This window comes from Bradyrhizobium sp. MOS001 (assembly GCF_004634465.1).
In the GTDB taxonomy this organism is placed as follows: Bacteria; Pseudomonadota; Alphaproteobacteria; order Rhizobiales; family Xanthobacteraceae; genus Bradyrhizobium; species Bradyrhizobium barranii.
The window spans coordinates 171,229-354,636 of the sequence record NZ_SPVJ01000004.1 but is presented as its reverse complement, the minus strand read 5'-3'; the positions used below and the strand labels follow the sequence as shown (position 1 = coordinate 354,636).

Genomic DNA, 183,408 nt, shown 5'->3' with positions numbered 1-183,408 from the left:
CGATCTCATCCTTCGGCCGCCGTCTCAGCAGTGCCCATATTGCCGAAAGCAAATCCTTGAAAAACAGGGGCGCAAACACATTCTGCCAAAGTAGTGCTAGGCCCTGAACTCATAAGTCGGCCGAGCTGACGGCTCGCGAGAGTCCGCTATGCCCCGGTAGCGATCAAATTCCGCATCGGAGCGAAATGACGCGATGGACCAGAAACGGAAGTCGCCCTCTCTCTCGATGTGCGGGGACCTTTTGCCCGGGTCATTCGGGTAACCCGGCTCGCCGCAATCACGCGCTGCAACTGCGATGCTGCGGCGTTCGACTTCTGTGACCCCCCAAGCCGGCAGTCGGGTTCAGGTCAATGGCCGCTCACTTGGTCACCCGATGCCTGGTCGGCGTCACCGTACTTTCAGGCGGCGCCTCCGAGATCGCGAACGTCAGCCAGGTATTCCACCCCGACGGCCTGTTTGCCGCATCGAATTCGCCGTAGCCCTTCAGGTTCAAATATCCCTGCATCTTTCCAATCGGAAAAATGTAGCCCGCTTGGGGCCCGATCCCGAGAACACGGGATTTGAAAGGTCCCAGAATTGGGTGTTGACCGGAATCTGCAGTCACCTGCTGATAGGCATAGCCGACGAGGCCCACAAAAAACTGCTTTGAGAGGAACTGCGACGCACCCCAGTCGAGATGGAAATCGATTCCGCTTTGATATTGCGTGTCCGGGTTCTTGAAGTTGTAGGTGAAGCCGGCCACTGCGGAAAATTCGTGCCCCGTCACTGAATTGAGATAGGTGTAACCTCCACCACCATCGATTGCGCCGTGACCAATCCCGAGGTTGGAGAGCCGGTTCGGATCATAGGCTCCGACCGGAATATCTCCGGTCAGGTAAGTCATCCAGTTGTTGACGCCATTATTCCACTTGAGCGTCAGCATCGGATAGAGATCACCCACCGATGTGAGCGAGTCTGATATGGTGCCCGTGCGCTGCACCGCGGTCGGGCCGACCGCGGTCGTCAGCGTGCCCGCGATGCTCGTCTCGACCCTGCCGAATATTCCTGTCACCCCGGCCGAGAATTGGCCGCCCAACACTGGCGTGGCAAAGGTGTAGGTCGGCGACAAGAATACGAGATCGGCTGGCGAATTGAGGTTCGCGTTCAGGCTGACATTGACGGTCGGCGCAAAGCGGCCGATCTGAATTTCCCTGGCGGCGGCGACGCCGCCGGATGCGGCTACCGACGTGTGGTAGTAGACTGTCCCCAGCGACCTGCCAGGCGTCGTCGGGACGGCTGCAAGGCTGCCAAACTGGCCGGGAATCCAGAACGAAACGCCGCTTTCATCGGCCCTGGCACATTGAGCGAATAGCGTTAGGAAGACGGCAAGCGCGCAGACACCCAGCTGCTGCCAAGAACCAGGACTCGGCCACGATCTACTACGCTGCATCTGCCGTCCTCCCTTTCGTGTCCCACCGGCCATGATGCCAAAGGACACCCGGGTGTGCGGGCGCACGGGTAGGAAAGCGCGCACGCACCGGCTCGTCTACGCGAAAATCGGCAAATCTTTCCTCGGTTGCTTTTTGCTACGAGACTGTGTCTCGTGCACCACAGCTACGGATCCTAATGCGTCCGCCCGTCGAGCTGCATGAATTGCGTCAATGCCAAGTTGCCCGACAAAGCGCTTGCTATTTTGCCTAACATGCATAGCGCGGCATCCAACGTCTCCTTAGCCTGCTTGAAATCCTGTATACTGTAGCCGAACCCGAGTCCCGAACGACACCTGGCCGCCGAGCACTTTCGTCTCGCGCGCATACGCCGGCTGGGTGAGCAGCGGCCCCGTCCGCGATTTGAGCCCGAGCGCGATGATGTCGCCGCGAGAGGAATAAGGTCGATGGGTCATGAACTCTCGTTGTTCGTGGGCACGTTTGCGACATTGCTCGCGATCATAAATCCCTTCGAGGTCCTGCCGGTCTATCTGAAGATGCTGGAAGGCCGGGACGCAGCCACCCATCGCCAGGTGGCTTGGAAAGCCTGCCTCTATGCGCTGCTGCTGTCTCTCTTTTTTCTGATCTTCGGAACGCTGATCCTGCGCTTGTTCGGCGTACCGCTGAGCATGGTCCGTATCGTCGGCGGAATTATCCTGATGAAGATCGGGTTTGAGCTATTTTCACCGTCGCCTTCCGGTGGCGTGATTCCGTCTGGCGGCGTGGATCAGGGCTCCAAGCGTGCCGATGTCACTGCCCATGTCCGCCACCTTCATCGTCGATTTAGTTCCAGGTGTCGCCGCCCGGCTGTAGCGTAGCCGCCGCACCAACCCTCTCAAGCATGTCTCCAACCCATCGAGGCCGCGCTGGCCCTTGGTCCGGTGAAGGGTGCGAAAGACGAATTGTGTATGCGTACGCACGGCATGGCGCCCGAGAAGCGCCCGCCGAGGTCGCATCAATGACCCGAATGCGGATCATCCGAGGTGCTTACATCTTCGCCGCCGTTTGCGGTTAGCGGCTGAGGTTCTTCGAACACCCTGCCGCCGAGGAGCACCCTCCACACCGTCAGCGTGTTCGCAATGTTGTCCAGGGGGTTGCCCTCGAGCAGCACGATATCCGCCAGCTTGCCCGGCTCCAGGCTGCCCAGGAGCTTGTCCGCACCCACCATCGCGGCGCTGTGCTGGGTCGCGATGCGCAGCACTTCGAGCGGCGGGATTCCCGCCTGCGCGAAATTCTGGAGCTCGGCATGGACCGCCTGGCCGTACTCATCCCGGAGATTCAGTGAGTCCGTACCGGGAAGGAGCTGCACGCCATTTCTATAGGCGCGCTTTACCGTATCGATCATGGCGGTCCGGACCGGCGCGGCTTCGGGGATAAACGCGAACATGACCGGCAAGGTCGGCGTCCAACGCGTCCCCGCCGCGGCGAAAAGCTTCAGGATATCGTCGTAGTACATGTTGACGGAAAGCATGTGTTCCACGCCCTCGTGGCCGAGGAGGACTCCCCGGATCGCTTCCTCCCGGGCGAACGCGTGGGCTCGGACGGGCAGCCCCTCCTGGACCGCTGCGCGAGCTATCGCGTGATGCAACGACCACGGCAAGGTGAAATAGGACTTCAAGCCGACGGCGCCTTCTCCTTTCTCCACGCGCACGACCTCTCGCGCCTGCTCGTCGGAGGCGATGAAGGCGGAGCCGCCAAAGATGAAGGGCATCGCCTCGATCATGCTGCCGTACGAAAAGATTCGCGGCACGGGCGCCCCGAAGGCCGTGCGGCGATCCGCCCAGGCGTTGAGCGTGCTCAGGTCGCTGCCCATGTCTCCCACCGAGGTGACCCCGTACGCGATCCAGAGCTCCATATGGCTGACGTCGCGAGCCGATTGGGGATGGATGGGGGTTGCGGTGTGCGTGTGCACGTCGAACAGGCCGGGAATGGCGAACCGTCCGCCGCCGTCCACCACGTTCAGGTTTGCCGGTAGCGTGTGGCCCGCCTCGCTTCCGATCCACTGGATCCGGCCGTCCTCGACCAGAAGCGACGTGCCCTCAGTGAAGCCACCAACCTTGAAATCCAGGACACGCACGTTGCGGAGCAGTACCGGTGGTGGAGGTTCTGTCGAGAATTTGAGCTGGATAGGGATTTGTTTCTGTCCGCCATCCTTAAGAGGATGGAGCCACACGTCGGCCCCGCTCGAGTAGACGAGCGAGGCACCGTCAGGCGTGAAGGCGAAATTGTGTCCGCCCCTCGGGGAAAGCCGGAACGTCTCGTCCTGCCTAACGCGATGCGCCCCGAGCGGCGCCATCCAGATCTCGTCGTTGCGGCGGAAGGCGAGCCGCTTGCCGTCCGGTGAAACCTGCGCGTCCGCCGCGAACTCCGTGAACTCGGTGATCGGTTGGCCGGCGCCGGGTGTCTCGATCGGGTAGCGATGCACTTGTCCATCGGCAGTGAAATAGACCGACTTCCCGTCGCCCGAGAAGTGTGGGGAAGGCGTCCAACGGGGATTTCCGTCCGCCAGCTTGCGGCGTTTGCCGCTGGCGAGATCCGCGAGGTAAACGCACGGCACCTTCGGCCCGTGCGCCCGGTGCTCGTAGTATGCGTAAACGAGCCGGGTGCCGTCCGGGCTCCAGGCGGGCTGGTAGCGCCCGGTGCGAGGTTGAGAGATCAGCACCTGGTTTCGGCCGGTCGCGAGGTCCACGACTCGAAGCTGCTGGTCGGCCCCTTCGCTCAATTGATAGGCGAGCTTCTTGCCGTCAGGCGAGAGGGCCGCCGGACCCCACTCGAAGCCGCCGGTGTCGAGCAGCCGCCGGGTCTCGCCTCCGGCAAACGTCTGCCGCCACAGGAAGCCGCCGGCAGTGAAGATCACGCTTGCGCCGTCCGGAGCGAGGCGAGGAGTGAGGATGCTCGTGGGCGAGGCGGGATTTCGATTTGTGTAAGCGGGCGGCGGCGATCCCGGCAAGAAGTCGAAGGTGATCTCCGCCGAGAAGGCGATCTCGTCGCGCTTGCCGGTGGCTGCGTCTACACGCCACAGCTTGCCTCGGTCGCCGAGGTAGATGGAGCCGTTGGCGACGCCAAACGCCGGTCGCGGCATCGGATTCGAAAGTTGCGCTGGATAAACGCGCGCGCCCTCGCCGCGGTCCTCGACTCCCTGCGCCGAACGTTCCGGCCCGCTCAACAGGCCGGTCACCGTCTGGTCAGCGCGGCCCCGACCCAGCGGCAGATAAGCCAGTCGTTCACGCTGCGGAAAAAGGTTCTTCAGTGGAGACGCGACCTCGTAGAGTCGGAGATAGAGGCCGCCGGGATCGGCGCCGATCCGGTCCACCACGCCTTCAACCATGAGCGCGGTCGTCGGCGGGCCCGCCTGGGTCGCCACTGCGAGCCGGCTCACGGCGGGTTCCTTTTCGCTATCGAGCTCGACCTCCGACCAGACCGGGCGACCGTCGGTGAGAAACGCGACGGCCCGCGCAAAGCCGGGTTCCGACAACACCGCGACCTTGCCGTCCGCGACGCCGACCCGTCGAACCTGACTCCTCAGCCCTTTAGGGACGACAAACCAGTAATCGCCCGTGGGTCCGAGCAGCTCATAGCTGAGAAAGGCAATGCTCTTGCCGTCGGGCGACCATGCCGGCCGGTCGGCCCAGAATTCGTTGGTTAGCCGGCGGATTCGGCCGCTCGCGATATCGAGGACGAAGACGTTGCCCTGGCTTAGGGTCTCCCGGTCGGAAATGAACGCCACGCTCGTTCCGTCGGGCGAGATCGCCGGCGCTGAATCGTAGTACGGGCCGAAAGTCAGCTGCTTCGCCGCACCACCCGTGGTCGGCAGCTGAAACAGGTGACCCAGCGCGGTGAAGACCAGCCAGCGCCCGTCAGGCGAAACCGCCACGTCGGGATCCGTAACCTCTTTGGTTGAGATTGTGATCGACCGCGTTGGGGGATCTTTGACATCTTGTGCTACGGCAGAGGCGCTGAAAGCGGCTGGTCCCGCGAGGGTAACAGCAGCAGCCGATGCGCCAATCGAAGCCAAAAAACGCCTTCTCGACGGCCGCGAAAGGTTCGAGCACAAGCACCATTGGCACATTTGTGATCCTCCCTTGCTGTACGTTCGATCGCCCTCATTTCCTCCCATAGCCCTTGAAATCTTCGCCCACCTTGAGGTTCGGGTATTGCTTCACGCTCTCCTCGTACTTGGCGATTTCGCGGTACAAGGGCAGAAATATCCAACCGTTCGTCTGGACGGTGGCGAAGAGGTTATACATCTCCTGCGGATCGCTGCTCAGATCGTACGTCATCGGCGCCTGCGGCTCGACGATGGGCTCATCGATTCCCTTGGAATAGCGGAGGATCGTCTTGAAGTTTTTCCACTTGAGGGACATGAGCTTGGCGTCGGGTCCAAAGAACATGTAGTAATCGCGACCGGTGGTTTGGCTTTTACCCAGCATGAACGCTGAGGCATCGATGCCGTCGATCGGCCGATCCTTCGGCACCAGGTTCGATGCGCCCACGATCGCCGCAAGCGTCGGTAGCCAGTCCGTCGCGGCCAGCATCTCGTCGGTGACGACTCCGGCCGGCACCTTGCCTGGCCAGCGAATCATCCCAGCGGTCCGATGGCTTCCCTCCCATGGCGGAATGAAGAAGCTTCCCCGCCAAGGCCCGCTCGAGCCTCCAGCCCCGCCCGCCAATACCGGACCGTAAGGTCCGTTGTCGCTGCTGAGAATCACAATGGTGTTGTCGTCGATGCCCGCTTCCTTGATCGCATCGAGGACTTGCCCGACGCGGAAATCCATTTCGCCGATGACTTGGGAGTAGAGCCCGCCAGGCTTGTCTTTGAAGTTCGGATTCGCCATGACGGGCTGATGCATTTCCGAGTAGCCTAGGTAAACGAAGAACGGCTTCTTCGCGGCCGCATTCCGCTTGATGAAGTCGATCGTCTTGGGGACAAGGTATTTCTCATCCACGACGGGACGGACGTTCTCATCCAGGGCCATCGCTATCCTGGACGGCTCGCCCTTGCGACCCTCCAGGATGTGGGGAGGAATGTCGAGCGGCTCCGGCCCCTTATGCTCGGCGAGCATCTGCTTCACCAGGGCGTTGTATGTCGGATATTCCGTGTACGCGGCTTCGTCCCAAGTGTTCGGGATACCCCACCATTCGTCGAAGCCTTTGTCGTTCGGCAGACGCCCTTGAATATCGCCGAGGTGCCATTTGCCATACAACGCCGTAGCGTATCCTGCGTCGGATAGAAGGTTGGCTATGGTGTATTCCCAGGGTGCCAGGCCGTAGGGAACTCCAAGCGTTACGGCGTAGGTCCCTGAGCGGACCGGCATGCGTCCGGTCATGATTGCGGAGCGCGTGGGTGTGCATTGGACCTCGACGTTGTAGTTGTTGAAACGAATGCCCTCGTTCGCGAGCTTGTCGATGCGCGGCGTGGGCGTCGTGCCGCCATAGCAGCTCCAGTCGCCCCAGCCAGTGTTGTCGACCAGGATGAAGACGATGTTCGGCTTCTGCTGAGCCTGGGCGGGCGCGACAGAAGGGAGCGCCATCGCTCCTAAAGCCAGTCCAGCAATAGCCAGTCCAGCAAGACCGAAATCGCGTCGGGTGAACGTTGGTTCCGATGCCATTGGAGACCTCCGTGATCATTTAGACAATGCAACACGAGCGGGCGTGCTCGATAAGCGTACCCATCAGGAGTTTGGCGCATACAGACGCGAGCCGCCTTTGCCGTAGCCGACATTATCGGCGAGAATGAAAACAACGTTTGGCTTTTGGGGTTGTTGTGCGGATGTCGGAGCAGGCCCCGTCACAGCCAAAAACAATGCCAGCAAATTAACGGATAGGTCTCTGCCCATTCCCAGCCTCCATCGTTAGGCTTCGGGTAACGAGAGATGCAGTTACGTGATTTTGTGCACAAATGTCCGGCCGGGCCCCGAAGAGGGGACACCCGGCCGGATTTGCCGTGGCATCAGTTGTTCGCGCCTGCGCGCGCTTTCTGATTTGGAGATGTCACGGGTACGGGTCATTGCAAGCTCCGTCATGGAGATGTCAGAACCCTGTGGACGCGTACCCCAGACACAACGCCGCAACGCTTCTGTTGATCTAGATCAACCTTCCGCTCACGGGCCCGAAACGTCGGCTGCGGGTCATTCGCGACGGGCCTCGGCCAGTAGCAAGTCCGACAATGCCGCCGCAAGCGGAAGTAAGTTCAGAGCATTAGCAGGACCGCGACCGGCCATTGCGGGTTGGTGACGCTGCCCGAGACGTGATTCAAGCTCCAAAACCGGGGCCTCGAATCCGTTCAAGACCACCGATCTACAACTGCGGGCCAGATAGTCTAACCTCTCGCTCGGCGCGGAAGACATTGCCATACAGGCTGCTGATCCATTGTCTTCCGCTCGACGTTACGTTCAGATAACGGATCGCCGTCTGGACTTGCGGTGCGACCTTGGTCCAGTAGAACTGCGGATATTTGTGCACCACGTCCGCGGGTGTGGCGTATCCGAGCGATTTGTTGAGCCCTATCTCTTCGAATTCATAGAAGAGCGCATTTGATTTCTTCATGTAGTTCGGATCGCCGAGCTGGCCGATCAGATCAGCAGCGCGCAGCAACAAACCTTCTTCCTCGTCCAGATCATCCTTGAGTTCGCTCGTTGGTGCGTCTGTATAGGGAAAGCGGGTATATTCGATGGCTTGGGCAACGCGCGCGGCGTCGATCTGGTCGACTGCGTCGAGGCGCTCCACCGCGAACAATTTTGAGCGATCGACGTGATAGGGCGCAAGCGCTGCATCGGAGGAGCCGACCGGCAACTCAACCGTTCGGCCGGTACCATCAACGACATAGGCGCCCTCCTGGTCTCCGTAGATGACGCCCCGAACGTAGCCGATGTCGTGGATCAGACAGGCCAGGATAAAGTGAGCGTAATCGCTGGCCGTGGTTTGCCTCAGAAGTGAGCGGCCGATCAGGATGTCGTGCCCCACCAGCGTGACCAACAGGGTGTGCTCCACGTTGTGATACAATGCATCGCTGTTGCCGATACATTCCAGGGCCAGCTTCGCCGCGTAAGGGAGCAATTCCGGCAAGCTGGCATGCGATGAGCCGAAGCGGCCTTTTGTCTCCGAGATGAGGAACGCACCGAGCGCCTGGGACGTCAGTTCTGGAATTGTTATCATGAGCAAGGTCCTCGTCGACGAACCCCCAGTAAGCCTGCTGCAGGATCAGGAGGGAGAGGAGGCCACTGGAAGAATGCGACGCCGAGCTGGAAATTGCCGGGCGCCAGCGAACTGAAAGGCGACGTCGCCGCCTGAAATGGGCTGAACATGACGTGAGGCCAAAGGCGGGGGTGATGCTTGACCTAGATCAACGTGGCTGCGGCGCATGCTACGTCTGCCCGGCAGCAACGCCCGTTCAGGGCGGTCAAAAGCCGGCGTGCGGCGCGAAGGCCAGTCAGCCGGAGGCTGACATCGGCGGACAATTCAGCCATGGCGCCAATTTGTCGCCGGACCGCGTGGCTGGTCCGCCCTAGAAAGCGCGAAGGGTGCACCGGTACGCTCGGGTTCGAATGAACCCCACCCCACGGCGGAGCGACATGTTATTCTGGGTCATTGTATTTATGTGATTATCAGGAGACCGGATCATGATTCCTCAGGATCGGTTTCGCGGCCTTTTTCATAAATATCTGTTCGCGCTTTTCGTGGCTGTCGCGATCCCACTTGCATTCAACGGCGTCATTGAGGCGTGGTTCGGCTATCGCGATCAGCGCGCGAGGCTCGACCAGTGGCTTAGCCTCCAGTCCGCATCCGCGGCCGCCGAAATACACGATTTCATCCACGGCATCACCAGTCAGCTTGGCTGGCTGGTTCAGCTTCCATGGAGTGACGAGTTCGACGAACGCCGGCGGACCGACGCGTTGCGCCTGCTTCGACAAGCGCCCGCCATCGTCAGTCTTACACTCCTCGACGGCAATGGCCTGGAGCGTCTCTACATCTCGCGGATCGGCCTCAATCGTATCGAGAGCCGCACGGGCCGATCAGCCGATCCCGCCTTGGTTGGCGCCCGCGCAGCTCAGATCTGGTTCAGCGACGTCAGCTACAATCGAGGCTCCGAACCGTACTTGACGGTCGGGATTGCCGGCAACCGACCGGCTGTCGGCGCAGTCATAGCCGAAGTGAACCTCAAGCTGATTTGGGACGTGATCTCGGCCATCAAGGTCGGAAGGACCGGCTCCGCCTTCGTCCTGGACCGATCGGGTCGCCTGATCGCCCATCCCGACATCAGCCTCGTGCTCCGCGGGGCGGAGGAAGCGACCTCCAAACCATTTCGGGCCGTGCGCGACGCGATAGGGACGAAAGCGGGCTTCGCAACGAGCCGGGACGCACAAGGACACTATGTTGCCGCCAGCGCTGCTCCCGTACAGGGCCCCGACTGGACAGTCGTGGTCGTGCAGCCGCTATCCGAAGCTTACGCGCCGATCTATTCCGCCCTGTGGCGGACGGCAATGCTCCTCGCAATCAGCACCATGCTCGCAGGGATACTTGCCTATGCATTGGCGCACCGGATGACGGAGCCGATCAAGCTGCTCGAGGAGGGCACGGAGAGGATTGGTGCCGGGTCCTTCGACCACCGCATTTCGATCCACACCGGGGACGAGTTCCAGCGTCTTGCAAACAGTTTCAACAGAATGGCGTCCGAGCTGGCGCTGGCGCAGCAGCACCAGGAGCGCATCGCCAAGCTCAAGCGGTTCCTTGCTCCCCAGGTCGCCGATCTCGTCGATCGAGCCGGCGATGACAGCGTGCTGGACGGCCGCCGTACGGAAGTCGTCGTTGTCTTCTGCGATTTGAGGGGCTTCACCGCGTTTTCAGCAGGCGCCGCGCCCGAGGACGTCATGAGCGTACTGTCGGAATATTATGAAAGCCTTGGCAGGGTCATCACGAAATTCGAGGCAACGCTGATCAATTTCTCCGGAGACGGACTGATGGTGCTGGTGAACGCACCTGTCCCGGTCGAAGAGCCTGCATTGAGAGCCATCGATCTCGCCGTCGACATGCAGACGAACGTGCAAGCCCTCATCGCCGGCTGGCGGTCGCGTGGCTACTACGTTGGTTTTGGAATCGGCCTTGCCAGCGGGCCGGCGACTGTCGGCCGGATCGGATACGAGGACCGGCTCGACTACACCGCCATTGGGAGCGTCGTGAATCTTGCGGCCCGGCTGTGCGCATCTGCCGCAGACAAGGAAATCCTGATCGACGCCAAAGTCGCCGCCGACGTCAATGGCAGGCGGCCCGTTGAGGATCTCGGGGGCCGCGAGATCAAAGGATTTGACGAAGCCATTCCAGTCTTCGGAATATCCTTCGAGGCTCTCGAGCCGAGTGGCCGCGGGATGCCCGGCACAATCCGCTAGAGACTGTCCGCGTATCCGGGGCTATGCTCCGGCAAACGGCTGACGGCAGCGGGTCCGTGGGCATGAGGTGCGCCAACTCTGAAGCAGCAACGCTACGCAGACGCGCCAGACGGCGTGATTTTCTTCTTTGGATGGCAGGCGCCGCGACGTGGACGACCGTCTCGTATGGGCAGAAGCCCTCCATGCCGGTCATCGGATATCTTTGCCCGGAGTCACCCGAGCTCTTTGGCAGTCGACTTGAGGCTTTCCGACAGGGACTGGAGGAAGCCGGCTTCGTCGAGGGGCGCAATGTGGCGATCGACTTTCAGTGGGCCGCCGGACAATATTCTCGATTGCCAGCCCTGGCTGCCGAATTGGTCGCCAGAAATGTAGACCTGATCGTGGCTCCTGGCGGGGCTCCCGTGGCACTTGCCGCGAAGGGTACGGGTACGACCAAGACCATCGTGTTCGAGATGGGCGGCGACCCCGTTCAGCTACGCGTGGTGGACAGCCTGTCGCGGCCGGGCGGAAATATCACGGGAGTTTCGAGCCTGAGCGTCGATGTGTCGCCAAAGCGGCTTGAGCTGATGCGCGACCTGTTGCCCACGGTGACCAGATTGGCGGTGGTCGCCAACCCGACAAGTCCGACCGCACCCTCACAATTGCAGAAGCTTCAGGCGGCCGCAGAAACCCTGCGGGTTCAACTGCAGATCTATAGCGCAAGCAAGGAGGATGAATTCGAATCCGTGTTCGCTGCCGTGGCCAGGGACGGGCTAAGCGGAGCTGTGTTTACCTCCGACCCCTATTTTGCATTTCGCAGTGCCCGGCTGGCGGCTCTCGCGATGAAATATCAATTGCCCGCAATCACGCAGACCCGAGACTTTCCCGTGGCTGGAGGTTTGATGAGCTACGGAGGAGATTTCATGCAGTCGCACCGTCGCGCGGGTATCTATGCCGGACGCATTCTGTCGGGCGAGAAGCCTTCTGATCTTCCAGTTCAGCTCGTCACGAAGGTGGAGCTCGTTGTCAATTTGAAGGCCGCGAAGCTGCTCGGCCGTCCGTTCTCCGCGGCAGTCATTGCCGGCGCGGACGAGGTGATCGAGTAAACCATTATCGGAATGCGCCCAGATCGGCTTACACGAACCTGACAGGGGCGCGGGCGAGCCTGCCACGCGCTTTTTCGCTGGCCGAGGCGGCCGGAATGGTGGAAGAGAGCGAAGATGCGGCGCGAGCCGTGATTGCACAGGAACATCCGGCGGGACTGCGATGCGCCTTCTGATCGTCGAGGACAATGTCGAGCTGTCGCGGCTCGTTGCCGCCGGGCTGTCGGCCGCCGGCTACCAGAGCGACATCGTGAGCACCGCGGCCGAGGCGCGCGAGGCGGTCAGCAGCGTCAGCTACGCTGCGATGATCCTCGACCTCGGCCTTCCCGACGGCGACGGCCTGTCGGTGCTGCGCGAGCTGCGCCGGCAGATGGAGCCGCTGCCGGTGCTGGTGCTGACCGCGCGCGGCGGCCTGCAGGATCGCGTCAGCGGCCTGCGCAGTGGCGCCGACGACTATCTCGCAAAGCCGTTCGCGATGGAGGAGCTGGTGGCACGGCTGGAGGCTATTTTGCGCCGGCCCGGCCAGCTGCTCGGCCGCTCGCTGCGGCTCGCCAATCTCGTCTACGACACCGAAAGCCGCCAGATCTTCGTCGACGACCAGCCGCGGATCATCTCCGCGCGCGAGACCTCGGTGCTGGAGATTTTGCTGCGCCGGCAGGGGCGGGTGGTGCCGAAGAAGAACGTCGAGGACCACATCTTCGGGCTCGAAGGCGAGGTCGCCTCCAACGCGGTCGAGGTCTACGTCTCGCGGCTGCGCAAGCAGCTCACTGAACACGGCGCCAAGGTCGTGATCCACACCATCCGCGGCGTCGGCTATCTCATGTCCGAGGAGAAATAGCGTGGCGGCCGCCGGGGCCTATGGCAGATCGCCGACATTCAAATCGTTGATCTGGCGCATCGTGTTCATGCACATCGTGGCGGTCGCGGTGGTCGCGATCTTCCTGCCGCTGGTACTGTTCTGGCTGCTCAATTCCGAAGTCGACCAGCTGCACCGCGAAGCCATGCGGGCGCAGGCCGAGGTGCTGGCCGAGCGCATTGTCGCCGCGCCGGACGGCCTGCTGACGTTCAACCTGCCGGACAGCCTGCGGGGCCTCTATTCGGAAGCCTACGGCCGCTATCTCTACGACATCCGCGATGCCGACGGCCGTTTGCTGTTTTCGTCCCGCCGCAAGACGGGAGCGGCCGTGTCGGCGCCGCCGACACTTTCCGAGACGATTTCCGGCGCTGGCGTCACCCGCATCATCGACGGCAAGGTCGTGCGCATCCGCGTGGCCGAGGATCTGGCGCATCGCGACGTCATCATCGACGACATCATCTCGAACTTCTTCCGCCGGGTCGGGTGGATCACCATTCCGATCCTGCTGATCCTGCTCGCCGCCGACATCATCATCTTCCGCCGTGCCATCGCGCCATTGTGGAAGGCGTCGGAGGAGGCCAGCAATATCGGGCCGGCGCGCACCGACATCCGCCTGCCGACGGAACAGATCCCGCGCGAGATCATGCCACTGGTCACCGCCGTCAACCAGGCGCTCGACCGGCTCGAGGACGGTTTTCGGGTGCAGCGGCAGTTCACGGCGGATGCCGCGCATCAATTGCGCACGCCGCTCACGATCTTGCGCACGCGGATCGAGACGCTGGGCGATGGCGCCGCAAGGCAGGCGCTGCACGACGACATCGAAGGCATGAGCCGCATCGTCGCCCAGCTGCTGGAGATCGCCGAGCTCGACACCCTGGTGCTCGATCCCGGCGAGACCGCGGACCTGCGCGCCGTCTGCGCCGAGGTGGTCGGCTCCATCGCGCCGTTCGCGATCGCGCAGCACAAGGACATCGCGCTGAAGGGCGCCGACGCGCCGGTGCTGATCCACGGCAATGCGGAGATGCTCCAGCGCGCGATCTTCAACCTCGCCGAAAACGCCATCAAGTTCACGGCGAAGGATACCGCCGTCGATGTCGAGGTGCGCGAGGACGGTTCGGTGCGCGTGCGCGATTGCGGCCCCGGCATTGCGGAGGCCGAGCGCGAGCTGATCTTCCAGCGCTTCTGGCGCGCCGACCGCCAGCGCAGCGACGGCGCGGGCCTCGGGCTCTCGATCGTGCGCGGGGTCGCGGACGATCATGCCGCGACGGTGGCGGTGGAGAATCTTCCCGGCGGCGGCGCGGAGTTCACGCTGCGGTTTCGGCTGGCGGAGAAGACGGCTTCTTCACCCTCTCCCCTTGTGGGAGAGGGTGGCTCGCCGCGATAAGCGGCGAGACGGGTTCTCTCCGCGAATCCAACTCTTAGTCAAGCGCGCGGAGAGAACCCCTCATCCGGCGCTTCGCGCCACCTTCTCCCACAAGGGGAGAAGGGAAGAAAGCGGCCGCTATTTCAGCTTGCCCGTGGACAGGTCCATGATCATGCGCGTGGCCAGATAAAGCCGCGGCACGATGCTGTTGATCTGCACATATTCGGCATCGTTGGAGTGCGCGCCGAAGCCTGACAGGCCCATGCCTTCCACCACGGCGCCGCTGGTCTTGAGCGCGGCAAATGCGGCGTCGGTGCCGCCGCCGGTCGCCTTCTCGTCGACCTTGAGGGACAGTCCGATTTCCCCATAGATTGTCTTGCCGTAGGCTGCGACGCGGCGCGAGGCGTCGTTGGCCTCCAGCGGCGGGCGGCGCACCTCGAATTTCAGCTCGACCCTGGAGTCGGGCAGCAGGCGATTCTTGATCTTCTCCTGCAGCGCCTTCTGCAACTCGTCGAAATCGGCGACCTTGAGCGCACGCGCATCGGCCTGGGCCGAGGCGTCGGCCGGGATCACGTTGCGGTTGGTGCCGGCCTTCGAGACCGTCCAGTTCAGCTTCAGGCCCTGCTCGGGCTTGGACAGGTCCTTCATCTGCAGCACCTGGTGCGAGAGCTCGTACAACGCGTTGATACCGCCCTCAGGCCGAGCGCCCGCGTGCGAGGACTTGCCATGCACCGTAAGATAGGCCGAGCCGATGCCGCTGGTGGCAAGGCGCAGCGTGCCGTCGGTGCCGCCGCCCTCGAACGAAAACACCACGTCCTGATCCGCGGCGAATTTGGTGATGGTGCTGCGCCAGCCGGGCGAGGAGATCTCCTCGTCGCCATTGGTGAGCACCGTGAGCGTGCCGTAATCCTTGAAATTGAGTTTCTGGAGCATCGCCACGGTATGGAGAATGAGCGCGACGCCCTGCTTGTCGTCAGCAATGCCGAGGCCGTAGGCCTTGTCGCCGTCGACGCGGAACGGCTGGTCCTTCAGCATGCCCTTCAGGTACACCGTGTCCATGTGGGCGATTAGCATGATCTTCTTGCTGCCGGTGCCCTTGAATACGGCGTGCACGGCTGGGCCGATTGTCTCGGGCGTGTCGTCGAGGCGATAGACGTCTGCGGGGTGCAAGGTCTCCACCGTGCCGCCGAGCTGCTTGAGCTGGCCGGCAACGCGCTCGGCGATCTGGTTCAGGCCGTCGATGTCCTTGCTGCCGGATTCGATGCTGACGAGGTCGCGCAGCGTGTCGAGCAGCGGCTGCTGCTCCTTTTGCGCCAGCGCATGGACATCGGTCATCGGTTCCGCATGCGCAAACGTTGCGGCGCATGCCAGCCAGAGCGATGCGATCAAGGGAGCGAGCGACGGAGCAGGGAGCGATCGGGACATGCGCGGCGGTCCATCAGTTGGAGGATGGCCCGGTATGCCCGTGTTTGCGTTGCTTGTCACGCGCGCGGGCGCGCGCGTCATGAACCGCCGAGGCGGAACATGACGGCGATGGTTATGGCCGCTACTTCTGCGGCGGTCCTAGATCCAGCGGCGGCAGGTCGATCTGCGGCACTTCGATCTTGACCTTGTCGAGATCGACGTTGAGCGGCTTGTCGAGCAGGCCCGTCACCGTGATCGGGAAGATGATCACGAGCAGCACCATGATCAGCTGCAGGCCGATCCAGGGGATTGCGCCCCAATAGATGTCGGAGCTCTTCACTTCCTTCGGCGCCACGCCGCGCAGATAGAACAGCGCGAAGCCGAACGGCGGATGCAGGAACGAGGTCTGCATGTTCACGCACAGCATCACGCCGAACCAGATCAGCGCCGCGTCCGGTCCCACCACCGGGGCGAGGACCTTCTGCGCGATCGGCGCGATCATCGGCAGGATGATGAAGGCGATCTCGAAGAAGTCGAGGAAGAACGCCAGGAAGAAGATGAAGAGGTTGATGAAGATCAGGAAGCCCCACACGCCGCCGGGCAGCGAGGTCAGCAGATGCTCGAGCCAGACGCCGCCGGAGACGCCGAGGAACACCACCGAGAAGCAGGTCGAGCCGATCAGGATGAAGGTGACCATGCAGGTGAGGCGCATGGTGGACTCGTAGCCCTGCTTGATGAGGTCGCGCAGCTCGGGGATGCGCGCGGCCTGGATGCAGATCCAGGCCACGGCGAGATAGGTGACCGCGAACGAGAGCCTGAAGACCAGGTTCTCGGTGAACAGCATCGCGACGATGGTGCCGACGCCGGCGGCGATCACGCCGCCGATCAGGATCATGCGGTCCTTCGAGGTGAAGTCCTTGTGATGGATCGCGGCGAGCACGATGGCGCCGACCGCGCCCATGGCGCCGGCTTCGGTCGGGGTCGCAAGACCCATCATCATGGTGCCGAGCACGACGAAGATCAGCACGGCCGAGGGGATGATGCCCATCAGGCACTTCTTCCACAGCGCCCAGCCGGTCAGCGTGCGCGCTTCCTTCGGCACCGGCGGCACGTGGCTCGGCTTGATCAGGCCGAGGATGAAGGTGTAGCCGGCGAACAGCATGATCTGGAACACCGAGGGGCCCCAGGCGCCGAGATACATGTCGCCGACCGACTTGCCGAGCTGGTCGGCGAGCACGATCAGCACCAGCGAGGGCGGCACCAGCTGCGTGATCGTGCCGGAGGCCGCGAGCACGCCGGTGATATAGCGCATGTTGTAGCCGTAGCGGATCATCACCGGCATCGAGATCAGCGCCATGGCGATGACCTGCGCCGCTACCGTGCCGGTGATGGCGCCGAGGATGAAACCGACGATGATGACGGAATAGCCGAGGCCGCCGCGGACCGGGCCGAACAGCTGGCCCATCGAGTCCAGCATATCTTCGGCCAGTCCACATCTCTCTAATATGGCGCCCATGAAGGTGAAGAACGGGATCGCGAGCAGCAGCTCGTTGGAAAGCACGCTGCCGAACACGCGGCCGGGAATCGCCTGGAGGAAGTTGAGGTCGAAGAATCCGAGATGGATGGCGAGGAAGCCGAAGGAGAGGCCGACCGCCGCGAGCGTGAACGCGACGGGGAAGCCGATCAGCATCGCCAGAACCAGGCCGCCGAACATCAGCGGCGGCATCATTTCCAGCGTAATCATTGGGTCGGCCTCTCGTACTTGGCGTCGATCGTCACATAGCCCTGGAGAGCCGCGATTCGCTTGATGACTTCGGAAACACCCTGGAGCGCCAGCAATACGAAGCCGGCGGGGATCACGAACTTGATGGGCCAGCGGATCAGGCCGCCTGCATTGCCCGACATCTCGCCGACGTTATAGGCCTGCATGAAGAACGGCCAGGACAGATAGGCGAGCAGGAGGCAGGAGGGGATCAGGAAGCAGAGCGTGCCGATCATGTCGAGCCAGAGCTGGCCGCGTTCCGAGAGCGTGAGGTAGAAGATCTCGACGCGGACATGCTCGTTGCGCTTGAAGGTGTAGGACGCGCCGAACATCACCAGGATGGCGAACATGTACCATTGCAGCTCCAGCCAGCCGTTCGAGGAGTTGCTGAAGGCATAGCGGATCATGGCATTGGCCGCGCTGACCAGGCACGCCAGCAGCACCAGGATGTTACAGACGTACCCAATCTTTTCATTGAGGGCGTCGATGGCGTTGCTCACCGCCAGCAATGGACGCATCTTACTTTCTCTCCGTCGCCGTCGCGGCCCAACACTTTACGGGAGGCTTCAGCACGCATCGCCTGGCCGGCGTGCGAAAAGCACGCGACCGCACGGACAATATTCCGGAGCGATTGCGGCGTCAGTCCTCCCCTCGTGCCTTGCCGTCTTGACCGCGACCGCCAAAGGGGCGCGGCCGGCTTATTGCTGCCGGGCAAGCAAAGGCGGCTGCACCAAACCAGCGGGCTTGTGCGCCGTCAATCGGAAAATGGGCAAATTGACGCCGAGTCAAAAGCTTATGGCGGGGAGGGCGCGAATCCCTCAGCCGCCCGTGACGCTCATGTGCCTGGAGACGCTGGGGCGGTCGTGGCGGCGGTCGATGATGAAATCGTGGCCCTTGGGCTTCAGCCCGATGGCGCGGTCGATCGCATCCGCAAGCAGCATGTCGTCGTCAGATGCACGCAGGGGTTTGCGCAAATCTGAAGCATCCTCGTGGCCGAGGCAGGTGTGCAGCGTGCCCGTGCAGGTGATGCGCACCCGGTTGCAGGATTCGCAGAAATTATGGGTCATCGGCGTGATGAAGCCGAGCTTGCCGCCGGTCTCGGCAACGCTGACATAGCGCGCCGGCCCGCCGGTGCTCTCGGCCAAATCGGTCAACGTGAATTGCTGGGCGAGCCGCGCGCGCACCAGCGACAGCGGCAGGTACTGGTCGATACGGCCCGAGCCGATCTCGCCCATCGGCATGACCTCGATCAGCGTCAGGCCCATGCCCTTGCCGTGCGCCCAGCGCATCAGGTCGGGAAGCTCGTCCTCGTTGAGGTTCTTCAGCGCCACCGCGTTGATCTTCACGCCAAGCCCAGCGGCGCGCGCGGCTTCGATGCCCTCCAGCACCTTGTCGATCTCGCCCCAGCGGGTGATCTCGCGAAATTTCTTGGGATCGAGCGTGTCGAGCGAGACGTTGATGCGGCGGACGCCGCAATCGGCGAGCTCCCGGGCGTGTTTCGCAAGCTGGGTGCCGTTGGTGGTCAGGGTCAGCTCGCTCAAGGCGCCGCTCGAAAGGTGGCGGGACAGCGAGCGCACCAGCGTCATCACGTTGCGGCGAACCAGCGGCTCGCCGCCGGTGAGCCGCAGCTTCTTCACGCCCTTGGCGATGAAGGCCGTGCAGAGCCGGTCGAGCTCCTCCAGCGTCAGCAGGTCCGCCTTGGGCAGGAATGTCATGTCTTCCGACATGCAATAGAAGCAGCGCAGATCGCAGCGGTCGGTGACGGATACGCGCAAATACGAGATGGTCCGCCCGAACGGATCGGTCATCGCGCTCGACAGCGCGTCGCGGGGGCTCGCTGCTGCGAGAGGGCTCGCGGAAGGTCCGTTCATACCAGATGCCTTGCCAAATGCCTTGTCACTTACGGCGACGGGCGCACCTTTGCTTCAGTGGTGCTCTGGAAGCAATCTAAGCATCGGACGCGGTTAGGACAATCGGGTGGTATACGTAATCAGCGCCTGGATCAGCGCTTTCCTGCGTTCGGATCGGGAAACGGCGAGGCCGCCACCGCAGCAGGTGCAGCATCCGCAGGGGCCGCAGCGGGTGCGGCATCCGCAGGCGCCGCGGCGGCTGCGGCCGGCTTCGGCTTCTTCGGCCGGTGCGGCTTCTTCACAGGCTTGGGCGGCACTGCCGGCTGGAGTTCCGCGAACACCGGATTCGGGTCGGTGGTGACCGAGGCGGGCGTGGTGAAATCCCCGGGATTCTTGATCACGTTCACCGGCACGCTCGCCGGCTGGTATTTTGGCAGCGCGAAAGCGACCGTGAAGGGGGCGTCGGGGGCCGGAACCGAGACGGAGCAGGGGGTCTTGCAACCCGCACCCAGCGAGGTCGTGGCGTCAGCCCCTGGAGGATTGGATTCGAGCCGGACCTGGACGGTCGGCGGCGCCGATTTGAACATGTCCCAAGACATCGAGGAGCAGCCACCAAGGCTCGCTCCCGCTAGCGCAATCGCGATGACACGACGCATGACCACCCACTTCTAACTGCGACGAACCGCCACATCCCCGGGCGAACCTACGAGCGTCGTTCCAAGCAAGCAACCGGCGCGCTGCGCATAGTTAATAGATGGTTAACGCAGGGTTCCGTAGAATATGCCAGTTATTTCAGAGTCTTGTGGCTCCTAGGTGGTCATCAGGCTGTGGGCCGCGGCCGGCAGGTCGCGCATGTGATGGATCAGCCGGTCCGGCTTCAGCTCGGCGATCGGCACGTCCGTATAGCCGAAGCTGACCCCGATCACGGGCACCCCGGCGCGACGGGCCACGCCGACGTCGGTTCCGGCATCGCCGACCATGATGCTGGCTTTGACCGCTCCGCCGGCGCGTGCCACGGTCTCGCGGAAAATGGTCGGATCGGGCTTCTGGACGCCAAAGGTGTCCGCGCCGCAGATCGCGGCAAAGCGGCGAGTGAGGTCGAGCTGGTCCAAAAGCCGCTTCGACAGCCATTCCAGCTTGTTGGTGCAGACCGCCAGCCGGTGGCCCTGGGCGGCAAACTGGTCGAGTGCGGCCTCGAGCCCCTCGAACGGACGGGATTCGACCGCGATATGGTCGGCATAATAGGCGATGAAATCCGCTGTCATCCGGTCCATGTCAGCCGGCGTGACCATGCGGCCCTCAGCCTCTAGCCCTCGTTCGATCAGCTTGCGGGCGCCGGCGCCGATCATGTTGCGGGCCGAGGCCATCGGCACGGGCGGCAGCCCTTCGCGGTCGAGCACGAAATTCAGCGCGGTGATCAGGTCGGGCGCCGTGTCCACAAGCGTGCCGTCGAGATCGAAGACGAGGGTGTAAGGGGAGGTCATGGTCCCAGCGCTATCGGGCCGGCCGGATCGGCGCAAGGGCCGAAGCCATAAGTTCACCTTATAAGATCGGCCCGGAGGCCTGTTCCGGCAGGAAAAACGAGGCTACATAGGCCGCCGCAAGCAACCTATCGGCGGCACACTCTAAAATTCAGGGGCGGGCGCATCGTGAACATGGACCAGTTGAAGCGGCAGGCTGCGGCGCGCGCCCTCGAGGAGGTGCGTGACGGCATGCAGCTCGGGCTCGGCACCGGCTCGACCGCCAAACATTTCGTCGAACTGCTCGGCGAGCGCGTGCAGGCCGGGCTCAAGGTGATCGGCGTACCGACCTCGGAGGCGACGCGCCTCGACGCCGAGCGCTGCGGTGTGAAGCTGACGACGCTGGACGAGATCGATCATCTCGACCTCACCGTCGACGGCGCCGACGAGATCGATCCCGACTTCAACCTGATCAAGGGCGGCGGCGGCGCACTGCTGCGCGAGAAGATCGTGGCGGCCGCCTCGGATCGCATGATCGTGATTGCCGACGACAGCAAATGGGTGCCGACGCTCGGCCGCTTTCCGCTGCCGATCGAGGTCATCCCGTTCGGGCTCGGCGCGACGCGCCGCGCGATCGAGAAGGCATTTGCCGAATGCGGCGTTTCCGGGCAAATGGCGGTCCGTAAAGCCAAAGGCGGCGACAAGGATGGCCACGTTTTCGTCACCGATGGCGGCCACTGGATTCTCGATGCTCAGCTCGGACGCATCGTGGATCCGCCTGGCCTCGCCAAGGCGTTGAGCTCGATCCCCGGCGTGGTCGAGCATGGCTTGTTTATCGGCTTGGCCAGCTCGGCCGTTTTGGCGGGCGGCGAGGGAATTCGCGTGATTGAACGGCGTAAGCCGAAAGGAGACTAGGAATGAAGAGCGTATTGAGATTCTTGCCGGCCGCGACGCTTGCTGCTGGACTGGCCGTCTCGGCGGTCCCGGCGATCGCGCAGCAGGCCGCGCCGGCCCAGAAGGCTGCTCCCGCGCCGGCCCCGCCGAAAGCCTCGCCTGCGGCGATCGCGGCGGCCAAGGAGATCCTGCAGATCAAGAACGCCACCGCGATGTATCAGGGCGCCGTGCCTGGCATGGTCGAGAAGACCAAGATCACGCTGATCCAGCAGAATCTCAACTACCAGAAGGAGCTCAGCGAGGTCGCGCCGATCGTGGCCCAGCAGCTCAACGGCCGCCAGAACGAGATCGGCGAAGGCATGGCGCAGATCTATGCCAGCGAGTTCACCGAGCAGGAACTGAAGGACCTCGTCACCTTCTACAAGTCGCCGCTGGGCAAGAAGCTGATCGACGCCGAGCCGCGCGCCATCGGCCTCAGCATGGCCTTCATGAACTCCTGGGCCCAGAACTTCTCCGAGACCGTGATGGGTGCCTTCCGTGCCGAGATGCGCAAGCGTGGCAAGGAAATCTGACAGTACCTATCTGATCAGAAATCCCTAAAGCGCGTAATCGCGCTTTAGGCTGTTATTTGCGCATGATCCTATCGGAGAACCGCTGCACACTTCTCCGGATCATGCGCTGAAAGAAGAGGTCGGAGTGGACAATGGCTGAATTCGACGTCGACCTCTTTGTCATCGGCGGCGGCTCGGGCGGCGTGCGTGCCGCCCGCATCGCGGCCGGTCACGGTGCGCGCGTGATGATCGCGGAAGAGTACCGCATGGGCGGGACCTGCGTGATCCGCGGCTGCGTGCCGAAGAAGCTGTTCGTGATCGGATCGCATGTCCGTCACGAGCTGGAAGATGCCGCCGGTTTCGGCTGGACCGTTCCGCCCGCGACCTTCGACTGGCCGACGCTGATCGCCAACAAGGACAAGGAGATCGCGCGGCTGGAAGCGGCCTACACGACGAATGTCGAGAAGTCGGGCGCGCAGGTCGTCAAGAGTCGCGCGGTGATCGAGGACAAGCACACCGTCCGCCTGCTCGAGAACGACCGGAAGATCACCGCAAAATACATCCTGATCGCCACCGGCGGCGCGCCCAACCATGGCGCCTCGATCCCTGGCATCGAGCACGTGATCTCCTCCAACGAGGCGTTTCACCTCAAGAAGCTGCCGAGGCGGATCGTGATCCAGGGCGGCGGCTACATCGCGCTGGAATTCGCCGGCATCTTCGCCGGCTACGGCTCCGACGTCACCGTGATCTATCGCGGCGACAACATCCTGCGCGGTTTCGACGAGGACGTTCGCGCCCACGTCCGGAGCGAGATGGAGAAGCAGGGCATCACCATTCTCACCGGCTGCACGGTGGCGAAGGTCGATCGGCACGGCGAGGAATTCACCACGCATCTGTCGAACGGCTCGAGCCTTGCCTCCGACCAGGTGATGTTCGCGATCGGCCGCCATCCGTCGGTCGCCAATCTCGGCCTGGAGAAGGCCGGCGTCGCCATCAACCCCGAGAATGGCGGCATCGCGGTGGACCATTTCTCGAAGAGCTCGGTCGACAGCATCTATGCCATCGGCGACGTCACCCACCGGCACAATCTGACGCCGGTTGCGATTCGCGAGGGGCATGCGTTTGCCGACACCGTGTTCGGCAAGCGCGAGGTGCAGGTCGATCATTCCTACATCCCGACCGCGGTGTTCTCGCAGCCGGAGGTCGGCACGGTCGGTCTGACGGAGACCGAGGCGCGTGCGCAATTCAGCCACGTCGACATCTACAAGACGACGTTCCGGCCGATCAAGGCGACCATGTCCGGTCGCGACACCCGCGTGCTGATGAAGCTCGTCGTCGATGGTTCGACCGACCGCGTGCTCGGCTGCCACATCGTCGGCGATTGCGCCGCCGAGGTCACCCAAGTGGTCGCGATCGCGGTGAAGATGAAGGCGACCAAGGCCGACTTCGACGCGACGATCGCGCTGCATCCGACCGCGGCCGAAGAGCTCGTCACAATGCGCACGCCGACGGCGCGGCATGTGCGTCAGGCGGCGGAGTAGGAGCGGCCTTCAGCGCGACCTCAAAGCACTGAGATCACGTCACGTCATCTCCGATATCTTGCCCTTGCCCTGGCAGGACTCGCATTTGACCGGATAGATCTTGCGGCCCGGGTGCGCTGGCTCCTTGGACTTGGGAAAGCCGGTTCCGTTGCACAGCGGGCAGGTATGTTCTTTGATCTTCGGGCGCATGCTAGATCCTTTCCGGCTGTGGTGGCGCAGCGGCCCGTGCAGGGGCCGCCTTGCCTTGTGGTCAATGGTTCAAGGCCGGCTAGCCTCCGGCGGGCTCATCCTCGGCGAAGGTCTGCTCGATGGCGGCGGGCATCTTCGCAACCGACATCAACGAACGTGCGACCTGATTGAGCAACTGGTCCGCGTTCTCTTCCTCCGCCAGATTCTTGGAAAGCAGCGCGACGACGGCGGTGTGACGCAACTGCTGCGCCAGGTTGCGGGCGGTCGCGTAGCCGGCAATCTCGTAGTGCTCGACACGCTGTGCCGCACCGATCAACGCGAAATCCGCAGCGGCATCGTCCTTCCTGGCGCCCTCCTTGATCACTTCGTCGCCTTCCTCGACAAGCCCCTGCATGCCCTTGCAAGCCTTGGCGCGCGGCTTCTTCCCAAGAAGTTCGAAGCACTCGTCGAGACGCTCGATCTGCGCTTCGGTTTCGGCCAGGTGAACGGTGAACAGCTCGGAGAGCTGGTCGTAGCGGGCAGCCTCGATCATCTGAGGCAATGCCTTGGTCAACTGCTTCTCCGCGTGCAGGAGATCCCGCAGCTGATCGATCAGCAGGTCGTCAAGGCCAACGGACGGTTCCGATGGCGAGCTTTCGGCAACGATGGAAGGCGCTGCGCCGGGATCGCCGCTCTGGAGTGCCGGTGATTCCATGAACACCCAGTCCTCGCCTTCATTCCAGGGACCTCTTGTGTCGATTTCTCCATTGTCGCCGGACCCTGTCGAATCGTTGAAGAACTGGTCCACGAGACCGGGCGTCGGAGCGATGCGGCCGATGCTGAACGTGGGCTTGTTCATGCTTTCCAGCGCGCGTGAGAACGCCTTCATGTGGGTGATTTCCCGTGTCATCAGGAATTGCAAGGCGTCCTTGGTGCCGGCGTCATCACAGAAATTGATCAGGCGCTCATAGACGATCTTGGCCCGAGCTTCTGCGGCGATGTTGCTGCGCAGATCGACGTCGAGTTCTCCGGTGATCTTGAGATAGTCCGCCGTCCAGGCACTGCCTTGCGAGTTGAACAGATTGACACCGCCGCCTCCGGCAATCGCGATCAAGGGATCGGCTTCCGCCGCTTCGCGATCGAACTTCATGGGTTTCAAGTGCAGCCGCGCGAGCGATCCGACGACCTCAAGGTGGCTCAACTCCTCGGTTCCAATATCCATGAGGAGATCCTTACGGTCGGGATCCTCGCAGTTGAGACCCTGAATGGAATACTGCATGGCGGCCGCAAGCTCGCCGTTGGCGCCACCGAATTGCTCCAGCAGCATATTGCCGAACCGGGGATCGGGCTCGTCGACCCGGACTGTGAACATGAGCTTTTTGACGTGATGATACATGGAAAGACCTTTGACTACAGGAGATACCGGGGCCAACTGAGCGCTGTGTTGGACGTTCCTAATTCGGATCGTGCCGCGACCAGATGCTTCTCGGGAGAATCAGGTGGCTCAATGCAGCGTTTCCGCCGCGGCTTCGTCGACAGCGGCCATCAGGTCAGCCGTATCCGATTGCTGGATCATGTGACCCGCATTCGGGACGCGACGCATCTTGCTGTGCTTGATCTCGTCATGCAGCCTGCCGGACTGTTCGTCGATGTCGATGAGGCGGTCGTCCTCGCCGGCCAGGATGGTGACCGGCATGGCCAATTCGCCGTAAGTCTTCGCCGACAGCATCGCAGAAGGGACCATCAACGCCGCTTCCGCGGCACCCGCACGAAGCTGCGACGGACGCACCGCCAGTGATTTGGGGAAGCCGTCGAATTTTTCCGGGACGGATTTGGGCCCGAACAGCTGCCGCAGCATCGTCGGCCACATCAGGCGGCTGAGGATCGGCGAGATCGTGTGACTGAGGATGTCGCCAAACCCTGGTATCGCCGGCCCGGCCATCGCCATCATCGCGTCGGTGCGGGCCGTCGGGAAATAATAGCCCGACGCCAGTATCAAGGCTTCGACCAATGAGGGGTGCCTGCTTGCCAGGGCGATCGCAACCGATGCGCCCCAGGAATGTCCGAGCACGATCGCCTTGTCGACGCCAAGGTGCGCAAGCGCGTCTTTGAAAAGGTCGGCTTGGGCGGCCGGCGTCCACACCACGTTGCGCGGCCTCAGACTGTGCCCGAAGCCGGGACGGTCGAACACGATGACCCGATAGTCCTTGGCTGCAAGATCGATCAGGCCACTCGACTCGAAATCCTGGATCATGCTGCCATTGCCATGGAGCAGAACCAGCGGGCGTCCGGACCCGCGCTCGACATAGTGCAGCCGAACACCGTCGATGTCGATGAACCGCCCTTGGGGCGGATTATCACGCTGCGCCTTGTCGGCAAGGCGCCGATTGACGAACGCGGCCGCTGCGAGCAGGCCGGCCGTCGCGGCAATCGTGGAGGCCAAGGGATGTTCTGCGAGAGCATGAAGGGCCGTGGCCGCCAAAGATGGCGAACGTTTTTTCAGTATGCGCATGTGACACTTTCGCTGACTGCGGCCAGCTGTTGGAGAGTGGGGAAGGGACGCTTCCGCATTGACGCCCTTGGTCGCATCACGACCGCGATGGCGCCGGATTCTTGCTGGAGGAGATTTCCGTGCGTCGCGGGTGCGGTTCGGAGACCGGATCAGCAACATCGAGCAGGGATCGATTTCGCCTTCTTGGGACCCGGAACAGTGCTGGTCCGGACCTCCCGGCATGCGCATTCACGGATCATGTCGTGCAGACGCAACAGGAGGGACGGAGAGATGTTCCTAATCCGATGGAGAGATGTTCCTAATCCAATGGATGCAGCCCGCAGTCGGCCATTGACGTAGATCGGAGGCAAAGGCGTGGTTTCTCGGGACCGCGCACTGGTGAATGTCATTTGCGACACCATATCCAGGATATCACCCGCACAGACATGACAGGCGCCGGTGACAGAGAGACGCTGCCGCGCTCCCGCCACAACCGGAGGCGCGCATTGAACGTTATCTCCTATCCCCTGCATCTCTGCCGCAAGTTCGATCGCCGCTGGAGCGCGAAAGCGGTTCAGGACGAGACACAGCAATCCCCGTCACAACGGCCCAACGGCTGTACCGCCTGCGGGCGAATAGTGGCGGCTCCCTTGCATGCGACCTACTTGCCCACCGGGAACTTCGTCAATCAGTGGCGGTGCCCTGTGTGCAAGAACTCCTGGCAGATCTCTGCCGATGCCACGAGCAGCACTGATATCCAATTGAGCCAGTCCGAGCATCTTCGGCAGAATGCCGGGCACTGCCTGACGCTGGAAGACACCGCTGCCAACGACGCGGCGCGCAAGCAGTTCAGGAGCATGGGCGATGCCTGGCTCGCTCTCGCGGAGACGCAGGAGTGGCTCGATGGCGCGACGCCGCCGGTCTCGCGACCGCAGCCGCAAAGCGCTGATTTGATTCCGATGCCAACGCAGGGGCGTTCGCATGAATGAGAAGCGCAACCGCGTGCGTCAGGCGGATTCACTTGCCGAGCGTCTCGCAGCTGATGCACTGAGGCTGCGTGAAGAGGCCTCGCACCTTGAACCCGGCCCAGAGCGGGATGCGCTGCTGAGCAAGGCACACCGGAACAAGATGGCTGCCGATATCAACTCCTGTCTGACCGCTCCGGGACGCCGCTTGCCTGGATAGCCAGCGCAGATCTCGAGCCCGAGCTTTCACCGTTTGCCAATAGTAACGAACCACCAAGGGTCCGATTGAGATCCATGGACGATTTGGCGTGGGCAGCACTGCCGGGTCTGACGCAGGCAAACGGTCGACCTTTCCCCGGAATGCAAGGACCAGATGACACGGATCGAGACAAGAGCGGCCGCATCGTTGAGACCGCGCTCGAAGCGCGCCAAGGCGAGCTCGGTCCCAGCGTGTTGATGCTGCTGGGTGTGAGTGTGGGACTTGCAGTCATCCTCATGGTGATGACGTGGATGATATTCTTCAGAACCTGAGCGTGAAGGAGATGTCACAGCGCGAGACGTAGGAACTAAAGCTCTGATGGGGGCTTGGATCACTCCTTAGACACTGGAGACCATCATGAAGCGCCCATCGTTTATCGTTTGCATTTCTTTATTCGCGGCGGCCACCGCCTTCGCAGCTGCTCCGGCCTCGGCGCAAAATCCACCGGCGCAGTCCGGACCGAACAACAGCGCGGTCAACAGCGCGGGGCAAAACAACTCCGACGCTCCTGTCGCAGGTCGCAACAGTTTCACCGAAGGACAAGCCAAGTCGAAGATCGAGGATGCCGGCTACGCCAACGTCACCGAACTGAAGAAGGACGACAACGGTGTTTGGCGCGGCCATGCCAGCAAGGGTGGATCTGCCACCGCGGTCAGCGTCGACTTTCAAGGCAACGTCAATTCGGCCAAGTAAGCCAATAAGCAAGTAAGAAGGACACACAATGACCGTTACAATTTCTCGTCTTTACGACAACTACAGCACTGGGCAGCAGGCGGTTCAGCGTCTCGAAGCTGCCGGCGTGCCGCATTCGGACATCAGCATCGTCGCCAATAATTCGGACAGCTGGTTCAACACCGACAAGAAGGTGGACCGTGACCGCGATGGCGTCGACGATCGCGCCGAAGGTGCCGGCAAGGGCGCCGGCATCGGTGCGGGTGTGGGTGGCACTGCCGGCCTTCTCGCCGGTCTCGGCCTCCTCGCAATCCCCGGCCTCGGACCCGTCGTTGCGGCCGGTTGGCTCGCCGCGACCGCGGTCGGCGCGGCCGCCGGAGCCGCAACCGGCGGTGTCGTCGGAGCGATGACTGAGGCCGGCATTTCGCGGGAAGATGCGGACTCCTACGCCGAGGGCGTGCGTCGGGGAGGCACGCTGGTGTCGGCGCGGGTCGCAGATGCCGATCGATCCCGCCTTGACGCAGTCCTGAACGAGTCGTCGGTCAATTTGCGTGACCGCAGCGCCGCCTGGCAGAAGACCGGATGGAAGTCGTTCGATCCCGCCAGCAAGCCCTACGGTGCGGACGAAGTTCGCAAGGAGCGGCAGCTCTACGGTGGATCAGTGCGTTAAGGATCATTGCGCCAATGAGATCGCGACGGCCCGCTTCGGCGGGCCGTCTTTTCGTGCGGCTACGCGTACAGATACCCGACCGGCTTGCCCTCGGTGCGCAGGGGGCGGATGTCCTTCTGCGTGATGATCTGGCCGGCGAGGCCGTCGATCTCGTCGCGCTGGGTCGGCGTCCAGCTGCAAAGGTCGTTCATGCCCTTTAGAAGACCGAGGCGGAGCACTTGCGTGTTCTCGCCGAGGCCGACGAGGCTGATCGAGCTCTTGCCCGCCGTCACCACATCGCCAGCCGCAAGCTCGATCGCCTCACCGGCCTTGTTCTTGAATTCGGCCGTGCCGCGAATGACGCGGCAGATTGCGACCTCGCCGTTGGCGAAACAGCTGGCGTCTGCTGCCGTCGATGTGCTCTTCGGCAGAAGTGACTGGCCACGCGGGTCGGTTGCGATGATGTGGCCGGTGACGAGATGGCCGCTGGGAATCTCGATCCCGATGTCGCGCACGTACACCGGCATGGCCGATTTGATCGGACCGTCGACGAGCGGCTTGAACAACGCATCCAGCGCGAGGGGATCCTGAAGCCAGAAGCCCGCGTCGGCCGGCCGGTTGTGCAGCGGGTGGCTCCAGGCCACGCGCGGCGTCTCGGCCTCGTTGATCTGGTCCGGACCGACGATCGTCGGGTTCGGAAAGGTCGTCGGATCGGTCACGAAGGCTTCGAGAAATTTGCCGGAGTAGCCCATCGAGATCGGATCGGGTACCACGGTCTGCGGCGTCTTCAGGTTTTCTTCGGTCGACAGTCCCGACCAGGTGTAGAACAGCTGGCGGTGGACGATCGCGCTTTGCAACATCACCGCACCGGGGCCGACATTGTAGAAGCGCCCGTCGTAGTCGAAGGTGAAGGCGCCCGAGGTGACCAGCACGAGCTGAAAGCCGCCCGGCGGAAGATGAAGATGGAAATCGGTGGGGCCGGTGTCCGGGCGGTAGATCGGGAGGTTCGTCGCGACTTCGTGCAGGAGGAAGGTTTCGTTGTTGGCGTGGAAGCCCTCGTTCGCGCGGTTGTAGAGGGCTTGCGGCCGGTACGTCGCCTCGAACCTGGCATTCTTGTCGCGATCGATCGCCACGAAATCCCGAGCGTTGAGGCGTAGTGGCGCGCCGTTCGGATGGGTGAGGCCGGTAAATTTGAGATCGCCGGCGGCATGCACGTTCATGGCACTCTCCGATCTTTGTCGCTCATCCGGTCTCCGGGCGCACGCATCTTGCTGCGCCAATTCGTGGGAGCAGGGAATCAGGCCTGACGCTGCCTTGCGAATTCTGGGCCAGTCGAGATGCAGCACGATGCGCGGGCTCGGCGGCTCCGCGCGGCGCGATGAAAAATCGAGATTGCACCTGAGGTTAGACGGCGCGTTAGGCTGGCCTGCCTGGGCCTCATCGCCGAGCCCGCAACTCCGGCGACGGGGCGCGGTTTGTCTAATTTGTCGGCAAGCCCCGGCGCGGGCGTGCAGCCGCGCAGGTCGCGTCGATCAGCAAAGGCCGGCGGCCGGGCATGCGAAACCGCTCATTCGAACGACTGACGGGTGATCCTCTCGGGCTTGCCGATCGGGCTGTCCGCCCACTTCGCCATGTCCACCGTTCGCGCGTCGATGCCTTCGCACCAGAGGCAGCTCAGCTCCGCGCGGCCCTTGGCCGAAAGCAGCGGTACAAGTCCGTGGCCGCAGCCAGCGCAAGACGTGACGCGATTCACGCGTTCCTCCACGATCACCGAATTCAGGAGCGACATTGTCGTTCGCCAAGCTTGCGCGGGCGCTATGACGGCGCACGAACGCTTCCGATCGGAGCGCTCGCGCCCGAGATCGTCGAGGCTGCGATCCAGCGCGAGACCGCCCCGATGTCCTCCGCATTCTCGCGATAGGCGCGAAGCTGGAATTCCGCCGAGCTGCCGCGCTCCACGATGGTCCGGCAGTGCTCGACCTCGGCGGCGCAGTTCAGCGCGGCTGCGTCCCCGGCGACGTCGTCGATGATCCGGGCCAGCAGCTCCGAGATGGTGACCGGCCCGTCTTTCGAGGCAAAGATGCAATCGGTGCCGTAGCGCTGGGCCCGCCATTTGTTCTCGACCGCAATCGCGCGCTCGACCACCGTGACCTCCTTCGACCGATACGGCCGCAGATAGAGATGGCGCGTCAGGCAGCGATAGAGCGAGGCGATGGCAACGGCGTCGTCGATGAAAGTGCAGGTGTCGGGCGCGCGAAGCTCGAGGGTCGGGTGCCTCATGGACGGCCGCATCGCCCACCAGATATGGCTCTCGTCGGGAATCACGCCGGAGCGTTGCAGTGCGCCGATATATTCGTCGTAGTCGCGCCTGGTTTCGAACAGTTCGGGCAAGCCGGTGCGCGGCAGCTCGGAATAGGCGGCAAGCCGGTAGCCCTTCAGCCCGGTCTTGTGGGAATTCCAGAACGGGGAGGAGGCCGACAGCGCGATGAACAGCGGCAGATGCGGCAGCATCGCCCGCATCACCGCCATCCGCTTCTCGGGATCGGGCAGCTGGACGTGCACATGCATGCCGCACATCATGTTGCGGTGGCCGATGCTGCGCAGATCCTCGATCATCTCCTCGTAGCGCGGCTTCGGACTCGGCTGCGACATGCGCCAGACCGCGGTCGGATGCGTGCCGCAGGCCATGATGACGAAGCCGTATTGCGCGGCGACGTTGGCGACCTCGCGGCGGAGGAACCGCAGCTCTTCCCGGGCGTCATTGACATCGACGTGAACGTTGGTGGCGACCTCGAGCTGGGATTGCAGCATCTCCCGCATCGCCTGGCCGCCGGTGGACCAGTTCACCGACTCGAACAGGGCGTTGGGCGTTTCGATCGCGACCTCGAAGCTGCGGCGATCGGCGAGGAAGTATTCCTCCTCGATGCCGAAGGAATATTCAGCCGCCTTGCCGTGTCCGCCGGCAGAGCGGATGACGAGGTGCTGCTTGTCGTCGGAGGAATCGAGGCGCAGCAGTTTCAAAACGTCCGAAGCAAATGTCATAGGGCCACCCGGCAGTGGTATTACCTGCGGGCAATAATCCGCCTGACCCGGGCCGGTTCCGCGTCGGCCTCACTGGAAATTGCAAGGTCGAACGGAACAATTTTCACGGTTTCGGACGCGCGCGCGACCAGCGCGTGATTCGGCGGAACTTCCGTCCAGTCCGTTTCCTTGTCGAACGGCTCGGACACGACGACGACCTGGCCGCTGCCGGCCTCGCGATAATAGAGCGTGTTGGCGGCATCGTTGACCGCGACGCGAAACGCATAGAGATCCCGGCCGTTTGCGATCGCGCTGGTGAAACGCAGGCGCTCACGAAGCTCGCCCTCGTTGACCAGGCTCACGAGCGATTGCAGCACGGCTTGCGTTGCGCCAAGTGGATCGCTGTCGAGTCCCGCGCCCATCATGGCGAGGAACACGGCTTCCGAATCGGTCGTGCCCAGCCGCGAGGGGTAGTAGGCATCGGGGATCAGCGCCTCGACCTTGCGCCGCAGGCGATTCCAGCTGCCGACGAAGCCGTTGTGCATGAACATCCACTGGCCGCAGGCGAACGGATGACAATTCTGCCGCGTCACCGCCGTGCCGGTGGCGGCGCGCACATGGGCGAAGAACAGATACGAGCGCAGATGGCGGCAGAGGTAGCGCAGGTTTTCGTCCGACCAGGCCGGACGTGTCTCGCGGTAAAGGCCGGGCTCCGGATGCTCGCCATACCAGCCGAGACCAAAGCCGTCGCCGTTCGAGCCGGCCGTCGACTGCAGCGAGCGGATGCTCTGCGCGATCAGCGAATGCTCGGGCTCGGTGACATAAGGTTCGAACGAGGTCATCTCGCCCCGGTATGCGATCCAGCGGCACATGCGGCCTTCCTGTCGGGATGTGGCGTAAGGTTCACCAACAAGATCGCCTGTGTTGGGTTCCAGGCGATGTGTTCTGCAAAGTCCGGATCATTTCTGCGGCGTGTTTTAGACGTTCATTTACCCTGCATTGCGGGAACCCGCGCATTAATCCATCTCTTAACGCCGACACGGTTAGGTTGCGCGCGAATTTTGAGTGCGCATCATGAGCCGATTTGTTCTTTTCACCTGCATGGCGTTCGTCTCCACGTTCGTGGGCGTCTCCTGGGCGATGCGCGGATTTCCGGTGTCGCACGTTTCGCTGGTCGGTGAATTGAGGCCCACGCTCAGTTCCTCGTTCGGCGATGAGCATTCAAAGGCCAAGCAGCGGAAGGATTGGGAAGCGGAGCACACCCTGCAAAGCGACAAGGACCCGAAGCAAGACGCACTGCGGATGGACGCATTGCAGGCAAGCACCGCTTACGCGATGTCGCCGTGCGACGACACCATGAAGGCGAACCTGAGGGCGGCTACGGAGGCCTATGCGCGGGGCTGGGTGAAGATCTACGACTGCCCAAATCCGAGAATGGGCATGTTCTGCAGCGAAGAGAAGCGCGATCGGGCGAACGCCGCGTATTCCACGCCGCTGGACGTTCGCGTCAAGGCGCAGCTGGCCGAGGCGTTCAAACAAAAGGGCATCGTCAAGGAAGACTTCCCGGAGGATATCCGCGACGTCGTTCTCTGGTTCACCGGGCCTGGTATGTTGTTTGATCCGTCTCCGGTATGCCTGCCACGGCAGCAGGCGTCGGCGAGCTTCAAATGAGCCGCGCCTGGTTCATCGTCTGGGCGCTTGTCATCTGGCAGGTCGCCGCCTGGGCATTCGCTCCGCAGAAGACGGCCCAGCAACCAGCAGCACCGGTCGATGGTCCGGGTTATGGCTCCAACGAAGAGATCTTCGTGGACGGTCGCGCAGGCTTGCGCCGCGAAACCGCTCTGGCGTTCGAGCGCCCTTATGGATCGCGTTGCGCGGGAGAGGGGCGGAAGCAATTCGTCGCCCATATCGACTACTACTACTATCGTCGTCAGAACGACATGGAACACTACCCCAAGATTTTCGGGAAAGCCGGGGCAGACTACATCGCCAAGCAATGGTCGACCGGAGACGACAAGCGCTTCGAACGCCTGACGCAGGAAGCCTACGCGCAAGGCTATCTTGCCCTATCGGATTTCGGTGACGTCGGGCGCAAACTGGCGGAAGCCGTTGTCAGGGGCGAGCGCGTCGTCGCGCATTCCTGCGCAAGCTGACTCAGGTTGGCAGCGGGATCAGCGCTGCGACCTCGCGATCGCCGTGGTTCTCGCTTGCGGCGAGACCCTGCGCGACGCCGACCCGATCGGCCTCAGGGCGGTTCTGGCTCATCTTGCGCTTACCTTCGAACCGCACCACGGGGATGCGCACGCCGACGATCCCTCGCAGCTGCGCGGCGATGAAGTCAGCGGGCGCGTCACTGACCGCCCACGGCTTTGCGCGCGCGCCTTCGTGCTTTTTGGTCAGCCGCGTCACGGCCTCGAGCAGGCGCTCCGGCTCCTGGAAAAATTCCACCGGGCCGTAGGCGTGCACGGCGACGTAATTCCAGGTCGGGACTACCTTGCCGGTCTCCTGCTTGGTCGCATACCAGGACGGCGTCACATAGGCGTCGGGGCCGTTGAAGATGGCGAGCGCATCGCCGATCGGCGGCAGCTTCCATTGCGGGTTGGCCCTGGCGACATGCCCATAGAGCACGCCGTGCCCGCCTTCGCTCTCGTCGAGGAAGAGCGGCAGGGGCGTTGCGACCGGGCCCTCGGCGGTGGCCGTCACCAGGCTGGCGAGGCGCGCACCGCGGATGGTCGCGCGGATGCTCTCGATGTCGTCGTCCTTGAAGGCGGGCGGGATGTACATGGCGTGTCTCCGTTCTCGATGCGGAGATAACCGGAATCTGGCCTATGCAAAACGGCCAGTTTCCTATAATTTGATCAGTCCAGTTCGGCGGCGGCCTGGGCGAGGAGCTTGCAGCCTCTCTCGATCTGCGCGATCTCCAGCGCCGAATAGCCCATGACGAGACCGACGGTCTTCCGCGTCCGGCCTGGCGTCCGGCTTGGGCCGACCAACAACGCAGAGACGGGATAGATGCCGACGCCCTTCGCGCGAGCCGCCTGGATCAATGCATCCTCGCGCTTCTGCGGCAGATCGTCGAGCCACGCCACGACGTGCAGGCCCGCCGCCGTGCCCTCGATCCGGACACGATCTCCGAACCGGCGGCGCAACGCGCCGATCAGTGCCTGCTGGCGCTCGGCGTTGCGCCGGCGCACGCGCCTGACGTGGCTGTCATAGGCGCCGCTTTCGAGCATCGAAGCGAGAGCGTGCTGTTCGATCAGCGGCGTGTGCCGGTCCATGATCTGCTTGGCGGCCGCGAACGGGGATCGCAGCCCGGCGGGCACGACCAGGTAGCCGATCCGCAAGGTCGGGGAGAGCGTCTTGGAGACGGTGCCGAGATAGATCACGTTGTCGCTGCCCTCCAGCGCATGCAGCGGCGGGATCGGCTTGGTGTCGTAGCGATACTCGCTGTCGTAATCGTCCTCGATCACGTAGGCGTCGTGCTTGCGTGCCCAGGCGAGCAATTGGTGCCGGCGTCCGATCGGCATGACGCCGCCGAGCGGATATTGATGCGACGGAGTCACATAGGCGAGCCGGGCCTCGATGCCGTCGAGCCGCGCTGTCTCCAGTCCGTCCGCGTCAACGGGGATCGGCACCGTCTCGGCGCCCGTCGCCGCGAGCGTGTGCCGCGCCATCTGGTAGCCGGGATCCTCCATCACGAAGCGGTCGCCGGCGTCGAGCAGGAGGCGCGCGCAGATGTCGAGCCCCTGCTGCGAGCCGTTCACGACAACGATCTGATCGATCTCGCAGCGGACGCTGCGCGATCGCCACAGATAGCCCTGAAGCGCGGTCCGCAGCCGCAGCGCACCGCAGGGGTCGTCATAGGCCAGCCGCTCGGGCTTGCGCGCCATCGCGGCCGACACGGCCTTCTTCCATGCCAGCACCGGGAAATCCGACGGCGAGAGCTCGCCATAGCGGAAGTTGGCGATGAGCCCGCGCGGCGGCTCGATCCAGCGCGGCGGGTCCGATCGCAGCCGCTCGCCGAAGGCCGACAGAAGCGGCTTGCGCGCCGCGGGCCGCGATGCGGCGCGCGCGCGTCCGCGTTCGACGACGGCGCGGGCAACGCGCGGCCGCGCGCCACGGCGTGTCTCGATAAAACCTTCGGCGGCGAGCTGTTCATAGGCGACGGTCACGGTCGAGCGCGCCACGCCCATCTCGCCGGCAAGCGCCCGCGACGACGGCAGCAGGCCGTCGATGCCGTAGACCCGCGTCAGAATTTGATCCCTCAGGGCTTCGTAGATCTGGCGCGCACCCATGCGGCCGGCACGATCGCCGGGAGTCGTCTTCATCTGGATCATCCACATTCCTGGCTCGGCATTCGTCTGAACGGACGATGCCGGAATGTGGTTCTAGTCCCGTTCGCCGAGAGTTTCGACGTAAGCCTTGCCGTAGGGATAAAAATGCTCTTTGTGGCCCTGATCCCAGAGGGCCTTCAGCCCGGGCGCGGTGATGTCCCAGTCCGGACGGCAATTCATGCTGACGGCTCGGAGATCCTGGCGCAGCTCTTCGACGGTCGGGCGTCCGAAGAACCAATAGCCGTTATAGATCTTGTGAACGCGCAGGCCCGGCTCCAGCACGATGACATGCGGGATCATCGGATTGTGGACGGGATCGGTGTATTCGGCGATGTCGAGATCCTTCTGAACGATCCGCCGCGAATCCGACAGGAAAGGCCAGTGCGCCCCGACGCCGCTGCGATATTCGTTGGTCTGGGTGATGTTGTCGGTGGTGATCGTGACCAGCCGGCAATAGCCGACCTCCATCTCGCGATGGAGTTGCAGCAGACCTTCGGCCTGGCGGCGATCCTTCGGACAGAAGCCGCCGCGGCCGAGAACGAGCACCATCGGATCGCCACCCTGGAGCTCGGAGAGCTTTCGGTGCTTGCCGGTGTGGTCGCTGAGCTCGTAATCCGGGAAGGTTACTCCCGGCATCATGTCAGGTCGCATTGAACTCTCCCATATCTTCCCGCATGTCTGGCGTGGGTGCCGACACTCACAGATCGATGACGACGTCGCCCTGGGGCCGTGAACAGCAGATCAGGACATTGCCGTCCGCTGGTGCGTCGAGCGGATCCGGCGCATAGCTGACAGATCCGGCCACGAGCCCGCTCTCGCAGTTGTGGCAGACCCCGGTGCGGCACGACCAGCGCACGGGAACGTCGCAGGCTTCGGCCAGTTCGAGCAGGCTGGCATATGATGGTCCCCAGCAGACATTGAGGCCGCTGCGGGCGAACGAGACCATCGGGCCCGGGCCGGTTGCGCCGGCCGGCAAGTGCGCCCCCTTCTGCGGGGAGGACGCTATGCCGGGTGTCAGGGATGGTCCCGCGCCGAACATCTCGGTGTGAACGCGATCCGCTGCGATGCCGAGTCCGGCAAGCCCGCGCGAGAGATCGGTCATGAACGGTGCCGGCCCGCACAGATAGAAATCGCCGTCTGAGGGGACGCCGAGGGTTTGAAGCACCCGGAGGTCCAGACGTCCGATCGAGTCGAAATCCACATCGAGACGATCGCCCGGATCGGGCGCGCTGTAGCAGACATGGCCGTGGTGGTGGGCCAGCTCAGCCAACAGCCCGCGCACCTCGGCGGCGAACGCATGTTCGCGACCGTTGCGGGCGCCGTGCAGCCACCAGACCTCTCGCGTCGATGCTTCCGCGGCGAGGGCGTGCAGCATCGCAAGCACCGGCGTTACGCCGATGCCGGCGCTCAGCAAGACGACGGGCCGCGCATCTTGCCGCAGCGTGAAACTTCCGCGTGGCGCGCCGATCTGCACGGCGTCGCCAATTTTGACCTCGTCGGCGACATATTGGCTTGCCGCGCCGTGGGCTTCGCGCTTGATGCTGATGCGCCAGGACGCGGCATCGGAACGGCTCGACAGCGAATAGCTGCGCGTCATCGCCGGTGCCGTGGAGGTGCCGAGCCGCACGACGACGAATTGCCCGGGCAGGGCGGCGGCGACGGGATGTCCGTCTGTGGGTTCGAGGATCAGTGACGTCACGTTGCCGCTTTCGGCGATCTTGCGCGCGACGCGAAACGGTCGGAAGCCGCGCCAGGCCGGAGGCGGGCTCGATGCCGGGCCGAGCCCGGCGTTTCCCGCTGTCGCATCCTTGCGCTGCTGCTCGAGCAGCGCCTCGAAGGAATGACGCCAGCCACCGCTCAGCGCCGGAATTTTCAGCGCGCGCTCCAGGCGGTCACGCGGGTGAGGGGGCAGATAGAGCAGCGCATTGATCTCGGACACGCTCATGCGTTCGGGGCCGTCAGCGACCCGGACGATCTCGTCGCCGGCCTCAACGTCGCCTTCCTCGATCACCCGAAAATAGAAGCCGGGCCGGCCGTGGCTGACGAGCAGCGCGGCCATGTCCGGCTCCTCCATGCGAATGCCGAGCCGGTAGCAGGTGACGCGCGGCTGCGTCACCTCGAACAGGGCGGAGCCGATTTTGTAACGGTCTCCGATGCAGACGTCCCTGTCGGCGAGGCCCTCGACGGTAAAATTCTCGCCGAATTGACCGTGGACGAGGTTCGCTCGACCGAGGTGCTCCTGCCAGTATTGATAGGAGTCCTGCTGGTAGACGTAGACGGCGCGCTGCTCGCCGCCATGACCGGCGGTATCGCCCTGGCCATCGCCGTCGATGTTGAGCCGGCGCACCCTGCGCGGACCACTGACGGGCGTCTTCCAGACGCCGGTATGAACGGTCTTGCCTTGCCACGCGATGTCGCGCGGCAGGCCGACGTTGACGGAGAGCAGACGGGCCATGGGGTTCCCCGGTGTGACGGGCGCGGCTCTGGCGGATTCCAGGTCGCTGCAATGCCAATCTGCATCCATGTCGGAATTTTGGCCCGTTAGTCGTTGTTAGACGTTGCTAGCCGGTCTTGTCGCCGGCTGTCTGCGCCCCGATCTGGGGAGCAGACACCGCAAGACGGGAGAGCGCGATGGATGATCAGGCGATACTGGCGGCCCTTCAGCGCCATTGGGCTGCGTCGGACGCGAATGATTTCGAGGCCGAGCATGACATCTACCGCGAGGACGCCGTGCTCGACTATCCGCAGTCCGGCGAGCGCATCCGCGGCCGGAGAACGATTCAGGAAAGCCGGTTCGTGCAGCCCAACAAGAAGCGCTTCACGGTCCGCCGGATCGTCGGCGGCGGCGATCTCTGGGTGAGCGAGTTCGTGCTGACCTATGACGGGGTGCCGTCCTATGTCGTCAGCATCATGGAATTTCGCGAAGGACTGGTGGCGCACGAGACGCAATATTTCGGCGAGAAGTTCGATCCCGCGCCGTCGCGCGCGCATCTTGTCGAGGTCGTGAGGTGAGACGCGCGTCAAACGGCGGTCTCGTGCCCCGGACGCAGCGCAGCGCCTCTTCGGCGGTGCGCTGCTGGGCCGGGGCCCATATTGCGGCGGAATGCGTGGCCTTCTGGGTCCCGGCTCTGCGCAGCAACGCGAAGGGCGTTGCAGCGCGTCCGGGACACAAAGAGACGCGCACTATTGGTTAACCAGATCCACTGACACGGAACCCGATGCGGCGGCTGGTCGCAGTCTTGTTGCCTTGATTCCGGCCCACCCATCTTTATGTCTGGAGCGAACAAGAATCCGGGCCCCTCTGGCGAGGACGCCGACAATGTCGGCAAAACCTTGCGATGTCGGATGACCTGTCCCGCGCGAATGCGATGGATCGGCCGATCGTCGGGCCTTATCGAGTTCTCTCCGACCCAATCGTCCCCATCGCAGCTCCGCGCGGTCATTTCGCAACGTAAGGGAGCTACGATGTCCGACGCCGCCACTTCAAATCCGACCGAAATCGAGATCACGGAACCGTCCAGGCTGAACGAGCAGGCTGCGGTCGCGTTGATCATTGCCGGCGCGCTCGTCGCCGTCGCCGACCGGCGCGTTTCGCCGGTCGAGCGCGACGAGGTGATCCGCTTCATCAGGGATCGCGGACTGGCGCCGCACATGAGTGACGACCGGCTGTTTGCGATTTTTGACGAACTGGCGGAACGGCTCGAGGAGCCCGACTTTGCCAATGTGGTGATCGATACGTTGCGTCCGGTCTCGGACCTGCCGCTGTCGGCCCATTTGTTGGAACTGTCGGAGCGCGTCGCGACTGCGGACGAGGACGTGCATCCCCATGAGGTGCAGGCGATCAAGCTGTTGCGCCTGCTGACGCTGGTGCTGCCGCGCGCAAAGCCGGTGGCGCCGGGCAGCGCAGGCGTTGAACGGCGCGCCGCCACGCAGGAGTGAGCATGAGTGCAGCATCGGACGAGCGTACGACAGGAAATGGGGGCACCACCGGCCAGATGGCCGGTGGCGACCCGCGTCTCGACAAGCTCGTCCGCCGCCTGCCGCCGCGTATGGGCGACACCGTCGCCTATCTGCTGAAACCGTCCAGCCGCTGGGTGAGGATCCCTTCGGGCGCGCTGCTCATCGTTGGCGGCGTGCTCTCCTTCCTGCCGGTGCTCGGAGTCTGGATGCTGCCGCTCGGCCTCGCACTGCTCGCCGAAGACGTCCCGGCGTTGCGCGCCTCGCGCTCCAGGGTCCTGGATTGGGTCGAGCGGAAGAAGCCGCAATGGCTCGATCCGTCCGCATTGAAAAATGATCAATCATGATTGAATTCATCACCGCCGACGCGCTGACCGCGCTGCTCCAGGTCATCCTGATCGACCTCGTGCTCGCCGGCGACAACGCCGTCGTCATCGGCCTTGCCGCCGCCGGCCTGCCGGCCGAGCAGCGCCGCCGCGCCATTGTCGTCGGCATCGTCGCCGCCACAGCCTTGCGTATCGTCTTCGCCGGCGTCGCGACCCAGCTCCTGCAGGTGATCGGCCTGCTGCTCGCCGGCGGCGTGCTGTTGCTATGGGTGTGCTGGAAGATGTGGCGCGAGCTGCGCGAGCAGTCCGCGCACACCGAGCTCGCGTTGAGCCATGGCGGCAGCGCGGGCAGCGCACCGGCGTCGCGCAAGACCTTCGGGCAGGCGGCGTTGCAGATCGTCGCCGCCGACGTCTCGATGTCGCTGGACAATGTGCTCGCGGTCGCAGGCGCCGCGCGCGAGCATCCCTACATCCTCGCGTTCGGACTGTTGCTGTCGGTCGCGATGATGGGCGTCGCCGCCGATCTGCTCGGCCGGGTGTTGCAGAAGCAGCGCTGGATCGCCTATGTCGGTCTCGCCATCATCGTTTACGTCGCCTTCGAGATGATCTATCGCGGTTCGCTCGAGCTCGCGCCCGTCATCGCGAGTCTCTGAGGCGACAATTCCTGCCTGCAATCCGGAGTGATCCATGACGCCTGAACCCAAAGCACCTTCGGCGCACGCCGGGCCGCGACCGAAAATCGGCCCATTCGCCCAGCTCATCTTTGGCTCGCGCTGGCTGCAAGTGCCGCTCTATGTCGGCCTCATCGTCGCGCAGGGCGTCTATGTGCTGCTGTTCCTGAAAGAGCTCTGGCACCTGGTTGCGCACTCGTTCGACGCCAGCGAGCAGCAGATCATGCTGGTCGTGCTCGGACTGATCGACGTCGTCATGATCTCGAACCTGCTGGTCATGGTGATCGTCGGCGGCTACGAGACCTTCGTCTCGCGGCTGAACCTGAACGGCCATCCTGACGAGCCGGAATGGCTGAGCCACGTCAACGCCAGCGTGCTGAAGATCAAGCTCGCGATGGCGATCATCGGCATTTCCTCGATCTCGCTGCTCAGGACCTTCATCGAGGCCGGCAATCTCGGCACCACGCGCAGCAATTTCACCGAGTCCGGCGTGATGTGGCAGGTGCTGATCCACCTGACCTTCATCATTTCCGCAATCGGTATCGCCTGGGTCGACCGCATCAGCGAGAGCGGGCACCGCAAGGGTCACGCCTGAGGGGCGATCCGCGCTCTCAGGCGCCGATGGCCAGATGCAACGGACGCCGTCCGCGTGCCAGCGTCTCGGACGGCGCTTCGCCGAAGGCCAGTCTGTAGCTCCTTGAGAAGTCGCCCAGATGCCAGAAGCCGTTACCGAGCGCTGCGGCCTTGACGGTCAAGCCATCGCCCCCGGTCATGAGCTGGACGCGAACGGCCCACAACCGTTTGAGGCGCAGATAGTGGTGCAGGCTCACGCCGTGCACCGCGTGGGTGGCGACCTGGAGCGTGCGCACGGACACGCCGAGCGCGGCGGCGAGGTCGTCGCTGTAGAGCGGCTTGCTGCCGAACAGCGCAACGACGTCGTCGAGATGCGCGATCAGCTTGCGGTGCTTGTCGAATGAACCGGGGCGGGCGCTGCGTGCGCCTGCCGGCAGCAGGGTGGCGTCGAGGCCGGCGAGCAGCGTTTCCTGGATCGGGCGGTAGAGCGCCTCGAATTGCCGGGGATCGTTGCATGCCGACGCCAGCGAGAACATCTCCACGATAGCCGCGCGCAGGCGCGTCATCGGATCGTCCTGCGTGCGGACATAGGCGAGGCCGGTGTCGAAATCCGCCCAGCCGCGATGGCGCATGTCCGAGTTGAAGCGCAGCATCAGGTAAGTGTTGGGGTGATGCTCGATCGCCTTGACGGGGGCTTTGCCGCGCATGACGGCGATCATCGAACTATCGACCTCGCGGCCATTGGCGATGGAGTGAAAGGTGAGGGGAACAACGAGGCCGACGCCGTTGTCCGTGCCGATCTCGGCCTCAAACCGCCGTGCAAAGGAGCGCTGGAGCACGAAGAGCCCGTCGCGGAGCGGCAGGATGGCGCGAGACAGCGAGAATTCCCGCGGACGGAGCGGCGTGCTGGTGCCGAGACCGAGCACCTCGTTGGCGCGAAATTCGTCGAAGTCCGAGAAGCGCTCGACGCCGAGGACGCGCGATGGCTTTAGCCGACGTACCGGCATTTCGGGATCCCAGGGCATGTCGGGGTGAGCGGGTTTAATCCGCACAAGCGTATCAGAGGCCCGACCGTCGGCCATATTCCGGGAAACTACTGCCTGCGCGGCGGCGACAGGGGAAGTCGGCGCGCTGCTGTGAGGACTTCACGGACAAGTACGCGAGTCCGGCAGGCTCAGATCGTTCACTTCAGAATTTCGCACACCGTAGGATGTGATCCGACGTCAAGCTTCGCGTTGCTTGTAGAGATGCTCCGCCACCACGCCTCCAACGCGTCGCGCTCGCAGCCGAGCCTGACGCTCATGCCGCCGGCGAACTTGATCCAGTCGGCGAAATGGTCTCTGCCAACCGCGATCACCACGGGAATGTCGGCGTCGAGCGCGCGTCCGATCAGATGGGACAGGCCCTTGCCGTCGCGCTCGCGCTTGCCGAAGCGGTTGATGATGACGAGATCGGCGCCATGCGAGAGCGCGTCCGCGATCCGCATCCCCGCATTTTGCAGCCGCGCGAGATCGAGACGGCAGCCGCGGGCGGCCGGATCGAAATCCTGCGCGAGCAGAAGCGTCTCGCCGCTGTGAAGCAGCACGGCCGACAGGCTCGAATCCGCGCATTGGCCGGCCTGAACCATGCCGACGACGCGACAGCCACGCGCATTCAGATCCGCCGCGAAGCTGCGCAGGACCGTGTCGGGGTCCTGATGCGCCTCGTAGACGAGGGCGGCGAGGTCGCATTGCGCGTCGAACATGGTCGGCCTCCGTTTGACGGCAAAGAATTGGGGCCGCGACGTTTCCGCCGCGGCCCCGGTTTTCCGATCAGGCCGCCGGCGGGCCGTTGATGATCTGCAGCTGTGTGAACTCGGCGAGACCTTCCTCGGCGAATTCAGTGCCGATGCCCGACTGCTTGGCGCCGCCGAACGGGATGTGCGGGGCCATGTCGAGGTGCTTGTTGATCCAGACCGTGCCGGACTCGAGCTGCGTTGCGACCTCGTGCGCGCGCTTGATGTCGGACGACCAGACCGACGCGCCGAGGCCGTAGGTGGTGGCGTTGGCGCGGCGGATCGCGTCGTTCTTGTCGGAATACTTGATCAGCGGCAGCACCGGGCCGAACTGCTCCTCGTCGACCAGCTTGGAGCCTTCCTGGATGTCGCGCACGATGGTCGGCTCGATGAAATAGCCGGGGCGGTCCATCGCCGAACCACCGGCGACCACCTTGCCGTTCTTGCGGGCGTCCTCGAGGAACGTCTTCACCTTCTCGTACTGCATCTTGTTCTGCAGCGGCCCGAGCTTGGTGCCCTGCTTGGCGCCGTCGTCGACCACCGTGCTCTTGGCGATCGCGACCAGTTCGTTGCAGAGCTCGTCATAGACGGACTCGTGGACGTAGAGCCGCTTGATGGCGAGGCAGACCTGGCCGGAGTTCTGGAACGCGCCCTCGAAGATGCCGGGAGCGACCTTCTTCGGGTCGACATCGTCGAGCACGATGCCGGCGTCGTTGCCGCCGAGCTCGAGCGTGATGCGCTTGAGCGTCTGCGCCGCGCTCGCCATCACCTTCTGCCCCGTGGCGGAAGAGCCGGTGAACGAGATCTTGCGGATATCAGGATGCTTGGTCATCTCGCCGCCGAGGTCGTTGGCGTCGGTGATGAAGTTGAGAACGCCCTTCGGCAGGACGTCCTTGATCAACTCGGCGAAGCGCAGGGTCGCCAGCGGCGTGGTCGGCGCCGGCTTCACCACCAGCGTGTTGCCGGCGAGCAGCGCCGACGGCAGCTTGAAGCTGAGGATGAGCAGCGGATAGTTCCAGGGAATGATGGCGCCGACGACGCCGAGCGGGCGGCGATAGGCTTCCACCTTGCGGTCACCGGAATCCTCGATCACCTTCATCGGCAATTCGAGCGAGCTGAGGTAGCGGAAGAACGCGGCCATGCCGAGGACCTCGCCGGTGGCGTCGCCAAGCGGCTTGCCTTGCTCGCTGGTGAGGATGTGGGCGAGCTCGCCCGAATTGGCCTCGATCACGTCGGCCATCTCGTTCACGAGCTTGCGGCGTTCCGCCATCGGGGTCGCGGCCCAGGCCGGGAAGGCGGCCTTCGCCGCGGCGACGGCGGCATCAAGCTGCGCCTTCGAGGCACGCGGACACTGCGCCAGCACCTCTTCGGTCGCGGGATTGAGAACCGGCATGGTCTGGTCGCCGGGCACCATCTTGCCGTCGATGAGAAGATTGTAGTCACTCATTGGCTTTGCGCTCCCTTGCAGAAACGGGCCGTTCGGGGTCTCGTTATATCGAACTATATATCACGACTTCGCCGGGCCGACCATGGCGGCCGGTTCGATCAATTCCAGAAAAGCAGGGCTGGACGCGGGTGGACATATCGATATATCGTGATGAATATAGCGAACCGTGTTCCGGGACTGACGATGGAAATCAAGGTGAGGCAGCTCACGACCTGCGAGGTGGCGTCCGACGGCGGCGCGATCTCGCTGGGCTTCGAGGATCTGGCGGGCAACCCCGCCGCGGTCAGTGTCTCGCTCAACCAGGTCGGCGCCCTCATCATGACGCTGCCCGGGCTGCTCGAGGCGGCGCTGAAGGCCCGCTACGGCGACCAGAGCCTGCGCTACGCCTATCCGCTGGCGTCCTGGGCGATCGAGCAGGCGACCGATACGACCCAGCGCATCATTACGCTTCAAACCGAGGACGGCTTCAAGGTGCGCTTCTCGATCCCGAAAGCCGAGCAGAGCCTGCTCGGCGAAGCGCTGACCCAGCCGATGCCGGAAATGTCGGTGCGGCCGAACTAGCGGCTTGGGCCAAAGGCGCAAACAAAACACCGCCTAAGAATGAAATTGCCGCTTGGGCCGGTCGAGCGCCGGAAATGTTGCACGCGTCGCCTGAACTAGAGAATCGCTTTGCCTGTTCGCCAGCCTAAAGTTGCGGGCGGGTAGAGGTGGCAAGCGATGAGCGATGTTCGAACGGGTTTCCTGGACGCTATCGGCAACACGCCATTGATCAGGCTGCGAATGCCGTCGGAGGCCACGGGTTGCGAGATCTATGGCAAGGCCGAATTTCTCAATCCCGGCGGCTCGATCAAGGATCGCGCGGCGCTGGCCATGATCGACGATGCCGAACGATGCGGCAAGCTTGGGCCGGGAGGCGTCATCGTCGAAGGAACGGCCGGCAATGTCGGAATCGGCATAGCGCTCGTGGCGAATGCACGCGGCTATCGAAGCGTGATCGTGATGCCTGACACGCAAAGTCAGGAGAAGAAGGACATGTTGCGGCTGTGCGGTGCCGACCTGCGCCTGGTGCCGGCCGTACCCTATTCCAATCCGGGTCATTACGCGCGCTATTCCGGTCAGCTCGCCGAGGAGCTCGGTGCTTTCTGGGCCAATCAGTTCGATAACGTCGCCAATCGGGAGGGCCACTATCGCACGACCGGTCCTGAGATTTGGCAGCAGACGGCTGGAAGAATCGACGGCTTCACATGTGCCGTCGGGAGCGGCGGTACCTTGGGTGGGATCGCGCGGGCCCTCAAGGAGCGAAATCCCGGCATCAAGATCGCGCTCAGCGATCCCATGGGGGCCGCGCTCTATAATTGGTTCACCAAAGGCGAGCTCACGACGGAAGGAGACTCCATCACCGAAGGGATCGGGCAAGTCCGTGTCACCAGGAACCTGGAAGGCACGCCCATCGATGCGGCATATCAGATTACGGACGAGGAAGCGCTGCCCGTTCTGTTCGACCTGATCGAGCATGAAGGACTGGTGCTGGGGGGCTCAAGCGCGATCAATATCGTTGGAGCCATGCGACTTGCGCGCGACCTCGGTCCAGGCAAAACCATCGTGACCATCCTCGCGGATGGCGGACAGCGCTATCAATCCAAGCTGTTCAACCCGGAATTCCTGCGCAAGAAAAATCTGCCCCTGCCACGCTGGATGCGATAGCGAGCCGCCAGGATGCGCGCCCGTCCGTTCACGATTTCCGCGAACGGCCGATGTCGCTCTTGAGCGCTTCCAGCTCCTTGTGCACGGCGCGGGCGGCGTCGCGTTCGATCTTGCGGTAGCGCGCGACAAGCTTTTCGCCGAAGGGAGTGAGCATCGCGCCGCCGCCGTTCTTGCCGCCGGCCTGCGGCTCGACCGCGGGATGTCCGCAAATGCGGTTGATCTCGTCCACGAGATCCCAGGCACGCTTGTAGGACATGTCCATGGCGCGGCCGGCCGCCGAGATCGAGCCTTGCTCGCGGATCTGCTCCAAAAGCTCGATCTTGCCGGGCCCGATCCGATCCTCGCCATCGAGGTCGATGCGCAGACTGAGCTGGGGAAGCGATTTGGCGCTCGCGCGCGGCATGACGGGGTCTCTTGGGGCACTTGCATGCGAGATTGCCACTCTTGCCCGCCGCGGACAAGGTGAGGGCGCCTGATTTCCCAAAAGATGGACCTTTGTCGAGGTCCCAAGGGCACGGGCTTCAGCCCCGTGCCCTTGATCGCTGCATCTTATTCCGCGGGGCTTCCGACCACCGCGCCCTGACTGACGTCCTCGCGGGCGAGGATCATCAAAAGGCCGACGATGATGAGCTCGACCACCGCGAAAGCAATGAAGGCGCCGGTGAACGAGCCGGCCGAGGCGTTGATGATCGCGCCCATCATCCAGGGCGCCACGAAGGCCGAGAAGATGCCAAATACCTCGGCGTATCCAATCGCGGCCGGTGCGAGCGCGTCGGAGTATTTTTCGCTGAGCAGGGCGAAGATAGCGCCGCCGCCGAGAAGCGCGATACCGCTGAGTGCTGCAAACAGCACCAGCATCGAGAACGACATCGGTGTGACCACGCTCCACAGGAACATCAGCGCGGTCAGGAAAGCGAGACATGCGGTGAGTTTGATCATGAAGGGCTTGCCGAGTCGATCGGACATGTAGCCGCCAATCACCAGGAATAGCACCTGCGACAACCCCATGACGGTGCCAATGACAGCGCCGGCTTCCGGCGGCATGTGCTGTACTGTGATGAAGGCCGGCACCACCCAGGTGGCGGTGCCGGCGATCGCGAAGGTGCAGGCCACGATGCCGAAGCCGCCGACCGCGATCCATTTCGAGCGGAAGATCTCACCGAGCGGCAGGTGCTCCTGCGGTGTTTCGTTGCCCCAGGTGAAACCGTCGATGCCGAGCTCGCGCGGATTGTTGCGGACGACGAGTGCGTCGACGGCTGCAACGAGCAGCGTGCCGATTGCCAGCACGGCGAAGAAGGTCCGCCAACCGGTCGCAATCGTCAGGGGAATGCCGAGCGCGAAATCCATGGTGATGGCGAGGCTGTAGGCGGCGAGGATGATGCCTACCACCGAGCCACGCCGACTTTGCGGAAACCAGCCGAAGATCAGCTTCATGTTGCCGATGAAGATGCCGGCGTCGAAGAAGCCGATCACGAGCCGGAGCATCAAGAGCTGTGTGTAGCTTTGTACGAACACCTGGAGCACCATGCCGATACCAGTGCCCGCAAGCCCGATCAGCAGCATGTTGCGCGCCGTCATCGACCGGCTGACCGGAGACCACACCACCATGCCGATACCGTAGGTCAGCGCAAAGATGCCTTGCGCAAGCCCGGCCTCGGCGGGATTGAGCTTGAGGCTCTCGGAGACGAAGGGCAGTACGGCCGCGAAGGCATACCAGTCGGCGGCGAGAAAGATCTCGCAGAGGATGGCGAGGGCCAGCATGCCTTTTTGCCACCGGGCTATCCGACGGCGGTCGTTCTCGGAGATGGACGTCCAAGTTGTTGTCAGCATGGTCATCATCGGTTCTCGCGGTTTACGTGTCGACGGAATCGGCGTGGCCTCAGGCGGGCGGCGGCAGGAAGTTGACCTCGTGTTCGGCGGCACGTCGCACGACCTCCTGCGGATCGGGGAGATTGTGGATGCGCTCGAACAGCTCTTTCAGCGACCGCGTCGGTGCGACCCAGAACAGGCTGGTGGCGGTTTCACCCGACTTGTTGAAAATGCCATGGGGGATGCCCTTGGGCATGCGGACGAGGTCGCCGGCCTTGGCGACAAAGTCCTTGCCGTCGAGCCAGAGGTCGTAGCGGCCGCTCAGCACATAGACGAATTCATCCTGAGTCGGATGCACGTGCGGCGGCACGAAGGTGCCATCCGGAAACACGGCATGCCAGGCCATCGACGCCTCGGAATGCTGCTTCAGCGTGTAGGTCTGGCCCAGAATGTTCCAGATGACGTTGCCAAAGCCTTCTTTGGCAGGGGTCACGCCCGGAGGCATCTCGATCATGGTGGTGTCCTCTGTTGTGTGCGGATCAATCGGCGAGAAAATCGGTGACGTAGTGTGCGGAAGACGGCGTTTCCTCGAACACGAGATGACCGGTCGCCGGCACCAGCGTCACGCGTGCGTCGGGGAGCCCTGCTTTCCAGGCATCTGCCTGGGCGGTTGGGCGCAAACGATCTGCGGCCCCCCAGAGCACTAGCGTCGGCATCGTGATCCGATGCAGCCAGTGCGCGAGCTTGGGATTGCCCTGCGGTTCGCTGCGGATTAGCTTGGCAAAGCCCGTGACCTCGCGTCCAAGGCGGGCGTCGAAGGCCGGATCGGGCGCCTTGGGAAAGTAACGGAGTGCCGCGGCCGGATCGTGCGCGAGATAGGCTGGCAGTTCTTGCGGTGCGATCTCGAACAATCCGGGCGCAGGCGCGCTTCCGACGACAAGACCGGCGGGCGCAACCAGCACCAGCTTGCGGACCCGATGCCGCTGACGGATCGCGAACTCCGCGGCAAGCCATCCGCCGAGCGAGAACCCGGCGAGGTCGAACTGCTCAAGGCCAAGCTTGTCGAACAGATCCATGTAGTGAAGGACGTGATCCTCGACCGTGTCGATCGTCTCGGAGTCGCCGGAGTCGCCAAAGCCCGCATGATAGGGGATGATGACCGTGTGCCGCTTCGCCCAATCGCGCGCCATCTCGAAGCCGGTGAAGGTGCCGGTGCCGTGCAGGAACACCAGCACGGGGCCGCTTCCGATGCTGTGAACGACGGTCCGCACGCCGTTGATCGTATGTTCCGCGCGGGAGAAGCCGGTGAGATCGGGCGAGGGTTTGACGGTATCAAGCATGGTCGTCTCCGGTTGAAGGCGGCAGAGCCGGGCGTTGGTGAGTCATGCGGCGGCTTCCTGGCGACCGCTGAGAAGTGAGGCGAATTGTTCGACGGCGTTGGCGAGCCGCGCGGCCGTCATTGGTGCGAGCGGCTCGCCCGGTACGATCTCGCCGCTGCTGGCGTAGATCGCCGTCGAAACGGTGCAGGCTTCGAAGAAGCCGAACAGCGGGCGGAGCTGGTGCTCGACCACCAGCGAGTGGCGCAGGCCGCCGCCGACCGCGGTCAGCAGCACCGGGCGGTTGCGCAGCACGCTGGGTTCGATCAAGTCGAATACGTGCTTGAACAATCCGGGATAAGAGCCCTGGAACACCGGGCATCCGATCACGAGGCCATCGGCTTGTTCGATGGCCTCGACGACGGCGCGCGCATTGTCATCGAGTGCGGTCCGGGTGAAGCCGGCGATGCCGCAACCGGCATCGACAAGGTCGAGGACGGTGGTCTTCAGTCCATGCTGCGCCTGAAGATCGGCAGCGACGGCTTCCACCAGCATGCGCGACTTCGCCGGGCGCCAACTATTGCCGCAGAAGCCAACGATGCGGGATGTCCTCACCTCGACGCCCTCGTGTCTGGTCGCTTGCTCAGCCCGTCACCCCGAAGACCGTCCATTGCGCACCAGGGCCGGGGAGGCCGAGCAGCGCGCGGCCGCACTCTTCGACGATCTGGTCGGCCATCAGGATGTGCTGCGTGCCCGAATGGATGTCGCGATAGAACCGCTGCATCGGCGTGTTGTGCAGCGAGGCGCCGCGCGCGGCGCGATGCGCGAAGGTGGCGACATCCGACAGAACGTCGTGGACGTGGCGCAGTGACAGCTTGATCATCGTCATCTGCTCCAGCGACGGACTTTCGCCGCCGGCGCAAGTCTCCGAGACGTCCTTCCAGGTTTCGTGGACCAACGCACGTGCTGCGCGGAAACGAGCTTCGGCCTGCGCAAACTGGAACTTGAAGCTCGCGCTGTCGCGCGACTTGCCGAATGGATCCTGGCGCTGGACGATCACCTTGACGAGTTCGTCGAGCATGCGGCGGCCGACACCGACGGCCCAGGCGGAATGCGCCCAGGCGCTGTAGCCCGCCAGTCCCAGCGCACCCTGCACGCCACCTCGGCGCGGCGCGCCAATGTCAAAATCGTAGGTCATGTCCGTGGGTACGAACAGCTCGTCGCCCTCGCTCAAAGTGTAGTCGAAACTTCCCGTCGCGCGCAGGCCGAGCACGTCCCAATTGCCCATCAACTTGATGGTCGCGCGCGGATGGTGGGTGACGACGATCTTGGGCTGGCCGTTCGGGCCGAACACCATGTCTTTGCCGGATGCGTCGGTGACGAAGCAGCCTGAATGGACCCACTCGGCGTGCTGAATGCCGCTGCCATAGGCCCAGTTACCGCGGATCATGTAACCGCCATCGACCGGTCGGGCGAAGCCGCGCGGCACGCCGTTGCCGGCAATCGTAATGTCGGGCCCGCCCGCGAAGACTTTCTTGATGCCTTCGTCCTCGATGTAGATGGCGAGCGTCGTGCCTTCCATGTTGTTGCCGATGACGCACCAGCCGGCGGAGGCGTGTGCGTAAGCGAGCCGCTCGATCACGGTCATGGCGTCGTAAGGCAGAAGCTCGGCGCCGCCGACCTCCTTGGGGAACAGCATGGTGTAGATGCCGGCCTTGCGCAGCGCCGCCACCACATCGTCAGTCAGATAGCCCTGTGCCTCGGCCTCCGCGGCCCTGGATTCGACCAGCGGTAGCAGCGCGTCGAGGCGCGCATGGAACTCGGCCACCGTCGGGGTCGCGGAAGGTTTTACGGCGAGTTGCACGGAAGGGCTCATGGTCGGTGTCTCCACGTCGGGCTGTTGGTTCTTCGCGAAACGCTGCTGGACGCGAAGATCTGGGTCGGGCGGAACACGCCGCTTGCGGGCAAGACTCCGCTCACACGGCCAAAGACTGTTGGTGCGCGCGACGAACGGCTCGCGTTGGTGTCGAGATGTCCCCGTCGGAACCGCGCGAACGTCGTTACGCGATCCCGATGGCCAGGATGCTAGAGATGAGGCGGCTAAAGCAGCAATCCCCCATCATGGGGGGGGTTGGCCATGCTGCTCTGCCGCAAAGCTGGGCCGGGAGAGCCATGTTTTGCCGCTTCTTTTCGCTTGACCAAAGGTCAGGTGAGGCAGAAATTTTAAGCCTATAACAATCGGCAATGACGCGCGCGTGTCCGAGGGCACCGCGCGTTCGCGCGAGGAGTGGCGGTGAGAGCCGAGCAGGAGCATTTGGATGGTCTGCCCGAGCGCCAGCTCGCAGATCGGCTGATGTCCATCGCCGAGAGCCGCTCGGTGCGCGCCCTTGGCATTGCCTGCTGCTCGGCGATCACGGAATTGACGGGATCGCCGACCGTCGGCCTCTATTTGCTCGACGGGCTCGAACCGGAACTGGTCTACAGCCGGCACGTCGCAGAAGGCCTGCTCGACAATTACAGGGCCGGCTTCTGGAAGCGCGACCCCGTGCTCGACTGCATCATGACCCAAGGCCGCGCGGTCGACGGCGAAACGGTGATCGGTCCGCAGCAATGGCGGCACAGTCCGTCCTTCGAGATGCTGCACGAGTGGGGCTTTGCATACAACATGGGCGGACCGTTGTGGTGCGGGCAGAAGATCGTCGGCGTGCTGTTTACGGCGACGACTGATACGGACGCGCCGTACACGATGCGGTCGCGGCAGCGCATGGAGATGCTGTGTCGGGCCGGCTCGCTCGCTTTGACCAACATGACGAACGCGGGCGCGATCGACGCCCATCCTGCCGCAATCCGGGTCCCCGAGCCGGCAACGACGCCGGTGGCGACGCTCTCGGCATCGCTTCCGCCACGGTCCGCGGACGTCGCCATCCGGGTCTGCCGCGGCCAGACCAACAAGGAAATCGCCCGCGAGATGGGGATTTCCGATCAGACCGTGAAGGAGCACGTCGCGAACCTGTGCCGACGCTTCGGCGTGCACAACCGCACCGAGCTTGCGGCCTGCCTGCTGAGTCCGAGCGCTCGGCAATAAGGTGCCGCGCCGGGTTAGATGTGGTTGACGATCAGCTTGAGCGAGCCGACGAAGGCCGGACGCTGCCGATAGTTCCCGTAACGCGTATCCCATCGGCCGGACGTGAGCTCGTTGCCGAGCCGAGCATCATCGCACGGCGTGCATCTCCAGAAACGCCTTCACGCCGGTCACGTTACCGGTATCCGACGGCACGTAGCCGGGCAGCGTGGCGACGGCGGCGCGGAAATCGGCGCTGCGCATGATCTCCAGGATGCGCTGCATCGGCCCGGTATCGAGGAAGGCGCGCTTGCAGACGAAGAAATAATCCTCGGTGAGGATGCGGATGAAATCGAGGCCGAAGTGGCGCGCGGCCGCCTCGACACCAAAACTCGCATCCGCCATGCCGCTCGCGACATAGGCCGCGACGGCCGCGTGGGTGAACTCGATCTGCTGCGCGCCGTTGATCTTGCTCTCGTCGATGCCGCTCGCGGCAAGCAACTGGTCGAACAACAGGCGCGTGCCGGAATCATGGTCGCGGTTGACGAAGCGGACTTTTGGTCCGGTGAGGTCATGAAGCGAGGCGATACGCAGCGGATTGCCGCGCGCGACCATCAGCCCCATCTCGCGCGTGACGAAACTGATGATGCGATCCTCGCGCGGATCCAGCCATTCGCGCGCCGCCTTGATGCCTTGCGCCCGCAACGCCCCGTGCGGCAGATGCAGGCCGGAGAGATCGCAGGCGCCCTGCGCCAGCGAGACCAGCGAATGCTGGTTGCTGACATAGCGCAAATCGACGCCGATGCCGGGCTCGCGATCGAGGAATTCGCGCAGTTTTGCCACGGCAAAGCCGTGGCTGGCATGAACGCGGATCACCGAAGGGCGCTGTTCGAGGAACGGCTTTATCTCGCTCGCCAGCTCCTGCGCCAGATTTTCGAGCTGTGGCCCGAGCCGGGCCTGCATGCGTTCGCCGGCCCACACCAGCCGCTCGCCGAACGGCGTGAGCTTTGACCCCTTGCCGCGCTGGGTCTCGACCAGAGGGGTTCCAAAGAACTCCGACCATTGCTCGATCAGATTCCAGACGTGCCGGTAGGACAGGTGCACATCGCTGGCCGCGCTCGTGATCTTTCCGGTCTTCCGGATTTCGTTGAGCACGCCGAGCATGATCACGGCGGTGCGCGGGCTGCCCTCGTGGCGAAATCGCCAGACGGCCTCGATCTCGATCTGAAGCATTGGGCTTCCTTATGAACTTCGCTTCATATGTGAGGCGTCCATCGGCAAACCATATCATATTTACTCCGGCCAATAGCCGCCTAATCTGGTATACCAGAACAGGAGGAAATATGATGTCTGTTGCATATGACTTTGCGCATTCGCCGGCCACCGAATTCATGGCCCGGCCGCAGCATCTGCTGATCGACGGCCGCCGCGTCCCCGCCAGCTCCGGCCGTACCTTCAAATCCCTCAATCCCGCCACCGGGCAGGTCATCGCCGTCGTCGCCGAAGGCGGCGAGGCCGATGTCGAGCATGCGGTCGCCGCCGCGCGGCGCGCGTTCGAAGGCCCGTGGCGTACGATGCGTGCCTCCGAGCGTGGCCAGATCCTGCTGCGCTGGGCGGACCTGCTCAAGCAGCACTCCGAAGAAATCATCGAGCTCGAGTCGATCGATGCCGGTAAGCCGATCTCAGCGACGACGCGCCAGGACTTTCCGGCCGCGGTCGACACGCTGATCTACTACGCCGGCTGGGCCGACAAGATCAGCGGCGACGTCGTGCCGGTACGTGACGATGCATTGACTTATACAGTGCGCGAGCCGGTCGGCGTGGTCGCGGCGATCGTGCCGTGGAATTTCCCGCTGATGATCGGCATGTGGAAGCTGGCGCCGGCGCTGGCCTGCGGCTGCACCATCGTGATGAAGCCGGCCGAGCTGACCTCGCTGTCGGCGCTGCGCATCGCCGAGCTCGCGCTCGAGGCGGGCCTGCCGGCGGGTGTCTTCAACGTCGTCACCGGGCCGGGCCGCGTCGTCGGCGACGCGCTGGTCAATCACCCCGATGTCGACAAGGTGACCTTCACCGGCTCGCCCGGCGTGGGCCGTGGAATCATGAAGGGCGCGGCCAGCAACTTCAAGCGCGTCTCGCTCGAGCTCGGCGGCAAGTCGGCCAACGTCATTTTCGACGATGCCGATCTCGAAGCGGCGTCCAAGGCTGCGGCGTCCGGCATCTTCTTCAATGCCGGCCAGGTCTGTTCGGCCGGCTCCCGCGTGCTGGTGCAGGAGAAGGCTTACGACGAAGTCGTGGAGCGGCTGGCTGCGCGCGCAAAATCGCTCAGGATCGGCGACCCGCTCGATCGCAAGACGGCGCTCGGCCCCGTCATCTCCGAGAAGCAGATGAAGTCGATCCTCGACTATGTCGACATCGGCCAAAAGGAGGGCGCGACCCTCGTCACCGGTGGCGAGAAAGTCGGAGATCGCGGCTATTTCATCAGCCCCGCGGTGTTCGCAGGCGTCGCACACGAGATGCGGATCTCGCAGGAGGAGATTTTTGGCCCCGTCGTCAGCGTCATCAAGTTCAAGGACGAGGCCGATGCGCTCAGGATCGCCAACGGCACGGCCTACAGCCTCGCCGCCGGCGTGTGGAGCCGCGATATCGGCAAGCTCCAGCGCTTCGCCAAGCGGGCGCGTGCGGGCACGGTCTGGATGAACACCTATGGCTACACCGACGTGCGCCTGCCCTGGGGCGGCGAGCGCGACTCCGGCCTCGGCCGTGAGCACGGCACCGCTGCGCTCGACAATTTCACCGAGCCGAAGGCTGTCTGGATGAATCTGGCCGTCTGATAACCTCCCGATCGGCCAATCCTGGGCCCGCCTGATCCCGGTCAGGCGGGCTCTTTTTTCGAAATCGATAAAATTGTCTGCATTCCGCTCAGTGGCGGAAAACCCTGCGGACAAGAAGGCTGCTGCCTTAAACCTCCGCTTTGGAACCGGCGTGCATCCTGCCTGCAAAAGGTTGGGGCATCGGCATGTCTGTTCTGAGGGAGATCGTTGCGGCGGTTGCAGGAGTGTATGCGCTCCTGTTCGTCTGCGACGCATTGTTCGGCGTCGGCGAGGCGCGTTTCGACGACGCCTATTACAGCGCCAGCTTCTACGCGCCGCGGCCGAAGGAATTCCGCTTCGCCAGCGACACGCCGCCGGCGGTCCGCGTCAGCGAGGCCTTCGCGCAGTTTGCGCCGGGCGAGGCCAAGCCGAACCGGCGCTACTCGTCTCTGACGACGATCATTCGCTAACGTTCGGCCATTCAGGCTTGCTCCGGCGCCGGGGCGTCACCGGGATGCTGCCCCGCGCGTTGCGGGATCAGCAGCAGGCACACCAGCATAAAAGCTGCGATCACGACCGAGGCCAGCGGCCGGCTCAGCGCCAGGCCGCCGTGGTCGAGCGGCTTGTCGAGAAAGTCGCCGACGGTCGCACCCAGCGGACGCGTCAAGATGAAGGCGGCCCAGAACAGCGTAACGCGTGAGACGCGAGTCCAGAAGTAAAGTGCTGCGACAACGGCGAGTCCGGCCGCGAAGATCAATGCGCCACCGCGATAGCCCATATCGCCGGTATCCGCGATCCAGTCGCCGAGCGCAGTACCCAGCGTTTGCGAAAAGGTGATCGCGCCCCAATAGAACGCCTCAACGCGCGGTGTGCTGACGCTGTTGACCGAGATCGTTCCCTCGGCGCGATACCAGAGGCCGAGCACCAGCACGAGACAAGTGAGCAGCAGCGTCGAGCCGCCGGTATAGCCGATGCCGAGCGAGCGGTCGGCGAAGTCGGCCATCGTGGTGCCGAAGGTGGTCGATGCGACGATGGTGGCCCAATACAGTGCCGGATTGAATTTGCGCGCGCGGACCTGCGCCGCGACCAGGACGATCATGGCCGCGAGGAACAGGCAGGTCCCGGCCAGATAGCCCCAGTTCAGCGTCATGGTGACGGTGTCACCGCCGGTCTCGCCGAGCGTGGTGGCGGCGATCTTGATGATCCAGAAACCGAGCGTGACCTCGGGGACCTTGCTCTCGCTGATGATATTGCTTTTGGTCTGATCTTCCATGGTGTCCTCGTTGATACGTCAGCCGCGGACCGGGATCCGCGGCTGACCGGATGATGGCGCGCAGAGGCGTCAGGACTTCGCGGCGGTATCCATGGCCGCGAGCAAATCTGCGACCGCCTGTTTGCACTTCGCCGCATCCGGCGCGCCCGCGCGCAGCGCCTCCAGCGCGCGGTCGATCGCCTTGTCGACGGTGTGCCAATCGGCTGCCGCGCGCGGCTTCAATCCGGCTTCGGCCTCGTCCCATTTGGTCTCGAGGTCCTTGATCCGCGTCTTGGCAGCGGGGAGGTCGCCGTTGTCGATCAGCGCGGCGACGTCGACCACAATGGTTCGGAACGGCGTGAGATCGCCGAGCTTTGCGGTCGCGGCCTCCGCGAGCGGCACGAAGGTGAAGTGCTGGCTCGCGTGTATGTGCGGTTCGCCCGTGAAGGTCGTCAGCAGGCAGACGGCGACGGCGGAAATCAGTTTCATCATGTGGTTTCTCCTGGTGGAGCTCCTGCTTCATGCAGGGAGCGGGATTTCGCGGTTGAAGCTATTGCGCCGGATCGGCGCGGCGCCTGCCGTCGCCCTCGAAGGTCACCCAGGCGACGAGGCCGACGATCACGGTCAGGAAGGCGATGCTGGTCTGGATCGTGCCGAGTCCGATGCCGCCGTACTCGCGCGACTGCGACAACAGATCGCCGAGCGAGGCGCCAAGCGGGCGGGTCAGGATGTAGGCAAGCCAGAAGGTGAGGACGGCATTGGCGCCGAAGTAATAGGCCATCATCACCGCCGCGATCAGCACGCCGAAGGCTGCGACGCCGAGCTGGAAGCCGAGACCAAGTGCTTCGGTGGCAAGATCGCCTGCGGCCGTGCCGAGCGCGAAGGTGAAGAGGATGGCCGTCCAATAGAACAGCTCGCGCCGCGTCGTCACGATGCTGTGGATCGATAGCGTGCGCTCGACGCCGTACCAGACCGCAAAGGTCGCGGCGAGCGCGCAAGCGAACGCCGCTGTGCTGATGTAGAGGCTGATCTCGAGCTTGTCGGTCAGGAGATCCGTGAGCTGCGTGCCGACGATGCTGACGAGAACGACGGTCAGCCAGTAGATCCAGGGCACGTAGATGCGGCGGTTCAGTTGCAGCAGCAGTGCAGCGACCAGCAGGCCGCTCATGCAGATCGCGGTCGGGCCGGCGCCGAGGCCGACATGCACCGCGAGATAGTCGGCGCCGGTCTCGCCAACCGTGGTCGAGAGAATCTTGATGGCCCAGAAGATCGCCGTGACCTCCGGAACCTTGTTCAGCATCCGTCTTGCGCCAAAACTTGAATATTGCGACACGCCCAAATCTCCCAAAGCCGAAGCGATGCGAGACCGTCGCGCAGGCGACTTAGGCCGGGCTTAGGGGCGAGAATTTTCAATGCAGCGCGGCCTTCGCCGCATTTTGGGCCTGCTGGCGTTCCCTAACTCTGCGCTAAGTCGGAACGGTCATGATTTTGACGGCCGGATGGCCCGGCGGTTTCGAGGATCGAGCTTTGCGGGTACTGCTGATCGAAGACGACCGGATGGTTGGAGCCGCCGTCGAACAGGCGCTCAAGGATGCTGCTTACGCCGTCGATTGGGTGAGAGACGGCGAGAGCGCGCTGCTTGCCGCCGCGAGCGAATCCTACGAAGTCCTGCTGCTCGATCTCGGCCTGCCGAACGCGGACGGTCGGGATATCCTGCGGCAGTTGCGCGCGAATGGCTGCAGGTGCCCGATCATTATCGTCACCGCGCGGGATGGCGTCGATCACAGGATCGAAGGCCTCGATCTCGGCGCCGACGATTATCTGGTCAAGCCGTTCGAGATACGCGAATTGCTGGCGCGGATGCGGGCGGTGCTTCGCCGCGAAGGCAGCGGTGCGCCCGCGGTGCTTGGCAACGGCAAGCTCAGTCTCGATCCTGCGACCCGCGAGGCTTCGCTGTCTGGCCAAACGGCCCTCCTGACCGCGCGCGAGTTCGCGCTGCTCCAGGCTTTGTTGACGCGCCCCGGCACCATCCTGTCGCGGAGCGAGCTCGAGCGGCAGCTTTACGGCTGGAACGAGGAGGTCGAAAGCAATGCGGTCGAATTCCTGATCCACACCATCCGAAAGAAGCTCGGTACGGAGGCGATCCGTAACGTGCGCGGGATGGGATGGATGGTGGATCGCGCGCCATGATCAACTCGCTGCGCGGCCGGCTGTTCATCAGCTTGACGACGATCGTGCTGGTGACCGAGCTGATCGGAGGCGTCTTCGCACACCGGTGGGCATTCGATGAGGCGATCGAGACGCAGGACTCCGTGCTGATCCAGATCGCGGGCCTCGTTCAGAGCGGTGGCTTCACCGGCGCTCAGGACCTCCATGGGGTCGATGAAAACTCCGAAGTCTGGCTGATGGAGCTGGGCAGGGCGCCGCAAGGCACACCCGAGGAGCGCCAGTTGTGGCGGCTTCAGGATGGGATGCGCGATGCAACGCGACAGGGAAAGCCGGTCCGGGTGGTGCTGAAGACGCGATCCGACGGCAGCCGGTTTGCCGTGGCCCAGAGCACGGGTGTCAGGGATGAGATCGCAAGTGACATGGCGCTCCGCACCGTGCTTCCGATCGCCGCGCTGATCCCTTGCCTGATGCTGGTGATCGCCTTGGTCATTGCCGGATCGCTTCGGCCCATGGTCCGGCTGGCGGACGAACTCAACGCACGGCGTGCGGATGACATGACGGCGTTGCCGCTTCGCGACCTCCCAAGCGAACTGAATCCGTTCGTGTCTTCCATCAACGGCCTGTTGCAGCGCATGCACGAGATGATAGGGCAGCAGCGAAGGTTTATCGCGGACGCCGCGCACGAACTGCGCACACCGCTGACGGCGTTGAGCGTACAGGCTGAGAATCTCGATCACGTCGAACTGCCACCGGCCGCGCGCGAGCGCCTTGCAGCGCTTCGGCAGGGCATGAGTCGCAGCAAGCATCTTCTGGAGCAGTTGCTTGCGCTGGCGCGACACGACGCTGCGCCCACCGATTGCGGGCAATGGGAGGTCCTGGAGCTCGATCACGCGGCGAAGAGCGTCATCGCCGATCTCTTGCGGGAGGCGATCGGCCGCGGCGTCGATCTTGGTTTCGAACGGGCCGAGTCAGTTCCGGTGCGGGGTGAGCCGGTCATGCTCGCAGCCATGATCCGCAATCTTCTCGACAACGCGCTCCGCTTCACGCCGGCGGGCGGCAGGATCGATGTGGCGATCTACCGGGACGGCGCCACGGCTGTGCTTCGGATCGAGGACAATGGACCAGGCGTGTCCCCCAACGAGATCGGCCGGATATTCGAGCCGTTCTTCCGTGGGCAGCGGCCGGAAGGCGAGGGCGTCGGTCTAGGCCTCTCGATCGTCAAGCGGATTGTCGATCGACTTGGGGGATCGATCGACGCTGCGAACATCACGGAGGGCGAACGAAGCGGATTGCGGATCGTCATCAAGCTGCCCGCGGCGGCCGCGTAATGTCACTCCCCCTGGATCCATTCCGCCACGCCGCGCCACAGCGTGTCGCGGTGCTCGGGGCGGAAGAAGCCGAAATGGCCGATCGCCTTGGCGCCGACGTCGGACGGCTTGACCGTCAGCACCTCCGGCTTGATCGCGGAGAAGCCGCTCGCGAGCAGCTCGACCGCGGGCCGCGTCGCCCAGGGATCGTCGGAGAAGCAGAGCGCACGTAGCTCGCCCTTGAATTTTGCGAAGTTCTCCAGCGCCGGCAATTTGGAGTCGAACAGATAGCGCGGGCTGGAGACCCAGTCGGCCCATTGCAGGAAGACGCCCTTGGGCAGATCCTCGCCGATGCCGGCCCAGCCCGGCGCGTAGCCGAGCGCGTGGACGAGCGGTACGCCGACGAAATTCATGAAGGTGTAGACGCGATATTTTTCCGGCGACGCCATCAGCCGCCAGGTCGCGGCCTGCGAGGCCACGAACGCGGCGCGTGAGATGTCGCTGTTGTTGTCGATCAATCCCAGCGCCTGGCCGCCGAAGGAGTGGCCGACATAGGCGAGCGGCAGGGTGGTGTAGCGCTCGCGCATCCAGCGCACCGCGGCGGTGACATCCTGCGCGGCCCAGTCCGACATCGAGGCCCTGAAGCCGACCAGCGATTTCGGCTGGTTGTAGCCGACCATCGCCGGCTGCCGGGAATCGCCGATGCCGCGATAATCGTAGGTCAGGACCGCGCAGCCGCGATGGGCGAGGTAGGAGGCAAAGCCGCGATAGATCTTTCGCGGGACCGCGGTGGCGGAGTTGATCAGCACGGCATGGCGTTTGGTGCCGCGCGGCAGGAACAGGGTGCCTGCCAGCGGATACCCGTCCGTCGCCGGGAAGGTGATCTCGTCGATGAAAACGTCGTCGCGCGCCGCGTCCATGGGCAGCCGATGTCCTGCCGGTTTCCTTGCCAGCCCTCAGCAAATGCGAATTCGGCTTTCCCCGCAAGGGTTTGCAGTGCGAAATGGATTTACAACTGGCGGCCGGGGACCGGGCTGTGTATAAGGCGGCCCTCGCAACCCACAGATCAGGTTGTGCTTTTTTACTTCACGGAGAGATTGCGATGTCCGAGCGGTGGACGCCCGAGTCCTGGCGCAGCAAGCCGGTGCTACAGGTGCCCGATTATCCCGACGCCAAGGCCTTGGCCGACGTCGAGGCGCAGCTTGCGACCTTTCCGCCGCTGGTGTTCGCGGGCGAGGCGCGCAATCTGAAGAAGTCCCTGGCCCGCGTTGCGGCCGGCGAGGCCTTCTTGCTCCAGGGCGGCGACTGCGCCGAGAGCTTTGCCGAGCACGGCGCCAACAACATCCGCGATTTCTTCCGCGTGCTGCTCCAGATGGCGGTGGTGCTGACCTATGCCGGCGCGGTGCCGGTGGTGAAAGTCGGGCGCATTGCCGGCCAGTTCGCAAAACCGCGGTCGTCGCCGACCGAGAAGATTGATGGCGTCGAGCTGCCGAGCTATCGCGGCGACATCGTCAACGACATCGCCTTCACCAAGGAAGCGCGCGTGCCGGATCCGCAGCGCCAGCTGATGGCCTATCGCCAGTCGGCTGCGACGCTGAACCTGCTGCGTGCGTTCGCGACCGGCGGCTTTGCCAATCTCGGCAGCGTGCATCAATGGATGCTCGGCTTCCTGAAAGATTCGCCGCAGTCCCGCCGCTACAAGGAGCTGGCTGACCGCATCTCCGACGCGCTCAACTTCATGCAGGCCTGCGGCCTCGACCTCGAGAGCCATCCGGAGCTGCGCGCGACCGATTTCTACACCAGCCACGAGGCACTGCTGCTCGGCTACGAGCAGGCCATGACCCGCGTCGATTCCACCACCGGCGACTGGTACGCGACCTCGGGCCACATGATCTGGATCGGCGACCGTACCCGTCAGCTCGACCACGGCCATGTCGAATATTTCCGCGGCATCAAGAACCCGATCGGCCTGAAGTGCGGCCCGTCGCTCAAGCCCGACGAGCTCTTGAAGCTGATCGACGTGCTCAACCCCGACAACGAGCCGGGCCGTCTGACCTTGATCAACCGCTTCGGCTCCGACAAGGTCGCCGACCATCTGCCGGGACTGATCCGCGCCGTGAAGCGCGAGGGCAGGGTTGTGGTCTGGTCGTGCGATCCCATGCACGGCAACACCATCACCTCGACGTCAGGCTACAAGACGCGCCCGTTCGACCGCGTCCTGTCGGAGGTGAAGTCGTTCTTCACCATCCACGCGGCGGAAGGCACGCACGCCGGCGGCGTGCATCTGGAGATGACCGGCCAGGACGTCACCGAGTGTATCGGCGGCGCCCGTGCGATCACCGACGAGGATCTCAACGACCGCTACCACACGGTCTGCGATCCCCGCCTCAATGCCGAGCAATCGATCGACATGGCTTTCCTGATCGCGGAGCTCCTCAAGCAGGAACGCGCCGGCAAGGCCAGGCCGATGCCGGTCGCCGCGGGGCTCTAACACCTTGCTGCGGATCTGGAAGGCGACGATCAATTCACGCAACGGTCTGGCCTTCGCGTTCCGGTCGGAGCAGGCCGTTCGCGAGGAGATTTTTGCGCTCATCCTGTCGGTGCCGCTGGCATGGTTCGTGGCCGCGACGGCGCTGCGGGCGGTCGAGCTGGTCTGTTCGGTCGCGTTCGTGCTGACTGTCGAGCTGCTCAACACCGCGATCGAGAAGCTTGCCGACCGGTTGACCATGGATCACGACAAGCAGATCGGTCGGGTCAAGGATATGGGCTCGGCCGCGGTCGGCGTTGCGCTGCTGATGGCCGGCGCGTTCTGGATCATCGCCATCATCGAGCGATTGGGGTTCCTCTGAAGCGGAGTGCGGCGGCCATGACCGAACGTCTCAACGTATTCGCGGTCACGCTCGCCCAGCTCAATCCGACCATGGGCGACATCGAAGGCAATGCCGCGAAGGTGCGTGCCGCGCGCGCGCAAGCCAGGTCCGACGGCGCCGATCTCGTGCTGTTTCCGGAATTGTTCATCGCGGGCTACCCGCCGGAAGATCTGGTGCAGAAGCCGGCGTTCCAGGACGCCTGCCGCGCCGCGATCGAGGCGCTCGCGCGCGAGACCGCCGATGGCGGCCCGGCGATGCTGGTCGGCACGCCCTGGGTCGAGGACGGCAGGCTCCATAATGCCTGCGCGCTGCTCGATGGCGGAAAAATCACCGCCTTGCGCTTCAAGTGCAACCTGCCGAATTACGGCGTGTTCGACGAGAAGCGGCTGTTTTCGCGCGGCCCGGCCGCAGGTCCCGTGACCGTGCGCGGCGTGCGGATCGGCGTACCGATCTGCGAGGACATCTGGCTGGAGGAGTCCGAGGATTACGAGAACGTGGTCGAGACGCTGGCCGAGACCGGCGCCGAGATCATCCTGGTGCCGAACGGCTCGCCCTATGCCCGCGACAAGAGCGACGTGCGCCTCTCGGTCGCCGTGGCGCGTGTCACCGAGAGCGGCCTGCCGCTGGTCTATCTCAACCAGGTTTGCGGCCAGGACGAGCTGGTGTTCGACGGCGCGTCCTTTGCGCTCAACGGCGATCTCTCGCTCGCGGCGCAATTGCCGGCGTTCGAAGAGAGCGTCACCACATTGGGCTTCACCAGGAACGGCGACGACTGGCGCTGCGCCGGGCCGATCGCCGCGCAGCCCGAGGGCGACCGCGCCGACTATGCGGCCTGCGTGCTGGGCTTGCGCGACTACGTCGCCAAGAACGGCTTTCCCGGCGTGCTGCTCGGCATCTCCGGCGGCATCGACTCCGCTCTCTGCGCGGCGATCGCGGTCGATGCGCTCGGTGCCGACCAGGTGCATGGCGTGATGCTGCCTTATCGCTACACCGCGGCGAGCTCGATCGCGGACGCGGGCGAGCTCGCCGGGCATCTCGGAATCCGCTACGAGGTGCTGCCGATCGCTGAAGCCGTGACCGGCTTCGAGACCATCCTGTCCGGCATCTTCAAGAATCTGCCGCCCGATATCACCGAGGAAAACCTGCAGGCCCGCACCCGCGGCACGCTGCTGATGGCGATCTCCAACAAGACCGGGCTGATGGTGGTGACGACCGGCAACAAGTCGGAAATGTCGGTCGGCTACGCCACGCTCTATGGCGACATGAACGGCGGCTTCAATCCGATCAAGGATATCTACAAGACGCAGGTGTTTCGGCTGGCCGCGCTGCGCAACCACTGGAAGCCCGACGGCGCGCTCGGGCCTGCGGGCGAGGTGATTCCTCCCGATATCATCACGCGCCCGCCGACGGCGGAGCTGCGCGAGAACCAGACCGACCAGGACTCGCTGCCGCCTTATGACGTGCTCGACGCCATCCTGGAGCGTCTGATCGAGCGCGAGGAGCCGCTCGACAAGATCATCGCCGCCGGCTTCGACCGCGAGACGGTCACCCGCATCGATCATCTGCTCAACGTCGCCGAATACAAGCGCCGCCAGGCCGCACCGGGCGTGAAGGTGACGGCCAGGAATTTCGGCCGCGACCGCCGCTATCCCATCACCAACCGCTTTCGCGATAAGGGCGAGCCGTCGCCTGCGGCGGACGAGACGCTGGTCTCGCGCGGCAGCAAGGCGTCGATCGACGCGTTCGAGGGCTGATGCGAGCCGCGCGGCGATGGCGCCCCACCCCTGTCATCATCCGCGAAGGCGGATGATCCAGTACTCCGTGGCGGGCATTGTAGGAACCGACTGCTGACACGGGTTACTGGATGCCCCGCCTTCGCGGGGCATGACGGTGCAAATCAGCTTGCCGCTACGACGGGGTTGCGAAAAACATCACCCGAAGCAAGTGGGTGTATTCGGATTCGAGCACCATGATGGTCACAAACACCATTACCGCGATCGGCGGCAGCAGGATGGCATAGGTGAGGGCCAGCCGCTCCCAGGCCATGTGCATGAAGACGGCGACGATCAGGCCGGCCTTCAACACCATGAACAGCAGGATCAGCGACCACCTGAGGTAGCCGTGTAGGCCAAAGTAGTCGACAAGGTAGGAGCATGTGCTGAGGACGAACAGCCAGCCCCAGACCACGAGGTAGAGCTTGATCGGGTGCTGTTGCCCTTTGGCGTGCACGGCTGCTGTTGCGACTGCGCCGTGCGCCGGAGCGTGGAGCTGGCCTTCCATGTGTACCGCCGCGTTTGTCATGCGCCGACCTCACCAAAGATAGAACAATGCAAAGATGAACACCCACACGAGATCGACGAAGTGCCAGTACAGGCCCATGATCTCGACGATCTCGTAATAGCCCTTGCGGCTTGTGAAGAAGCCGCGCCTCTCGACGTCGAAGTCGCCCCGCCAGACCTTTCGCGCGATCGCGATCAGGAAGATCACGCCGATCGTCACGTGGGTGCCGTGGAAACCCGTGATCATGAAAAAGCTTGAGCCAAACTGCGCCGCGCCCCATGGATTGCCCCAGGGTCGAACGCCCTCCATGATCAGCTTGGTCCATTCGAACGCCTGCATTCCGACGAAGGTTGCGCCGAAGGCCGCCGTGACTAGCATCAGGATTGCGGTTCTCACGCGATCGCGGCGGTAGCCGAAATTGACGGCCATCGCCATTGTTCCGCTGCTGCTGATCAGGACGAAGGTCATGATGGCGATCAGGATCAGGGGGATGTGGTTGCCCCCGATATTGAGGGCGAAGACTTCGCTGGGATTCGGCCACGGCACGGTCGTGGACATGCGCGCCGTCATGTAGGAGAGCAGGAAGCAACTGAAGATGAAGGTGTCGCTGAGGAGGAAGATCCACATCATGGCCTTGCCCCAGGACACGTTCTTGAAGGCGCGCTGATCGGACGCCCAGTCGGCGGCGATGCCGCGCCAGCCTTCAAGCCGCGCAGGCGATTGGCCCGAATGTGTCAGCACGGTTTCAGCCATCTGGTCTCGCCTCCCTAGCTCAGCAATTGACGGCAGATGTTGACGAAATCGTCGGTCCAGCCCGTGAGAAGCCCGAGCAGGACAAGCCAGACCAACAGCAGGAAGTGCCAGTAGATGGCGCACAGCTCCACGCTCAAGCGCATGTCGGCGATCTCGGTGCCGCGCCACACCTTGGCCGAGGTTCGCCCGAGGGCCACCAGGCCGCCCGTCAGATGCAGCCCGTGCACCGCAGTCAACAGGTAGAAGAAGGAATTGGCCGGATTGGATGCCATGAAATATCCGGCAGCCCCGAGCCGTTGCCAGGCCAGGAGCTGACCGGCGAGGAAGATCACGGCAGATGCTCCGCCGGCGAGCAGACCGATCTTGACGCTCTCGGTATCGTGTCGCCCAGCAGCCACGTACGACCATTGCAGCGCGACACTGCTCAGGACCAGGACGCCCGTGTTGACCCACAGCAGCCGCGGGACCGGCAGCGGCCGCCAGTCCACCACGCTCATGCGCATCGAGTAGGCGCTGATGAAGAGGACGAACAGTGTGCTCGCGACAGCGAGAAACACGCCAAGTCCGACCTTCGCTGCCGGCCAGGTCATGCTATCGCCGCCGGGGAAGTCACCGACCGAGCCTTCCTCCAGCCAGGGCTTGGCCATCAGCCGCTGCTGCGACAGCCACCATCCGGCGATCACCGCAAGCACAGCCAGGAACAGGATGATGGCGCTCACGAAGCAGCTCCCTGAACGAGCTGCGTCGCGCGTGGCGGCTGGTTCTGCGGAATGAAGTCCTCCGCAGCACCGGGCACACTGTAGTCATAGGCCCAGCGGTACACGACCGGGAGCTCCTTGCCCCAGTTGCCGTGCCCTGGGGGCGTCTCCGGCGTCTGCCACTCCAGCGTCGTCGCCCGCCACGGATTGCCGCCTGAGGCCTCACCCTTGAACAGGCTCCAGGCAAGATTGAACAGGAACACCATCTGGCTGAAGCCGACGGTCAAGGCCACCACGGAGATGAAGGCGTTCAGTGTATGGGCCGAGGACGGGATGAACGCCGTGTCGCCGAGTTCGAAATACCGGCGCGGAACCCCGAGCAGTCCAAGATAGTGCATGGGGAAGAAGATCAGGTAGGCGCCGAGGAAGGTGACCCAGAAGTGAAACTTGCCCAGGACGTCGTTCAGCATCCGTCCCGTGACCTTGGGGTACCAATGATAGATCGCGCCGAGCACGACCATGATCGGTGCCACGCCCATCACCATGTGGAAATGCGCGACCACGAACATCGTATCCGAGAGGGGCACGTCCACGACGACGTTGCCGAGGAAGAGGCCGGTGAGGCCGCCATTCACGAAGGTGATGATGAAGCCGAGGGCGAACAGCATCGGCACCCTGAGATGAATGTCGCCGCGCCACAGCGTCAGCACCCAGTTGTAGACCTTGATCGCAGTGGGGATTGCGATGATGAGCGTCGTGGTGGCGAAGAAGTACCCGAATTGCGGGAACATGCCGCTCACATACATGTGGTGCGCCCACACGACGAAGCTGAGCGCACCAATCCCCACGATGGCCCAGACCATCATGCGATAACCGAAGATGTTCTTGCGCGCATGCGTGCTGATCAGATCGGAGACGATGCCGAAGGCGGGCAGGGCGACGATGTAGACCTCGGGGTGGCCGAAGAACCAGAACAGGTGCTGGAAGAGCAGCGGGCTGCCGCCGCCATATTTCGAAAGCGTGCCCATCTCGACGAGGGAGGGCATGAAGAAGCTGGTTCCCAGGAGACGGTCGAGCAGCAGCATGACCGAGGCAACGAAGAGTGCAGGGAATGCCAGCAACGCCATGACGGTCGCCGTGAAAATGCCCCACACCGTCAGGGGCAGGCGCATCAACGTCATGCCGCGGGTGCGCGCCTGCAGCACCGTGACCACGTAATTCAAGCCGCCCATCGTGAAGCCGATGATGAACAGGATCAGGGACGACATCATGAGAATGATGCCCCAATCCTGCCCGGGCGTTCCGGAGAGGATGGCTTGCGGCGGGTATAGCGTCCAGCCGGCGCCGGTGGGGCCGCCGGGCACGAAGAATGTCGAGGCCAGCACCAGGACCGCGAGCAGGTAGACCCAGTAGCTCAGCATGTTCACGTAGGGGAAGACCATGTCCCGGGCGCCGACCATCAGCGGGATCAGGTAGTTGCCGAAGCCGCCGAGGAACAATGCGGTGAGCAGATAGATCACCATGATCATGCCGTGCATGGTGATGAACTGGAGGTACTGGTTGGCATCGATGAAAGAGAAGGTGCCGGGGAATCCCAGTTGCAGTCGCATCAGCCACGACAGCACCAGGGCCACCAGCCCGATGGCCGAGGCCGTCAGCGAATACTGAATGGCGATCACCTTGGCGTCCTGCGAGAAGACATACCGTGTCCACCAGCTCCTTGGATGATAGAGCTCGACTTCAGGTACTTCGGCAGGCGGGATGCCTGCGATCCCTTCATATGGAATATCGACCATAGAAACCTCCTCGGTCGTTTCCATCGGGGGTGAGGCATTGGCCTCGTGCACCCGATCTTCGCAGCGGCAGCCTGCTACTTGCCACCGGATTGGTACGTCGCCTTCACGACAGCTCTTGCCGGCGACAATTCGGCAAACGTCTTTTGTTGCTCAAGCCAAGCGTGATATTCACGCTCTTCGTCGACGATGACCTTGGCCCGCATCTGATAATGAGCAGCGCCACAGAGCTCCGCACATAGAACATCGAACGTTCCGGTTCGGATCGGCGTTATCCAGAAGTAGGTCACCATGCCAGGGACCATGTCCATCTTGGCGCGGAATTCGGGCACGTAGAAATCGTGCAGGACATCAACCGAGCGGAGGAGAACCTTGACCGGCTTTCCCATTTGAAGGTGCAGGTCGCCGTTCTCGATCACGACGTCGTCCTGCGCGTGCGGGTCGTCACGATTGAGTCCCATCGGATTGTCGGAAGCGATGTTGCGGACATCGGATGTGCCCAACCGCCCATCCTTGCCTGGAAGGCGGAAGCTCCATTGCCATTGCTGGCCCATGACCTCGACTTCGGTGGCATCCGCAGGCACCGTCACGAACTGGTGCCAGACCACGAGACCAGGCGCCAGCATGGCCGCGACTCCGACGCCGGTCCCGACGCTCAGCCACCATTCGAGCTTTTTGTTTTCCGGATTGTAGTCGGCCCGTCTTCCCTCTTTGTGGTGAAAGCGGAAGACGCAATAGGCCATGAAGGCGATGACCGCGACGAAAACGAATCCCGTGATCCAGAACGTGATGCTGATGGTGTGGTCGATATAGGCCCAGTTCGTGGCGATCGGCGTCCACCACCACGGGCTGTAGAGGTGAAACAGCACCGAGCCGATCGCGACCAGAAGCAGTATCAGTGCGACAGCCATCCTGATCCATCCTTGCCATCGAAGGCTACGGATACGAATCCAGGGCGGAGCTCACGTCTGTCGCGATGGCGGACTTTCTCTACGCGGACATCTATGCTGACATATGCGCCATCACCGCGCCTCTTGCCTCGCCCATTCAACCAGTCGCGATATTCAAGAGGAAGACCGCGACCGCTGGGGGCGTCCAGGCATTTAAAATGATCCCCCGCGAACCCGGCGTCAATAGCATGTCAACACGCTTACGCGGCGTGGGCGATCGATGTTGCCGTGCGAGCTGGCGAGCCTCGGTCGCATTCTCGATGTGATGCATCGCACAAAATATGCGACGCACAATTCACCCAGCCGGGAGCGCTGGTCATTCCAGATCGCGCGCGCTAAGCTCGGGGCGCAGGTCGCGACGGGTTTCGTCCGGCTAAGCTCCTTCCTCGTTGAGCCTGGAACTGCCGTACTCGGCTCGATCGCGTCTCCCGCACATAAGGGCGGATACGCGCGGCCGGAAAGCGCGCCGTTTGCCGCCGCGACTTTCAGCAGAGGAGGGCGTGTCCATGGCCACTCTTTATCCCGACAACATCATAAAGCGGCACCTGTTCGGCGAAGCGGCCTCCTACCCCATTCGCAAGATCAGCTTGTCCGACCTGACCGAGGCCCTACGCCTGGGTTGGGAGGATTTCCAGGCGATGCCGAGCCACGCGATCGTCGTGTGCGTGATTTATCCCGTTCTCGGTCTCGTCCTGTTCAGGATGGTTCTCGGCTATTCGGTGCTGCCGCTCCTGTTTCCGCTGGCTGCCGGCTTTGCCTTGATCGGCCCTTTTGCCGCGATCGGTCTCTATGAACTCAGCCGGCGTCGCGAGCGCGGCGAGGAGGTCGATGCATGGGATGCGATCAAGGTGCTGCGCGCACCGTCGTTCGGCGCCATGGTCGAGCTCGGCGTGCTCCTGCTGGTCCTGTTCGGGGCCTGGATCGGTGTCGCGAACGCAATCTATGTCACGATCTTCGGTCACGCGGCGGCCGCAAGCATTCCCGACTTCGCAACGCGGGTGCTGACGACACCGGAAGGCTGGTCGCTCGTCATCGTCGGTTGCGGTTGTGGCTTCCTGTTTGCGGTTGTGGCCTTGTGCGTCAGCGTCGTGTCGTTTCCGTTGATGCTCGACCGGCATGCGACTGCGATCGACGCGATCCGCACGTCGCTCCGAGCGGTGGCCGCGAATCCGGTTGCGATGGCCGGATGGGGCCTCATCGTCGCGGCGCTGCTCGTGATCGGCTCGCTGCCGTTCTTCGTCGGTCTCGCTGTCGTCCTGCCGGTGCTCGGTCATGCCACCTGGCACCTCTATCGGCGGGTGGTCGAGCCGAATCCGAATCCACCGGACGAGCCGCCGCCGCCCCCGAAGGGAAAGCGCTACGCAGCGGACTTTCCGGCCAATCTCTTCCCGTGGAGCCGCGAGGGTAAGCAGTAACAGCGAAGACGGCCGCACCTGGCGGCCGCCTTCGCGGGGCATGACGGGTTAGAGCCTACTTCTGCTGCTGCGGCAGGAACGTCGGACCGACCGAGCGGATCGGCTTGTTCTCCGACGAATTGGTGGCCGTGCCGGTATCCGCAGGCGCGGCCGCAGCCGGTGTACTGGCCGTCGTCGGCGCGGGAGCCGCGCCCTTCTTGGCAGTCGCGGGCGTGCCCTTGTTGAGCCGCTGCTGCTGCATCTTCTTGGCGCTCTCCTCGGTGACGATGATGTCACCCTGCTGCTCGGCCGCCGCCTTGTCGTCGGCGGATTTCAGCGCGTCGGCCCAGGTCTGGCCTGCGGCCTTGCAGGAGCAGGACGGGTTGAACTCGCTGCGGAATTTGAACGCGGTCGGCAGCGCCGTGTAGGGCTGGCCGCTGGTGGAGACCGCGGAGTTCATGTCCTCGCCGGGATTGCGATGGGTGTAGAGCACGGCTTCCGCGGCCGGGCACAGCGCCTTGCAGGTCTTCTCGTCGTCGGGGAAGCGCGCCGGCACGGTGGCAAACGAGACCGGGAAATAGGCGCCGTCGCAGGTGCGCACGCACACGGTGCGGTAGGTGCCGGATTGCGGTCCGAGATCGGAGGGCGGCACGCCTTGCGGATTGTTGGGGTTGTTGCCGCCGCCGCCGAACAGATTGTTCAGGAAGTTGCCGCCGCCTTGCGATTGCGCGGCGTTGGCATATTGCGGGCCGCAATTGTTCTGCGCCAGCGCCGCCAGCACCGAGCGGCGCTGGTTGTCGCGCTCCGGGCTGAAGCCGCCGGGGCCGCCACCGCGCAGGCGTTCGAGATTGCCGGTGATCTGGTCCAGATTGGCGCGCATCTGCTGGATCTGGGTGTTGACCGGGCCGCATTGCGCCGACTGGCCGTTGAACAGCGAGAAGAAGCCGGAGGAATCGCAGCCCATGCGCTTGGCCTGCATGGTGACGCGGTCGAGCTCGGCCTGCTGCTTGGCTTGGGAATCCTGATAGCGGCGGATCTGGTCTTCGCGCGCGGGGTCGCCACCGCCGCCGCCACGATCGAGCGCGGCGAGCTGGCCTTCCAGCCGCACGCACATCGGATTTGGTCCAAGCCCGTTCTGGCCGGGCTGAGGCGGCGGGCCGGGCGGGCCGGCTTGCGCGAAAGCACCGTTGGCGAGCACGACCGTGCTCAGAAGCACGGTGCAGGCAAGGATGGAGCGGGCACGGGAGAGAGACAAAAATTCAGGCATATCCGCCATTCTAGCGAGGTCACGGCCCGGCGTGATTTTGGGGGCCGACGCGCGCCCTCCAATAGCCGCTTCCTGCGGCATCGTCACGTCGTTTCAGGGGCCGAAAACTGGTCCTAAGGTCCCCCAGCTCCGAGGGAATTCAGCGCTGGCAGGTGATTGCGACATATTCGTCGCAATGGCCATGGGAGCAGTTTGCGCCAGTTTTGGGGACAGAGCCGGTAATTTCGTCGGGATCGACCCGGCGGTAGGCCGAGGCCAGGGCAAAATCGCGTGACTGGCAATAGGTGCGCGCGACCTGTGCGCCGCATTTCTCACCCTTGGCGAGGCACTGGTCGACACCGTAGCCGTCCGCCTGGTTGGCGATGATGAAGACGCGGGTCTCGGCGACCGCGCTGGATGCCGCGATGATGGAGGCACAAGAGACGAGCGCGAGCAGGGATCGCATGGGTGCACCGGGGCTTTAGGGAACCGCCGGGTTCCAAGTAAACTCAAAAGGTTAAGGATGATGAACCATCAAGGCGGGGCGGCCGCGCTTTGCGGAGATAAAACGGCGTTTTCGCGGCTCTCTTGACGCGGGGGCGCCTGATAGCCCATATGTGGCCGCATGTACGGTCTCCTCGCCATTTGTGGCATTTGCCGCGAGATTACGAGCTAGCGATTCGCTGGCTGGAGCCGTCTTTTCTCAAAAACATTGAGAGCCTCGGACGCCCGGCCAACAGCCGACGGGTATCCATATGGAATTGCGCCTTTACGATACGCTGAGCCGGGACAAGCGCACCTTCGTGCCGCTCGATGCGAAGAACGTCCGCATGTATGTCTGCGGACCGACCGTCTACGACTTCGCCCATATCGGCAATGCGCGGCCGGTGATCGTGTTCGACGTGCTGTTTCGGCTGCTGCGCCATCTCTATGGCGAGGCGCACGTGACGTATGTCCGCAACATCACCGACGTCGACGACAAGATCAACGACCGCGCCGCGCGCGATTTTCCGGGGCTCCCGCTGAACGAGGCCATCCGGAAAGTCACTGAACAGACCGGCAAGCAGTTTCACGCCGACGTCGACGCGCTCGGGGCGCTTCGGCCGACTGTCGAGCCGCGCGCGACCGAGCATATCGGCGAGATGCGCGAGATCATCGAAAGGCTCGTCAAGGGTGGCTTTGCCTATGCTGCCGAGGACCATGTGCTGTTCTCGCCGCAGGCGATGAACGCGGCCAATTCCGGGTTGCCGCGCTATGGCGCGCTGTCCAATCGCTCGTTGGACGAGATGATCGCCGGCGCCCGCGTCGACGTCGCGCCCTACAAGAAGGACAACACCGACTTTGTACTGTGGAAGCCGTCCAAGCCGGGCGAGCCGTCATGGCCGTCGCCGGCCGGCATCGCTGCGCAGGGTCGCCCGGGCTGGCATATCGAATGCTCGGCCATGGCCTGGAAGCATCTCGGCGAATATTTCGACATCCACGGTGGCGGTATCGACCTCGTGTTTCCGCATCACGAGAACGAGGTCGCGCAGACCTGCTGCGCCTTCCACCAGGAGCGCATGGCGAACTACTGGATGCACAACGGCTTCCTCCAGGTCGAGAGCGAGAAGATGTCGAAGTCGCTCGGCAACTTCATCACGATCCACGAGTTGCTCAAGGATTGGCCGGGGGAGGTGCTGCGCCTGAACATGCTGAAGACGCATTACCGCTCGCCGATCGACTGGACCCTGAAGTCGCTGGAGGAGAGCGCCCGGACGCTCGACGACTGGTATCGGGTCGCGGCCGACGCCGAGCCCGGCCTGCCGGCCGCGTCCGTGGTCGAGCCGCTGCTCGACGACCTCAACACGCCGCTGGCGATCGCGGCGCTGCACGGTCTGCGTGGCAGCGACGTGAGCGCGTTGGCGGGCTCGTTGCGCCTGCTCGGCTTCCTTTCCGAAAGCGCCGCGCAGTGGGAAGGGCGCAAGCAACAGGCCAGCGGGGTCGATGCCAAGGAAGTCGAGCGCCTGATCTCGGAGCGGACGGCCGCCCGTAGCCGCAAGGACTTCAAAGAGTCCGACCGCATTCGCGATCTGCTCGCCGCGATGGGCGTTGCGATCAAGGACTCCAAGGACGGGACGACGTGGGAGGTCGCGCGATGAAGCGGCCCGACACGCCTTTCCCAAGGCACTGGCTCTATTACATCGCGCTGAAGATCCTGCTGCTCGCGGCCGCCGTGGCGCTGGCGTTGAAACTCTATGGGATGTGGTGAAGACGATGGGACAGACTTTGCCAAAACCCGGCTTGCGGCCGTTCCTGCCTGATGACGTGCCGGTCCTCGCCGCGATCTTCACGGCAAGCATCGAGGAGCTGACCGGCGAAGACTACAACGAGGCGCAGCAGCAGGCCTGGATGGAGGCGGCGGAAAGCGAAGAGTTCGGCAAGCGGCTCGCGGCCGATCTGACGCTGGTCTCCACGCTGGAGGGCTCGCCCGTCGGCTTCGCCTCGCTGCGCGGGGCCGATCACATCCATATGCTCTATGTGCATCCCGCCGTGACCGGTCAGGGCATCGCGACCATGCTGGTGGACGCGCTGGAAAAGCTCGCCGGCGGCCGTGGCGCGACCAGCCTGTCGGTCGATGCCAGCGACACCGCGCAAAACTTCTTCGCCAAGCGCGGCTATGTCGCCATGCAGCGCAACAGCATCACCATCAACGACGAGTGGCTCGCCAACACCACGATGAAGAAGACGCTCGGAGCCGCACAATGAGCAAGGAGCGCCTTTACCTGTTCGACACCACGCTGCGCGACGGCGCGCAGACCAACGGCGTCGATTTCACCCTGACCGACAAGCAGGTCATCGCGGCGATGCTCGACGATCTCGGCATCGACTATGTCGAGGGCGGCTATCCCGGCGCCAATCCGACCGACACCGAGTTCTTCGGCACCAAGCCCAAACTGAAGCATGCGCGCTTCACCGCCTTCGGCATGACGCGCCGGGCAGGGCGCTCGGTCTCCAACGATCCCGGCGTGGCCGGGCTCCTTGAAGCGAAGGCCGATGCGATCTGCTTCGTGGCGAAGTCCTCGGCCTATCAGGTGCGCGTCGCGCTGGAGACGACGAAGGAAGAAAATCTGGCGTCGATCCGCGACAGCGTCGCGGCGGCGAAGGCCGCGGGCCGCGAGGTCATGCTCGACTGCGAGCACTTCTTCGACGGCTACAAGGAGGATTCAAACTTCGCGCTCGCCTGCGCCAAGGCCGCCTATGAGGCCGGCGCGCGCTGGGTGGTGCTGTGCGACACCAATGGCGGCACCATGCCGAACGAGATCGAAGCGATCGTCGCCGAGGTGACGAAGCACATCCCGGGCGACCATGTCGGCATCCACGCCCATAACGACACCGAGCAGGCGGTGGCGAATTCGCTGGCCGCGGTGCGGGCCGGGGCGCGGCAGATCCAGGGCACCTTGAACGGCCTTGGCGAGCGCTGCGGCAACGCCAATCTGTGCTCGCTGATCCCGACGCTGAAGCTCAAGAAGGAGTTTTCCGACGCCTTCGAGATCAGCGTCACGCCCGAAAAGCTCGCAACTCTCGTCAAGGTTTCGCGCACGCTCGACGACATGCTCAACCGCGTGCCGAACCGGCATGCGGCCTATGTCGGCGAGAGCGCCTTCGTCACCAAGACCGGCATTCATGCTTCCGCCGTGCTGAAGGACCCGCAGACCTACGAGCATGTGCTGCCGGAATTGGTCGGCAATCATCGCAAGGTGCTGGTGTCAGACCAGGCCGGACGCTCCAACGTCATCGCCGAGCTCGACCGGGCCGGCATTGCCTACGAGAAGAGCGATCCCAAGCTGACGCGGCTGGTCGAGGAATTGAAGGAGCGTGAGGCTGCCGGCTACGCCTATGAATCCGCCAACGCCTCGTTCGATCTGCTGGCGCGGCGGACGCTCGGCAAGGTGCCGCATTATTTCGAGGTCGAGCAGTTCGACGTCAATGTCGAGCAGCGCTACAATTCGCACGGCGAGCGCGTCACCGTCGCGCTTGCAGTGGTCAAGGTCGACGTCGCCGGCGAGCGTTTGATCTCGGCCGCCGAAGGCAACGGCCCCGTCAACGCGCTCGACGTCGCGCTGCGCAAGGATCTCGGCAAGTACCAGAAGTACATCGAGGGCCTAACGCTGATCGACTACCGCGTCCGTATCCTCAACGGCGGCACCGGCGCGGTCACGCGCGTGCTGATCGAGAGCGAGGACGAGAACGGCGATCGCTGGACCACGGTCGGCGTGTCCCCGAACATCATCGACGCCTCGTTCCAGGCACTGATGGACTCGGTGATCTACAAGCTGGTGAAGTCGGGGGCGCCGGCGTAAGACCCGCAACGGCTGTCATACCCCGCGCAGGCGGGGTATCCAGTACGCTGCGGCTTCTCGGCAGCTCTCTGGCGTCTCGGAATACTGGATCGCCCGGTCGAGCCGGGCGATGACAGCGGACGTGAGGAGGGGCCAAGCATGATCGACCACATCTCCGTCGGCGTCACCGATCTCGATCGCTCCGCAAAATTCTACGAGACCACGCTCGCCGCGCTCGGCCTCACGCGCCTCGTCGCGCGGCCGCGGACGATCGGCTTCGGCAAGGCCTATCCCGAGTTCTGGATCAATCTGCGCGAGGGTATGCCGCACGTCCCACCGGAGAGCGGCGTGCACATCTGCCTGCGGGCGAAGACGACGGCCGAGGTCGATGCGTTTCACGCCGCGGCGCTGTCCGCCGGCGGTGCGTCCGACGGCGCGCCAGGCATCCGTCCGCATGACCGCGTGCGCTACTACGCGGCCTTCGTGACCGATCCCGATGGCAACCGGATCGAGGCGGTGACGTTTCCGGCGGAGTAAGGCGCTAGAGCTTGCGCGCCACTTCCGGGGCGAGCTGCGTTTCAGATTCGGCGATCTGTGCCGCTGCCGCTTTCAGCTTCGGCAGAATATCCTCGACGCGATCGGCCTTGAGGATGTCGACCGAAAGGCCGGCGCGGATGAACTCGGTCTGGCGCATGTGCGACAGCAGCGAGAACAGCGGCTCCCAGAAATTGTCGATGTTGGCTAGCAGCACCGGCTTGGCGTGACGGCCGAGCTGTTTCCAGGTCAGCTGCTCCACCAGCTCTTCGAGCGTGCCAACGCCGCCCGGCAGCGCCACGAAGGCGTCGGAGCGCTCGAACATCAGCCGCTTGCGCTCGTGCATGTCGGGGGTGACGATCATCTCCTGCACGCGGGTCAGCGCGTTCTCGCGCTTCCGGAGGAATTCAGGAATGATGCCGGTGACGGTGCCGCCGTGATCGAGCACGGAGGTCGCGACCGAGCCCATCAGGCCGAGCGAGCCGCCGCCATAGACCAGGCGGACGTTGTTCTCGGCGAGAGCCTTGCCGAACGCCTTGGCGCCTTCGGTGAAGCTGGGATTGGTTCCTGGGCCGGAGCCGCAATAGACGCAGACAGTTTTGATCGTGCTCATTGGTGCCATGATGCATTGCAGCGCAGGGGCGTCAAGCCCAATCGGTGATTCGGATCACCCGGAAATCTACCGGTAAATGGCGACAAACAATCAAAGATTCGCCATCTGGCGGGGTGCGCTGGCATCGGGAAGGCTCTATATGACGGGCGAAAACCGCAAATCGTAACGCTGCCCGCACCCGGTGGGCTTTCAGGCTTCTTGATGGACCAACCTCAATCGTTCGACGGCGCAGACGTTCCCGTTCCTCCCGCAGGGGGATCGCTGGAGCGGGCCACGCTGATGGGCACGCTGGCGCATCTGTGGCCCTATATCTGGCCGGGCGACCGTTTCGACCTGAAGATGCGGGTGGTCTGGTCGATGGTGCTGCTGCTCGCCGCCAAGCTGATCACGCTGACCGTGCCGTTCAGCTTCAAATGGGCGACGGATGCGCTGACCGGCGCCAACACCGCACCGGTCGCGGCCGACAACTGGCACCTCTGGGTGATCGCCTCGCCATTGCTGCTGACCGCAAGCTATGGCGTGACGCGCATCCTGATGGCGGTGCTGACGCAATGGCGCGACGGCATCTTCGCCCGCGTCGCCATGCATGCGGTGCGCAAGCTCGCCACCATCACCTTCATCCACATGCACGAGCTGTCGCTGCGCTTTCACCTCGAGCGCAAGACCGGCGGCCTGACGCGCGTGCTCGAGCGCGGCCGCGAGGGTATCGAGGTCATCGTGCGCATGGTGATCCTGCAGCTGATCCCGACCATCGTCGAGGTCACGCTGCTGCTGGCGGTGCTGCTGTGGCAGTTCGACTGGCGCTACGTGGTCGCGACGCTGATCACGGTCGCGGTCTACATGTACTACACCTACATCGCGACCGAGTGGCGGATCGGGATCCGCCGCAAGATGAACGATTCCGACACCGAGGCGAACACCAAGGCGATCGACTCGCTGCTCAACTACGAGACGGTGAAATATTTCAGCGCCGAGGCGCGCGAGGCGCAGCGCTACGACCGCTCGGTCGCGCGCTACGAGGAGTCGAGCGTCCAGGCCTATACCTCGCTCGCGGTGCTCAACACCGGCCAGGCCGTGATCTTCACGCTCGGGCTGACCGCGACCATGCTGATGTGCGCGATCGGCGTGCGCAACGGCACCAACACGGTCGGCGATTTCGTGCTGGTCAATGCCATGATGATCCAGCTCTACCAGCCGCTGAATTTCATGGGCATGGTCTATCGCGAGATCAAGCAGGCGATCATCGACATCGAGAAGATGTTCAACGTGCTGGGCCGCGAGGCCGAGATCAAGGACGTGCCCGACGCGAAGCCGCTGGTGGTCTCGGCCGGCAATATGCGTTTCGAGGACGTGCGCTTTGCCTATGAGCCGACGCGGCCGATCCTCAAGGGCATCAGCTTCGAGGTGCCCGCCGGCAAGACGGTCGCGATCGTCGGCCCGTCCGGTGCGGGCAAGTCGACCATCTCGCGTCTGTTGTTCCGTCTCTACGACGTCTCCGGCGGCAAGATCCTGATCGACGGCCAGGACATCCGCGAGGTCACGCAGGCCAGTTTGCGCGCCTCGATCGGCATGGTGCCGCAGGATACGGTGCTGTTCAACGATACCATCCGCTACAACATCCGCTACGGCCGCTGGGATGCCGATGATGCCGAGGTCGAAGAGGCGGCGCGGCTGGCGCAGATCGATCATTTCATCCGCATGGCGCCGATGGGCTACGAGACCCAGGTCGGCGAGCGCGGCCTGAAGCTCTCGGGCGGCGAGAAGCAGCGCGTCGCCATCGCGCGCACCGTGCTCAAGGCGCCGCCGATCCTGGTGCTGGACGAGGCGACCTCGGCGCTCGACACCCACACCGAGCACGAGATCCAGGGCGCGCTCGACCGCGTGTCGAAGAACCGCACCTCGCTGGTGATCGCGCACCGGCTGTCCACCATCGTCGGCGCCGACGAGATCATCGTGCTGGACCAGGGCCGGATCGCCGAGCGGGGCACCCACGCCAAGCTGCTCGTGCAGGGCGGCCTTTACGCCAGCATGTGGAACAGGCAGCGTGAAGCCGAGGCGGCTCGGGAGAAACTGGCCAAGATGGCCGACAGCAGCGAGGCGCCCAACCGGGAGCCGCCGCCGGTCGACGACGCCCTCGCGACATCAGCGGCCGCGGAGTGACCTTGTCTCCGGTCCCAACTCTGGCCTAAACAACTCCACCGCGCGGGGGCGACCCGGCGCCATCAACTCCCAGGCGGCAGATAGCGATGTCCATCCTCGATTCGATCCAGCGTCAGATCCCGCCGATCCACAAGGAGGGCTATCCCTTCATTGGCGGCTTTGCGCTGGCAAGCCTGATCCTGTTCTGGTTGTGGTCGCCGCTCGGGTGGATCGGCACGATCCTGACCGTGTGGTGCGCGCTGTTTTTCCGCGACCCCGTGCGCGTGACGCCGGTGCGCGAGGGGCTCGTGGTGTCGCCGGCCGACGGCCGCGTCTCGATGATCACCATGGCGCTGCCGCCAGCCGAGCTCGGGCTCGGCGACCGGCCGCTGCCGCGGATCTCGGTGTTCATGAGCGTGTTCAACTGCCACGTGAACCGCAGCCCGATCGCGGGCAGGGTGGATCGCATCGCCTACCGGCCGGGCCTGTTCATCAACGCCGAGCTCGACAAGGCGAGCGAGGACAATGAGCGCAACTCGCTCGTGATCACGACGCCGACGGCGCGGATCGGCGTGATCCAGATCGCGGGGCTCGTCGCCAAGCGCATCGTCTGCTTCGTCAGGGAAGGGCAGGCGATCGGGGCGGGCGAGCGGTTTGGCCTGATCCGCTTCGGCTCGCGCCTCGACGTCTACCTGCCGCTGGGTACCAAGGCGCTGGTGTCGGAAGGGCAGACCGCGATCGCCGGAGAGACGATTTTGGCCGATCTTGCCGGGGACGACCCAAGCCGCGCCTACCGCGCCAATTAACCAATAGTCGGTCCAAAGGGGCCTTCCGCCGCAATGGCGGAGGGGAACAGGGCTTGCTATATCTCGCATTGAGATAAGGACGAGCCATGACGCCCTACGACTTCAAGGATCCCGACGTCCGCCGCCGGCGGTTCCGCCCGATTCCGGTGCGGATGCTTGTGCCCAACGTCATCACGCTGCTGGCGATCTGCGCCGGCCTGACCTCGATCCGGCTGTCGATCGAGGGGCGGATGACGCTCGCGGTCTACGCCATCGTGTTCGCGGCCGCGCTCGACGGCATCGATGGTCGCGTCGCGCGCATGATCAAGGGCCAGTCCAAGTTCGGCGCCGAGCTCGACAGCCTCGCCGACTTCGTCAATTTCGGCGTCGCGCCCGGCCTGATGCTGTACTTCTGGCAGTTGCACGAGCTCGGCAATGCCGGCTGGATCGCCGCCATGGTGTTCGCGATCTCCGGGGGCTTGAGGCTCGCGCGCTTCAACGCCACCATGGACGATCCGAACAAACCGGCCTTCGCCGCCAATTTCTTCACCGGTGTGCCGGCGCCGGCCGGCGCGATCACGGTGCTGCTGCCGATCTACGTCGCGTTTCTCGATCTCGGCCGGCTGCCCGCAGCGGTGACGGCGGCCTATACGCTCTTGATCGCCTTCCTGATGGTGTCGCGCCTGCCGGTATTCTCCGGCAAGACCAAGCGCATGCGCGTGCCGCCCGAGCTGGTGCTGCCGGCGTTCGTCGCGGTGATCGTCTTCATCGCTATCCTGATCGCCTATCCCTGGCACGTGCTGTCGATCGGCACGGTGCTGTATCTGCTCGGTTTGCCGCTCGGCTACAAATCCTACCGCGACCAGGCGCGCGCGATGGCGGCCACCGCGCCGTCGGGAGGCGAGGTCCCGTCGCCGCCTTCGGCGCCGACGCTGGCCAATTTGTCGGAGCCGCCGCTCGACGACGACCGGCCCGGACGGCTGCACTAAAGCGCGATGAGATTTGGCTGAATCGTCATCGCGCTTTAGGTCGTTGTTTGAGCATGATCTTTTCGGAAAACCGCTGCGCACTTTTCCGGATCATGCACTGAGCGGTTTTCGCGGATATCTGCCATGAAGGCGGCCGAGTTGGGTTGAAGCCCGATCTCGGCTATATCGCCCTGTGCCGGCGGCACCGCGCCAACAGCGGCCGCCAATCTGGGAGAGAACGCCGTGACTGATACCGCGACCGGGCCGCTGCCCGCTGCCGTCCTCGAAGCGCTGGGCCGCTATGACACCCCGACGATCTGCAATGCCATGGAGATCGTGGCGCCCGAGCGCCGGTTGATCGGCTACACCACCAAGCAACTGGTCTGCCCATTTCCCGACCTGCCGCCGATCGTTGGCTATGCCCGCACGGTTGCGATCCGCTCGGTGCTGAAGTCCTCGCTGCCGGCCGAAGAGCAGTCCAGGCGCCGCATCGAATATTACGAATATGTCGGCACCGGCCACGGTCCGCGCATCTCGGTGATCCAGGACATTGACGGTCCCGACGTCGGCTACGGCGCGTTCTGGGGCGAGGTGCAGAGCAACGTGCACAAGGCGCTCGGCTGCCTCGGCGTCATCACCGACGGCTCGATCCGCGACATCCCGCAATGGGCCCCTGGCTTCCAGGCGCTGGCCGGCTCGATCGGCCCGTCGCATGCTTGGGTGCATGCGGAAAGTTTTGGTGGCGAGGTTCGCGTCGCCGGTATGACCGTGAAGTCCGACGATCTGATCCATGCCGACCAGCACGGCGCCATCGTGATCCCGCTCGACATCGCCGCAAAGCTTCCCGAGGCTGCCGAACTCTGTGGCCGCCGCGAGACGCCGATCCTGGAGATCGCGCGCAGCCCCGACTTCTCGCTGGAGAAGCTGAAGGCCGCGCTGAAGCGCTCGGCGGAGATTCACTAACGGGCGACCGAACGACTTAGGGCCGCGTTGCCGGCCGTGGGCCGCCCTGTTCCGTCAGAAACAGGGCGGCCTGATCCGGCTCGCCGAAGACTGCGGCGGCGCATCCGATCAGGGTGAAGCCGCCGGCGAGATCCCAGAGGGTGATGTTTTCGGCGTTATCTGGGACATGAATCAAGCGCGCTGCGATCACGGCAAAGCCCGCCTCGACAAACAGCAAGACGCTGAACGCCGGCAGGACGAGCCCTGGCTCGAGCAGGTGGAGCGCCAGTACCGCGGGCAGCGCGGTGAGAAGACCGAACAGCGTCAACATGGCAAAACGGCTCCTGCGATGGAGCATGCCGCCCGGCGATAGAATACTGCATGATCTCTCGTCGCGGATGTGGCGCAGGGCCGCAGTCGGAGGACGCACAATGAAGATGACTGGCAAAACCGTCCTGATCACCGGTTCGACGGACGGCGTCGGCCGTCACGTCGCGCGCCGGCTGGCCGAAGCAGGTGCGAGGGTCCTGATCCATGGCCGCGATGCCGTGCGCGCGAAAGCGCTGATCGACCAGATCGTGCAGGCGGGCCACGCTGCGCCGACATTCTACCAGGCCGACTTGTCGTCGATGTCAGGCACGCGAGAGCTCGCCGCGGCCGTTATCCGCGATCACCAGCGTCTCGATGTGTTCGTCAGCAACGCCGGCATCGGCTCGCAGAACGACGGACCGCAACGGCAGGTGAGTCCCGACGGCTACGAACTGCGCTTTGCGGTGAATTACCTCTCGGGCTTCCTGCTTGCGCACTTGCTGCTGCCGCTGTTGACGTCCGCAGCACCTTCGCGCGTCGTCAATGTTGCCTCCCTCGGTCAGCATCCGATCGATTTCGACGACGTCATGATCAGCAAGGGCTACAGCGGCTCGCGCGCCTACGCACAGAGCAAGCTCGCGCAGATCATGTTCACCATCGATTTCGCGGAGGAGTTGAAGCGCATGGGCATCACCGTCAACGCGCTGCATCCGGCGACCTACATGAACACCACGATGGTGCGTGCCGGCGGCATCACGCCGATCTCGACGGTGGAGCAGGGCGGTGCGGCGATCCTGCACCTCGTCGAAGGCGACGACGTCGCCGGCAAGAGCGGACTGTTCTTCAACGGCATGAACGAGACCCGCGCCAATCCGCAGGCCCACGATGCCGGCGCACGCAGGCTCCTGCGCGCACTCAGCCTCGAGCTGACCGGGCTTTCGTCCTGAGCCGCCGTCCTGGCGCCCCGCAATCATGGTTAGCGAAGTGTTGAGATTCCCGTCGGTCGCGGGCAAAGCCGGCGCCCTGTCAGCGCGCTGCGCCGGTCTGGCGCCCCGGCTCAACTTAACCTTTACGCGGCTTTAAGGGGGGCACTCTAGGGTTTCCGATGCGGTTCGGGGTTGGGCCGCGCCAGCGGCCAGGACGGCCGTTGTTGCGTTCGCGTTGGAGTGTCCCATGGATATCATGACGAGCGTCGGGCTCATTGCGGGCATCATCGTGATTACGGCGATGATCTTCATGGGCGGCGACCTCCACATGTTCATCTCCGAACATGCCATGATCATCATCTTCGGCGGCTCGGTCTCGGCCACCATGATCCGCTTTCCGCTCAGCGCGCTCCTGCACGGCCTTCCGCTCGGCGCCAAGTTCGCTTTCACCATGAGCCGCCTGTCGGCGCACGACCTCGTCGACGAGCTCGCCCGCATCGCCGAGATCGCCCGCAAGCAGGGCCCGGTCGGCCTCGAAAAGGTCGAGACCGACGAGCCGTTCCTGGCCAAGGGCATCCGCTACGTCGCCGACGGCTACGACCTCGACTTCATCCGCGACAATCTCGAGCGCGACCGCGACAACTTCCTCATGCACCTCGACGAAGGCAGCAAGATCTACCGCGCCATCGGCGATTGCGCCCCGGCCTTCGGCATGATCGGCACCCTGATCGGCATGGTGCAGATGTTCGCGAACATGACCGATCCCTCCAAGCTCGGCCCGTTCATGGCGACCGCGCTGCTCGCAACCCTGTACGGTGCGCTCGTCGCGAACCTGTTCTGTCTGCCGATCGCCGACAAGCTGCACGGCAAGCTGCTCGACGAGGAAACCAACCGCACGCTGATCATCGACGGCATCTTGATGATCCGCGACTCCAAGAGCCCGACGCTCGTGCGCGAAATGCTGCTGGCCTATCTGCCGGAGAAGCATCGTCACGCTGAGGGCGAGCCGGTGCCGGCGTAAAGCCGCCGCCCGGGATCTCGAGAGATGGCCAAGAAGAAGCGCGGCGATGCTCACGGTGGCGGTCACGGCTGGTTCGTGACCTTCGCCGACCTGATGGGCCTGATGATGAGCTTCTTCGTGATGCTCGTCGCGTTCTCGACGCAGGACGCCAACAAGCTGAAGATCGTCGCCGGCTCCATGCGCGACGCATTCGGCGTGCAGAGCGAAGCGCGCTACGCCGGTATCGTCGAGTCCGACGGCCTGCCGACCCGCCCGCGGCTGAAGAACGTCGACCACATCCAGCCCGAGGACGCCTCCAACACGCCGACGCCGGATCAGGAGGACCGCGACCGCACGTCGGGCGCGAAGATCAAGGTCGACCGCAACTTTGCGCTCGCCGCGGCCTCGCTGCGCCAGGCGTTGCAGGACATGCCGGAACTGACCGAGATGTCCAAGCACATCATGTTCGAGGAGACCAAGCAGGGGCTCAACCTGGAGATCGTCGATCAGGATGGCCGCTCGATGTTCGCCGACGGCTCCAAGGTGCCGTATGACCGCACCCGCCGCCTGATCGAGAGGCTCGCGATCCCGCTGAAGGCCACGCCGCTCCGTGTCTCCATCGCCGGCCACACCGCGGCCGGATTCGTGCCGACCCGCAGCGACTATGGCGCCTTCGACCTGTCGGCCGATCGCGCCAACGCCGTGCGTCAGATCCTCGAACGCGAGGGCCTGCCGCCGTCCCACATCTTCGCCGTCGCCGGCAAGGCGGACACCCAGCCGCTGTTTCCGGACGATCCCTCGCTCGCGGCCAACCGGCGGGTGACGATCACGCTGATGCGCGAGGATCCGCCGCTGCCGCCGAATTTGAAGCCGTAGAGCGTGTCGCGCGAAGCAGCCGCCGGCTTTGCGTGAAGAAAACGCATCGAACCCGGAATCTCGAGGCCCGCTCCGCTTCCCGCGGAGCGGACGGCTCCAGGCACTTGCGCTACCATCTTACCTGAGGCATGTCGTCGCGCTAACAACGATCGTTGCTGCGCCGTCACAGCATCCGCCCCGGCGGCTGCTATGGTGGTGTGCCGATTGACAGGCGCGCCGGAACGGTCAAAAGGCGCCGGATCAATTCTCGGGAAGAAGCGTTTCTCATCTCACATGACGGCGAGCATCACATCGACCGACGCTCAGGACGGGCCGGTCACCTCGGGTTTCTGGGGCCTGACGCTCGGAAGCATCGGTGTTGTCTTCGGCGATATCGGCACCTCGCCGCTGTACGCATTCCACGAGGCGGTCAGGGGCGCGGCCCATGGCGAGCCGGTCTCGCGGGTCATGGTGCTCGGCGTGCTCTCGCTGATTCTCTGGGCGCTCTTTATCGTCGTCACCGCCAAATACGTCCTGCTCCTGCTGCGCGCCGACAATAACGGGGAGGGCGGCACGCTCTCGCTGATGGCACTCGGCCAGCGCGCGCTCGGGCGGCGAAGCTGGTTTCTGATGGCGCTCGGCGTGGTCGGCGCCTCCATGTTCATCGGCGATTCCATGATCACGCCGGCCATCTCGGTGCTGTCGGCGGTCGAGGGTCTGAAGCTCGTGACCCCCGCCTTCGACCACTATGTCGTACCGCTCACCGTCATCATCCTGGTGTTGCTGTTCGCGGTCCAGAGCAAGGGGACGGCGCTGGTGGCCTCGGCCTTCGGGCCGGTGATGGTGATCTGGTTCACCGTTCTTGCGGTGATGGGCGCCGTGCACATCGCCGACGATCCGTCGGTGCTGGCGGCCATCAATCCCTATTACGCGCTGCAATTCCTGCTGTCGCACGGCACGATCGGCCTGGTGACGCTCGGCGCCGTGTTCCTGGCGGTGACGGGCGGCGAGGCGCTCTACGCCGATCTCGGCCATTTCGGCCGCAAGCCGATCCAGTCGGCCTGGATGTTCTTCGTGCTGCCCGCGCTCCTGATCAACTATTTCGGGCAGGGCGCGCTGGTGCTGTCCGATCCCAGCGCGATCGAGCATTCGTTCTATCGCATGGTGCCGGAGAGTCTGGTGCTGCCGCTGGTTGGACTTGCGACCGCGGCGACCGTGATCGCGAGCCAGGCCGTGATCACCGGCGCCTATTCGCTGGTCTATCAGGCGGTGCAGCTTGGCCTCCTGCCGCGCTTCGAGGTGCGCTACACCTCCGAGACCCATGCCGGCCAGATCTATCTGCCGCGTGTGAACCGGCTGCTGCTGATCGGCGTGATGCTGCTGGTGCTGTTGTTCCACACCCCCAGCAATCTGGCTTCGGCCTACGGCATCGCGGTCTCCACCACCATGGTCGCCGACGGCGTCATGGGCTTCGTCGTGATCTGGAAACTGTGGAACTGGCGCGCTGCGACGGCTGCGGCGGTGATCGTGCCCTTCGTCGTCGTCGACATCAGCTTCTTCAGCGCCAATCTGCTCAAGCTGCTCGAGGGCGCCTGGGTGCCGCTGCTGTTCGGCGCGGTCATGGCCGGGACGATCTGGACCTGGCGCAAGGGGACCGGCATCCTGCTCCAGAAGACGCGCCGGATCGAGGTGCCGCTCGACGACCTGATCCGCAGCCTCGAAAAACGCCCGCCGCACATCGTCAAGGGCACCGCGGTGTTCCTCACCAGCGATCCCGCCTTCGTGCCGACCGCGCTGCTGCATAATCTCAAGCACAACAAGGTGCTGCACGAGCACAACGTGGTCCTGACCATCGAGACCGCGCACACGCCGCGGGTCGAGCTGTCCGAGCGGTTCCGCATGGAGAAGATCAGCGACAAGTTCTCCAAGGTCAGGCTGCGCTTCGGCTACATGGAGCAGCCGAACGTGCCGAAAGCGCTGGCGATCGCCCGCAAGCAGGGCTGGCAGTTCGACATCATGTCGACCTCGTTCTTCGTGTCGCGAAGGTCGCTCAAGGCCTCGGCGCAGTCGGGCATGCCGCTGTGGCAGGACCATCTCTTCATCGCGCTGAGCCGGTCCGCCAACGACGCCACCGACTATTTCCAGATTCCGACCGGGCGGGTGGTTGAAGTCGGCACCCAAGTCACCATCTGAACGCAATTGGCCAAGTCATGCAAATTTCGCATGGCAAGGGCCCAAAATCGGGCTAGGCTATGCCGGCAGCGCAGGACTATAAGCCGCGCGCTCTTCCGCCGTTGTGCAGTGAAGCATTCTAGAGGCCACTGGGCTCTCCCATGACAAGTGACGTAGCGATTTCCGCCCCGGAAACGGCGGCGGCCAATGGGCATGGCGAAGCCCACACGACCGCCCGTTTCGGTGCGCTGACGCTCGGCAGCATCGGCGTCGTCTACGGCGATATCGGCACCAGCCCGCTCTACGCGTTCCGCGAGGCGGTGATGGCGGCCTCGGGCGCGGAGGGGGTGCCGACGCCGGCGGCCGTGCTCGGCGTGCTCTCGCTGATCCTGTGGGCGCTCATCGTCGTGGTGACGCTCAAATACGTCGTGATCCTGCTCCGTGCCGACAACAATGGCGAGGGCGGCACGCTGGCGCTGATGGCGCTGGCCCAGCGCGCGGTCGGCACCGGCGGGGCGACCATCGTCCTGCTCGGCATCATTTCCGGCGCCCTGTTCTACGGCGACGCCGTGATCACGCCGGCGCTTTCGGTGCTGTCGGCCATCGAAGGCATGAAGGACGTCACCCTGCACTTCGAGCCCTACATCGTTCCGTTGACCGTGATCATCCTGGTCGGCCTGTTCGCCGTGCAGTCGCGTGGTACCGCCCGCGTCGCCGCGTTCTTCGGTCCGGTGATGTGCGTCTGGTTCGCGGTGATCGCGATCGCGGCAATCCACCCGATCATCGAGCAGCCGCAGGTGCTGTTCGCGCTGAACCCGCTCTACGCCGTGTCCTTCATGTTCCACCACGGCATCATCGGCTTCGTGACGCTGGGCGCCGTGTTCCTGGCGGTCACCGGTGCCGAGGCGCTCTATGCCGACCTCGGCCATTTCGGCAAGCGGCCGATCCAGACCGCCTGGCTGTTCATCGTGCTGCCGTCGCTGGCGCTGAACTATCTGGGGCAGGGCGCTCTCGTCCTCGGCGATCCCGGCGCGATCGTGAGCCCGTTCTTCCAGCTGTTCCCGCAAGGCTTCTTCCGCGGCTGCATGGTCGTTCTCGCCACTGCCGCCACGGTGATCGCGAGCCAGGCCGTCATCACCGGTGCCTATTCGCTGACGCGCCAGGCGATTCAGCTCGGGTTGCTGCCGCGCTTCGAAATTCGCCATACCTCTGAAGCCCATTCGGGCCAGATCTTCATCCCGCGCATCAACCAGCTTCTGCTGGTCGCGGTGGTGCTGCTGGTGCTGCTGTTCCGTTCCTCCAGCGCGCTGGCGTCGGCCTATGGCATCTCCGTCACCGGAACCATGGTGGTCACGGCGATGATGGGTTTCGTCGTGATCTGGAAGGTCTGGAAGTGGTCGCCGTTCGCTGCCGCCGCCCTGATCGTGCCGTTCCTGTTCCTCGACCTGACCTTCCTCGCCGCGAACCTGCTCAAGGTATTCGAGGGCGGCTGGGTCCCGCTCGCGCTCGGCGCGCTCATGATCATCCTGATGTACACGTGGCGGCGCGGCAGCCGGCTGCTGTTCGAGAAGTCGCGCAAACTCGAATTCCCGCTCGCGGATCTCGTGGCGATGCTGGAGAAGCGGCCGCCGCAGCGCGTGCCCGGCACCGCGGTGTTCCTGACCTCAGACCCGCTCAGCGCCCCGACCGCGCTGATGCATAGTCTGAAACACTACAAAGTGCTGCATGAGAAGAACGTCATTCTCACCATCGAGACCGCGCAGACACCGCGGATCGATCCGGCCGAGCGGGTGAGGCTGGAGCAGATCTCACCGACCTTCTCCAAGGTGACGCTGAAGTTCGGCTTCATGGAATCGCCCAATGTGCCGAAGGCGCTGGCGATCGCCCGCAAGCTCGGCTGGCAGTTCGACATCATGTCGACCTCGTTCTTCCTGTCGCGCAGGGCGCTCAAGCCCGCCGCCCATTCCGGCATGCCGCGCTGGCAGGACCGGCTGTTCATCTCGCTCAGTCGCTCCGCCAACGACGCCACCGACTATTTCCAGATCCCCTCCGGCCGCGTGGTCGAGGTCGGTACCCAGGTCACGATTTGAGGCGGGATTCAAAGCCGCACTTCAAGTCGCTGCGATTTAGCTTTAACTTGCGGGATGCAGCTCAAGCCTTTGTAGCGCTTGATTTTCGGCTGCCGAGAGGCGAGGTTGCCGCCCGCCGGGATCGCCCCGGCAGGCGGCTCGTGACGTTGGAGGATGATGTGGCAAACCAGGTACAGGATCTGACCCCGGACGAGGTCTCCAGGGGTGTCGCGGAAGGGCGCTATCTCCTCGTCGACGTGCGCGAGCCGAACGAGGTCGACGCCGAGGCCTATCCCTACGGCGTCGTCGTGCCGCTCTCGACCTTCGATCCCAAGGCGATCCCCGATCCGCAAGGAAAGGAGGTCGTGTTCGCGTGCCGCTCCGGGAAACGCTCGGTGACGGCCTCGCTCGCGGCGCAGGCGGCGGGTCTGCCTTATGACAAGCATCTGGCCGGCGGCATGCTGGGCTGGAAGGCGGCGGGACTTCCCAGCAAGGTCGGTGGCTGACCTCGCGATGACGACCAAGAGCTCCTCGCTGAACAAGGTCTTTGCCGACCTTCCCGTCACCATCTTCGAGGCGATGTCGCAGGCCGCACGCGACAACAACGCCATCAATCTCGGCCAGGGCTTCCCTGATGATCCCGGGCCTGAGGACATCCGCCGCGCCGCGGCCGATGCCTCGCTGAACGGCTACAACCAGTACCCCTCGATGATGGGCCTGCCGGAGCTGCGCCAGGCGATCGCGACTCATTACGGTCACTGGCACGGCCTCAAGCTCGATCCGATGAGCGAGGTGATGGTGACCTCCGGCGGCACCGAGGCGCTGACCTCGGCGATCCTCGCGGTGGTCCAGCCCGGCGACGAGGTGGTTTGCTTCCAGCCGGTCTATGATTCTTACCTGCCGATCATCCGCCAGGCAGGCGGCATTCCGCGCCTGGTCCGCCTCGAGCCGCCGCACTGGCGGTTGAATGAGGACATGCTGAAAAGCGTCTTCAATTCAAAGACCAAGGCGGTGCTCTTCAACAATCCCCTGAATCCGTCCGCGGTGGTCTATCCGCGCGAGGACCTCGAGCTGCTCGCCCGCTACTGCCAGGAGTTCGACGTCATCGCGATCTGCGACGAGGTCTGGGAGCACGTCACCTTCGACGAGCACAAGCACATCCCGCTGATCACCATCCCCGGCATGCGCGATCGCACCATCAAGGTCGGCTCGGCCGGAAAGATCTTCTCGCTGACTGGCTGGAAGATCGGCTTCGTCTGCGCCGCGCCGCCGCTGCTGCGGGTGGCCGCCAAGGTGCACCAGTTCCTGACCTTCACCACCGCACCGAACCTCCAGACCGCCGTCGCCTATGGGCTCGGCAAGTCCGACGACTACTTCCTGTCGATGCGGAAGGACCTGACGCGAAGCAGGGACCGCCTGACCAAGGGACTGGAGAGCCTCGGCTTCCCCGTGCTGAAGTCGCAGGGCACCTACTTCCTCACCGTCGACCTGTCGCCGCTCGGGCTCAACGAGAGCGATACCGAGTTCTGCTGGCGGATCGTGAAGGATTACAAGGTCGCGGCGATCCCGGTGTCGGCCTTCTACGAGCAAGATGCGGTGACCTCCGTGGTGCGCTTCTGCTTTGCCAAGAAGGACGAGACGCTCGACACCGCGCTGGAGCGGCTGTCGGACGCGGTGCGCGGGCGCAAGAGGTAGGAAAGATGACGAACGTCGGCCGCTCCGGGCGTTGCCTTGGTTTTGCAATCGCCGCGGCGCTGACGTTGCTTTCCGCCCCCGCAGGGGCCGAGGAGCGGGTCGTCAACTTCTACAACTGGTCCAACTACATGGCGCCTGACGTCCTTGATGCCTTCACCAAGGAGACCGGCATCAAGGTGGTCTACGACACGTTTGATGCCAACGAGACGCTGGAGACGCGCCTGATGGCCGGCAAGTCCGGCTACGACGTCGTGGTGCCCACGGCCTATTTCCTCCAGCGCCAGATCAAGGCCAACATCTTCCAGAAGCTCGACAAGTCGAAGCTGCCGAACCTCTCCAATGCCTGGCCGGTGGTGACCGAGCGCCTTGGCATTTACGACCCCGGCAATGTCTACGCCGCCAACTTCATGTGGGGCACGACGGGCATCGGCTACAACGTCGCCAAGGTGAAGCAAATCCTCGGGCCCGACGCCAAGATCGACAGCTGGGACATCGTCTTCAAGCCGGAAAATTTGGCGAAGTTCAGAGATTGCGGTGTCCACATGCTCGACTCCGCCGACGACATCTTCCCGGCGGCGCTGAACTATCTCGGGCTCGATCCGAACTCGACCAAGCAGGCCGACCTCGAGAAGGCCGCCGAAATCGTCGCCAAGGTCCGACCGTCCGTGCGCAAGTTTCACTCGTCCGAATATCTCAGCGCACTCGCCACCGGCGAGATCTGCTTCGTGGTCGGCTGGTCCGGCGACATCATGCAGGCCCGCGCCCGCGCGGGGGAGGCCAAGAAGGACGATAGCAGCGGCATCGAGATCGGCTACGCCATCCCGAAGGAGGGCGCGCAGATGTTCTTCGACAATCTCGCGATCCCCGCGGACGCCAAGAACGTCAAGGAAGCCTACGAGCTGATCAACTATCTCTACCGTCCTGATGTCGCCGCCAAGAATTCGGACTTCCTGTCCTACGCCAACGGCAACCTCGCCAGCCAGAAGCTGGTCGATCCGAAGATCCTGAACGACAAGAACATCTATCCGGACGAGGCGACGCTGGCAAAACTGTTCGTCATCACGGCGCGCGAGCCGGCGACACAGCGGATCATCAACCGGCTCTGGACCAAGGTGAAGACGGGGCGGTAGTCGCTCTGGGAACCGCCCGGAAGCCAAAATCTGCAAAACAACCCCATGCACAGTAGAAGCGTCACCTGCGGGTCGCCGGCGGTGGCGGTGCTTAAGTCGCGATGACGCCTTTGACGCGCGGACGCAATGACCTGAAGCAGCGCGCGCGGCGCTGATCCGTTGCCGGCCTTCTCAGATCGCGCACACAACCTGAAGTCGTTGCGATGGTATCCGGATGTGTCCTTGGGGTGACAGCGTCCGGCGCGGTTCCGGTGTATGGAACCGGAATATATTCGCTCATAGGAATTGCCCCAATGAAGAAAGTTGTTCTGGCTGCGGCTGGCTCGTTGCTGTTCGTCACCGCTGCGTCGGCGGCTGACATGGCCCCGCGTTACACCAAGGCTCCTGTCGTGGTGCCGGTCTACAATTGGGGCGGTCTCTATCTCGGTATCAACGGTGGCGGCGGTTCTGCGCACACTTGCTGGGACATCTTCAACGATTCCGGCTTCCCGATCGTGCCGTCAGTTCCCGAGGGGTGCCACAACGCGACAGGCGCCACCGTCGGTGGACAGATCGGCTATCGCTGGCAGGCGACCAACTGGGTGTTCGGCCTGGAGGCGCAGGGCAACTGGGCCGATTTTAGGGGCAGCAACGCGAGCCAGTATGCCGTCTTTGGTACCACCTCTCTCCTCAACGACGTCACCAAGGTCGACGCCTTCGGCCTGTTCACGGGGCAGGTCGGATACGCCTTCAACAACGTGCTGCTCTATGCCAAGGGCGGTGCGGCCGTCGTTCACGACAAATACTCGCTCACGGTGACGCCGGCCGGCGCGGCCGCTCTCGCGCCGTTCTTCGCCGTCGTCGCCGGCCAGACCGGTGCCGTCGGCTCCGAGACGCGTTGGGGAGGGACCGTGGGAGCGGGAATCGAGTTCGGCTTCGCGCCGGGCTGGTCTGTCGCTGTCGAATACGATCATCTGTTCATGGGCAGCCGGGACGTGACCACGAACACCATTGCCCCCTTCGCCGCGCCGCCAAGCACCCACCGCATCAGCCAGGACATCGACATCGGCACGGTGCGCGTGAACTACACGTTCGGTGGACCGGTGGTCGCGAAGTACTGAACGGTTCGAGAGCTTGAACGCGAAGGCCCCGGTCATGCGCCGGGGCCTTTTTGTTTGGGACGAAGTCTTTCGGCAGAGAGAAGGCCAGACCCTCACCCTGAGGAGCGCGCTCTTCGCGCGCGTCTCGAAGGGCGAGGCCACCGGCCGGGCCGTCATCCTTCAAGACGCGCGTTCCGCGCTCCTCAGGATGAGGAATAGGTAACCGCGATAGCCGTTTGACGGCTCGCTACCGCCACCTTCTGTGCAGCCACAGCCACTGCTCGGGATGCTCGCGCACCCAGCTTTCCACCACGCTCGTGATCGCCTGCGTCGTGCCCTGGATGTCGATCTTGCCGTCGGCGTCGCGCACCGGCTTGATCTCCTCGGTCAGCTCGCCGCGGAAACGGTTGCCGGGCAGGCGGATGATGCGGACGCCGTGGATCGGGCATTCGACCTGGCGGAGCAGGCGGGCCAGCATCGGGTTGGCGCGGGTCTTGCGGCCGAAGAAGGTGACCTCGACGCCGCCGGTCAGGTACTGGTCGATCAGCATGGCGACGTGCTTGCCGTCCTTCAGCGCCTGCGCGAGCCGCAGCGGCGCATCGCGCCCCGCGGGGATCAGCGTGCCCATGTTGACCTGGCGCATCTCCTGGATGATGCGGTCGGCAGAGGCGATGTTCGGCCGGCGATAGAGGATCGCAGTGTCCAGCCCATGCGCGACGGCGGCGAGCGCCGGCAGTTCCCAGTTGGCGAGATGGGCTGCAAAGATCAGCGCTGGCTTGCCGTCGTCGCGGATCTGGTCGAACAGCTCGATGCTGCGCTGGGGCAGTTCGATCCGGCTCTTTTCCGGATGATCGCGGTCGTAATCCCAGACTTGGTCCATATGGGCGAATTCGGCACCGACGCGGCCGAGATTGTCCCACACGCCCATCAGGATGGTTTCGATTTCTTCCGGCGACTTCTCCGGAAATGCCGCGGTGAGGTTGGCGCGGCCGATGCGGTGCTCGCGCAGGCGCGGGCCGATCGTCTTCACCACGCGGGAGAAGAAGTCCGAGGTCTTGGCCGGATCGAAATAGCGCGTGGTGCGCAGCATGCCGACGGTGGTGGCCCCGATCAGGCTTCCGCCGAGCGACTTGGCAGCCTCCCGCGCGCGGGCCTTGATGCTCGCAGGTAACAGCGCCATGCGTCCGGTCAGGCCGGTTCGCGGGTCAGGATCAGCGAGGCGTTCTGGCCGCCGAAGCCGAACGAGTTCGACATGACCGCGGTGACGCGGGCATCGCGCGCCTTGTTGCCGACGACGTCGAACAGGATCGTGGGATCCGGATTGTCGTAGTTGATCGTCGGCGGAATGCGCTGATGCTCGAGGGTGAGCAGCGAGAAGATCGCTTCGACCGCGCCCGCGGCCGAGATGGTGTGGCCGACCATCGACTTGTTGGAGGTCACCGGGATCTTCTGCGCGAGATCGCCGAACACGGCCGATGTCGTGTTGAACTCCATCTTGTCGTTCTCGGGCGTCGCGGTGCCGTGCGCGTTGATGTGGTCGATCTGGTCCGGCGTCATGCCGGCATCGGCCAGCGTCTTGTTCATGCAGCCGATGATCGGCTTGCCATCAGGCGAAGAGCGGGTGCGGTGGAAGGAATCGGTGAGCTCGCCGCAGCCGGCGATCACGCCGAGGATTTTTGCGCCGCGCGCGGTCGCTGCTTCGTAGCTTTCCAGCACGAGGGCGCCGGCGCCTTCGGCCATGACAAAACCGTCGCGGTTCTTGGAGAAGGGGCGGGAGGCCGCCTGCGGCGGATCGTTCTGGGTCGACAGCGCCGAGAGCAGCGAGAACCGCACGAGAGCTTCGGGGTTCACGGTGCCGTCGGTTGCCACGCACAGCGCGGCATCGGTCTCGCCGCGGCGGATCGCCTCGACGCCGAGCTGGATCGAGGTCGCGCCCGAGGCGCAGGCCGTCGACAGCGAGATCGGCGAGCCCTTGGTGCCGAAGGTCTCGGCGAGATAAGCTGCTACCGAGCCGAACATGAAGCGGTGGTGATAGGCGCTGTACTTGCCGCCGCCGGAGATGCGCAGCAGATCGTCATAGGTGATATCCTGCGCGCCGACGGCACGGCCGAGCTCACGGCGCTGCGGCCACTCGACTTCGACCGGTGCAACCGCAAGGAAGAGCGGACCGGGGAAATCGGCCTTGGCGCCGATGCCGGCCTGCGCGAGCGCTTCCTGCGTGACGAGCTCAGCCATCCGCTCGGACAGGCCGGTGGAGGAGAACGGATCGACGCTGACGAAATCGACCGTGCCGGCCATCGTCGTCCTCAGGCCGTCGACCGGAAAGCGCGTGATGGTGCGGATGCCGGATTCGCCGGCCACGAGCTTCGCCCAATTGTCGGCCTTGCCGTTGCCGAGCGAGGTCATGATGCCCATGCCGGTGACGACGACGACGGGACGCCCGAGTTTGTCGCGTGGTGCAGTCATGTCGATCCCCCGATTGAGCTAGAGCATCCGCCAAAGCGCGACGCGCTTCAGCTTACGGCCTCGACCAGAGCCATGCCCTCGCCGCGCCAGTGTCCGGCCCCCACCACCACAATCTGGGTGGGCGCGCCCTGCATTTCAATCTCGGTCCCGGTGGAATCGTTCGGCGGGAACAGCGCACCGCGCGAGATCGACAGCGCCGCGAGCGCGATGCCAAGCGGGAATTGCGTTTCCATGGCGTGGCCGAACATCGTGCCGGTCGAACGCACCGGGAAGTCAGCATGGCCCTTCAGGAAGCCGCGCTCCTCTGACGTCGCGGGCTCCGCGCCGGTCGCGCCCGATATGATCGCGCCCTTGCCCTCGCGCCTGGGCAGCTTTTCCCAAAGCTTCTCCAGCGTCGCGGCCGTGTCGCCGGGTTGCTTGCGCCGGGCGAGGTCGGCAACGACGCTCGACAGCTTTGCGAACGGCTTTGCGCCGCGCGCTTCCGCGTGCGCCTTCGATTCCAGCACCAGGAACGCGCCGGCAGATCCCAACGCGAAACCGGGGTGATCCTTGCGCGCCCACACCGGAGCAAACTTGTCTTTCAGGTTGAAGTCGCCGAATTCGTAGAGGACCATCAGGTCTTTGCGCTCGCCATTGTGGGAGCCGCCGATCAGCGCGATGTCGCTCTCGCCCGAGGCGATGCGCGCGAGCGCAATGCGCGCCGCATCGGCACCCGCGACCTCTTCGCCCATGAAAGTGCGCGAGGTGCCGCCGAGACCGTGCACGATGGCGATGTTGCCGGCGAGCAGGTTCGAGAGCTGGGCCAGGAACAGCGTCGGCCTGAGATCGCTCATCAGCCGTTCGTTGAGGAAGCCGGGCGCATTGGCGCCCTTGACCTCGGCCGTGAGCACGCCGGAGTCGACATTGAGGTCGCGCTCGCCGCCGCCGGCGGCCACCACCATGTCGATCTTCGACAGGATGTCCTTGTTGCCCTTGATCCCGGCGGAATCGAGCGCCAGGCCCGCGGCGTAGGTGCCGATGCGCTGCCAGGCTTCCATCTGGCGCTGGTCGCCCTTCTTCGGGATCTGGCTGTCGAAGCTAACCGGCATCAGGGGATGCACGATGCAGGGCGCAAAGCCCTTCTCGTCGACATTGATGCGCTTGTCCTGAAGCGCGGCCCAGTTGGCGTCCAGGCCTTCGCCGAGCGAGGTGGCAAGGCCAATGCCGGTGATCCAGACTTCCGTCTGGCCGGGCTTCAAAGCAGTGTCAGTCATGGCGATCCGGCCTGTTGCGGGAAGCCGACGCGTTTGGCGACCGCGTCCATGAAGCCGCGCATATCCGCATTGGGGAAGGGGATCTGCGTGAAGGTGAGCGTCGAATTCGCGCGCAGCTTACCGCCGACCTTGATCTTGGCCTCGGTCACCGCATAGCCCGAGCCCTGATGCGACAGGGTCGCCTCGATGGTCATGAGATCGCCGGGGAAGACCGAGCCGCGGACCTTGGCCTCCTTGACGGCGGCCAGAATCGGCATGCGCTCGAACTTGAGCACGCCGAGCTGAAGCCAGCCCGAAGCCTGGGCCATCGATTCGATCAGGAGCACGCCGGGCATCAGGGGATAGCCCGGGAAATGCCCCTCGAAGATCGTGCTCTCCTTGGGGACCAGGGCTTCGACGACAATCGTCTTCGCGTCGACGTTCAGGTCGACGACGCGATCAATCATGTGGAAGTATTCGAGTTGCATGACCGCGCGCTTAGGCGCTCGCGCCCTTGGCCGCAACCAGTTCGTCGATGCGGGCGCACAGATTTTTCAGCACGAAATACTGCTCGGTGGTCGCCTTGCCGTCGTTGACCTCCTGGGTCCACTTTTCCAGCGGCAGCTTGATGCCGAACTGCTTGTCGATTGCGAACGCGATGTCCAGGAAATCGAGGCTGTCGATGCCGAGGTCATCGATGGCGTGGCTATCCGGCGTGATCGTGTCGCGCGGGATGTCGCAGGTTTCAGCGATGATCGTAGCGACCTGATCGAATGTGGAGGACATCACTAAGCCTTTGATATATTGCTGATATTTGTCTGAGGTTCCAGAGTGGAACGGTGGGTGGGCATCGCGCCCCGATGACGCCCTCAACCCCCCCTCTGGCCGGGTCGAAAGCCCGTATATCGGAGCGCCGCCCTGAGTTCAATGGAGCCGGGCGGCCCCGGCGACAGGGCTGGGGATGCCGTCGGCGGCCTTTTCACCCGGGGGGTGCCTAGATATGGGGCGTCGTGATCTTGGCGCAGTCGCGGCGGCCCATCAGCACGCAATCCTGGGTGCGGCGCAGGTCGGCAATGCTCACCGCGAGCCAGATCCCGATTGCGGTCAGCGCGATGGTGAAGGCGAGCGCCGCAATATTGGCGAGCATGCGGTGGCGGAAATTGTCCGGTTCCGGGCGGGGCTTCTCGTAGCGCGACAGGTCGAGCGGCTCGGGCGCGACGCGCAGCGGCTGGACGGTACCGCTGCCCCGTTGGACCGGCGGGGGAGACGCGTTGCGCGGCCTGAACTGGAGCACCCGGTGCTCGTCATCCGAGCTGATGGGCCGCTGTGTTTTCATGGTGAGGGGATCACTCCGAAGCAGCGGTTTTTAGATAGCATACGTCGTGAATGCCTTGCAGAAAATCTTCTCAACGCGCACGTGCATTGCGCTTTCGCACTATCTTGCATGGCATATTTCCGGAGCGGCTCGCGAGCGAACGCGCCGCCGGCTGTCAGGTCGGTGACAGGAAGCGGAGGTTGCGTTGCAGCAACAACCCCGAAGCATGCATCGCTGGCTCTCGTGAACATCTGCTTGTGATCTCCGCGGCCGGATCGAACGCATTTTGCCACCGCGGGGCCCGTGGCATAATCAGGGGAACCGGACCAACGGTTGCAACCATGTGAGGGGCCTTCATCATGACCACCACCAACGCGCGCGAACCGAGAGTGCATCCGGTGCCGATCCTGTCGCTCCGGCCGACGCAGATGACGGTCGGCATGCGCGAGGTCAAGGAGAAGCGCAAGCGCTGGCGCGAGCACGGCAAGAAGAAGCAGGCCGACCTGCTCGGCAATCACATGATCCCCGTCGTCTACGGACCGGACCAGCGCTACTACGTGATCGACCATCATCATCTCGGCCGCGCATTGCACGACGAGGGCGTCAAGGAAGTGCTGGTGACCGTGGTCGGCGACCTCAGAATGGTCGAGCGCGAGGCTTTCTGGGGCGTGATGGACAACAAGCGCTGGGTCTATCCTTACGATTCCAAGGGCGAGCGGCGTCCGTTCCGCGACTTGCCGAAATCGGTCGTCGATCTCAAGGATGATCCCTTCCGCAGTCTTGCCGGCGAGCTCCGCCGCATGGGCGGCTTCGCCAAGGACACCACGCCGTTCTCGGAATTCCTGTGGGCCGACTTTCTGCGCCGGAAACTGACGCGCAAGGCAGTCGATGCCAATTTCGACAAGGCGCTCGAGAAGGCCCTGTCCGCGGCCAAGACCAAGGACGCTATCTATCTGCCCGGCTGGTGCGGGCCGGCGGATGACGATTAGGCGCAACCGCTCGCATCAGTCGCGCTGAAAGATCTTGGCGCCGGGGTAGACGCGCCGGGCGTAGCTCACGACCAGCGCGCGGTCCTGGGTTGCCAGGAAGGGCGTTCGGATCTGGCACGAGCCGACGACGAGGTGCCATAGACCATTGAGCTTCCGGATGACGACGTTCATTTGAGCAATCCTCGATGACTCCGCATTCCCGCGAATACTGCTTATCGCGGCAGTCTTGCGATTCATGATCGTGGCCGCTGGCGTGAAATTCCCGGTAACGCTCGCGACCGTCGCAAGACAACGACGATGATTGTTAGTTGGTTACGGCGCGGCGGCCCGAGAAGCCGGATCTCATCACAGCCGCTTGAGCGAAGTCATTTTCCGCAGGGATGAAACCGTCCTGAAACAGAGCCACCCCATCTCTGTGGGGTAGTCGAGCTCACACAGGAGGCCGAAATGCGCCGTCTGGTTTTCGTAATCGCCTTGCTCGCAGTCGCCACAGCAGGAATCTCGGCATCGTTTGCTGCAGTTCGCCACGCCAAGACGCTGACATTCTCCGAGCGCTTTGCTCCGGCGCTCGAGTTGATGGCGCAGCGCTAGCGGCGTAGCGCCTCGCAGTCGCCGCTACGCAACGGTGGGACGATCACTTCTGGTGCTGCGGGCCGGGTGAGGACAGAAGGCGTTCGATCTTGGCGGCTGCCTCGCCGTCGCGCGCCTTCTGCAACAGTGTGTGGCGTTCGGTGCCGGCGGGCAGCTTCTTGGCCGCGGCGCGGGCGTCCTGCGTGAACCTGTTCAGGCGCTCCTGGAGTGACAGGGCCGGTCGCGTGCGGTTGCGCTTCTTGGTCATGGCTGCACCTTTCCGGCGCGAAGCCAACCATGGGGAGGCGAGTGGCGTCCTTAACTTTTGTTGGAACCGGGGGCGTGGATCGCGGGTTTTTCATTGCAGCGGCGCTTCGGCGCCAGGGATTGCAATACAGGTCCCACCTCATACCAACCGGAGCTAGCTCGCGTGCCTAGCGATACTATCCGTGCTGCGCTTGTCAGGCGTTTGCGTACATCTTCAGGCATCTCGGACGACGACGTGAAGGAGATCGAGGCGCTCCCAATCGCGGTTCGTCAATATCCGGCGGAGGCGCCCGTGGTGCGCGACGGCGAGCGCGCAACCGATTGCTGCCTGATCGCAGACGGCTTCTGTGCGCGTTCCAAGACGATAGCAAGCGGCAAGCGCCAGATCCTCTCCATCCACATCCCCGGCGAGATCCCCGACCTGATGAGCCTGTTCCTGCACGTGATGGATCACGATTTGTCGACGCTGACACCGTGCACGCTCGGCTTCATCAGTCACGAAACGCTGCGGAAATTGCACCAGCGCAGTCCAAGCGTCGCCGAGATGTTCTGGCGAGATACGCTGATCGACGCCGCCATGTTTCGCGAATGGATCGTCAATGTCGGCCAGCGTCCCGCGCCCGCAAGGCTTGCCCATGTCATGATCGAGCTGCGCGAACGCCTCCGGGTCATCGGGCGTCTTGACGGCAACAGCTTCGAGATGCCGCTGACCCAGGAGCAGATCGGCGAAGCCCTGGGAATCACCGGGGTGCACGCCAACCGCGTGATCAAGCAGTTGCGGCAGGAGGGCATCGTCGAGCTGCACCGCGGCCGCGTCACGGTGCTGGACGAGCGGAAATTTTTGGAACTTGCCGATTTCGACGGCCGTTACCTGCATCAGTCGCCAACGCTTTGAGGCGCGCAGGCGACTTGACCTACCGCAAATTCGTATCGGTGCAGGGCGCTATGGTCCATCGGCATGATTGCCGAACCGGTGTTGCCTGAATGTCGAGGGCGCAGGTGGCTCCGAGTCATGCTGACCCGGAGGCATCACCGTGAGCGCAATCTTTCGCATTCTCTTCATCGTTGCCGGTGCCATCACCGCGCTGTTCGTCGCGCGCGATGCCCTGAATTTCACGATCATCCAGACCTTCGTTGCCGTTCTGCTCGTCACCGCCATCGTCGGCGTCGGAAGCTTCTGGAGCCAGCGACGGAAAACGTGACGGATGTGAGAGCCGCGTGCTGGCGCAGCCGGCTAGGTCCGCGGCGGCGCGTCCGGAGACGTCTCAGCGGTGTGCGCATCCTCCTTGCCGCCGAGCACGCGGTGCAACCGTCGCTCGATGTGGCGGCCCACCGTCAGCAGCACGAAGGCGAGCGCCAGCGCGACGGCGACGATCTTCCACTGTCCGGCGCCGCAGACGATGCCGATGCAGGCTGCGAGAAAGGTGCAGGCGGCGCTGGTCAGCCCGCGGACGCGAAATCCCATGCTTTGATGCACGATGACGCCGGCACCGAGAAAGCCGATGCCGGTGAGGATGCCCTGGATGACGCGGCTGACGGCATCGGCGACCCTGGTTGGCTCGGCGAGCTGCAGGGCGAGCAGAACCACGGTCGCCGTGGAGAGCCCGACGATGCCGAGCGTCTTCAGCCCGATCGGCTTGCCGTGCAGGTCGCGGTCGAGGCCGATCGCGCCGGCGGCGACGGTCGCGGCACCGAGACGAGCAAGGATTTCGGGCCAGTCGAGCTCCGTCATTTTTTCGGCAAGCGCCCCATCAGGTAAAACTCCTCGTTCGGCCTCATGCCGGTGAAGTTTGCCAGCCGGTTGGACAGCGCGAAGAAGGCGGAGATTGCGGCAATGTCCCAGATGTCGTCGTCGCTGAAGCCGTGCGGTGCAAGCGCCCCGAAGTCCTCCTCGGAGACGCGCTGTGCGTCGGCCGAGACCTTCATCGCGAAATCGAGCATCGTCTTTTGCCGCGGCGTGATGTCGGCCTTGCGGTAGTTCACAGCGACCTGGTCGGCGATCAGCGGGTTCTTGGCGCGAATGCGCAGGATCGCGCCGTGCGCGATCACGCAATACTGGCACTGGTTGGCCGCCGAGGTCGCGACCACGATCATCTCGCGCTCGGCCTTGGTGAGGCCGCCGTCCTTCTCCATCAGCGCGTCGTGATAGGCGAAGAACGCGCGGAACTCGTCGGGCCGGTAGGCCAGCGTCAGGAACACGTTCGGCACGAAGCCGCTCTTCTCCTGCACGGCGAGCAGGCGCGTGCGGATGTCGTCGGGGAGCGTGTCGAGGGCGGGTGCGGGGAAGCGTTTTGAAGGAGGAGGGGACATGACAATGTTCCGGATGGGGCTCTCGGGGAAACGCGGAACATAGTCGATCGCAGTCCTTCGCGCAAAGCGCTTGCGCGGACTACATCCTGGCCAGTGCAGAGAGAGCCGAGGCTCTCAAAGAGTCTTCAAATATTCGAGGAGTGCCTTCTTTTCGTCGTCGCGCAAGCGCGTGCCATAGTCATGCCCGCATCGGCTGTTTCCTGAATTGAGGTCATTGCAATCGGTGACCGGACGATTTGGCCCCTCTTGTGTGACGTCAAGACCAACATTTTTGATGTCGTATCTCGCGCCAACTTTGAATTGTGACATACGCTTCGCAGGCGGTACGAGCAATTCCGCCAATGTCGGCACCGAGCCGTTGTGCAAGTAAGGCGCCGCGGCCCAAATTCCCTCCAGCACGCGAGCTTCATACTCGCCTCTGTTGAGGGTCCGCTCAAGAAGCGTCCCCGGTTCGATCGTCAGGCTTTCTGGCTGGCCCGGAGGTTGCGCGCTGCTGGGCGGCGCGATGGACGCCTTGACCGGAGCCGGTGACAGAGAGAGGGATGTGGAGGGCGCCTTTTGGGCGTTGGGAGGCAACGAGGAGCCAAAGCCGTCACCGGAGCCGACGTCGCTCCCCAAAAACAGCTTATTGTCGAGGATCGCTCCGGCGACTGCACTGAACATCATGTGGACGGCATAATCCTCCTCCTCGAGGTGCCTGGCGATCAACGGGATACCTGCTCCCTTCAGCGCGCCGGTCTTCACCCTCCAACCAAGCTCGTCGAATTGACGTGTGTCGGTGCCGACGTTCTGAACCGGCGTCACCCACGTCGTAACAAACAGGTCGCGCAGGGCACGGACTTCCTTCTTCTCGTGACACCCCTTGCTGCACTGCCTCTCGAAGATTTTTTGACCGTCTTTAGCCAGCTTCGAGTCGATAGGCCAATCTGATGGCCATTTTGGCGGGCCCATCTTCAGGAGCAATTCCTCAAGTCGTTTCAGTCCATCGAAGTTGATGGAGTTGGCATAGTTGAAGAACGGGCCGAACGAGCGCCTTGGTTCGAAGTTGCCGAATGCGAGAGCCTGTCCCGCGTTCCGGGCTAGTGCGAAGACGCGGTTTCCATTCAACACAAAACCGGCCCAGTCGGTCTGGTTCTGCATCGGTGAATTCCACAGGAAAGGATAGCGCACCGGAGCATCGCCAATCTTCATGTTCTCCGGGATCAAAAAATCGGGCGGCGGCCCAACGTCGGTGCCGGATATGCGGTTGAAGATGATCCCGATCGCGTCCAGACGTCCGGGGCCCCAACCAACTGGCGGCAATGTACCGGTCACGAATGCATGAACGCGCCGGTGCCATGCATCAACCCTCTGACGTAGTGCGGCAACATCGGCAGCAGAAGGTGTCGCAGGTTGGGAGACGGCCGCAGCAAATGCAGCGAATGCCGTGTCGCTGGCGGTTACGTCTCCTACCGCCTTGTCCAGGTCGCTCAGGAACTCCTGGAAATCCATAAAGGCCGGACCGCCATCGATGCGGTAAGTCTTGCCCTCCACTTCAACCTGCCGCGTGTGGCACGCGGAGCATGTTATCCCGACCATCGGGGACTCTGCGGGACCTGTGGTGTGGAGGCCGACGGGGAGGTTGGCCTTATTGTCCGGATTTGGGAGAAAGCCGTATCGGGTAAGACCATCCGAGAGGAACGGTTGTCCGTCCTTCGCTTTCAATGCCCGTAACCAGGTGAGGTTGATTAAGCGGGAGCCTTGGTCGCGCGTGTAGTAGTCAGCCCTGTCTTCCGCTGTCCATGTCGGGCCTTGGTCGACATATATCGGATCGCCGAGAGCGGTCTCAATTCCCGAACTTGCGGCGACGACCAGCGCAAAGCGAATGAGGAAAGCGACACGACGCATCGCATGAGCCTCCGTGAACTACAATTGAACCACCCATTTTCTCGAAATCAGAATTTGTGGAGATATGCGCAGCTCGGCGAGACGCAGCTCGCCCGGTAGCGACGAGAGCTGTCAGAAATAGCCGTCCGATGCTCGAGATTGTACTTCTTGGCAAAGTCCCGTCAAGGTCGTTGCTCCGGGTCGGAGCCCCGGATTGCATGCCGCGCCCGTTGAAGCGCGGCGAGCCCACGAAACGGGCCCGGTGAACTGGTGTGTCTCGACACGAGCGGCCTTGCTAAACCGCGAGCCGGGATCCGTCCCAGGCAACAATGCCAAACTGATCGCAAATCGCGTGCATCTCGGCGAGATCCTTAGCGACGCGGGCGGTGCCAGGCTTCGCCTCGGCGAGCAGTCGCCCCCTCAAACCAAGACATTCGACAATCAGCCATGGATTCCTGATGGTCCTGGCGATGGAAAGAGCAGCATCCAGGGCGCTCAGGCCACGTTCGGATTTCCCGTCCCGAACGAGAGCCTCAGAGTAACCCGCATAGAGAAGGCAGAGCTCGATCTGGCCTGTCCGCAGATGCGTGCCGCTCTCCATACAAGCGTCTATCAGGTCGACGGCCTGATGTGCCTGGCCTGTTCGTGCCAGAGCGGTCGCCATTGCTCCGGTCAGGTTCGCCTTGCTGGCATCGTAGCCGTTACGTTCGACGATCTCCCTTGCAATCGACAAGCATTCGACAGCCTGGTCATTTCGATGGAGCATGAGGAGATTTCGTCCCATCGTGATGCGGGCGAGCACTTGCCCATATGAATCCTGTTCGCGAACTGCGATCTCCAATGCACGCAATGCGAATCCGAGCGCCTCCGCATATTGACCTGTTGCATTCATGAACCAGCTCCTGAATGCCAAAACCGTGCATTTTGGACCGGCCGGTGTCCCGAGACGGGCAGTCTCGAGTTCTCCTGTGAGCATTTCATTCAGTTCGTCCATCGCCGCAATCGCGCGATGGACGTGGCCCATGCTGTGCAACACATTTGCCATGATGGTCTGATTTGAAAATATGAGTGCGGTCGATTTCAGCGCTCGAGCCGTTCTCAATCCCTCGCTCGTTATTTGCAGCCCTTCTTCATACCGGCCCTCAAACCAGTAGACCATCCCGAGTTGCGACTGGACGCTGCACACGTGAGCAATCCTGCCTTGGCGCCGCGCCAGCTCCAACGTTCGTGGCAAATGCATATTTACTTTTTTGAATTCGCCGAGTTGCAGCATCGAAGCGAAGCTCATTCGACCGAAGTCGACATATTTTTCTTCGGCGGCTTCCCCAAGACGCTCGATGAGCTTGATCGCCCGGTCGTATATCAAACTGAGCGATGAGGCTGCGGCGTTCCGGCGCGCTTCGACGGCGGCGTCCCAGAGATAGCCAAGTGCAGCATCAGCATCTCCGGATTCCTCTGCATGAAAGGCCAACTGTTCGTAACGACCATCCAGATTCGGGTAGCGCCGAATGATCGCCTGGACAGCGGCCTGGTGAATTTCCAGGCGCCGGCCACGCGGTATCGTGTTTGCACAGGCCTCGGCGATGATCTGATGCCGGAAACGCACGGAGTTACCCGCAAGCGGATGAACAAAAGCAAATCGGGCAAGCTCGAACAACGCAGTCAGCAGCTCGCCTACGTCCACGCCGAGCACCGTCGTGGCCAATTGGATTTCTACCTCCTGTCCCAGCAGGCTGAGCGTCTGCACGAATGCCTTCAACTTCGGAGAAAGTCGTTGCAGCCGCGCATGAATCACGGACTCGACGCTCTGAGGCAGCGAATGTTCGCTCGTTGCGTTCGTCGCGTCCGCCGAGCGCAAGAACTCTTCAATACGAAGGGGACGCCGTCGGCGCGATCGATTGCTCTCGCAAACACGGTGGGGGATCGAGTTTTCGGCCACAATTGGCGTCCCAAAGCCTCCATGCAGGCCCGCGACAGCGGTTGCAGATGAATGAGCGAGTCCGCAATCTCCATGGACTGGTCTGATGATTCCGGACGTCCGGTCAGCAATATGCAAAGCGGCTGTGGAGTACTTGCGCGCGCGAGCAATTTCAGGAAATGGCGGCTTTCCGGATCGATCCACTGGAGGTCTTCGATCAGCAAGAGAGTTGGTCTATCAAGCGCCAACGCGAGGAAGGCATTGACAAGTGCACGTGCAATTTGCGTTTGCGTATTGTCGGTCAATCGTTGGCGAGAGGACGCTTTTCCGGCGATGAATAGGGCTTCGAGCTTTCTGCGATCGCCTGCCTCGACGTGCAGTTCCGCGAGAGCCTCGCGAATATGTTCATCCGAAGATGAGCTGTTTGCAGCGAGCATGTCGCCCACCAAGGTGCGGGCGGCGGCGAATGCGGTGGCACGTTTCTGTACGCCGCCATAAAAGACGCAGCATCTCACGTCGGATGTCAGTGCCTCGGTCATTACGGCTGTCGCAAGGCGGCTCTTGCCGATACCTGGTTCGCCCAGCAGCGTGACGGAGCAGCTTTTGGCGCCCGGGCGCGGGAGGAGCTCCCGAAGCGCCGCAAGTTCGTCGACCCGATTCACGATCGGATTTTGATAGCGGCTGGCGATTTCGTTGTGATCGACATCGTCCGGCCGGGCATTCAGCGTGTAGGCCTCGATGACCCGATCGGCGATTCCCGAAGTCGTCTTGTGTGCCGCAAGTTCGAGTGGCGATCGGCACAGCTTTGCGGTTTCGGCGCTAACCCTGATCTCGCCTGCCGCCGCTTCCTGCTGCAGCTTGGCAGCAACGTGCACGGTCGCTCCGGCAACGTCGAAGCGGGCGATGGCATTTTTGCCGCCTATGCGTAAGCCGACCAGGCCGGAGTGAAGTCCGACGCGAAAGTTGACCGGATCTCCCCTGGGGCCGGTCGACTGGCTATGACTCTGAATGTCCCAGGCTGCGATGCACGCACGATCCGCATGATCCTCATATGCGGTTGGCCAGCCGAATATGGCAATGCCACCGTCTCCCGCATAGTGGACAATCTGTCCCCCGAGACGCTCCACGGAGCTGCGGATGTGATCCAGCCACTGGTCCAAAAACGCTTGAGCTTCATCGGGATCGCAAGCCGCGATGTGGCGAGTTGAACCCACCATGTCGACGGCGAGCACCGTTATGATGTTACGATCCGCAATATTGGCACCGCCCACGGACATCTTCGCGCCCCGCGTGCTCAAACCGGCTCTAAAAGGCAAGGGTAGCACGAAGGACAAGCCTTGGGCTATCCGCGAGACGCGGCCTTGAGCCGCGATATCCGGGGGCATTCCCCGTCTTTCACGACTGTCCGCTGTTCGGGAAATTCCAGAGGCGATCGTGATTGAATCGAGGGGCCGCGGCGTACTGGATGCTCCGGTCAAGCCGGGGCATGACAGCGGAATTTGCCGAAGCGGTGTCCGTTCCTTACCGCAGTGGCTTCTTCAGCAGCGAGAAGCGATCCGGGTCCAGCCCCATCGAGGGCTGCAGCATCGGCGCTTCGGCGGTCGCGAGCGTCTTTGCGGGCGGCTGCGAGAACACCGGGTCGTTCGGCACGTCGCGTTGCGAGGTGGCGCCGCGCCAGCGCTCGAGCACGGCGCCGACGAAATGCATGTCGTGACCGGAGGTGACCGACGGCACGCTTGAGATGGTGGCTTCGCCGCGCGGCAATTGGTGCGGCGGCACCTCCTTGAAGCGCAGGCGGGTCGGCAGCGCGACGCCTTCGCCGAACGCCAGGACTTCGCGGGTACCGAGTGATGGCACGAAGGACAGCAGGTTCGCGGCCGCATCCGACACCGCGGCGCGCAACAGCGCCTGGTCGCGCTCGTTGGCCAGACGCATCGTGAACAGCGTGTTGCACTGGGAGATAATGGTGGCGTCGAGTTCGGCCGGACGTTGGGTGATGAGGCCGAGATAGACGCCGTATTTGCGGCCTTCCTTGGCGATGCGCGACACCGCCTTGCGGGTCGGCCCGAAGCCGACATTGCGGTCGGCGGAGGCGTAGCGGTGCGCCTCTTCGCAGACGAACAGCATCGGCGACACGCCGTCGCTCCACAGGCCGAAGTCGAAGGCCATGCGGCACAGCACCGAGACGACGGAATCGATGACCTCGGCCGGGAAGCCGGCGAGCTGCATCACCGTCATCGGCTTGCCGTTGGCGGGCAGGCGGAACAGATGGCTGATCACCTCGGCCATGGTGTCGCCGCCGACATTGGCGTTGTCGAACATGAAGGCGTAGCGCGGGTCGTTGCGGACGGCCTCGATGCGCGAGATCAGCTTGTGATAGATGATGCGCGAGGAGCGGTTTTCCAGCTTGCCCATGCGCTCGTCGATCAGCGAGATCAAATCGACCAGGCGGTACGGCACCGGCGTGTCGACGGTGAAGCCGACCTGCTTGGGATCGATGCGCTTCAGGCCGAGCCGATCGGTGTTCTGATACTGGGTGTAGATGCCCTTGGCGATCGGAATCACCTCGGCGAGGACGTCGAGCTCCTCGGGCACGCCGGCGCGGCCGCCGAACAGCACGTCGACGATTTCCTCGAAGTTGAACAGCCAGAACGGCAGCTTCAGGTTCCGCGGGTTGAGCACCAGCGCGCGGTCGCCGAAGCAGCGGCCATATTCGTTGTGCACGTCGAGCAGGAATATGCGCAGGTTCGGGCGTGATTTCAGGATCTCGTTGAGCAGCAGCGACACGCCGGTGGATTTGCCGACGCCGGTCGATCCCAGCACCGCGAAATGCTTGGAGAGCATTTCCTCGACGTCGACATAGGCGACGACGGAGCGATCCTGCTGGAGGAAGCCGACATTGATCTGGTCCGATCCGGTCGGCGCGTAGATCGTGCGCAGCTCCTGGCTCGTGATCAGGTCGACGGAATCGCCGATGGTCGGATAGTTGGTGACGCCGCGCTGAAACTTGGCCTTGTCGGCGGCGTTGTGGATTTCGCCGAGCAGGTCGACCGACGCGATGGCGATGTAGTCAGAGCTCGAGAGGTTCTCGCAGGACACCTCGGTGATCATGGCGACGATCACCGAGCTGGCGCAGCGGATGCTGACGAAACGGCCGACGGTGGCCCGAATTTCCGAGACCGGCATCTGGCTTGCCGCCAGTAGCCCGACCCGGGCGAGCGACCCGCGTACCGAAATCACGCGTCCAAAGGATGTCACGATGAATGAACCTGGCATGAGCAAGGGGTTTAACCCTGACTATGCGCGCCGCGGCTGGACAAACGGTTAAACGGCAGGCGCGGGGGCTTTGTTAAATCTGCGACAATTCGGTTGAGAGATTTGCTCCTAATGCATACTTGCGGGCGGAATCGGTAGGGGAATGCCGCTTTTCTAGGCCGATAGGCCCGACAGCGCTTAAGGAAGATTTTACCATTCGGCCAGTCGGTCCGCCGTTCGGGGATGGAGGTCATCCCGGCTGGCGCGTCACTCGATCCGGGCGGCCATGTTTTGATTTGTTGACGGGACCTAATCATTTGTACATTAGTACAAATGAACCTGCGGCCTGGATGCCGCCCCCGTACGCTCGAGCGCGTTTGCAGCCTTGCGTCCGGTTGCGCGATCCGGTCCGGCGGATCGCAGCCACGCCTGGAGGAAAGTATGCAGCCCGAACCGATCCTCGATCTTGCTCATCTCGGCCACATGGAGCTGTTGACGCCGAAGCCCGACGAGAGCCTGAAATTCTTCGTCGACGTCATGGGCATGACCGTGAGCGGGCAGAAGGGCGAGTCGGTTTACCTGCGCGGCTGGGACGATTATGAGCGCTATTCGCTCAAGCTGACGGCGTCGAAGACATCGGGCATGGAACATATGGCGCTGCGCGCGCGCAGCCAGCAGGCGCTGGAGCGCCGCGTCGCCGCGCTCAAAGGCTCCGGCTTCGACATCGGCTGGATCGACGGCGACATGGGGCAGGGGCCGACCTTCCGCTGCCGCGACCCTGATGGCCACATCGTCGAGCTCTATTACGAGACCGAATGGTACCAGGCGCCGCCAGAGCTTAGACCTGCGCTGAAGAACCAGGCGCAACGCTTTCCTGCGCGCGGCGTCAACGTTCGCCGTCTCGACCACCTCAACTGCCTCGCCGTCGACATCAAGGCCAACCGCGAGTTCTTCGAGAACTATCTCGGCTGCCGCCTCACCGAACAGATCGTGCTCAACGACGGGCGGGAAGCGGCGATGTGGCTGACGATGTCGAACAAGAGCTACGATTTTGCCTATTCGCTCGATCATTCCGGCACGCCCGGCCGCTTTCACCATGTCACCTACGCGCTCGACAGCCGCGAGGAGATTTTGCGCGCCGCCGATATCTTCCTGGAGAACGGCGTGCACATCGAGACCGGCCCGCACAAGCACGCGATCCAGCAGACCTTCTTCCTCTATGTCTACGAGCCCGGCGGCAACCGCGTCGAGGTCGCCAACGCCGGCGCGCGCCTCATCCTCGCGCCCGACTGGAAGCCGATCGTGTGGACCGAGGAGGAGCGCAAGAAGGGCCAGGCCTGGGGTTTGAAGACGATCGAGTCGTTCCACACCCACGGCACACCGCCGGTGGAGGCGAAGAAGCACGGCTAGACCCGGACCCGAAGGGCCGCGTTAGCGCAAAGTGTGAAGCGGTTTTCCGATTAGGTCATGCTCCAAACATCAATGCGTTGAGGTGCGCACCCGGGCGATCGTCTCGCGGACGCCGGTCCAGGCCGATTTGTCCGGCGCGAACTGCTTGCGCAGGAAGCTGACGAGTTCTTCGACCTGCACGTCGCTCATGCTGTTCTTGAAGGCGGGCATGTAGCCGAGATCGCTCGACACCGGCTCGGCGATGCCTTGCAGGATGACCTGCACGAGATTGTCAGATGTCGCGCTGTGCAGATTGCTGTTGAGCGCGAGCGAGGGCCGAGTTCCGAACAGCGGCAGGCCGCCGACCTCGTGGCAGACGGCGCAGGCGCCCTGATAGAGCCGCGCGCCGGTGGAAGGCGCAACCGTGACCCGCGTTGAGCTTTCAAGCTTTGCGGCAAGCGCATCCTGGCCCCGCGTATCGATCGCGGTGTCATTGAACGAGTTGAGATAGACCGCCATCGCGCGGATGTCGGGGTCGGGCAGGGCTTTGAGATCCCTGACGATCGGCGCCATCGGACCGGCCGCGACGCCGTGATAACGCGACTGGCCGGTGCGCAAATAGGCGAAGAGTTCGTCTTCACTCCATGGAATCGGCGCATGCGAGAGCGAGGTCAGGGCCGGCGCCTCCCAGCCCTCGGCAAATCCGCCGGCGAGATAGGCATTGCGCTGCTCGGCACCGAGCGCGTTGCGAGGCGAATGACACGCACTGCAATGGCCGAGGCTCTCGACGAGATAGGCGCCGCGGTTCCACTGCTCGGATTTGGCGGGATCGGGCTTGAATTCGCTCGTCCTGTGGAACAGGGCATTCCAGCCCGCAAGCAGCGGGCGGAGGTTGAACGGGAAGGCGAGCGCATTCGCCGGCGCCGTGGCGCGCACCGAAGGCTGAGCCATCAGGTAGGCGTAGAGCGCCTGCATGTCGGCATCGCTGGTCCTGGCAAAGTGCGGATAGGGGAAGGCGGGATAGAGCTGCCGTCCGTCGCGATGCAGCCCGTCGCGCATCGCGCGCTCGAAGGCGGGATAGGACCAGGCGCCGATGCCGGTCTCGACGTCAGGCGTGATGTTGGTTGAGTAGATCGTGCCGAACGGCGTCTGAAGTGCGCGGCCGCCGGCGTTGAGCACGCCATTGAGGCTGGTGTGGCACTCCGCGCAATTGCCGAGTGCTGCGAGTTGCTCTCCGCGCGCGATCGTCGCCGCGGAATAGACCGAGGCATCAGGCCGCGCGATCGGCGCGATGGCGCGTCCGGGCAAGAGGGCCGCGCCGACGCCGATCGCGGCGGTGCAGACGGCCGCGATCGTCGCGAAGATGCCGGCGCGCTTGGCGAACGGATTCTGCCAGATGCGTGACGGCGGCGGCGCAGCGGGCGCGGGCAGGGCTTGCGGCACGGGCGATGTTTCAGCGTGCAGCCCCCTCAGGATACGCTCGGGCGTGAACGGCGGCTCGCGGAAGCGCACGCCGGTGGCATCGAAGATCGCGTTGGCGATCGCGGCTGCGCTCGGCACCGAGGCGGACTCGCCGACGCCGAGCGGCGGCTGGTCCTGACGCGGCAACATCAGCACGTCGATCTTGGGCACGTCGGGGAACGGGATGATCGGATAAGCGCCCCATTCGCGCGCCGCCACCGCGCCGCGCTCGAACGAAACCTCCTCCATCAGCGCGCGGCTGGTGGACTGGATGACGTTGCCGTGGATCTGGTGGCGCACGCCGTCCGGATTGATCATCAGGCCGGAGTCCTGCCCGGCGACGACGCGCGTGACGCTGACATCGCCGGTGGACTTGTTCACCGCAACGTCGGCGACCCAGGCCGACCACGCCGCGCCATAGCCGGGAAACTTGCTGTGGACATAGAGCGCATAGGCAAAGCCACGCCCGTGCACGACGTCGCCGTCTTTCTCTTCACGGACAGGCCGGGGCGTCCAGCCCGCGCGCTCGGCCACCGCATTGACGAGATCGACGGCGCGCTGGTCCTTCAGGTAACGCAGGCGGTATTCGATCGGATCGACACCGGCCTCGGTCGCGGCCTCATCGATATAGGATTCATGCGCGAACGTGTTCGGCAGCGCCGAGACACCGCGAAACCAGGACGCGCGCACGATCGGCGCCATGTCGTGGGCGACGACGCGCATGTGGTCGTAGTCGTAAGGCGGAATCGCGGTGCGGTCGCCCATCTGGAGCACATCGGCCACCGGCGAGATTCGCCCCGTCAACAGCAGCGCCAATGTCGGCGCAGCGTTGGAAGGGTAGCGCGTGGCGAGGTCGTAGCCGGCGACGCCGCCGTCCGCGTCGAGCCCGCCATTGACGTCGATGAGCTGCGCTGTGCCCTTGGGCTCCCAGGCGTGCTCCTGCTCGCGCGTCAGCTGCACGCGTACAGGGCGGCCGACGGCGCGCGACAGCAGCAGCGCGTCCGCGGTGACGTCATCGGCGCAGTTGCGGCCGTAGCAGCCGGCGGCCTCCAGGCGGATCACCTCGATCTCGCTCTCGGGACGCTCGAGCAGGAGCGCCAGATCGCTGCGCAGCACGTGCGGGTTCTGCGTGCCCGACCAGACACGGATGTTGCCGTCCTGGACGTCGGCGACCGCGCAAGAGGGGCCGATCGACGCATGCATCTGGTACGGCCACACATAAGTGCGCTGCATCGGCTTGGCCGCGCCTGATATCGCCTTATCGACATCGCCCTTGTCGATCAGCGTGCGCGGCGTCGACGGGTTGGCGCGCAGCGCGGTCTCGACATCGGCGAGATCGGTCAGACCAGGCGTCGGCTTCCAGCGCACCGCCAGCTGCTCCGCCGCGCGGATCGCGTTCTCCTCGCGCTCGGCGACCACGCCGACGAAATCGCCGATGCGCACGACGGCAATGATGCCGGGAATGTCGCGTACCGAGGCCTCATCCACCGCGATCAGGCTGGTGCCGACGAACGGCCCGGCATCGACGCCGGCATAGGGCGGACGCACCACCCGGCCGTGCAGCATACCGGGCACCCTAACGTCGTGCACGAAGGTCAGCTCGCCCGTCGCCTTGGCGGGCAGGTCGACGCGCGGCGTCGACTGGCCGACGATGGCGTAGTCGCCGACGGGCTTGAGCGCGACGTCGTCGGCAAGCTCGAGGCGAATGGTCTCGCCGCCGATCAGTTCGCCATAGCTGACGCTGCGGTTGTGCCCGCGGACGAGGCCGTCTTCGATCTTGAGGTCGCTGGCCGGCAGCTCCAGCCGCTCGGCTGCGCGCGCGATCAGAAAGTGCCGCGCTTGCGCGGCGGCCTTGCGCAGGGGAACGGCGGTGATCTGGATGGTCTCGCTCGCGATCGTCGCGCCCTGGTTTGGCACCACGGCGGTGTCGCCGAGCACCACGACGACGCGCGCAAAGGAGACGTCGAGCTCCTCGGCGACGATCTGGCCGAGTGCGGTGCGGATCCCGGTGCCGAGATCGACATGACCGTTATAGGCCGAGACCGATCCATCCGCGGTGATGCGGACAAACGTCTCGGACGTGACTTCGTCCACGGTGCGGACGACGACGAGCGAACCCGACTGCCGCTCAGCTCCGTTCGAAAGAGGGGAGGCCATCAATCAACGGCCTCAGTGATCTGGCCGGATGCGCGCATCACCGCGCGCAGGATCTCGACATGCGTGCCGCAGCGGCAGAGATTGTAGCGCAGCGCCGCGAGCGCCTCCTGCTCTGAAGGCTGCGGGTTGATCGCAAGTAGAGCCTTGGTGGTCATGATCATGCCGTTGAGGCAATAGCCGCATTGCGCGGCCTGCTCGTCGATGAAGGCCTGCTGCACCACATCCGGCTTGTCGCGCGTGCCGAGCCCTTCGAGCGTCAGGATGTCGCGGCCTGCGCAGCCGCTGACGGGAATCACGCAGGAGCGCGCGGCCTGCCCGTCGATCAGGACAGTGCAGGTGCCGCATTCGCCCAAGCCGCAGCCATATTTCGGACCGTTGAGCGCGAGATCGTTGCGCAGCACATAGAGCAGCGGCGTCTGCGGCGCTGCCGTGATCTCGTGGATCCTGCCGTTCACGGTGAGGCGGATCGGTGTCTGCGTCATCCTCGTTCCCAAGCCCGTGGCCAAGTGCTCGTCAAAACCTACGTCGCGACGATACCGTTTGTACACAAACGTGCAAGCCGCGCATGCCGCACTGCAGCGCGACTGCCTTCTTTGTGGACAGAGCGGATAGGCAATTGGGGTTTTATGCGGCAGCCGCATCTTTTGCGCCGCACCGCCGCTTGACAGCCTTCGGGAGGGCGCGCAACATCGTTCGTATACGAATGATAACCGCAGTCGACTGGCTTTGGACATGGTGACTGAAACGACGAGCGCCGCCATCGACAAGATCCGTTGCGATGCCTGTCCGGTGATGTGCTACATCAAGCCGGGCGCGGCGGGCGCCTGCGACCGCTATGCCAACCACGACGGCAAGCTCGTCCGCGTCGACCCCCACGTGATCCTGGAACGCACCGTCTCGCACGGCGGCAAGCTCGTTCCGTTCAGCCGCACCGAAGACTGGGACGGCAAGATCGTCCACGAGCCCTCAACCTTTGTCACCGCGATCGGCGCGGGCACGACCTATCCCGACTACAAGCCGGCGCCGTTCATCGTCTCGTCCGAGATCGATGGCGTCGACATGGTGACTGTCGTCACCGAGGGCATCTTCTCCTATTGCGGCATCAAGGTGAAGATCGACACCGACCGCTATCTCGGCCCGGAAACCGCGACCGTTCGCGCGCAGGGCGAGGCGGTCGGCCACGTCACGACCAGCGAATATGGCTCGCAGATGCTGTCGCTCGGCGGCGTGCATCATCTCACCGGCGGCTCCAAGAAAGAGGGCCGCGTCACCTGTGACACGCTGATGGATCTCGCCAATTGCAAGGCGGTTGAGCTGACCATCGACGGCGGCGCCAGCGTGGTGGTGCAGGCCGGCCAACCGCCGATCGTCAACGGCATGAAAGAGGAGCGCATGCGCGTCGGCTGCGGCTCGGCGACGATCGGCATGTTCGCCAAGCAATGGCACGGCAAGGTCGACGAGGTCGTCGTCGTCGACGACCACATCACCGGCGTGCTCTCGGAGCACCAGGCCGGCAAGCTGCTCGACATCGCCGACACCGGCATCAAGATGAAGGGCCGTCGCTCGACGCCGGGCCGCTATTTCCAGGTCGCCGAACCCGGCACGGGCTGGGGCGGCACCAACATCTCCGATCCGCTGGCGATCCTTGGACCGTTTGACGCGAAGGAGGCCAAGGCTGGCCTCTCCATGCTGATGGTCTCCACGACCGGCGAGCATTCGTCTTACTATGTGCTCGACGAGGCCCTGAGGCCGGTCGAGACCGAGATGCCTGATGACCTGAAGTTCTCGGTTGAGCGCATCCAGGAGAATTGCGAACCGGCGCTGTGCACGGTGCTGTTCATGGCCGGTGCCGGCGGCTCGCTGCGTGCGGGCGTCACCGACAATCCGGTGCGGCTGACGCGTTCGGTGAAGGACGCGCTGACGCGCGTCACCAGCGGCGGCGCGCCTGTTTATGTCTGGCCGGGCGGCGGCATCACCTACATGGTCGATGTGACGCAGATGCCTTCAGGCGCGTTCGGTTATGTTCCGACGCCGGCGCTGGTCGCACCGATCGAGTTCACGATGAAGCTGTCCGACTACGCCGCGCTCGGCGGGCACATGGATCATGTGAAGCCGCTGTCCGAGGTGCAGAGCGGTGACGACGTCCGCCAATTGCCTTGGCAGAACCCGATTCCGGGGCGCTGGGCATGACCAGGCTCCCGCAAATCGCATTGCTGTCTGGTGGCCGGCGGCTGCATTTGCAGGATGGACCGATTGATCTGATCGTGGAGGCGAGGGGGCGCGCGGACGCAGTGCGTGCGGCCTATGAGGCGGCGGCGCAGCGATTCACCGGACTGCTCGACGAACTCTGCGCGGAATTGCCGGAACTGCGGACGGCCGCTGAGAAGCAGACTTCGCTGAAGGGCGTGGTGGCGCGTCGGATGCACGCTGCTGTCGCACCCTATGCCGCCGATTGCTTCATTACGCCGATGGCCGCGGTTGCCGGTAGCGTTGCAGAGGAGATTCTTGGCGCCATGCTGGGCGCTGCGGCGCTCGATCAGGCCTATGTCAACAATGGCGGCGATATCGCGCTGCATCTCGGCGAGGGCGAGCATTTTTCGGTAGGCCTGATGGACCGGCCTGATCGTGACGGCGTGCTGCGCAAGATGAGGGTCTACTCAGGTGATCCCGTGCGCGGCATCGCGACCAGCGGGCGTCACGGCCGCAGCTTTTCGCTCGGCATTGCCGACGCGGTCACGGTGCTGGCTGCCACCGCATCGCAGGCCGATGCGGCCGCGACGGTCATCGCCAATGCCGTCGATCTGCCCGGGCATCCCGGCATCATCAGAAAGCCTGCGAACGAGCTTCAGCCCGACAGCGATCTCGGCGCGCGTCTCGTCACCCGCGATGTCGGTGAATTGTCGCAGAACGAGGTCGCGGCCGCACTGGAATCTGGCGCGGAATGTGCACGGCAATTGTTCGATCGCGGATTGATCGAGGGTGCCGTGTTGCAGCTTTGTGGTGATATGCTTGTCATCGGAACCAGGGATATAGAAGAGCAACGAACGCGCCCGCTCATGCTGGAGAACGCGGTCTATGCCTGAACAGGGAAGCGAAACATGAGCGCGATCATCCGCAAGATCGTCACGGTCGTCGAAGAGACGCAGATGGAAATGGGCCGCCAGGTCTCGCCGCCGACGCGGCGCGCCGCGGCGATCGCCGTGATCGAAAATCCCTTTGCCGGCAAATATGTCGAGGATCTCTCGCCCCTGATCGCCATCGGCGAGGAGCTCGGCGATCTCCTGGCGAAGCGCGCGGTGGCGGCGCTGGGCATCGATGGCGCGAAGGCGCAGAGCTACGGCAAGGCCGCGGCGGTCGGCGAGAACGGCGAGCTGGAGCATGCGGCGGCTATCCTGCATCCGAAGATGGGCGCTCCGGTGCGCAAGGTCCTGAGCAAGGGCGCGGCGCTGATCCCGTCGTCGAAGAAGCGCAGCGGCCCGGGCACGACGCTGGACATTCCGCTCGGGCACAAGGACGCCGCCTTCGTGCGCAGCCATTTTGACGGCATGGAGGTGCAGATCAACGATGCGCCGCGCGCCAACGAGATCATGGTCGCGGTCGCCGTCACCGATAGCGGCCGACCCTTGCCGCGTGTCGGCGGGCTGACGGTTGCGGAAGTGAAGGGTGAAGACGGTTTGAAATAGAGTTTGAACCGGGGAGGCGGGCATGGCTTCTCCGACAAGATCACGCTGAAGACGTAGAGAGTTCAAAACTGGAGGTTGGGATGCGAGCGAGAAACACTTTTGTGGGCGCGGCCTTCGCGCTGCTGGCGGGCGGCATGGCTCATTCGGCCGTGGCGCAGGAGATCAAGATCGGCGAGATCAACAGCTACTCGCTGTTGCCGGCGTTCACCGAGCCCTATCGCAAGGGCTGGCAGCTCGCAGTCGAACAGGTCAACGCGGCCGGCGGCATCAACGGCAAGAAGCTCGTCGTCGTCTCCAAGGACGACGGCGGCAAGCCGGCCGATGCGCAGACCGCTGCCAACGAGCTCGTCTCCAGCGAGGGGGTTGCGATGCTGACGGGGACGTTCCTGTCGAACATCGGCCTCGCCGTCAGCGACTTCGCCAACCAGAAGAAGGTGTTCTTCCTCGCGGCCGAGCCGCTGACGGATGCCATCACCTGGTCCAAGGGCAACAAGTACACCTTCCGTCTGCGCCCCTCCAACTACATGCAGGCGGCGATGCTGGTGGAAGCAGCCAGCAAGCTGCCGGCCAAGCGCTGGGCGACCATCGCGCCGAACTATGAATACGGCCAGTCCGCAGTCACGGTGTTCAAGAAGCTGATGTCGGAGAAGCGTCCTGATATCCAGTGGGTCGACGAGCAGTGGCCGCCGCAGGGCAAGATCGACGCGGGTCCGGTGGTGCAGGCGGTTGGCGCAGCCAATCCCGAAGCGATCCTCAACGTCACCTTCGGCGCCGACCTTGTGAAGCTCGTGCGTGAAGGCAACACCCGCGGCCTGTTCAAGGGGCGCGAGGTCGTCTCGTTCCTGACCGGCGAGCCCGAATACCTCGATCCGCTCAAGGACGAGACGCCGGAGGGCTGGATCGTCACCGGCTATCCCTGGTACTCGATCAAGACGCCCGAGCATGACGCGTTCCTGAAGGCCTACGAGGCCAAGTACAACGATTATCCGCGCCTGGGCTCGATCGTCGGTTACCAGACCATCAAGGCGGCCGCTGCGATCCTTGCGAAGGCCGGCTCGACCGATCCGGAGAAACTGATCGCCGCGGCGGAAGGGCTGTCGATGCCGTCGCCGTTCGGCGAGATCACCTTCCGCAAGATCGACCACCAGTCGACGCTCGGTGCCTATGTCGGCAAGACCGCGCTGAAGGACGGCAAGGGCGTGATGGTGGATTCTTCTTACAAGAAGGGCTCGGACTATCTGCCGAGTGACGCGGAAGTCGAGAAGCTGCGTCCGAAGGATTGATGTGACGAGAAACCGGGGCCTCGTGGTTCGAGACGCGCGGCGTTGCCGCGCTCCTCACCATGAGGATCCCGGACCTCATCCTGAGGAGGCGCGTAGCGCCGTCTCGAAGGATGAAGCCCCATACTGAGACTTATTCTTAACCCGGACCGCCGATGGCCTTTTATGTCGTACAGTTTCTGACCGGTCTGGCCAGCGCAGCGTCGCTGTTCCTGGTGGCCTCGGGCCTGTCGATCATCTTTGGCGTGACGCGGATCGTGAATTTCGCGCATGGCGCCTTCTACATGATCGGCGCCTACATCGCCTTCACGCTCACCGAGCGGCTTTCGGGAGCGTTCGGCTTCTGGGGCGCGATCGTCATCGCCGCGTTTGCCGTGGCCTTGATCGGCGTCATCGTCGAGATGGTGCTGCTGCGCCGCATCTATCATGCGCCCGAGCTGTTCCAGCTGCTTGCGACCTTCGGCCTGACCTTGATGGTCGAGGATCTCGTCGTGCTGATCTGGGGCCCCGACGATCTCGTCGGCCGCCGCGCGCCGGGCTTCAAGGGCGCCATCGATTTCTTCGGCCAGAACATCCCGAGCTACGATTTGTTCCTGATCGTGCTCAGCCCGGTCGTACTCGGCATTCTCTGGCTGCTGTTCCAGCGCACGCGCTGGGGCGTGCTGGTGCGCGCGGCGACGCAGGACCGCGACATGGTCGCGGCGCTTGGCGTCAACCAGAAATGGCTGTTCACATCCGTGTTTGCGGTCGGCGTCTTCCTCGCCGCACTCGGCGGCGCGCTCCAGATCCCGCGCGACGCCGTGCATCACGCCATGGATCTGCGGATCATCGTCGAGGTCTTCGTCGTCGTCGTGATCGGTGGCCTCGGCAGCATCGTCGGCGCCTTCGTCGCTGCGGTGCTGGTCTCCGAGCTCAACGCCTTCGGGATCCTGATCTTCCCGAAGATCTCCATCATCCTGGTCTTCCTGGTGATGGCGGTGGTGCTGATCGTCCGGCCCTGGGGTCTCTTCGGCAAGCCCGAGGCGCCCGCGCGCAAGACACCAGGCCTCACCGTCAATCCCTGGCGGCCGCTGACGTCGAACGAGCGGCTCGCGGCGCTTGCCGCGCTGGTCATCGCGGCGACGCTGCCGCTGTTCGCCGGCAATTATGTTCTCACAGTCGGTTCGGAGATCGCGATCTTCGTGATCTTCGCCGTCAGCCTGCATTTCCTGATGTCGGTCGGCGGCCTCGCGTCCTTCGGTCATGCCGCTTATTTCGGTCTCGGCGCCTACGGCGTCGCCTTCCTCGCCAAGATGGCGGGGCTGCCGATGGTCGTGTGCCTGCTGCTCGGGCCGCTGCTGGGCTGCATGGGCGCGGCCGTGTTCGGCTTCTTCGCGGTGCAGCTTTCCGGCGTCTATTTCGCGATGCTGACGCTTGCGTTTGCGCAGATCGTCTGGTCGATCGCGTTCCAGTGGGTGAGTGTCACGGGCGGCGACAACGGCATACTCGGCGTCTGGCCGTCAAGCTGGGCGGCGAGCCCGGGGCATTTCTATTGGTTGGCGCTCGGCGTTGCGGCACTCGTGACGGTCGCGCTTCGGGCCATGGTATTCTCGCCGTTCGGCTACGCACTCAGGGCCACGCGCGACTCGCCTCTGCGCAGCGAGGCGGTCGGCATCAATGCCAAGCGCATCCAGTGGACGGCGTTCGTGATCGCAGGCACGACCGCCGGCATCGGCGGCGCGCTGTTCGCCTACCTCAAGGGCAGCGTCTTCCCCGACAATCTCGGTATCTCGCTGTCGGTCGACGCGCTGGTCATGGTGCTGCTCGGCGGCGTCGAGACGGTGTCGGGCGCGGTGATCGGCGCCATCGTCTACAAGGCGCTCAACATCTGGCTAGTCAGTCAGACCGACCTGTCGAAGCTCGTGCTCGGCGGCTTCATCGTGCTGATCGTCGTCGTCTTCCCCAAGGGCATCGTCGGCACGCTGGAGATGCTGGCTCAGCGGCGCAGGAAGACATCGCCGCCGGGATCTCCCTTGCTTGCCAAGCCGATCGAGTCCGTCGAATGAGCGTCGCACCCCCACTTCTCGCGGTTGAAGGCCTGTCCAAATCCTATGGCGGCATCCACGCCGTGCGCGGCGTCTCGTTCTCGCTGCGATCAGGCGAAATTCTGGCGCTGATCGGTCCGAATGGCGCGGGCAAGAGCACCTGCTTCGACATGCTCAACGGCCAGAACAAGCCTGATACCGGCCATGTCCGCCTGCTCGGCGAGGAGACCACCGGCAAGAAGCCGCGCGAGATCTGGCGGCTCGGCGTCGGACGCACCTTCCAGATCACCGCGACCTTCGCGACGATGACCGTGCGCGAGAACGTGCAGGTCGCGCTGATCTCGCATGGCAAGCAGCTGTTCAATCTCTTCGGCTCGGCCCCGAATTTCGACCGTGGCGAGGCTGGGCGGCTGCTCGAACTGGTCGGCATGGGCGGCTACGCCGATCGTCCCTGCGGCGAGCTCGCCTATGGCGACCTCAAGCGGCTCGAGCTTGCGGTGGCGCTTGCCAACGATCCCAAGCTGCTGCTGATGGACGAGCCAACCGCCGGCATGGCGCCGCGCGAGCGCGTCGACCTGATGCGGCTGACGGCGCAGATCGCGCGGGAAAAATCGATCGGCGTGCTCTTCACCGAGCACGACATGGACGTGGTGTTCGAGCATGCCGACCGCATCATCGTACTCAACCGCGGCACGCTGATCGCCGAGGGATCGCCGGCCGAGGTGCGCGCCAATCCTCAAGTGCAGGCGGTCTATCTTGGCGAGGGCCTGCTTTACGATGCCGGGCATGGAGCCTCCGCATGAAGCTCACGGTGCAAGACCTCAACAGCCATTACGGCCCGGCGCATATCCTGTTCGACATCGGTTTCGAGGTCGGCGAGGGCGAGGTGGTGGCGTTGCTCGGCCGCAACGGCGCCGGCAAGTCGACGACGTTCCGCTCGATCGTCGGGCTCGTTGCCCAGCGTTCGGGGCGCATCATGTTCGAGGGCAAGGATGTCTCGGCGCGCCCGACGCATGAGATCGTGCGCGACGGGCTTGGTTACGTGCCCGAGGAGCGGCGCATCTTCACTGATTTGACGGTGGAGGAGAATCTCGAGGTCGGCCGGCAGCCGAAGCGTCCGAACGCCCCGCACTGGACCCGCGAAAAACTGTTCGCGCTGTTTCCGAACCTGGGTGAGATGAAAAATCGTCCGGGCGGCCGCATGAGCGGCGGCGAGCAGCAGATGCTCACCATCGCGCGCACGCTGATGGGCAATCCGTCGCTGGTGCTGCTCGACGAGCCCTCGGAAGGCCTGTCGCCGAAGATCGTGGAGCAGATGGTCGATGCCATCCTGACCATGAAGAAGGAAGGCGTCAGCATCGTCGTGTCCGAGCAGAATTTGCACTTTGCGCGGCTGATCTCCGATCGCGCCTATATCATCGAGCGTGGCCGTATCTGCTTCGGCGGCACCATGGCCGAGCTCGACGCGCGTCCGGATGTCCGCGACGCGCATCTGTCGTTGTGAGGGGCGGGGAGCGGATGGCGAGAAGCGTTGCGGCGAAGAAAAGCGTCAAACCGGCAAAATCGTCTTACGTGCTCGACGAGCAGGTCGGCTTCATCCTGCGTCAGGTCTGGCAGCGCCACAGCTCGATCTTCTCGCGCGACATCGGCACCAATCTCACGCCGACGCAATGGGCGGCATTGTCGAAGCTGGCCGAGACCGGGCCATGCTCGCAGAACCAGCTCGGGCGGCTGACGGCGATGGATGTCGCGACCATCAAGGGCGTGATCGACCGCCTGACCGCACGAGGCCTGACCGAGACCAGCCAGGATCCCGAGGACGGACGGCGGCTTCTGGTCAGCCTGACGCGCGCCGGTCAGCAGCTTGCGGAGAAGGTCGCGCCGAGTGCGCTCGCGATCACCAGGGAAACGCTTGCGCCGCTCGACGCCAGGGAGCGCGAGATGCTGATGGCGCTGTTGAACAAGCTGCGGTGAGTAAGGTGCCGTAGGGTGGGCAAAGCGAAGCGTGCCCACCGTTCTTCGTCAAGTCGCAAAGATGGTGGGCACGGCGCTTCGCGCCTTTGCCCACCCTACGGCAGTTGAACAAGCTGCGGGGACTGGCGACTAACCTCGATGAAGGGTTTGTCGAGGTCTTCCGATATGAGAGCGGCGACGCGGTTCACACTGATTTTAGGTCTTGGTGCGGCGCTGGCGGGCGAATGCGCTCCTGCCTGGGCGGCGCAGCCCTACGAGGGCTTCTGGGCGTCGACCAAAAAGGATTGCCGCGATCAGGACAGCGCCAGCCGGATGAGCATCGAAGGCGGCAACCGCCTCTATTGGTACGAGACGCGCTGCCGCGCCAGCGAGATCACCGCAGACGGCAAGCAAAGCTGGAAGATGCGGCTTGCCTGCGAAGGCGAGGGCGAAAAGTTTCGCTCCAATCCCCGGGTTTCGGTTGCGGCGGATGGCCGGTTGTTGATCGAGAATGGTCCGGTCGGCCAGGCCAAGCGCCAGACCTACGTGCGCTGTGAGGTCGCAAAGAAGCGCTGATCCCTTACGTCTTCCCCGGCCATTTGGCGCGGTAGCGGATTTCGCTGCCATCGGCGAGCCGCCGCCACGTGCCGAACTCCGGCGTATGCGGCGCCCGGGCCGTCAAGTCGATCGGATAGATCCGGCTCGGCTGGCCCTGGATGTTGACGGTGAGCTGCCGGTGCGAGGTTCTAAAAGCAAGCTCGACTTCGCCTGCGATGACAGGCTGCTCACCATCACGATAGAAGGCTGCGGGGGTCACTTCGCCCGGCATGGTATTGAGGTCGGTCTGCAATTCGATTGCGATGCCCTGCGGTGACGTCGGCACCACGACGCCGGCCGGAAAGCGAACCTCGAACACGAGCAGTGGATTGCTGGCGTTCGGATTGAGCCAGGGCGTGGCGGTCGTATACGCGTAGACGGCGTAAGTGACACCGGCGGCGAGGCAGAGCAGGACGACGACGCCGAGTGACTTCAGGCAGTTGCGTGCGAGGCCGCCGCTATTGTCGTCCTTGCGTGTCGCCAGCTTGGTGGCGAGCACCAGGCCGATAACTGCGCCGATGGGGGCGATGACGAACAGGGCGACCAGCCCCGTCGTGATCGGGTCTGCACGATTGCCGAAGCCGGTCAGCTCGAGCAGCCCGATCGTGGCGATGAAGCCTGCCGCCGCACCAGCGATGCCGGCGGCAATCCGCAGCGAACTTTTCATGTCTTCCGCGATGGTCCAGCAATGAACTGCCGCCGCCGAGGGCTGCCTGCGTTAGACGCGGCAGGCAGCAGACTTGTTCAATGCCTTCGAGGCGCGACGCGGAGCGGCGAGCTGCTCCGGCTGCGTCACTTCGCCACCACTTCCGGCACCCGGCCGGCCGGCGGCGTGTTGCGGCTGCGCTGGGTGCGCACGATGCCGTCGATGATGGTCATGCCGATGCCGGGGAGGTCGCCGAGCTGGACGCTCTCCAAAATGGTCTTGCCGGGCGAATGCTGCGCCTTGTCCATGATGACGAAATCGGCGGAGCGGCCGACCTCGATCAGGCCGCAATCGAGCTGGCGCATTCGCGCGGTGTTGCCGGTGGCAAGACAGAACGCGAGCTCGGCCGGCAAATCGCCGAGCGAGGACAGCATCGAGACCATGCGCAGAATGCCGAGCGGCTGCACGCCGGAGCCGGCCGGCGCGTCGGTGCCGAGGATCACCCTGTGCAGATCGTTCATTTCGCGCGCAATGCGCAGCGTGAACAGGGCCGAGCGCTCATTGCCGTTGTGAACGATCTCGAGGCCGCGCTTGCAGCCCTCGCAGATGCAGCGGATCTGGTCGTCGGGAAGCGCGGTGTGGCCGCCATTGATGTGGCCGACCACGTCGGTGTCGGCCTCCAGCACCACGTCCTTGTCGATCAGGCCGGAGCCTGGGATCGAGGGGCCGCCGGTGTGGATCGTGCTCTGGATGCCGTATTTGCGGGCCCAGCCGACCATCTTGCGTGCCGTCGGGCCGTCCTTGACGCCGCCGAGGCCGACCTCGCCGAGCAGCTTGACGCCGGCGGCGGCCAGCTCCTTGAAATCCTCCTCGACCATCTCGCATTCGATCACCGGTGCGCCGGCGTGAACCTTCACGCCGCCCGGGCGCAGATTCCAGAATGCGCGCTGGGCGAAGATCGCCATCGCCTTCAGCCCGACGACGTCGCGCGGGCGGCCGGGCATGTGAACCTCGCCGGCGGAGATCATCGTGGTGACGCCGCCATGCAAATTGCTGTCGATCCAGCCGATCTGGTTCTGGCGCGGCGTCCAGTCGCCCGCCACAGGGTGGACATGGCTGTCGATCAGGCCGGGCGCGACCGTGGTGCCGTTGGCCTCGACGATGGTGGTCGCGCCTTCGGTGTTGAGGTCCTTGAAGCGGCCGATGGCGGTGATCTTGCCGTTCTCGGCGACGATGGTGTCGCCGTCCAGGATCGGCTTTTCCAGGGCGCCGGACAGGATCAGGCCGATATTCCGGATCACGAGCTTCGAGGGTCCGGTGGCCTGGGGGGCGTCATGCGCCATGGAAGGGGCTCCTTGTACCTAACTGCAACGCTCGCGATCTTGGGCAGCCTTGACCCCGGGAGCAAGCAGGATTATTCATTAGTACACGAATGATCGTGTACAAACGACGCATAGCTGCCCGCCTCGGAACCGCATTGGAAGCGACAGGGAAGGTGAGATGAGCAATTTCAATCAGGAAAGCGTTTTGAGCGTCCACCACTGGACCGACACGCTGTTCTCTTTCAAGACCACCCGCAGCCCGACCTTCCGTTTCCGCAACGGCGAATTCACCATGATCGGGCTCAAGGTCGGCGAGAAGCCGCTGCTGCGGGCCTACAGCGTCGCCAGCGCCAATTACGAGGAAACGCTGGAGTTCTTCTCGATCAAGGTGCCGGACGGTCCGCTGACCTCGCGCCTCCAGCATCTGAAGGAAGGCGACGAGATCATCGTCAGCCGCAAGGCCACCGGCACGCTGGTGATCGACAATCTCGAAGAGGGCCGCAACCTCTACCTCATCGGCACCGGCACGGGCCTCGCGCCGTTCCTGAGCGTGATCAAGGACCCCGAGACCTATGAGCGGTTCGAGAAGGTCGTGCTGCTGCACGGTTGCCGGCACGTGAAGGAGCTCGCCTATGGCGAGATGATCACCGAGACGCTGCCGAAGGACGAATTGATCGGCGAGTATATCCGCGATCAGCTGATCTACTATCCGACCGTGACCCGCGATCCCTTCCGCAACCGCGGCCGCATCACCGACCTCATCACCACGGGCAAGCTGTTCGCCGATATCGGCCTGCCGCCGCTGGAAGCCGCCCATGACCGGGTCATGATCTGCGGCAGCCCGGCATTGGTCGCTGACACCCGCGTGCTGCTGGGCGAGCGTGGCCTTATTGAGGGCAATCACGGCGAGCCGGCCCAATTCGTGGTCGAAAAGGCCTTTGCCGAGCGCTGATCGCGGATTTTTCGCGCAATAAGACCGTATTTCCGCCGTTCGGCGGGCGTTGCGGCGCCGATTCCGTGCGCGATACACTGTGGGAACGAATCAGCGGAGTTCCCACATGGTTGCGGACAGCGACAGCAACATCGCCTGGCACCGGGTCCAGTTGAAGAAGAACCGCGCCGAGTTGAAGGCGCTCGAGACCGCGCGCTTCACGATGGGCGAGATCGCGTCTTCGAAGCGGGACGGGCAGACCCAGAAGGCGATTGCGGAACTCAAGCGCAAGATCTCGCTATCCGAGCGCGTGATCGCCGATCACGACAAGCGCACGCGCCGCCCCCTTGGCACCGATCTGCAAAGCCTCGCCAATGGTAGCTGGAGCCATTGGGACGCCTACACCAATCAGCAGCGCAAGACCGGCCAGCGCTCGCCGGGGCGCGGATAGGCTCTCTTCTTTTCGCGCGGTTCCGGCCCTTGCGGGTCGCCGCGTACACACCATCTGGTTGAGGCGCCACCAACCAACACGGTGATCCCATGACACCGCGCCTCGATTTCACCAGCGAGGCCTTCTTCCGCGATCCGCCCAAGGCGATCGCGGCACTGCGCGCGTCCGGCCCCGTGATCGCGACGCGATTTCCTCTGGTCGGCGATGTCTGGGTCACCACGACCCATGACGCCACAGCGCAAGTCCTGAAGGACGGCACCACCTTCACGCTGCGCAAGGGGGACGGCAAAGTCGCCGGCCTGCGCTGGTGGATGCCAAAACTGGTCACCACCATCGCCAACAACATGCTGACGATGGACGAGCCTGATCACACGAGGCTGCGCAGCATCGTGGACGAGGCTTTTCGCCGCCGCGCGATCGTGGCGATGGAGCCACGCATTCGCGCCATCGCCGACGGCCTGGCGAACGACCTGTTTGCCGATGGCAGCCCCGCCGACCTCGTCCAGCGTTACGCCCGCATCCTGCCGGTGTCGGTGATCTGCGAATTGCTGGGCCTGCCTGCGGCCGATCGCCCGCGATTCATCGCCTGGGCCAACAAGATGTCGTCGCTGACGAATGTCGTCAGCTTCTTCCGCCTGCTGCTCGCGTTTCGCAAGATGCGCGCCTATCTCGAACAGCAGTTGCAGGTCGCCCGCGTGCAGGGCGGCGAGGGCCTGATTGCCGAGCTGGTTCAGGTCGAGCGTGAGGGCGGCCAGATCACGCCGGACGAAATGGTGTCGATGGTGTTTCTGCTGCTCGCGGCAGGATCGGAGACCACGACGCATCTGATCAGCGGCTCGGTCTACGAGCTCCTCAGAAATCCGGGCTTGCGCGATTGGCTGGAGCAAGACCGAAGCCGTGTCGGGCTCGCTGTCGAGGAGTTTTTGCGCTTCGTGTCACCGGTGCAGTTTTCCAAGCCGCGCTATGTGCGGCGGGATATCGAGCTTGTGGGCGTGCCGCTGAAAAAGGGCGATCGCGTCATGGTCATGCTCGCCGCGGCGAACATGGATCCGGCGGTGCATGACCAGCCCGAGCGGCCCGACCTCACGCGCAAGCCGAACCGCCACATCTCGTTCGGAACGGGAATTCACTTCTGTCTCGGCCATCAGCTCGCACGGATCGAGGCGGCCTGTGCGCTGGAGGCGCTGTTTGCACGATGGCCGAAGCTCGGTCTCGCCGTCGATCCCGCGCAAATTCACTGGCGCAAGCGGCCGGGCATGCGTGCCATCGCGGAGTTGCCGGTCGTCGCGGTGGACAGTCAGCCCGTCGATTTCCGTGATGCCACGACATCGCGTTCCCAGCCGAACACGGATCGGCCGTCGAGATCGGGAGAGGCTTCACGCTCTCCGGCGATGTAGGCCTCGACCGACGGACCGCTGGCAGTCCGCTCCAGCCGCCGCGCCTGGTCGTCGAGGCGCCTGATCGCCTGCATCTCCTCTTCGCGTCCGAGCTTGGCGTTCTGGATCGCGCCCTTCAGCACGCGGATGGTCTCGTCATAGACCTTGATCGGGACGGGGTAGGGGTGCCGGTCCTTGCCGCCATGGGCGAGCGAGAAGCGCGCGGGATCGTTGAAGCGATAAGGCGCGCCATGCACGACCTCGGCGACCATCGCCAGCGAGCGCACGGTGCGCGCGCCGACGCCGGGCGTTAGCAGCAATTCCGGAAAATCGACCGGGCCGCGTTCGGCCGCGGCGGCCAGCGTGCCGTGCAGGCGGCGTGCGAACACGTCCTTGGGCCTGATATCATGATGCGCGGGCATGATCAGATGCGGCAGCATCGCCTGCGCTGGCGCGGGCGCAGTTCCAACGAGGCGTTCGAATTCCGTGAGGATGCGATCGGGGCCGAGACCGCTCAACAGTTCGAGCTGCGCGGCGCGCGAGACATCGGCGCGGTGATCGGTGAGATTGACGATCTCGCCCTGCTGCGGCCCGTCGATCGCGCTATGCGGCGTGTCGACAAAACTCTTCAGCGCCTCGGAATGCCAGTGATAGCGGCGGGCCTGGCGCTTGTCGCCGTTCATGCCCTGCTGCACCACGGTCCACTTGCCGTCGGCGGTGACGAAGAAGCCGTGGAGATAGAGATCAAAACCATCCTGCACGGCCGCGCTGTCGACTTTTGCCACCAGGCGGCTGGCGCGCGTGAGTTTTGCGCCGTCGAAGCCGACGCGATCGCCGAGCTGCAACAGCTCGTCAGGCGTCTTGCGCGAATGCTGGCCGCGTCCGCCGCAGACATAGATGCCGAGCTCGTCCTGGAGCGGGCCTAGCCCGCGCTTCAGGGCGCCGATCACGGAGGTGGTTATGCCGGAGGAGTGCCAGTCCATCCCCATCACGGCGCCAAACGACTGGAACCAGAACGGATGCGACAGCCGCTGCAGGAAGGCGTCGCGTCCATAATGATGCACGATCGCCTGCGTGACGATTGCGCCCAGCGACGACATGCGGCTCGCAAGCCATGGCGGAACCCGCCCGGTGTGGAGAGGAAGATCGGCGCTGCCGGTTCGGCGAGTCATGATCGACGCAAGTTAGCGCAGTTCGGCGACGGTTGCATCGAGGGAATACTGTATTGGGCGGGGCGGGAGGACACCTCACCCCAGTCCGCGAGCTACTCGCGCGTCGCCTTGGACGCGCCGCGCAGGCCCGCCTGCTGCTGGATCGTGTCCAGCGCGCCGGACGACTGCTCTTCCGTCACGAAGCGGTTGAGCAGGGGGAGTGCGTCCTCGCGTCCCTTGGGGATCGCGATGGCCATATGCTCGGCACCCCAATTGCCGTCGAGGATTTTCGCGCCCGGCATCTGGTCGGACATCTCGAACAGCGTCGGTTTGTTGGTCGCGTAGAGGTCGATCTCCCCGCGGCCGAACATGGCGATCGCGACCTTGACGCTTTCAGCGGGAACGATGGTCGCGCTTCTGAACTTCGCCGGCAATGTCCGTTCTGAGGTCGAGCCCTTGGTGACGCCGATCTTCACGCCCGGCCTGTCGATGTCCTCGATCTTGCCGATCGGCGAGTTCGCCGGGACGAGATAGCCGAGCTCGATCGCCAGCACGGGCTGGCTGAAGCTGACCTCGTTGGCGCGGGCCGGCGTGGCGTTGGTCACGGTGAAGTCGACCTGGCCGTCGTGGATCGCGCTGACGATGTCGGCGACGCGCTGAAACCTGACATAGTCGGCGTTCACGCCGAGCCGCTTTGCCAGTTCGCCGCCGAGATCGTAGGCGAGGCCATGCGGCTTGCCGGCCGCATCCGTCACCATCGAGGTCGGGCTGCCCGGATAAATGCCGACACGCAAGCTGCCGCTCGGCGCCAGCAGTTTTGCTTCGCCATCGGCGCGCGCGGACGCGCCGAGCAGGCCGGTCGTTGCAAATGCGAGCAGGGCGGTGCGCGCAAATCGCCGGGAAGAGGTCCTCATGTGGCGAGCTTCACTGCGCACGGATGTCGGCGGCCTTCAGCACCGGCTCCCATTTGGTCGCCTCGGCGCGCATGTAGGCGTCGAAGTCCTTGGCGGAAGAGCCGACCGGCGAGGCGCCGATCTTGCCGAGCGTCGACAGCACGTTCGCGTCCTGCAGCGCCGCCTTCAGATCGGTCTCGAGCTTCGCCACGATCTCCGGCGGCATCTTGGCAGGTCCAAGAACGCCCCACCAGACCGAGACGTCGTAGCCGGGGACGCCTGATTCCGCGATAGTTGGCACATTCGGCAGCGCCTTGGAGCGTTCGGCCGAGGTCACCGCTAGCGCGCGCACCGGGCCGCCTTCGAGCTGGCCGATCGCTTCCGCCAGCGGATTGATGCTGAGCGGAATCTCGCCAGCGATCACGGCGGTCAGCGCCGGTGCGCCGCCTTTGTAGGGGATCGCGACGATCTTGCTGCCGGACATGTATTTGAGCAGCTCGCCGGCGAGATGCGCGGAGGTGCCGTTGCCGGACATGCCGTAGGAGAGCTTGTCGGGCTCCTTCTTTGCGGCGGCGAGGAGATCGCCGAGCGTCTTGTAAGGGCTGTCCTTGGCGACGACGATTGCGAGCGGTGAGGAGGCGACCTCGGTGATCGCGGTGAAATCCCTGAACGTGTCGTAGGGCACGCTCGGATAGATGAACTGGTTGAGCGGATGGCCGCTCGCGACCAGGATCAGCGTGTAGCCGTCCGGTGCTGCCTGCGTCAGCGCCTGCGAGGCGACGATGCCGCCGGCGCCCGGACGGTTGTCGATCACCGGCTGCTGGCCCCAGGTCTTCGCCAGCGCCTGGCCGAGCGTACGCGCGAGCACGTCGACGGCGCCGCCCGCCGCATAGGGCACAAGGATATGGACCGGCTTGCTCGGGTAATTGTCGGCGGCCTGCGCGGCGCCGCCCAGCAGCAGACCGGCACCCAGCATCAAACCGCCGATTGTCTTGTTCAAACCCAGCATTTTCCAGCACTCCTTACGGGCTTTCGCATCCTGCCTCGGTGTTCCGAGCCGTCCGGACGTCGCCCATGGTTCTTGTTGACGAGACCTGATCTTTTGTACGATAGTACAAATCACATGGTACGCAAGCCCACCAGCAAGGAAACGGCCCGCAAGCCGAACATGCGCGAGGCGATCCTCGCCGCGGCCGAAGAGCTGTTCGCCACCAACGGCTTCAATGCCGTCTCGGTGCGCGACATCGCGCAGGCCGCCGGCGCCAATCCCGGCAGCGTGACCTATCATTTCAAGACCAAGGACGGCCTGCTGCTGGAGATCTACCGGCGCCATTGCGGGCCGATGAATTTGCGACGTTTCGAGCTGCTCGCCGCAGCCAAGCGCGTGCGCGACCTCCAGGACCGGCTGGAGGCGATCGTGCGCGCCTATGTGGTGCCGGCCTTCACCTCGGGCAGCGATCTCGCCGGGGGCGGGGCGCGCTTCACGCGGCTGCGCGCCGTGATGTCCGCCGAAGGCAACGAGGTCGTGCGAAAAATCATCGCGCAGACCTTTGACGACACCAGCCATGCCTTCATCGACGCAGTCCACGAGAGCCTGCCGCACATTCCGCGCACCGACATCGTCTGGCGCAGCCACTTCCTGCTCGGCGCACTCTATTACTCGCTGGTGACGCCGGATCGCGTCTCGCGCCTGTCGCGCGGCGAGGCCGACGGCAGCGATGCCGCCAGCGCCATCGAGCAGTTGGTGCAGGCCACCGTCGCCGCCTTCCAGGCGCCGGCGCTCGATCAGGCCGTGCCGGTACGGCGGCGGCCGGTCGTCAGCAGCAAGACTTGAAAGAAGCGATCTCGCTCGGCGGTTCAAGTGATGACGATGATGTACACGCCGACCATTCCGCCGCCCGATCCGAACACGCGCACGCCGAAGTTCGAGCTGCCAAAGCTGTCCTGCGATGCGCATTGCCACATCTTCGGCCCCGGCGCGAAATATCCGTATGCGCCTGACCGTTCTTACACGCCGCCGGATGCCCCGCTCGAGGATTTTCGTGCGCTGCATGCCAAGCTCGGCGTCGAGCGAGCCGTCATCGTCAATGCCAGCGTGCACGGCACTGATAACACTGTCGCGCTCGATGCGATCGCACAGAGCAATGGTGCCTATCGCGCAGTCGCCAACATTGACGACACCATCACCGAGCGTGGGCTCCAGGTGCTGCACGACGGCGGCTTCCGCGGCTGTCGGTTCAATTTCGTCCGCCATCTCGGTGGCGTCCCCGACAGAAACGTGTTCAACCGCGTCATCGCGATGGTCGCGCCACTCGGCTGGCACATCGATCTGCATTTCGACGCGATCGACCTGCCCGAATATGCCGACATGCTGGCAAAGCTGCCGCTGAGCTACACCATCGACCACATGGGTCGGGTGAAGGCGTCGGAAGGGCTGGACCAGCTGCCGTTCAAAATCCTGATCGAACTGATGCAGCGCGACGAAAAATGCTGGGTCAAGATCTGCGGCTCGGAGCGGGTGTCCTCAGCCGGCCCGCCGTTCACGGACGCGGTGCCGTTCGCGCGCAAGATCGTCGAGACCGCGCCCGACCGCGTCATCTGGGGCACCGACTGGCCGCATCCGAACGTCAAGGTGATGCCGAATGACGGCGACCTCGTCGACCTGATCCCGCTGTTCGCGCCGGAGCCGGAATTCCAGCAGAAGATCCTGGTCGACAATCCCGCGCGTCTGTTTGGGTTCGACACATGACGGTGCTCGCGATCGATACGTTGCTTATCAAGGAAAGAGGGGAGTTCGTCCCATGAAAACAGGTCTCGTGATCACCGCCCATCCCGGCGATTTCGTCTGGCGCGCCGGCGGCGCCATCGCGCTGCATGCGAAGAAGGGTTATCGCATGAAGATCGTCTGCATGTCCTTTGGCGAGCGCGGCGAGAGCCAGTTCGCCTGGAAGGAAAAAGGCGCGACGCTGGAATCGGTCAAGGCCGGCCGCAAGGACGAGGCGGAGCGGGCGGCGAATCTACTCGGCGCCGAGATCGAGTTCTTCGACTGCGGCGACTATCCGCTGAAGCTCACCGAGGCGCATTTCGACCGCATGGTCGACATCTACCGCGAGCTCAATCCGAGCTTCGTACTGACGCACGCGCTGGAAGATCCCTATAATTTCGACCACCCGAACGCGGCGCATTTCGCGCAGGAGACCCGCGTGGTCGCGCAGGCGATGGGCCACAAGCCCGGCGCGCAGTACAAATATTCGGCGCCCCCGGTGTTCCTGTTCGAGCCGCACCAGCCCGAGCAGTGCAATTACAAGCCGGACCTGCTCCTCAAGATCGACGAGGTCTGGAAGGAGAAGTACGAGGCGTTCCAGATCCTCGCGGCGCAAAAACATCTCTGGGGCTATTACGAGCGCGTCGCGCTCAACCGTGGCATCCAGGGCAGCCGCAACACCGGCGTGCCCATGACCTATGGCGAGGCCTATCAGCGCCTGTTCCCGACGGTTGCGGAGGAGCTGGCATGAAGCCCGTCGTCGTTCGCAACATCAAGCGTGCCGATCCCGCCGGGATGGCGGAATACGGCGTCTCGACCGTTCACGAGGCTTACGGTCGCCTCGGCCTGATGAAGCCTTACTTGCGGCCCGTTTGGGCCGGCGCGTCGATCGCTGGCCCCGCCATCACCGTGCTGGCACAGCCTGGCGACAACTGGATGATCCATGTCGCCGTCGAGCAGTGCAAGAAGGGCGATATCCTCGTCGTCGGCTGCACCACTGATAACACCGACGGCATGTTCGGCGAGCTGCTCGCGACCTCGCTGCAGGCGCGCGGCGTGCAGGGGCTGATCATCGACGCCGGCTGCCGCGACGTCAAAGCGCTGCACGAGATGAAGTTTCCGGTGTGGTCGCGCGCGGTCTCGGCCAAGGGCACGGTCAAGGCGACGCTCGGCTCGGTCAACATTCCCGTGGTCTGTGCCGGGGTCAACGTCGATCCTGGCGACATCATCGTGGCCGATGACGACGGGGTCGTGGTGGTGCCCAAGCGCCATGCCGCTGAAGTCGCCGAGAAGGCGAAGAAGCGCAACGCGGACGAGGGTGGCAAGCGCAAGCGGCTGGCCTCGGGTGAGCTCGGCCTCGACATGTACAGCATGCGCGAGGCGCTGGCGAAGGCCGGGCTCGTCTATGTCGACAATCCCGAGGACGTCTAAGGCAATCAGCGGAGCGGGCGGATGGATCGTCTCAAGTTGAAGGCTGTGCTCGGCAGTCACCCTCACGTGCAGGCGGTGAAGAGCGGCGAGCTCCGCTCCGACCTGTTCGACCTCGATTTCATCGCGTACACGCCGACCAACACGGCGTTCAAGCCGATGGTGCGCGAGCAGGCGTTCGACGTCTGCGAGATGGCGATCGTCACCTATCTGATGGCGAAGGCGCATGGCAAGCCGCTGGTGCTGCTACCGGCGACCATGCTCGGCCGCTTTCAGCATTCCTACGCGCTCTACAACCCTGCAAGGGGAGCGCTCGGGCCATCCGATCTCGAAGGCAAGCGCGTTGGCATCCGCTCGTTCACGACGACGACGGGCGCATGGATCAGGGGCATTCTCGCCAACGACTACGGTGTCAATCTCGACAAGATCCGCTGGATCACCTTCGAGGATCCGCACGTTGCCGAATATGTCGACAGCACCGAGCGTGCGCCGAAGGACAAGAAGATCTTGCAGATGCTGATCGATGGCGAGCTCGACGCCGTCCTCGGCGAGGCCTCTGATCATCCCACGTTGAAGCCGCTATTTTCCGATCCTGCCGCAGAGGCTGCCAAATGGTACACCCGTCGTGGCGTCGTCCCGGTCAATCATCTCGTGGTCGTGACCGAGAAGCTTGTGAAAGCGCGCCCCGACGTAGTCACTGGCGTTTATGACCTGCTTAAGCGGAACAAGGCGCAGGTGGGACCCGCGGCGACGCCCGACCTTGTTCCGTTCGGGATCGAGGCGAACAGAAAACCGTTGGAGCTGATCGTCGACTACGCATTCCAGCAGGCGCTGATCCCGCGCCGCTATGCGGTCGAGGAGCTGTTCGACGAGACGACGCGAGGATTGAATTGATGGCAGGTGATCCCAGGCGCTGGCAGATCGGGCTCGTCGGCTACGGCGAGGTCGGCAGGATCCTGGCTGAGGATTTGCGGCAGCAGGACATCAAGGTAGCCGCTTACGACATCAAGCTCGGAGGCGGGCACGGCGCTCCGCTGAAGGAGCATGCGGCGAAGTTCGGCGTGACGCTGGCGGTGTCTCACGCCGAGCTGACCGCGAAATCCGATTTCATCATCTCCGCGGTCACGGCGAGCCAGGCCGTGCCCGTTGCAAAAGCCTGCGCTGGTGCAATCAACCAGGGCACCTGGTTCCTCGATTTCAACTCGGCGTCTCCCGGCGCCAAGCAGCGCGCCGCCGCTCTGATCGACGGCGCTGCAGGACGCTATGTCGAGGGCGCGGTGATGACCTCGGTGCCGCCTTATCGTATCAAGGTGCCGCTGCTGCTCGGCGGTCCCGGCGCGAGGGAGCTGGAGCCGCTGCTGAACGCGATTGGCTTTGCGGCCAAGGTTGCGAGCGACAAGCTCGGCGTGTCGTCAGCCGTGAAGATGTGCCGCAGCATCATGATCAAGGGCCTGGAGGCCATGGTCATCGAGAGCTTTACCACCGCGCGCGCCTATGGCGTCGAGGATGCGGTGCTGGCCTCGCTCGCTGAAACCTTTCCCGCGATCGACTGGGAGAAGCAGGGCGCCTATTGCTTCCAGCGCGTGATCGAGCACGGCCGTCGCCGTGCCGAGGAGGTGCGTGAAGTCGCGGAGACCGTGCGCGAGGCGGGGCTGACACCGTGGTCGGCGCAGGGCACCGCCGAGCGCCAGGCGTGGGTCGCCGATCTCGCTGATGACGGCCTGTTCGGCATCAAGGGGACGAAGGAATTTGCCCGCAGCGCCGATTGGCGCACCGAGGCGGATCGCATTCTGGCGAAGATCAAGCGCTGAGATCCAGCGCGCATTCAGCTCAGGACTCTGCTGCCGCCGCGTAGTCCGAGAGTTCGTCGCGCGCGAGCTCGATCAGGCTGATCAGGCTCGTGGCTTCGCGGACGACTTCCGTGGTGCGCTCGGTGCGGAACTCGGTGAGAATCGTGCGAATGCATTTGTCGGCGGTATCGAGCGTCAACAGCGCGCGGGCCATGTCGTCCTGCGTGTGGATTGCCGATATGTCGATGCCCGACAGGACTTCGCCGATGCCGGTCAGTCGCTTGATGGCCATCTCGGCGGGCGTGTTGGCCCGAATGGAATGGTAATCGATGCTGCTGAATGCGCTGAACATTCCATACTTCCCCGGAGAACGCAGATGTCAGTGCGGGTCTTAGTATGATCTCCTTGGCCCGTCGTGCAATGCGCGTATTTACGGTCAGGGATTCTACCGGATTGGGGAGTGAGGAAAGCTAGCGGTATAATCGAACGGAAAAGATCCGATCATTAGCCGCGCTTCCCGACAATCTTACCGTCGCATGCGACGAGCTTGCCTTCCTTATACACGGAGCGCCCTTGCGGCACGCCGACAACGGCTTCAGGAATATGCTCGGCATTCAGTGTCACGAAATCGGCCTTGGCGCCGACGCGCAGGCCATAGCCTTCGAGCCGCAGCGCCTTTGCGCCTGATACGCTGACGACATCGAACGCGACGCGCAGCTCTTCATCGATGTTGAAGCCCGAGCGATAGCCGAGCGTCGTGGCCCGGCGCAGCATGTCGCCGTCGCCATAGGGCCACCAGGAATCGCGGATGTTGTCGTTGCCGCTGAAGACGGTAACGCCGGCATTGCGCAGGGCCAGGATCGGCGGGAAGGGCCGGGCGCCCGGCGCATTGGTCATGATCGCGACGCCGGAGCGGGCGAGGATGTCGGCGATCTTCTTGAGATGATCCATGGAGATATCGCCGAGCCCGTAAGCATGGCTGACGGCAACGCGTCCCTCCATGCCAAGCGCGCGCGTGCGCGCTGCGATCTGCTCGATTTCGAACGCGCCCAGCGCGCCCATGTCATGCAGATGGATGTCGACGTCGACGCCGTGCTTGCCGGCCACGCCGAACACGACGTCGAGATGCCTCTCGATGTCGCGATCGAAGCTTGCGGGATCGAGCCCGCCGACGAGGTCGGCGCCGATCCCGATGGCCTCGTCCAGCAATTGCGGCGTGCCCGGGCTCATCAGGATGCCGCTCTGGGGGAAGGCGACGAGCTGGATGTCGATCAGGCCCTTGTATTCCTCGCGTACGCGCAAAATCGTCTCGAGCGATTTCAGGCCGACCGAGCCGTCGACCATGACGTGGCTGCGCATCTGCGTGGTGCCGTGGCCGATGCAGAGGTCGAGCTGGTTGCGTGCGCGCACATCCATCGGCGCTGATACGGCCATGTTCTGGGCCTGGAAGGCGACGCGCTCATGCACGTCGAACCCGTTGGTGCATGGCTTGTGCGGACGCCAGGCGTCGCCATAGAAGCTGGTGTCGAGATGAATGTGGCCTTCGACGAAGCCGGGAACGACGAGGACGTTGCCGAGGTCGATGGTCTCGTTTGCGGCGGGAGGCTCATCGACGGACGTGATCGCGGCGATGCGGCCGTTCGCGACGGCGATGTGATGCCGGGCTCCGCCGTCGAAGCGCGCGTTCAGGAAGATCGTGTCGAAGGCCATCCGGTTGCTCCGTTGGTCGATTGTGATGATCATCGCGCAAGCTGCGGGTCGGGCGCAAGGCGCGGAAAGTCGGTCAGCCAGGCCCGAACAACGTAGGCCGCTGCCGCTCAAACGTCTGCCGGCCAGCCTTGAAGCCCATCACGATATCCGGCAGCTCGGCGATGGCGAAGCGGCTGTCCTGGGTTTCGAGCACGACGAGATCGGCGGGGTTGCCGACCTTGATGCCGTAATCGCTGAGGTTCATCAGCCGTGCCGGCAGTTCGGTCACGAGATCGAGGCACGTGTCGAAGTCGCTGACCGACGCGTGCGCGACGTTGGCGTAGAAGTTCGCCATCCGCAGCAGCGAGGCGTCGCCGAACGGCGTGAACGGGTTGAGCACATTGTTGGTCGCGACCGAACACAGCACGCCATCGCCGGCGAGCTTGTGCGCAAGCGTCAGCCCGCGCGGCACGTTGTGGGTGGCTTCGCGGCCCATCAGATAGAGATCGGTTGCGGGCAGCACAGTGACGGCAACGCCTGATTTCGCCAGCTGCGCGGTGGCCGCCTTCATCCGCTCCGGCGGCAGTGCCGAGAGTTTTGTCGCATGGCCGATCGCCACGCGTCCTCCGTAGTTGCGCTGCTCGGTCTGCCGGCAGACTTCGTCGAGGTGCCACCAGGATGGGTCGAGGTCGAAATCGAGATGGAGATCCACGTCGACGTCGAATTCCTGCGCGAGATCGAAGATGCGTTCGAGATGGGTGTTCGGGTCGGTGTCCATGTAGGGACAGCCGCCGATCGCGTCGCCGCCATCGCGCAGCGCCTGCACCAGCAGCTCATCGCTGCCGGGGTCGTTGGTCAGGCCTTCCTGCGGGAAGACGCAGAGCGACAGGTCGATGGCCCAGGCATATTCGCGCTTCAGCGCCTTGACCGCCTCGAAGCCGCGCAAGGCAATGCGGGGGTCGATCTCGACATGGGTCCGCATGCGCGTCGTGCCGTGCACGATGGCGCGTTCGAGCACCTTTGCGCCGCGCGCGTAGACGTCCTCGACCGTGAAGTCCTTCTTCATCCCGGCCACGGCGCGGATCGCGTCCGAGACGCTGCCGTGATTGTGCCCGCAGCGGCCGAGCAGGCAGGCCTTATCGAGATGGATGTGGGTGTCGACGAACCCGGGCAGGGCGAGGCGCCCGCCGACATCGACCTCGACGGCCTCGCAGGCAAGCTGCGGCTCGATCGCGGCGATGCGGCCGCCCTTCACGCCGATATCGACGGGTGCGGCGGATGATCGCAACAGCGTGTTGCGGAAGATCAGGTCGAAGGCGGGTTGGGCGGTCATGGCGTCGGATTCAGCTGTGGTAGCCTAGCGGAAGCTGTAGAAGCTGGCAGCTCCAGATTGTGTGCAGTTATGCCACCAAATTGTTCAAAAAATGTGCATGCACTTTGGGGCGTGAATTGTAGAATGCCGGCACCTCGGAGAGCCCACCATGTCTGTCCCCGCAAAAGCCGAACGCCCGATGACCGACGCCGAGATCGTGGAGGCCTATCTCACGGCGTCGATGATACCCGATCCCGATGCCGCCGCGGCCTACATGAAGCCGGGCACGGTGATCACGTTTACCGGCGGGCGCGAGTTCGATCATCCGCGCGGCCCGACCGGCTTCAACGCAAGACGCTATCGCTGGGTCAAGAAGAAGATGGACCGGTTCGACGTCTGTCCGGGCGCGGACGAGACGGTGGTCTACAGCGTTGGCACGCTCTATGGCGAGTGGATGGACGGCACGCCGTTCGAGGGCAACCGCTATGTCGATCGCTTCGTCGTGCGGAGCGGACAGATCGTGAAGATGGACGTCTGGAATGATAGCGCCGAGCGTATCCTGGTCCAGCGCGGGATTGAGGCCTAACCTCTTCGCGCCACTTTCGGCAGCTTGACGACGCGGTCGCTCGTCACTTCATCCGCATAAGGCGCGAGAATATCGAGCAGGTCGCGGCCGCGTTGCGGGGTGGGGGCCACCAATGCACGATTGGCCACGGAATCCAGATGATGGTGCATCAATTGCATCACCTTGGCTTCGTCGCCCTTGGCGAGCGATGCGATGATGGCGCGGTGCTCGTTGATGGCGCATTCGGTGGAATGCGGTCGGCTGTAGAGCGACAGCGTCAGGCAGCAGCGATAGGCGACCTCGCTGACATAGCGCACCAGGATCGGGCTGTTCGTCATGTGCGCGAGCAGGATGTGGAATTCGGTGGCGAGCCGGATCGAAACTGCATCCGTGCCGCCGCGCGCGCGGTCCTCGGCATCGACATGGGCATTCAGCTCGGCGATCTGGCTCTTGCTCAGCTTGCCCGCGAGCTGGCGGACGACGAGGCCCTCGAGCTGGATGCGGATGTCAAAGGTGTCGCGCGCCTCCTGCCAGCTCGGCGTCGCCACCACCGCGATCCGGTTGCGGCGGAGCTCGACGAGGCCTTCGGCGGCAAGCTGCCCCAGCGCATGGCGCGCAATGGTGCGGCTGACGCCGAAACGTTCGCCCAGCGCATCCTCGGGCAGCTTTGCACCGGGTTCCAGCGCCTGCTCGATGATCGCGCGCCTGAGCGCGCGGCAGATCACGCTGACCTTGTCCGATGATTCAGAGGTCTTGCTGGTGGTGCGCGCCGCCATCGGCGAATCCTTGCGGGGAGGGTCGAAACCTCTCTTTAGCACAGGCTTACTCCAATCCGGCGCTCCAATTGCATGCAGTTTGGCGTCCGGATTGCCTAAATCGAATCCGGCCGTTTGGTGCGTCGTTTGGCCAAATCATTGATTTTGCGGGGGTGGACGACTGGCACTCAGCTTGCATGCACTTTGGTTGTGATGCGCATGCAACCCAACGCCCAATTCGACGGCCGGCCCGTTCTCGAAGGCTCCGGCCCTGTTGCCATCGAGCTGTCCGAGGCCTCCGTGATCTTCGGGCGCGACGACCGCGCCGTGCCCGCTCTGTCGAAGACGACGTTGCGGATCGCCGACGGCGAGTTTGTCGCACTGGTCGGCCCGTCCGGATGCGGCAAATCAACCATTTTGCGCCTGGTCTCTGGCCTGGTGCAGCCGACCAGCGGCGTCGTCATCGTCGGCGGCCGCGAGGTCGCGGCACGGGCGCTGCGCGTCGGCATGGCGTTCCAGAACCCGACCATGCTGCCGTGGATGACGATCGAGCGGAACATCATGTTGCCGCTGAAGATCGTCGAGCCGTTCCGCTCGAACTTCCGAAAGCTGCGCAAGACCGAGTTTCGCGACAAAGCCAATACGCTGCTGGAGCAGGTCGGCCTCAAGGGATTTGGCAGTCGCTATCCCTGGCAGCTATCCGGCGGCATGCTCCAACGTGCCAATCTCTGCCGTGCGCTGATCCATGAGCCGCGGATGCTGCTGCTTGATGAGCCGTTCGGCGCGCTCGACCAGTTCACCCGCGAGGAGCTGTGGGCGATCCTCCAGAACCTCTGGATGACGCACAAGCCGACAGTCCTGCTCGTCACGCACGATTTGCGTGAGGCCGGCTTCCTCGCCAGCCGCATCTGCGTGATGAGTGCGCGCCCCGGCCGCATCCTCGACGACAGCCGCGTCGAATTCGCGCGGCCGCGCACCGTCGCTATGACCTTCGAGCCGGATTTCGTCGCGCTGAACCAGAAGCTGCGCGCCTTCATCGAGGACGCGCGCAGCGCGGCCCAACAGGGGACAGGCTGATGTTCGGGATCGATATCAGGCAGAAGGCGTGGTCGGCGGGGCTGATCGTACTGTTCTTCGTCGCCTGGGAGTTGTTCTGCTTGATGACGGGCATGTCCGACCTGGTGCTGCCGCGGCCGTCGCAGGTTTTTGTCACGCTGTTCCAGCGCTTCCCGGTGCTGTGGCCGCACATCGTGCAGACGCTCGCGACCACCATGTTCGGCTTCGCCCTCGGCGTTGCGCTGGGTGTCGCCCTCGGCGCCATCATCGGCGTCTCCAGGACGGCCTATGACACCTGCTATCCGCTGCTGATCGGCTTCTCCTCGATCCCCAAGGTCGCGGTGGTGCCGATCTTCGTGCTGTGGTTCGGCTCCGGCACGGTGCCGGCGGTGCTGACCGCGCTGTCGATCTGCTTCTTCCCGATCGTCGTCAATATCGCCACGGGCCTTGCGACCACCGAGCCCGAGCTCGAAGACGTATTGAAGGCGCTCGGCGCCAGCAAGTTCGACATCCTCTGGAACGTCGGTCTGCCCAGGACCATGCCGTTCTTCTTCGCCTCGCTGAAGGTCGCGATCTCCTATGCCTTCGTCGGTGCGGTGCTGTCGGAGACGGTCGCCTCCAACCGCGGCATCGGCAACGTCATGATGACCGCGTCCTCGAATTTCAACGTGCCGCTGGTGTTCGCCGGCCTGTTCGTGCTCGCCGGCCTCGGCGTCGCCCTCTACGCCGTGTTCTCGCTGATCGAAGGCCGTGTCACCGGCTGGGCCACGCGCAAGAACGACGTGATCGCCACCTGAATTTCTGAACCGTCACGCAACGAAGCTTGAGGAGGTCTCGATGTTGAGAAAAGTAACAGTCGCGCTGCTGGGATTGGCTCTGTCCGCGGGCGCCGCCGTGGCCGAGGACACCACAATCAAGTTCACGCTGGGCTGGAAGACGCAAGGCAGCGATGCCGCATTCTTCTACGCCAAGGACAACGGCTACTTCAAAGAGGAAGGCCTCAACGTCGTCATCGACCAGGGCGAAGGCTCCGGCGCCACCGTCACGCGCGTGATGTCGGGGGCCTATGACGCCGGCTTCGGCGACGTCAACGCCATCATCCAGAACGCCTCGACCAAGCCGCAGGAGGCGCCCGTCATGGTCTACATGATGTGGAACCAGCCGCCGTTCGCGATCGTCGCAAAGAAGACCAGCGGCATCAACACCATCAAGGATTTTGAAGGCCACACGCTGGGCGGCGCGCAGGGCACGCCGACGACGCGGCTGTTGCCGGTGTTCACCCGCAAGAACGGGCTCGACGGCGAGAAGATCAAGATCTCCAACATGGCCCCGAACCTCCAGGAGCCGATGCTGATCAAGGGCGATATCGACGCGGCGCTCGTGTTCAACATCACCAGCTACTTCAACCTCGTGCTCAACCGCCAGGACCCGGACAAGGATTTCAAATGGTTCTCGTTCGGTGAGTACGGCCTCGACCTCTACTCCAACGGCGTGATGGTCTCGAAAAAGCTGATCGCGTCCAATCCGAAGGCGGTGGCCGGGCTCGTGCGCGCCATCAACAAAGGCGCGATCGCGGTGGCCAAGGACCAGAACGCCGGCATGAAGGCGGCGCTGAACTACGACAATCTGATCGACGTCGCCGTCGAGAAGCGCCGGCTGCAATATTCCTTCGACAAGCTGATCGTCTCGCCCGAGATGAAGGAGATCGGCATCGGCGACATCAAGGATGACCGCATGACGCGCGCGATCGGCATCGTTGTCGAGGGCTATCAGCTCGCCCGCGCGCCGACGCCCGCAGAGGTGTTCTCGCGCGAGTTCCTGCCGCCGCGTGCGGAGCGGGAGTTGGTGTATACTGCCAACTGATCTTCACAGATCTTTGGAGAGACCGTCATGGCCACGGAGATTGCGGCAACCAGCCTGTTCCGTGGCCCTGATCTCGGTGTGACCGACAATGTCGTGCTGCGGCACGATAACGGTATCATCACCGACATTCTTGAAGGAGCGGGGCCTGCTGGCGGGCCTCGCTCCTTCGTCATTCCTGCCTTCGTCAACGCCCATGACCATGCGCGCGCGACCGCGTCGTCCTTCGGGGCGGTCGGCATGCCCCTCGAAAGCTGGATCCTGCGCACCGCGCTCGGTTCGCCCATCGATCCCTATCTGACCGCGGTCTCTGCACTGGCCCGTTCCGCCAGGGCTGGTTGCGCGGCGATGATGGTGCACTACACCCGTCCAAGCGGGACGATGCCGTTGCTCGATGAAGCCAAGGCGATTGCGAGGGCGGCATCCGATGTCGGTATCCGCGTGGCATTTGCCCTCGCGGTGCGGGACCAGAATCCGATCGTTTATGGCGGTGCCGAGCCAATTCTCTCCGGCCTCCCCGGTGACGACCGCAAGACCATCGAAGACCTCTTTGTCCGCGCGCCGATGTCTCCGAAAGCCTATATCGAGCTGACCGATGCGATTGCCGCCGCCATCTCCGGCCCGATGGTCGACGTGCAGCTTGGACCCGCCGGCGTTCAATGGTGTTCGAAGCCGCTGCTGGAGGCGGTGGCGGAGAACTCGGCGCAGACGGGCCGCCGCATTCACATGCATCTGCTGGAGACCGTCTATCAGCGCGCCTGGGCCGACCAAAACTTTCCGGACATGGTGCGTTGGCTGCGCGATATCGGCTTCCTCTCGGAGCGGCTGACGCTGGCGCACTGCATCCACGCCCGTCCCGATGAGCTGGAGATGATCGCAGTCTCCGGCGCGCGCATCGTCACCAATTTCAGCTCGAACATGCATCTGCGCTCGGGGCTCGCCCCGATCGCCGCCGCACACAAATGTGGCTGCGCCATCGCGGTCGGCGTCGACGGGTTGGCGCTGGACGAGGACGACGACATCCTGCGCGAGATGCGGCTGGTGCAGATGGCCCATGGCGGCCTCGGCTTCAGGGCGACCTGGACGCCGGCCGAGCTGTTCGCGCTTGCTGTCCGCAACGGGCGTCGTGCCACCGGCGCGCCCGGGAGCGGCGCGCTCGTCGCAGGCAATCCCGCCGATTTCGTCGTGATCGACCTCGACCGGCTGGATCGAGATCAGATCATGCCCGTCAACCCCATGGAGCTTCTGTTCGCGCGGGGCAATGCGTCGCTGGTGAAGGAGGTCGTCGTCGCCGGCAAGACGATCGCGAAGGACGGGGCCTGCATGGGCGTTGACCTGCCGGCCATCGAGCAGGAGTTGCGGGCGATGTACCGCGCCAATGTCGGCAAGCTCTCGAATTTCCAGCGGATGTGGCCGCCGCTGTCGGTGCGGGTTTCCGGCTGGTTCGAGCAGCAGCTCACCTGCGAATAGGGCGGGGCGCCACGTCCCCCTTAGGTCCGGCCGATATAAAACCGCGATAGCTGATAGGCGGAACCTCGTCTGGCGGTTGGTCCGGCTCTGGGCTATCACAGCGCGGCTGCGCGCCGGCGCGGCCCACGATCCCCTTGAGGAGCCTCCGATGCGTCTTCCCACAATTATCCTGGCCGTCACATGTCTTGCGGGCACAGCCTCAGCCGAGGACCTGTCGGGCACGCTCCAGAAGGTCAAGGAGACCAAGAAGATCACGCTGGGCTATCAGGAGGCCTCGGTTCCGTTCAGCTATCTCGACGGCAACCAGAAGCCGATCGGCTTCGCGATGGATATCTGCCTCAAGATCGTGGATGCCGTGAAGAAGCAGCTCGGCATGCCCGACATCGCCGTCGACACCCTCGCCGTGACGTCGTCGAACCGGATTCCGCTGATGGTCAACGGCACCCTCGATCTGCACTGCTCGGCGACAACAAACAACGCCGACCGCCAGAAGCAGGTCGCCTTCACCAACACGCATTTCCTCAGCGCGACCCGGTTTGCAGCCAAGAAAGCCGCGAAGATCAACACCATCGACGATCTCAAGGGCAAGGCCGTCACGGCGGTGGCAGGTTCGGTCAACCTGAACCAGCTTGCCAAGGTCAACACCGAACGAAATCTCGGCATCAGAATAATGCCGGCCGTGGATCAGGCCGAAGCGTTCCTGCTGCTGGAAACCGACCGCGCTCAGGCTTACGCGCTCGACGACGTCCAGCTTGCGGTCGCGATTGCGCGCTCGAAGGAGCCGGCGCTGTTCATGATCAGCGAAGAGACGTTCTCGAAGGCCGAGCCCTTCGGGATCATGCTGCGGCGGGAAGACGCGCCGTTCAAGGCGCTCGCCGACCGTGCCACCGCCGAGCTCTACGCGAGCCCGGAGATCGAGGTGCTCTACAAGCGCTGGCTGGAATCGCCGACGCCGCCGAACGGCCTCAACTACAATGTCCCGATGTCGGCGGCCCTGCGCAACGCCTTCAAGAAGCCGAGCTCGAGCTTCGATCCCGACGTCTACGTGGTGAACTGAGGCGAGGGCGCTAGCGCGCCCGCGGCGTGTCCAGCAACTGGCCCGCCAGTGCGACGCCGATCGCCGCGATCGCGGCCATGGCAAGCGCCCACGGAACGAACAGCCGATGACCGATCAGCGCGCCGCCCAGGAGCGGCGCGCTGATATTCGCGCCCGACATCAGCGACTGGTTCAGGCCCATAATCATGCCCTGACGGTTGATCGCGGTCGAGCGCGACAGCTCGGCCGTCAGCGTGCTGCGCGCGAACATGGTGCCGACGATGATCAGTGTCAGGTTGATTGCGAGCAGGCCGACATTGTCGCGGGCCGCAAGTCCGGCAAATCCGAGACCCATGCAAGCGAACGCGGTCATCACGATGCTGCGGTCTGACGCGATGATGCTCACACGCGTGATGAGCAGTCCCTGAACCACCATGTTGATGAAGCCGGCATAGGCGAACATTCAGCCGAGCTCTCGCGCGCCGAAGGGATGTCCGTCCCAGGAGAACCGCGCCGACAGGAACAGGCCGATCTGCGACAGGAACATCGAGTTGACGAAGAAGAACACGATGAGCAGGCCGAGCAGCCGCCAAGCATAGCGCATGCCGAGCAGGCTGCGGGTCAGCGTCGGCTCAGGCACGCGGTGCTGGTAGAGCGGCTCGGACGCCGGGTGATCAGGCGGGAGCAGGGCGATCGTCGCAACGATGCTGATCAGCGAGAGCGCGGCCGCGGCCCACACCGGCGCGGTCTGGCCGTAGTGCACGAGGAAGCTCGAGAGAGCAGGGCCGAGCAGCAGCCCGGTTCCGATCGCACCGCTGGTCATGCCGAGGGCCTGCTTGCGCGTTGCCGGCGCGCTGTGCTCGGCGGCATAGGCGTGAGCGACCGAGATGTTGCCTGATGTCAGGCCGTCGATGATGCGTGCCAGGAACACCAGCGTCAGGTTGCCCGCCAATGCGAGCAGGATGAAGCCGATGAAAGTCCCGATCTGGCTGACGACCAGAACCTTCCGCCGGCCGTAACGATCCGAGAGCATGCCCACCACAGGGCCGGCAACGAGCTGACAGACGGCATAGGCCGAGATCAGCGCGCCGAGCAGGAACGGCGTCGCGCCGAGCCGCTGCGAGTAGAACGGCAGCAACGGCAGGATGATTCCCATGCCCGTCGCGTCCACAGCGACGACCACGAAGGTCGGGACCAGCGTCAGCGTGCTCTCGCCCGCTATCATCTCCCTTGCCTCGGTCGCGGAACCCGGTCCCATCCAGCGCTGTCCTCGGTCGCATTTGCGTGATCGATTGCGACACGCCGGATTATATAGTTGCAGGCTAATAGTTCGCGTCCTATCTAATTTGCATGGCTCCCTCGCAGGCTCATATCCACGGTGAGATCGGCCGGCTGATCGCGCGACTGGCCCGCATCTGGCGCCGCGAGTCGGATCAGGCGCTGTCCGATCACGGCCTGTCCTATGCGACCGCGATTCCGCTGCTGGTGCTGTCGCGTCAAGGCGAGAACGTGCGCCAGGGCGTGCTCGCCGACGAGCTCGGCATCGAGGGGCCGTCGCTGGTCCGGTTGATCGATCTGCTCGAGGCCGAGGGGCTGGTTGAACGCCGCGAGGATCCGAGCGACCGCCGTGCCAAAACGCTACATCTGACCAAAGCGGGCGAGGTCAAGGTCGAAGAGACCAACCGGGTGCTGCGCCGGGTACGGGCGAGCCTGCTCAAGGATATCGGCGCGGACGAACTTGCGATAACCTTCGAAACTCTTCAGCGCATCGAGCAGCGGGCCAGTCGCCTGCAGGACACCAAGACCGGTCCAGAGACGAAATAGCATGCGCGCAGACGAGCCGTTCCTGGTCCGCCACGCGGACGTCATTTTTGCGTTGAAGACGTTTGCAGCGTCGATGCTGGCGCTCGTCATTGCCTTCGCCATGGACCTGCCGCGGCCCTATTGGGCGATGGCGACGGTCTACATCACCTCGCAGCCGCTGGCGGGCGCGACCAGCTCAAAAGCGTTCTTCCGCGTCATGGGCACGCTGGTCGGCGCCACCATGACGGTGGCGCTGGTGCCGAACCTGATCGATGCACCGGAATTGCTTTGCCTCGCGATCGCGCTCTGGGTCGGGCTCTGCCTCTATCTGTCGCTGCTGGATGGCACGCCGCGCAGCTACGTCTTCATGCTGGCGGGATACACGGTCGCGTTGATCGGGTTTCCCTCGGTCTCCGAGCCCGGCGCCATCTTCGATACCGCCATTGCGCGGGTGGAGGAGATCTCCCTCGGCATCATCTGCGCGAGCCTCGTCTCCACCATCGTCCTTCCTCGCAGCGTCGCGCCAGCCGTTGCCAATCGCGTCGACGCCTGGCTGTCGGATGCGCAGCGCCTGAGCCAGGCGGTGCTGCTTCGCCAAGGGACGAGCGAAACGCGCCGCGGCAGGCGACTCAAGCTTGCGACCGACATCGTCGAGATCGACACGCTTTCCACCCATCTTGCGTATGACCGGCTGACCGATCGCAATGCGGTGACGGGCCTCAGCGAGATCCGGCTGCGCATGCTGATGCTCTTGCCGGTGATCGCCTCGCTGGAGGATCGGCTGGGAGCGCTGGGGGAGGAGGCGTTGCGCCGGCAGCCCGAGTTGAAGCGGCTGCTGGAGGATCTTGCGCAATGGATTGCGAGCGATGTCGGCGCGCGGCAACCGGCCGAGCCGATCCGCGCCATGATTGCAGAGCGACAGGCGGTGCTCGATGACAGCGCCTCATGGGAGCGGATCATCACCACGAGCCTGCTGTTGCGGCTGCGCGAGCTGGTCGACCTCTCGCGCGACTGCCACGTGCTTAGCGAGGCCATCGCCGAGAGCCGCAATGTTTCGACGCTCGATCTGGCCTTCCGTTCCGAGGCCGGCGCCGCGCCGGTGCGCCATCGCGACCGCGGCCTTGCCTTGTGGTCGGCGGCCGGCGCGGCCACGGCCATCCTGATCTGCTGCGCGTTCTGGATCGGGACCGGCTGGCCGGACGGCGCCTCGGCGCCGATGATGGCGGCGGTCGCGTGCTCCTTCTTTGCGGCGCAGGACGAGCCCGCACGTTTCATCCGCAGTTTCGGCCTGTGGTCGCTGGTCGCCATCGTGGTCGTCGCGATCTATCTGTTCGCGCTGGTGCCCGCGATCTCCCATATCGAGGTTCTGATCGTCGCGCTGGCGCCGACTTTTCTGCTCTACGGCTTCCTGATCGGACGGCCTGCAACGGCGGGAACAGGCATGGCGCTCGCGGCCAACACCGCAACGCTATTGGCGTTGCAATCGACCTACAGCGCGGACTTCGCAACCTATGCCAATTCCGCGGTCGCCTTCTTCGTCGGCGTCGTCATCGCCGAGCTCGTGACGCGGATCGCGCGCGGCGTGGGCGCGGAGTGGATCGCCAATCGCCTGGTGCTGTCGAGTTGGAAGACGCTCGCGGTCGCTGCCGAGCGCCGTGGCAAGCATGATCGGGCAGAGTTTGCGGGCCTCATGCTGCACCGTCTGGGCCTTCTGGTGCAGCGGATCGCCTTCCTCTCCGAGAGCGATCGCCACGATGCCGACAGCCTCGTGCAGCTTCGAATCGGGATCAATATCATCGACCTGCGCCGCGCCCGCTATGGGCTTGCCGCAACCACCATTGCCGTCATCGACGACATGCTTGATCAGCTCGCGATCGCTTGCCGCAGCCATGCCGGTGGAAGAATGCCGACCGAGCTGTTGACCAGCGTCGATCGGGCGCTGGCCAAGGCGGTGACGGATTCCAATGACCGCGCGCGCGAAGACGCCCTGATCGGCCTCGTCGGCATCCGCCGCGGCCTGTTCCCGGACGCACCGGCCTACCGGCCGCGTACAGGCGCGAGTGTTGCAGCATGAGATACGTGATCGACATCTATGGCGTGCTCGTGCCGGCGCTGCTGCTGTGGATCATCGTCGCCTATGTCCTGAGCGCGATCCTGCGCCGGCTCATGCAGCGCTTCGACCTCTACCGGCTGGTCTGGCATCGTGCGCTGTTCGATTTCGCGATTTTCGTCTGTCTTCTCGGCGGCGTCGTCTATCTCTCGGAGTTTTTGCCATGAAGGGGAATTTCGCCTGGTTTGGCCGCCTTGCGCTGACCGTTCTCGCCGTCGTCGCCGCGCTCGCGGTCGGCCGTGAGCTTTGGGTCTATTACATGGAGCAGCCCTGGACCCGCGACGGCCGCGTCCGTGCCGACGTGGTGCAGGTCGCGCCTGACGTATCCGGGTTCGTCACGGAGGTGCTGGTCAAGGACAACCAGAAAGTCCATCGCGGCGATGTGCTGTTCCGGATTGATCGCGAACGTTTCGCGCTGGCCTTGCGGCAAGCCGATGCATCCGTGGCGGGTCATCAGGCCACGCTCGACCAGGCCAATTCCGATTTGAAGCGCTACAGCGCGCTGACCACCGATGCGGTATCGCAGCAGAAGCAGGAGCAGGTGTTGGCCACCCAGCTCCAGGCCAAGGCGGCGTTCGATCAGGCCGTCGCCGACCGCGCGGTCGCCCAGCTCAACCTCGATCGCAGCGAGGTCCACGCCTCCGTGAACGGTGTCATCACCAACATGGATCTGCGTCCCGGCGCTTACGTCACGGCCGGCAAGGGCGTGATGGCGCTGGTCGACACGGATACGTTGCACGTGGAGGGTTATTTCGAAGAGACAAAGCTCGCGCGCATCCGCACCGGCGACAAGGTGCGGGTCCGCCTGATGGGCGAAACGGTCACGCTGTCGGGCCATGTCGAGAGCATCGCCGCCGGCATCGAGGACCGCGACCGCGCTGAGGGCGCGAACCTGCTTGCCAATGTCAACCCGACCTTCAGCTGGGTGCGGCTCGCCCAGCGCGTCCCCGTGCGCATCGCGTTGGACAATGTCCCCGACACCATCTCGCTCGTCGCCGGCCGCTCCGCGACGGTAGAGGTATTGGACTAACGCAACGAGCCCATGGATCGCGCCTGGCTTGGGGAAAACCACCAACAGGCGTTTCAATGCCAAATCGCAGGGCTAATCCTGACGCGCTTGTGTGAGTCGGGGGACCGTATGGGCGTTTGGTTTCTAGTCCTGGCAGCCTGCGTCGTCGGCGCGTTGCTCCTTTTGGCATTCTGCCGATAGAGCCGCGAGCGGACGCAAATGTTGCTGCGAAGCATCAGCCAGCCGTTGAATAGCGGTTCCAGACCGATGGTTTTTGACTGTGCATGGATGACCGCGTTCACTTCCGGGATCGGAGGCGGACATGAGCTGGTTGTTTGTGTTTCTCATTGCCGCGAGCGCAGTCGTTCTGATCGCCCATGCGATTGACGCGATGCGTTCATGATACTGCCTGCGACTCGGTTTCGTCGGTAGCTAGGTAAGCGACGAAATTGTTCCGAGGCGGGCGAGTGTCAATTTGAGGAACCTGGTCCTGCAGGCCAAGGTTGTCACAGCAGGAGGAATACGATCATGCTTGCGTTCTATCTGCCGATCATCATTTTCGGAGCGATGCTCGAAGCGATTTCGAAGCAAAATGTCTCTGCACCCATCCAGGAGCCGCCAAGCATCGATTAAACTTCGACGCTCAGGCGTCGGCTCGGGACTGACGAACCAGCGTCTGCTCAGGCATTCGAGTATTTCTTCAGCTCGAACCGCGCGATCTGGTTTCGGTGCACCTCATCCGGCCCATCGGCAAGCCGCAGCAGGCGCGCGGTCGCGTAGGCCTGGGTCAGACCGAAATCGTTCGAGGTGCCGCCGCCGCCGTGCGCCTGGATGGCCCAGTCGATGATCTGGCAGGCCATGTTGGGCACGGCGACCTTGATCATCGCGATCTCAGCCTTCGCGACCTTGTTGCCGACCGTGTCCATCGCATAGGCGGCGTTAAGCGTCAGCAGCCGGGCCTGCTCGATCATGATGCGGGCTTCCGCGATTCGCTCCTGTGTCACGGTCTGCTCCGAGACCGGCTTGCCGAAGGCGACGCGGCTGCGCACGCGGCGGCACATCTTTTCCAGTGTGCGCTCGGCAAGGCCGATCAGCCGCATGCAGTGATGGATGCGGCCTGGGCCGAGGCGGCCCTGTGCGATCTCGAAGCCGCGGCCTTCGCCCAGCAGCATGTTCTCCTTGGGCACGCGCACATTGGTGAAGACGACCTCGGAAGCGCGGTCGGGCACGCCGTAGAAGCCGAACACGGGCAGCGGACGCTTGACCTCGATGCCCGGCGTGTCCATCGGCACGAGGATCATGGATTGCTGCTTGTGGCGGTCGGGATTGTCCGGATCGGTCTTGCCCATGAAGATGCAGATCTTGCAGCGCGGATCGGTTGCGTTGGTCGTGTACCATTTCCGCCCGTTGATGACGTAATGGTCGCCGTCGCGCACGATCGAGCTTTCGATGTTCGTCGCATCGGATGATGCGACCGCGGGCTCGGTCATGGCGAAGCAGGAGCGGATTTCGCCGGCGAGCAGCGGCTTCAACCAGCGCTCCTTGTCCTTCTCCGTGCCATAGCGCTCCAGCACCTCCATGTTGCCGGTGTCGGGCGCCGAGCAGTTGAACACTTCGGGCGCCAGATGCGTGCGCCCCATCACCTCGCAGAGCGGGGCATATTCGAGATTGGTGAGACCCGCGCCGTGGCCGGACTCCGGCAGGAACAAATTCCAGAGACTTTCGGCGCGCGCCAGCGGCTTCAGCTCCTCGACGACCGGATAGACCTTCCACGGTCCGAGCTCCTCCGCTTCGCGATAGAAGCGCTCCTCGTTCGGATAGATGTGCCGGTCCATGAAACTTTCGAGCTTGCGCTTGAGTTCGACGACTTTGGGCGACATCGGGTAGAGCATCTGGACCTCCTGTAGATCAAGCAGCGCCTGCACGCGGGGCCGGCCTGCATCAGAATCGAGTCGGCGATAGCGGCGCTTGCCTCATCGCATTTTCATCGGCGCGGCTCTGCGCAAATCGCGTCAGAGCTCACCTGTTGCGTAGCGATATTAACGTCCATTCATGCGTTGTCTTGCGTTTGTGCACCGAATGAGAAGCGCGTGGGAAACAATCAGCAACTGTGACTTTGACGCGACTGGCAATCCGAAAGGTCGTGCCTAAGATCGGCCTCAATCAAAAGTGGGGGCAGCAGTCATGACAACACAAGGGGACTACGGAAGCACATCCTTACGGATCGCGCGCCCCTAGTTCGCCAGTCGATAGGACGCGGAGCGCATTGTCCTAGACTGCGCGCGGGTTCTTCCAACAACCGATAGTTCGTCCCGTCGATCCGCAAGCTGCGCGGTCGCCGGTTTCGTCCGTTCAAAAGCAAGCAAGGGCTTGATCCAAACGTTGCGTCTCAAAGCACAATCTAAAATAGAGAAATATAAGAACATCAATCTTGGATTCGAAAAGGAAATGGACATCGACATGCACACGCAATCAGGACGTTCCGTCACTCACCGCATCAGACTCGCCGCCGCCGTTGCAGCGGTGAGCGCGACTATCACTTCACCTGCTTTCGCCGGCGGTCCGCTGCCTGCACCCGTCGTCTCCTGGTCTGGATTCTACGCCGGTGTCCATGGCGGCTGGGGATGGGGGAAGTCGGAGTTTCGCGATCCCCTCAACAGCCCCGCCAACAATCCGTTCTTTGCCTACTACAACGGACCGCTCGCGGGCGGGCAGCTCGGCTACAATTGGCAGCTGGGCAACTATGTCCTTGGTGCCGAGGTCGACGGCTCCTGGTCCTTCGTGAAGGGCAACACCAGCACCTCGCCCCTTCTCACGTCGAGCACCACCAACGGGGTCGGCTACACCGCCCTCGCGACCGCGACGGGCCGTGTCGGCTATGCATCGGGCCAATGGCTCGCCTATGCCAAGGGCGGTGCCGCCTATGCCCGCATGGAGCTTTCGTCGCGGTTCACCCCGGAGATCACCAACTACAACCGCGAGCTGTTCGGTGCCGTCGGCGGCGTCGGCCTGGAAGTGGCCTTCCTGCGCAACGTCTCCGCCAAGGTCGAATACAACGCGATCTTTCTCCCCACCGAAACGCTGCATTGGGTGAGCCAGGACACGACCTCCGAGATCAAGCATTTCGTCCAGGTGGTGAAGGCCGGCATCAACGTCCGTTTCAACGGCGACGGCGGCCTCCCGCGTTAATTCCCCGGCACATCGAAACAACATTCAACAGAAATCCTCGGAGACAACATCATGTCCACCATGTCCAAGATCGCCGCAGTCGTCACCGCCGGCCTCGGCGCCATGATCGCCGCACCAAGCCACGCCGCCGCTCCAGTCGAGTACGTCAAGGTCTGCTCCTTGTACGGCGCCGGCTTCTTCTACATTCCGGGCACCGACACCTGCACCAACGCCAACCAGATCGCGACGAACCAGTTCGATCTCGCGCGTGCGCAGACCCGCGCTTCGACCGGCACCGCGATGGCCGCGTCGCTCGTCGCGCCGTGGCTTCCGACCGGCACCAATTACGCGGTCTCGACCCACTGGGCGACCTATGACGGCCAGCACGCAGCGGGCTTCTCAGGGCTCGTGCGGGTCTCCGGCAATTTCGTGTTCTCGGGCGGCTTCTCGCTCGGCCTCGACAAGGGAAGCCTCACGTCCCTCACCAACCGCACGCAGACGGAATTCGGCACGGCGATCCCGGCGCAATCGTGGAGTGACGTCCGTGGCCTCGGCCGCGCGGGCTTCATGTACGCCTGGTGATGCACGCGACGCTCGCTCCTAAGATTCATTCTGACATTTGAAAGATCATCCCATGACAATCTCTCTCTCGCGATCGGCGCGCCGCTTCCTCTCCTGCGTTGCTGCCGTCACGCCGCTTCTCGCGGCCATGCCGCTCACCGCCACATCCGCGAACGCGGCCGACATGACCGTGAAGGCTCCGGTCGTCGCTCCGGTGCCGCTCTGGAACGGCTTCTACATTGGTGCTCATGGCGGTTATGGCATGGGCAGCAGCCGGCTCGTCGACCCGAGCTTCGCATTCGCGCAAGATCGCTTCACGATGGACACAAAGGGCGCGCTCGCAGGTGCGCAGGTTGGCGGCAACTGGCAGTTCGACAACATCGTGGTCGGTGCCGAGCTCGATCTCTCCTGGGCGTCGATCAAGGGCAATCGGCCGTTCGATCCCGCGAACCCCATCTTGTCCGGGCTTTCAGTGTCGTACCAGGCACTGGCGACGGGCACCGGTCGCATCGGCTACGCGTTTGATAACGTACTGGCTTACGCCAAAGGCGGGGTTGCCTGGGCAAATGTCGCCTACCAGGCCTATGTCGGCACGGTTGCTCCGCTCGACGTGAACCACCAGCGGACCGGCTTGACCGGCGGCGTCGGCCTTGAATACGCGCTGACGAGCAATCTCTCGGCGCGACTGGAGTACGACTACCTGTATTTCGGTCCGGCCGCGATCGCGCTGAGCACACGGATCAGCACCCAGAACGTCGACCATGACCTTCATCTCGTGAAGCTCGGCGTGAACTACCGCTTCAACGGCGATGCCATCGTTGCTCGTTACTGAGCCGCGCCAACGTCACTGATTGGAGACAAACATGTGGAAGCAAATCAACGCGGCACGAGACGTCTTCCGACGTCACCTGCGCGCTATCCTTGCGACTGCCGCTCTGGTTCTGGCGATCCCGACGCCCGGCCATGCTGCGGTCGAGTACGAAAAGATCTGCTCAGTCTACGGTGCCAACTTCTTCTACATACCGGGTACTGACACCTGCGTGAACGCGGGGCAGACGGTGCAGAGCCAGTTCGATCTCGCACGCCAGATTACCCGTGCAGCGACGGGAACGGCCATGGCGACTTCGCTCGTCAATCCGTTCCTGCCCGACGGGACCAACTATGCGATCTCGACGCACTGGGCCGTCTTCGACGGGCAGCATGCCGCCGGTGTGGTCGGAATGATCAGGATCCAGGGAAACCTGTCACTGACCATGGGCATCGCGTTCGGTCTCGATCGCGGCAGCTTGACGTCCACGTCCAACCGGACCGCGACGGAGTTTGGCGTGGCGCTTCCGGCGCAGTCGTGGAGCGACGTGCGCGCCCTTGGACGCGTGGGGCTCCAGTATTCCTGGTAGCCGGCGCCGAACACGAAGGCGCCGCCCGGACGATCTTCACGACGTCCGGGCGGCGCAAATGCTGTGAGTGCAGGGAAGGGCGGCTAGCCGATTTCGAGATAATCCGGGCCGGGCAATGTCGGGAAGGGCGGGGTCGGCAGCGTCTGGTACCAGAACGCGACCGAGGCGATGTCGTCCTGCAATGGAAGATACTTCGCCTCCTTGACGCCCGGCAGCCAGCCCAGCGCCTGGATCGTCACGCGCAGATCGGAGCGGAAGCGCACGGGATCGGGGATGTGCCAGCGGTACAGGCCGAAGCGTTGCTGCGACTTGTAGACGCCATCGGGACGGATCACCTGCGGTAGGCCGGCATAGGGCGTGGTGAATTCCTGGTAGCGGGATTGTTGCGCCGGACCCTGGCCGGCATGCGCGACATAGGGATCGAAATTATAGGCGCCGCAGAAATAATCCTCGGTGCCGGTGCCGCAGATGGTCGGGAATGCACCGTCGCCGTCGATGAAGAACTTGATCTCGCCTTCGCCCCACCAGCCATTGTTGTTGACGCCCCAGGCCATATAGGTGCCGACATAATGGCCCGCACCGCTTACGCCATCGAGGATGGTGTAGACCTCCTTGTACGGCAGCGGATTGGTACGCCGGAACTGCGCATGGAAATAGGCGCAGTCCTCGGGCACCTCAGTGAGCGTGTAGTTGATCTGGTAGTAGACGGTGAGCTGCTCCTCGCTGCGGTTCTCCAGCGTGAAGCGCGCGCGCGTGCGGAACGGCATTTCCCAGTAGCAGTTGAACGCGCGGCCGGGATTGACGCAGACCGCGAGCGAGGACACCTGCGCGAACTCCTCCCATCCGCAGGCGAAGAAATCGCCGGCCGGGCATTCCACGCTTGGCAGCATTTGGTCGTCCCAGTAGACGCGCAGGATCGAGTGACGAAGGCGCCCGCGCGCCAGCGTCATCCAGATCTGCTGGATCGCGCCCTGGCCCTGAATGTCGGCGAGCGTAAAGGTAGCGCCGGGCTCGATGACGACATAGGGCGAGATCTTCCAGCCCTGGCCGAGATCGCGGGCCTGGCGTGCGGCGGGTCCGTCGACGGACATGCCGCCCTTGCCCTTCTCGCCGGTGAAATTCTCGGGGCTGATCGAGCGCGTCTGCGCATTCGACAGGCGCGACAGATTGCCGAGATACAGGCCCAATCCGGAAAACGCCATGCTGTCCTCTATCCCTGGAGTTAGCGACACCTCGATATATCGCCGTCGAATCTACCAAAAGATGAAGACCGCGCACGCAGGGTGCGCGTACTTCAGACGACGCGGTACTCCCTGAACTTCTCGCGCAGCGCGGATTTGAGCACCTTGCCGGTGCCGGTCATCGGAAATTCGTCCAGGAATTCGACGGCGTCGGGCATCCACCAACTCGCAATCTTCGGGCGCATGTGGTCGAGCAAGGTCTTGCCGTCCACGGTCGCGCCCTTCTTGCGGACGACGAGGAGCAGCGGACGCTCCTGCCATTTCTCATGGTTGATCGCGACTACCGCGGCTTGCAGCACGTCGGGGTGGGACAAGGCGACGTCCTCGAGCTGGATCGAGGAGATCCATTCGCCGCCGGACTTGATCACGTCCTTGGAGCGATCGGTCAGCGTGACGTGGCCTTGGCTGTCGATCACCGCCATGTCGCCGGTGATCAGCCAACCATCACGGTCGAGGCCTTCGTCGAGCTTCATGTAGCCCGAGGCGACCCACGGCCCGCGTGCTCGCAGATGTCCGACGGTCTTGCCGTCGCGCGGCAGCTCGTTGCCGCCGTCGTCGACGATGCGCAAGGATGTGCCGAAGCAGGCGCGGCCCGACACCTGGCGCCGGTCAAATTTCTCCTTGTCGCCGAGATGCTCGGAGCCGGGCCGCAAGCCCGGCATCGAGCAGCCCAGGGCTTCGGTCATACCCCAGGCCTGGACGTAGTCGATGTCATAGTCGCGCTTGAGCTTCTCGACCATCGCGCGCGGCGGCGCCGAGCCGGACGACAGCGTCGCGCGCAGGGTCGAGAATTTATTGCCGGTGCGCCCCAGCCAGTCGAGCAGGATCAGCCAGAAGCTCGGCACGCCGGCGGAGAGCGTCACCTTCTCGCCTTCGAGCAGCTCATAGAGCTTGTCGGGCTCATAGTTGCGGCCGGGCAGCACCAGCTTTGATCCCGTGTAAGGCGCGGTGAACGGCATGTTCCAGCCGTTGCCGTGGAAGAGCGGCGCCATCGGCATCATGACTTCGCGTACGCCTTCGAGATGTCCCGGCAGGAAGTCGAAATTGCAGCAGGTCATGGTCTGCAGGATGGCGGCGCGGTGCGAGTAGATCACGCCCTTGGGGTTGCCCGTCGTGCCCGACGTGTAGCAGATGGTGGAGGCGGATTTTTCGTCGAACTCCGGCCAGGCGAAGCCGGCGTCGTTCTCGCTGGCGAGGAGATCTTCGTAGCAATGCACGTTCGCAAGCTTGGTCTCCGGCATCCGCTCGCGCGAGGACATCACGACATAGGCCTCGATCGTCGTCAGCTGCGGCGCGATCGCCTCGACCAGCGGCAGCGTGGCGCGGTCGATGAACAGCAGCCGGTCCCCGGCGTGATTGATGATGTAGACGAGCTGCTCGGGGAACAGCCGCGGATTGATGGTGTGCAGCACATAGCCCATGCCGGGCGCGGCATAGAACATCTCGAAATGCCGGTGCGTATTCCAGGCCACGGTGCCGACGCGGTCGCCTTGCCTCATGCCGAGCCGCTTCAGAGCCAGCGCCATGCGCTTGATGCGTGGATGGGCGTCGGCGTAGGTGTAGCGATGGATGTCGCCCTCGATCTCGCGCGCGACGATCTCGGCTTCGCCGTGATAGTCCGCGGCATACTGGATCAGGCCGCTGATCAGGAGCGGCATATCCATCATCAATCCCTGCATGGTCCCCTCCGCAGCCACGTCGTTGCGTGGCATATGTTGTGATTTGCGCGTGAGGTTAGCGGAACGTCATGCGGCGTTCACGCAAAAAGCGAGCGACGCGATTGCATGCGTCACTTTTTCGGGGCTAACTGATCCGAGGCAGCGTTCGCCGTGGAGGACATGGATGTCAGCGGAAAGACACAAGACCGGTGCAGCCGGCGAATCTACGGTCGATATTTCCGCACTCCGCGCGCGCTATCGCGACGAGCGCGACCGGCGTTTGCGCGCCGAGGGCAAGGCGCAATATGTCGAGGTCGCAGGCGATTTCGGCCGCTACCTCGACGATCCCTGGGCCGATCCCGGATTTGCGCGCGCAGCCGTCAGCGAACAGACCGAAGTTCTCATCGTCGGCGGCGGCTTCGGCGGCCTGCTCTGCGGCGCGCGCCTGCGCGAGGCCGGCATCGAGGATTTTCGTATCGTGGAAAAGGCCGCCGATTTCGGCGGCACCTGGTACTGGAATCGTTATCCCGGTGCGGCCTGCGATACCGAGAGCTACATCTATCTGCCGCTGCTGGAAGAGACCGGCTACATGCCGGTGCGCAAATATGCGCGGGCGCCTGAGATCTACGAACACTCCCGCCGCATCGGCCGTCACTTCGGCCTCTACGAGCGCGCGCTGTTTCAGACAATCATCTCGCGGATGGAATGGCAGGAGCAGGAGGGACGGTGGCTGGTCGAGACCGATCGCGGCGATCGCATCCGCGCACGCTTCGTCATCCTGGCCGGTGGCCCGCTGAGCCGTCCGAAGCTGCCGGGCATTCCCGGCATCGAGACCTTCAGGGGACACAGCTTCCACACCAGCCGCTGGGACTATGGCTACACCGGCGGCACGGCTGAAGGCGGTCTCACCGGTCTCGCCGACAAGCGCGTCGGCATCATCGGCACCGGCGCGACCGCCGTGCAATGCGTGCCGCATCTCGGCCGATCGGCGAAAGAGCTCTATGTCTTCCAGCGCACGCCATCGGCGATCGGCGTGCGCGACGACCGTCCGACGGACGCAAGCTGGGCGCAGAACCTCAAGCCCGGCTGGCAGCGCGAGCGCATGGACAATTTCACTGCGGTGATCTCCGGCGAGCCGTTCGAACGGGACCTGGTGCAGGACGGCTGGACCGGCCTGCTTGGCGAGATCCTGCTTGCGCCGCGCCGCCAGCCGCAGCCGGTGACCTCGCTCGAAGAGGCGCTGAAGGTCATCGAGCAGGCCGACTACCGCAAGATGGAAGAGATCCGCGCGCGCGTCGATACCGTTGTGACGGACGAAGCCGCCGCGGCGGCGCTCAAGCCCTGGTACAAGGCGTTCTGCAAGCGGCCATGCTTCCACGACGAATATCTCGACACCTTCAATCGTCCCAACGTGCATCTGGTCGACACCAAAGGGCAGGGCGTTGAGCGCATCACCGAGAACGCCGTCGTGGTTGACGGCAGGGCCTATGAGCTCGACTGCCTGATCTATGCCAGCGGCTTCGAGGTCGGCACTGACTATGCCCGCCGCATGGGCTTCGAGGTTTACGGCCGCGACGGCGTGAGCCTGTCCGAGCGATGGCGCGATGGCGTCAAGACGCTGCATGGCTTTTACAGCCGTGGCTTCCCGAATTGCTTCCTGATCGTCACGGTGCAGGCCGGCCAAAGCGCCAATTTTCCGCATATCATCGACGAGCAGTCGCAGCACATCGCCTATGTGATCGCGGAGGCGCGCAAGCGCAAAGCGCGGACGCTGGAGCCGACGCTCGCCGCCGAGAACGCCTGGGTCGAGGAGGTCGTCAAGGCCGCGCTCGGCCGCCAGACCTATCTGGCCGAGTGCACGCCGGGCTACTACAACAACGAGGGCGTGTTCGATCCGATCGCGGCAAGAAACAGCCAGTACTGGCGCGGGCCGGTGGCATTCCTGCGGCTGCTCGACAAATGGCGCAAGGAAGGCAATCTGGATGGCCTGGAATTGACTGAGGGGACCGAGGCGGGCGGCTCTCTGGTTCCGGCTTCAACGGCATGATCCCGGCCCCATCAGGCGCGACGCGGCTCTACGTCATCGTCGGCGATCCCATCGCGCAGGTGCGCTCGCCGGCAGGCGTAACGGCCGCCTTCGCCGCGCGCGGCCATGACGGCATTCTCGTGCCGGTCCAGGTTTCGTCTGCTGACCTCGCTGACTTCCTCTCGGTGGCGACGCGGCTGAAGAACCTCGACGGCATCGTCGTGACCATCCCGCACAAATTTGCCTGCTATCAGGCCTGCGCCAGTGCGACCGAGCGCGCACATTTCCTGCGCACCGCGAACCTGATGCGCCGGCGCGCCGACCGCTCATGGCATGGCGACATGGTGGACGGCCTCGGCTTCGTCGGTGCGGCGCGGGCGAAGGGGTTCGATCCCCGGGGCATGCGGGCGCTGCTCGTCGGCGCCGGCGGCGCAGGATCGGCGATCGCACTGGCGCTGGTCGAGGCCGGCGTGTGCGATCTCGCGATTCACGACAGCGCGCCCGAGCGCCGCGACGCACTGATCGGCCGGCTCAACGGGCGCGGCAGAACGCCCGTGCGGGTCGGCACCGGGGATCCCGCGGGCTTCGATTTCGTCGCCAATGCGACACCCGCCGGGATGAAGGAGGGCGATCCGCTGCCGGTCGATGTCGCGCGGCTTGCGCCGACGGCCTATTGCGGCTGCGTCATCACAAAGCCTGAAGTCTCGCCCTTCGTCGCGGCCGCCCGCAGGGTCGGCTGCGTGACCGGGACCGGTACGGACATGTACGATCAGCACCAGGACATCATGGTGGATTTCCTGCTCGGCCGCGACGGCGAAGGGTAGGCGGCTGCCCCGGTGTCAAGGCACAGGTTGCGCCGGATGGGGCTTGAGCGATCAGGGCCGACGTAGGATCATGGGCCCGCGCGAGCCGGTCGCGCACGTTTATGTGAGAGGACCAGGGAATGACCAAGGGCAGGACCGTTGCGACGGCCATGATCGGCGCTGCAGCGCTGCTTCTCTCGCTGGCGCCCATGTCCCTGATATCCATGGCCGAGGCCGCGCAATGCGGCAGCTCGCCGGCGGGCTTTGAGGCCTGGAAGCGCGAGTTCAGCGCGGAGGCGCAGGGCAAGGGCGTCGGCCAGACCGCGCTCTCGGCGCTGATGCAGACCAATTACGCCGGTGCCACGATTGCGGCCGACCGCGGCCAGCGCAGCTTCTCGCTGACGCTCGACCAGTTCCTCGCCAAGCGCGGCGCCACCACCATCGTCGCCAAGGGGCGGCAGCTCAAGCAATCGCAGGCCGCCTTGTTCGCCTCGATCCAGCAGCGCTACGGCGTCCCGCCCGGGCCGCTGATCGCGATCTGGGGCATGGAGACCGGTTTCGGCAGCCAGCGTGGCAACCAGAACATGCTGTCGTCGATCGCGACCCTTGCCTATGACTGCCGCCGTCCCGAATTCTTCACCGACCAGCTCTATGCCGCCCTCAAGCTGATCGACCGCGGCACGCTGTCGGGGGCGACCCGCGGCTCCTTGCACGGCGAGGTCGGCCAGACCCAGTTCATGCCCAAGAACATCCTGGCCTATGGCACCGGCAATCTCGAGGTTGCCGCCAATGCGCTGAACTCGACGGCGAATTTCCTGAAAGCTCATGGCTGGCGCGCAGGAGCCGGTTACCAGCCGGGCGAACCGAATTTTGCCGCTATCGAGGCTTGGAATGCTGCCGGCGTCTATCAGAAGGCAATCGCCCTGATGGGACGGCAGATCGACGAGGGAGGCGGGGCGGCCGCGTTGCGTTGAGGCCGCATGAAGGCTCGGCCGCGCACGAGAAAGTTCTTGCGTTGAGGAACTGACGGCACGAGGTTTGCTTTGATCGGGGGCAGGGCTGGCATGAGGAGACTCAATATGGCTACCCAGATCGTGATGGACCAGACGGGCGACACGCGCCACGAGTTTGATCCTGACAATGCCGAAGCGCTGGCGCGAGCCGAACGGCGCTTTCGTGAGCTGACCGGAGCGGGCTTCACCGCCGCCTATCGTACCGGACCCGGTGAAGTTACCCGCATCAAGTCATTCGATCCGACCGCGCACGAAACGCTGTTCTATCCCCGCCTGGTCGGCGGTTGATCTGAGCTGCTCATGATCGCGGCAATTTGGCTCCGTGCGCCGGCGCGTGCGCGTCTGCATGCGCTGCGCGAGCTCTATCGGCGCTTCTTCGGCGAGAACACGCCGGATGCCCGCGGCCGCCGGCTTTTGGCCGAATGGCTGTCGCCGGCGCAGCGCGCACAATTCGAGCAGCATCGGTATTTCGATGTCATCGGCTGCGATACCGGCAAAAGGTACCGCATCCACTACGGCACGGCCGCCAATGTCCATGAGATCGACGATGAGGGGCGTGCGGCGATGGGATGGTGCTTCGTCCCGTCAGGCTTTCTCGTGCCCGGCGACGTGATGCTGGCGCAGAAGGTCGCGCTCGAGACCGACGAGAACGCGGCAATCGCGCTCGCCAACCGGTTTCCGCCGGCCACGCACTCGGAGCACTTTTACCGGCGCCCGTTCTAGCGGCCGGAGGGCGTACAGGTCAGGAGTGCGTGGTGCGGTAGGCATCCAAAGCATGTGCCGCGAAGACAGCTACGCTGCAAAGCGCGAGCACGGCTGAGATCAGCTCGATCATAGCTCATCCTCCCGTAGCGGCTGGGAGACGAGATTTTGGCAGCAGGCATAATCCAGGATGAGGTCGAGGAAGAATTGCATGGTGGCCGTCCCTGTCTGATTTTGACAACCAGATAACCGGCAATCTGTTTCAGGCGTGTTTCGTCGTTTTGGGAAACGGGTTTCGCGGGGAACCCGGGGCTGGTTTGTGCACCGCAGACCCGCTACATCCCGCTCTGCTCAGTCCTTCAGCCGCGCCTTTCCGGCTGGCGGCAAGTCATATTGCGAGGCAAAATCATGGCGCAGGTCGAGTGGTTCGACGATCTCACCATCGGAATGCGGTTCAAATCCCCCGAGGTGCAAGTCACCGAAGCCGACATCAAGCGCTTTGCAGCCGAGTTCGATCCGCAGCCGATGCATCTCGACCACGAGGCCGCCAAGCAGACCTTGTTCAACGGCCTGGCTGCATCAGGATGGCACACCGCCGCGATCGCCATGAACCTCGCGATCCAGGCCCGCCCGTTCGGCCCGCATCCGCTGATCGGCGCGGGCGTCGACGGTCTGCGCTGGACCATGCCGGTACGGCCCAATGACCGCCTGCATCTGGTTGGCGAGGTCATGAGCCTGACGCCGTCGAAGTCGAAGCCGCAGGGCATCGCGCTGGTGAAATGGACCATGTTCAACCAGAACGGCGAGGAGGTTTACACCTTCACCCCGATCGCCATCATCCCCAGGCGGGTGTAGGACCGGCGACGTTCAGCATTGGCCCGGATCAGCCTCCTCGAGCCCTTGCGGGCCGCAGGCCGAGGTGGTCATCTCCGCGTGGGGAACGCTGGAGGCTGACATGAGACGATTCCTTCTTGCCGCTTTGCTGAGCGCGGGCGCCCTGGGCGCAGCCGTCTCGAGCCCAGGGCCAGCGTTTGCGCAGCAATCCAGGGTCGGTGACTGGACCATCGAGAAGCGCGCGCAGGACACGCATTGCAATGCGAGCCGCGGCTACAAGGACAAGGAAGACGAGAACCGCAACTACGTCATCGTGATCACCTATTCCGAGAAAGCCATCGTGATCGTGATGATCTATGACGGCTGGGAGTGGGACAAGGTCGGCGAGATCCTCCGGGCCGACGTCGGTACCGATGACGCCGACATCATGAAGAAGGCGAAGTGGGAGGTCATGGACAAGACCACCGTGCGCGGCATCTTCGAATACGACCAGACGATCATGGATCGGCTGTCGAAGGCCAGGCGTCTCTCGCTCGATTTCGAGGACGATGACGAGGACAGCATCGAGATGCAGATCCCGCGCGCCGGCGAGGCGCTGGCCGCGCTGAAGTTCTGCGAGGAGAACCGGAAATAAAGTGCTGCGCCGCGCACAGCGCGCGCGATCGAGCAAGCAAGCAGCGCGAGGGCGCGTGACCCACAGCACACAGCCCGCGCGCTGTTCGCTTTTATCCTAGTCTTTGGCGAAAACGTCCAAGCCGCACCCTGCGGTTGACGTTACGCAAGGACGATGTTCGATATTTTAGCATCTCGCTTCACTGCTTTTTCCACGCCGAAGGCGACGATCGACCGCTCCGTCGGCTCTGCCAATTTCCAATGCGCAAGCTCCCTTCGTCACCGGGGCCGCACGCCGATCGCATCGTCCTTCCGATGACGATCCTCCAGGCAAACCGGTTCTCGTCTCTCGTCGGCGAGATCTACGATGCGGCGGTCGATCCTGCGCTGCGCAGCGGCGCGCTGGAACAGGTTTCCCATTTCGTCGGCGGGTGTGCCGCGACCATCCTGTCCCGCGATGCGGCAAGGCTCTCGATCGAGATTCACCAGCATTTTGGCACCGAATCCCGCTTCCGCCAGCTCTACCGCGACAGATATGTCGAGCAGGATCCTCTGCTCGATCGTCATCTCGCTTTTGCGGCCGGGCACGCCATCGGCGTGACCGATATCATGCCGCACGCGGACTTCGTGGCCACGAGCTTCTATCGCGAGTGGGTCGAGCCGCAGGGCGCGATCGACCTCGCGACCGTCGCGCTCGAGAGATCGGACGCGCGTACCACGGTCTTGCAGGTGTTACGCCATCGATCCCGCGGAACCGTCGACGAGGCGATGCGCGAACGCATGCGGCTGCTCGCACCCCACATCCAGCGTTCCAGGATCATGGGCCGGCAGATCAGGGCGCGCTCGCATACCGTGGACGACCTTGCCGATGTGCTCGACGGCCTGAGCACGGCGATCTGCCTGCTCGATGCGGATGGCCGGGTCGTCCACGCCAACGCGGCGTGCCGGCAGCTGTTCGTCGATGCAAACCTGCTCGCGATGGTCGGCGACCGGATCGTGGCGCGTAACACCCAGACCGACAAGTTATTCCGCGGCCTGTTCGAAGTTGTTGCGGATAGCGAAGCTCAGCCGGCCGGTCGCCGCCGCATCGAGCTCGCGACGTCGGCGGACGGTCAGCACTATCTCGTTCATGTCCTTCCGTTGAAGCGGGAGTGCAGCCTGCCGCGAGACGTCGCGGCCACGGTGCTCCTCGTACAGAAGGCCGCGATGGTGCCATCGCTCGTGCCCGACGCCATTGCTGCGGCCTTCAGGCTGACGCGGTCCGAATTGCGCGTGCTGATGGCCATTGTCGAGGTCGGCGGCGTTCCCGATATCGCGGCAAAGCTCGGCATTGCCGAGACCACGGTGAAGACGCATCTCGGTCGCCTGTTCGAGAAGACCGGTGCCGGCAGGCAGGCAGATCTCGTGAAGATCGCCGCCGGCTTCACCGCGCCGTTTGTACAGCGAACGAGCCGCGACGACGACACCATGTGATTCATTTGACGGCGCGAGCCGCGCGGCGATGCAATCTCAATCCATTGTGATGAGCAGGATCATCAGGTCCTCCGAACGTACGACGCGCGTCATTTGATACTTTCGTATATGGCGCCTCTTGAATGAGAAGGGCAGCGTGCGCCACGGAACAATGCGCGCCGGCACCGGACGCGGGAGACGACAGCGCGTGAGCGAGCTTGCCTGTCGGTTGGAGAAATTGCAGTGAGCGGCAAGGACGAATTTTCCATTCTCAATGTTTCGACGGACCACATTCCCGAAGACGAGCGTGTGCCGCTGCTGCGCGAATTCTATTGCCGCGGCGTGCTCAAGGCGGAGGTCGAGCCGACGGACGAAAAGCCGTTCGCCGCGAGCCTCACATCCCATGGCTTGCCGGACGTCCAGCTGGTGATCGGCGGGCTGGTCGGAGCTCGGGTCATCCGTACCAAACAACTGGTCGTCGACGGCAACGACAGCCTTGGCCTGATGATCAACCGATCCGGCATCGTCGAAGTATCTGCGCGAGGACGAGATCTGAGGCTTCATCCCGGTGACGCGGTTCTGACGAGCGCGGAGGACGCGACGATCTACGAACGCCTCTCGCTTGGAAATTGTCTGTCGCTGCGCGTACCGCGGCGGGTGCTGGCGCCCATGATCGTGGACATCGACGACACCGTGATGCGAATCATTCCGGAGCGCGCCACCGGACTTCGCCTGCTGGTCGACTACGCGACCTCTCTGGTGCGCGAGCGCGCGTTCGCGGTGCCCGCATTGCGCCAGCTCGCTGTTGCACATCTCCATGATCTGATGGCGCGTGTTCTCGGCGCGACGGATGAGGTTCACGAGCTGGCCGGGCGCCGAGGCGTCAGGGCCGCGCGGCTGCGGAAGGTGAAGTCCTTCATCGTCAACAATTGCTGGCATCAGGACCTCTCGGTCGCGACCGTGGCGCAGGAATTCGGCGTGACCACACGTTATCTCCAGCGGCTGTTCGAAGCCGACGGCAAGACGTTCTCGTCCTTCCTGACCGGGCAGCGCCTCAAACGCGCGCATCGCATGCTGCGCGAGCCTGACTTCGCCGGGCGGCCGGTGAGCTCAATCGCCTACGACGTGGGCTTCGGCGATCTCTCTTATTTCAATCGTTGTTTCCGCCGGGCCTATGGCGCGACGCCCAGCGGCGTCAGGAGCGGCGAAGCGCTGTGACCGCGCGGTGCGCGGCTCGTGCGACCAGGCGGGTGCCTATCGCAGTGCGCCGCATTCGGCTGACTACGTCTTCTGGCGCGCGGAGTAGAACGATGACGCTGTGTTTCGGACGGCGCCGGCAATTGGAGTTGTGAATGCGCCGCTTCTTCTTTGATCTCTTGGTCGACAATGTCGTGAAGATCGATCCGGGCGGCATGGTCTTCGAGCAGGCCAGGGCCACGTTTGTTGTGGCCGACGAGATGGCGAGACATCTGTTCGTCTGGCGTGACGATCTGCGCGATCGCGACGCCTGGATCCGCGTCAGGGATGCCGGCGGACGAGAGGTCTATCGCGCCGCAGTCTGGTCAGAAAATGTCGAGAAGGTCGGCTGGGACCAGGCATGACGGTCCCGGCTTCACCTTCCAGGGCGGCAACGCCGACAACAGGTCGCGGCGCCAAGTGCTCAACAATGCTGCGGTGGCCGGCTTCGGCTTCGACTACCGCGCCAGCCGCAACGTGTCCGTGTTCGGCGCGGTCGAGGGCATGATGATGTCCGACCGGAGCCGCACCGGCACAGCGAAGGGTGGCGTTCGCGTCGCGTTCTGAGCCGGCATCAGCCCTGGCGGCTCGAATGCGATGCCCGCCGGCCGGGCCCCATCCGCCCGGCCGGCGCCTCCTCCGATCGGAGGACGTCGCATGCTGTGGTTATGGTATTCTTGGTGATATTGATCACTCAGGCCATTTATAGCCATGCATCGACCACCGAAGCTGCCCGAACTGGTCGAGTCCATCTATGACGCGGGGCTCGATCCTTCGCTGTGGAACCACGTCGTCGCCGGCGTTCGCGATTTCGTCGGCGGGCAGGCCTGCGGGCTGTTTTCCAAGGATTCGATCAGCAAATTCGGCGTCACCCATTATTATTGCGGCGCCGACCCGCACTATATCCGGCTCTATTCAGAGACCCATTCGAAGTTCGATCCGCTGACGGTGCTGCCGCCGCATGGCGAGATCGTCAGCATCCCCGATCTCGTCAATTTCGATGAATACCGGAAAGGGCGCTTTTACCAGGAGTGGATGCAGCCACAGGGTTGCAGCGACGCGGCCAATGTCGTGCTTGAGACATCGCATGCGAGCTGCCCGGTGATGATGACGGTGCTGTCGGGCCGGCGCATGGTGGACCCGGCGATGAAGCGTCGGCTCTCGCTGATCGTACCGCACGCCAGCCGCGCGCTGCTGATCAATCGCGCCATCACCTCGCAACTGACGCTGGCGACGGCGCTGGCGGATGTTCTGGACAATCTGGCGTCCGGCATCTTCCTGCTCGATGCCTTTTGCCGGGTGGTGCATGCGAATTCGGCCGGCCACGCCTTGTTTGCCGCCGCCGACGTGGTTCGGTCCGTTGCCGGGCAGCTCGTAACCAGCAGCGCGGAGGCCAATCAGACGCTGCGCGAGGCGCTTGCGACCCGCAGCGAAATTGCCCTCCTTGCCACACGGGGCCATGCGATCCCGCTGCTTTCGCCGAGCGGCGAGCGTTATGTCGCGCATATTCTGCCGCTGTCGTCCGTGCTGCGAAATGGCAGCGAGCAGGTGGTCGATGCCGCCGGTGCGCTGCTCCTGCGCAAGGTGTCGCTTGGCGGGCAGTCCTATGGCGAGCTGATCGCACGGACCTTCGACCTCACGCCGGCCGAGCTGCGCGTGTTCCTGTCGATCGTCGAGGTCGGTGGCGTCCCGGAAACGGCGGCAGCGCTCGGTATCGCAGAAACCACGGCGAAGACGCATTTGCATCGGGTGTTCGCCAAGACCGGCGTTTCGCGTCAGGCCGATCTCGTCAAGCTCGCGGCCGGATTCTCCAATCCGCTCGTCAACTGATCGGTCAATCGCTGTCGGGGTTGAACCTTTTGCTCCCACGATAGACTCACTAGTGCCGCCGGGCATGACGAACATTTCGCTATCTCCAAGTCACCATTGGCTGTTCTGATGTCCCGACCTCCCAAACAGTCCGAGTTGATCGAGAATATATATGACGCGGGTCTCCACCCTGAGTTGTGGAGCAATGTTGTCGTCAAGCTCAATGCGTTCATCGGCAGCCAGGCTTGCGGGCTGATTTCGAAGGATCCGGTCAGCAAGTCCGGCGCGACGCATTATTACTGCGGTGTCGATCCGCACTACATCCAGCTCTATGCCGAGACCTACGCCCAGTACGATCCGCTGGCACGGCTGCCTCGCTATGGCGAGGTTCGTAACATCCCCGATCTCGTGAATTTCGACGAATATCGCCGCGGGCGGTTCTATCAGGAATGGCTGCGGCCCCAGGGCTGCGTCGATGTCGCCAGCGTGGTTCTGGAACAGTCGAAGTCGCCGTGTCCGATGCTGATCACCGTGATCCCCGGCAAGGGGATGCTCGATGCGGAGCAGCGGGCGCGAATGCAATTCCTGGTTCCGCATGCGAGCCGGGCGCTGCTGATCAACCGGGCGATCGAGCGGAAGCAGCAGCGGGCGATTGCGCTCGCCGATGTCGTGGATCGGCTGAATGCCGGCGTCATCCTGCTCGATACCGCCTGCAACATCGTCCACAGCAATCCTGCCGCGGACACGTTGCTCGCCGCCGATGATGTCCTGCGGTCTGTCGCGGGCCGGCTGGTGGCACGATCTTCCGCGGCAAATTCGGCGCTGCGCGATATCTTTCGTGACGCAGGCGAGGTTGCCGTCGCCGCGGCGGCCGGGCGAAAGATTCCGCTGATGTCGCATGACGGCTCCTACTACGTCGCGCACGTCATCGCGCTGCCGTCGTTGTTGCGTGAAGGCGCGGCGGAGCGCACGTCGGCGGTCGGCGCCTTGTTGATCTGGAAGGCGGAACTCGACGGCCGCTCATGTGCCGGCCTCATCGACCGCGCGTTCGAGTTGACCCCTGCGGAGCTGAGGGTCATGCAATCGATCGTCGAGGTCGGCGGCGTGCCGGAGACGGCCGTGGCGCTCGGCATCGCGGAGACGACGGTGAAGACGCATCTGCATCGGGTGTTCGCGAAGACCGGCGTCTCGCGTCAGGCGGACCTCGTCAAGCTCGCGGCTGGATTCTCCAATCCGGTTCTGCACTGACGCGCTTTCCGAAGGCGCAGGCGAGTCGCTCCGGCTCGCGATAGGTTCAAACAGCAGCATCATTAGAAAGTTATCGCGGGTCGTTCGATCGAATGACGCGATTCTCCGCGCTCTCTTCTACGAGAACTCACACGTTTTCTTGCTCGACGCGTTCGATCTTCGTGTGAAGCAACTCACAGTAAGCGGAAGTGAACCTCATCAATCTCTCGCGCAAGTTGAGAGGAAATTGTCATGCGAAAGGCGTCACCAGCTCCGGCCGGCAAGTTCCGCGACATCGTCGCGCGCATCGGCGCGGCATTCCGCGCGCAGCGCGAGATCGACGCGAAGCGCGCATTGCGGCGCTACAGCTATTTGCTGGAGCAGTCGCATGAAACGTCGCGTTTGAATGAAATTATTCCCGTCTGCAATGAAGAGGATACTTTTGAAAATGCCAACAGAGTTGATCCGCGCGCGCGCGCGGCCGGCCGTACCACGTTCGAACGCGCGTAACGTCAACATTGTCGCCGCCGCGCTGACGGCGGCGCTCGTCACGCTTCAACTGGTCGGGCTGGCGATGCTGGAGCGTTCGCACGCGCAGCCGGTCTCTCGGCCTCTCCTGAATTCGCACGATGCGGAGCTCTGCACCGGGACTGCCGACGTCCCGGCGACGCAGACACCCTACGACTGAGCCGGAGAACGCATCGTGCCTGATATCACGACCAGCCTTCTCGTGAGCGTCGCCGTGTTCGCCGGCGCCTTCGTCTCGGGGCTCTCGGGCTTCGCGTTCTCGGCCGTGGCGGGCGCGATTCTGCTCCGCGTGTTTCAGCCGCTGGAGGCCGTGCCGCTGATGATGGCGTGCAGCATCGGCGTGCAGGCCACCAATCTGTGGGCGCTTCGGCGCAGCATCCGGTGGGAGGGCAGTCTGCTGCTGATCGTCGGCGGATTGATCGGCGTTCCCATCGCGGTGTCGCTGTTGCAATCCACGGACACGCATCTGCTCCGCCGCGGCTTCGGCATCATCGTGGCGCTCTATGCGGCCTACATGCTGCTGCGGCCGACGCTTGTGACGGCCGGTGAGGCGGTCGGCCGGCCCTGGGTTGCACTAATCGGGTTCGGGGGAGGGCTGGTCGGCGGCCTGACCGCGATGCCTGGCGCGATCCCCACGATCTGGTGCGACATGCGCGGCATGCCCAAGAGCGAGCAGCGCGGCCTGGTGCAGCCGTTCATCGCCGCGATGCAGGTCTTCGCGATCGCGCTGCTGGTCGGACACCAGGATCTATCGTCGAAGGTGTTCGTCGACCTCGCGATCAGCCTGCCGGCGCTGTTCGCCGGTTCGGCGCTGGGTGTGATCGCCTTTCACCGGGTCAACGAGACGGTCTTTCGCAAGACCGTGCTCGTTCTGTTGTTGCTCTCGGGGATCTCCCTGATCTAGTGGCCTGCGCCTTCGTGCTTGAGATCCTGGACCGGCGCCGCGCTGGTATCGCTGCTGTGATGCACCAGCGGCTTGTTGCCGGTGACGGTCCGGAGCAGCACATAGAACACGGGCGTCAGGAACAGGCCGAACACGGTGACGCCGATCATGCCGGAGAACACCGCGACGCCCATCGCACGCCGCATCTCCGAGCCGGCGCCGGTGGAGAGCACCAGGGGCAACACGCCCATGATGAACGCCATCGACGTCATCAGGATCGGACGCAGCCGCAAGCGGCTCGCCTCGATCGCGGCCCGGATCGGCGTGCGTCCCGCGAATTCGAGCTCACGCGCGAACTCGACGATCAGGATGGCGTTCTTGGCGGAGAGGCCGACCAGCACGATCAATCCGATCTGGGTGAAGACGTTGTTGTCGCCCTTCGAGATCCAGACCCCGAACATCGCCGCCAACAGGCCCATCGGCACGATCATGATGATCGAGAGCGGCAAGGTCAGGCTCTCGTAGAGCGCCGCCAGCACCAGGAACACCAGCAGGATCGCCAGCGGAAACACCCAGAGACCGGAATTGCCGGCGATGAACTCCTGATAGGTCAGGTCGGTCCATTCGAAGGCAAAGCCGGGCGGCAACGTCTCCGCCGCGATCCGCGTCGCGACCTCCTGTGCCTGGCCCGATGAAAAGCCGGGCGCAGCGGCCGCGTTGATGTCGGACGACAAAAAGCCGTTGTAGCGGATCGCGCGCTCCGGTCCGGCGCTCTGGCGGATCGTCAGCAGCGCCGACAGCGGCACCATGTCGCCGGAGGACGAGCGCACCTTCAACTGCCTGATGTCGTCGGCGCGGGCGCGGAACGGCGCGTCGGCCTGGACATAGACGGAGTAGGTGCGACCAAACTTGTTGAAGTCGTTGACGTAGTAGGAACCGAGGTAGATCTGCAGCGTGTTGAACACCTCCGTCACGGGCACGCCCAACTGAAGCGCCTTGGTGCGGTCGATGTCGGCGAACAGTTGGGGCACGTTGACCTGGAAGCTCGAGAACACGCCGGCAATCTCCGGCGCCTTCTGCATCGCCGCCATGAACGCCTTGGTCGCCTCGTTCAGCGCTTCATAGCCGAGACCGGCACGGTCCTCGATCTGGAGCTTGAAGCCGCCGATGGTGCCGAGGCCGTTGACCGGCGGCGGCGGGAACATGGCGATGAAGGCTTCCTGGATGCCGGAATATTTCTTGTTCAGATCGGCCGCGATCGCGTTCCCGCTCAGGGCCGGACCCTTGCGTTCGTCGAACGGTTTCAGCGTCGAGAACACGATGCCGGCATTGGACGAGTTGGTGAAGCCGGCGATCGACAGACCCGGAAACGCGACCGAGCTCTCGACACCGGGCTGGGTCAGCGCGATGTCGCTCATCTTGCGGATCACCTCTTCGGTCCGATCGAGCGCCGCACCATCGGGCAGTCGTGAGAAGCCGACGAGATATTGCTTGTCCTGACCCGGCACGAAGCCACTCGGCACCTGCTGGAACAGGAGGGCGGTCACGCCGACCAGCACCACATAGAGGCCCATCACCGCGGCCTTGCCCGAGATCACCTTGGTGACGGTGCCGCTGTAGTTCTCCGACGAACGCGTGAAGGCCTTGTTGAAGCCGCGGAAGAACCAGCCGAGGCTCTTTTCCATGATGATCGTCAGCCGGTCCTTCGGCTCGTTGTGACCCCTAAGCAGCAGCGCCGACAGGGCCGGCGAGAGCGTCAGCGAGTTGACGGCGGAGATCACGGTCGAGATCGCGATGGTCAGCGCGAACTGCTTATAGAACTGCCCGGTCAGGCCGGAGATGAAGGCGAGCGGCACGAACACCGCGATCAGCACCATCGCGATCGCGATGATCGGTCCCGACACCTCGCGCATGGCCTGGTAGGTGGCGTCGCGCGGCGACAGTCCGCCCTCGATGTTGCGCTCGACATTCTCGACCACGACGATGGCGTCGTCGACGACGATGCCGATCGCGAGTACGAGGCCGAACAGGCTGAGCGCGTTGATGGAGAAGCCGAACAGATGCATCACCGCGAAGGTGCCGACGATCGACACCGGCACCGCAAGCAGCGGGATGATCGAGGCGCGCCAGGTCTGGAGGAACAGGATCACCACCAGCACCACCAGCGCGATCGCCTCCAGCAGCGTGTGGATGACGGCCTCGATCGAGGAGCGCACGAACTGGGTCGGATCGTAGACGATCTGGTAGGACACGCCCTCCGGCATGTTCTTCTTGATCTCGGCCATGGTGGCGCGGACGTGGTCGGAAATCTCGAGCGCGTTGGAGCCCGGCGCCTGGAAGATCGGGATCGCCACCGCCTGCTTGTTGTCGAGCAGCGAACGCAGGCCGTATTCGGACGCTCCAAGCTCGATGCGGGCGACGTCGCGCAGCCGCACCACTTCGCCGCGGGTGCCGGTCTTGACCACGATGTCGCCGAACTGCTCTTCGTTGGCGAGCCGGCCTTCGGCATTGACGGACATTTGCAGGTCGATACCCCTGACGTTGGGGGAGGAGCCGACCACGCCGGCGGCGGCTTCGACGTTCTGCGCCTGGATCGACTTGACGATGTCGCTTGCGGTCAGACCATGCTCGGCCGCCTTTTGCGGATCGACCCAGACCCGCATCGAATAATCGCCGGCGCCGTAGAGCTGGACGTCGCCGACACCGTCGATGCGCGCCAGCCGGTCCTTGACGTTGAGAACGGCATAGTTGCGCAAATACGTCATGTCGTAGCGGTTGTTCGGCGACAGCAGATGCACGACCATGGTGAGGTCGGGGGACGATTTCTTGGTGATGATGCCGAGCTGGCGCACCACGGCCGGCAGGCGCGGCTCGGCCTGCTGCACGCGGTTCTGCACCAGCTGTGTCGCCTTGTCGGGGTCGGTGCCGAGCCGGAACGTCACCGTCAGCGTCATGGCGCCGTCAGTGGTCGCCTGGCTCGACATGTAGAGCATGCCTTCGACGCCGTTGATCTGCTCCTCGATCGGGGTCGCCACCGTCTCGGCGATCACCTTGGGGTTGGCGCCGGGATAAGTCGCGCGCACCAGCACCGAGGGCGGCACCACGTCCGGATATTCGGAGATCGGCATCGCGAACAGCGAGATCAGGCCTGCGAGGAAGATCAGGACGGATAGCACGCCGGCGAAGATCGGACGGTCGATAAAGAACTTTGAGAGATTCATGGCCTTGCCCCTGCAAGAGAGACAGCTCTCCCGTTACCGGGACGCGGGAAACGCCCGCGAGCCCGGAATCGAGATGCGATGTCTTGGTAGCTCTATGACGTCGTTATTCCGGGCACGCGGTCCGGAATGATGTAACTAGCGTTGCACCACGTCCTGGTTGCTGTGGTTGGAGGCCTGCTGCGGCCCGCGCGCACCCATCGCCGCGACCTCCGTCTTGAGGAGCGCACCGGGACGCACGCGTTGCAGGCCATTGACGATGATGCGATCACCGGGCTTCAGTCCCGCCGTCACGATGCGAAGGCCGTCGACCGAGCCGCCGAGCGTGATCGGCCGGTAGACCGCGCGGCTGTCGTCGCCGACCCCCATCACGAACTTCTTGTCCTGGTCGGTGCCGATCGCGCGCTCGTCGATCATCACCAGCGTCTGCTGCTTCGGCTGGCCCATGCGTACGCGGGCGAACTGGCCGGGGATGAGACGGCCGTCCTCGTTCCGAAACACCGCGCGGACCCGGATGGTGCCGCTCTGGCCGTTGACCTGGTTGTCGATCAGCTGGATATGACCTCTCGCCGAGAGGCCGCCGGATGTCGTCATTTCCACCGGGATCTGGTCGAGATTGCCGCGCTTGCCGGAGGCATCCGCGATCGAGTTCAGCGCGCGCAGCACGACCTCTTCATCCGCATCGAACGAGGCGTAGATCGGATTGACCGACACCAGCGAGGTCAGGACGGGGGAGGCGGTGCCGGCGGCGACGAGATTGCCGACCGTGATCTCGAACTTGCCGACGCGGCCGTCCACGGGCGCGCGCACCTCGGTGTAGTCGAGATTGAGCTTTGCGGTCTGGAGCGTCGCTTCGGCCGCCTTCACATTGGCGATGGCTTCGCGATTGGCATTGTCGCGCTGGTCGTAGTCACGCCGAGTGACCACGGCATTGCCGACCAGCTGCGCGCCGCGCTCGAGCTCGCTCTGGGTGAACACGACGCGCGCCTTGGCAGCCTCGAGCTGGGCGTTGGCCTTGTCGACCTCTGCTGCGTAAGGCGCCGGATCGATCTTGAACAGCACGTCGCCGGCCTTCACCAGCGCGCCTTCGGTGAAGTTGGTCGCAAGGATCGCACCCGCGACGCGGGGACGAAGCTCGACACGGTTGATGGCCTCGAGCCGGCCGGAGAAATCGTCCCACAGCACGGTCTGCTTCGGTTCGATCAGCGCGACCGTGACAGGGACGGCCTGCTCAGCTGCCGCAGCCGTTGCGGTCGCCTGCGCGGCACGTAAGTAATGGCCGGTCGCGATCGAGCCGGCCACGGCGAGGGCGCCCACGATGGCAACGCCGCCGAGGAGGCGGCGGAAACGGCCGGTGCGGGGGGAGTTTTGCGAGGGATGCATTTGCGCGCTCCAGATATGTAGTGTTCACTACAGATGTGGAGCTGGATGTCGCAGTGCAAGATACTTATGTACCATTCACTAAGAAAATTGTAGCGGCATACCGCAAGAATTGGAAGACGGCAGAGAAAATAAAGCTAGAACAAATAGATAGGATTCGGCGTTAAGCTTCAGGCAGAACGTGAATTCCGAGGAGACAGGCACATGGGCATGGGACGCCCCCGCGAATTCGACGCCGAAACGGCGTTGGACCAGGCGATGGAAGTGTTTTGGCGCCATGGCTATGAGGGCGCCACCATTGCCCAGCTCACCGAGGCCATGGGCATCAATCCGCCGAGCCTTTACGCCTGCTTCGGCAACAAGGAAGGCCTGCTCAAGGCCGCGCTCGACCGTTACACCAAATTGCGTGGCGTCTGGATGAACGAGGTGGTCGCCGCACCGACCGCCCGCGACGTCGCCGAGCGGATGCTGACGGGCATCGCCGACAAGCAGACCGATCCCGCCAACCCGCCCGGCTGCCTGCTCGTGCAGGGCGGCATCGCCTGCGGCAGCGGCTCCGAGAACGTCCCGTTCGAGCTCGCCGCCCGCCGCGCCGAGAACGAAGACCAGCTCCGCGAGCGCTTTGTTCGCGCCAAGGCCGAAGGCGATCTCAAGCCGAGCTCTGATCCCGCCGCGCTCGCGCGCTACGTCTCGGCCGTCTCGGTCGGCATGGGCGTGATGGCGTCCTCAGGCTCCGACCGCGAGGCGCTGCGTCAGGTCGCGAGCGTTGCCGTGCAGGCGGTCGAGGCGCAGTCGGCCGACAGAACGTGACGGCCGCCCGCCGTTGTCAATTTGACGATTGCAGCGCCGGCGGCGCGACGAAGCCACCGAACTCGCGTTCAATCAACCCGGCCAGCGCAATCGTCGTGCGGTCCTCGAGATAAGGCCCGATGATCTGAACCCCGACTGGAAGGCCCGACGGCGTTCGTTCGACCGGGACGGCGGTCGCCGGCAGTCCGCAGGTCGAGGCCGGGTCCGCCCAGATGAAGCACGCATCGGCGTAAGGGTGCAGCTTTCCGTCGATGTCCAGTTGCCGCGCGTCGAACGGTTCGGACTGGTCGTGCGGAAAGGCCGGCACGGCGGCGGCCGGGTAGATCACGGCGTCGAACTCGCGGAAGAACTGCTGCCACCGCTGCTGCAACTGCAAGCGCGCCGCGTCGGTCGCCAGCCATTCGCGATGGATCATGCCCCAGCCGCGGGCGCGCTCGGCCTGCAGGCTGCGGTCGTCGGGCGAGAGTGCCGCGGCAACTCCTTGCGCCTCTGCGAGAGCGGCCGGTGTCAGGCGCGGACTTCGCGCTGCGTTCAACAGCTTCATGTAGAGCCGCGCGGAGTCGGCGAGATCAGGCAGCGAGGTGCTCGCGCGCGCGACCCGCGCGCCAGATTTGTCGAGCCGGTCGGCCAGCCGCCCAATGGCTGAACGCACGGCATCGCCCGTCGGCATCAGCGGATGGGTATCGATCACGAGGATCCTGAAATCCTTGAGATCGTTGTGCCGCGGGGCCGGTAGCGCAAGGCGATAGCCGATCCCGTCGCGCGTCTCGTCGGGGCCGGCAATCACGTCGAGCGACAGCGCAAGGTCGGAGGCGGTGCGCGCCATCGGCCCGACGACAGCCAGATCGCCCTGGCCGGGGACGGGTAGTGCCGGCGGCAGGCTGTAGCCGCGCAGCGGCACCAGGCCGAGGCTCGGCTTGTGTCCGAACACACCGCAGAAATGCGCGGGCACCCGGATCGAGCCGCCGATGTCCGAGCCGATCGAGAGCGGACCGAAACCAGCCGCCAGCGCCGCGCCCGATCCGCCCGAGGAGCCGCCGGGTGACCGGCCGAGGTCCCACGGGTTGTTCGTCGTCCCGTGGATGTCGTTGTAACTTTGGAAGTCCCGCAAGCCGATCGGGATATTGGTCTTGCCGATGATGATGGCGCCTGCCGCCTTCAACCGCGAGACGATAAGGGCGTCTTCCGCCGGTTGGAAGTCCTTGAAATGCGGGAAGCCCCATGTCGTCGGCAGGCCGGCGACGTTGAACGGTTCCTTGAGGGTCACGGGGATGCCGAGCAAGGGCTGTCGCTCGCCGCGGGCAAGCGCGGCATCGGCGGCGCGCGCGGCCTCTCTCGCGCGATCGAAATCGCGGACGATGATCGCGTTGATCCGCCCGTCCAACGCCTCGATGCGCGCGATTGTATGCGCGAGCAACTCCGACGCGGACACTTTGCGAGCGTGCAGCGCGCTCAGAAGTGTGCTGATCGAGCTGTAGTCCAGGTCAGTGGCATCTGCTGTCATCACGAGCTCCATTGTATCCCGGCTGAGACCTTGTAGCCCGGATGGAGCGCAGCGCAATCCGGGAGATATCCCGACGCGGATGCATGACCCGGATTACGCTATCGCTTCATCCGGGCTACGACGCTATCGCATCTGGTCGTCATGCCCGGGCTTGTCCCGGGCATCCACGTTCTCAGTGCGGCGTCTCAAGGCGTGGATGGCCGGGACAAGCCCGGCCATGACGCGGTGGAGAGCCTCAGGAAGCTTCCTTCAGCACCGGCGACGCGGATTCCTCCGCCTTGAGCTCCTCGAGGCTGCGATGCCGCGGCTCGATGCCCAGCGCCCAGACCGTGATGATCTGCACCACCAGCAGCCCGATCATCAGCGCCATGACGCCGGCCACGCCGCGCGTCTCGAACAGCGATACGACGAGGAACGGTGTGACGATCGTGGCGCCGCGCCCCAGCGTGTTGACGATGCCGGAGGCGCGCAGGCGGACCTCGGTCGGAAACAGCTCGGGGATATAGATGCCGAACAGAAGGGCGACCAGGACGTAGATCGGTACCGTCAGCGCGAAGCCGACAGCCGGCAGCAGGATCGGGTCGGAGATCATGGGGTAGAGGATTCCGAGCATCACCGTGATCAGGGATGCACCGATGATGGTGGGCTTGCGGCCCCAGCGGTCGGCGGTTAGCGCGCCGATGGCCGAGCCGACGGGCGCGCCGAGCGCCATCAGCAGCGAATAGCCGAACGAGGTCGCGATCGAGAGGCCCTGCTTGACGAAGAACACGGGCAGCCAGGTCACGAAGCCATAGAGCAGGGTGTTGATGGTGATCAGGCAGACGGCGCCGACAATCATCCGCGAGAGCAAGGGCGCGGTGAACAGCGTGCCGAGATCGGCAGATGCCGGCACCGGTGTTGTGGCGGCGGGAGGGGGCAGCGGCTGACCCTGCGCGGCTTCCTTCTCGATGGCTTGCATCAACGCTTCCGCCTCGGCGGTGCGTCCCACAGCTTCCAGCCAGCGCGGCGATTCCGGCAGCGACTTGCGCATGTACCACACCACGAGCGCGCCGACGCCGCCGAGCACGAACATGGAGCGCCAGCCGAATTGCGGCACCACCACGGACGCGACCAACAGCGCCACGGGCAAACCGGTGACGACGCACACGGTGGTGAAGCCGAGCCATTTGCCGCGGGTGCGCGCGGGCACGAATTCCGTCATCGTCGAATAGCCGACGACGTTCTCCGCCCCGAGCCCAATGCCCATCACGAAGCGGCAGGCGATCAGGAAGGCCATGTTCGGTGAGAACGCCGCGGCCAGGGAGGCAACGCCGAAAAGGAGCAAATTGAATTGATAGGTGAAGCGGCGTCCGTAGCGGTCGCCGAGGAAGCCGGTGCCGAATGATCCCAGCATCATGCCGACGAAGGTCGCGGAGATGAAAACCGCGTTCTGGGCGAGGGTTGAAAAGCCTGTCTTCAGCGTGACGCTGAGCACGGTCCCGGCGATATAGATGTCGAAACCGTCGAAAAACATTCCGATGCCGATCAGCAGCATGATGCGGCGGTGGAATGGCCCGATCGGCAGCCGATCCAGACGGCTGCCTGCGTTCACCAATGTCGACATATACGCTCTCCCCTGACTGTTGTTCTGGTCGATGCGGCCCGCCTTCTATGGGCGGTCGGCCGCTTGTCGTTTTTTTGCTAGTTCAGGCGCAGTTGGTTGGCCGTGTCGCGATACCAGTCGAACGGCTGCTCGTGGGTCGCGACCATCACGCTCTTGGTGTTGAAGTGGTCGTTGAAGCTTTCGGTGCCGCATTCGCGGCCGATGCCGGAATCGTCGACGCCACCCCAGGGCGAAGCCGGGTCGAGACGGTGGTGATCGTTGATCCAGACGATGCCGGCCTTGACGGAGGCGGCGACGCGGTGCGCGCGGGCGACGTCACGGGTTCGGATGGCCGCAGCGAGGCCGAAGGGCGAGTTGTTGGCAAGCCGCAGCGCATCGGCCTCGTCCTTGAACGGCGTCACCGAGGTGAAGGGACCGAACACTTCCTCCTGGAAGATGCGCATGTCCGATGTGACGTCGGCGAACACGGTCGGCTCGACGAAATAGCCGTTGTCGTGGCCTGGCACCTTCGCGGCAACACCGCCGGTGACCAGACGCGCGCCATCCTCGTGGCCGTAGCCTACGTAGGTGAGAACGCGGTCGCGCTGCCGGGCGGAGATCACGGGGCCCATCTGGGTGTTCGCATCGAAGGGATCGCCGACGCGGATCGTGCGGGTCTTGGCCTGCAGTTTCTCGACGAATTCGTCATAGATCGAAGCCTGGACGATGTGACGCGAGGCGCAGACGCAGGTCTGTCCGGCGCCGATGAAGGCGCCGAACGCGGCGTAGTTGACGGCGCGGTCGATGTCGAAATCGTCGAACACCATCACCGGCGTCTTGCCGCCGAGCTCCATGGTTTGATGCGCGAACACTTTTGCGGCCGCGCTGCCGGCGATGCGGCCGGCCTCGGTGCCGCCGGTCAGGACCAGCTTGTTGATGTCGCCATGCTCGGCCAGCATCTTGCCGGCGTTCTGGCCGAGGCCGAGAACGATGTTGAAGACGCCGGGCGGAAGGCCGGCTTCGGTGAAGATCTGCGCGAGCTTCAACGTCGTCAGCGGCGTGTATTCGGACGGCTTGACCACGGTGACACATCCCGTCGCCAGCACCACGGCCAGCGACTTGCACAGGATCATCAAGGGATGATTGAACGGCGTGCAATTGGCGACGATGCCGATCGGCGTGCGAAGCGTGTAGTTCAAATACGCGCCTTCTACCGGGATCACGGAGTCCCGACGCGCCAGCGCAACGCCGGCAAAGTAGCGGAAGAAATCGGGCAGGCGGGACAGCTGGGCGCGGGTCTCGTTGACCGGCCGGCCGTTGTTGAGGGTTTCCAGCCGGTACAGGCTGTCGAGATTGGCCTCGAAAGCATCGGCGAGCTTATTGACCAGTCTGGCACGCGCGCGCGTGTCCATGCCGCCCCAGGCCTTGCCTTCGAACGCCGCGCGCGCGCTCTTCATGGCGCGGTCGATGTCCTCGGCGGTCGAATTGGGGATGCGGGCGATCACGTCGCCGGTCGCGGGGTTGCGGACGTCGAGCATCACGCCGTTGCCGGCTTCGACTTCACGTCCATCGATGAAATTGCCGTGGGTTTCGACGTCGATCGACGCAGGTTTCGACGGAATGTTCATGATGATCTCTCCTCGACGATGACGGCGTTGCGCTTGAGCGCCGGCAGAACGCGTTTTTCGGTGGCCCCGATATGGGCCTTGATGATGCGCGCCGCGGTTCGCGTTTCGCGGCGCTGCATGG

The 183,408-nt window shown here is 64.1% G+C and carries 182 protein-coding genes and 1 pseudogene (1 of these 183 only partly in view); 103 read left to right on the top strand and 80 right to left on the bottom strand.

The features are described 5' to 3' along the window. Positions 1-358: 358 nt before the first annotated feature. On the bottom strand, positions 359-1,429 hold the full coding sequence (locus CT676_RS09405) for a transporter (protein WP_135214419.1): 1,071 nt from the start codon (positions 1,427-1,429) through the stop codon (positions 359-361). 444 nt (positions 1,430-1,873) lie between these two features. Between CT676_RS09405 and CT676_RS09400 the strand changes: the two genes are divergently transcribed. After that, entirely contained in the window at positions 1,874-2,284 is a 411-nt protein-coding gene (locus CT676_RS09400; protein WP_094184481.1) for a MarC family protein, read from the top strand. A gap of 137 nt (positions 2,285-2,421) precedes the next feature. On the opposite strand, the gene CT676_RS09395 is transcribed toward CT676_RS09400, so the two are convergent. The 3 genes from CT676_RS09395 to CT676_RS09385 form a co-directional block, all read right to left on the bottom strand. Further along, positions 2,422-5,340: an amidohydrolase family protein gene (locus CT676_RS09395; RefSeq protein ID WP_161495926.1), complete on the bottom strand. Its 2,919-nt coding sequence runs from the start codon at positions 5,338-5,340 to the stop codon at positions 2,422-2,424. Positions 5,341-5,569: 229 nt separating this feature from the next. Further along, positions 5,570-7,075 carry a sulfatase-like hydrolase/transferase gene (locus tag CT676_RS09390; RefSeq protein ID WP_135214418.1) on the bottom strand — a complete coding sequence of 502 codons (1,506 nt, stop codon included), beginning with the start codon at positions 7,073-7,075 and terminating at the stop codon, positions 5,570-5,572. Positions 7,076-7,763: 688 nt separating this feature from the next. Then, the gene (locus CT676_RS09385) at positions 7,764-8,621 is read right to left on the bottom strand and encodes a metal-dependent phosphohydrolase (RefSeq protein WP_085404874.1); all 858 of its coding nucleotides are present in this window, start codon (positions 8,619-8,621) and stop codon (positions 7,764-7,766) included. Between the two features lie 464 nt (positions 8,622-9,085). Between CT676_RS09385 and CT676_RS09380 the strand changes: the two genes are divergently transcribed. The 4 genes from CT676_RS09380 (at position 9,086) to CT676_RS09365 (ending at position 14,171) form a co-directional block, all read left to right on the top strand. After that, the gene (locus CT676_RS09380; protein ID WP_085404873.1) at positions 9,086-10,849 is read left to right on the top strand and encodes an adenylate/guanylate cyclase domain-containing protein; all 1,764 of its coding nucleotides are present in this window, start codon (positions 9,086-9,088) and stop codon (positions 10,847-10,849) included. A 182-nt stretch (positions 10,850-11,031) separates the two neighbouring features. Further along, positions 11,032-11,934: an ABC transporter substrate-binding protein gene (locus tag CT676_RS09375; RefSeq protein ID WP_244623121.1), complete on the top strand. Its 903-nt coding sequence runs from the start codon at positions 11,032-11,034 to the stop codon at positions 11,932-11,934. Positions 11,935-12,094: 160 nt separating this feature from the next. After that, positions 12,095-12,769: a response regulator transcription factor gene (locus tag CT676_RS09370; RefSeq protein WP_028146749.1), complete on the top strand. Its 675-nt coding sequence runs from the start codon at positions 12,095-12,097 to the stop codon at positions 12,767-12,769. 1 nt (position 12,770) lies between these two features. Next, positions 12,771-14,171, top strand: coding sequence for an ATP-binding protein (locus tag CT676_RS09365; protein ID WP_085404871.1), 1,401 nt, complete (start codon positions 12,771-12,773; stop codon positions 14,169-14,171). Between the two features lie 117 nt (positions 14,172-14,288). Here CT676_RS09365 and CT676_RS09360 read toward each other — a convergent pair whose 3' ends face one another. The 6 genes from CT676_RS09360 to CT676_RS09335 all read right to left on the bottom strand — a co-directional run bounded on the left by CT676_RS09360 (position 14,289) and on the right by CT676_RS09335 (position 20,650). Beyond that, on the bottom strand, positions 14,289-15,575 hold the full coding sequence (locus CT676_RS09360) for a M20/M25/M40 family metallo-hydrolase (protein WP_085404870.1): 1,287 nt from the start codon (positions 15,573-15,575) through the stop codon (positions 14,289-14,291). 121 nt (positions 15,576-15,696) lie between these two features. Further along, the gene (locus CT676_RS09355) at positions 15,697-17,298 is read right to left on the bottom strand and encodes a TRAP transporter large permease subunit (protein WP_063984025.1); all 1,602 of its coding nucleotides are present in this window, start codon (positions 17,296-17,298) and stop codon (positions 15,697-15,699) included. Beyond that, the gene (locus CT676_RS09350; RefSeq protein ID WP_014496195.1) at positions 17,295-17,834 is read right to left on the bottom strand and encodes a TRAP transporter small permease subunit; all 540 of its coding nucleotides are present in this window, start codon (positions 17,832-17,834) and stop codon (positions 17,295-17,297) included. Before CT676_RS09350 ends, CT676_RS09355 begins: the two co-directional genes overlap by 4 nt. Before the next feature lie 300 nt (positions 17,835-18,134). After that, complete coding sequence (gene moaA / locus CT676_RS09345; RefSeq protein WP_085404869.1) at positions 18,135-19,187, bottom strand: GTP 3',8-cyclase MoaA; 1,053 nt, start codon at positions 19,185-19,187, stop codon at positions 18,135-18,137. A 131-nt stretch (positions 19,188-19,318) separates the two neighbouring features. After that, the gene (locus CT676_RS09340; RefSeq protein ID WP_135214417.1) at positions 19,319-19,822 is read right to left on the bottom strand and encodes a hypothetical protein; all 504 of its coding nucleotides are present in this window, start codon (positions 19,820-19,822) and stop codon (positions 19,319-19,321) included. Between the two features lie 153 nt (positions 19,823-19,975). Further along, positions 19,976-20,650, bottom strand: a complete 675-nt coding sequence (locus CT676_RS09335) for an HAD-IA family hydrolase (protein ID WP_085404867.1) — start codon at positions 20,648-20,650, stop codon at positions 19,976-19,978. Between the two features lie 165 nt (positions 20,651-20,815). On the opposite strand from CT676_RS09335, the gene rpiA reads away from it, so the two are divergent. The 3 genes from rpiA to gor all read left to right on the top strand — a co-directional run bounded on the left by rpiA (position 20,816) and on the right by gor (position 23,612). Next, positions 20,816-21,541, top strand: coding sequence for a ribose-5-phosphate isomerase RpiA (rpiA, locus tag CT676_RS09330; protein ID WP_028146742.1), 726 nt, complete (start codon positions 20,816-20,818; stop codon positions 21,539-21,541). Between the two features lie 2 nt (positions 21,542-21,543). Further along, complete coding sequence (locus CT676_RS09325) at positions 21,544-22,092, top strand: DUF2059 domain-containing protein (protein WP_071915171.1); 549 nt, start codon at positions 21,544-21,546, stop codon at positions 22,090-22,092. 131 nt (positions 22,093-22,223) lie between these two features. After that, entirely contained in the window at positions 22,224-23,612 is a 1,389-nt protein-coding gene (gene gor, locus CT676_RS09320) for a glutathione-disulfide reductase (RefSeq protein ID WP_085404866.1), read from the top strand. Positions 23,613-23,651: 39 nt separating this feature from the next. Here gor and CT676_RS43935 read toward each other — a convergent pair whose 3' ends face one another. The 3 genes from CT676_RS43935 to CT676_RS09310 form a co-directional block, all read right to left on the bottom strand. Then, entirely contained in the window at positions 23,652-23,801 is a 150-nt protein-coding gene (locus CT676_RS43935) for a hypothetical protein (RefSeq protein ID WP_155255931.1), read from the bottom strand. A 79-nt stretch (positions 23,802-23,880) separates the two neighbouring features. Then, the gene (locus CT676_RS09315) at positions 23,881-25,176 is read right to left on the bottom strand and encodes a DUF892 family protein (RefSeq protein ID WP_135214416.1); all 1,296 of its coding nucleotides are present in this window, start codon (positions 25,174-25,176) and stop codon (positions 23,881-23,883) included. 108 nt (positions 25,177-25,284) lie between these two features. Further along, entirely contained in the window at positions 25,285-26,292 is a 1,008-nt protein-coding gene (locus tag CT676_RS09310) for an alpha/beta hydrolase (protein ID WP_063984018.1), read from the bottom strand. Between the two features lie 485 nt (positions 26,293-26,777). Here CT676_RS09310 and CT676_RS09305 point away from each other — a divergent pair, with 485 nt between their 5' ends. The 5 genes from CT676_RS09305 to CT676_RS09285 all read left to right on the top strand — a co-directional run bounded on the left by CT676_RS09305 (position 26,778) and on the right by CT676_RS09285 (position 28,837). Then, positions 26,778-27,260 (top strand): hypothetical protein, encoded by a 483-nt coding sequence (locus CT676_RS09305; RefSeq protein ID WP_135214415.1) that lies wholly within the window; start codon positions 26,778-26,780, stop codon positions 27,258-27,260. Further along, positions 27,253-27,456, top strand: coding sequence for a hypothetical protein (locus CT676_RS09300; RefSeq protein ID WP_063984017.1), 204 nt, complete (start codon positions 27,253-27,255; stop codon positions 27,454-27,456). The genes CT676_RS09305 and CT676_RS09300 overlap by 8 nt, the downstream gene beginning before the upstream one ends. A 74-nt stretch (positions 27,457-27,530) precedes the next feature. Then, the gene (locus tag CT676_RS09295) at positions 27,531-27,767 is read left to right on the top strand and encodes a hypothetical protein (protein WP_085404864.1); all 237 of its coding nucleotides are present in this window, start codon (positions 27,531-27,533) and stop codon (positions 27,765-27,767) included. Between the two features lie 85 nt (positions 27,768-27,852). After that, a complete protein-coding gene (locus CT676_RS09290; RefSeq protein ID WP_063984016.1) occupies positions 27,853-28,188 on the top strand; it encodes a hypothetical protein in 336 nt (111 codons plus the stop codon). Positions 28,189-28,216: 28 nt separating this feature from the next. Further along, a complete protein-coding gene (locus CT676_RS09285) occupies positions 28,217-28,837 on the top strand; it encodes a hypothetical protein (RefSeq protein WP_071915165.1) in 621 nt (206 codons plus the stop codon). 59 nt (positions 28,838-28,896) lie between these two features. On the opposite strand, the gene CT676_RS09280 is transcribed toward CT676_RS09285, so the two are convergent. From CT676_RS09280 to CT676_RS09265, 4 genes are all read right to left on the bottom strand, one after another. Continuing rightward, positions 28,897-30,036, bottom strand: coding sequence for a hypothetical protein (locus CT676_RS09280; protein ID WP_135214414.1), 1,140 nt, complete (start codon positions 30,034-30,036; stop codon positions 28,897-28,899). Positions 30,037-30,383: 347 nt separating this feature from the next. Next, positions 30,384-30,605 (bottom strand): hypothetical protein, encoded by a 222-nt coding sequence (locus tag CT676_RS09275; protein WP_240537640.1) that lies wholly within the window; start codon positions 30,603-30,605, stop codon positions 30,384-30,386. 26 nt (positions 30,606-30,631) lie between these two features. Next, positions 30,632-31,858 carry a carboxylate-amine ligase gene (locus CT676_RS09270; protein WP_085404862.1) on the bottom strand — a complete coding sequence of 409 codons (1,227 nt, stop codon included), beginning with the start codon at positions 31,856-31,858 and terminating at the stop codon, positions 30,632-30,634. A 20-nt stretch (positions 31,859-31,878) separates the two neighbouring features. Next, complete coding sequence (locus CT676_RS09265; RefSeq protein WP_085404861.1) at positions 31,879-32,709, bottom strand: class II glutamine amidotransferase; 831 nt, start codon at positions 32,707-32,709, stop codon at positions 31,879-31,881. 202 nt (positions 32,710-32,911) lie between these two features. Here CT676_RS09265 and CT676_RS09260 point away from each other — a divergent pair, with 202 nt between their 5' ends. Continuing rightward, entirely contained in the window at positions 32,912-33,508 is a 597-nt protein-coding gene (locus tag CT676_RS09260; RefSeq protein ID WP_224581006.1) for a hypothetical protein, read from the top strand. Next, positions 33,505-33,990 carry a hypothetical protein gene (locus CT676_RS09255; protein ID WP_085404860.1) on the top strand — a complete coding sequence of 162 codons (486 nt, stop codon included), beginning with the start codon at positions 33,505-33,507 and terminating at the stop codon, positions 33,988-33,990. The genes CT676_RS09260 and CT676_RS09255 overlap by 4 nt, the downstream gene beginning before the upstream one ends. Position 33,991: 1 nt before the next feature. Here CT676_RS09255 and CT676_RS09250 read toward each other — a convergent pair whose 3' ends face one another. The 4 genes from CT676_RS09250 to CT676_RS09235 all read right to left on the bottom strand — a co-directional run bounded on the left by CT676_RS09250 (position 33,992) and on the right by CT676_RS09235 (position 38,626). Continuing rightward, positions 33,992-34,621 carry an FMN-binding negative transcriptional regulator gene (locus tag CT676_RS09250; protein ID WP_085404859.1) on the bottom strand — a complete coding sequence of 210 codons (630 nt, stop codon included), beginning with the start codon at positions 34,619-34,621 and terminating at the stop codon, positions 33,992-33,994. 74 nt (positions 34,622-34,695) lie between these two features. Then, positions 34,696-36,174 carry a PLP-dependent aminotransferase family protein gene (locus CT676_RS09245; RefSeq protein ID WP_085404942.1) on the bottom strand — a complete coding sequence of 493 codons (1,479 nt, stop codon included), beginning with the start codon at positions 36,172-36,174 and terminating at the stop codon, positions 34,696-34,698. A 51-nt stretch (positions 36,175-36,225) separates the two neighbouring features. Then, positions 36,226-36,822 (bottom strand): redoxin domain-containing protein, encoded by a 597-nt coding sequence (locus tag CT676_RS09240; protein WP_085404858.1) that lies wholly within the window; start codon positions 36,820-36,822, stop codon positions 36,226-36,228. A 46-nt stretch (positions 36,823-36,868) separates the two neighbouring features. After that, on the bottom strand, positions 36,869-38,626 hold the full coding sequence (locus tag CT676_RS09235; RefSeq protein WP_085404857.1) for an MOSC and FAD-binding oxidoreductase domain-containing protein: 1,758 nt from the start codon (positions 38,624-38,626) through the stop codon (positions 36,869-36,871). 176 nt (positions 38,627-38,802) lie between these two features. Between CT676_RS09235 and CT676_RS09230 the strand changes: the two genes are divergently transcribed. The 5 genes from CT676_RS09230 (at position 38,803) to CT676_RS09210 (ending at position 41,720) form a co-directional block, all read left to right on the top strand. Further along, complete coding sequence (locus CT676_RS09230; protein WP_085404856.1) at positions 38,803-39,183, top strand: nuclear transport factor 2 family protein; 381 nt, start codon at positions 38,803-38,805, stop codon at positions 39,181-39,183. A gap of 453 nt (positions 39,184-39,636) precedes the next feature. After that, positions 39,637-40,110 carry a TerB family tellurite resistance protein gene (locus tag CT676_RS09225; protein ID WP_085404855.1) on the top strand — a complete coding sequence of 158 codons (474 nt, stop codon included), beginning with the start codon at positions 39,637-39,639 and terminating at the stop codon, positions 40,108-40,110. Between the two features lie 2 nt (positions 40,111-40,112). Then, a complete protein-coding gene (locus tag CT676_RS09220; protein ID WP_085404854.1) occupies positions 40,113-40,475 on the top strand; it encodes a hypothetical protein in 363 nt (120 codons plus the stop codon). Then, positions 40,472-41,107 (top strand): TerC family protein, encoded by a 636-nt coding sequence (locus tag CT676_RS09215; RefSeq protein ID WP_085404853.1) that lies wholly within the window; start codon positions 40,472-40,474, stop codon positions 41,105-41,107. The genes CT676_RS09220 and CT676_RS09215 overlap by 4 nt, the downstream gene beginning before the upstream one ends. Before the next feature lie 34 nt (positions 41,108-41,141). Then, the gene (locus CT676_RS09210) at positions 41,142-41,720 is read left to right on the top strand and encodes a TIGR00645 family protein (RefSeq protein ID WP_085404852.1); all 579 of its coding nucleotides are present in this window, start codon (positions 41,142-41,144) and stop codon (positions 41,718-41,720) included. 16 nt (positions 41,721-41,736) lie between these two features. Here the strand turns inward: CT676_RS09210 and CT676_RS09205 are convergent, their stop codons facing one another. The 3 genes from CT676_RS09205 to CT676_RS09195 all read right to left on the bottom strand — a co-directional run bounded on the left by CT676_RS09205 (position 41,737) and on the right by CT676_RS09195 (position 44,919). Next, positions 41,737-42,705, bottom strand: coding sequence for a helix-turn-helix domain-containing protein (locus CT676_RS09205; RefSeq protein WP_167767998.1), 969 nt, complete (start codon positions 42,703-42,705; stop codon positions 41,737-41,739). 176 nt (positions 42,706-42,881) lie between these two features. After that, the gene (locus CT676_RS09200) at positions 42,882-43,442 is read right to left on the bottom strand and encodes a DUF2478 domain-containing protein (RefSeq protein ID WP_085404850.1); all 561 of its coding nucleotides are present in this window, start codon (positions 43,440-43,442) and stop codon (positions 42,882-42,884) included. A gap of 67 nt (positions 43,443-43,509) precedes the next feature. Further along, positions 43,510-44,919 (bottom strand): aldehyde dehydrogenase family protein, encoded by a 1,410-nt coding sequence (locus tag CT676_RS09195; protein ID WP_085404849.1) that lies wholly within the window; start codon positions 44,917-44,919, stop codon positions 43,510-43,512. Positions 44,920-45,102: 183 nt separating this feature from the next. Between CT676_RS09195 and CT676_RS09190 the strand changes: the two genes are divergently transcribed. Together CT676_RS09190 and CT676_RS09185 are read left to right on the top strand one after the other, a co-directional pair. Further along, entirely contained in the window at positions 45,103-45,480 is a 378-nt protein-coding gene (locus CT676_RS09190; RefSeq protein ID WP_028159380.1) for a hypothetical protein, read from the top strand. A gap of 156 nt (positions 45,481-45,636) precedes the next feature. Continuing rightward, positions 45,637-46,623, top strand: a complete 987-nt coding sequence (locus CT676_RS09185) for a cysteine synthase A (protein WP_085404848.1) — start codon at positions 45,637-45,639, stop codon at positions 46,621-46,623. A gap of 28 nt (positions 46,624-46,651) precedes the next feature. Here the strand turns inward: CT676_RS09185 and CT676_RS09180 are convergent, their stop codons facing one another. From CT676_RS09180 to CT676_RS09155, 6 genes are all read right to left on the bottom strand, one after another. Further along, on the bottom strand, positions 46,652-47,026 hold the full coding sequence (locus tag CT676_RS09180; RefSeq protein WP_085404847.1) for a winged helix-turn-helix domain-containing protein: 375 nt from the start codon (positions 47,024-47,026) through the stop codon (positions 46,652-46,654). 146 nt (positions 47,027-47,172) lie between these two features. Continuing rightward, on the bottom strand, positions 47,173-48,384 hold the full coding sequence (locus CT676_RS09175) for an MFS transporter (protein WP_085404941.1): 1,212 nt from the start codon (positions 48,382-48,384) through the stop codon (positions 47,173-47,175). A 118-nt stretch (positions 48,385-48,502) separates the two neighbouring features. Next, complete coding sequence (locus CT676_RS09170; protein WP_028159377.1) at positions 48,503-48,946, bottom strand: cupin domain-containing protein; 444 nt, start codon at positions 48,944-48,946, stop codon at positions 48,503-48,505. Between the two features lie 25 nt (positions 48,947-48,971). After that, positions 48,972-49,772, bottom strand: coding sequence for an alpha/beta hydrolase (locus tag CT676_RS09165; protein WP_085404846.1), 801 nt, complete (start codon positions 49,770-49,772; stop codon positions 48,972-48,974). A 42-nt stretch (positions 49,773-49,814) separates the two neighbouring features. After that, complete coding sequence (locus CT676_RS09160; protein ID WP_071915146.1) at positions 49,815-50,363, bottom strand: NAD(P)H-dependent oxidoreductase; 549 nt, start codon at positions 50,361-50,363, stop codon at positions 49,815-49,817. 28 nt (positions 50,364-50,391) lie between these two features. After that, positions 50,392-51,624 (bottom strand): acyl-CoA dehydrogenase family protein, encoded by a 1,233-nt coding sequence (locus CT676_RS09155; protein ID WP_085404940.1) that lies wholly within the window; start codon positions 51,622-51,624, stop codon positions 50,392-50,394. A 417-nt stretch (positions 51,625-52,041) separates the two neighbouring features. On the opposite strand from CT676_RS09155, the gene CT676_RS09150 reads away from it, so the two are divergent. Continuing rightward, on the top strand, positions 52,042-52,833 hold the full coding sequence (locus tag CT676_RS09150; protein ID WP_135214413.1) for a LuxR C-terminal-related transcriptional regulator: 792 nt from the start codon (positions 52,042-52,044) through the stop codon (positions 52,831-52,833). A gap of 126 nt (positions 52,834-52,959) precedes the next feature. Here the strand turns inward: CT676_RS09150 and CT676_RS09140 are convergent, their stop codons facing one another. Then, positions 52,960-54,042, bottom strand: a complete 1,083-nt coding sequence (locus CT676_RS09140; protein ID WP_085404845.1) for a substrate-binding domain-containing protein — start codon at positions 54,040-54,042, stop codon at positions 52,960-52,962. Between the two features lie 113 nt (positions 54,043-54,155). On the opposite strand from CT676_RS09140, the gene CT676_RS09135 reads away from it, so the two are divergent. Both CT676_RS09135 and CT676_RS09130 read left to right on the top strand, forming a co-directional pair. Continuing rightward, on the top strand, positions 54,156-55,640 hold the full coding sequence (locus tag CT676_RS09135) for an aldehyde dehydrogenase family protein (protein ID WP_085404939.1): 1,485 nt from the start codon (positions 54,156-54,158) through the stop codon (positions 55,638-55,640). 185 nt (positions 55,641-55,825) lie between these two features. Next, positions 55,826-56,089 (top strand): hypothetical protein, encoded by a 264-nt coding sequence (locus CT676_RS09130; protein ID WP_063983997.1) that lies wholly within the window; start codon positions 55,826-55,828, stop codon positions 56,087-56,089. Between the two features lie 11 nt (positions 56,090-56,100). Here CT676_RS09130 and CT676_RS09125 read toward each other — a convergent pair whose 3' ends face one another. The 3 genes from CT676_RS09125 to CT676_RS09115 all read right to left on the bottom strand — a co-directional run bounded on the left by CT676_RS09125 (position 56,101) and on the right by CT676_RS09115 (position 58,171). Next, positions 56,101-56,892: a hypothetical protein gene (locus tag CT676_RS09125; protein ID WP_085404844.1), complete on the bottom strand. Its 792-nt coding sequence runs from the start codon at positions 56,890-56,892 to the stop codon at positions 56,101-56,103. A gap of 69 nt (positions 56,893-56,961) precedes the next feature. Continuing rightward, entirely contained in the window at positions 56,962-57,363 is a 402-nt protein-coding gene (locus tag CT676_RS09120) for a hypothetical protein (protein WP_085404843.1), read from the bottom strand. 58 nt (positions 57,364-57,421) lie between these two features. Next, positions 57,422-58,171 (bottom strand): hypothetical protein, encoded by a 750-nt coding sequence (locus CT676_RS09115; RefSeq protein ID WP_085404842.1) that lies wholly within the window; start codon positions 58,169-58,171, stop codon positions 57,422-57,424. A gap of 227 nt (positions 58,172-58,398) precedes the next feature. Here CT676_RS09115 and CT676_RS09110 point away from each other — a divergent pair, with 227 nt between their 5' ends. Both CT676_RS09110 and CT676_RS09105 read left to right on the top strand, forming a co-directional pair. Beyond that, on the top strand, positions 58,399-59,061 hold the full coding sequence (locus CT676_RS09110) for a response regulator transcription factor (RefSeq protein WP_135214433.1): 663 nt from the start codon (positions 58,399-58,401) through the stop codon (positions 59,059-59,061). 50 nt (positions 59,062-59,111) lie between these two features. Further along, a complete protein-coding gene (locus CT676_RS09105) occupies positions 59,112-60,368 on the top strand; it encodes an ATP-binding protein (protein ID WP_167767997.1) in 1,257 nt (418 codons plus the stop codon). 2 nt (positions 60,369-60,370) lie between these two features. Here the strand turns inward: CT676_RS09105 and CT676_RS09100 are convergent, their stop codons facing one another. Further along, the gene (locus tag CT676_RS09100) at positions 60,371-61,267 is read right to left on the bottom strand and encodes an alpha/beta fold hydrolase (protein WP_085404840.1); all 897 of its coding nucleotides are present in this window, start codon (positions 61,265-61,267) and stop codon (positions 60,371-60,373) included. Positions 61,268-61,449: 182 nt separating this feature from the next. Between CT676_RS09100 and CT676_RS09095 the strand changes: the two genes are divergently transcribed. Genes CT676_RS09095 through CT676_RS09085 form a run of 3 tightly spaced genes read left to right on the top strand, consistent with a single transcriptional unit; the run spans position 61,450 to position 64,971 of the window. Next, entirely contained in the window at positions 61,450-62,838 is a 1,389-nt protein-coding gene (locus CT676_RS09095) for a 3-deoxy-7-phosphoheptulonate synthase class II (protein WP_085404839.1), read from the top strand. Between the two features lie 4 nt (positions 62,839-62,842). Further along, a complete protein-coding gene (locus tag CT676_RS09090; protein WP_063983991.1) occupies positions 62,843-63,196 on the top strand; it encodes a diacylglycerol kinase in 354 nt (117 codons plus the stop codon). 17 nt (positions 63,197-63,213) lie between these two features. After that, a complete protein-coding gene (locus CT676_RS09085) occupies positions 63,214-64,971 on the top strand; it encodes an NAD+ synthase (protein ID WP_085404838.1) in 1,758 nt (585 codons plus the stop codon). A 154-nt stretch (positions 64,972-65,125) separates the two neighbouring features. Here the strand turns inward: CT676_RS09085 and CT676_RS09075 are convergent, their stop codons facing one another. The 5 genes from CT676_RS09075 to CT676_RS09055 all read right to left on the bottom strand — a co-directional run bounded on the left by CT676_RS09075 (position 65,126) and on the right by CT676_RS09055 (position 69,652). After that, entirely contained in the window at positions 65,126-65,518 is a 393-nt protein-coding gene (locus CT676_RS09075; protein WP_085404837.1) for a cytochrome C oxidase subunit IV family protein, read from the bottom strand. A 9-nt stretch (positions 65,519-65,527) separates the two neighbouring features. Beyond that, entirely contained in the window at positions 65,528-66,250 is a 723-nt protein-coding gene (locus tag CT676_RS09070) for a heme-copper oxidase subunit III family protein (RefSeq protein ID WP_085404836.1), read from the bottom strand. 14 nt (positions 66,251-66,264) lie between these two features. Then, the gene (locus CT676_RS09065) at positions 66,265-66,969 is read right to left on the bottom strand and encodes a cytochrome c oxidase subunit 3 (protein ID WP_085404835.1); all 705 of its coding nucleotides are present in this window, start codon (positions 66,967-66,969) and stop codon (positions 66,265-66,267) included. After that, the gene (locus CT676_RS09060; protein ID WP_085404834.1) at positions 66,966-68,744 is read right to left on the bottom strand and encodes a cbb3-type cytochrome c oxidase subunit I; all 1,779 of its coding nucleotides are present in this window, start codon (positions 68,742-68,744) and stop codon (positions 66,966-66,968) included. The genes CT676_RS09065 and CT676_RS09060 overlap by 4 nt, the downstream gene beginning before the upstream one ends. A 74-nt stretch (positions 68,745-68,818) precedes the next feature. Next, positions 68,819-69,652: a cytochrome c oxidase subunit II gene (locus CT676_RS09055; RefSeq protein WP_071915136.1), complete on the bottom strand. Its 834-nt coding sequence runs from the start codon at positions 69,650-69,652 to the stop codon at positions 68,819-68,821. Between the two features lie 545 nt (positions 69,653-70,197). Here CT676_RS09055 and CT676_RS09045 point away from each other — a divergent pair. Then, positions 70,198-71,106: a DUF2189 domain-containing protein gene (locus CT676_RS09045; protein ID WP_063983984.1), complete on the top strand. Its 909-nt coding sequence runs from the start codon at positions 70,198-70,200 to the stop codon at positions 71,104-71,106. Between the two features lie 55 nt (positions 71,107-71,161). On the opposite strand, the gene CT676_RS09040 is transcribed toward CT676_RS09045, so the two are convergent. Next, entirely contained in the window at positions 71,162-72,361 is a 1,200-nt protein-coding gene (locus CT676_RS09040; RefSeq protein WP_085404833.1) for a DUF2865 domain-containing protein, read from the bottom strand. 130 nt (positions 72,362-72,491) lie between these two features. Further along, on the bottom strand, positions 72,492-72,797 hold the full coding sequence (locus CT676_RS09035) for a hypothetical protein (protein WP_085404832.1): 306 nt from the start codon (positions 72,795-72,797) through the stop codon (positions 72,492-72,494). Positions 72,798-73,086: 289 nt separating this feature from the next. Between CT676_RS09035 and cysS the strand changes: the two genes are divergently transcribed. From cysS to CT676_RS09015, 4 genes are all read left to right on the top strand, one after another. Continuing rightward, positions 73,087-74,469, top strand: a complete 1,383-nt coding sequence (gene cysS / locus CT676_RS09030) for a cysteine--tRNA ligase (protein WP_085404831.1) — start codon at positions 73,087-73,089, stop codon at positions 74,467-74,469. Between the two features lie 115 nt (positions 74,470-74,584). Then, the gene (locus CT676_RS09025) at positions 74,585-75,076 is read left to right on the top strand and encodes a GNAT family N-acetyltransferase (RefSeq protein WP_085404937.1); all 492 of its coding nucleotides are present in this window, start codon (positions 74,585-74,587) and stop codon (positions 75,074-75,076) included. Then, the gene (gene cimA / locus CT676_RS09020) at positions 75,073-76,671 is read left to right on the top strand and encodes a citramalate synthase (protein ID WP_085404830.1); all 1,599 of its coding nucleotides are present in this window, start codon (positions 75,073-75,075) and stop codon (positions 76,669-76,671) included. Before CT676_RS09025 ends, cimA begins: the two co-directional genes overlap by 4 nt. A gap of 138 nt (positions 76,672-76,809) precedes the next feature. Further along, a complete protein-coding gene (locus tag CT676_RS09015; protein WP_085404829.1) occupies positions 76,810-77,187 on the top strand; it encodes a VOC family protein in 378 nt (125 codons plus the stop codon). Between the two features lie 4 nt (positions 77,188-77,191). Here CT676_RS09015 and CT676_RS09010 read toward each other — a convergent pair whose 3' ends face one another. Continuing rightward, positions 77,192-77,797: a TIGR00730 family Rossman fold protein gene (locus CT676_RS09010; RefSeq protein ID WP_071915130.1), complete on the bottom strand. Its 606-nt coding sequence runs from the start codon at positions 77,795-77,797 to the stop codon at positions 77,192-77,194. Between the two features lie 201 nt (positions 77,798-77,998). On the opposite strand from CT676_RS09010, the gene CT676_RS09005 reads away from it, so the two are divergent. The 4 genes and pseudogenes from CT676_RS09005 (at position 77,999) to CT676_RS08990 (ending at position 82,652) form a co-directional block, all read left to right on the top strand. Continuing rightward, positions 77,999-79,957: an ABC transporter ATP-binding protein/permease gene (locus CT676_RS09005; protein WP_085404828.1), complete on the top strand. Its 1,959-nt coding sequence runs from the start codon at positions 77,999-78,001 to the stop codon at positions 79,955-79,957. 74 nt (positions 79,958-80,031) lie between these two features. Next, a pseudogene (locus CT676_RS09000) lies at positions 80,032-80,742 on the top strand (phosphatidylserine decarboxylase); the annotation flags it as partial. 86 nt (positions 80,743-80,828) lie between these two features. Further along, complete coding sequence (locus tag CT676_RS08995; protein WP_028146689.1) at positions 80,829-81,710, top strand: phosphatidylcholine/phosphatidylserine synthase; 882 nt, start codon at positions 80,829-80,831, stop codon at positions 81,708-81,710. A 222-nt stretch (positions 81,711-81,932) separates the two neighbouring features. Beyond that, positions 81,933-82,652, top strand: coding sequence for an RraA family protein (locus CT676_RS08990; protein ID WP_085404827.1), 720 nt, complete (start codon positions 81,933-81,935; stop codon positions 82,650-82,652). Positions 82,653-82,668: 16 nt separating this feature from the next. Here the strand turns inward: CT676_RS08990 and CT676_RS08985 are convergent, their stop codons facing one another. Continuing rightward, positions 82,669-82,962, bottom strand: a complete 294-nt coding sequence (locus tag CT676_RS08985) for a hypothetical protein (RefSeq protein ID WP_085404826.1) — start codon at positions 82,960-82,962, stop codon at positions 82,669-82,671. Positions 82,963-83,062: 100 nt separating this feature from the next. Between CT676_RS08985 and CT676_RS08980 the strand changes: the two genes are divergently transcribed. The 9 genes from CT676_RS08980 to CT676_RS08940 all read left to right on the top strand — a co-directional run bounded on the left by CT676_RS08980 (position 83,063) and on the right by CT676_RS08940 (position 93,887). Continuing rightward, the gene (locus CT676_RS08980) at positions 83,063-83,887 is read left to right on the top strand and encodes an SDR family NAD(P)-dependent oxidoreductase (RefSeq protein ID WP_085404825.1); all 825 of its coding nucleotides are present in this window, start codon (positions 83,063-83,065) and stop codon (positions 83,885-83,887) included. 226 nt (positions 83,888-84,113) lie between these two features. After that, positions 84,114-84,887, top strand: coding sequence for a MotA/TolQ/ExbB proton channel family protein (locus tag CT676_RS08975; RefSeq protein WP_028146686.1), 774 nt, complete (start codon positions 84,114-84,116; stop codon positions 84,885-84,887). A gap of 24 nt (positions 84,888-84,911) precedes the next feature. Then, on the top strand, positions 84,912-85,742 hold the full coding sequence (locus tag CT676_RS08970) for a flagellar motor protein MotB (protein WP_135214412.1): 831 nt from the start codon (positions 84,912-84,914) through the stop codon (positions 85,740-85,742). Between the two features lie 273 nt (positions 85,743-86,015). Continuing rightward, complete coding sequence (locus CT676_RS08965) at positions 86,016-87,914, top strand: potassium transporter Kup (protein WP_085404824.1); 1,899 nt, start codon at positions 86,016-86,018, stop codon at positions 87,912-87,914. A 140-nt stretch (positions 87,915-88,054) separates the two neighbouring features. Next, complete coding sequence (locus CT676_RS08960; RefSeq protein WP_028146684.1) at positions 88,055-89,983, top strand: potassium transporter Kup; 1,929 nt, start codon at positions 88,055-88,057, stop codon at positions 89,981-89,983. 158 nt (positions 89,984-90,141) lie between these two features. Then, the gene (locus tag CT676_RS08955; protein WP_085404936.1) at positions 90,142-90,468 is read left to right on the top strand and encodes a rhodanese-like domain-containing protein; all 327 of its coding nucleotides are present in this window, start codon (positions 90,142-90,144) and stop codon (positions 90,466-90,468) included. A 7-nt stretch (positions 90,469-90,475) separates the two neighbouring features. Continuing rightward, complete coding sequence (locus CT676_RS08950; RefSeq protein ID WP_085404935.1) at positions 90,476-91,657, top strand: aminotransferase; 1,182 nt, start codon at positions 90,476-90,478, stop codon at positions 91,655-91,657. A gap of 5 nt (positions 91,658-91,662) precedes the next feature. After that, the gene (locus CT676_RS08945) at positions 91,663-92,787 is read left to right on the top strand and encodes a polyamine ABC transporter substrate-binding protein (protein ID WP_085404823.1); all 1,125 of its coding nucleotides are present in this window, start codon (positions 91,663-91,665) and stop codon (positions 92,785-92,787) included. Between the two features lie 293 nt (positions 92,788-93,080). Further along, a complete protein-coding gene (locus tag CT676_RS08940; RefSeq protein ID WP_085404822.1) occupies positions 93,081-93,887 on the top strand; it encodes an outer membrane beta-barrel protein in 807 nt (268 codons plus the stop codon). Between the two features lie 226 nt (positions 93,888-94,113). Here the strand turns inward: CT676_RS08940 and CT676_RS08935 are convergent, their stop codons facing one another. From CT676_RS08935 to CT676_RS08910, 6 genes are all read right to left on the bottom strand, one after another. Then, on the bottom strand, positions 94,114-95,046 hold the full coding sequence (locus CT676_RS08935) for a lipid A biosynthesis lauroyl acyltransferase (RefSeq protein ID WP_085404821.1): 933 nt from the start codon (positions 95,044-95,046) through the stop codon (positions 94,114-94,116). An 8-nt stretch (positions 95,047-95,054) separates the two neighbouring features. Then, the gene (locus CT676_RS08930; RefSeq protein WP_063983968.1) at positions 95,055-96,332 is read right to left on the bottom strand and encodes a beta-ketoacyl-ACP synthase; all 1,278 of its coding nucleotides are present in this window, start codon (positions 96,330-96,332) and stop codon (positions 95,055-95,057) included. Between the two features lie 47 nt (positions 96,333-96,379). After that, a complete protein-coding gene (locus CT676_RS08925; RefSeq protein ID WP_085404820.1) occupies positions 96,380-97,585 on the bottom strand; it encodes a beta-ketoacyl-ACP synthase in 1,206 nt (401 codons plus the stop codon). Further along, complete coding sequence (locus CT676_RS08920; protein WP_063983966.1) at positions 97,582-98,052, bottom strand: 3-hydroxyacyl-ACP dehydratase FabZ family protein; 471 nt, start codon at positions 98,050-98,052, stop codon at positions 97,582-97,584. Before CT676_RS08920 ends, CT676_RS08925 begins: the two co-directional genes overlap by 4 nt. Before the next feature lie 10 nt (positions 98,053-98,062). Then, positions 98,063-98,350 (bottom strand): acyl carrier protein, encoded by a 288-nt coding sequence (locus CT676_RS08915; protein WP_007592476.1) that lies wholly within the window; start codon positions 98,348-98,350, stop codon positions 98,063-98,065. 208 nt (positions 98,351-98,558) lie between these two features. Beyond that, positions 98,559-98,900, bottom strand: a complete 342-nt coding sequence (locus CT676_RS08910) for a hypothetical protein (protein ID WP_063983965.1) — start codon at positions 98,898-98,900, stop codon at positions 98,559-98,561. A 338-nt stretch (positions 98,901-99,238) separates the two neighbouring features. Here CT676_RS08910 and CT676_RS08905 point away from each other — a divergent pair, with 338 nt between their 5' ends. After that, positions 99,239-99,868: a ParB-like protein gene (locus tag CT676_RS08905; RefSeq protein ID WP_085404818.1), complete on the top strand. Its 630-nt coding sequence runs from the start codon at positions 99,239-99,241 to the stop codon at positions 99,866-99,868. A gap of 15 nt (positions 99,869-99,883) precedes the next feature. On the opposite strand, the gene CT676_RS43930 is transcribed toward CT676_RS08905, so the two are convergent. Beyond that, a complete protein-coding gene (locus CT676_RS43930) occupies positions 99,884-100,039 on the bottom strand; it encodes a hypothetical protein (RefSeq protein WP_166352319.1) in 156 nt (51 codons plus the stop codon). A gap of 276 nt (positions 100,040-100,315) precedes the next feature. On the opposite strand from CT676_RS43930, the gene CT676_RS43925 reads away from it, so the two are divergent. Then, positions 100,316-100,459 carry a hypothetical protein gene (locus CT676_RS43925; RefSeq protein WP_166094525.1) on the top strand — a complete coding sequence of 48 codons (144 nt, stop codon included), beginning with the start codon at positions 100,316-100,318 and terminating at the stop codon, positions 100,457-100,459. Positions 100,460-100,502: 43 nt separating this feature from the next. Here CT676_RS43925 and CT676_RS08900 read toward each other — a convergent pair whose 3' ends face one another. Continuing rightward, positions 100,503-100,706 (bottom strand): hypothetical protein, encoded by a 204-nt coding sequence (locus tag CT676_RS08900; RefSeq protein ID WP_135214411.1) that lies wholly within the window; start codon positions 100,704-100,706, stop codon positions 100,503-100,505. Positions 100,707-100,868: 162 nt separating this feature from the next. Between CT676_RS08900 and CT676_RS08895 the strand changes: the two genes are divergently transcribed. Beyond that, positions 100,869-101,600 (top strand): Crp/Fnr family transcriptional regulator, encoded by a 732-nt coding sequence (locus CT676_RS08895; RefSeq protein ID WP_085404816.1) that lies wholly within the window; start codon positions 100,869-100,871, stop codon positions 101,598-101,600. A gap of 139 nt (positions 101,601-101,739) precedes the next feature. Then, on the top strand, positions 101,740-101,907 hold the full coding sequence (locus CT676_RS43920; protein ID WP_166094532.1) for a hypothetical protein: 168 nt from the start codon (positions 101,740-101,742) through the stop codon (positions 101,905-101,907). Positions 101,908-101,939: 32 nt separating this feature from the next. Here the strand turns inward: CT676_RS43920 and CT676_RS08890 are convergent, their stop codons facing one another. The 6 genes from CT676_RS08890 to CT676_RS08865 form a co-directional block, all read right to left on the bottom strand. After that, complete coding sequence (locus CT676_RS08890; RefSeq protein WP_085404815.1) at positions 101,940-102,437, bottom strand: MgtC/SapB family protein; 498 nt, start codon at positions 102,435-102,437, stop codon at positions 101,940-101,942. Beyond that, entirely contained in the window at positions 102,434-103,015 is a 582-nt protein-coding gene (locus CT676_RS08885) for a peroxidase-related enzyme (protein ID WP_135214410.1), read from the bottom strand. Before CT676_RS08885 ends, CT676_RS08890 begins: the two co-directional genes overlap by 4 nt. 114 nt (positions 103,016-103,129) lie before the next feature. Beyond that, complete coding sequence (locus CT676_RS08880) at positions 103,130-104,902, bottom strand: di-heme-cytochrome C peroxidase (RefSeq protein ID WP_244623120.1); 1,773 nt, start codon at positions 104,900-104,902, stop codon at positions 103,130-103,132. Between the two features lie 274 nt (positions 104,903-105,176). Further along, the gene (locus CT676_RS08875) at positions 105,177-106,739 is read right to left on the bottom strand and encodes a tetratricopeptide repeat protein (RefSeq protein ID WP_135214409.1); all 1,563 of its coding nucleotides are present in this window, start codon (positions 106,737-106,739) and stop codon (positions 105,177-105,179) included. After that, positions 106,673-108,070 (bottom strand): AAA family ATPase, encoded by a 1,398-nt coding sequence (locus CT676_RS08870; RefSeq protein ID WP_167767996.1) that lies wholly within the window; start codon positions 108,068-108,070, stop codon positions 106,673-106,675. Before CT676_RS08870 ends, CT676_RS08875 begins: the two co-directional genes overlap by 67 nt. A gap of 250 nt (positions 108,071-108,320) precedes the next feature. Beyond that, complete coding sequence (locus CT676_RS08865) at positions 108,321-109,910, bottom strand: ATP-binding protein (RefSeq protein WP_224580704.1); 1,590 nt, start codon at positions 109,908-109,910, stop codon at positions 108,321-108,323. Here CT676_RS08865 and CT676_RS45170 point away from each other — a divergent pair. Together CT676_RS45170 and CT676_RS08860 are read left to right on the top strand one after the other, a co-directional pair. Further along, positions 109,909-110,127: a hypothetical protein gene (locus tag CT676_RS45170; RefSeq protein ID WP_244623119.1), complete on the top strand. Its 219-nt coding sequence runs from the start codon at positions 109,909-109,911 to the stop codon at positions 110,125-110,127. The two genes, CT676_RS08865 and CT676_RS45170, sit on opposite strands and share 2 nt — an antisense overlap. A 368-nt stretch (positions 110,128-110,495) precedes the next feature. Next, positions 110,496-111,464, top strand: coding sequence for a catechol 2,3-dioxygenase (locus tag CT676_RS08860; protein ID WP_038955078.1), 969 nt, complete (start codon positions 110,496-110,498; stop codon positions 111,462-111,464). Positions 111,465-111,533: 69 nt separating this feature from the next. Here CT676_RS08860 and CT676_RS08855 read toward each other — a convergent pair whose 3' ends face one another. Then, on the bottom strand, positions 111,534-115,061 hold the full coding sequence (locus tag CT676_RS08855; protein WP_135214407.1) for a molybdopterin cofactor-binding domain-containing protein: 3,528 nt from the start codon (positions 115,059-115,061) through the stop codon (positions 111,534-111,536). Then, the gene (locus CT676_RS08850) at positions 115,061-115,543 is read right to left on the bottom strand and encodes a (2Fe-2S)-binding protein (protein ID WP_135214406.1); all 483 of its coding nucleotides are present in this window, start codon (positions 115,541-115,543) and stop codon (positions 115,061-115,063) included. Before CT676_RS08850 ends, CT676_RS08855 begins: the two co-directional genes overlap by 1 nt. 250 nt (positions 115,544-115,793) lie before the next feature. On the opposite strand from CT676_RS08850, the gene CT676_RS08845 reads away from it, so the two are divergent. From CT676_RS08845 to CT676_RS08805, 9 genes are all read left to right on the top strand, one after another. Beyond that, positions 115,794-117,251: a 6-hydroxynicotinate reductase gene (locus CT676_RS08845; RefSeq protein ID WP_135214405.1), complete on the top strand. Its 1,458-nt coding sequence runs from the start codon at positions 115,794-115,796 to the stop codon at positions 117,249-117,251. Next, positions 117,248-118,144 (top strand): UPF0280 family protein, encoded by an 897-nt coding sequence (locus tag CT676_RS08840; protein ID WP_085404808.1) that lies wholly within the window; start codon positions 117,248-117,250, stop codon positions 118,142-118,144. The genes CT676_RS08845 and CT676_RS08840 overlap by 4 nt, the downstream gene beginning before the upstream one ends. A 15-nt stretch (positions 118,145-118,159) precedes the next feature. Then, positions 118,160-118,744 (top strand): amino acid synthesis family protein, encoded by a 585-nt coding sequence (locus CT676_RS08835; protein WP_085404807.1) that lies wholly within the window; start codon positions 118,160-118,162, stop codon positions 118,742-118,744. Between the two features lie 80 nt (positions 118,745-118,824). Continuing rightward, a complete protein-coding gene (locus CT676_RS08830; protein ID WP_085404806.1) occupies positions 118,825-120,027 on the top strand; it encodes an ABC transporter substrate-binding protein in 1,203 nt (400 codons plus the stop codon). Between the two features lie 152 nt (positions 120,028-120,179). After that, entirely contained in the window at positions 120,180-122,069 is a 1,890-nt protein-coding gene (locus CT676_RS08825) for an ABC transporter permease (RefSeq protein ID WP_071915090.1), read from the top strand. Beyond that, positions 122,066-122,851, top strand: a complete 786-nt coding sequence (locus tag CT676_RS08820) for an ABC transporter ATP-binding protein (protein WP_038942388.1) — start codon at positions 122,066-122,068, stop codon at positions 122,849-122,851. The genes CT676_RS08825 and CT676_RS08820 overlap by 4 nt, the downstream gene beginning before the upstream one ends. Beyond that, the gene (locus CT676_RS08815; RefSeq protein WP_085404805.1) at positions 122,848-123,552 is read left to right on the top strand and encodes an ABC transporter ATP-binding protein; all 705 of its coding nucleotides are present in this window, start codon (positions 122,848-122,850) and stop codon (positions 123,550-123,552) included. The genes CT676_RS08820 and CT676_RS08815 overlap by 4 nt, the downstream gene beginning before the upstream one ends. 14 nt (positions 123,553-123,566) lie before the next feature. Continuing rightward, positions 123,567-124,022 carry a MarR family transcriptional regulator gene (locus CT676_RS08810; RefSeq protein ID WP_063983949.1) on the top strand — a complete coding sequence of 152 codons (456 nt, stop codon included), beginning with the start codon at positions 123,567-123,569 and terminating at the stop codon, positions 124,020-124,022. 165 nt (positions 124,023-124,187) lie between these two features. Further along, positions 124,188-124,577 (top strand): hypothetical protein, encoded by a 390-nt coding sequence (locus CT676_RS08805; RefSeq protein WP_085404804.1) that lies wholly within the window; start codon positions 124,188-124,190, stop codon positions 124,575-124,577. Positions 124,578-124,581: 4 nt separating this feature from the next. Here CT676_RS08805 and CT676_RS08800 read toward each other — a convergent pair whose 3' ends face one another. Together CT676_RS08800 and CT676_RS08795 are read right to left on the bottom strand one after the other, a co-directional pair. Next, the gene (locus CT676_RS08800; RefSeq protein ID WP_085404803.1) at positions 124,582-125,265 is read right to left on the bottom strand and encodes a hypothetical protein; all 684 of its coding nucleotides are present in this window, start codon (positions 125,263-125,265) and stop codon (positions 124,582-124,584) included. Between the two features lie 125 nt (positions 125,266-125,390). After that, the gene (locus CT676_RS08795) at positions 125,391-126,587 is read right to left on the bottom strand and encodes an amidohydrolase family protein (protein ID WP_085404802.1); all 1,197 of its coding nucleotides are present in this window, start codon (positions 126,585-126,587) and stop codon (positions 125,391-125,393) included. A gap of 157 nt (positions 126,588-126,744) precedes the next feature. On the opposite strand from CT676_RS08795, the gene CT676_RS08790 reads away from it, so the two are divergent. The 3 genes from CT676_RS08790 (at position 126,745) to CT676_RS08780 (ending at position 129,345) form a co-directional block, all read left to right on the top strand. Further along, entirely contained in the window at positions 126,745-127,518 is a 774-nt protein-coding gene (locus CT676_RS08790; RefSeq protein ID WP_085404801.1) for a ferredoxin--NADP reductase, read from the top strand. A gap of 106 nt (positions 127,519-127,624) precedes the next feature. Beyond that, positions 127,625-127,948: a hypothetical protein gene (locus CT676_RS08785; RefSeq protein WP_085404800.1), complete on the top strand. Its 324-nt coding sequence runs from the start codon at positions 127,625-127,627 to the stop codon at positions 127,946-127,948. A gap of 89 nt (positions 127,949-128,037) precedes the next feature. Continuing rightward, entirely contained in the window at positions 128,038-129,345 is a 1,308-nt protein-coding gene (locus tag CT676_RS08780; RefSeq protein WP_085404799.1) for a cytochrome P450, read from the top strand. On the opposite strand, the gene CT676_RS08775 is transcribed toward CT676_RS08780, so the two are convergent. The 3 genes from CT676_RS08775 to CT676_RS08765 all read right to left on the bottom strand — a co-directional run bounded on the left by CT676_RS08775 (position 129,246) and on the right by CT676_RS08765 (position 132,377). Further along, on the bottom strand, positions 129,246-130,496 hold the full coding sequence (locus CT676_RS08775; protein WP_135214404.1) for a DUF763 domain-containing protein: 1,251 nt from the start codon (positions 130,494-130,496) through the stop codon (positions 129,246-129,248). The genes CT676_RS08780 and CT676_RS08775 overlap by 100 nt on opposite strands. Positions 130,497-130,588: 92 nt before the next feature. Next, the gene (locus tag CT676_RS08770; RefSeq protein ID WP_085404797.1) at positions 130,589-131,389 is read right to left on the bottom strand and encodes an ABC transporter substrate-binding protein; all 801 of its coding nucleotides are present in this window, start codon (positions 131,387-131,389) and stop codon (positions 130,589-130,591) included. A 10-nt stretch (positions 131,390-131,399) separates the two neighbouring features. Continuing rightward, a complete protein-coding gene (locus CT676_RS08765) occupies positions 131,400-132,377 on the bottom strand; it encodes a tripartite tricarboxylate transporter substrate binding protein (protein WP_085404796.1) in 978 nt (325 codons plus the stop codon). 114 nt (positions 132,378-132,491) lie between these two features. Here CT676_RS08765 and CT676_RS08760 point away from each other — a divergent pair, with 114 nt between their 5' ends. Genes CT676_RS08760 through CT676_RS08735 form a run of 6 tightly spaced genes read left to right on the top strand, consistent with a single transcriptional unit; the run spans position 132,492 to position 137,371 of the window. Then, positions 132,492-133,202, top strand: coding sequence for a TetR/AcrR family transcriptional regulator (locus CT676_RS08760; RefSeq protein WP_085404795.1), 711 nt, complete (start codon positions 132,492-132,494; stop codon positions 133,200-133,202). Between the two features lie 30 nt (positions 133,203-133,232). Beyond that, a complete protein-coding gene (locus tag CT676_RS08755) occupies positions 133,233-134,117 on the top strand; it encodes an amidohydrolase family protein (RefSeq protein WP_085404794.1) in 885 nt (294 codons plus the stop codon). A 52-nt stretch (positions 134,118-134,169) separates the two neighbouring features. Continuing rightward, positions 134,170-134,883, top strand: coding sequence for a PIG-L deacetylase family protein (locus CT676_RS08750; protein ID WP_085404793.1), 714 nt, complete (start codon positions 134,170-134,172; stop codon positions 134,881-134,883). Beyond that, positions 134,880-135,563: a 4-carboxy-4-hydroxy-2-oxoadipate aldolase/oxaloacetate decarboxylase gene (locus CT676_RS08745; RefSeq protein ID WP_085404792.1), complete on the top strand. Its 684-nt coding sequence runs from the start codon at positions 134,880-134,882 to the stop codon at positions 135,561-135,563. The genes CT676_RS08750 and CT676_RS08745 overlap by 4 nt, the downstream gene beginning before the upstream one ends. A 21-nt stretch (positions 135,564-135,584) precedes the next feature. Beyond that, a complete protein-coding gene (locus CT676_RS08740; protein WP_085404791.1) occupies positions 135,585-136,454 on the top strand; it encodes a hypothetical protein in 870 nt (289 codons plus the stop codon). Then, positions 136,454-137,371: an NAD(P)-dependent oxidoreductase gene (locus CT676_RS08735; protein WP_085404790.1), complete on the top strand. Its 918-nt coding sequence runs from the start codon at positions 136,454-136,456 to the stop codon at positions 137,369-137,371. The genes CT676_RS08740 and CT676_RS08735 overlap by 1 nt, the downstream gene beginning before the upstream one ends. A gap of 19 nt (positions 137,372-137,390) precedes the next feature. On the opposite strand, the gene CT676_RS08730 is transcribed toward CT676_RS08735, so the two are convergent. From CT676_RS08730 to CT676_RS08720, 3 genes are all read right to left on the bottom strand, one after another. Continuing rightward, positions 137,391-137,702, bottom strand: coding sequence for a hypothetical protein (locus CT676_RS08730; protein WP_071915057.1), 312 nt, complete (start codon positions 137,700-137,702; stop codon positions 137,391-137,393). Between the two features lie 152 nt (positions 137,703-137,854). Next, entirely contained in the window at positions 137,855-139,060 is a 1,206-nt protein-coding gene (locus CT676_RS08725) for an amidohydrolase family protein (RefSeq protein WP_085404933.1), read from the bottom strand. A gap of 73 nt (positions 139,061-139,133) precedes the next feature. Continuing rightward, positions 139,134-140,372, bottom strand: coding sequence for an amidohydrolase family protein (locus CT676_RS08720; RefSeq protein ID WP_085404789.1), 1,239 nt, complete (start codon positions 140,370-140,372; stop codon positions 139,134-139,136). A 148-nt stretch (positions 140,373-140,520) separates the two neighbouring features. Here CT676_RS08720 and CT676_RS08715 point away from each other — a divergent pair, with 148 nt between their 5' ends. Beyond that, positions 140,521-140,937 carry a hypothetical protein gene (locus tag CT676_RS08715; RefSeq protein ID WP_085404788.1) on the top strand — a complete coding sequence of 139 codons (417 nt, stop codon included), beginning with the start codon at positions 140,521-140,523 and terminating at the stop codon, positions 140,935-140,937. On the opposite strand, the gene CT676_RS08710 is transcribed toward CT676_RS08715, so the two are convergent. After that, positions 140,934-141,692, bottom strand: coding sequence for a GntR family transcriptional regulator (locus CT676_RS08710; RefSeq protein WP_085404787.1), 759 nt, complete (start codon positions 141,690-141,692; stop codon positions 140,934-140,936). The genes CT676_RS08715 and CT676_RS08710 overlap by 4 nt on opposite strands. Before the next feature lie 198 nt (positions 141,693-141,890). On the opposite strand from CT676_RS08710, the gene CT676_RS08705 reads away from it, so the two are divergent. The 5 genes from CT676_RS08705 (at position 141,891) to CT676_RS08685 (ending at position 147,114) form a co-directional block, all read left to right on the top strand. Next, positions 141,891-142,748, top strand: coding sequence for an ABC transporter ATP-binding protein (locus tag CT676_RS08705; protein ID WP_244623118.1), 858 nt, complete (start codon positions 141,891-141,893; stop codon positions 142,746-142,748). Beyond that, positions 142,748-143,524, top strand: a complete 777-nt coding sequence (locus CT676_RS08700) for an ABC transporter permease (RefSeq protein ID WP_085404785.1) — start codon at positions 142,748-142,750, stop codon at positions 143,522-143,524. Before CT676_RS08705 ends, CT676_RS08700 begins: the two co-directional genes overlap by 1 nt. A 40-nt stretch (positions 143,525-143,564) precedes the next feature. Further along, a complete protein-coding gene (locus tag CT676_RS08695) occupies positions 143,565-144,590 on the top strand; it encodes an ABC transporter substrate-binding protein (RefSeq protein ID WP_014496069.1) in 1,026 nt (341 codons plus the stop codon). 27 nt (positions 144,591-144,617) lie between these two features. Beyond that, positions 144,618-146,057: an amidohydrolase family protein gene (locus CT676_RS08690; protein ID WP_135214403.1), complete on the top strand. Its 1,440-nt coding sequence runs from the start codon at positions 144,618-144,620 to the stop codon at positions 146,055-146,057. 148 nt (positions 146,058-146,205) lie between these two features. Next, positions 146,206-147,114, top strand: a complete 909-nt coding sequence (locus CT676_RS08685; RefSeq protein WP_135214402.1) for an amino acid ABC transporter substrate-binding protein — start codon at positions 146,206-146,208, stop codon at positions 147,112-147,114. Positions 147,115-147,124: 10 nt separating this feature from the next. On the opposite strand, the gene CT676_RS45165 is transcribed toward CT676_RS08685, so the two are convergent. Together CT676_RS45165 and CT676_RS45160 are read right to left on the bottom strand one after the other, a co-directional pair. After that, on the bottom strand, positions 147,125-147,556 hold the full coding sequence (locus CT676_RS45165) for a hypothetical protein (RefSeq protein WP_244623117.1): 432 nt from the start codon (positions 147,554-147,556) through the stop codon (positions 147,125-147,127). Continuing rightward, positions 147,557-148,351: an MFS transporter gene (locus tag CT676_RS45160; protein WP_244623116.1), complete on the bottom strand. Its 795-nt coding sequence runs from the start codon at positions 148,349-148,351 to the stop codon at positions 147,557-147,559. A 92-nt stretch (positions 148,352-148,443) separates the two neighbouring features. Between CT676_RS45160 and CT676_RS08675 the strand changes: the two genes are divergently transcribed. From CT676_RS08675 to CT676_RS08660, 4 genes are read left to right on the top strand one after another with little or no spacing between them, the layout of a single operon-like run. Beyond that, complete coding sequence (locus CT676_RS08675; protein ID WP_063983920.1) at positions 148,444-148,917, top strand: MarR family transcriptional regulator; 474 nt, start codon at positions 148,444-148,446, stop codon at positions 148,915-148,917. A 1-nt stretch (position 148,918) separates the two neighbouring features. Further along, entirely contained in the window at positions 148,919-150,970 is a 2,052-nt protein-coding gene (locus tag CT676_RS08670) for an FUSC family protein (RefSeq protein WP_135214401.1), read from the top strand. Next, the gene (locus CT676_RS08665) at positions 150,967-151,173 is read left to right on the top strand and encodes a DUF1656 domain-containing protein (protein ID WP_028146630.1); all 207 of its coding nucleotides are present in this window, start codon (positions 150,967-150,969) and stop codon (positions 151,171-151,173) included. Before CT676_RS08670 ends, CT676_RS08665 begins: the two co-directional genes overlap by 4 nt. Further along, positions 151,170-152,036, top strand: a complete 867-nt coding sequence (locus tag CT676_RS08660; RefSeq protein WP_063983918.1) for an HlyD family secretion protein — start codon at positions 151,170-151,172, stop codon at positions 152,034-152,036. The genes CT676_RS08665 and CT676_RS08660 overlap by 4 nt, the downstream gene beginning before the upstream one ends. Positions 152,037-152,695: 659 nt before the next feature. On the opposite strand, the gene CT676_RS08655 is transcribed toward CT676_RS08660, so the two are convergent. Beyond that, a complete protein-coding gene (locus CT676_RS08655) occupies positions 152,696-153,907 on the bottom strand; it encodes an acyl-CoA dehydrogenase family protein (protein ID WP_135214400.1) in 1,212 nt (403 codons plus the stop codon). 568 nt (positions 153,908-154,475) lie between these two features. On the opposite strand from CT676_RS08655, the gene CT676_RS08650 reads away from it, so the two are divergent. Genes CT676_RS08650 through CT676_RS08635 form a run of 4 tightly spaced genes read left to right on the top strand, consistent with a single transcriptional unit; the run spans position 154,476 to position 157,141 of the window. After that, positions 154,476-155,204 (top strand): outer membrane beta-barrel protein, encoded by a 729-nt coding sequence (locus CT676_RS08650; RefSeq protein WP_167767995.1) that lies wholly within the window; start codon positions 154,476-154,478, stop codon positions 155,202-155,204. 51 nt (positions 155,205-155,255) lie between these two features. After that, positions 155,256-155,765: a porin gene (locus CT676_RS08645; RefSeq protein ID WP_063983916.1), complete on the top strand. Its 510-nt coding sequence runs from the start codon at positions 155,256-155,258 to the stop codon at positions 155,763-155,765. Between the two features lie 52 nt (positions 155,766-155,817). Then, the gene (locus CT676_RS08640; RefSeq protein WP_135214398.1) at positions 155,818-156,576 is read left to right on the top strand and encodes an outer membrane beta-barrel protein; all 759 of its coding nucleotides are present in this window, start codon (positions 155,818-155,820) and stop codon (positions 156,574-156,576) included. A 31-nt stretch (positions 156,577-156,607) separates the two neighbouring features. Next, positions 156,608-157,141: a porin gene (locus tag CT676_RS08635; protein ID WP_063983914.1), complete on the top strand. Its 534-nt coding sequence runs from the start codon at positions 156,608-156,610 to the stop codon at positions 157,139-157,141. A gap of 83 nt (positions 157,142-157,224) precedes the next feature. Here the strand turns inward: CT676_RS08635 and CT676_RS08630 are convergent, their stop codons facing one another. Together CT676_RS08630 and CT676_RS08625 are read right to left on the bottom strand one after the other, a co-directional pair. Continuing rightward, the gene (locus tag CT676_RS08630) at positions 157,225-158,343 is read right to left on the bottom strand and encodes a glycoside hydrolase family 172 protein (protein WP_135214397.1); all 1,119 of its coding nucleotides are present in this window, start codon (positions 158,341-158,343) and stop codon (positions 157,225-157,227) included. A 92-nt stretch (positions 158,344-158,435) separates the two neighbouring features. Beyond that, on the bottom strand, positions 158,436-160,061 hold the full coding sequence (locus CT676_RS08625) for a long-chain fatty acid--CoA ligase (RefSeq protein ID WP_135214396.1): 1,626 nt from the start codon (positions 160,059-160,061) through the stop codon (positions 158,436-158,438). A 163-nt stretch (positions 160,062-160,224) separates the two neighbouring features. On the opposite strand from CT676_RS08625, the gene CT676_RS08620 reads away from it, so the two are divergent. The 16 genes from CT676_RS08620 (at position 160,225) to CT676_RS08550 (ending at position 173,186) form a co-directional block, all read left to right on the top strand. After that, complete coding sequence (locus CT676_RS08620; protein WP_135214395.1) at positions 160,225-162,087, top strand: NAD(P)/FAD-dependent oxidoreductase; 1,863 nt, start codon at positions 160,225-160,227, stop codon at positions 162,085-162,087. After that, on the top strand, positions 162,084-162,890 hold the full coding sequence (locus tag CT676_RS08615) for a shikimate dehydrogenase (protein ID WP_135214394.1): 807 nt from the start codon (positions 162,084-162,086) through the stop codon (positions 162,888-162,890). Before CT676_RS08620 ends, CT676_RS08615 begins: the two co-directional genes overlap by 4 nt. 119 nt (positions 162,891-163,009) lie before the next feature. Then, positions 163,010-163,843 (top strand): lytic murein transglycosylase, encoded by an 834-nt coding sequence (locus tag CT676_RS08610; RefSeq protein WP_135214393.1) that lies wholly within the window; start codon positions 163,010-163,012, stop codon positions 163,841-163,843. Positions 163,844-163,948: 105 nt separating this feature from the next. Then, positions 163,949-164,170 (top strand): hypothetical protein, encoded by a 222-nt coding sequence (locus CT676_RS08605; protein ID WP_028146622.1) that lies wholly within the window; start codon positions 163,949-163,951, stop codon positions 164,168-164,170. A gap of 12 nt (positions 164,171-164,182) precedes the next feature. Further along, a complete protein-coding gene (locus CT676_RS08600; RefSeq protein WP_063983909.1) occupies positions 164,183-164,605 on the top strand; it encodes a hypothetical protein in 423 nt (140 codons plus the stop codon). Positions 164,606-164,992: 387 nt separating this feature from the next. Further along, on the top strand, positions 164,993-165,439 hold the full coding sequence (locus CT676_RS08595) for a MaoC family dehydratase (RefSeq protein ID WP_135214392.1): 447 nt from the start codon (positions 164,993-164,995) through the stop codon (positions 165,437-165,439). Positions 165,440-165,539: 100 nt separating this feature from the next. Beyond that, complete coding sequence (locus CT676_RS08590) at positions 165,540-166,052, top strand: hypothetical protein (protein WP_135214391.1); 513 nt, start codon at positions 165,540-165,542, stop codon at positions 166,050-166,052. Positions 166,053-166,345: 293 nt separating this feature from the next. Continuing rightward, complete coding sequence (locus CT676_RS08585) at positions 166,346-167,503, top strand: LuxR C-terminal-related transcriptional regulator (RefSeq protein ID WP_135214431.1); 1,158 nt, start codon at positions 166,346-166,348, stop codon at positions 167,501-167,503. A gap of 222 nt (positions 167,504-167,725) precedes the next feature. After that, positions 167,726-168,700 carry an AraC family transcriptional regulator gene (locus CT676_RS08580; protein WP_135214390.1) on the top strand — a complete coding sequence of 325 codons (975 nt, stop codon included), beginning with the start codon at positions 167,726-167,728 and terminating at the stop codon, positions 168,698-168,700. Between the two features lie 134 nt (positions 168,701-168,834). Further along, positions 168,835-169,083: a hypothetical protein gene (locus tag CT676_RS08575; protein ID WP_085404769.1), complete on the top strand. Its 249-nt coding sequence runs from the start codon at positions 168,835-168,837 to the stop codon at positions 169,081-169,083. Next, positions 169,052-169,285 carry a hypothetical protein gene (locus CT676_RS43915; RefSeq protein WP_167767994.1) on the top strand — a complete coding sequence of 78 codons (234 nt, stop codon included), beginning with the start codon at positions 169,052-169,054 and terminating at the stop codon, positions 169,283-169,285. Before CT676_RS08575 ends, CT676_RS43915 begins: the two co-directional genes overlap by 32 nt. Positions 169,286-169,429: 144 nt before the next feature. After that, positions 169,430-170,548, top strand: a complete 1,119-nt coding sequence (locus tag CT676_RS08570; RefSeq protein ID WP_135214389.1) for a helix-turn-helix transcriptional regulator — start codon at positions 169,430-169,432, stop codon at positions 170,546-170,548. Positions 170,549-170,656: 108 nt separating this feature from the next. Continuing rightward, complete coding sequence (locus CT676_RS08565; protein WP_135214388.1) at positions 170,657-171,775, top strand: helix-turn-helix transcriptional regulator; 1,119 nt, start codon at positions 170,657-170,659, stop codon at positions 171,773-171,775. Positions 171,776-172,006: 231 nt separating this feature from the next. Further along, the gene (locus CT676_RS08560; protein ID WP_135214387.1) at positions 172,007-172,264 is read left to right on the top strand and encodes a hypothetical protein; all 258 of its coding nucleotides are present in this window, start codon (positions 172,007-172,009) and stop codon (positions 172,262-172,264) included. Further along, positions 172,203-172,442 carry a hypothetical protein gene (locus CT676_RS08555; RefSeq protein WP_135214386.1) on the top strand — a complete coding sequence of 80 codons (240 nt, stop codon included), beginning with the start codon at positions 172,203-172,205 and terminating at the stop codon, positions 172,440-172,442. Before CT676_RS08560 ends, CT676_RS08555 begins: the two co-directional genes overlap by 62 nt. Before the next feature lie 15 nt (positions 172,443-172,457). Further along, positions 172,458-173,186: a sulfite exporter TauE/SafE family protein gene (locus tag CT676_RS08550; protein WP_063983902.1), complete on the top strand. Its 729-nt coding sequence runs from the start codon at positions 172,458-172,460 to the stop codon at positions 173,184-173,186. Here the strand turns inward: CT676_RS08550 and CT676_RS08545 are convergent. Continuing rightward, positions 173,183-176,386, bottom strand: a complete 3,204-nt coding sequence (locus CT676_RS08545; RefSeq protein ID WP_135214385.1) for a multidrug efflux RND transporter permease subunit — start codon at positions 176,384-176,386, stop codon at positions 173,183-173,185. The two genes, CT676_RS08550 and CT676_RS08545, sit on opposite strands and share 4 nt — an antisense overlap. A gap of 135 nt (positions 176,387-176,521) precedes the next feature. Beyond that, positions 176,522-177,766 (bottom strand): efflux RND transporter periplasmic adaptor subunit, encoded by a 1,245-nt coding sequence (locus CT676_RS08540; RefSeq protein ID WP_071915009.1) that lies wholly within the window; start codon positions 177,764-177,766, stop codon positions 176,522-176,524. A 201-nt stretch (positions 177,767-177,967) separates the two neighbouring features. On the opposite strand from CT676_RS08540, the gene CT676_RS08535 reads away from it, so the two are divergent. Then, positions 177,968-178,573 carry a TetR/AcrR family transcriptional regulator gene (locus tag CT676_RS08535; RefSeq protein ID WP_135214384.1) on the top strand — a complete coding sequence of 202 codons (606 nt, stop codon included), beginning with the start codon at positions 177,968-177,970 and terminating at the stop codon, positions 178,571-178,573. Between the two features lie 16 nt (positions 178,574-178,589). Here the strand turns inward: CT676_RS08535 and CT676_RS08530 are convergent, their stop codons facing one another. From CT676_RS08530 to CT676_RS08515, 4 genes are all read right to left on the bottom strand, one after another. Continuing rightward, on the bottom strand, positions 178,590-180,089 hold the full coding sequence (locus CT676_RS08530) for an amidase (RefSeq protein WP_135214383.1): 1,500 nt from the start codon (positions 180,087-180,089) through the stop codon (positions 178,590-178,592). Between the two features lie 223 nt (positions 180,090-180,312). Continuing rightward, on the bottom strand, positions 180,313-181,680 hold the full coding sequence (locus CT676_RS08525) for an MFS transporter (RefSeq protein ID WP_135214382.1): 1,368 nt from the start codon (positions 181,678-181,680) through the stop codon (positions 180,313-180,315). Between the two features lie 77 nt (positions 181,681-181,757). After that, positions 181,758-183,287 carry an aldehyde dehydrogenase gene (locus CT676_RS08520; RefSeq protein ID WP_135214381.1) on the bottom strand — a complete coding sequence of 510 codons (1,530 nt, stop codon included), beginning with the start codon at positions 183,285-183,287 and terminating at the stop codon, positions 181,758-181,760. Continuing rightward, on the bottom strand, positions 183,284-183,408 hold the final stretch of the coding sequence (locus CT676_RS08515; protein ID WP_167767993.1) for a GntR family transcriptional regulator. Its footprint extends 526 nt past the window's final position; only the last 125 of its 651 coding nucleotides appear in the window; the start codon falls outside the window, past its right edge — the gene reads right to left on this strand; the stop codon is at positions 183,284-183,286. The genes CT676_RS08520 and CT676_RS08515 overlap by 4 nt, the downstream gene beginning before the upstream one ends.

What these genes read in the sequence shown, in the direction of transcription:
- CT676_RS08670 (WP_135214401.1), top strand. Translation starts at nt 148,919, where the DNA reads ATGCGCGCAGACGAGCCGTTCCTGGTCCGCCACGCGGACGTCATTTTT.
- CT676_RS09300 (WP_063984017.1), top strand. Translation starts at nt 27,253, where the DNA reads ATGAATGAGAAGCGCAACCGCGTGCGTCAGGCGGATTCACTTGCCGAG.
- CT676_RS08820 (WP_038942388.1), top strand. Translation starts at nt 122,066, where the DNA reads ATGAGCGTCGCACCCCCACTTCTCGCGGTTGAAGGCCTGTCCAAATCC.
- CT676_RS09125 (WP_085404844.1), bottom strand. Translation starts at nt 56,892, where the DNA reads ATGGAAGATCAGACCAAAAGCAATATCATCAGCGAGAGCAAGGTCCCC.
- CT676_RS08795 (WP_085404802.1), bottom strand. Translation starts at nt 126,587, where the DNA reads ATGGCGCATGACGCCCCCCAGGCCACCGGACCCTCGAAGCTCGTGATC.
- CT676_RS08785 (WP_085404800.1), top strand. Translation starts at nt 127,625, where the DNA reads ATGGTTGCGGACAGCGACAGCAACATCGCCTGGCACCGGGTCCAGTTG.
- CT676_RS08640 (WP_135214398.1), top strand. Translation starts at nt 155,818, where the DNA reads ATGACAATCTCTCTCTCGCGATCGGCGCGCCGCTTCCTCTCCTGCGTT.
- CT676_RS08885 (WP_135214410.1), bottom strand. Translation starts at nt 103,015, where the DNA reads ATGTCCCCTCCTCCTTCAAAACGCTTCCCCGCACCCGCCCTCGACACG.
- CT676_RS09045 (WP_063983984.1), top strand. Translation starts at nt 70,198, where the DNA reads ATGGCCACTCTTTATCCCGACAACATCATAAAGCGGCACCTGTTCGGC.
- CT676_RS09140 (WP_085404845.1), bottom strand. Translation starts at nt 54,042, where the DNA reads ATGCTTCAGATCGAGATCGAGGCCGTCTGGCGATTTCGCCACGAGGGC.
- CT676_RS09165 (WP_085404846.1), bottom strand. Translation starts at nt 49,772, where the DNA reads ATGCTTGATACCGTCAAACCCTCGCCCGATCTCACCGGCTTCTCCCGC.
- CT676_RS08755 (WP_085404794.1), top strand. Translation starts at nt 133,233, where the DNA reads ATGACGATGATGTACACGCCGACCATTCCGCCGCCCGATCCGAACACG.
- CT676_RS09070 (WP_085404836.1), bottom strand. Translation starts at nt 66,250, where the DNA reads ATGGCTGAAACCGTGCTGACACATTCGGGCCAATCGCCTGCGCGGCTT.
- CT676_RS08840 (WP_085404808.1), top strand. Translation starts at nt 117,248, where the DNA reads ATGACCAGGCTCCCGCAAATCGCATTGCTGTCTGGTGGCCGGCGGCTG.
- CT676_RS08815 (WP_085404805.1), top strand. Translation starts at nt 122,848, where the DNA reads ATGAAGCTCACGGTGCAAGACCTCAACAGCCATTACGGCCCGGCGCAT.
- CT676_RS08720 (WP_085404789.1), bottom strand. Translation starts at nt 140,372, where the DNA reads ATGACCGCCCAACCCGCCTTCGACCTGATCTTCCGCAACACGCTGTTG.
- CT676_RS45160 (WP_244623116.1), bottom strand. Translation starts at nt 148,351, where the DNA reads ATGGGACCGGGTTCCGCGACCGAGGCAAGGGAGATGATAGCGGGCGAG.
- CT676_RS08565 (WP_135214388.1), top strand. Translation starts at nt 170,657, where the DNA reads ATGTCCCGACCTCCCAAACAGTCCGAGTTGATCGAGAATATATATGAC.
- CT676_RS09135 (WP_085404939.1), top strand. Translation starts at nt 54,156, where the DNA reads ATGTCTGTTGCATATGACTTTGCGCATTCGCCGGCCACCGAATTCATG.
- CT676_RS09120 (WP_085404843.1), bottom strand. Translation starts at nt 57,363, where the DNA reads ATGATGAAACTGATTTCCGCCGTCGCCGTCTGCCTGCTGACGACCTTC.
- CT676_RS43935 (WP_155255931.1), bottom strand. Translation starts at nt 23,801, where the DNA reads ATGCGCCCGAAGATCAAAGAACATACCTGCCCGCTGTGCAACGGAACC.
- CT676_RS09400 (WP_094184481.1), top strand. Translation starts at nt 1,874, where the DNA reads ATGGGTCATGAACTCTCGTTGTTCGTGGGCACGTTTGCGACATTGCTC.
- CT676_RS08595 (WP_135214392.1), top strand. Translation starts at nt 164,993, where the DNA reads ATGGCGCAGGTCGAGTGGTTCGACGATCTCACCATCGGAATGCGGTTC.
- CT676_RS08775 (WP_135214404.1), bottom strand. Translation starts at nt 130,496, where the DNA reads ATGACTCGCCGAACCGGCAGCGCCGATCTTCCTCTCCACACCGGGCGG.
- CT676_RS45170 (WP_244623119.1), top strand. Translation starts at nt 109,909, where the DNA reads ATGGCGACGATCACCGAGCTGGCGCAGCGGATGCTGACGAAACGGCCG.
- CT676_RS09375 (WP_244623121.1), top strand. Translation starts at nt 11,032, where the DNA reads ATGCCGGTCATCGGATATCTTTGCCCGGAGTCACCCGAGCTCTTTGGC.
- CT676_RS09270 (WP_085404862.1), bottom strand. Translation starts at nt 31,858, where the DNA reads ATGACATTTGCTTCGGACGTTTTGAAACTGCTGCGCCTCGATTCCTCC.
- CT676_RS09155 (WP_085404940.1), bottom strand. Translation starts at nt 51,624, where the DNA reads ATGAGCCCTTCCGTGCAACTCGCCGTAAAACCTTCCGCGACCCCGACG.
- CT676_RS08605 (WP_028146622.1), top strand. Translation starts at nt 163,949, where the DNA reads ATGGCTACCCAGATCGTGATGGACCAGACGGGCGACACGCGCCACGAG.
- CT676_RS08975 (WP_028146686.1), top strand. Translation starts at nt 84,114, where the DNA reads ATGGATATCATGACGAGCGTCGGGCTCATTGCGGGCATCATCGTGATT.
- CT676_RS09280 (WP_135214414.1), bottom strand. Translation starts at nt 30,036, where the DNA reads ATGAACGTGCATGCCGCCGGCGATCTCAAATTTACCGGCCTCACCCAT.
- CT676_RS08950 (WP_085404935.1), top strand. Translation starts at nt 90,476, where the DNA reads ATGACGACCAAGAGCTCCTCGCTGAACAAGGTCTTTGCCGACCTTCCC.
- CT676_RS09115 (WP_085404842.1), bottom strand. Translation starts at nt 58,171, where the DNA reads ATGCTGAACAAGGTTCCGGAGGTCACGGCGATCTTCTGGGCCATCAAG.
- CT676_RS08630 (WP_135214397.1), bottom strand. Translation starts at nt 158,343, where the DNA reads ATGGCGTTTTCCGGATTGGGCCTGTATCTCGGCAATCTGTCGCGCCTG.
- CT676_RS08690 (WP_135214403.1), top strand. Translation starts at nt 144,618, where the DNA reads ATGGCCACGGAGATTGCGGCAACCAGCCTGTTCCGTGGCCCTGATCTC.
- CT676_RS08555 (WP_135214386.1), top strand. Translation starts at nt 172,203, where the DNA reads ATGCCAACAGAGTTGATCCGCGCGCGCGCGCGGCCGGCCGTACCACGT.
- CT676_RS09040 (WP_085404833.1), bottom strand. Translation starts at nt 72,361, where the DNA reads ATGGCGGATATGCCTGAATTTTTGTCTCTCTCCCGTGCCCGCTCCATC.
- CT676_RS09035 (WP_085404832.1), bottom strand. Translation starts at nt 72,797, where the DNA reads ATGCGATCCCTGCTCGCGCTCGTCTCTTGTGCCTCCATCATCGCGGCA.
- CT676_RS08750 (WP_085404793.1), top strand. Translation starts at nt 134,170, where the DNA reads ATGAAAACAGGTCTCGTGATCACCGCCCATCCCGGCGATTTCGTCTGG.
- CT676_RS08685 (WP_135214402.1), top strand. Translation starts at nt 146,206, where the DNA reads ATGCGTCTTCCCACAATTATCCTGGCCGTCACATGTCTTGCGGGCACA.
- CT676_RS08585 (WP_135214431.1), top strand. Translation starts at nt 166,346, where the DNA reads ATGACGATCCTCCAGGCAAACCGGTTCTCGTCTCTCGTCGGCGAGATC.
- CT676_RS09215 (WP_085404853.1), top strand. Translation starts at nt 40,472, where the DNA reads ATGATTGAATTCATCACCGCCGACGCGCTGACCGCGCTGCTCCAGGTC.
- CT676_RS08600 (WP_063983909.1), top strand. Translation starts at nt 164,183, where the DNA reads ATGATCGCGGCAATTTGGCTCCGTGCGCCGGCGCGTGCGCGTCTGCAT.
- CT676_RS08890 (WP_085404815.1), bottom strand. Translation starts at nt 102,437, where the DNA reads ATGACGGAGCTCGACTGGCCCGAAATCCTTGCTCGTCTCGGTGCCGCG.
- CT676_RS09005 (WP_085404828.1), top strand. Translation starts at nt 77,999, where the DNA reads ATGGACCAACCTCAATCGTTCGACGGCGCAGACGTTCCCGTTCCTCCC.
- CT676_RS09290 (WP_063984016.1), top strand. Translation starts at nt 27,853, where the DNA reads ATGAAGCGCCCATCGTTTATCGTTTGCATTTCTTTATTCGCGGCGGCC.
- CT676_RS09060 (WP_085404834.1), bottom strand. Translation starts at nt 68,744, where the DNA reads ATGGTCGATATTCCATATGAAGGGATCGCAGGCATCCCGCCTGCCGAA.
- CT676_RS08695 (WP_014496069.1), top strand. Translation starts at nt 143,565, where the DNA reads ATGTTGAGAAAAGTAACAGTCGCGCTGCTGGGATTGGCTCTGTCCGCG.
- CT676_RS08660 (WP_063983918.1), top strand. Translation starts at nt 151,170, where the DNA reads ATGAAGGGGAATTTCGCCTGGTTTGGCCGCCTTGCGCTGACCGTTCTC.
- CT676_RS09180 (WP_085404847.1), bottom strand. Translation starts at nt 47,026, where the DNA reads ATGCCGCGCGCGAGCGCCAAATCGCTTCCCCAGCTCAGTCTGCGCATC.
- CT676_RS09130 (WP_063983997.1), top strand. Translation starts at nt 55,826, where the DNA reads ATGTCTGTTCTGAGGGAGATCGTTGCGGCGGTTGCAGGAGTGTATGCG.
- CT676_RS08925 (WP_085404820.1), bottom strand. Translation starts at nt 97,585, where the DNA reads ATGACTGACACTGCTTTGAAGCCCGGCCAGACGGAAGTCTGGATCACC.
- CT676_RS08705 (WP_244623118.1), top strand. Translation starts at nt 141,891, where the DNA reads ATGCAACCCAACGCCCAATTCGACGGCCGGCCCGTTCTCGAAGGCTCC.
- CT676_RS09385 (WP_085404874.1), bottom strand. Translation starts at nt 8,621, where the DNA reads ATGATAACAATTCCAGAACTGACGTCCCAGGCGCTCGGTGCGTTCCTC.
- CT676_RS09220 (WP_085404854.1), top strand. Translation starts at nt 40,113, where the DNA reads ATGAGTGCAGCATCGGACGAGCGTACGACAGGAAATGGGGGCACCACC.
- CT676_RS09285 (WP_071915165.1), top strand. Translation starts at nt 28,217, where the DNA reads ATGACCGTTACAATTTCTCGTCTTTACGACAACTACAGCACTGGGCAG.
- CT676_RS08905 (WP_085404818.1), top strand. Translation starts at nt 99,239, where the DNA reads ATGACCACCACCAACGCGCGCGAACCGAGAGTGCATCCGGTGCCGATC.
- CT676_RS09350 (WP_014496195.1), bottom strand. Translation starts at nt 17,834, where the DNA reads ATGCGTCCATTGCTGGCGGTGAGCAACGCCATCGACGCCCTCAATGAA.
- CT676_RS09380 (WP_085404873.1), top strand. Translation starts at nt 9,086, where the DNA reads ATGATTCCTCAGGATCGGTTTCGCGGCCTTTTTCATAAATATCTGTTC.
- CT676_RS08940 (WP_085404822.1), top strand. Translation starts at nt 93,081, where the DNA reads ATGAAGAAAGTTGTTCTGGCTGCGGCTGGCTCGTTGCTGTTCGTCACC.
- CT676_RS09240 (WP_085404858.1), bottom strand. Translation starts at nt 36,822, where the DNA reads ATGCGACCTGACATGATGCCGGGAGTAACCTTCCCGGATTACGAGCTC.
- CT676_RS08525 (WP_135214382.1), bottom strand. Translation starts at nt 181,680, where the DNA reads ATGTCGACATTGGTGAACGCAGGCAGCCGTCTGGATCGGCTGCCGATC.
- CT676_RS08570 (WP_135214389.1), top strand. Translation starts at nt 169,430, where the DNA reads ATGCATCGACCACCGAAGCTGCCCGAACTGGTCGAGTCCATCTATGAC.
- CT676_RS08860 (WP_038955078.1), top strand. Translation starts at nt 110,496, where the DNA reads ATGCAGCCCGAACCGATCCTCGATCTTGCTCATCTCGGCCACATGGAG.
- CT676_RS08915 (WP_007592476.1), bottom strand. Translation starts at nt 98,350, where the DNA reads ATGTCCTCCACATTCGATCAGGTCGCTACGATCATCGCTGAAACCTGC.
- CT676_RS08700 (WP_085404785.1), top strand. Translation starts at nt 142,748, where the DNA reads ATGTTCGGGATCGATATCAGGCAGAAGGCGTGGTCGGCGGGGCTGATC.
- moaA (WP_085404869.1), bottom strand. Translation starts at nt 19,187, where the DNA reads ATGAACGGACCTTCCGCGAGCCCTCTCGCAGCAGCGAGCCCCCGCGAC.
- CT676_RS08850 (WP_135214406.1), bottom strand. Translation starts at nt 115,543, where the DNA reads ATGACGCAGACACCGATCCGCCTCACCGTGAACGGCAGGATCCACGAG.
- CT676_RS08830 (WP_085404806.1), top strand. Translation starts at nt 118,825, where the DNA reads ATGCGAGCGAGAAACACTTTTGTGGGCGCGGCCTTCGCGCTGCTGGCG.
- CT676_RS08575 (WP_085404769.1), top strand. Translation starts at nt 168,835, where the DNA reads ATGCGCCGCTTCTTCTTTGATCTCTTGGTCGACAATGTCGTGAAGATC.
- CT676_RS08730 (WP_071915057.1), bottom strand. Translation starts at nt 137,702, where the DNA reads ATGTTCAGCGCATTCAGCAGCATCGATTACCATTCCATTCGGGCCAAC.
- CT676_RS09015 (WP_085404829.1), top strand. Translation starts at nt 76,810, where the DNA reads ATGATCGACCACATCTCCGTCGGCGTCACCGATCTCGATCGCTCCGCA.
- CT676_RS09055 (WP_071915136.1), bottom strand. Translation starts at nt 69,652, where the DNA reads ATGGCTGTCGCACTGATACTGCTTCTGGTCGCGATCGGCTCGGTGCTG.
- CT676_RS08930 (WP_063983968.1), bottom strand. Translation starts at nt 96,332, where the DNA reads ATGACTGCACCACGCGACAAACTCGGGCGTCCCGTCGTCGTCGTCACC.
- cimA (WP_085404830.1), top strand. Translation starts at nt 75,073, where the DNA reads ATGAGCAAGGAGCGCCTTTACCTGTTCGACACCACGCTGCGCGACGGC.
- CT676_RS09335 (WP_085404867.1), bottom strand. Translation starts at nt 20,650, where the DNA reads ATGACCTCCCCTTACACCCTCGTCTTCGATCTCGACGGCACGCTTGTG.
- CT676_RS08540 (WP_071915009.1), bottom strand. Translation starts at nt 177,766, where the DNA reads ATGCATCCCTCGCAAAACTCCCCCCGCACCGGCCGTTTCCGCCGCCTC.
- CT676_RS08645 (WP_063983916.1), top strand. Translation starts at nt 155,256, where the DNA reads ATGTCCACCATGTCCAAGATCGCCGCAGTCGTCACCGCCGGCCTCGGC.
- CT676_RS08625 (WP_135214396.1), bottom strand. Translation starts at nt 160,061, where the DNA reads ATGCAGGGATTGATGATGGATATGCCGCTCCTGATCAGCGGCCTGATC.
- CT676_RS43925 (WP_166094525.1), top strand. Translation starts at nt 100,316, where the DNA reads ATGCGCCGTCTGGTTTTCGTAATCGCCTTGCTCGCAGTCGCCACAGCA.
- CT676_RS08675 (WP_063983920.1), top strand. Translation starts at nt 148,444, where the DNA reads ATGGCTCCCTCGCAGGCTCATATCCACGGTGAGATCGGCCGGCTGATC.
- CT676_RS09195 (WP_085404849.1), bottom strand. Translation starts at nt 44,919, where the DNA reads ATGAGTGACTACAATCTTCTCATCGACGGCAAGATGGTGCCCGGCGAC.
- CT676_RS08635 (WP_063983914.1), top strand. Translation starts at nt 156,608, where the DNA reads ATGTGGAAGCAAATCAACGCGGCACGAGACGTCTTCCGACGTCACCTG.
- CT676_RS08740 (WP_085404791.1), top strand. Translation starts at nt 135,585, where the DNA reads ATGGATCGTCTCAAGTTGAAGGCTGTGCTCGGCAGTCACCCTCACGTG.
- CT676_RS09175 (WP_085404941.1), bottom strand. Translation starts at nt 48,384, where the DNA reads ATGCTGGCCCTCGCCATCCTCTGCGAGATCTTTCTCGCCGCCGACTGG.
- CT676_RS09085 (WP_085404838.1), top strand. Translation starts at nt 63,214, where the DNA reads ATGACCGAACGTCTCAACGTATTCGCGGTCACGCTCGCCCAGCTCAAT.
- CT676_RS09260 (WP_224581006.1), top strand. Translation starts at nt 32,912, where the DNA reads ATGAGCCGATTTGTTCTTTTCACCTGCATGGCGTTCGTCTCCACGTTC.
- CT676_RS08900 (WP_135214411.1), bottom strand. Translation starts at nt 100,706, where the DNA reads ATGACCAAGAAGCGCAACCGCACGCGACCGGCCCTGTCACTCCAGGAG.
- CT676_RS09095 (WP_085404839.1), top strand. Translation starts at nt 61,450, where the DNA reads ATGTCCGAGCGGTGGACGCCCGAGTCCTGGCGCAGCAAGCCGGTGCTA.
- CT676_RS08935 (WP_085404821.1), bottom strand. Translation starts at nt 95,046, where the DNA reads ATGGCGCTGTTACCTGCGAGCATCAAGGCCCGCGCGCGGGAGGCTGCC.
- CT676_RS08800 (WP_085404803.1), bottom strand. Translation starts at nt 125,265, where the DNA reads ATGAAAAGTTCGCTGCGGATTGCCGCCGGCATCGCTGGTGCGGCGGCA.
- CT676_RS09295 (WP_085404864.1), top strand. Translation starts at nt 27,531, where the DNA reads ATGGACGATTTGGCGTGGGCAGCACTGCCGGGTCTGACGCAGGCAAAC.
- CT676_RS08745 (WP_085404792.1), top strand. Translation starts at nt 134,880, where the DNA reads ATGAAGCCCGTCGTCGTTCGCAACATCAAGCGTGCCGATCCCGCCGGG.
- CT676_RS09310 (WP_063984018.1), bottom strand. Translation starts at nt 26,292, where the DNA reads ATGCGCATACTGAAAAAACGTTCGCCATCTTTGGCGGCCACGGCCCTT.
- CT676_RS08655 (WP_135214400.1), bottom strand. Translation starts at nt 153,907, where the DNA reads ATGCTCTACCCGATGTCGCCCAAAGTCGTCGAACTCAAGCGCAAGCTC.
- CT676_RS08530 (WP_135214383.1), bottom strand. Translation starts at nt 180,089, where the DNA reads ATGGAGCTCGTGATGACAGCAGATGCCACTGACCTGGACTACAGCTCG.
- CT676_RS43930 (WP_166352319.1), bottom strand. Translation starts at nt 100,039, where the DNA reads ATGAACGTCGTCATCCGGAAGCTCAATGGTCTATGGCACCTCGTCGTC.
- CT676_RS08650 (WP_167767995.1), top strand. Translation starts at nt 154,476, where the DNA reads ATGCACACGCAATCAGGACGTTCCGTCACTCACCGCATCAGACTCGCC.
- CT676_RS08805 (WP_085404804.1), top strand. Translation starts at nt 124,188, where the DNA reads ATGAGAGCGGCGACGCGGTTCACACTGATTTTAGGTCTTGGTGCGGCG.
- CT676_RS09230 (WP_085404856.1), top strand. Translation starts at nt 38,803, where the DNA reads ATGGATGATCAGGCGATACTGGCGGCCCTTCAGCGCCATTGGGCTGCG.
- CT676_RS09170 (WP_028159377.1), bottom strand. Translation starts at nt 48,946, where the DNA reads ATGATCGAGATGCCTCCGGGCGTGACCCCTGCCAAAGAAGGCTTTGGC.
- CT676_RS08855 (WP_135214407.1), bottom strand. Translation starts at nt 115,061, where the DNA reads ATGGCCTCCCCTCTTTCGAACGGAGCTGAGCGGCAGTCGGGTTCGCTC.
- CT676_RS08535 (WP_135214384.1), top strand. Translation starts at nt 177,968, where the DNA reads ATGGGCATGGGACGCCCCCGCGAATTCGACGCCGAAACGGCGTTGGAC.
- CT676_RS08825 (WP_071915090.1), top strand. Translation starts at nt 120,180, where the DNA reads ATGGCCTTTTATGTCGTACAGTTTCTGACCGGTCTGGCCAGCGCAGCG.
- CT676_RS09370 (WP_028146749.1), top strand. Translation starts at nt 12,095, where the DNA reads ATGCGCCTTCTGATCGTCGAGGACAATGTCGAGCTGTCGCGGCTCGTT.
- CT676_RS08520 (WP_135214381.1), bottom strand. Translation starts at nt 183,287, where the DNA reads ATGAACATTCCGTCGAAACCTGCGTCGATCGACGTCGAAACCCACGGC.
- CT676_RS08760 (WP_085404795.1), top strand. Translation starts at nt 132,492, where the DNA reads ATGGTACGCAAGCCCACCAGCAAGGAAACGGCCCGCAAGCCGAACATG.
- cysS (WP_085404831.1), top strand. Translation starts at nt 73,087, where the DNA reads ATGGAATTGCGCCTTTACGATACGCTGAGCCGGGACAAGCGCACCTTC.
- CT676_RS08945 (WP_085404823.1), top strand. Translation starts at nt 91,663, where the DNA reads ATGACGAACGTCGGCCGCTCCGGGCGTTGCCTTGGTTTTGCAATCGCC.
- CT676_RS43915 (WP_167767994.1), top strand. Translation starts at nt 169,052, where the DNA reads ATGTCGAGAAGGTCGGCTGGGACCAGGCATGACGGTCCCGGCTTCACC.
- CT676_RS08545 (WP_135214385.1), bottom strand. Translation starts at nt 176,386, where the DNA reads ATGAATCTCTCAAAGTTCTTTATCGACCGTCCGATCTTCGCCGGCGTG.
- CT676_RS09315 (WP_135214416.1), bottom strand. Translation starts at nt 25,176, where the DNA reads ATGTATCATCACGTCAAAAAGCTCATGTTCACAGTCCGGGTCGACGAG.
- CT676_RS09245 (WP_085404942.1), bottom strand. Translation starts at nt 36,174, where the DNA reads ATGATCCAGATGAAGACGACTCCCGGCGATCGTGCCGGCCGCATGGGT.
- CT676_RS08810 (WP_063983949.1), top strand. Translation starts at nt 123,567, where the DNA reads ATGGCGAGAAGCGTTGCGGCGAAGAAAAGCGTCAAACCGGCAAAATCG.
- CT676_RS08710 (WP_085404787.1), bottom strand. Translation starts at nt 141,692, where the DNA reads ATGGCGGCGCGCACCACCAGCAAGACCTCTGAATCATCGGACAAGGTC.
- CT676_RS08590 (WP_135214391.1), top strand. Translation starts at nt 165,540, where the DNA reads ATGAGACGATTCCTTCTTGCCGCTTTGCTGAGCGCGGGCGCCCTGGGC.
- CT676_RS08665 (WP_028146630.1), top strand. Translation starts at nt 150,967, where the DNA reads ATGAGATACGTGATCGACATCTATGGCGTGCTCGTGCCGGCGCTGCTG.
- CT676_RS08620 (WP_135214395.1), top strand. Translation starts at nt 160,225, where the DNA reads ATGTCAGCGGAAAGACACAAGACCGGTGCAGCCGGCGAATCTACGGTC.
- CT676_RS45165 (WP_244623117.1), bottom strand. Translation starts at nt 147,556, where the DNA reads ATGTTCGCCTATGCCGGCTTCATCAACATGGTGGTTCAGGGACTGCTC.
- CT676_RS08560 (WP_135214387.1), top strand. Translation starts at nt 172,007, where the DNA reads ATGCGAAAGGCGTCACCAGCTCCGGCCGGCAAGTTCCGCGACATCGTC.
- CT676_RS09355 (WP_063984025.1), bottom strand. Translation starts at nt 17,298, where the DNA reads ATGATTACGCTGGAAATGATGCCGCCGCTGATGTTCGGCGGCCTGGTT.
- CT676_RS09185 (WP_085404848.1), top strand. Translation starts at nt 45,637, where the DNA reads ATGAGCGATGTTCGAACGGGTTTCCTGGACGCTATCGGCAACACGCCA.
- CT676_RS09190 (WP_028159380.1), top strand. Translation starts at nt 45,103, where the DNA reads ATGGAAATCAAGGTGAGGCAGCTCACGACCTGCGAGGTGGCGTCCGAC.
- CT676_RS09275 (WP_240537640.1), bottom strand. Translation starts at nt 30,605, where the DNA reads ATGTCGCTCCTGAATTCGGTGATCGTGGAGGAACGCGTGAATCGCGTC.
- CT676_RS09210 (WP_085404852.1), top strand. Translation starts at nt 41,142, where the DNA reads ATGACGCCTGAACCCAAAGCACCTTCGGCGCACGCCGGGCCGCGACCG.
- CT676_RS08770 (WP_085404797.1), bottom strand. Translation starts at nt 131,389, where the DNA reads ATGAGGACCTCTTCCCGGCGATTTGCGCGCACCGCCCTGCTCGCATTT.
- CT676_RS09010 (WP_071915130.1), bottom strand. Translation starts at nt 77,797, where the DNA reads ATGAGCACGATCAAAACTGTCTGCGTCTATTGCGGCTCCGGCCCAGGA.
- CT676_RS08970 (WP_135214412.1), top strand. Translation starts at nt 84,912, where the DNA reads ATGGCCAAGAAGAAGCGCGGCGATGCTCACGGTGGCGGTCACGGCTGG.
- CT676_RS08995 (WP_028146689.1), top strand. Translation starts at nt 80,829, where the DNA reads ATGACGCCCTACGACTTCAAGGATCCCGACGTCCGCCGCCGGCGGTTC.
- CT676_RS09340 (WP_135214417.1), bottom strand. Translation starts at nt 19,822, where the DNA reads ATGCGTCGTGTCATCGCGATTGCGCTAGCGGGAGCGAGCCTTGGTGGC.
- CT676_RS08960 (WP_028146684.1), top strand. Translation starts at nt 88,055, where the DNA reads ATGACAAGTGACGTAGCGATTTCCGCCCCGGAAACGGCGGCGGCCAAT.
- CT676_RS08880 (WP_244623120.1), bottom strand. Translation starts at nt 104,902, where the DNA reads ATGCGTCGTGTCGCTTTCCTCATTCGCTTTGCGCTGGTCGTCGCCGCA.
- CT676_RS08610 (WP_135214393.1), top strand. Translation starts at nt 163,010, where the DNA reads ATGACCAAGGGCAGGACCGTTGCGACGGCCATGATCGGCGCTGCAGCG.
- CT676_RS08615 (WP_135214394.1), top strand. Translation starts at nt 162,084, where the DNA reads ATGATCCCGGCCCCATCAGGCGCGACGCGGCTCTACGTCATCGTCGGC.
- CT676_RS08790 (WP_085404801.1), top strand. Translation starts at nt 126,745, where the DNA reads ATGAGCAATTTCAATCAGGAAAGCGTTTTGAGCGTCCACCACTGGACC.
- CT676_RS09255 (WP_085404860.1), top strand. Translation starts at nt 33,505, where the DNA reads ATGAGCCGCGCCTGGTTCATCGTCTGGGCGCTTGTCATCTGGCAGGTC.
- CT676_RS08965 (WP_085404824.1), top strand. Translation starts at nt 86,016, where the DNA reads ATGACGGCGAGCATCACATCGACCGACGCTCAGGACGGGCCGGTCACC.
- CT676_RS08920 (WP_063983966.1), bottom strand. Translation starts at nt 98,052, where the DNA reads ATGCAACTCGAATACTTCCACATGATTGATCGCGTCGTCGACCTGAAC.
- CT676_RS09360 (WP_085404870.1), bottom strand. Translation starts at nt 15,575, where the DNA reads ATGTCCCGATCGCTCCCTGCTCCGTCGCTCGCTCCCTTGATCGCATCG.
- CT676_RS08765 (WP_085404796.1), bottom strand. Translation starts at nt 132,377, where the DNA reads ATGCTGGGTTTGAACAAGACAATCGGCGGTTTGATGCTGGGTGCCGGT.
- CT676_RS08985 (WP_085404826.1), bottom strand. Translation starts at nt 82,962, where the DNA reads ATGTTGACGCTGTTCGGTCTTCTCACCGCGCTGCCCGCGGTACTGGCG.
- CT676_RS08735 (WP_085404790.1), top strand. Translation starts at nt 136,454, where the DNA reads ATGGCAGGTGATCCCAGGCGCTGGCAGATCGGGCTCGTCGGCTACGGC.
- CT676_RS08835 (WP_085404807.1), top strand. Translation starts at nt 118,160, where the DNA reads ATGAGCGCGATCATCCGCAAGATCGTCACGGTCGTCGAAGAGACGCAG.
- CT676_RS09235 (WP_085404857.1), bottom strand. Translation starts at nt 38,626, where the DNA reads ATGGCCCGTCTGCTCTCCGTCAACGTCGGCCTGCCGCGCGACATCGCG.
- CT676_RS09225 (WP_085404855.1), top strand. Translation starts at nt 39,637, where the DNA reads ATGTCCGACGCCGCCACTTCAAATCCGACCGAAATCGAGATCACGGAA.
- CT676_RS09025 (WP_085404937.1), top strand. Translation starts at nt 74,585, where the DNA reads ATGGGACAGACTTTGCCAAAACCCGGCTTGCGGCCGTTCCTGCCTGAT.
- CT676_RS09100 (WP_085404840.1), bottom strand. Translation starts at nt 61,267, where the DNA reads ATGGACGCGGCGCGCGACGACGTTTTCATCGACGAGATCACCTTCCCG.
- CT676_RS09250 (WP_085404859.1), bottom strand. Translation starts at nt 34,621, where the DNA reads ATGTACATCCCGCCCGCCTTCAAGGACGACGACATCGAGAGCATCCGC.
- CT676_RS08845 (WP_135214405.1), top strand. Translation starts at nt 115,794, where the DNA reads ATGGTGACTGAAACGACGAGCGCCGCCATCGACAAGATCCGTTGCGAT.
- CT676_RS09390 (WP_135214418.1), bottom strand. Translation starts at nt 7,075, where the DNA reads ATGGCATCGGAACCAACGTTCACCCGACGCGATTTCGGTCTTGCTGGA.
- CT676_RS09205 (WP_167767998.1), bottom strand. Translation starts at nt 42,705, where the DNA reads ATGCCGGTACGTCGGCTAAAGCCATCGCGCGTCCTCGGCGTCGAGCGC.
- gor (WP_085404866.1), top strand. Translation starts at nt 22,224, where the DNA reads ATGGCTGAATTCGACGTCGACCTCTTTGTCATCGGCGGCGGCTCGGGC.
- CT676_RS09325 (WP_071915171.1), top strand. Translation starts at nt 21,544, where the DNA reads ATGAAGAGCGTATTGAGATTCTTGCCGGCCGCGACGCTTGCTGCTGGA.
- CT676_RS08980 (WP_085404825.1), top strand. Translation starts at nt 83,063, where the DNA reads ATGAAGATGACTGGCAAAACCGTCCTGATCACCGGTTCGACGGACGGC.
- CT676_RS08715 (WP_085404788.1), top strand. Translation starts at nt 140,521, where the DNA reads ATGTCTGTCCCCGCAAAAGCCGAACGCCCGATGACCGACGCCGAGATC.
- CT676_RS09265 (WP_085404861.1), bottom strand. Translation starts at nt 32,709, where the DNA reads ATGTGCCGCTGGATCGCATACCGGGGCGAGATGACCTCGTTCGAACCT.
- CT676_RS09075 (WP_085404837.1), bottom strand. Translation starts at nt 65,518, where the DNA reads ATGACAAACGCGGCGGTACACATGGAAGGCCAGCTCCACGCTCCGGCG.
- CT676_RS09200 (WP_085404850.1), bottom strand. Translation starts at nt 43,442, where the DNA reads ATGTTCGACGCGCAATGCGACCTCGCCGCCCTCGTCTACGAGGCGCAT.
- CT676_RS08910 (WP_063983965.1), bottom strand. Translation starts at nt 98,900, where the DNA reads ATGAAAACACAGCGGCCCATCAGCTCGGATGACGAGCACCGGGTGCTC.
- CT676_RS08865 (WP_224580704.1), bottom strand. Translation starts at nt 109,910, where the DNA reads ATGATCACCGAGGTGTCCTGCGAGAACCTCTCGAGCTCTGACTACATC.
- CT676_RS08780 (WP_085404799.1), top strand. Translation starts at nt 128,038, where the DNA reads ATGACACCGCGCCTCGATTTCACCAGCGAGGCCTTCTTCCGCGATCCG.
- CT676_RS08725 (WP_085404933.1), bottom strand. Translation starts at nt 139,060, where the DNA reads ATGGCCTTCGACACGATCTTCCTGAACGCGCGCTTCGACGGCGGAGCC.
- CT676_RS09405 (WP_135214419.1), bottom strand. Translation starts at nt 1,429, where the DNA reads ATGCAGCGTAGTAGATCGTGGCCGAGTCCTGGTTCTTGGCAGCAGCTG.